This window comes from Duganella rhizosphaerae (genome assembly GCF_040364205.1).
Classification (GTDB): Bacteria; Pseudomonadota; Gammaproteobacteria; order Burkholderiales; family Burkholderiaceae_D; genus Rugamonas; species Rugamonas rhizosphaerae.
The window spans coordinates 1-230,686 of record NZ_BPWK01000003.1 but is presented as its reverse complement, the minus strand read 5'-3'; the positions used below and the strand labels follow the sequence as shown (position 1 = coordinate 230,686).

The following is a 230,686-nucleotide window of genomic DNA, read 5'->3' as shown; positions in this document are numbered from 1 at the left end:
CGCGCAACTGCTTGAGCACGATGCCTGACTGGCTGCCGGTCAGCGCGATCACCTTCAGCTTCGGATAGCGTTGCTTGCAATATCCCAGCGTCGCCGACGACTCGCCACCCGGCATGTGATAGTCGAGTATCAGCAAATCGATCGAATGCTGCTGCAGCGCCGGCTGCACCTGCTCGAGGCTGGCGGCTTCGGCCACCACTCGCATGCCTTCCTGGCTCTGCAGCAACAATTTCAGCCCTTGCCGGAAAATGGCGTGATCGTCGGCAAGCAGGATATCCATAAAGATGACTATCGGAAATGGTGATAGAATAATGATAACATCTTGGGAGGCCTCATTGTTGGCAAGATTCTTCAGATCTGGCTGGTTGGCGTTGTTGTTGTGCTGTTGCGTCGGCCATGCGCTGGCCCAGGTGTGTTCGGAATCGAAGGATGGCCAGACCAGTTTGCGTGCCTGCACGCACGCCGTGCCGGATGCCATCGCCGCGCAAGCCATGACGGCGTTCCGCCTGCCAGTGCTGGCTGGCGGCAACTGGTACCGCATCGATTTGTCCGCCGTCGGCGGCGACAGCCTGCTCGACCTGGGCATACCGGACGCCTACCAAGTGCAGGTCTATCAGCAGCAGGGCGGACAGGTGCGCAGCGTGCTGGCCCTCGATGCCGCCAGCAACTACGCCGACCGTCCGGTTCTGCATCGCCGCCTGATGGCGCCGTTGTCGCTGGCGCCCGGCGGCGCTTCGGTTTACGTTTATTATCACACCCACGGCAAGACGCCGTTGCTGGCAAGCTTGTGGCGGGTCGACCAGCTCAACGCCAGCGATACCGAAGCGCATCTGTTCAGCGGCCTGGTGGTCGGCATTATGCTGGCGATGGTGCCGGTTGTCGTGTTCGTCCTCGGCGGCCAGCGCGCGCTGGGCTATCGCATGTATGGCGCGGTTGTGCTGACGAACACGCTGTTTGTCGCCCAGGTCGAGGGCTATAACTTCGCCTTCCTGTGGCCCCATGCCCCCGCCTGGAATATGCTGGCCCCCGGAGCGCTGGGTGTGCTGGCGCTGATGGCGCATGTCGGTTTCGCCATCGACTTTCTGCAGATGCAAGCCCGCATGCCGCAGCTGTACCGCTGGCATCGGGCGCTGCTCGGCGTCAGCGTGCTGACGCTGGTGGCGCATCTGATCTACGGACTCGACACGCTGCTGACGATACAACTGCTGAGCTACTCCGGATTCGGCTGCGCGGTCGCGGTCATCGGCGTGCGCCAGCGCATCGAGGCGGCGCGCTTCTATCTGCTGGGCGCAACGATCTTGATGGCCAATCCGCTGATGCTGGTGATCTTCGTCATCCTGGGCTTGGACCGGGTGCCATATTTTTCCGTGCTGGCCTTCCCGAAAATTGGCTGCCTCGGCGAGACGCTGCTGTTCGGCGCGGCCGTCGTCAGTCAGCTTGAGAAGTCCAATGCGCGCCTGGCCGACAACCGCCTGCGCCGTCTGGCCGAGGCCGAGCAACTGTTGGTGGCGGAGCAGACCAAGCTGGCGGCGCTTGAGCAAGCCAACGAACGCCTGCTGCGCCTGGCGTCGGCCAGCCACGACATCGCCCAGCCGCTGGCCTCGCTACGGCTGGCGTTCAGCGCCATGGCGCCGATGGAAGGTCCGATCGCCGAGCATATCGACACCACGCTGGCCTACGCGCAGTCGCTGCTCAAGGACCTCATCGAGCAGGCGCGGCAGGACCAGCGCCTGCCCGAGCCGATCGTGCTCACCTCGATGTTCGGGCAACTGGGGCAAGCGTTCCAGGCGCAGGCCAGCGTCAAGGGCTTGCGCTTGTCCGTGCGCCCCAGCGACGTGCGGGTGACCGGCTCATCGCTGCTGTTGTACCGCATCCTTGCCAATCTGCTGGCCAACGCGGTGCGCCATACGCCCAGCGGGCGCATCGTGCTCGGCGCGCGTCGCCGTCCCGGCGGCGTCGAAATCCAGCTGTTCGACACCGGGCCGGGCATCCCCGCGCCCGCCCGCGAGCGGCTGTTGCAGCCGTTTGAACAGGGCGGCCACAGCGAGGGCTTCGGCCTTGGCCTGTTCATCGTCAAGAACCTCTGCCAGCAGTGCGGCTATGCGCTGCGTATCGCGTCCACCCCGGGGCGGGGCAGTTGCTTCGCAGTTTTCATCCCCTCAACGTTGATGTGTTGACAAAAATACGGTGATTTCCGTATTTCCCCGCTGAGCGGCGGTGACTACAGTGGCTGGGGTGATGGCACTCAAGCCATCTCACGTCAACCACAGGGGAAACCACCATGAAATCTTCCATCAAAACCATATTGTCCACGGTCGCCTTCGCGGCCGGCTGCAGCGCGCCGCTGGCCTTTGCCGACACCATCACCTTCGACAACGCCGACCTGACCAACGTCGCCTTCCGCCCGAGCATCTTCACCACCCAGGGCTTCGTGTTCACCGCGCTCGACTATCAAATTGTCAAAGGCGGCGTCCAGCCGTACAGCAACGGCACCAATGTGCTGGAATTCGCGCCGTACGACATCGTCGCGCACGCCAGCACCAACGCCGTCACGTTCCGCCGCCAGGACGCCGCGCTGTTCAACCTCAACAGCCTGGAATTTTCGCCCGGCGACTACGCCGGCAGCGATGCCAGGATGGGCATCAAGGGCGTGTTCGCCGATGGCTCGACGATTACCAGCGTCCTGGAAACGCACCACGGCAGCGGCTTGACGCCGGTCGACTTCCTCGGCTGGAACGGTCTGGCGTCGGTCGTCCTTACCGGCAATCTGGCGAGCCAGAGCTACGTCCAGGTGGACAACATCAACGTCACCGCGGTGCCGGAACCTGAAACCTACGCCATGCTGCTCGGCGGCCTGGCGCTGGTGGGCTTCGTGTCGAGCAAGCGCAAGACCCGGACGCCGACGGCGTCCTGATCGCAGCGCCGGCCCGGCTGCTGTCAATACCTGGCCGGCGCGTTCGGCGCTGGCGTCGCCTTGCGGATGAAGTCGCGCAGGTCTTCGTTGGACGTGGCCAGGTCTTCCGAACGCAGATACATCATGTGGCCGCTGCGGTAGCCTTCAAAGCGCAGGCGGTCTTTCATTTTGCCGCTGGGATCGAGCTGCCACATGGTGTACTTGGCGTCGAAGTAGGTGCAGGCGCCGTCGTAGTAGCCGGACTGTATCATCACCTTCAGGTACGGATTGGCGGCCATCGCCAGACGCAGATTGTCGCCCGTTTTTTCGTTCTTGAAATCCCATGGATGGACGTCGCCGAACAGCGCGTACTTGAGGTCGGTCTTGAACTGCAGCTCGTTGCGCAGGTACTGGTTGATGGCCGGCGTGAACGAATGCAGCCACGAACTCAGCTCGGCGTTGTAGTCGGGCGCGTTGCCGGTATCGCGCTTGTCGATGCCGAGGTAGCGCGAGTCGAGGCGGCCCACGGTCTTGCCCTGCGCGCGCAGCAACTCCTTCCAGAAATGTTCAGGCGGCACCGACAGGTTGTGCTGCAACAGGAAGGTTTCCGACAGGCCCGAGTAGCGCGCCATCTTCGCGGCGATCTGGGCTTTTTTCTGTGGATCGAGGAAGCCGCCCTTGGCCAGCGCCGGCAGCAGTTCGTCGACGGTGAACGCTTCGACTTCCGGCAGCACGTCTTTCAGGTCGCGGCTTTGCAGGTCGGCAGGCAGCACTTTCTGGTACCAGGCGGTGGCGGCGAAATACGGCAGCGCCAGCGCCTCGCCTACCGCGCCTTCGCGCTTCAGGCCCAGCTCGGTTGGCGACACCAGCACCACGCCGTTCAGATACATCCATTGCGCATTTTGCAGCTCCAGCGCCAGGCCGGCAACGCGCGACGTGCCATAGCTTTCGCCGATCAGATATTTGGGCGAGGTCCAGCGGCCTTCGCGCGAAACGAAGGTGCTGACCCATTCCGCCAGATAGGCGATATCGGCATTGACGCCGAAGAAACGGGCGCGGTCGTTCTTGCCGTCCAGCACGCGCGAGAAGCCGGTGTTGACCGGATCGATATAAACGATATCCGCGACGTCGAGGATGGAGTGCGGATTGTCGTGCACGCCGTAAGGCTGGGTTGGATAGCCTTCGGCATCGAGGTTCAACAGTTTGGGACCGGTGTAGGCGATATGCATCCACACCGACGCCGAGCCCGGCCCGCCGTTAAACGACAGCACCAGCGGGCGCCGGCTCTTGTCGGCCACGTCGGTGCGCTGGTAGTAGGTGTAGAACAGCGATGCGATCACCTTGCCGTCCTTGTCCCACACCGGCTGGGTACCGGCTGTCACTTTGTAGGGAACGTTCTTGCCCTTGATGACGACCTGTGCCGTTTTGCTGACCTGAGCGTCGGCCTTGAGCACGCGCTCATGGGCCAGCAGGTCGGCAGCGCGTTCCTTGCCGAGCGCCGGCGCGGCCGCAGCGGCGGCGGCGGGCGCGGGTTCCGCATCCTGCGCGGAGACGGTCGCGCTCAACACCAGCAGCAACAGGGCAAGCTTGGATTTCATACACAACTCCCGGAGGTGAAATAACCAATAATAGTTCAGCTTCGGGCTTGCAGTCCAGCTTGCTGCTGGTCAGGTTTTGTCGGAGGCTTCCACCGCCCGCACGTCCAGCATCGCGATCACCAGATCGTCCGCTGTCAGCAGCGTCTTCACCGGGAAGCCATCCTCCAGCGCCACCACGGCGCCGCCGGCGATCTTCTCGTTGCCGCCTGGTGAGTTCGGCATGAAGGCGAACTGCGGGAATCTGGTCTTGCCATGCTGGGCGATATCGCGCAGCGTGCGCGGGGCGGCGCGCAGCAGGCCGTTGCGTACGTGACGCTGGCGCTCTTCGTTGCGCTCTTTCAGCAGCGCCGTCAGGCGTTCAACTTCCTTGTGCAGACGGTCAGACTCGGCTTGCAGGGTGCGCAGCTCATCGTCGCTGAGCGCGTCCTCCCATTGCGTCAGTTTCAGCAGGCCGCGCTTGTGCAGCGCTTGCCGTTGCAGGTCCAGATCGACCGTGGACAGGCGCAGTTGATGCGCGTCCAGATCCTGCTGTTCCTGCACGTCGCCGTTGGCGCGGTGCCATTTGTCGCTGAAGTCGAACACCAGCCCGTCGAAGTAGAAATACATCGGCAGGCCTTGCTCGATCAGCTGGCTGGAGGTCTTGTTCCAACGGCTGGCCAGTTCGGCCAGCGTCAGGGTGATAGGTTCGATGATGGGCATTGTTGTCGCGAGTAGAATCCAATCCGGGATTTTCTCACAGACGCCGTCCGGCCATCACTTAATCAGCTTGCCGCTTTTGACGAACAGTAGTCGCTCGTTCTCGTCCGGGCCGGCGACGCGCCTGCCGTTGCGTTCGGTGGCGACAGACAGCTCGACTGTTTTGCCGATCAGCGCAGGGCGCAGGGTGACGCCTTCGCCGTTCCTGGCGCGCTCGAACCAGTCGCCGCAATGATCATCGCAGAAGGCGTCGATTTGCGCGTTGTCGCGGCTGAGCACGGACACGCTCACATCGTCTATGCCGCCCCCGCTCATCAGCTTGCCGGTCAGCTTACGCGTCGGCGCCTGGGTGGGCGCCAGGGCGCTGGCACCGAATGCGGCCAGTAGCAGGGTTGCCAGCAGCAAGGGTTTTTTCAGGGATTTCATCAATGCACCTCCTTGGACTGCGATTGCGCTTCCATCTCGCATTCCTTGAGCGCCTGCTTGCAGGCGTACAGCACTTCCATGTAGCGCGCTTCTTGCCGCAATCCCAGCAGGGGTTCGCGGAACTCGCTGGCCGCGTCGGCCGGCATTTGCTTCAACTGATGGGACAGGTCGGCGACCTTTTCCCTGATGCGCTTTAACCTGGCGGCCTTGATGACGGCCAGTTCCGCCGGCGGCGGCGCCGGCATGGCGCGCTGCCGGTCGTCATCCTCGTATCCATTCGGGAAGCTGATCTCCACGCGACCGTCCGGCTGCACCGCGACCCACAGCTTGCGCGGGCTGTCGTACTTCGGCACGGCCAACGGCATGATTTTCAGCTTGCCATCGGCGCGGTACTCGACGTTGACACGCAACGACGGTTTCCACTCGGCCGGCAGGTAGAAGCAGCAACTCGGCACGCTGGTCATGTAGCCGTTCAACGGATCGGTATCGACCGCGTTGTTTTTGTTGGCCGCGTCGCTCAGGCCGACCTGGATCTTTTTGGCGCTGTAATTCAAGGCGCTGACCTCGATCTTTTGATCGCTGTCCAATGCGCGATATTCGTTCGCCGCGCGTTCGCCGCGCTCTCTATGGTCGCTGATCAGCGGACGCCGCTTCATTTCCACCGTCCCCAGCCGAACCATCTGTGCAAGGTATTCGGTGTCGGATCTGCCCGCGCGGGAAAAAGCGCCGGTGGGCAAGTGATACAGCGAACCGAGCTCATCGACGGCCAGCGTGACGACCCGGGGATCGTGAGGGAAGGGGCCCGGCATCGCCCATTGCTCGGCGGGTTCACCGACCTTGCCGTCGAACGGCCCGGACCAGCGTTCGCCTCGGATGAACACCGTATAGCCATCATCGAGAAACTTGTGAATTTTCAGCATATCCACCTCCACGCCGGTGCGCGGGTCGATGGTCGAGTAGATGCCGGTGAAAGGATCGCCATCGGCCGACCGGCCGATGGCGGGCATCGTGAGGCTCAGGCAGCTAATGGCGATGGCGAGCAGGGTTTTCATGGCGCTCCGGTGTGAAGTGTATATTTTGCAATATTACTCCTTCACTACAAAAACGGACGCACGCCTCAGCCCAGCCGTTTGCGCATGAAGATGGTGGCCTGCGGATTGTCGTTGTAGCGCTCGCAGCGTTCGTAGCCCAGCTGTTCGTACAGCCGGATCGCCGCGTGCAGGTCGTCCTTGGTGTCGAGGTAGACGGCGTTGTAGCCGGCTTGCGCGGCGTGGCTTTCCAGCGCCTGCATCAGCGCTTCGGCCAGGCCGCGCCGGCGGAAACGGTCGACCACGTACAAGCGCTTGCACTCGGTCGCGCCGGCCACTTCCGGCAGCGCGCGCGTGGCCACGCAGGCGGCCGGCACGCCGTCCACGTAGGCGATCCACATGGCCGAGCTGGCGTCGTTGAGGAAGGCGCGGATGGCGTCGTCGTCATCGCGCAGCACGACGTTGATCAGGTCGAAATACTCGTACAGCAGATGACGCGCATCGTCGAGCTGGGCGGTGGTGGCGCGCACCACGCGCGTGGCCGGGGTCGACAGGATGTGCTGCACCTTGCGCATCGCGTCCAGCAATTCCGTGCGCTGCGCTTCGCCCAGCTGGCCCAGCATGCGCACCGTTTCCGCCGAGGCGCGCTGGTTGATGTCGGCGATGACGGCCTGGCCCGCATCGGTCAGGCTCAGCAGGGTGGCGCGCTTGTCGTGTTTCGAGCGCACGCCGGCGATCAGGCCGCGCTCGCTGAGGGAGCGCACCAGGCGGCTCATGTAGCCGGCGTCCAGGTCCAGCTTGTTGCGCAGATGATTGGCGGTGCAGCCGGGATTCATCGATAGTTCGTACATGATGCGGCCTTCGCTGAGCGAATAGTCCGTGTCCAGGTAGCGCCCGCGCAGCAGGCCCAGGTGGACTGTGTAGTAACGATTGAACTGACGCACGACGTCGGCTTGCTGTTGCATGTCCTGATGCATGGAATCCTCCTGATGCTTGCTTTTGGCAACTATATCGGCGAAGGGCGGTGCAGTCAACCGGACGTGCATGTAAAATGACAGCTTCCATTAGCGGAGTAACGACGATGATGTTTTTAAAAGTTCCGTTTGCGGAAAAAGACGAAGCCAAGGCCCTGGGCGCGCGCTGGAATGGCGAGCGCAAGGCTTGGTACGTTCCCGACGGTAAGCCGACCGAACCCTTCGAGCGCTGGCTGGCCCCCGGCGGCGCCGATTTCGTGCCGGCCAAGGCCTCGGTGGCGCCGAAAGCCAAGCCGCTGTCGGTCGATTCCTATGTGGGCAAGTCGGTGGTGGGCAAGTTCTACCAGGAATTGCCGCACGACTGTAATCCCTTCGAGGCATGCCCGGTGTGCGCGCCGGTGCTCGCCAGTTCCGGCTGGCAGGCCGCCCATGACAGCGTCGACCAGATGTTGTCGGCGCTGCGCGCCTGACCTGCAAGGCCATGCCGAGCGCGCCGGTTTTTCGCACCCAGGATGCGGCGATCCGGCCGGTCGCCAGCGTCCAGCATCCCGATGATGTATTCGAGACCTTGTTTCAAAGCATACAGGGCGGCGAACAGCATGTGCGGCCGCCGCTGGAGCTGAAGCCGGACTCTCCCTTCCTCAAATTTATCGAAATCGGCTACGCGCTGCGCGCCTGCCTGGAAGACAGGTCGCGCCGCGAGTATCTGGTGCAGCGCTTGCGGCCGCACGTCAGCGCGATCATCGGCACCTTGCCGGCGGGTTTGCTGCCGCAGGGACTGTTGCCGCGCGTCGCGGCGCCGCCCGGCTTTCGATCGCTGGAGCAGATCGGCGATGCCGAAGTGCGGGCCTGGCTGGTCGAGGACGGCGGCCTGATCTACGGCGAGCTTAGGCGCTACGAACTGGACAATTATTTCGATGCGATCGCCGCGGCCATCCGCCCCGGCGGCGTGATGGTCGACCTGGGCAGCGGGCTGGGCAAGGTGGTGATGTCGGCGGCGCTGGCGTTTCCGTTCCAGCGCTGCATAGGTGTCGAGTTGCTGGGCTATCGGCATGCGATGGCGGTCCAGCGCCTGCACAGCTTGCTGGCGCTGGCACGGCAATCGTTGGCGGCCTTGCCGTCGCCGCTGGCGCCGGAGACGCCGTTGCGGCTGCCGTTTGGCGGCCAGGCGCACGGCAGCCATCTGCTCGATCTCGCTTCCCGCATCGCATTGATCGAAGCGGACATGTTCCGGGTCGATGTGCGCGGCGCCAGCCTGGTGTTCATGTACAGCACCTGCTTCGGCCCGTTGATGGCCGCGCTGGGCGACAAGCTGGCGCGCGAGATGCAGGAAGGCGCGCTGGTCAGCACGACCACCTATCCATTGACGCATCCGGCGTTCAAGCTGCTGTGCAGCTTCCCGGCCGGCACGGTGGCCTGGACTAACGTGATGCTTTACCAGCGCACCGGGCCGCAGGAGAATGTGGCGCCCACGGCGGCGGCCCTGTATGAACCCGACCCGGCCGCGTGGGAAGTGCGGGTGCGGCAAGAGTTCGCGGCGATGGATGCCAGGGCCTCAAAGTAGCCATTTACGTGCAGTAGCGATCATATTGTCCGACAATGCGCGAGTAAGCGCGGTCTGGATATCCCACCGGTGCCAGATCAGCGGCACTTCCAGCGTATCGCCTGGCGTCATTTCCACCAGCGTTCCCGTCTTCAATTGCTGTTCGCACTGCAAGAACGGCACCATGCCGTAGCCGAAGCCCGCCTCGATAAACCGTACAAAACCATCCGAACTGGCCAGCGAGTGATGCGGATAGCGGCCGCTATAGCCGGTGCGGCGGGCGATGTAGCGTTCTTGCAGCGCATCTTTGCGGTCGAAATTCAGCGCCGGCGCCTGTTGGACGGCGGCGGCCGTCATGCCGTCAGGGAACCAGCGTAGGGCGAACGCCGGGCTGGCGACGCAGTGATAGCGCATGATGCCCAAGGGCGTCGAGGTGGTTCCGGCAACTTGCGCTGATTCGCTGGTCACGCAGCCGAATACCCGGCCCTCCCGCAGCATGCTCAGCGTATGGTCCTGGTCGTCCAGGCGGATGTGCAGCAGACACTGGCCGCTGTGCATCAGCGGCGCTACCGCTTCCTGCACCCAGGTCGCGGCGCTGTCGGCGTTGACGGCGATGGCGATCTCCGGCCGCGCCTCGCCCGAGTCCGGCCGGTGGAGCAGCGCCGCCTCCAACAGGCGCACCTGGCGGTAATGGGCGATCAGCCGCTGGCCGGCCTCGGTCGGCGCGGGCGGCTGGCTGCGCACGATCAGCAATTCGCCGGCGCTGTTTTCCAGCATGCGTATCCGCTGCGAGACCGCCGATTGGGTGATCGACAAGGCCAGGGCCGCCTTGTCAAAGCTGCCATGGTCGATGACGGCATCCAGCGCCGCCAAGCCGCGATAGTCGATTTGCTTCATTAGCCGCTCTAATATTTGGTCAGTAATATTAATTATACTTATCTTCACGGACTAAGTAAGCTGTCGGCTTCGCTCTGGGAGAAAAATATGGAAGCTACTGCTTTTTTAAAAGGTATCGGTCTGGGAGGCAGTCTGATCGTCGCTATCGGTTCGCAAAACGCTTATTTGCTGAGGCAGGCGTTGAAACGGGAGTTCGTGCTGACTTGCATTGCTATTTGCGTTATCTGCGATGTTGTATTAATCGGTGCGGGCGTGGCCGGCATGGGCCAGTTGATTACGGAAGCGCCGGCGCTGTTATTCTGGATTAAAATCGCCGGCGCCGGGTTTTTATTCTGGTATGGATTGCGCGCTGCCCGTTCGGCTTTAAATCCGGGCGCAATGACGGCCGGTGATAGCGCCCCGGTCGGCGATCGCCGTACGGTTATCGCCGCCATGCTGGCATTCAGTTTATTAAATCCACATGTCTATCTGGATACCGTTGTATTGCTCGGTTCGATAGGCGGGCAACAGGCTGGAAACGGGCGCTTGTATTTCGCTTTGGGCGCCATGCTCGCTTCTTTATTGTGGTTTAGCAGCCTGGGATTTGGCGCCCGCTACTTAACTCCCGTATTTGCCAAGCCGCGCGCCTGGCAGATACTGGATGGCGTGATTGCGCTGGTAATGTGGGGCCTGGCTATTTCCTTATTCGCCTGACGGCATTGCATGGATCGGCAATAAGCGGTTGCTTGTGTTGATGGATCAAGTCTGTCCGTCATCGGCTATCCGCGCCGCCCCAGGGCTGGGCAAGCCAAGCTCAAAACTGGCTGGTACATGCCAATTTTTGGCATAAAAAACATGGTTCCCGGGGCTTTTTCGGACGGACAGCCGTAATGTGCCAATCGGCAACACTGTATCCGGCCGCAGATACCGCCAGCGCAGCCGTTCGGCATACAATGGAGATAGTTACCTCAAAACAGTTCTTCAGGATTCCGGGCCAGAAGACGGCCGATATATATGAGCACGGACCTCAGCAATTACGCCCACCTCTCCGCAGTAGCGGCCGCTTTTGCGGCGGACGCTATTCTGAGTACATTGCTTATTTTCCTGTGGCTTATGCAACGCAAGGAAAAGCACGCCCTGTTCTGGGGGCTGGGGCAGTTGTCGGTAATGGGCGGAATTATTACCTGGTTCATCGGCGACCGTATATTTTCCGAAACCCTGCGTATCCAGCTTTGCGCCGTGTTGCTGAGCGCTGGCCTGATAGGTTATTGGAGCGGTACCAAGTTTTTCCTGGGTGAGTTATACCGCTATCAAATACGCTGGATATTGCCTGTCGGTATATTGATAGCCGTATTATCAGGTGCTGCCTGGTTTAGTAATCCGGCCATTATCGCTCCCGGCAGCGCTGCCATATTAGGCATGATGATGCTCTGGTGCGGCCAGCGCCTGATCAAGAATAAAAACCGTTATCGCCTGTTGGGCATTACCCTGATCTTGCGTGGCGGTTTTAACCTGCTCAGCGCGGTAACGCTGGGTCCCGAGTTATATTTGATCTGGTTTGTCGGCACCACGATATTAAAAACCCTCAGCATGCTGGGTTTGATTTATGCGGTGCAGGACGAGATCCAGCAACGTTATGCCCGCACCATCGACAGCTTGAGCAATGGTTTTTTGATACGCGACCGGCGGGGCTATGTCATGGTGGCCAATGAGCGCTGCGCCCGTTTGCTGGGTTTTAATGCGCCCGCCGATTTGATCGGACGCCATGTCACGGACCTGCTCCCCGGCCTCACGCGCGAAATGGCGGACCACTATTTCAGCCAGTTCGTGACCGAGGGCGTCCATTTTCCGATCGTCGACACCGCCGTCGTGACTTTGCATAATGGCAATAAACTGCCGCTTGAGATGCTGGGGTCGCCCTACGAGGAGCGCGGCCGCACGTATTGCCTGGTCCAGCTGCTGGACATCAGCGAGCGCAAAAAGAAGGACGATCTGTTGTATCAGGCGGCCCGCATCGATCCCGTCACCGGCTATTTCAACCGCCACGCGCTGTCCAAGCGGCTGGAAGAGGAGCTCGCGAATGCCGCCTTCGACCGCAACGAATGCGCCGTGCTGTTCATCGACCTGGACAAGTTCAAGCGCGTCAACGATTCCTTCGGCCATGCCGTCGGCGATGAATTGCTGCGCCAGTTCGCGCGCCGCCTGCACGCCATCCTGCGTCCGCAGGACGTGCTGGCCCGTTTCGGCGGCGACGAATTCATCGTCGTCCTGCCCGGCTTGCCGGCGGGAGGCAGCGAGAAAACCGCCAGCGACTGCGCGGCCGGCATCATCGCCACCATGGGCGACAGCTTCAACCTGTCGCACCATGCGATCGGCGTGTCGGCCAGCGTGGGCATCGCCTGCTATCCCTTGCACGGCAGCGATAGCGACACGCTCATCCGCAACGCCGACATCGCCATGTTCGAAGCCAAGAAGGCGGGACGCGGCGAAATGCGTTTCTTCAACGATGCCATGAACGCCGCCGCCAAGGATGCGCTGGTGATCGACGGCGCCCTGCGCGGCGCCATCGAGGCCGGCGAGTTTCGCCTGGTCTACCAGGCCATCACCAACTCCCACACCGGCAAACTGACCAAGGTGGAGGCGCTGCTGCGCTGGGACAGCGCCTTGCTGGGCGCGGTGCCGCCGGACCGTTTCATACCAGTCGCCGAAGATAGCGGCATGATCGTGGAACTTGGCACCTGGGTGCTGAACCAGGCCTGCCGCCAGGTGGCGCAGTGGAAGGCCAGCCCGCTGGGCGAGATCACCATCAGCATCAACGTTTCGGCCTGGCAGCTGGCCGATCCGGCGTTTGTCGGGCTGGTGCGGCAGGCGCTGGCCAGCAACGGCCTGGCGGCGCGCCAGCTGGAGCTGGAGCTGACCGAGCGGGTGCTGATCGACGATGGCGGCCAGGTGCAGGCGGTATTGGCGCAGTTGCGCTCGCTGGGCATCAGCATTTCGCTGGACGATTTCGGCACCGGTTATTCCTCGCTCAGCTACCTGACCCAGTTCCACCTGAACACGCTGAAGATAGACCGCGCCTTCGTGATGGACATCGAGCACAGCGAGCGCAGCAACAATCTGGTGCACGCCATCATCGCGATGGGACACAGCCTGGGCTTGCAGCTGGTGGCGGAGGGCGTGGAAACCGCCGGCCAGGCGGCCATCCTGGAAAAGATGGGCTGCCATTACCTGCAGGGCTACCATATTTCCCGGCCCATCCCGGCGGAGGAACTGCTGGTTTTTGCGGACGGCCTGCTCGACAGGCCGCACGTTGACAACTTCGCTATTTAGCGTCCGCCGCGGTCGGCAGCTTCTGCGCCGCCTCCTCGGCGGTCAGGATCCAGATACGGTCGATATTGCCCTGGCCGTCCACCGTGTAGTTGACCACGATGTCGCTGCCGCGCAGCGCGGCCGGCATTTCGATCATATTGTCGCGGTTGAAGATGCGCGCGGCCGGTGACAGCTGGCGCGGCTTGCCGTCGATGCTCACATCGGGGAAATAGCCGGGCGTCATTTTCCCGCGCAGTGCGTTGGCCGGAAACGGCCGTTCGAACGCCAGCGCCGACAGCGACAGCAAACCCGCCATCAGCAGTGCACAGAATCGCAGCATGGGTGAGCTCCACAAAGGTTGAGGCCCCAGCTTACCCGATTATTTTCCCATCGTGGCGAACATCGCCAGCACGGCGGCGGCCATCACGCCGGTGCACAGCCAGCCCAGCACGCTGAGTCGGCGCGGGATCACCAGCTTGCCCATCACCGCCGGCCGCGCGGCCAGCAGCATCACCACCACCATGATGGGCACCGAAATCACGCCGTTGAGCACGGCGCTCCAGTACAGTGCCCGGATCGGGTCGATATTGGTGAAGCACAGCGCGGTGCCGATGACGGTCGCGCCGATGATGATGGCGTAAAACTTGGGGGCGCCGGAATATTGCAGCTCCAGGCTGTTTTTCCAGCGCATCGCGCCGGCGATGGCGTAGGCGGCCGAGCCGGCCAGCACCGGCACCGCCAGCAGGCCGGTGCCGATGATGCCCATGCTGAACAGCGCGAACGCGAAGTCGCCGGCGATCGGCCGCAGCGCCGAGGCGGCCTGGGCCGACGAGTCGATATGCGTGATGCCATGCGCGCCCAGCGTGGCGGCCGTGGTCAGCATGATGAACAGCGCCACCAGGTTGGAAAAGCCCATGCCGACCACGGTGTCGATCTTGATGCGGCGCAGATTGTCGGGCGCCTGCTCCTGCGCGTGCTTGAGCGGCTTGGCGCCGGGCTCGGCATGCAGGTCCTCGACCTCCTGCGACGCCTGCCAGAAGAACAGGTAAGGGCTGATGGTGGTGCCGAAGATGGCCACCACCGTCGTGATGTAGGCCGCCTGCCACGACAGCTTGGGCAAGAGCGCCTCGTGCAGCAGCGTCAGCCACGGCAGCTTGAGCGTCAGCGCGGTGGCGACATAGGCCAGCAGGGCCAAGGTCAGCCACTTCAGCACCCTGACGTAGCGGCTGTACGGCAGCGTCACCTGCAGCGCCAGCGACAGCATGCCGGCCGCCGCCGCATACCAGTGCGCCGGGCCGCCGGCCAGCAGCGCGACGGCCTGGCCCATGGCGGCGATGTCGGCGGCGATGTTGATGGTGTTGGCCACCAGCAGCAGGCCGACCAGCAGATACAGCAGCGGCGCCGGAAAGTGGCGGCGGATATTGGTCGCCAGCCCGTGTCCGCTGACGCGGCCGATGCGCGCGCTGACCGCCTGGATGCCCACCATCAGCGGATAGGTCAGCAGCATGGTCCACAGCATGCCGTAGCCGAATTGCGCGCCGGCCTGCGAATAGGTGGCGATGCCGCTGGGGTCGTCGTCCGCCGCGCCGGTGATCAGCCCCGGCCCCAGCTTGCTGAGCCAACCTTGTTTGCCGCTCTGTGGCGTTGTCTTGTCCATGAAATCTCCCTGTTGATGACCATGCTAAGGCGGACGTCACGCTGCGGTCGGTACGCTTGCGTACTGAGACTGAGTGAAGAAATGTTGCTATGTCACCAAGCTGTCACAGTCCCGTCATCGCTGCGTCATATGCAGTTCCTACAATCTTGCGAGTTAAGTTTCCAGCCTAAGTCCACACTAACCAGCAAGAAAGAAAAACAAATCATGCAACAGCGCTTCCCTCTGAAACCTTTGTGCCTGGTGGTCTTGCAAGCCCTGGCCTGCCAGACCTACGCCTACGCCGCCGACGCGGCCGAAGCCGCCGCCGACAGCTCGGTGGCCGGCGCCATCGTCGGTCCCGTGCAAACGGTGGAAATCACCGGCCGCGGCCAGTCGCGCCAGGTGCAGAACATCAACAAGGCCGACCTGGCCGAAGCGCTGCCGGGCACCAGCCCGCTCAAAGTCCTGGAGAAACTGCCAGGCGTGAACTTCCAGTCCGCCGATCCGTTCGGCGCCTACGAATGGTCGACCCGCTTCAGCGTGCGCGGCTTCAACCAGAACCAGCTGGGCTTCACCCTGGACGGCGTGCCGCTGGGCGACATGAGCTACGGTAACAACAACGGCCTGCACATCAGCCGCGCCATCTCGTCGGAAAACGTCGGCAACGTCACCGTGTCGCAAGGCGCGGGCGCGGTCGGCACCGCCTCGACCAGCAACCTGGGCGGCACCGTGCAATTCTTCACGCTGGCCCCGAGCGATGCGCGCGGCCTGACCTTCGCGCAAACCTTCGGCAGCGATTCGACCTCGCGCACCTTCGCCCGCGTCGATACCGGCCTGATCAACAACGTCGTCAAGGCCTACATCAGCGGCACCCGCCAGCGCACCGACAAGACCAAGGGCGAGGGCGGCCAGGACCAGGATCAGCTGAACTCGAAGTTCGTGTTCAACTTCGGCGAGAACAGCCTGACCGGTTTCCTCAACTATTCCGACCGCCGCGAAGTCGACTACCAGGACGTGTCGCTGGAAATGGTGCGTCGCCTGGGCTACGGCTGGGACAACTACCAGCCCGACTGGCAGCGCGCCGTCAACGCCGCCAAGGGCGTCTACACCGGCGGCGTCAACAGCATGGACGACGCCTACTACTCGGCCGGCGGCCTGCGCAAGGACACCATCGGCGGCCTGACGCTGGCGCTGAACTTCGGTCCGTCGATCGAACTCAAGACCACCGTCTACCACCACGACAACGACGGCCAGGGCCACTGGTACACGCCGTACGTGGCGACCGACGCCGCCAACCCGATCTCGCTGCGCACCACCGAGTACTCGATCGGCCGCGACGGCGTCACCAGCGACCTGACCTGGGAACTGGGCAGCCACACCATCACCGCCGGCCTGTGGGGCGAGCGCAGCAACCACAACGTCAGCCGCAACTACTACAAGGTGACCGGTCCGGCCGACACCATGTTCTTCCTGGCCAATCCGTTCCGCACCGACTTCAAGCAGAACTTCGTCACCACCACCTCGCAGTACTACGTGGCCGACACCTTCAGCGCCATGGACGGCAAGCTGAAGTTCAACGCCGGCTTCAAGGCGATGGACGTCGACATCAAGGCCACCAACCTGATCGGCACCCGCGCCGCCGGCGACCTCGACGCGGAGAAGAAATTCCTGCCGCAGGCCGGCGTCAACTACGCGCTCAGCGCCGACGACGAAGTGTTCGCCTCGGCGTCGAAAAACATGCGCGCCTTCCAGCCGGGCGTCAGCGGTCCTTTCTCGCAGACCCAGGCCGCCTACAACGCCGGCATCTCCAAGCTCAAGCCTGAGACCTCGGTCAACATCGACCTCGGCTACCGCTTCAAGCGCGCCGACATCCAGGGTTCGGTGGCGGTCTACAACGCCCGCTTCGACGACCGCCAGCTGAGCGTGGCCACCTGCGCCGGCATCGTCGGCTGCCCGTCGACCTTCGTCAACGTCGGCAAGGTCGACACCAAGGGCCTGGAAGCGATCGCCGTGTGGAAGTTCAACCGCGAAATCAGCTGGTTCAACTCGTACACCTTCAACGATTCCAAGTACAAGTCGAACTACCAGGACGGCGCCACGCTGGTGGCCGTCAGCGGCAAGCAAGTGGTCGACGCGCCGCGTTCGCTGTTCAACACCGAAGCGTCGTATGAAAGCGGCGTCTGGTTCGCCCGCGTCGGCGGCAAGTACACCGGCAAGCGCTACTACACCTACCTGAACGACGGCGGCGTGCCATCGTTCTGGCTGGCCAACCTGTCGGCCGGCTACAAGATGAAATCGCTGGGCATGCTGAAAGACCTGTCGCTGCAAGTGAACGTCACCAACCTGTTCGACAAGCAGTACATCAGCTCGATCGGCACCAACGGCTTCCAGGCCAGCGATGTCGCCGGCACCGCGCAAACGCTGCTGACCGGCGCGCCGCGTCAAGTGTTCATCACGCTGAACGGCAAGCTGTAAATGGTGCGCTCCCTGCTGGCGCTGGTCTGCGGTGCGTCGACGCTGATGCTAACGGCGTCGGCCGCAGTGGCGGCGACGGCCAGCGGGGCGGCCACCACGCCGATCCAGCACGTGATCGTGCTGGTCGGCGAGAACCGGACTTTCGATAACCTGTACGGCGTGTACGAGCCGAGGAAGGGCCAGACGGTGGCCAACCTGTTGTCGAAGAAAATCGTCAACAAGGACGGCACGCCGGGCCCGCGCTTCGCCGACGCGGCGCAGAAGCTGGGCCTGTCCAGCGGCGCCTACACGCCGACGCCGGAATTCAACGGCGTCTACGGCACCTTGCCGCAGCCGTGGGCCTGGGGCGCCTTCGGCCAGCGGCAGGACGTGGCCGATGCGCGCTTCCCGTCCAACCTGCCCAACGCCCCGTTCCAGATCACCCACCACGTCGGCTACGGCGCCCACACCGGCGATCCGACCCACCGCTTCTTCCAGATGTGGCAGCAGGTCGACGGCGGCAAGAACGACCTGTTCGTCTGGGTGGCCGACCAGACCGGACCCGGTCCCAGCAACCCTACCGCAGTGGCGCTAGCGCCCGGCAGGACCGGGCAGGGCGCGGTGGCCATGGGCTTCTACAATATGGCGCGCGGCGACGCGCCGCTGTTCAAGCGCCTGGCCGACCAGTACGCCATCGCCGACAACTACCATCAACCCATCATGGGCGGCACCACCGCCAACTACTTCGCGCTGGCCACGGCCGATGTCGGCTACTACACGGAAGACGGCAAGGCCGCCGTGCCGCCGGCCAAGCAGATCGAAAATCCGGACGCCCAGCCCGGCACCAACAACTGGTACACCGAGGACGGCTATCGCGGCGGCACCTACGTCAATTGCGCCGATCCGGCGCAGCCCGGCGTGGCCGGCATCCGCGCGCTGCTGGCGCAACTGCCGTACGCCGCCTTCAACGACGGCAACTGCGCGCCCGGCCACTACTACATGGTCAACAATCTCGACCCCGCGTTCGGCCCGCTGGGCGAGCCGCTGCCGCTGGGGCCGGATAAATTCCTGCTGCCGCCGCAAGGCATGCCGCACATCGGCGACGCGATGACGGCCGGCGGCGTGTCATGGAAGTGGTATAGCGGCGGCCGCAACGACGGCAAGAAAGTCGACAAGGAATACTGCGGCATGTGCGACACGCCGACCTTCTTCAGCTCGACGATGAACGGCCCGGACAAGGACAAGCTGGCCGACCTGATGCAGTTCTACGTCGACGTCAAGGACGCCGCCAGCTTCCCGTCGGTGGCCGTGATCGCGCCATACGACAGCATCTCCGGCCATCCCGGCTATGCGATGGAAACCAGCTTCGACGAACTGGTGGCCGGCGTGCTCGAGCGCGTGCAAGCCAATCCGGCGCTGTGGAAGAACACCGTCATCCTGGTCACCTTCGACGAGGGCGGCGGCTACTACGATTCCGGCTATGTGCAGGCGATCGACTTCTTCGGCGACGGCACCCGCATTCCGCTGCTGGCCATTTCGCCGTGGGCCAGAAAGGGCGCGGTCGACCACACGTATTACGACCACGCCTCGATCGCCAAGTTCATCGAGCGCAACTGGTCGCTGCCGCCGCTGTCGGCGCGCAGCCGCGACAACCTGCCCAATCCCGTCCACGACAAAACCAGTCCCTACGTGCCGCGCAACCGCCCGGCCATCGGCGACCTGATGAACCTGTTCGATTTTTCCAGCGCCCGCCGCTAAGCTGTGGCTCGCGAGATACAGCCCGAACACCGCTGAATCGTGGCGCTGGTGGCGGGCTCCATATCGTTGCATACTGGAACGTCCCAGGCAGCGATAAGGAGACCGTCATGCAATGGTTCTACGACCTGAAAATATCCACCAAACTCATCGTTTCTTTCGGCGCCGTGTTGCTGCTGACGCTGGTCATGAGCGTCAGCGCGATGATTTCCGGCGCCAAGGTCAGTCGGGCGTCCGAGGACCTGGCGACCAACTGGCTGCCGAGCGTGCAGGCGGTGATGGCGGTACGCGTCGATATCAGCGATCTGCGGCGCTGGGAGCTGCTGCACCTGCTGGCCGAGGACGAGAAAAGCATGGCGACCTACGAGCAGCGCATGGACGCCGCGCTGGCCACGCTGAAGGCCGACCAGGCCCGCTATGAAGCGATGATCTCGTCGCCGGAAGAAAAAGACATCTACGATCAGTTCGTTCAGGGGCTGCGCCAGCTGCTGGCGGCGCACGACAAGTTGCTGGCCTTGTCCAGGGGCGGCCAGAAGGCGGAGGCGCGCGCCATCGCCACCGGCGATTCGGTGGCCGTGGTGGCCGGAATGGTCGAGCGGGTCAACCGTTTGGTCAAGCTCAACATCGATGGCGGCAACCGGGCCAGCGACGTTGCCGGCCTCACGTATCGCAACGCGCGCCTGACCGCGATCTTGCTACTGGTGTTCAACATCGTCATCGGCATGACGCTGGCGCTGTGGGTGGCGCGCATCGTCTCGGCTCCGCTGCGGCAGGCGGTGGCGCTGGCGCGCGCCGTGGCCGGCGGCGACCTGACGCGGCCCATCGCCATCACCTCCGCCTGCGAGACGGGCCAGCTGATGCAGGCACTCAAGGATATGACGGGCAATCTGCAAACACTGGTCAGCCAGGTGCGCAGCGGCACCGACACCATCGCCACCGCCTCCGGCCAGATCGCCAGCGGCAACCAGGATCTGTCGGCGCGCACCGAGCAGCAGGCCAGTTCGCTGGAAGAGACCGCGTCGTCGATGGAAGAGCTGACCAGCACCGTCAAGCAGAACGCCGACAATGCGCGCCAGGCCAACGTGCTGGCGCAGTCGGCGTCCGGCATCGCGGTCAAGGGCGGCGATGTGGTGGGGCAGGTGGTCGGCACCATGGCGTCGATCAACGAGTCGTCGCGCAAGATCGTCGACATCATTTCCGTCATCGACGGCATCGCGTTCCAGACCAATATCCTGGCGCTGAATGCCGCCGTGGAAGCGGCCCGCGCCGGCGAGCAGGGCCGCGGTTTCGCGGTGGTGGCGTCGGAGGTGCGCAACCTGGCGCAGCGCAGCGCGGCGGCGGCCAAGGACATCAAGCAGCTGATCGGCGATTCGGTGGGGAAGGTGGAGACCGGTTCACAGTTGGTCGAGCAGGCCGGCCGGACCATGACGGAAATCGTCGCCAGCATCACCCGCGTGACCGATATCATGGCCGAGATCACCTCGGCCAGCGTGGAGCAGAGCAGCGGCATCGAGCAGGTCAACACCGCCATCGTGCAGATGGACCAGGTGACGCAGCAGAACGCCGCGCTGGTGGAGCAGGCCGCGGCTGCGGCAGAGTCGATGCAGGATCAGGCCGCCAGGTTGAGCGAGGTGGTGAGCGTGTTCAAGCTGCTGGCGTCGAGCGCGCCGGCGGCCAGCGCGGCGCCGCCCCGCAAGGCGGTGGCGGCGCCACCGCGCGTGGCCGCCGCAGCAGCGCGGCCGGCATTGAAGCAGCCGGCCAAGGCCGGCCCCGGCGACGAGTGGGAAACGTTCTAGCGTCGTTCCCGCGCAGGCGGGAATGACGATGGCGGTGGCTAGTCGCTTGCGCCGGGATGCCGTTCGCGCCACGCCTTGAGCGCGGCGCGGTAGCGCTCCAGCTCGTCCTGGTACATGTCTTCCACGCAGAAGGTGCAGCCGCTGTGGCAGCAGTCGCCCGGCTGCGGTGGCGGCGGCGGCAGCGGCAGCGGATCGTCGGCCGCCTTGTTTTGATTCTGATTCGCGTCCATCGGCTTTCCTACATCGGCGGCATGGCCAGCAGCGCCATGTTGCGGCCCTTTTCCTTGGCCCGGTACAGCGCGCGGTCGGCCATCTGCACCAGCTGTTCCGGCGAGCTGTCCTCGGTCGGCACCATCACCGCCACGCCGATGCTGATGGTCAGAATGCCGAACGGCGACTGCTCGTGCGGCAGCTGGCGCCGCGCCAGCTCGGCGCAGATTTCCTCGGCCACGCCGAAGGCGTCGGCCGCGTCGGTGGCGGCCGCCAGCAGCGCGAATTCCTCGCCGCCGTAGCGCGCCACCAGGTCGGTGGTGCGGCGGCCGTGCGAGGTGATCAGCTCGGCCACGGTGCGCAGGGTCGAATCGCCGGCCAAGTGGCCGTAGTGATCGTTGTACTTCTTGAAGTAGTCGACGTCCAGCATCGACAAGGCCAGCGTCTGCCCGGTGCGGGCGGCGCGCCGCCATTCGGCCTCCAGCGCCAGGTCGAAGCCGCGCCGGTTGCTGACGCCGGTCAGGCCGTCGGTGGTGCTGAGCGCGGCCAGCTTGCGGTTCGATTCCTCCAGCTCGCCGGTGCGCGCGGTCACCAGCTGTTCGAGCTCGGCCTGGTGGCGGGTCAGGCGGTGGATGCGGATCTTGTAGGCCAGCAGCAGCGAACCGGCGATCAGCGCGGCGCCGCCGGCGCGGAACCACCAGCGCTGCCAGAACGGCGGCGTGATGGTGATGTTGAGCGTGGCCGGCTCCGGATTCCACACGCCCAGGTGGTTGGCGGCCTTGACCCGGAACACATAGTGGCCGGGGTTCAGATTGGTGTAGCTGGCGCTGCGGTGGGCGGCGTCGGTCTCGACCCAATCGCGGTCGAAGCCCTGCAGCTGGTAGGCGTAGCGGTTCTCGCTGGGCTCGGTGTAGTGCAGCGCCGCGAACTCGAGCGAAAACACCGAGGCCTGCGACGACAAGGTCAGCGCGGTGGGCGAGGTCACCGGCCCTTCGGCCTTGACGTTCTCGCCCGGCTTGCCGTCCTGCAGCGAGTGGTTGAACACGGTGATGTCGGTGATCGCCACCTGCGGCGGCACCGAGCTGGTGCGCACCGCCGACGGCGTCACCGCCGTCATGCCGTGCACGCCGCCGAAGTACAGCACGCCGTTCTCGCCCATGGACGACGAGTTGACGGTGTAGCCCTCGGTCAGCCCGTCCGACGCGCTGAAGTGGCTGACCTGGCCGGTGGCCGGGTCCAGGCGGTACAGGCCGGCGATGGTGCTGCACCAGATCTTGCCGTCGCGGTCGTGCTCTATCGACAGGATCTTGGGCGCGCGCATGGCGGCGGCGTAGGACTTGAAGCTGACCTTGCCGTCCGCCGCAAACTCCACCAGGTCCAGGCCCTTGCTGGTGCCGACCCAGATGCGGCCTTGCGCGTCCTCGTGCAGGCTGGCGATGTTGTCGTCGCTCAGGCTGTTGCGCTCGTTATTGGCGTGGCGGTAGTGGCGGAATTTGCCGCTGGCCGGGTCCAGCAGGTCGAGCCCGCCGCCGTTCCATTCCGAGCCGGCCCACACCCGGCCGCTGCGGTCTTCCAGCACCGCCGAGGTGCCGTTGACGCTGCGCGTGTCGGGGTCTTGCGGATCGTTGTAGTAGATCTTGCGGGCGTCGGTCTTGCTGTCGTAGCGGATCAGGCTGTTGCCGGTGGCCAGCCACAGCACGCCGCCGGCGCCGGGCGCGATGGCGTTGATGTAGTCGCTGGCGGTGTTGCCGAAGTGGATGACCTGGAAGGCGCTGTCCGGCGTGTCCAGCCGGTTCAGGCCGTTGGAGGTGCCCAGCCACAGCGGGCCTTTGCCGGCCTCGTCCTGGTACATGCTGTAGACGATGGAGTGGCTCAGCATGCCCGGCTTCTTGTCGTCCGCGTGGTAGCTCTTGACCACGCTGCCGCTGGCCGGATCGTACAAGCTCATGCCCACGTTGCCGCCCAGCCAGATGCGCCCGCCCGGCGCGCGGGCCAGGCTCAGCAGCGCGTTGCTGGCCGGCGCCGAGCGGCTGTCGATGCGGAACGGCACGTGGCGGGTGAAGCCCTCGCTCGACAGGTTGGCCAGGCTGATGCCGTCGGTGAAGGAGGCGATCCACAGCATGCCGCCGCGGTCCTGCAGCACCGCGCGCAGATTGTCGCCGGGCAGGCTGTAGGGGTCGTCGGCCGCGTGCACGAACTGGTCGAACTCGCCGCTGGCCTCGTTCCAGCGCAGCAGGCCGGCCGACAAGGTGGTGCACCACAAGGTGCCCTTGTTGTCGAGGTTGAAGTTGGTGATGCGGCTGTACGGCGAGGCGACGGTCTGGCGGGTATCCCAGCCGCGCTTGCCGTCCCAGCGGATCACGCCCGATTCCGTGCCTATCCACAGCATGCCGTTCTTGTCGAACTGCAGCGCGCGGACGATGTTGACGCGCGCGTCCGGCTTGGGCGCCGGATCGACCTGGTGGTGCTCGAAGCTGCTCGCGCCCGGCGCCAGGTAGTCCAGTCCGCCGGGCCAGGTGCCGATCCAGACGCCGCCCCGGGCGTCCAGCGCCAGCGCGTTCAGGTCGTTGCTGGCCAGGCTGCCGGGATCGGCGTCGTCGTGGGCGTAGACGGTGAACTTGCCGTTGTTCGGATCGAAATGCTGCAGGCCGCCCCAGCTGCCCACCCACATGCCGTTCTTGCCGTCGGAAATGATGTTCTTGATGATGCGGTGGTTCTTGGGCGCCTTGCCGGGCGGGGCGAACAGCGTGAAGTCGTTGCTCTCCGGGTTGAAGCGCGCCAGGCCGTTCTGGGTGCCGGCCCAGATGCGGCCCTGCTGGTCTTCGTAGATGGCCGACACGCGGTCGTGCGGCAGGCTGCGCGGGTCGCCCGGATTGTTGATGTACTTGACCGCCTGGTAGCCGTTGTAGCGGTACAGGCCGTTGGTGTGGGTGCCGACCCAGATATAGCCTTTGCGGTCCTGCAGCAGCGACAGCATCGACGGTTCGTCGCCGCCCAGCGGGCCCAGCTTCTTGAAGCGCAGCGACGGCGCCGGCGCCGCCAGGACGTCGGCGGACGGCAGCCAGGCCAGCAGGGACGTCAGCAACAGCAACAGAGACAGCAATAGGGAAGGGCAGCGGCGCAGGACCGGCGGAAGCACGTGCATGTAGGGGTATCCGGTGGCGTAACGGGTTGCGCGTGCGGAGCAGCGCTCGGTTTTATGGGCTATTCTGGTCAGATTGGCTATTATACATACCATTGATGCAAGGGTTTCGATATAAAAGCCAGTGGTTTTTAGCGCAGTTGCCGGAATTTAGGGTATAGTTTACGGCGCTCATTGTATCCTGCTCACCGCGTGTCCGCCCGCCGGTCCCTCCGCACTCCTCCAAGTCGTACATCCGCCGGGCCGGCAGCACAGATATGTTAATTGAAGAAAGCTTGGCTGTCCGCCGCAGGGCCGCCGCACACATTATGTCCGAAACCGAGATCATCACCCCGACCGTTATTGAGTCCGCCGCCCAGCAGGCGGTCGCCGCCGAAGCCGCGGCCGCGCCTGCCGCCGCCGAAGCCGCCGAAGTCCGTTTTGCCGACTTCGGCCTGTCGCCGGACATCCTGCGCGCGCTGACCGACCAGGGCTATGTGCACCCGACGCCGATCCAGGCCCAGGCCATTCCCGTGCTGCTGCAGGGACGCGACGTCATGGGCGCAGCCCAGACCGGCACCGGCAAGACCGCCGGCTTCGCGCTGCCCATCATCCAGATGCTGCTGGCCCACGCCAGCAGCAGCACCTCGCCGGCGCGCCACCCGGTGCGCGCGCTGATCCTGACGCCGACCCGCGAACTGGCGGTGCAGGTGGCCGAGAACGTCAAGGCCTACGCCCAGCACACGCCGCTGCGCTCGACCGTGGTGTTCGGCGGCATGGACATGAAGGGTCAGACCATCATCCTCAAGGCCGGCGTCGAGATCGTCATCGCCACCCCGGGCCGCCTGCTGGACCACGTCGAGCAGAAGAACATCAGCCTCGGCCAGGTGCAGATGCTGGTCATGGACGAAGCCGACCGCATGCTCGACATGGGCTTCCTGCCCGACCTGCAGCGCATCATCAACCTGCTGCCGGCCAAGCGCCAGAACCTGATGTTCTCGGCCACGTTCTCGCCGGAGATCAAAAAGCTGGCCAACACCTTCCTGAGCAACCCGGTGACGATCGAAGTGGCGCGCAGCAACCAGACCGCCGACAAGGTCAGCCAGGTGGTCTACAAGGTGCCGGAAAACCAGAAGCACGCGCTGACCGCGCATCTGCTGCGCCAGCGCGAGCTGAAGCAGGTGATCATCTTCTCCAACACCAAGATCGGCGCCTCGCGCCTGGCCAAGGGGCTGGAGCAGGAAGGCATGAAGGCGGTCGCCATCCACGGCGACAAGACCCAGCAGGAGCGCATGGCCGCATTGGAATCGTTCAAGAAGGGCGAGATCGACATCCTGGTCGCCACCGACGTCGCCGCGCGCGGCCTCGACATCACCGACCTGCCGTGCGTGATCAACTACGACCTGCCGTACAACGCCGAAGACTATGTGCACCGCATCGGCCGCACCGGCCGCGCCGGCGCCTCGGGCGACGCGCTGTCGATCTACTCGGACAAGGATGAACGCCTGCTGGCCGACATCGAAAAACTGATCAAGCAGACCATCCGCCGCGGCGAGCTGGACGGCTTCATCCCTGCGACCAGCTATGGCGGCGACGAACGCGGCGAACGCCGTCCGCGCCGCGACGAAGGCGGCCGCGGCGCGCCGTCGTCCTCTTCGTCCTCCTCGTCCTCGTCCGCGCCGATGGGCCGTGGCGAGCGCAGCGACCGTGGCGAACGTCCGCCGCGCGCCGCCGGCGCGCCGTCGTACGGCAGCCGCCGCGAGAAGGTCGACCCATGGTTCCTCAAGCCGTACGAGCCTGCCAAGGCGCCGGCGCCGGCGCCTGCCGCCACGCTGGGCAGCGCGGCAACGGCCAAGCCCAAGCAGAAGATCGCCTTCCTGCTGGGCGGCGCGCCTAAGCAGTAAGCCGCCGGCGGCATCAGGCCTTGCGGTAGACGCAGACCACGATGTCGCTGGGGAAGGCGCGCAATACCGGGATCGTCAACAGGACGGCGGCGTATTGCGCGTAGATGCCGAGCCAGCTTCCCTGGCCGGCGCAACGCAGCCGCTCCAGCAAGCTCTTGGCGCGCACCGCCGGCAGTTCGGCTTTGAAGCGCAGTTCCAGCCCTTGTCCCCCCACCAGTTTGCTCAAGTTGCCGGCCTCGAAGTAGTGCACGTGCGGCGACGGCAAGCCTTTCTGCCACAGCCGCTCGAACGGCGCATGCCAGCCGGCGCGGGCGAACAGCTTCGACAGGCGGTAAAAGAAGCCGCGGCTGTTGGGCAGGTTCAGGATCAGGATGCCGCCCGGCGTCAGCCGTTCGCGGCAGGCGGCCAGCGCCGACCGGATGTCGGGGATGTGCTCGATGACGTCGTTGAACACGATCACGTCGAAACGCTCGTCCGTCTGCAGCGCGTCGGGGAAGAAGCCGTTGCGCACCGGCAGGCCGCGGGCGGCGGTCTTGTGCGCCACCGCCGTATCCGGCTCCATGCCGAGCACCTCGAAATCCGTGCTGGCCGCTTCCAGGAACCAGCCGTGGGCCGCGCCCACGTCCAGCAGGCGGCGCGCGCCGGCCGGCGCCTGCGCCTTGGCATAGCCGACGATGGTCTTGAAATTTTCCTGGCGGATGGCCTTCAGGCCGGCTTCGCGTTGGGCCTCGTCCACGTGCACGTGGACTTCGGCGTCGTTGATGGTGGGCAGCAGCGCCGCGCTCTCGTAGCCGCAGGAGGGACAGACGCGGTGCCAGGGCGACAGCCCCGCCACCGTTTGTTGCTTACAAACCAGACACTCCATAACATCTCCTGTTTCAAGCAGCGATCAGTCGAGGAGTTAAATGTATAGCAATATTAGATGATGTGCCAGCAATTTCAGGCGCGGCGCGCCAGCACCTCGGCGGCGGCGCGCGGCGGCGCCGCGGGCCGCTTCGGCAGCAGCTTCAGCAGGCCGTCGCGCACCCGGTCCGACAAGCGCTGTTCCAGGTAGTGGTGCGACAGCGAGGCGAACGCCAGCGCGACGGCGGTCGAGATGAAGATGTACGACCAGGTCTGGGCCCATGCCCCGTGACCGCTGGTGATCAGCAGCCGCGTCACCAGCCCCTGCGAGAGCAGATGGGTCAGGTACAGCGAATACGAGATCGATCCCAGCCACAGGAACAGCGCCGGCACCCGCAGGTGCACCGTCTTGCTGGCCAGCGCCAGCGCCAGCACCATCACCATCAGCGGCAGGCCCCATTTGCCCGGACCGTGGAAGGAGAACAGGAAGCTGTAGCTGAACCACAGCGCGGCGGCCACGCTGACGCCGACCACGTGCCAGGCCACGTAGGCGCTGCGGAAGCGGGCCCAGTCCTGCTGGTAGAGCCAGCCGATCAACACGCCGGCGGCGAATTCCAGCACGAACGGGCTGGTGACGATGGACATATAGCCGATCTGGTAGCCGAGGTCGCGGGTGACGTCCATCTCGAAGCCGCGCTGGCCCAGCGGCATCAGGATCACCGTCAGCAGCACCCAGGACCCCAGCACGAACCAGCGCAGCCGCCTGAACAGCATGCTGACGGCGAACACCAGGTAGAAATACATCTCGAATTCCAGCGTCCAGCCGGGCAGCAGCGTCAGCGAGAAATACGGCACGTAACGGGGATTGAACGGGATCATGCCCAGCGAATGCCAGAACTTGAGCCGGTTGGCGGCGACGTGGAAGTAATCGATGCCGCCGTTGAGCACGAACACCGACAGCAGCGTGATCGCCGCGTACATCGGCCACACGCGCGCGAAGCGCTTGATGGCGAAGCGCGCCACATAGCCGGCGCTGCCGTCGAAATTGGTGGTCGAGTAGTGCATGATGAAGCCGCTGATGATGAAGAACAGGTCGACCCCCATCGCGCCCGGCACGAACAGGCGGTCCGCCAGCGGCATGTCCGGCGTGTTCAGCAGCGCATAGCGGGCGTGCGTCAGGACCACCAGCAGCGCGGCGATGCCGCGCAGTAACTGAACCCAGTCCAGGTTTTTTTCGTGTGTTGCCATTGTTTTCAGCTTAATGGATTTGTAATGCGAAAGTGCGGCGATATTTTAACCGGGAGTTGCAGTTTCCAGCTATACAATAACGGATTTGATCACTTACCTCTCCATGCGAATTGAAAAACTGCCCCAGGCGCCTTGCGAGGCGGACGCCGCGCCGGCACTGCATCCGGCCTACCGCCGCGACATCGACGGCCTGCGGGCCCTGGCCGTGCTGGCGGTGGTGCTGTACCACGCCTTCCCGACGCGCCTGCCCGGCGGCTTTGCCGGCGTCGACATCTTCTTCATCATCTCCGGCTTCCTGATCGGCAGCATCCTGATCGCCAGCCTGCAGCAGGACGCCTTCAGCTTTGCCGGCTTCTATGCGCGCCGCGTGCGTCGCATCTTCCCGGCGCTGATCCTGGTGATGGGCGCCTGCCTGGCGTTCGGCTGGTTCGCGCTGTTCCCGGACGAGTATAAAATGCTGGGCAAGCACGTGTTCGGCGGCGCCGGCTTCCTGTCCAACTTCTTCCTGTGGAACGAAGTGGGCTACTTCGACACCGCCGCCGAGACCAAGCCGCTGCTGCACCTGTGGTCGCTGGGCATCGAGGAGCAGTTCTACATCTTCTGGCCGGTGCTGATGCTGCTGGCGTGGAAACGCCGCATCAGCCTGCTGGCGCTGGCGCTGGGCGTGGCCGTGCTGTCCTTCCTGGTCAACGTCGGCGGCTTGCACAAATTCCCCAGCGCGACCTTCTACTCGCCGGCCAGCCGCGTCTGGGAACTGTTGTACGGCAGCGTGCTGGCGTATATGTCGGTCAACGGCCTGGGCCTGTTTGCCGGCGTGCGCCGCGAACGCGGCGCCGACAGCGTGATCGACTGGTCCAGCCCGCGCGCGCGCAACATCAAGTCGGCGCTCGGGCTGGCCATGCTGCTGGCCACGCTGGCGCTGCTGCGCGCCGACCGTCACTTCCCCGGCTGGTGGGCGCTGCTGCCGACCACCGGCGCGGTGCTGCTGATCGCCGCCGGCCCGCAAGCCTGGTGCAACCGCGTGCTGCTGGGCAATCCGGTGGCCGTGTGGTTCGGCCTGATCAGCTACCCCTTGTACCTGTGGCACTGGCCGCTGCTGTCGTTCGCCCGCATCATCGAATCGGGCCTGCCGTCGTCGAAGATACGCGGCGCCGCCGTGCTGGCCGCGATCGTGCTGGCCTGGTTGACCTACCGCCTGCTCGAGCGGCCGCTGCGCGGCGCGGCGCACGGCCGCCGCAAGGTGATCGTGCTGTCGGCCGCGATGCTGGCGCTGGCCGCGGCCGGGGGCGCGCTGTACCGCGCCCAGGGCTTGCCGCTGCGCGCCACCGTGGTCGAGAGCGCCGCCCAGCAGCAGCAGCTGATCCTGGTGGAGGACGTCGCCAATGCGCAGGCGTGCAAGCAGCGTTACGGGTTTGCCAGCGATTATGAATACTGCCGCCTGGACGATGTCAGCAAGGAACCGACCGTGGTGCTGCTGGGCGACAGCCACGCCTTCCACATCGTCGCCGGTCTGACCCGCTACTACCACGGCCTGGGCGAGAACCTGTGGTACCTGGGCACGCGGGTGCCATTCGTCGGCCTGCCGACCGGCGACGATCCTTACCAGAAAGTGGTGCCGATGATGCTGGACAAGGCCTTGCACACGGCCAGCGTCAAGACCGTCATCATTTCCTCGCACGTGCTGTTGAACATCGATGACGAGGGCGGCAAGGTCCGCACCAACGCGCTGCGCGCCACGCTGCGCATGTTCGTCGACAGCGGCCGCACCGTGGTCTACGTCAGCGACGTGCCGGAACTCGATTTCGATCCGCGCGCCTGCCTGCGCCGCGTCGGCATCGCCAGTTCGCGGACGCACGACTGCGAACTGCCGCGCGCGACCCACGACCAGAAGGTGGCACGCCACAAGGTGGCCGAGGCCTACGCGCTGCGCGACTTGCCGATGGTGCGGGTATTCGACGCCGCGGCGCAGCTGTGCGACGCGCAGCGCTGCGTGGCGATGCGCGACAACAAGCTGTTGTACCGCGACCATGACCATCTCAGCCATGAGGGCGACCTGTTCATGGGCGAGCGCTACGCGCGCCAGATGGACGCCATGAAAACCGCGCACTGAACCCAGGCGGCGCGCCGGCATGGCGCCGAGGCGGCGCCTTGACGGCCCGGTCGCATGGTCGATCGGGCCGTTTTTCATCCGGGCCACGCCCGCGCCGATTCCACCCGTCCAATAAAAAATGCCGTTCAGCCTGAACTGAACGGCATTGCGCCGCCGGCGCAGGATGGGCGCGGCAGGCTAGGACTGCGCTTCGTCGATCACCGTCAGGTGTTCGAAACCGATGCCCAGCGTGCGGGTGTCGTCATCCAGTCCCATCTGCTTGTGCGAAGTCGGCTGCGGCACCTTGAAGCGCACCCGGGTGGCGGTGCCGTCGGTGTCGAAATGCAGCGTGACATCGCCGCCCAGCGCCGGCAGACGCAGAATGCGGTCCTGGCCGGCCACCGTGACCACGATGTCCTTGCCGGCGTTCGGGCCGAAGGCGCGGCCTTCGACGCGCAGCCCCAGGCGCTTGGGCAGCGGCCGGCCGAATTCCATCTCCACCTTAGCCTCCACCGACCAGGCGCCCCAGGTGTCGTGTCCGGCCAGGCCGTTGATGCGCACATAGTCTTCCAGCACCTGGGTGAAATCGAGGCGCTGGCCGCGGGCGTCGAGCGGCGGCGGCTGGAACAGCAGCAGCTCGTCCTTGCGGGCCACCACGCGGGCGCCTTCCGGCGGCACGTAGGCGCCGATCGCCAGCACCCAGCCGTAGCCGGCCGGCAGCTTGGACCAGTCGGCCTCCTGGCCCGGCTCCACCTGCATGAACTGGGCGTTGGGATTTTCAATGAAGAAGCGGGCGCGGTGCAGCACGCCGAGGTCCTGCGACACGATCACCAGCTTGTTGCTCTGGCCGCGGTCGAGGTAGTGGCGCGCGAACAGGCCGGCCTTGGAGGCGGCGTCCGGCCAGATCGACAGGCGCACCTCGTGCGCGGCGTTCCAGGCGCAGCAGCCCACCACCACCGGCAGCGCCAGCGTGAAGAACAGGCGCAGCCCCTTTTGCTGGTCGTGCGCCCAGCGCAGCAGCGACACCAGGCTGACCGCGGTGATGAGGTTGAACAGGCCGGCCTTCATCGACAGCGCCCGCAGTTCCGGCGCATCGATGATGGACGGCGTGAACGAGTGCAGCAGGTGGGCGCGGCCGTGCCAGACCAGCAGCACCAGCACGGCGGCGATGGCGACGCGGGTGACGGTCTTGAGCGCCGGCGCCGGCGCGTAGGCCGCCGCCGCCGCGCACAGCAGCATCAGCGGCAGCGCGAAATCGTAGTAGCGGGTGTGGATGCGGGCGGTGCTGTCGCTGGCCGCCAGCCCGGTGATCGAGGCGGTGAACATGATGGTCACGGCCAGCACGCTGCCCAGCATCAGCACGCTGAACACGCTGATCGCCTGCAGGCGGCGCGCCGGCGGGCCGGCCGGACGCAGGCGGCTGAAGGAGCCGGCCAGCGCCGCCAGCGGCACGCCGAACAGCAGCGCCAGCAGCATCAGATGGCCTTGCATATTGTGCCAGGCGAAGACGATCAGCTGGCCGATCGGGTAGTGGCTCTTGGCGGTGTACGCGGCCTGGCCCGAATAGATGCTGCCGAACAGCGCCAGGCCGTCGCGGCCGGCCAGCCAGTAGCCGATCGACAGCCGCACCGCCAGCGCCGCCGCCAGCGCCAGCGCGGCCCACAGCGCCCCCTGCAGCAGCCAGCCCAGCTTGTGGCGGGCCGGGTCGTCGGCGCGCCGGTCCCACGCCAGGAACAACAGGAACAGCGCCAGCGCCGGGCCGAGGAAGATGGCGTGCAGCTTGACCATCAACAGCAGGCCCAGCACGGCGCCCAGCAGCAGCGCGCGGCGCGCGCCGGGGCGGTCGGCGAACACGAAGGCCATCCAGCTGAAGCACCAGAAACCGAAGTAGTACATGGCTTCCGGCATGAAGAACGGGGTGTAGACGTTGTTCGGGCTGAGCGTGGCGGCCAGCGCGATCGCCACCGCCACCCAGGCCGGCGCCACGCGCCGCGCCAGCAGGTAGACGAAGGGCGCGGCCAGCACGTACAGCGCGCTGTTGAGCATGCGGTTGCAATCGAGGTAGCCGTCGCCGCAGTAGTTGGTCAGCTGGAACAGCTTGAAGTACAGATAGGACGGCACCTGCGCCGCCGACAGCGGCATCATGCGGGTGTTGGCGCTGTAGGTCCATTCATCGACGAACACCAGCGGATAGATGCCGGCGTTGCGTATCAGCAGGAACAGGAAGACCAGCACCAGCGCGCCCACCAGGAAGGGCGGGGCGCGGCGCGGATCGGCAAAGTAGCGGCGTAAAAAATTCATGGCGGGATATCTCGTGACAAATGCTATTTAGTGCGGCGCCGGCGCGGCCGGGGGCGCGTCGGCCTCGCCGATCTCGACGCCGACCAGGCCGATGCCCAGCAGCCGGGTATCGTTGCCGCCGTACAGCGAGGCCGGGGTGGCCGGCCGCGGCACCTCGATCTGCAGCGTGCGCTGCTGGCCGTCGGTTTCCAGTTGCAGGAACAGTTCCTGGGTCGTGGCCGGCAGCCGGAAGCGGGTGCTGGCCTGGCCGGCGCGCAGCACGAAGTCCTGGCCGACGTTGGGGCCGAAGGCGCGGCCGTTGAGCAGCACCGTCAGGTGGCGCGGCAGCGGCTCGCTGGTGTGCAGCGTGACGGTGGCGGCGTTCGACCAGCTGCCCCAGTGTTCGGCGTCGGCCAGGCCGTCGACCGCGCGCAGGTGGCCGCCGGCCAGCGGCTGCACCATATTGAGCTGGTACAGGCTGCGGCCGCCGTGGCTCAGGCGCACCAGCGCGTAGTCCGGCGTGGCTAGCACCGGCTTGAGCGCCGGCGGCAGCGCGTGCTTGCCGATCACCAGCAGCCACTGCTGGCGGGCCGGGGTCTGGGTCAGGTCGAACGGCGCGCCTTCCTGCAGCTCGATGGTGGCGGTCTGCGCATGGTCGCTGTGGAACTGGGCGCGCGCCAGGCCGCCCAGGCTGTCGCCGGCGATGCTCAGGCGGGCGCGCTGGTCGTCGTCGAGGAAATCGTGCACCAGGCGGCCGCCCAGGTCATACGGATTGGGCTGCTGGGCGCGGTGCATCAGCGCCGTGCTGGCGCCTTCGCCGGCCAGCGCGAACAGCGGCGCCAGCACCAGCAGGTACAGCGGCCGGGCCCGGCCCGGCTGCCAGATCCACAGCGCCAGCAGCGCCAGTTGCAGCACTGCCAGCAGGTAGTACAGCGGCGGCAGCACGTGCATGCTGAACAGTTCCGGGCTGTCGATGGCCGACAGCTGGAAGGCCGGCACCAGCTTGGCCGTGGCCGCCAGCATCAGCAGCGCCAGCGGCACGGCGATGGCGGCGCGCAGGCGCAGGCCGAGGCGGTCGCTGTGGCGCGCCACGGCCAGCGCCGCGATCATCAGCAGCGGGAAGGTGAAGTCGTAGTAGCGCAGGTGCAGGCGGATGATTTCCTGCGGCCCGGCGTCGGCGATCGAGGCGGTGTAGACCGCCGTCATGCCCAGCGCGGCGCCCAGCATCAGCACGGTGTAGGCCAGCAGTGCGCGGCCCTGGCGGCCCAGCGCCTCGCGCAGCGGCGCGCTCAGGGCGGCCGCCGCCAGCATCGTCAGCGGGAAGGCGAACAGCACCAGCAGGCCCATGGCGTGGCCGAGCGCGTTGTGGGCGAACGGCGCCAGCAGGCGGGCGACGCCCAGGCCGCTGTTGCTGACCTGGCCGCCGTAGAAGCTGCCGAGCAGGCTCAGGCCGACCGGACCGGCCAGCAGGTAGCCCAGCGCCAGCTTGACGGCGAAGGCGGTCAGCGCGGCCAGCGCGGCGGCGGCGGCGCCGGCCGCGAGCCAGCCGTTGCGTTCGGCGCTGCGGCGGCTGTGGACCAGGAACAGGCACAGCGCCGGCAGCAGGAACAGCGCATGCACCTTGATCAGGCTGAGCACGCCGAGCAGGGCGCCGCCCAGCAGCGCGTAGCCCAGGGTCGGCCGCCACTGCGGGGCCGGCGCGGGCCGGGCCAGCAGCGCCCAGCTCAGCACCCAGAAGCCGAAGAAGTACATCGATTCCGGCATGAAGTAGCCGGTGTAGCTGCTCACCGGCGACAGCACCGCCAGCAGCGCGACCAGGCGCGCCGCCGGCCGCCCGGCCAGCGGCCGCGCCACCAGGTAGATGAAGGGCGCGGCGGCGACGAACAGGGCGGCGTTGAGCACGCGCGCGCATTGCAGGAAGCCGGTGCCGCAGGCGTTGGTCTGGCCGAACAGCTTCAGGTACAGCCACGACGGCACCTGCGATTGGCTCAGCGGCTGCAGGCGCGCGAACTTGCTGTACAACCATTCGTCGGCGAAGACCAGGGGGTAGGCGCCGGTGTTGCGCAGCACCAGGTACAGCAGCACGGCGACCAGCGCCAGTGCGAAGCCATGGGTGGTCAATGCCAGGCGTTGCCGGGCGGCGAGCCGGAATAGGGACATGGGGCGGACACTTTCAAAAAGCTGGGGGGGGACGTCGAGATCGACCCCGATGATAGCGTTGTTTTGTTAAACGGGCAATATTTCAACCACGCACTGGCGTCTTGGCGCGCGCGCGCGTCATGCGGTGGATCGGCCGGCGCGGCACCGAGGCGATGTCGTGCGCCAGGAAGGCCAGCACCAACTGCATGCCCATCAGCATCGGCAGCGCCGACAGCATCACGGTGCCGGGCGCGGTGGCGGCGCCGGCGTGCGCCGACTGCAGCCAGTGGACAATGCCGTAGCTGCCGCCGCCCAGCAGCATGAGCAGGCCCAGCGGCAGCTCGATCGAGGCCAGCGACATATTGCGCAGGTAGTAGTTGTAGAAGATGCGCTTGCCGAAGTTGCGCAGGTGCTTGGCCATGAACTCGGTGACGATCTTGGAGATCTTCAGGTTGCTGACCTCGTCGCCGTAGCTGGCGTCCATCGGCACGTCGACCACGGCGGCGTTGATGGTGTTGAGGCGGAACAGCATGTCGGTCTCGAAGAAATAGCGCTTGCTGATGCGGTGCAGCGGCAGGTGGCGCGCGGCGTTGACGTGGATCGCGGTGTAGCCGTTGGTGGGGTCGAACAGGTCCCAGTAGCCGGACGACAGCTTGGTCAGCAGCGACAGCACGGCGTTGCCGAACAGGCGGATGGCCGGCATCTGGTTGATCTGTTCGAGGTCGAAGAAGCGGTTGCCCTTGGTGTAGTCGGCCTCGCCGTTGACGATGGGGGCGACGAAGTCGGGGATCAGGCTGGCGTCCATCTGGCCGTCGCCGTCGACCTTGACGATGATATCGACGCCCTCGGCGATGGCGGCCTGGTAGCCGGTCATCACGGCGCCGCCCACGCCCTGGTTTTCCTCATGCTCGATGACCACCACGCGCGGGTCGCCGCACTGTTCGCGCACGAACTGGCCGGAGCGGTCCGGGCACTTGTCGTCGACCACGTAGATGCGGCTCACTTCCGGACCGATGCCGGCGATCACGCCGAGGATGTGGCGCGTGACCTTGTAGCTGGGGATGACCACGGAGATGCGGGGAGTAGGAATAGACATGGCTTATCAATCGGGGGTAGCGGCGGAGCCGGGGAACAAAATGGCGGTCAGGTTGCGGGCGTTGTCGGCCCAGGTGTGCCAGGGCATGCCGGACGAGGACTGCACCTGGCCGGCCGCGCGCAGGCGCAGCCATTCGCGCACGGCGGCGGCCAGCGCGGCGCCGTCGTCGCCGCTGAAGTACTGGGCGTGCGCGCCGGCGATCTCGCGGAACACCGGGATGTCGCGCGTGAGCAGCGGCAGGTCGTGGCGCGCGGCCTCGATCAGCGGCAGGCCGAAGCCTTCGCCCTCGCTCGGGAACAGCAGGCAGGCGCAGTCGCGGTAGACCCGCTCCAGGTATTCGTCGCTGATGCCCTGCAGCCAGTGCAGGCGGCGCCCCAGTTCCGGGTGGGCGCGCAGGCGCGCCATGATGGCCGGGATGGTGCGGCGGCCGTTGTCGGGCAAGCCCTTCCAGCCTTCGCCGCCGACCACCACCAGCCGCACGTCTTCGCCGGCGGCCCACAGCTGCTCGAAGGCGTCGAGCGCCTGCAGGTGGCCCTTGCGCGGCTCGATGGTGCCGACCATCAGGAAGCTCGGCGCGGCGGCGATGTCGGCCAGCACGGCGGCGGCGTCGTCGGCCAGGCCGGTGCTCGGCAGCGAGGCGGCGATGTCGGCGCCGTGGTGCAGCACGGCGAACTGCGGCAGCGGCCGCTGCGGCGCCTGCTGGGCCAGCCAGGCGCGGGTTTCGTCGGCCACCGCGCCGCTGATGCAGATCAGGCGGTCGGCGTTGCTGCTGACGGTGTGCAGCCATTTTTCAAACACGTCGTCGACCCGCGCCGGGAAGAACTCCGGCCGCAGCACCGGCAGCAGGTCGTGGATCAGGAAGTTGACGCTGACGCCGGCGTCGCGCCAGCGCTGGAACAGGCCGATGCGGCCGGCCTCGGTGACGGCGCCGGGGAAGAAGTCGGGGCTGTAGAACACATCGCCGGCCGCCACCCGCACCTCGTCCTCGATCACGCCGTAGCTGTCGGTGCCGGTCAGCGTGTGCTGGTAGCGGCGCGCGTAGCGGTAGTGCCAGCGGCCGCCCTCGTCGCTGAGGTAGACCGGCAGCACCTGGTAGCGCGTGCTGTGCAGCGCCATCAGCTCGGACAGCTGGGCCCGCACCACGCGCTGGATGCCGGTCTTCAAGTCCTCGCGCGCCACGGCCGAGACGTCGACCAGCAGCTGCGGGGCGACGCCGCCGCCGCCGACGCGGGCGTGCGGCTGGTCGGACAGCAGCGCCTGCTGCAACTGCTGCGCGCTCTGCTGCCAGGTCAGCCACGGCATGTCGGCCGAGGCCGGCGCCTGGCCGGCCGCGTGCAGCGCCAGCCAGGCCTCGATGGCGTCGGCCAGCTGCTGCGGCGACTGGCCGTCGAAGTAGTAGGCGTGCTCGCCGGCCACCTCGCGGAACACCGGGATGGCGCGCGCGATGATCGGCAGCTTGTGCTGGGCCGCCTCGATCAGCGGCAGGCCGAAGCCTTCGCCTTCCGAGGCCGCCAGCAGCGCCGCGCTGTGCTGGTACAACTGCTGCAGCATCTGGTCCGACACGCCGGGCAGCCAGAACAGGCGCTGTTCGCGCTGCGGGTGCTGCTCCAGCTGCTTGACCAGGGTGTCGACCAGCCAGCCGTTCTTGCCGACGATGACCAGGTTGAGCGCCACGCCCTTGGCCCACAGCAGTTCGCAGGCGGCCAGCGCCTGGGCCTGGCCCTTGCGCGGTTCCAGCGTGCCGACCATCAGCAGCGTCGGCGCTTCCTGCAGCGCCTGCAGCACGCGCTCGGCGTTGTCCGGCAGGCCGGTGCTGGGGGCGCTGGCGTCGAGGTCGGCGCCCAGGTGGAAGTGGCTCAGCTTGAGCGGCGCCTGGCGCCGGTTGGGGCGGCTCGCCACCCACGCCGCCAGCTCCTCGGAGACGGCGCGCGAGATGGCGACGATGCCGTCGGCCGCGTAGGTGATGGTGTCGAGGTAGTCGGCGTAGTACTTGTCGGCGGCGAAGGTGAAGCATTCGGGACGCAGCACCGGCAGCAGGTCGTACACCACGAACCACACGGCGACGCCGCGGCGGCGCATCGCCAGCAGCTGCGGCTGGTTCTGCGAGGTGATGTTGGAGGCCAGGTCGAGGCCGAGGAACAGGTCGCCGGCGCGGCTGTCGATCGGCGCGTCCTCCAGCTGCGGCGAGCGCACGCCCAGCATCTCGGCGGTGAAGCTGCGCGCGTAGCGGTAGCTGCGGTTGCTGCCCTCGCTGTACACCGGCTCGACGCGGTAGCCGGCCGGCGGCGCCTTGATCAGCGCCAGCACGATGCTGCGCACCACGCGCTGGATGCCGGTCTTGTAGTCGGACTGCACCAGCGCCGAGATATCGATCAGCATCTGGCGCGGCGCGGCGCCGGGCTGGTTGGCGGCGATGGCGGCGGCCGCGCCGATCAGCTGGGTCTCGTCCGGCGCCGGGCGGATCGCGCTGACGGCGGCCACCAGCTGGCGGTAGTGGCCGGCGGCGCTGGCGCGCGCCAGCTCCTCGATGGCGGCGTGGTACTGGCGGCCGACCGCGGCCGGCGCGTGGTGCAGGCGCACATGCGCGCGGCCGGCTTCGGCCAGCTGCGCGCGGCGCTGCGGCTGCGCGTACAGCTCGGCCAGCGCGGCGCTCAGCTGGGCGTCCTCGAACAGGTCGGGCAGCTTGACCAGCACGGCGTCCGGCAGGGTGGCGGCGGCGCCGTGGGCGTTGATGATGGCCGGCACGCCGTGCAGCAGGCAGTCCAGCACCGAGGCCGAGGTTTCGCCGCGCGTCTGCGTGCGCAGCTGCACCGCGACGTCGCTGGCGGCCAGGTAGTGCTGGTAATCGTCGGTGCTGACGAAGCCGGTGATGGCGATGCTGGCCGGCGTGTCGCCGGCGGCGCCGGCGATCTTGCGCGCCAGCTCGGCGCCGTACTGGCCGCCTTCGTTCTCGCCGACGAACAGCAGCCGGCACTCGATCTGCCGCGCCAGCGGCGAGGCCAGGAAGGCGTCCAGCAGGCGGTGATTGAGCTTGGTCGGGCCCAGCATGCCGAAGCTGCACACCAGGAACTCGTGCTCGGCGATGCCCAGCTGGCGGCGCGCGGCGGCGCGCAGTGCGGCCGGGGTCTGGCCGGCGGCCTGCGGCGGCAGGCCGCGCAGCAGCGGCAGCGTGCGCCAGGTGTCGGCGCTGCCGGGGCCGTACCATTGTTCGGCCAGCGTGCGCGAGAAGTCGGAATGGACGATGACGCCGGCGGCCTGGTCCAGCACCGCCTTGTTGCTCGGCATGGCCCAGATCGACGGGTTGTGGCCCAGCTCCTTGTGCGCCAGCAGGCCGCTGTGGCCGTGCGAGGCGTACAGCGCGCGCACATAGGCCAGCGGCTGCACGCCCTCGCGTTCCATGTTGTCGATCACGCCGCTGAGGAAGAAGTCGTGCAGCACGACGATGCCGGGGTGGCGTTCGAGCAGCGCGAACATGTACTGGTGGGCGTTGGAATTGCCGAAGTGGTACAGCAGGCGCTGGAAGTGCGGCGCCTGCTGGTCGAACTGTTCCGGCGTGAGCAGCGGCAGGCGGCTGCCCAGCGCGGTGGCGGCGACGCCGCCGGCGCTGGCGGCAGCGACCACCAGCGTGATGTCGTAGTACGGTTCCAGTTCGGCGATCAGCTCGACGCTGTAGTCGGCGATGCCGGATTTTTCCGGCGGCAGCGGCGAGATGTAGGCCAGCCGCGGCCGGGCGGAGGCGGTGCTGGCGCCGGCGGCGCGCTGCGCCAGCCGGGCCGCGTGCGCCTGTTCCAGCGCCAGCCACAGCGCGGCGGCTGCGGCCTCGGCGTCGAGCCCGGCGGTCAGCGCCGGCAGCACCAGCGCGGCGCCGCGCAGCGGCGCCTGCTGGCGTTCGGCGAGCGCTTTATCACCAACTGCGCCGGCCGCGCCGGCTTCGGTGTAGACCATGGCCACGCCGTCGGGGCCGGGGCCGAACACGGTGTCGTTGAGGGCGACGTCGAACAGGCCGGGCGCGAACACCGCGTCCGGGTTGAGGCTGGCGAGGAAGCCGTCGCGCACCAGGGTGGCGGCGTGGTGGCTCCAGCCGTGGCCGGCCGGGACTTCATAGCTGAGCAGCTGCGCCGGCGGCAGGCCGTCGAAGGCCAGCCGCAGACGGTCGATGTGCTCGCTCTGGCCGGCGGCCAGGGCGATCAGGACGGTGTGCGCGGCGGGGCGCGCGGCGGCCTGGCGCAGCAGCGCCTGGGCCAGCGCGAGCACCGCCTCCGGCGTGCGGGCGGCGCCGTTCTGGCAGGATTGGAGATCGATTACTAGGCGCATGTTCAGTGTTCGTTAGGGTGTTGTGCGCGGCGCAGGTCGTCGAGCACCTTGCGCGCCGACAGCGGCAGTTCGCGCAGCAGGTGCGGCACGGCGGCGGCGCCGGCGGCCGGGTCGCCCTGTTTGATGGCCTGCAGGCTGCGGCTGATGGTGCTGCTCAGCGCGGGCGAGCGGCTGATCAGCGGGATCAGCACGCGGCGCAGCGCCGGGCGCGAGCTCAGCCAGCGCACGCCGCGGCGCACGCCGCTGTGCGCGGCGCGCACGGCCAGCTTGGGCAGGCTGTTGTCGCCGCGCCGCGCCAGCGCGCGCAGCGGCGCGGTGAGGCGCCACGAGCTGCTGGCGTACACCGCCATCAGGCGCTGCTCCAGCTGCGCGCCCCATTCGGCGGTCTGGTGCAGATTGTTTTCCAGCTGGCGCGCGGCGCTTTCGGACTGGCGCAGCCCGGCCTGCAGCTGCAGCACCTGGTCCTGGCGCTGTTGCAGCTGCTGGCGCACCTGCAGCACCTGCTGTGTCAGCAGCTCGGCGCGCGCGACGCCGCTGTGCACCGCCTGCTCCAGTTCCTGCGCGCGCTGCGCGGCGCGCGCCAGGTCCTGCTGCAGCGCGGCGGCGTGGCCGGCCTCGCGCGCCACCGCCTGCTCCAGCTCGGCGCCGCGCTGCACCGCGCGCGTGACATCCTGCTCCAGCGCGCTGCTGCGGGCGTCGGCCGTGCGCGCCAGCTGCCAGGTGCTTTCGATCTGCTGGTCGAGCTCCTTGCCGCGGCGCCAGGCCTTGTCCAGGTGGTGGGTGATGAAATCGTCGAACACGTTCGGCTGCAGCTGCAGCCGCTCGGCCAGCTCGGCGTGTTCGTCGGCCACGTAGTAGCGGTTCAGGCCGTCGAACCAGGCGTAGCGGTAGCCGTGGCCGGTGACCAGCGCTTCCCAGTCGCCGTGGTTGCTGTCGCGGCTGTTGGGCATGATGGCTTCGACCACCACGATCCACGGCCGGCACAGCGTGAAGTCCATGCCGCGCAGCACGTCGCCCTCGAAGCCTTCGACGTCGATCTTGAGGAAGTGCACCTCGCCGCGCACATGCTGGCGGCAGATCTCGGCCAGCGTCAGCAGCGGCACCGTGTGCTCGACCACCTGGTGGCCGTGGGCGCGGTGGGCGGCGGCCACGCTGCTGTCGGTCGAGGCCCAGCCGTTGACGTCGGGCACGTCGAACAAGGTGATGCTGCCGCTGTCGGCGCCGGCCGCCACGTTCAGGTTGATGTCGCGCGGGCGCTGTTCGCGGAAGGCCGGGCCGTAGGACGGCATCGGCTCGACGTTGATGCCGGACCAGCCTTGGTCGTAGAAGGCCTTGGTGACCGAGTGCAGTTCCGGATCGTTGGCGCCGACGTCGATATAGAAGCCGGCCGGCACGTCCCCGAGCGCGCGCCACAGCAGCACGTCTTCATAGTTCTGGGCGTAGGAGATAAAGCTCATGTGCGGGTGATCTCGATGGCGGGGTCCAGCCAGGCCGAACCCTCAAAATGGGGGCGCTGCATGTTCACCACGGTAAACACCAGCGCCAGGTCGCGCCACTCGTAGTTGTTGACCAGGTGGGTGGCGGTGCTGACGATGGCGGTGGCCACCGAATAGCTCCCGGCGCCCAGGTTGGCGGCGAAGCGGAAGCTGTAGGTGACGCGCTGGCCGGCCTGCATGTCTTCCAGCGGCAATTCCTTCAGGTGGGTGTTGGTGCCGTACATGGCCTGGCCGAGCCGGTCCTTGATCATATAGCCGAGCACCATGCGCGGGATGGCCTGGTGCACCGCCACGGTGATGCGCAAGGTCACTTGCTGGCCGACGTCGACCACCTCGACCGCCTCGCCGGCGTCGTTCAGCAGCACGATCTCGGCCACCGTGGCCTCGCCGGTGCCGGAGGTCACCTGCAGCTTGCCGTCGTCGCGCTGGTTCAGGCGCAGCGTGCTGTTCTCGCGTTCGGCGATCATGGCGTTGTAGTAGTCCATGATCTCTTCCGGCTTGCCCTCGCGCGCCAGGCGGCCGCCGTCGAGCAGGATGGCGCGGTCGCACACCGACTGGATCGCCTGCTTGTCGTGCGACACCAGCAACAGGGTGGTGCCGGCGCGGCGGTACTGGCGGATCCGTTCGAAGCTCTTGTGCTGGAAATAGGTGTCGCCCACCGACAGCGCCTCGTCGACGATCAGGATGTCGGGGCGGCGCGCGGTGGCGACGGCGAACGCCACGCGCATCTGCATGCCGCTCGAGTACACCCGCACCGGCTGGTCGAGGTAGTCGCCGATTTCGGCGAAGGCTTCGATGTCGGGCATCAGCGCGCTGATCTCGTCGACCGTCAGGCCGATCAGCTGGCCGGCCATGTAGACGTTCTGGCGGCCGGTGAAGTCGGGATGGAAGCCCATGCCCAGCTCCAGCAGCGCGGCCACGCTGCCCTGCATGTGGACGCTGCCGGTGCTGGGCTGGGTGGTGCCGGTGATCAGCTTGAGCAGGGTGCTCTTGCCGGCGCCGTTGATGCCGATCAGGCCGACCGCCTCGCCCGGCGCCACCTGGAAGCTGACGTCCTGCAGGATCCACTTGAGCTGGTGGCGCGGGCCGTTGAACGGCAGCATCCATTCGCCCAGCCGCGACCAGCGGTTGGGATAGAGTTTGTAGGCCTTGCCCAGGTTGCTAACAGTAATCGCGCCCATCAGAGTTCATCCACCATTTCGCCCGCGCGCTTGCGGAACAGTTGCAGGCCCAGCAGGCAGGTCGCCAGCGCCGCGCCGGCCGCCGGCAGCAGCGCCAGCCAGTGCGGCGGCTGGCCGCTGACCAGGATGGTCTGGTAAGCCTCGATCACCGCCGCCATCGGGTTCCACACCAGCAGGGCGCGCACCTCGGGCGGCAGGATGCTGGCCGGGTAGACGATGGGCGTGAACCAGAACCAGAACTGGATGAAGATCTGGAAGAACTGGCCGACGTCGCGGAAGAAGACGTTGAGCACGCCGAGCACCATGCCGACCCCGATCGCCAGCGCGACCTGGATCAGCAGCACCGGCAGCAGCGCCAGGAACACGGCGCCGGGGAACTGGCCGGAGGCGATCAGGAACACGGTGAACAGGCCGAAGATGATGCCGAAGTTGACCAGGCCGTTGAGCACGACGATCAGCGGCAGGCAGATGCGCGGGAAGCTGATCTTCTTGAGCAGATTGGCTTGTTCGAGGAACATGTTTTGCGCGCGCGAGGTGATCTCGGCGAACATGCCCCAGGCCAGCACGCCGGCGCACAGGTAGATGCTGTAGCCGTACTCGCTGGCGTTGCCGGGCAGGCGGTTCTTCATCACCTGGGAAAAGATCAGGGTGTACACCAGGATCATGGCCAGCGGGCTGAGCACGGTCCAGGCGGCGCCCAGCATGGTGTTGCGGTATTTGGACTGGAATTCGCGCTTGACGCTGCCGAGCACGAAGCCACGGTAGCGCCACAGCCCGTGTAGCATGGCGAGCGACATCATGCGGCCCGTGCGCGGCGCGGTGAACGAGAGAGAGGACGGCGGACTGGCATCATTGACTGGGGGCGGGCACGGAAATTACGAGACCGCGATTATACCCCACCCCTTGTTACGTAAGTAACATGTTACAGCTTGTCACACTGTGTCGGCGCCTGTCAGAGGGGCGGCGGCGCGGCGTCGCGCAGGTAGTCGGCCATGTCGGCCTGCAGCTGTTCCCAGGTGTAGAAACGGCGGTTTTCGTAGTACAGCGGACCGGGGTGCGGACGCTGCGCCAGCCGCGCCGGCGCGGCCGCCTGCAGCGCCTGGCGGCCGTTGAGCAGGGCGTGCGCCAGCACGAAAGGGAACAGCCCGATCCAGGTCAGCCGTTGCGACGGGTAGCACAGGCACAGGCGCAGATGGCGCAGGCGCGCGGCCCACGGGACGGGCCGGCTTTCGACCGGGCCGTTGGCGGCCAGCGGCGACAGCACGCGGAACAGCGGGCCGGGGCAGCGGTAGGCGTTGTATAGCGCGTACTGGCGCAGCAGCGGGCCCAGGCCGAGCCCGGTCGCCGCCTGCAGCGCCAGGAAATGCAGGGCGTCGTGGTCGTGGTGGCCGCCTTCCCAGGCCGGCGCGCACAGCAGGCGCAGCTCGGCCGCGTGGCCGGCCAGCCATTGCCCGATCCAGGCGCCGGCCGCGCGCAGCTGGCGCGGCAGGCTGGCGTCGACGATGCCCAGCGCGTCGCCGGCGAAGACGATGTCGGCCTGCTCCACGCCCAGGCTCGCCAGCACCCGGCGCGATTCCTGGTTGCGCCGTTCGGCGCTGCCGTGCGCGCCGTGCGTCAGGTAGGCGCAGCGCACCCGCCAGCCCTGGCGGCGGCAGTCTTCGATGGTCTGGAACACGCCGAACTCGTCGTCCTGGTGGGCGAACAGGAACAGCGCGACCGGCTGGCGTTCAGTAGGCATCGAAATCGAGGAAGGTGAAGTGGATGCGGGCCGGATCGAGCGTCGCCACGCGCCCCGACAGCGAGCGGTAGATCAGGTTCAGCGGCGACGGCCGCAGGCGCTGCGGAATGCTCGGATAGAAGGGGAAGCTGCGCTGGCTGTCCGGCAGCAGGCCCAGGTACAGGCGCAGCGGCGACCGGTGGCCGGCGGCCGCCGACACCGGCTGCGCGGCGCCGCCGACGGCGGCCGGCAAGTCCAGCTCCAGCTCGGCGTAGGCGCGCGCCGGGCCCAGCGCGGCGGCGTCGAAGCGCCAGCGGCGCCGCTGCCGCTGCGCGTGGACCGGGTTGTCCGGGTTGGCGCAGCGCCAGGCCAGGCTGGCGGCGCTCCACAGGCGCTGGAACGACGGCGCCGGGTCGCGCGCCGGCGCCGGCTGGCCGACCGGCCCCAGGCCGACCCGCGCCTCCAGCGGGCGCACCAGCTGGAAGCCCAGCTTGCGGATGAAGCCGGGCGTGCTGTTGGCGTTGGCCACGCCGTAGACGCCGTCGTAGCCGGCGTCGCGGCCGGCGTCGAAGGTCTGCTGCGCCAGCTTGGTGAACAGGCCCTGGCCCTGGTAGGACGGATGGGTGGCGGTGTTGAGCGAGAGCAGCAGGCGCGCCTCCACGCCCTCCAGCCGCACGCGCGCCGGCACGCACACGTAGTGGGCGGCCAGGGTGTCGCCGTCCCAGGCGTCGTAGCCGACCGCCGGGCCGTCCGGGTTGTCGGCGTACAGCCATTGCAGATAGGCCGGGGTGAACTTGGTGGCGCCGGGGAAGCAGGCGGCGAACAGCGCGCCGTAGCGCGCCAGCGCCTGCGCATCGGTGCGCAAGGGAGCGAATGTGATCATTTGAAGACCCAGTATTTACTCAAGAGATAACCGTTGACCGCCACCAGCGGCAGCGAGGCCAGCTTGCCCGCCAGCGCCCAGCCCAGCAGCGATTGCGCCAGCGCCACCAGCGCCACCGTGATCAGGTAGTTGGCCGCCACCACGCACAGGTAGCGGGCCACGGTGGTGCTGCTGCTGAGCTGCTTGAAGGTCACCTTGGCGTGGAACGCATAGTTGACCACCAGCCCGGCCACGAAGCCGGCCGAGGCGGCCGCGACCGGCGCGGCGCCGCCGCGGATCAGCAACTGCATCAGGCCGATATCGATCAGCGCGCACAGCAGGCCGCCGGCGACGAACAGCAGGAACTGCGGTTGCAGCAGCGCCCGCTTAAGCACGGCGGCCCGGCAGGCAGGACAGGATGGCGACGGCGGTGCGGGGCGAGACTAGCGGCATGGCGGACAAAAGTGAGGGGTTGGCGTGCTGACGGCGCGGCGGCGCCGACGAAGCGCGATTATACCGCATGCACTTGTTACGACAGTAACAGTTACAGCTTGTCACAGGACGCCGCCTCAGCTGCCCTGGACCAGCTTCTGCAGCGCGTCCGGGTCCTTGATCAGCAGGCGGTGCGACTCCTTCTGGATGATGCCCTGCTGTACCAAGGTCAGCAGCGCGCGCGTGACCGTCTCGCGGCTGGTGTTGATCATGTTGGCGATGTCCTGGTGGGTCGGCAGGTTTTCCACCACGGTGCCGTCCGGGTTTTTCTTCTGCATCAGCACCAGGAAGGAATAGATGCGCTTGGCCGTGTTGTTGATGCTGAGCAGGGCGCGGAATTCCGAGTCGCGCTGGATCTTCTGCGCCAGGTGTTGCAGCATTTGCTTGGCCACCGACGGCGAGTGCGAGAACAGGTGCATCGCCGTGGGCGCCGGCAGGAAGGCCACCAGCGCCTCGCTGGTGGCGACCACCGAGGCCGAGCGGGTGGAATTGTTGATCAGCGCGATTTCGCCGAAGAAGTCGCCCGGCACCAGCAGGCGCAGGCCGATCGCGCGGCCGTCCTCGGTGACGTCGATCACCTGCAGCTGGCCGGCCAGCAGGAACAGCAGGCCGTCGCCGCTGCCGCCCTTGTGCAGCACGACGTCGCGTTTCTGGTAGTGGCGGAAGCGGAAATCGGCCTTGACCCGGATGATCTCCTCGTCCGACAGCTCGGACAGCAGCGGAATCTTGCGCAGGTGCACCTGGATATTGCGCTCTTCGCTGGGCGCGTTGGTGCCCTGCGCCGGCGGCGTCGCGGCGTGGCTGGCCAGCGCCGTATCGGGCGCGGCGGCGGGGAGGGGAGGACTGGTCGACTTCATGCGTGCGTGGGAGTGGAAGGCATCGATAGTGTAGCAGATGGCGCCTGCGGCTCAGACTACAAGGCCGCTCACGGCCCCTGCCATTGCCAGCTCAGCTGCAATTGGCGGTTGTCGTATTGAAACACCGAGATATTCTCGCGGTTGATGACCTGGCGCACTTCCAGTTGCAGGCTGTGGTTTTTGTTGAGCGGATAGCTGACGGTGGCGCGCAGCGTATGGGTGTTCTGGTTGCGCACCACGTCGATGATGCCGGGCGAATACAGCTCGCTGCCGCGCCAGCGCTGCCAGTTGTAGCCCAGGTCGGCGGTCAGCGCATTGTCGAAGCGGTGCCGCCACTGGGCGCCGGCGGCCAAGCCGTGGCGGTTGCCGCCGGGGCGGTCGCCCACCGCGCGGTCCTGCAGCGCGCCGGCGCTGGCGCTGAGCACGCTGTCGCCGTCGCGCCGGCTGAACTGCGCGCGCAGTTCGCCGTTGGTGGCGTCGAAGTTGTCGAGGGTCAGGTATTGCAGCCGGCTCAGGCTGGTGACCAGGTTGAGCTGGACGCCGTAGGGCAGCGGCAGCGGCGGACCGACGCGGGCCTGCAGCTGGACCTGGCGCTGGTAGAGCTGACCGCCCAGCGTGATCAGGCCGACCAGGGTGCTGCCGCGCACGGTCCAGTTGCCGAAGCGCCACGGCGTCTCGGTGCCGGCGAACAGCGACGAGCTGTCGTACTGACGCAGGCTGTCGTTGCGGCGCCCCTGGAACTGCACGAAGCCGATGGTGCCGTTGGGCGTGAGGTCGCGCACGTACTCGCCCGACAGCATGGTGTACTGATCGTGCTTGGGGCGGAATTCCGGCGTCAGCTCTAAGCTGGTGTCGATCTCCTGCGCGCTCAGGCCGGTGCCGCGCCGGTTCGAGCCCTGGTTGACGTTCTGGTCGATGCCGCGGCCGACGGTCAGGCTGTACTGGCTCAGCGGCGTCCAGCTCTGGCAGCCGCCGGCGCGGGCGTCGGCGATCAGCGCGCGCAGGCCGGGCGGCGGCGCGAAGCGCTGTTCGATGATGACGAACAGCCGCTCGGCTTCGTCCAGGTGGCCCAGGCCGCACTGGATCAGCGCCAGGTCCAGCCAGGCGCCGGCGTGCAGCGGTTCCTTGTCGATCACGCGCTGCAGCGCTTCGCTGGCGTCGTTCTTGCGTCCTTCGGCGATCGATTGCAGCGCTTCCTGGTACAGGTCGTTGACGTGCGAGGGCTCGCTCTGATCTTGTTGCTGCGCGGCCGCGTGCGGCGCCAGGCCCAGGCCCAGGCTCAGGCACAGTCCGGCGCCCAGGCGGCGCAGGGCGGCCGGCGCGCGCGCCGGTGGGGCGGCGCGCATCACGCGGCGGACTCCTGGCCGGCGGCCGGGGCGGTGTGGCGGTGTTCCATACTCGGTTCCAGGGTGTAGAGGGTGGTGCGCTGTTCCTTGCCGCGCAGCTGGCGTTCGCCCAGCAGCAGGAACTGGTGGCGCCTGGCGCGGCGCACGGTGCCGGCGCCGATGATGATGTCGTGCGGCAGGTCGCGCGCGGCCTGCTCCAGCCGCGAGGCGGTGTTGACGCTGTCGCCGACGGCGGTGTAGATGCTGCGGAAGGTGGTGCCGAAGTCGCCGGCGAAGGCCAGTCCGCTCTCGATGCCGATGCGCACCCGCAGCGGCGCGCGGCCGTCGCGCTGGCGCTGCGCGCTCAGCTCGGCCACGCGCGCGACGATGGCGGCGGCGGCCTCGAGCGCCAGGTCGGCGTGGTCGGGGTCGGGCAGCGGCGCGCCCCAGAACGCCACCAGGCCGTCGCCGGTGTATTTGTCCAAGGTGCCGCCCTGGTCGATCACCGGTCCGGTCAGGCAGGCCAGGAAGGCGCGCGTCAGTTCGGCCGCCTCGGCCACCGGCAGCGATTCGACGTGGGTGGTGTAGCCCTCCATGTCGGCGATCAGGGTGGTGACGTCGAGCTGGCGCGGCGCCAGCGGGTCGGCGATGTCGCTGCGCAGCAGTTGCGCCACCACGGCCGGCGCCACGTACTGGCGCAGCGTGTCGAGCAGGTGGCGCGAATCGCGCTGGCTCAGCTGCCACTGGTAGGGCACGGCCACCGCCAGCAGGAACAGCGTGCTGGCCAGCGGGCCGGTGGTGGAGAAATCGGGGTCGTGCGGACCGATGGCGTAGGCCAGCAGCAGCCAGGCGGCCGACAGCGCCGCCAGCAGGGCGGCGCTGAGCACGGCCGGCAGGCGCGGCAGCGCGTAGCCGGCCAGCAGCACGCACAGCAGGCCGTAGGCGGCGCCGATCAGCCGGCCCGGCCAGCGCGCCGGCGCCAGCCCCTGTTGTTCATCGAGCAGGGTCGACAGCATGGCCGCCTGCACGCTCAGACCGGGGCGGTTGGCGGCGATCGGCGTGGTGACGCGGTCGCCCAGGCCGAGCGAGGACGAGCCCACCAGCACCAGGCGGCCGCTGGCGCCGGCCGGGGCGATGCGCTGGGCCAGGATGTCGGCCGCCGAGGCCACCGTGTAGGCGTCCCAGTCGCGCCGGTAGGACACGCGCTGGGTCGGGCCGCGCGCCAGCGCGGCGTCGAGGCCGCCGCCGCCGCAGCAATCGACCAGCGCCACGCTCAGGGCCGGATACAGCTTGCCTTCAAAGCTGGTGCGCAGCGGCAGGCGGCGCAGCGTGCCGTCGCGGTCCGGAATGAAGCCGATGTTGCCGACGTGCGGCACGTCGGCCCAGGCCGCCTGGTTGGCGATATAGCCGGTGGCCGGCGTGCCGTCGGCGCGGCCGCGCGGCGCCGGCCGGGCGCCGGCCAGCACGCCCTCGCGCAGCCATTCGGGGCGGTCGCGGCTGTAATCGAAGGCCTGGGCCAGCACCAGCGGTCCGTGGCGCGCCAGCAGGCCCAGGCGCAGGTCGCCCTCGGCGTCGGCCGGGTTGGGCAGCACGATGTCGAGCGCGACGCCGCGCGCGCGGTATTGGGTCAGCAGGGTTTCCACCAGGTCGGCCAGGCGCGCGCGCGGCCACGGCCAGGCGCCCAGCTCGCGCATGCTGGCCTCGTCGATGTCGATCACCAGCACCCGTGGTTCCGGCGCCACGCTGTGGCGCCACTCGATGAACTGGTCGCGCAGCCACTCGTCGGCGAACAGCGAGCCGCCGCCCGGCGCCAGCCATTGCGCCCACAGGGACAAGCCTATCGCCACCGCCGCGATCACGGCGCGAACCAGGCCGGTCGGTAGGGCGGGGGGGCGCCACGCTGGAGGAGGGGAGGTGTCGATCAAGGTGAAAAAATACTGGGAGGAAACGATGGGAATAATCTGACAGTATAGCCGCTCGCGGCCCACGGTGGTGCGGCCGGGCCGGCCTTTTGCTACAAAGTGTAAGTTGAGGGGCGGGAAAAATTGAATTGCGTAAAATGTGATAGCTGTCACGGAAAACTATCCTGAGGGCAGGATAATGACCGAAAAAGGGGAATACCATGTTGCGTCAACTACTGATTCTGGCCGCCATCGCGCTGGCCGCGCCTCTCGCCCAAGCGGCCGAGGCCGGCACCATTATCTTCGTCGCCGGCGACGTCCGGGTGGGCGACCACGCCGCCGTGCTCAACGGGCCGGTCGGCGAGGGCGAGTTGCTCAGCACCGGCAAGGATGGTTCCCTGTACATCAAGACCATCGACAACGGCCTGTTCATCCTGCGTCCGGCCACCAAGGCGCGCATCGCCGCCTACCATGTGGACCGCGCCAACCCGGCCAACACCCGCATCAAGCTCGAATTGCTCAGCGGCGTGGCGCGCAGCCAGTCCGGCGAGGCGGTCAAGGCGGCGCGCCAGAACTTCCGCTTCAACACGCCGGTGGCCGCGATCGGCGTGCGCGGCACCGACTTCACCGTCTTTACCGACCAGGATACCTCGCGCGTGGCCGTCATTTCGGGCGGCATCACGATCAGCGGCTTCACCGGCGCCTGCCGTCCCGACGGCATCGGCCCGTGCGAGGGCGCCAGCAGCCGCGAGCTGTCGGCCACCCAGCGCGGCCAGTTGTTGCAATTTCATCGCGGCCAGGTCGCGCCGCAACTGTTGCAGGATGCCACGCTGGCGCCGGACGTGAGCGCGCCGCCGCGTCCTGAAGAGCCGGCCGGCAAGGCGGCCGGCGGTGGCGGGGTGGCCGGCATGCCGGGGCTGGAGGCGCAAAAAACGGTTGCATTGCAGCAACTAACGCAGAGCACGGCGGGCGGCAAAAACCCGCCGGACGCGAATGGCATCGTCACCGTGCCGCCGGTGACCGAGGTCAGCCCGCCGGTGACCCCGGAGCCCCCGGTCACGCCGACGCCGCCGGTGGTGACGCCGCCGGTGGTGACGCCGCCCGTGGTGGAAACGCCGCCGGTGGTGGTGCCGCCGGCGCCGGTCCTGCCGGAGCGCCAGATCGTCTGGGGCCGTTGGCAGCCGGTGCTGGACCTGCCGGTCAAAGTGAATATGGTGGCTGAACTGGTCAAGGGCACCGAACTGGTCTCCGTCAATGACGATTTCGTGCTGATGCGCACCCAGGGCAAGGATTATCTGATCCCCGAGCGCGGGGCGGTGGGCTTCGAATTGACGCAGAGCGAGGCATATATACATAGCGACAACACGGCGATCCCGGTGGTGGTGGCGAAAGTTGAAAATGGGGTATTGAAGTTTAATTTTGATAATCGAACCTTTGCCACCAGTTTCGATCTAGTTAATAAAACCGAACGGATTGCCCTGCAATCCAAGGGCGACGTCGCCAGCGATGGCCGCTTCTCGGGCGAGAGTCGGTTCAACGCGCCGACCAATATGGCGCTAAATGGCGTGCTCAGCTCGGAAAACGGCGGCACCGCGGCCTATTTGTTTGACGCTCGCCTCAGCGGTAACCGTGCGGTCTACGGCACCACGCTGTGGCGCCAGCAGGCCGTGGTCACCAAGCCGTAGCGCGCCCGTACTGCCCACAATAAGACAGCCCGCAGTCCGGCGCCGAGCCGGATTGCGGGCTGTTTTGTTGTGGCCGCCTGTTTCTGCGGTGATGTAATCCTGCAACAATTGTGCGCTGATTCGCGCTGCGGTCTTTTAATTGGTTCGAATAAAGAGCGTGTTTCCCTTTATTTGAATGCCTAGGTTTGGTCGCCCCGACAAGCTTGCATATTTAAATCCTCCACCGGGTCAAAACACCGTTCGCGCCCCATGGCCGGCGGTGCCAGGGTGGACTGTTCGACATGGCTTGCTTTAGCCGCGATCTTCTCTGATAATGATCCGCCGCATTAATGTTGGTGAATAAACTATCAAGATTCAGAGGATATTGTTCAATTTTGTGACCCGCGTCACATCAAGCGGCCAATACCTTCTGACATTATTCGGTACGTTAGGTTGCAGTGGCGAATTTCCGCAGACTGCAAAATTTAACTTCAATCATATTTTCCATTAGGAGCACTACATGGCTACTCATACTCTCGATCTGCAAAAGCTGTACGTCGCGTACTTCAACCGTCCTGCAGATCCAGGTGGCCTGGCTTTCTACGAAGCCGCCCTGACCGCCGGCACCGCCACCCTGGCCAGTATTGCTGCGTCCTTCGGTCAGTCGACCGAGTACACCAATACCTTTGCTGGCATGAACAGCCTGCAGATCATCGACCAGATCTACCTGAACCTGTTCGGCCGTCACGCTGACAACGGCGGCGCACTGCTGTACTCGGCGCAGCTGGAAAGCCACAACTTCACGCTGGGTCAGATCGTTACCACCATCGCCAACGGCGCTTTGGCTCCAGGTAACCCAGACGGCATCGCTTACCTGAGCAAAGCTGCAGCAGCTGTTGCCTTCACCGACAAACTGGTGGCAACCCCAGGCGGCGTAGTTGCTTACTCCAACGCAGCAGCTGCTGCAGTTGGTAAGTCCTTCATCACCAGCGTGACCGACGCTGCATCGCTGGCTGCCGCTATCGCTCCAACCGCGCTGGCTGCGACCGTCACCAACGTTCAGACCGCTAACAACCCAACCCTGGCTGCTTCGGTTATTGCTCAAGCTGCTTCCGACGCCGCTGCTACCGTTGCTTCGACCAAAGTCGGCGCCGCTGTTGCTGCTTCGCAAGCTGTTACCGATTCGATCAAAGCTGCTGCTGATGCACACACCAAAGAAGCGCTGACCGATGCAACCGCTCTGACCGCTACCGCGACCGACGCTGCTACTGCTTCCGCTACCGCTGCTACCGCCAAGACCGACGCTGCTGCTGCCGTTGTAACCGCACAAGCCGCTGTTGATGCTGCCGCTGCTGCTGGCGACGCTGCTGCCTACGTTGCTGCTCAATCGCAACTGAACCTGGCCAACGCAACCCTGACCTTCGCTACCACCGCTGCGACCAAAGCCGCTGCAACCGCTGCAACCGCTGACGCTGCTGCTAAAGCTGCAGTTGCTGACGACGCCGCTGCTGTTACTGCTGACGCCGCTGTTGCCACCGCAACCACCAAAGCTGCCTCCGCTGCCGCCGACGCTACCGCCGCTGCCGCTGACGCAACCGCCAAGGCTGCTGCTTTCGCTGCTGCTGCTGCCAAGACCCTCGACACCGCAACCGATGACGCAGCTGCTACCACCGCTGTGAACACCGCTAAAGTCGCTACCGCTGCTGCTGCTGACGCTGCTGGTACCGTTGTTGTGCAACAGAGCTCGGCTTCGTACGCTACTGCTTCGGCAACCGCATCGACCGACGCTGCAACCGCTGCAACCGCACACGGCACCGCCGCTGCTGCGATCACTGCTGCAAACTCGATCGCTACCGCTGCTACCGCTGTTAGCGCCGCTGCTGCTGAACTGACCGCCGCCAACACTGCCAAGGCTTCGGCTGACGCAGCTCTGGTCGTTGCCACCAACTACAGCAACGCCGCTAAAGCAACCATCACCACCGCTGATGATGCTGCTGCTGCAACCGCGCTGACCGCTGCTACCGCTGCTGCCGCAACCGCTGCTGCCGCTGTCGTCGCTGCTAACGCTGATGTCGCTGCCGCTGCTCCATTGGCCGCTAACTTCGTTGCCAAGACCATCACGCTGACCACCGGTTCCGATACTGGCACCGCATTCGTCGGTGGCGCAGGCGACGACATCTTCGTCGGCAACAGCGCGACCAACGTCATCGCTCTGACCACCTTCGATTCGATCGATGGCGGCGCGGGCACCAACACGCTGAACGTCACGACCATCGCTGCGATGGACACCACCGCTGCGTTGCAAACCTCGGTAAAGAACATCCAGGTCGCAAACCTGACTTCGGCTGCTACCGTTACCGCTGATACCTCGGCTTGGACCGGCATGACCAATTTGAACGTTGCGTCGGTTGGCGGTACCCTGGCTGCTGGCGTTACCGCTTCGGGCACCACCGCTGTGGTCCTGACTGATGCCAAGCTGAATGGTGGCGTTATTGCTGTTAAAGGTGGTTCGACTGTTAGCGTGACGACCGCTGGCCAAACGGCTGCTGACACGATCACCGTCGGCGCTGGCACTGCAGCAACCGGTAACGTAACCATCGCAGCTACGCTGGCTTCCGGCATCACCGGCACCGGCACCCTGGCTGCTACCACCAAAGGCGGCACCTCGATTTCGATCACCGAATCGGGCGGCACTGCTAGCAATGCTGCAATGAACGCAACCGACGGCGGCGTTTCGGCAACCAAAGCTGGTACCCTGGCTTCCGTGACCCTGAACGGCTACGGCGCAAGCTCGACGATCACCTCGAACGCGCTGACCAGCCTGTCGCTGGCCAACAGCACCACCGCTGCAACCAACGTCACGATCACCAACAGCCTGACCGCAGCTGCAACGGCTCACTCGTCGACCCTGGCTCTGACCGTCAACAACCTGACCGGCGCGACCACCCTGGTTGATACCAACAACGTGTACAGCACGCTGAATGTCACCACCGCTGGTGGCCTGGATGCAAACGGTAACGCGCTGGATTCGACCCTGGCCGCGATCAACGCAACGAACCTGACCACCCTGACCGTCGGCGGCACCAATGCGCTGACCCTGACCGCCGCGCCAGCTTCGCTGACCACCGTTACCGTTACCGGTGCCGCTGGTTTGACGGCCGACCTGTCGGGCGCCAACATGACCGCAATCAGCACTGCGGCAACCACCGGTTCGTCGACCATCACTGCTGATGCATCGAAAGCAACCTTCACCGGCGGCGCTGGCGTTGACAACCTGACTCTGTCGTCGACGACCGTATCCAAAGCTATCACGCTGGGCAACGGCGCTGACAGCCTGACGCTGGCTTCCGGCACCACCGCAGCTACCGCTGCTGTTGATGGCGGCGCTGGTATCGACACCCTGGTAATGGTTGCTGCTGATGCAGTTACCGCTTCGGGTACGGCTACCTTCGCAACCAAAGTTACCGCCTTCGAAGTCCTGAGTCTGACCGGCGCGACCGGCGCACAGGCTGTGGACGTCGCTGCTCTGGGTAACTACACCAAAGTGAGCTCGTCCGCCAGCGCTGGCACCCTGACGCTGAACAACCTGGCTTCGAACGGCACCCTGACCATCACCGGCGACACCGCTGGTACCGGTTATGTTGTTGGCGTGACCAACGCAGCAGCCGGCCTGTCCGACGTGCTGAACCTGTCGCTGAGCAAAGCTGGCCTGCTGACCGCTGGTTCGGTTACCGCCGCTAACGTCGAAACCGTGAACATCACCACGGCTGACACGCAAGCGACCCCAACCAACCCACTGGACACGCTGACCCTGGTGGCTACGTCGGCTACCTCGGTAAAAATCAGCGGTAACGCCGGTCTGGACCTGACCGACACCGGCACTGCTATGACCTCGGTTGACGCCAGCGGCATCACCGCAGGTAGCTTCACCTTCACCTCCGGCGCCCTGGCTGCTGCCGCGACGATCAAAGGTTCGGCTACCGGTACCAACACGGTTGACTTCTCGCTGGCAACCGGTGGCGCAGTCACCTACGTCGGCGGCACCGGCAACGACGCAATCACCGCGTCGAACGGTAAAGCCAACGTCATCACCCTGGGTAACGGTACCAACTCGGTCACCGGCACCACCGGCAACCAGACCATCACCGGCGGTACGGGTGCTGATACGGTCAACCTGACCACTGGTAACAACGTTGTCAACCTGGGCAATGGCGCCAATAGCTTCACCGCGACCACGGGTAACAACACCTACGTCGGCGGCACGGGCGTGGACACCATCTCGGTAGGCGCAGGCGTCAACACCATCACTACCGGCACCGGTGCTGACGTTGTGACCCTGACCACTGCTGGCGCCAACGTCAACACGTTCTCGACCATCACCGACGCACACGCTGGCATGCAGATCGCCTTCACCAACCTGGGTACCGAGACCTTCGTGTCGGCCAAGGTATCGGGTCTGGATGCAAACACCGCAGTGTTCCAGGATTACGCCAACGCTGTTGTTGCTGGCGCAACCCAGGCTGACCACTCGATGAACGGCGCGTTCGGCTGGTTCCAGTTCCATGGCGACACCTACCTGGTGGAAGTTAAGCACACCACCGCCGGTGGTATCAACCAGACCTTCGCTAACGGCGTTGACCAGATCGTCAAGCTGACCGGCCTGGTCGACCTGAGCACCGCTACTGGCGGCACCACCAACATCCTGACCCTGGTTTAATACCTTGGAAAGGCTCACCTCTGCGCATGTCGGCGGGGTGAGGCTGGTGTGACCTAAAACCCCGCAACCTTCCGGTTGCGGGGTTTTTTTTACGATGTCGTCATCTTGACTTGACAGGAAATGCACATGGATTGGACTGCGGGATATGCATCAGATGTGGAATACATTGCCGGCTTTTACAAGGAGCAGAGTCCGCAATGGCTGAATATGGTTTGTGTGCTCAACGGTTTGGAGCCGGTGTCGCTCGACGCCGGATTCACCTATTTTGAATTGGGATTCGGGCGCGGTTTGACGGCCAATCTGCTGGCCGCTGCCCATCCACAGGGGCAGTTTTTTGCCACCGACTTCAATCCGGCCCACGTTGCAGGCGCGCGCGCGCTGGCGGCGGATGGCGGTATCGGCAATCTGACTTTGTTAGAAAGCAGTTTTGCCGAGCTGGCGCAGGGCGCGGTACAGCTGCCGCAGTTGGACTTCATCACCCTGCATGGCATCTACACCTGGGTCACGCCGGAGAATCAGCAGCACATCGTTGATTTCATCGCGCGTTATCTGAAGCCGGGCGGCCTGGTATACCTGAGTTATAACGCGCTGCCAGGCTGGATTGCGGCCTTGCCGATGCAGCGCCTGCTGGTCGAGTATGGCGACGCTCACCCCAACCGCAGCGACATCCAGCTGCGCGGCGCCGCTACCTTCCTGCAAAAATTGTCCGAAGCCGGCGCGAGCTATTTCCATGCCCATCCCTCCAACCAGGCGCGCGTGGACGGCTTGAAGACCAGTAACACCAACTATCTGGTGCACGAGTATATGCACAAACATTGGCAGCCTTTGTACCATGCGGATGTGGCGCGGGCCCTGGGCGGTGCGAAAATGGATTTTGCCGGTGGGGCGGAATTTTCTTGCGCCTACACGCAACTGTTCCTCAACGAGGAAAGAAAGGCGTTGCTCGCGCAAATGCCCGATCCCGCCATGCACGAGACGCTCAAGGATTATTTTCTCAACACGGCGTTCCGCAAGGACGTGTTTGTGCGCGGCGCTCGCAAGATGTCGCCGGCACGTCGTACCGCATGGCTGGCGCAAACCTGCGTGGCGTTGATGGTGGCGCGCGATAAGGTGACTTTCGACATGGTGCTGACAGTCGGTGCGGTAAGTGGCGCGCCTGCAGTGTACGGCCCGCTTTGCGATGCGCTGGCCGTTCGTCCGCACACCTTGGCAGAACTGGCGGCGCTGCCGCAGCTGCAAGGAAGCAGTCTTGAGGATGTGCTGCAGACCGCGGCGCTGCTGACGACCTCCGGCCAGGCCGCCTTGTATCGCGGTGCGCCGGTTGACGCCGCGCCTGCGCGCCGATTCAATCAGGCCATCGCCGCTCATCTCGAGCACGGCGACGACTATAGCGTCATGTGTTCGCCGGTGCTGGGCGGCGGAGTGGCGGTAAGCTACGTCGAGCGACTGGTGTTCGGGTTGCTTGCACAGGGCGGTGACGAGGCCGACATCGACAAGTTGGTGGTCGACGCCTGGTGCATCATGTCGCGGCTGTCGCGGCGGATGGTGAGGGACGGCGTCACCCTGGAGAACGAGCAGCAGAACCTGCAAGAATTGCGTCTGGCGATCGAGCGTATCGTTCGTGATACACTGCCAGACTGGCGTAGTCTGGGCATGATCTAGGCGTAACAAAGGCAAGGAATGTGGCATATTCCTTGCGTTTTGTGGTTTTCTATGCAACTTTAAAGTGTATTTCTCCAAAAAATTGTGATCTGCGTCACAATTCCTCTCGCGTTTCAGCGATAATGTCTCGTCTTTAAATAATTGTGCTGCGGCCATTCGCCGTGCACTTGGCCGCATGGGCGACATTTTTTTTCACCGTCATTCGCGTCTCCTTGCGTTATACCGCCGTTGCTAGTCAGCTAGAACCTATGAAACCACTATTGAATCCGAAGAACGAGATTGAGCAAATCCTGCTCAGTTTCAAGAGCACCTTTTACACCGTCGGCGTTTTCAGCGCGATCACCAATTTGCTGATGCTGGCGCCGTCACTGTACATGCTGCAGGTTTATGATCGCGTGCTGCAAAGCCGCAACGAGATCACCTTGCTGATGTTGACCTTGATGATGCTGGGTGCCTACGTGTTGCTGGGCGCGCTGGAATTGATACGCAGTTTTGTGCTGGTGCGGGTGGGGGCACAGTTCGACATGAAGCTCAACCGTCGCATCTACACCGCCGCCTTTGAGCAGAATCTGAAGCAGGCGGGCGGCAATGCCGGCCAGGCGCTGCAGGATCTGACCTCGCTGCGTCAATTCTTGACCGGCAATGCCTTGTTTGCATTCTTTGACGCGCCGTGGTTCCCGATCTATCTGCTGGTCATCTTCCTGTTTGAGCCAATGCTGGGCCTGTTTGCATTGGGCGGAACCAGCTTGCTGGTGATCCTGGCCGTCATCAATGAACGCGTGACGAAAAAGCCGATGGCCGAGGCCAACGGCATGGCGATTGCGGCTAGTGCGCTTGCCACTAATAATCTGCGTAACGCCGAAGTGATCGAATCCATGGGCATGCTGCCCAACCTGATGGGCCGCTGGTTCAAACTGCATGGCAGATTCTTGCACCTGCAGGCGGAAGCGAGCGAAAAAGCCGGTTTGGTCGGTGCCGTCACCAAGTTCGTGCAAGTTTCCTTGCAATCGCTGGTGCTGGGCTTCGGCGCGTTGTTGGTTCTGGATGGAAAAATTACTTCCGGCATGATGATCGCCGCCTCGATTTTGCTGGGCCGGGCGCTGGCGCCGGTGCAGCAGGTGATTGGTGTTTGGAAATCCTTTAGCAGCACTCGCAGTGCATACGAGCGCTTGCGCGACTTGTTGGAGAAAAATCCGCCGCGCGGCGCAGGGATGCCGCTGCCTAAACCGAGCGGCCATTTGGCGGTCGAGAACGTTATTGCCTCGCCGCCAGGCGTGAAGACCGCGCTATTAAAAAACGTCAATTTTGCCATCATGCCGGGCGACGTGCTGGGCGTGATCGGCCCGAGCGGCTCGGGCAAGTCGACTTTGGCACGCTTGTTAGTCGGTGTCTGGCCCGCCGCAGGGGGCAAGGTACGCCTCGATGGCGCGGATATCTTCAGCTGGAACAAGGCTGAGTTGGGACCGAATATAGGCTATCTGCCGCAGGATATCGAACTGTTTGGCGGCACCATTGTCGACAACATCGCGCGTTTCGGCGAAGTCGATGCGGACAAGGTGGTGCTGGCCGCCAAGCGCGCCGGCGTGCATGAAATGATCTTGCATCTACCCAATGGCTACGACACCATGTTGGGTGATGGCGGCGCCGGTTTGTCCGGTGGACAGCGTCAGCGCCTCGGTCTGGCGCGCGCCATGTACGGCGACCCTTCCCTGATTGTTCTCGACGAACCCAATTCCAATCTGGATGACGTGGGTGAGCAGGCGCTAGTGCGCGCAGTTGCCGATTTGCGTCAGCAAGGTAAGACGATCGTCTTGATCACCCACCGCACCAGTGCAATTGGTGTAACCAATAAATTGTTGCTGCTGCGTGATGGTATGGTCGAGATGTTCGGCCCGACGGACCAGGTGCTGACAGCCTTGCAGCAGCAAAACCAGAAAAATGCGCTGGCACAACAGCAAGCACAGGCCCAGCAGCAGGCACAAGCCCAGGCCCAGCAGCAGGCACAACAGCAAGCCCAGCAACAAGAGCAGAATCAGATGCAGCCGGCTGCCCAAGCGGCAGGCAATGCCACTACGGAGTAAGCATGAATATGAAATTGATAGATACCAAGGCATTGGCAAGCGATGTCATTTCCCATGACGTCGCACCGCTGACGGTCAATACCGATGCCAGCGGCTATAGCCGGCTGGGCTGGATCATCGTCCTGGTCGGGGTGCTTGGAACATTGGGCTGGGCATGTTTCGCGCCGCTGGATAAGGGCGTGCCGTTGTCTGGCACGGTGACTAACGAGGGCAACCGCAAGGCGATTCAGTACCAGATCGGCGGCACCGTCGATGAGATATTGGTCAAGGAAGGTGACATCGTCAAAAAAGGCCAGGTGCTGGTCAAGATGAACAGTGTCGTGGTGGAGTCGCAAGCGGACATTAGCAAGACGCAGCTGATCGCCAATCTCTCGGCGGCGGCGCGACTGCGTGCCGAGCGCGACGGCAAGAGCAGCCTGGTATTCCCTGCGCAGTTGGAAGAGAACAAGGGTGACCCACGGGTGATCGAGAATATCGCCTTGCAGACGCAATTGCTGAATTCGCGGCAAGCCGCGTTGCACAGTGAACTGGCGGCGGCGCAGGAGAGTATTGCCGGCCTGAAGTCGCAGTTGTCCGGCGTTCAATCTGGGCGGGATAGCAAGATTGCACAGGCGCGCATAGTCAAGGAACAATACGACAACTTGAAAGACCTCGAACGCGAGGGCTATGTTGCGCGCAGCAAGGTGCAGGATTACGAGCGCACCTATGTACAGCTCAATGGTTCGATCGCGGAGGACTTGGGCACAATCGGACACATCCAGCGCCAGATGGCCGAACTGACGCTGAAGTTAGCCCAGCGGAACCAGGAATATCAACGCGATGTGCGCATTCAGCTGGCCGATGTGGAAAAGGAAGTGCTGGCCTTGAGTAGCCGGCAGGTCGCCGAAAAATATGCAGTCAATAATGCCGAGGTACGTTCGCCGGTGGACGGCGTGGTAATCGGGATGGCCGTTTTCACGCGCGGCGCTGTAGTGCAGCCAGGCTTCCGGATGATGGACATTGTGCCGGTGGAAGACACTTTGATTGTCGAGGGCCGTCTGGCCGTCAATCTGGTCGACAAGGTACATGCCGGCTTGCCCGTCGAGTTGATGTTCTCCGCGTTTAACAGCAATACCACGCCTCATGTGCCCGGGGTGCTGACGAAAGTGTCGCCCGACCGTTTGACAGACGAACACAATGGCGCGCCGTATTACAGCGTGCAGGTGCGCGTGACGCCCGAAGGCATGAAGATGATGCAGAAGAAGAAACTGCTGGTGCGCGCTGGGATGCCGGTGGAGCTGTTCGTCAAGACCGGCGAACGCACCATGATGAGCTACCTGCTCAAGCCGGTATTTGATCGCGCCAAGACCTCGATGACGGAGGAATGAAATGACGATGCGTACACCACGTCTGAAACCGGCGGCGCTGCTCGCGGCGCTGTTGGGTGCCGGCGCCATGCTGCACGGCGCCAGCGCGTCCGCCTTGGGCTTGATGGAAGCTTATAACGCCGCGTTGAAAAACGATACGGTCTTCCGTGCGGCCTACTATGCGAATGAGGGCGGCAAGGAAAACAAGGTGCTGGGTTTGTCGGGCTTGCTCCCGAGTATTTCGGCCAGTTTTTCCGACAGTAAGAATCGTACCGATATTTCCCAAGATGGTAGGTCGATACACCCGATTTACTACAGCCGCTCCTCCAACATACAGGTGCGCCAAACCTTGTTCAACCTGGATGCGTGGGCGCGCTATAAGGAAGGTCAGCTGCAGACCGACTACAGCGGCGCCGTCTATCTGAGCGAACAGCAGCAAGTGGCGCTGCGCGTAGTCGGTGCCTATATCGAGGCGCTGTTCAAGGAAGATCAGCTGGCGCTGGCGCGGATCGAGCGCGATACCTATATCGAACGGATGAAGGTCAACGACCTGATGTTCACCAAGGGCGAGGGCACCCGCACAGATATGCTGGAAACCCGCGCCCGCCTCGACGTCGCGGAAGCGGCCTTGCTGGAGGCCCAGGATAATCTGGCCGCCACCCGCACCAGCCTGGCCGCCATCATCGGCGGCGACGTCGGTGAGTTGGAAAAAATGGCACCCGACTTCCGTGGCAGCTCGGACGACACGCTGAGCTTTGACGCCTGGAAGCGGGTGGCGATGGAGCGCAACCCCGATCTGAAAGCCAAGCAGCTTGCCGTCGACATCAACCAGCAAGAGGTCAACAAGTCGCGCGCGGGCCACGCTCCGCGACTCGATCTGGTGGGTACCTACGGTAAGAGTACCTCGGACTCGACTAGCACCATCGACCAGACTATCACTTCGCGTAGCGTCGGTTTCCAGCTGAACATTCCGCTATATTCGGGTGGCGCGGTCAATGCGGGCACCAGGCAGGCCGTGGCCAATCGCGAAAAAGCCAAGGCCGACCTGCAAACGGAAACGGACAAGGCGATGCTGGAGTTGCGCAAGGATTACGATTCCGTGGTCAGCAGCGTCTCGCGCATCGACGCGCTGATGAAGGCAGTCGAATCGGGACGCTTGCTGGTCAAGGCGACCGAGCAGAGCATCAAAGGCGGCGTGCGCATTAATCTGGATTTGCTGGACGCACAGCGGCAATTGAGCGCCACCGAGCGAGATCTGGCACAGGCACGCTACACTTATGTGCTGGCGCAGATGAAACTGCGGGCGGCGGCCGGTACATTGTCGGCCGACGATGTGCGCGCGATGGCTGCGTATTTCCGTTGAACGGAGCGCATTCACGATGAAAGGGGCGCGATGGAACCGGAACTCGAAGTAACCGTCAACGGCACCAGCTACCGGGTGGCCGATTTAAATGACGAAGCCCGCAGCCAGGTAGGCAATCTGCAGTTTGTCGAAGGAGAGATCGCTCGCTTGAACGCCAAGCTCGCGGTCTATCTGACGGCCAAGATGGCCTACGAGAACGCGTTGCGCGACGCCTTGCCGCGCTCACTGCAGTGACTGGTCGAGGATGTCAGCCGAGGCTGGCCAGCGACGCTTTCAGTGCTTGGCCATAGGCGGTCCGCGCCGTCTGCATGATGGCCAGGTCGCGCTGCAGTTCGGCGATGCGCTGCTCGGTCGCCTGGTACATTTGCAGTTGCGCCTTCGATTCCGCAGACAGTGCGCTTAACAGGTATTCCTTGCCATCCATATTGATGGTTTGTTGGTTGTCCATTGAACTGGTTTCCTTTCTGTGGCGGGACCGGTCAGCCAAGGCGGGGTGGCTGACCAGATTTTTCATGGCATTGTTGAATCCTGCAGCAAATTGGCCGACGTCGGTGTAGGCCGACTTTGCCAGGCGCTGGCGCAACGTCGCGCGCAACAGAGCACGGCGCTCGGTGTCCGCAGCCAGTGCTACCGCCTTCTCGATATATTGTTCCGTTGTGCGCGCACGCAGGTCATCTAGGCCGACCGCATGCAGGTGGCTGGCGCCGACCCGCAATTGCACCGCGTCGCCTTCCAGCGTCACCGCCGGTACACCCATGTGTAAAGATTCCAGCATGCCGATGCCGCCGGTCTTAGGGTAACAGTCGAGCAACACGTCTATCCTGTTGTACGCTTTCATGTGCTCGCGACGTGGGGCTTTCTCGCACCAGAATTCGATGCGCCCCCGTTCGATGCCGTAGTGGCCAAAGGCCTCCAGAATATTGCTTTGCAGCGGAGCGCTGGCGTACTCAGGGCGCAGGAACGCCAGATGCGCTCCCGAGCTCCGGTGCAGGATGGCGGACCACATCGCCACTGTGCCAAGGTTGTACTTGCTAGGATCGACACCCACGCCAAAGGTCGCATACTTGTTTTGCTGCGACGGCAGGGTGCTCGCCAGGGGAAAGTCCGGCATGGCGCCAAAGCAGGCAAAAGCCCCCGGCAGGGCTAGCGTCGCATTCAGGCAACCGACGCCGTCAGCGGCCAGCACCTCGTCAACAATCATGTAGTCCAGCGCCGGCAGGCCGCAGGTGTTGGGTTGCCCGGTCCACGATAGCTGGAGCGGCGCCACGCGCCACGCCATGGCGCCCAGCCGCGTCGATGGCGCCTGCAGTCCGTTAAGATCAATCAGGATGTCGCAGCTCATTTGGGCCAGCTTGTCGGCAACGCTGCGGTTGTTGCCTTGTGCAATGACGATCACCTGTTCGAACAGACCGGTAAAAGAATCGTCGGTGACCACGCCTGCACCGTGCTCGATGAAGGCAAGACATACCTCGAACAGGCTGCGGTCAAGGCGCTCGACTATGGGCTTCAGCACCCGCTGCGCTTCCGCGATGTCCGACAGCACGTAGAAGCCGATGCGCAGACGGCCATCGCGATTGCGCTGGCGTTCGGCAATCTGGCGGGTAGCGTCGGACAAGGGATGGGCCTGGGCCTCTTGCATCATGTGCGCCCCCCACCTGCTTTGCAGTGCGAGGAATTTTGTCAGGCTGTCGGCGGAGAATACCCGGTTGCGCATGCTCAGGCTGGCGATATAGCCTGGCAGCTGGCCTGGAGGCACTTGCGCCAGCAAAGTGAAGACGTCACCCAGGCGGTCGAACCGCGCATAGTCGGCCTGCCTGACGGTGGCCTGGCAGTAGGCGCCAAGCAGCTCCAGCGGAACCGGGCGCTCTCCGATTTGCTGGGCCACGCGATACGCTTGAGCGACGTTGCCCAGATTGTCATAGATGCCAAGCAGCAGATACAGCGGACGCACGTCGGCCGGCGCCATGGAGCAAGCGGATTGCGCCCAGCGCTCCGCCTCGCCTAAACGTCCCAGATTATTGAAGACCATCGCCAGCGTTATACAGGCCTGTAGCGCGTTGGTGCGGTCGGCACCGGTGGTCAGCGGTTCAAGCACGGGCAGCGATTCTGCCAGCCGGCCTTCGGAGATCAGTGTCATTGCCCGAGCCAACTGGCCGCGCGCATCGGTTTTCATCATCACGGTGCTGTGAACTTTCATTGCTGTTGGGCCGGCACGATGCCGGGCGCATGCCGCAGCTATCGACGGCCTTACTTTACCATGCAGCGCCGTGTGGTGGGGCATGGCCGCGCTTACTGGAGACGGTCATGTGGTCTTGGATAGCGCCTAGACCTGCATCGCGAGCGCAGGCTTCTGCTGGCGCATCGCGTGCCGCCAGCGCAGCGCAGGCCGCTCGACCAGCTGATACGACAGCAAGGCCAGCACCATGGACGCCGCCAGCAGCAACAGCACATTGGTCTGCTCGATCGCCTGCCCCGTGGCCTTCTGGATCACCCAGATCAGCAGGAAGTGGTTCAGGAACACGCCGTAGCTCAGGTTGCCCAGGAACTCGTCGATGCGCGAGAACGGGCGGCTGCGGATCGCCATCACGACCGGAATGCCGATCAGCAGTCCCGCCAGCACCTCTTTGTTGAAATTCAATCCATACAGGCGCGGGCTGAAGAACAGGCCGGCATACAGCAGCGCCAGCACGGCGTAGACGGCGCCGCGGTAGCGCCGCGCGCCGGCCGTGTCGCGGTTGAGCGAGGCGCCGAACAGGAACATGAACAGCGTGCCCGGCAGCAGGCGGTAGCCGAAATGGTCGGAGTTGATCAGGCCGGAATACGCGCAGCCGTACACCAGCAGCGAGGCGGCCGACAGCAGGTAGACGCCGCGCCGCGGCCACATGATCAGGATCCACGGGATCGCCAGGTAGAACGTCAGCTCCAGCCCGAGCGACCAGGTTTGCGGCAGCACCAGCGCGCCGTCGGCCCAGTACATATAAAAGCCCTGCGGCAGGATCAGGAAGTTGAGCAGCCATTTGACGCCGTTGAGCTGGCTCAGGAAGGAGGGCGACTCCAGATGCAGGAAGTGGATGCACAGCGCGGCCAGCAGCATGTAGAACAGGAACTGCGGGAACAGCCGGGCGGCGCGGTCCAGGTAGAAGGCGGGCACGGCGGCCGGGCGGTCGTAGTATTTGCCGATCAACATGGTCATCACGTAGCCGCTCAGCAGGAAGAACGAGACCACGGCCACCACGCCCGGGTTGTAGCCCCAGAACGTAACGCCCACGTGCGAAATGGCGACCAGCATCGCCAGCATCAACCGATATATACCCATATTGCCCTCTACGTGAAAACAGACCTGCGCGGTCTGTTTTTCTGTTGCCGCGCTCGGGCGGCGATGGCGGATTATGCGGATTTATCGTGGCCGAGGCAATGGGGGGGGGGCTTGCTGTTGTAGGGTTGTTGCTGCTATTCGGCGCCGTTCGGCATAGTATGGGCTTCATTGTGGGGGGGCATATGCGGATCATCATTCGACGGATCGGAAAATCGAGGGACGTGATTATTCCCGCCGAGATGCTGGCCGAAGTCGGCTTGGTAGGTGAGTGCATAAAAAGTGCTATATTAGATGCTTTAATCGGCATTTAATTTAGCTATGGGATTTGGCGATGGATACCGTACTTACCAGTATTACCGTCAGCGTGACGGAGTTGAAGCGCAATTATTCCAATATCCTGAAGGTGATGGAAAACACACCGGTCGCGGTCCTCAATCACAACCGGCCTGAAGCATATCTTCTGTCCGCCGATTACTATGAGCAGTTGATGGCGCGCATGGAGGATTTGGAGGACGTTCAGTTGGTGCGGGAGCGGCAAGACGGCCCCTTTGTCGAGGTCCCCTTGCATGACCTTTAAGCTACGCTTTCATCAGCTGGCCTGGGCCGAATGGAAAAAGCTTGACGGCAGCGTCAGGGAGCCCTTCAAGAAAAAGCTGTTGGAACGACTTGAACAACCGAGAGTGCCCAGCGCGGCCTTATCTGGTATGGCCGACTGCTACAAAATCAAACTCATGACCGCAGGCTACCGACTGATTTATCGGGTCGAGGACGAAGTCGTGTACGTGACGGTTATCGCGGTCGGCAAGCGGGAGCGCGGCCGCGTGTATGCAGAGGCAAAAGACAGGCTGGATTGATATCCAATGATGGCCGGTAGGTTCAGTCCGCACAATCAGTTATACAAAAACGGCGCCATGCGGCGCCGTTTTTCTTATTCCTTGCCGTAGCAGTGCGGGCACGACACTTCGTACACGTATTCCGGCGCCAGCTGCTGGCGCGGCGTGACCACCGAGCGGCAGACGAAACATTGCACCGTCTCGGTCGGCTCCAGCTTGGGATTGAGCGCGGTACGGTAGTCGAACACGAAGCAGTCGCCGGTGTAGTGGGCGCCGCCGACTTCCTCGAAGTACTTGAGGATGCCGCCTTCGAGCTGGTAGACGTTGTCGTAGCCGATGTTCTGCATGTGGATCGCGGCCTTTTCGCAGCGGATGCCGCCGGTGCAGAAGGTGACCACGGTCTTGCCGGCGAAGTCGTCCTTGTGGGCGGCGATCACTTCCGGGAACTCGGTGAATTTCTTGATGCGGTAGTCGACCGTATTGTCGAAGGTGCCGACGTCGACCTCGAAATCGTTGCGGGTGTCGACCATCACCACCGGGCGGCCGTGGTCGTCGACGCCGCTGTCCAGCCAGCGCTTGAGCGTGTGGGCTTCGACGAAGGGCGCGCGGCCTTCCTCCGGCTTGATCAGCGGCATGCGCATGGTGATGATTTCTTTTTTGATCTTGACCAGCATGCGCTTGTGCGACTGCTCGACCGAATAGCTTTCCTTCACTTCCAGGTCGGCGAAGCGGGCGTCGCTGCGGACCCAGGCCAGATACTCGTCGATATGGCTGCGCGGGCCGGACAGGAACATATTGATGCCCTCCGGCGTCAGCAGGATGGTGCCCTTGAGCCCCAGTCGCTGGCAGATGTCCTGGTACAGCGGGCGCATCGCTTCGGTGTCGTCGAAGGTGACGAACTTGTAGGCGGCGATGTTGACGTGAGCGGCAGCGGCAGCGATGGCGGCGGCATGCGCTTCAGCTTGTAAAGCAGTATTAGCGTGCATGGTGGGCATGATCAAAAATTGTGAAGAGCCGACATTATACGCGCTTTTTCTGCCCAAAAAACAGGCAGTGAAAGGATTATCGAACCCGGCCGCCGCACGGTAAAATAGCTGGTTATTGAACCAGCATTGAGCGGCGTATGAACATGGTAGCAAACGAACAAGAAGTGGCGGCGCCGGCAGCGGCTCTCCCGACCGGACCGGACTTCGTCCATCTGCGGGTGCACTCGGAATATTCCATCGTCGACGGCCTGGTGCGCATCGACGACCTGGTCGCCACCGCCGCCAAGGACAAGCAGGCCGCGCTGGCCGTCACCGACCTGTCCAATATGTTCGGCATGGTCAAGTTCTACAAGGCCGCGCGCGGCAAGGGCATCAAGCCGGTGATCGGCGTCGATGTCTGGATCACCAACGACGACAACCGCGACAAGCCGCACCGCCTGATGCTGTTCGCCAAGAACCACATGGGCTACCTGCAGCTGTGCGAGCTGCTGTCGCAAGCCTGGCTGACCAACCAGTACAAGGGCCGCGCCGAGATCCGCACAGAATGGCTGATCGAGCGCACCGCCAAGACCTACGCGCTGCTGCCCGACGTCGATCCCGCCAACGGCCTGATCGCGCTGTCCGGCGCGCACTTCGGCGACGTCGGCATGGCGATTGAAAACGGCAATCCGGCACTGGCCGAGAAAAACGCCGAGAAGTGGGCGCAGATCTTCCCCGGCCACTTCTACATCGAGATCCAGCGCGCCGGCCAGGCCAACCAGGAAGCCCAGGTGCGCCACGCGGTGGCGCTGGCGGCCAAGCTGGGCCTGCCCGTGGTGGCGACCCATCCGGTGCAGTTCATCTCGCCCGACGAGTTCATCGCCCACGAGGCGCGCACCTGTATCGCCGAAGGCGAAATGCTGGCCAATAACAAGCGGGTGCGCCGCTTCAACGAGCAGATGCGCTTCATGTCGCAGGCCGAGATGCGCGAGCTGTTTCACGACCTGCCGGCCGCGCTGCAAAACTCGGTGGAGATCGCCAAGCGCTGCAACCTGACGCTGACCCTGGGCAAGCCGCAGCTGCCGAACTTCCCGACGCCGGGCATGACCATCGACGAATTCTTGCGCGCGGAAACCAAGAAGGGCCTGGAGGAGCGCCTGGAGCAGCTGTATCCGGACCCGGTCAAGCGCGAGCAGCAACGGGCGCGCTACGAGGAGCGGCTGGAGTTCGAGAACAACACCATCATCAACATGAAGTTCCCGGGCTACTTCCTGATCGTGGCCGAGTTTATCCAGTGGGGCAAGAACAACGACGTGCCGATCGGCCCGGGCCGGGGTTCGGGCGCGGGCTCGCTGGTGGCGTACGCGCTGAAGATCACCGATCTGGATCCGCTGAAGTACAACCTGCTGTTCGAACGTTTCCTCAATCCCGAACGCGTTTCGATGCCCGACTTCGACATCGACTTCTGCCAGGAAAAGCGCGACCTGGTGATCCAGCACGTCAAGGACCTGTACGGCCGCGACGCGGTGTCGCAGATCGCCACCTTCGGCACCATGGCGGCCAAGGGTGCGATCCGCGACGTCGGCCGCGTGATGGACTTCGGCTACAACTTCTGCGACGGCGTCTCCAAGCTGATTCCGTTCAAGCCGGGCAAGCCGGTGTCGATCGCCGAGGCGATCGAGGAAGAACCGATGCTCAAGGAGCGCCAGCAGAACGAGGAAGAAGTGGCGCAGCTGCTGGACCTGGCGCAACAGGTCGAAGGCATCACCCGTAACATCGGCATGCACGCCGGCGGCGTGCTGATCGCGCCGGGCAAGCTGACCGACTTCTGCCCGCTGTACACGCAGGGCGGCGACGGCGGCGTGGTGTCGCAGTACGACAAGGACGACGTCGAGGCCGTCGGCCTGGTCAAGTTCGACTTTTTGGGTTTGACCACGCTGACCATTCTCGATCGCGCGGTGCGCTACATCAAGATGCTCGACCCGAAAGAGGCCGAGTTCGACCTGGCGCGCCTGCCGCTGAACGACCGTCCTTCGTACGAGCTGCTGACCAAGGCCAAGACCGTGGCCGTGTTCCAGCTGGAGTCGCGCGGCATGCAGGGCATGTTGAAGGACGCCCGTCCCGACCGCTTCGAAGACATTATCGCGCTGGTGGCGCTGTACCGTCCGGGTCCGATGGACCTGATCCCGGACTTCTGCAAGCGCAAGCACGGCGAAAAATTCGACTATCCCGATCCGCGCACCGAATCCATTTTGTCCGAAACCTACGGCATCATGGTGTACCAGGAGCAGGTGATGCAGATGGCGCAGATCGTCGGCGGCTACTCGCTGGGCGGCGCCGACATGCTGCGCCGCGCGATGGGTAAGAAAAAAGCCGAGGAGATGGCGGAGCACCGCGAGATCTTCCGCGCCGGCGCCGCCAAGGACGGCCTGTCCGCGCAGAAGGCCGACGAGATCTTCGACTTGATGGAAAAGTTCGCGGGCTACGGCTTCAACAAGTCGCACGCCGCCGCCTACGCGCTGCTGTCCTACCACACGGCCTACCTGAAGGCCCACCATCCGGCCGCGTTCATGGCAGCCAATATGTCGCTGGCGATGGAGGACACCGAGAAGGTCAAGATCCTGGTCGAGGACTCGATCGACATCTGCGGCCTGACCATCCTGCCGCCGGACATCAACAAGTCCGACTTCCGATTCATGCCGGACGGTCCGCCGCCTTCGGTGACGGGCAAGAAGGTCACGCAGATCCGCTACGGCCTGGGCGCCTGCAAGGGCGCCGGGCAGAACGCGATCGAGGCCATCATCGCCGCCCGCACCGCCGGCGGTCCGTTCACCAGCCTGTTCGATTTCTGCAAGCGGGTCGACAAGAAGCAGATCAACCGCCGCACCATCGAATCGCTGATACGCGCGGGCGCCTTCGATTGCCTGAACATCGACCGCGCCATCCTGCTGGCCACGGTCAGCTTCGCGATGGAATGCGCCGACCAGGAGGCCAAGGCGGCCAACCAGGTCAGCCTGTTCGGCGGCGACGATTCCGACCTGGTGGCGCCGCCCGAATACGTGAAGGCCGCGCCGTTCACCGACCGCCAGAAGCTGGCCGAGGAAAAGATCGCGCTGGGCTTCTACCTGTCGGGCCACATGTTCGACTCGTTCGCGCCGGAAGCGCGCCGCTTCGCCCGCACCAAGCTGGCCGAGCTGGAGCCGTCGCGCGAGCCGCGCATGCTGTGCGGCGTGATCACCGGCATCCGCCCGCAGATGACGCAGCGCGGCAAGATCCTGATCGTCACCTTGGACGACAAGACTGCGGTGGTCGAGGTGACCGTGTATTCGGAAGTGTTCGAAGAGAACAAGCGCATGTTCAAGGACGACGAGTTCCTGGCCGTGGTCGGCAAGGTGTCGGAAGACCGCTTCTCCGGCGGCCTGCGCATCTCGGCCGAGAAGGTGTTCGACATCGTCACGGCGCGCGTCAACTACGGCAAGCAGCTGGCGATGGCGCTGCCGACCTCGGTGGACGTGCGCAAGATGGCCGAAGTGCTGGCGCCGCACCGCCACGCGGACGGCCTGCCGGTGTCGGCGCGCATCACGCCGCAGGGCGTGGGTTGCGTGGTGCAGCTGGGCGAAGCGTGGCGCGTGGCGCCGTCGGACGAGCTGCAACTGGCGCTCCAGCAGGTGCTGGGCGCCAAGGACGTCGCGATCGAGTACTAACCCCAAACGGGAGGGGTCTGACCCCGTACGGGGTCAGACCCCGGCGTGCGGTGTGCGGGGTCGGCGCTTACAGCTGTTCGCTGATGCTGGTGATGGCATACCCCTTGGCGCCTATCTGCTCCAGGGGGTGGACGATGTGGTAGCGGGACAAATCGTCGAGGCCGTCGTCCACTTCGACGTGGCTGGCCTCGGGATGCCAGTCGGTGTTGGTGGCTTCCTCGGGGATGGGTTTGCCCTCCGGCACAGCCAGGTAGCTGTGTTTGCCTTTTGCCTCATCTCGGTAATAAATATCCACACGCATGGTATTTCTCCTTGGACGAAAAAGCCATGGTACCGGATTTTTCAGGCCAATGCGTATTCGTCGTCATCGTGCGCGACGGTGGACAGCGTGCTGTAGTTCTGCCCCAGCGGCGTCGGCACCGCTTCGAAGCGCGGCGCGCTCAGGCCGGCGCTGATGGCGGCGCTGATGGCCGTCAGCGTCTCGTGGCGCTTGCGCGCTTCCGAGCGTTTCTTCGAGGCGATCGCCGCCAGGTCCGGCGGCGCGATGGCCTCGCACGGCAGGCGCCAGTCGCCGTCGGCGCGGCGGCTCGCTTCCAGCTCCTGCCACAGCGTGTCGTAGTCTGCGTGCACCTTGCCCTGGCGGCTGGCGCCGCACACCACGCGGTTGGCGTTGCTGACCAGGCGCAGCTCGACGCAGCCGTAGTCGTGGCCGATCTGGCTCAGCAGCTTGACCATCATATTCTTCGGCCGCAGGCCGTGCAGTTCGCGGGTGGCGTCCTTGATCACTTGCAGGCCCTGTTCGCTTTTCGAGCCCTGCATGCAGCCTATGCCCAGCACCATGCCGCGCACCCCCTGCAGGAAGGAAAACGCGCAGCTGTAGACCAGCACGCCCTCATGCTTCAGTTGCAGCACCAGTTCGCCTTCGCGCTCCATCGGTTCGATGGCGCGCAGTTCCAGCTGGTAGCGCAGGCCGGTCTTGCCCTCGATGCTGCCCAGCACCACGGCGCCGCGCGCGGCGCGCACCGTCAGCGGCCCCAGGCCCTGGCGGAAGATGAAGCGGTAGTGCTGTTGCAGCAGGTCGACGCGCTGGGCGCAGTTCATCGTGTTGCTCAGGTAGGGGCGGTAAATCTTGTACAGCAGGCGCGGGCGGGCCTTGACCAGGTCCATGAACAGCGGATGGGAATTGAGCAGTTGCAGCCAGCCGTAGGTGGCCTGGCGATGCAGCAGCGCGCGCAGCGACAGCTTGAACGATTCGCGTAGTTGCTTCAGGCCGCTGAAGTCGGCCACGCCGGAACGAAGGGTGATTAACTGCGACATCGGATGTCTCTCATGTAAAACGGGCTGCGAGGGGTGGTATGGCGGCAGCTGCACGGGAGACATCATTCACGACCGCGAGGATAGGGCGGCACGGCTACTTTAGTGTCTTCTCGTCAATGGGGAGTGCCATTACGACATGTCTGCATCGTAAATCCGGTGTAACGTATTGTAAATTGGGGTAAAGGCTTACGCTTTTCCCTTAATAATTAGTGCTTCGGAAAAGTAAGTGTTGTATAGAGGGGAAAGCGCGGGCGTAAGGGGAACGCGTAGTTGTAAAAAGCAATGCGCGATGAATTTTGGCAATGCATAATGCTACATAACGATACAAAGCGTCCCGTATGTCTCCCTCCCGCCTGCGTTTCCTGGAATTTCCCGTTTTCATAGCGTTGTACCTGCTATTCGACTGGGCGACCTATATCGACCCCTTGTATGGCTTGAACATCACGCCGTGGAATCCGGATCCGGCGCTGGGCCTGGTGTTCTGGCTGCGGCACGGCTGGCGCGCGGCGCTGCCGTGGTTCGTGGCGCTGGTGGGCGGCGAGTTGCTGGTGCGCGGCATGCCGGCCGGCTGGACCGTCAGCGTGCTCGGTTCGCTGTGGCTGACCGCCGGCTACGGCCTGCTGGGCGCGGCGCTGCGCCGCCAGTTCGGCGACGGCGGCGTGTTCGACAGCCGCGATCGCTTGTTCCGGTGGGTGCTGATCGTGGTGGTCGGCACCATGATCACCGACGTCGGCTATATCTCGTTGTTGTCGGCGGCCGGGCTGATCCCGGCCGGGCAGTGGGGCGAGGCGGTGCTGCGCTTCGGCATCGGCGACATGGTCGGGGTGCTGGTGTCGATGCCGCTGATCTGGATGCTGGCCAGCCCGGGCGACCGCCAGCGCCTGCGGGCGACGGTGTGGCGGGCCGAGACGCTGGGCTATCTGGCGCTGGCGATCGGCGTGCTGGACATGGTGTTCGGCACCATCGCCACCTCGGAGTTCAAGCATTTTTATTTCCTGTTCCTGCCGGTGATCTGGGCGGCGTTCCGCCAGGGACTGTTCGGCACGGCGCTGATGGTGTTTGTGCTGCAGGCCGGCATCGGCGCGCTGGTCAAATGGAATAACGCGGTCAATATCGCCGTGCACGAATTGCAGATGCTGGACGCGGTGCTGGCGCTGGTGGGCTTTTCGATCGGCATCGCGGTCGACGAGCTGCGCAAGGTCGCCAGCGAGCTCAAGCAGACGATGCGGCTGGCGGCGGCCGGCGAGATGGCGGCCGCGCTGGCGCATGAATTGAACCAGCCGCTGACGGCGCTGGGCGCCTACGGCAAGGCGTGCGAATATTTGCTGGAGCGGGGCGAGAGCGGCGACGTGCTCAAGGGCGCGATCCAGCGCATGATCGCCGAGTCGGGCCGGGCCGCCGACGTGGTGCGGCGGCTGCGCGATTTCTTCCGCACCGGCGCGATGAAGCTGGAGCCGGTCGACGCCGGCCAGCTGGTGTCGGGCATCAGCCAGCAGTTCTTCGCCCAGCTGCGCGAGCACGGCGTCGAGCTGGTGGTGGGCGAGATTCCGCCGCTGGCGGTCCTGGCCGACCGCCTGCAGCTGGAGCTGGTGCTGCGCAACCTGCTGGCCAACGCGCTGGAGGCGGTGCAGGAGCAGCCGGCCGGCGCGCGCCGCATCACCTTGTCGGGCCAGCGGCTGGACGGCAAGCGCAAGGGCAAGGGCAAGCAAGAGCAGGGCGGCTGCCTGCAGCTGTCGGTGGAGGACAGCGGCAAGGGCGTGTCGGCGGCGCTGGCGGCACGGTTGTTCGAGCCGTTTGTGTCGTCCAAGGCCAGCGGCCTGGGCCTGGGGCTGGTGCTGAGCCGCGCCATCATGGAGGCGCACGGCGGATCGCTGTGGGCCGAGGTGGGCGAGCATGGAATTTTCAGGATGGCGCTACCGTTGGCGCGTCCTTTGGAGCAGGATGGAAAGCAGGTGAGCTATGCAGCATGATTTAACCGTATTCATCGTCGACGACGACCCGTCGGTGCGCGACGCGCTGGGCCTGTTGCTGGGCGTGCGCGGCTACCGCACCGCGATGTTCGCCAGCGGCGAAGCTTTCCTGCAGTCGTGGCAGCCGGCCTGGCGCGGCTGCATGCTGATCGACATCCGCATGTCCGGCATGGACGGGCTGAGCCTGCAAATGGAATTGATACGGCGGGGTTGGGGTTTGCCGGTGATCATCATGAGCGGCCACGGCGACGTCAGCATGGCGCGCGCGGCGTTCAAGGCCGACGCCGTGGACTTCCTGGAAAAACCGTTCGACGACGTCAAGCTGATCGCCGCCATCGACGAGGCGCTGGCGCGCGCGCGCAGCGTGCACAGCGAGCAGCAGCGGCGCAGCCGCAGCGTCAGCCTGCTGAGCGAGCTGACGCCGCGCGAGCGCGAGGTGATGCAGCTGGTGGTCACGGGCCGCCACAACCGCGAGATCGGGCCGGCGCTGGGCATCAGCGTGCGCACGGTGGAAGTGCACAAGGCGCGGCTGATGGCCAAGCTGGGGGTCGACAATGTCGCCGACCTGGTGCGGATAACGATGCAGGACTAGGCCGGCACCAGCGCCTCGGCGCGCCACGACTCCACCACCTCCAACACCTGCTCCGGCGTGATCGCCAGCATGCAGGTGCAGCGCGCCGCGTCTTCGCAATGGCCGCAGGCCACCGGCGTGCACAGGCTGCGCGCGCGCGGGCCGAGCGCGCCCCAGCGCACGATGTCGATCGGCTTGAGCGGCGGGAACAGGCCCAGCGCCGGCCGTCCCAGCGCGGACGCCAGGTGCAGCGGCCCGGTGCCGCTGGCGATCAGGCCGTCGCAGCCGCCGATCAGGGCGGTGAAGCCGTCCAGGTCCAGGCGGCCGCACAGATTCTCCACATTCGGCAAGGCCAGCAACTCCGGCGCCTGCTGCGCCAGCAGCTCGCCCTCGGCCGCGCTGCCGGTCACCAGCACGCGCACGCCGTCGGCCTTGCTCAGCAGGCGGGCCAGCGCCGTGTAGTGTTGCAGCGGCCACTCGCGGCCGTTGCCGTTCGACTTGGGATGCAGGATCAGCTTGAAGCCGGGAGCGGCCAGCACGGCGTCGGCGGCCGGATGGCGCGGCGTGTCCAGGCCGTACATGGTCTTCAACTGTTCCAGCGGCGGCTCCACGTCCACCCCCAGCGGCAGCAGCAGCTTGAAGTTCAGCTGCGCCTCATGCAGCGGCGAATTGGCGCGGCTGAAGGTGGCCAGGCGGTTGCAGTGGTACCAGTGGTGGATGCGGTGGCTGCTGCCGATGCGGCGCTGGATGCCGGAGCGGCGCGCGGCCGCCGCCAGCGTGCGCTGCGGGAAGGTGAAGATCATGGTGTCGCAACCGCTCTGCGCCAGGCCGTGCGCCCAGTCGTCGCCCAGTTCCTCCAGCGTCAGCACCTGGTCGACATGGCGGCACTGCGCCACCACGGCGGCGGCGTAGCGGCGGCACAGGAACACCACCTCGACCTGCGGATACAGCTGCTTCAGGTAGCCCGCCAGCGGCAAGGTCAGCACCACGTCGCCGATGTTGTCGGTGCGGGCGATCAGGATGCGGCGCGGCACCGGCGCCGGGTACTGCGCGGCCAGGCACATGCCGACCAGGCTGCACACCATCATCACGTAAAACACTTTCGGCATCATCAGCCAGAACATCACGTCGGTCAGGCCGAACGCGAAGAAGGCCACCACCACCACCATGCCGGCCAGCGCCAGCGGGTGCTGGCCCTGGTCCGGGCGGCGCAGCTGGCCGGCGAAGAAGCACAGCGGCGCGATATACATCGTCAGCAGCAGGCTGAAGTCGAGCAGGCCGCCGGTGGCCAGGCAGTTGAGCATGTCGTTGTGGCTGCTGCTGTAGAGCAGCGCCGACGATTGCTGCAGGCGGCCCTGGGCCGCCAGCGCGTGCAGCGCGACGTCGAACTGTTCGCGGCCCACGCCCAGCCACGGGTGTTCGGAAAACATCATCCACGAAGCTTTCCACAGCTCCAGCCGGATGCCGACCGAGGTGTTGGCGTCGCCCACCTGCAGATAGTGATTGATGTCCGAGAAAGCCTGGGCGATCCGCACCGCCACGCCGGTGGCCGGCACGGCGAACGCCAGCACCACCAGAGCCAGCAGCACCGCGCCCGCCAGCAGCAGGCGGCGGCCGTACAGCCGCGCGCCGTAGCGCACCAGCGGGATCAGCACCAGCGGCAGCGCCAGCCAGCCGCCGCGCGAGGCCGACAGCATCGAGGCCAGCAGGCCGCACAGCAGGCCGACCACGGGCAGCCAGGAGAAGCGGGTGTTGCGCAGGTCGGTCAGGCCGCACAGCGACATCAGGCCGCAGGCCAGCGCCAGGTCGCCGAAGGTGATCTCGTGGTGGGTGAAGCCGATCGCCCGGTCCAGGCCGCCGATCGTGACCTGGTACAGCGCGACCACCGCCGACAAGACGGCGGCAAAACCCAGGCCCAGCCAGAAATGGCGGGCGCGCGGACGCAGGTAGTACATCACGCCGATGCAGCTGAGGCCGAACAGCAGGCGCGATGGCCCGTCCAAGGTATGCAGGCTCTGGCGGTCCAGCAGCAGGCGCAGCAGCGATACCAGGAAATAGCCGCCGAAGGCCATCACCACGCCGCCGATGTCGCTCCAGTGGCGGCGGTACAGCGCCAGCATCAGCGGCGCGCGGCGGAACAGCAGCAGCAGGATCAGCAGCTGGACCAGGCCGAGGCCGACCTTGCTCGACAGCGCCAGCGCCGGCAGCAGGAAGATCATCGTGGAGGAAAGCGGTCCGCCATATTCGGTTTGCGGCGTCGAGGAGCTGGCTGGATTCATGGTCACGCGGAGAGGGCCTTGCGGCCGTGGCGAAAAGGCCGATTATAGCAGCGTCGGCGGGGCGGCTGCGCCTTGTCGCTGGGCCCGCGATGGGCGATAATCGAGCCGGCATGGGCCACCGGCCTGACCATGAAAGACTCCGTGTTAGCAGATAAAAACGTCACCGCCGGGAGCGTCCCGCGCATCCTGGTCATTTCCCCCAACTGGATCGGCGACGCCGTCATGGCCCAGCCCTTGCTGCAACTGCTGCGCGCGGCCCATCCGGGGCGGCCGATCGACGTGCTGGCGCCGCCGGCGGTGTCGCCCGTGTGGCGGCAGATGGCCGAGGTCGACCAGGTGCTGGAAACCCCGTTCCGCCACGGCGCGCTGCAGCTGAAGGAGCGCTGGAAATATGCGCGCCTGCTGCGCCAGCGCGGCTACGCCGAAGCCTACGTGCTGCCCAACACCATCAAATACGCGTTGATCCCCTGGCTGGCCGGCATCAAGCGCCGGGTCGGCTACAAGGGCGAGAGCCGGCACGGCCTGATCAACGTGATGCACCACGACCAAACGCCGCCGCGGCCGATGGTGGCGTTCTACGCCGCGCTGGCGACGGCGCCGCAGGCGCTGCAGGATGCGGCCCAACGCGCCGCCTTGCCCAAGCCGCGCATGGCGGTCGGCGCCGAACAGATCGCCGCGGTGCTGCAGCGCCACGGCCTCGACCCGGCGCGGCCGCTGCTGGCGTTCGCGCCCGGCGCCGAATTCGGCGGCGCCAAGCGCTGGCCGGCGGCGCACTTCGCCGGCCTGGCGCAAGCCATCCTGGCGCGCGACGGCGCCACCCAGATCGTCTTGCTCGGTTCGCCCAAGGATCAGCCGGCCTGCGCCGAGGTGACAGCCGGCGTGGAGGGAGGCGCCATGTTCAACCTGGCCGGCTCGACCAGCCTGGCCGAGGCCATCGCCCTGATCGCCGCCAGCGCCGCCGTGGTCGCCAACGATTCCGGCCTGCTGCACATTGCTTCGGCGCTGAACCGGCCGGTGGTGGCGCTGTACGGGCCCACCGATCCCGACCACGCGCCGCCGTTTTCCGACCTGGCGGCGGCGCTGTCGCTGCGGCTGGCCTGCGCGCCGTGCAAGCAGCGCGAGTGCCCGCTGGGCCACCAGGACTGCATGGTCAAGCTGACGCCGGACCTGGTGTGGCACAGCCTGCGCCCCATGCTGGCGGCGGGCTGAGCCATGCCGCGCCATGTTTAAACGCTATACGATCACCTTCTGGGCGACGCTGTTTGTCGGCGTGGTCTGTCTGTCGCTGGTGGCGGTCGACGTCTGGCGCAGCCTGATCGCGCGCGACGCCCAGCTGCAGGAGATGGAGCGGCTGACCTCGAACGTGGCGCGCGCCATGGCGCAGCACGCCGACGACACCATCAAGGCCGCCGACACCTCGCTGGCCGACCTGGTCGAGCGCATCGAGACCGACGGCGTGGAGGCGCCGCAGCTGGCGCGGGTGCGCCGGCAGATGCTGGCGCACGTGACCAACCTGCCGCAGCTGGCCGGCCTGTTCATCTACGGCGAATCGGGCCAGTGGCTGGTCAATTCGCCGGCCGTGCTGGGGCCTTCGCTCAACAACGCCGACCGCGAATACTTTGTCTACCACCGCACCCACGCCGGGCGCGGGCCGCACGTCGGCGCGCCGGTGATCAGCCGCAGCAGCGGTAAGTGGATCATCCCGGTGTCGCGCCGCCTGAACAAGGCCGACGGCAGCTTCGCCGGCGTGGCGCTGGCCACGCTGGACATCGATTACTTCCGCCGCTTCTACCAGAGCTTCGACATCGGCGCGCGCGGCGCGGTGGCGCTGATCTCCAGCCAGGGCGTGCTGATGCTGCGCCAGCCGTTCGACGACAACCGGGTCGGCATCGACCTGCGCGACACGCCGCTGTTCCAAGCCTACCGCGCCCACCCCAACGGCAACGGCCTGTTCGCCTCGTCCAACGACGCCGAAGTCCGCTACAACAACTACCGCGCGCTGGAGCACTATCCGCTGTTCGTGACGGCCGCGCTGTCGCAGGAAGAGATGCTGGAGCACTGGCGCCACGACAGCTTCATGCGCTCGATCGGCGTGATCGTGCTGGCCGCGCTGCTGGGCTTTTTCGGCAAGCGGCTGGTGGCCCAGATCAATTTGCGGGTGCAGGCCCAGGCCGAGCTGTTGCAGGCGCGCGACGCGCTGGAAGGCGCCAACCGCACGCTGGAGCGGTTGGCGATGCAGGACGGCCTGACCGGGCTGGCCAACCGCCGCCAGCTCGACGTCACGCTGGGCAACGAGTTCAGCCGCGCCATGCGCCATGCCGACACGCTGGCCTTCGTGATGATCGACGTCGACTACTTCAAGCAGTACAACGACCTGTACGGCCACGGCGCCGGCGACGATTGCCTGCGCGCCGTGAGCAAGCTGATACGCGCGTTGACGCCCAAGCGCGCCGGCGACGTGGTGGCGCGCTACGGCGGCGAGGAAATCGCCATCCTGCTGCCGAACACCGAGCTCGATGGCGCGCAGGCGGTGGCCGAGCGCATCCGGCTGGCGATCGAAGCGATGCAGACCGCGCACCGCGGCAGCCCGTTCGGCGTGGTGACCATCAGCGCCGGCGTGGCGGCGATGGCGCCGCGGCGGGGCGACAGCTCCAGCCAGCTGGCGGCGGCGGCCGACAAGGCGCTGTATGCGGCCAAGTCGGGCGGCCGCAACCAGGTCGGCGTGGCCGCCACGCCCGCCACCGCCACCGCCACCGCTGCCGCGCCGGAGACTACGCCGGACGACGCCGCCTAGCGCGCCGTCAGCTGGCGCAGCGCCGCGTGGGCCACCGGTGGCGAGACCACGTGGGCGCCGTCGAATTCCGCATAGCGCACGTCGTAGCCTTCGCCGGCCAGGCGCACGGCGATGGCCTTGCCCCGTTCCACCGACAGCACCTGGTCGCCCTTGCCGTGGGCGATGAACACGCGCGGCATGCCGCTGCGCCGCAGCGGCGCCATGAAGCCGGGCGAGAACGCCAGGATGTCGGAAAACAGTTCGCCGTTCATCAGCCCGACCGACAGCGCATACGAGGCGCCGTCGGAAAAGCCGCCCAGGGTGACGGCGTCGGCGTCGACCGGGTAGCGCTGCATGGTCCACGCCAGCAGCCGGTCGATGAAGGCCAGGTCCGGGCCGTAGCCGCCACGCAGCACATCCCAGCTGGTCGACAGCGCTTCCGGCATCAGCAGCAGCGTGCCGTGCAGGGCCGCGTGCGCCAGCGCGATGGCGTCGCCGCCGCCGTGCTGGCCGCCGGCGCCGTGCAGCAGCACCAGCAGCGGCAGCGGCGTGGCGCCGTCGTGCGGCGGCACATGCAGGCGCGCGTGGCGATGGTTGGGGAAGCCCAGCCGGTGACTGCCGGGCGGCAGCGGCAAGGGCGGGGCGGTGGATGGCTGGCGCAGCAGCGCGGGACGGGCGTGCAGCCGCCCGTCACTGTAGGGCGCGGGCTGGTGGTCGGCGCCGGTCATGCGGTCTCACAAGTGCCTATTTGCGCACATAGGTGGTCAGCTCCCAGCTGTCGCGGTTGAAGATGCGGCCATTCCAGTCGGTATCCCGGTAGTCCAGCTTGACGAAGTTGTTCACCTCGGGCGCGAACCACAGCGTCTCGGTCAGCTGGCCGCTGCCGCCCGGGCTGTTGGGTTCCTCGCCGTTGTACAACGCCTCCACCTCCAGTTTCAGCGCTTCGAACTCGCCGGCCGGCACGGTGATCTTTTCCCAGTTTAGCACCTTGCCCTTGATGCGATAGCGCCAGTGCTTGCCGGACTTGGGATTGTCGGCGGTGGCGTTGGTGGTCCATTCCTTGCCGGGCGCCAGCGGGAAGGCGTAGCGCGCGAACGACGGCGCGAAGTGCATGGCGCCGCGGTCGATGGGGTTCATTTCGGCGCTGAACAGCTGCCTGGTCAGCAGGGCGCCGCTGGCGGCGCGCTTGATGTCCACGTGCACGCCGGCGGCGTCGACGCCGGTCACCTCGAGGCGGTTGAGGTTGCCCTTGGCGCCCTTCCAGACGTCGGTGTACTGGTAGGTCCAGGAGTCGCCGACGGCGGGCGAGGGCGCCGCCGCCGGGGCGTGATCGTCCGCCAGCGCCGGTGTGGACTGCTGCCCCGCCAGGACCAGACCCAGTGCCGCCAAGATATGCCGTGTCGCCATGCTGCCTCCGATGATGTGATTGATATTATAATTATGCTATCACATTGAATTCAAGGCAGAGCAATGACCATCGTCCGGATTTTCGCCAGTATCGCCCTGCTGGCCGCCGCCACTATCGCCCGGGGCGAGGAGGCGGCGGCCAGGCTGCATGCCCTCAACGACGCCGAGCTGCGCGGCGTGTCGACGCCGATCCCGGCGCCGGCGCCGCGCCCGCCGGCCAGGTCGCTGAGCCGGGGCTTGTTTCCACTGCATGGCTTGTTCGGGGGCGGTGGCGACAGCAAGGCCGCCGGCATGGGCACGCGGCTGTTCCCGCTGCTGGGCTTGCTGAATGCCGATGTGACGGCCAGGGATGTGGCGTATGGGGCGGACGGCGCGGCCCTGCGCATGAACGCGGACGGCTCCGTCAACCTGGCGCTGCCGGCGACGATCGGCGAACTCGACCTGCAAAACATCCGCACCGGCGTCAACGACAACAGCAATTTCGGCTCGGTGCAGATCAGGGGCATCGACCTGAGCCGCACCGTGATCAGCGTGACGCCGACCAGGTAAAACGTGGTCTACATCAAGATCACGTCGTACTGTTCCTGGTGATAGGCGGTCTCCACCTGCAGCGAGATCTTTTTGCCGATGAAGTCGCCCAGCATCGCCAGGTGCTGCGATTCCTCTTCCAGGAACATGTCCACCACTTCCTGCGAGGCGAGGATGCGGAATTCGCGCGGGTTGAACTGCTTGGCTTCGCGCAGCAGTTCGCGCAGGATTTCGTAGCAGATGGTGCGCGAGGTTTTCACTTGTCCCTTGCCGCTGCAGGCCGGGCACGGTTCGCACAAAATGTGCGCCAGCGATTCGCGGGTGCGCTTGCGCGTCATCTCCACCAGCCCCAGCGCCGAGAAGCCCGACACCGACACCTTGGTGCGGTCGCGCGACAGCGTTTTCTTCAACTCCTGCAGCACGGCGTTGCGGTGCTCGGTGTTCTCCATGTCGATGAAGTCGAGGATGATGATGCCGCCCAGGTTGCGCAGCCGCAGCTGGCGGGCGATCGCGTGCGCCGCCTCCAGGTTGGTCTTGAAGATGGTGTCGGCGAAATTGCGTCCGCCGACGAAGCCGCCGGTGTTGACGTCGATGGTGGTCATCGCCTCGGTCTGGTCGACGATCAAATAGCCGCCGGACTTCAGGTCCACGCGCCGGCCCAGCGCGCGCAGGATCTCTTCCTCCACGCCGTACAGGTCGAACAGCGGCCGCTCGCCGGTGTAGTGCTGCAGGCGCGGCAGCACGCCCGGGGTATAGGCCTGGCCGAATTCCTGCAAGGCCAGGTAGTTCTCGCGCGAGTCGACCTGGATGGTGGCGGTGTCGTCGTGCACGAAGTCGCGCAGCACGCGCTGGGCCAGGCTCAAGTCCTGGTGCAGCAGCGTGGTGGCCGGCTTGGTCTTGGCGCCGAGCATGATCGCGCCCCAGGTCTTGCGCAGGTATTCGACGTCGGCCGCGATGTCGGAGTCGGACGCGTCTTCGGCCTGGGTGCGCACGATGTAGCCGCCTTTTTCCTCCGGCGGCAGCAGGCTTTGCAGCCGCACGCGCAGCGCTTCGCGCTCCGATTCCTTTTCGATTTTCTGCGAGATGCCGATGTGGGCGTCCTGCGGCAGGTAGACCAGCATGCGGCCGGCGATCGAGATCTGGGTCGACAGGCGCGCGCCCTTGGTGCCGATCGGGTCCTTGATCACCTGCACCGTCAGCACCTGGCCGTCGAACAGGATCTTCTCGATCGGCGTCGGCGCCGCGTTCTGGCCGCCGTCGTGCGGGCGGGCTTCCCAGATGTCGGCCACGTGCAGGAAGGCCGCGCGTTCCAGGCCGATGTCGATGAAGGCCGACTGCATGCCGGGCAGCACCCGCACGACCTTGCCGGAGTAGACATTCCCGGCCAGGCCGCGCGTGAGCGTGCGTTCGATGTGCAGCTCTTGCACGGCGCCCTGCAAGATGAGGGCGACCCGGGTTTCCTGCGGGGTGATGTTGATCAGGATGTCTTCGTTCATTTGTCTCTGCGGTCTCGAGTGCCGTTGTGGTGGGACGATCATACACGGCGCCCGGTGGAGCGGCAAATCAACCCGAACGGCAGCGGCGAGGGGTCTGACCCCGTACGGGGGCAACTCGCACTGCGAGTTGCGGGCGCAGCCCTCCCCAGACCCCGGCGTGCGGGGTCAGGGTAGCGGCAAACCCGCCTGCCGCAGCAGCTGTGCGGTCTCGTATAGCGGCAGGCCCATGATGCCCGAATGGCTGCCGGTGATGTGTTCGATGAACTGCGCGGCCGGGCCCTGGATGCCGTAGCCGCCGGCCTTGTCATAGGGTTCCGAGGTGGCGCAGTAGGCGGTGATGGCGGCTGGCGACAGCACGCCGAAGGTCACGTCCGACACCTGGGTGATCTGGCCGGCGAAATCGGCCGAGTGCACGGCGATCGCGGTCAGCACCTGGTGGGTGCGGCCGGACAGCTGTTGCAGCATGGCGATGGCTTCGTTGGGCGTGCCCGGTTTGCCGAGGATGGCGCCGTCGATGGTGACGGTGGTGTCGGCCGCCAGCACCACGCGCGGCGCCATGCGGCGCTTGACCACCAGGTCGGCCGCAAACGCAGCCTTCTCGCGCGCCACGCGGGACACGTAGTCCAGCGGGGCTTCGCCGGGATGCACGTCCTCGGTGACGTCGGGACCGCGCGGGCCGTCGCTGCGCAGCAGCAGCAATTCGAAATCGATGCCCACCTGGCGCAGCAGTTCGCGGCGTCGCGGGCTCTTGGACGCGAGGTAAATCTTTTTGTCGACCGGCTTCATATAGTTATGTTTTAAACGCGGTGATAAGGGTGATTCTGGGTAATCGACCATGCACGGTACAGCTGTTCCGCCAGCATTACACGTACCATACCATGCGGCAGCGTCATACTGGAAATGCGTATCAAGCCTTCGGCGCGGGCCTTCAGCTCCGGATCGAGGCCGTCGGCGCCGCCGATCAGGAAGGCCGTGTCGCGGCCGTCCTGCTGCCAGGCTTCCAGCTGCTGCGACAGGCCGACCGAAGTCAGGTCCTTGCCGCGCTCGTCGAGCGCAATGATGCGGACGGATTTGGGCAGCGCCGCCTCGATGCGCTCGCGTTCGAGCGCCATCGCGGTGGCGGCGGTCTTGCTGCCCGAACGGTCGACCGGCTTGATTTCCTTCAGCACGATCTTCAGTTCAGGCGGCATGCGCTTCGCGTATTCTGCGAAGCCTGTTTCTATCCAGGCCGGCATTTTATGGCCGACCGCAGCGATGATCAGCTGCATCCTCGATTACTCTTCGACTTTTTTGATACGCTTGATGACGGTCTTGACCGGCGCTTCGTCGGCCTTAGGCTTGGCGACTTTGCGCTTAGGCGGCAGGGCCTTCAGCACTTCGGCGGCGGCCACGGCGGACTTGGTCTTGCCGACCTTGATGGTCTTGCCGGCCGGCACAGCGGCGGCTTTCTTGGCGGCCGGCTTTTTCGCGGCGGCGGCCGGTTTGGCGGCGGCGGCTTTGCGGGCCGGGGTTTTCTTCTCGATCACCGGCTTGACTTCGACCGCTGCCTTGCCGGCGGCCATGTGGCTGCTGACTTTCTTCGGCGCGTCGGCTGCTTCGCCCTCGGCGGTGGATTTGCGCTTGGCGGCGCCGACCTTGACCGGCTTGTCGCCCCACAGCTCTTCCAGGCGGTAGTAGGCGCGGATCGGCGCCTGCATGATGTGGACGATCATGTCGCCCAGGTCGACCAGCACCCATTCACCGGTGTCCTCGCCTTCCATGCCGTAGACGTCGCCGCCGGCGGCCTTGACCTTGTCGCGCACCGAGGCGGCCAGCGCCTTGGTCTGGCGGTTGGAGGTACCGGAGGCGATGGCGATCCGGTCGAACAAGCTGGTCAGGTGGGTGGTATCGAACAGGGCGATATCTTGGGCCTTGACGTCTTCGAGGGCGTCAACAACGAGGGATTGCAGTTTTTTGATGTCCATTTAGCTTTTGTATAGATTATGTTGTTCAATATAGTCTAGCACTAGCGGCGGGATAAGCGAGTTTGCGCTATCCCCCCGTTGTAATGCCGCACGTATTTCGGTGGCGGAGATATCCACCGCGAAGTCTTGTGCCAGATAAGTCAGACCGTGCGGCGTGTTGCGGATTTGTTCAGGCGTTCCCAGACGGCGGGAAAACGCCTCGGCCACTGCCGGCGGAAGGCCGGCGGTGGCCAGGTTAAAGCCGGGGCGGGCGGCTACGCAGATATGGGCGTAGTCGAACAGCGCCTGCCATTCATGCCAGGTATCGAGCCGCTGCAGCTGGTCGGCGCCCATCAAAAAGGAGATGGAGGCCGACGGACCCAGTTCGGCGCGCACCTGGCGCAGCGTGGTGATCGTGTAGGTGGCCAGTCCCTGTTCGGCGCGTTCGATTTCCTGCATATCGACCACGACGTCGTATGCGGAGCCGGCGAAGGCCAGCGCCACCATCTCGGCGCGCTGGCGCGGCGTCGCCTTCAGGGTGCTCTTTTGCCATGGCAGGCCGGCGGGGATCACGCGCAACTGGTCTACTTGCAGCAGCTGCGCAAAGTGCGCGCCCAGAGCCACATGACCATGATGCACCGGATCGTAGCTGCCTCCCAGCAGTGCGACGCGGCATGCCATCGTCACGCGGCGAGCCAGTCGCGATGCGGCAGGAAGTCGCTGTACAGCGCCGCTTCCGGCGTGCCGGCTTCGGGCTCCCAGCGATAGCGCCATTTGACGATGGGCGGCATCGACATCAGGATCGCCTCGGTGCGTCCGCCCGATTGCAGGCCGAACAGCGTGCCGCGGTCGAACACCAGGTTGAACTCGACGTAACGTCCGCGGCGATAAGCCTGGAAGTCGCGCTCGCGCTCGCCGTACGGCGTGTCCTTGCGGCGTTCCAGGATGGGCTGGTAGGCCTTGAGGAAAGCGTCGCCGACGCTTTGCATCATGGCGAAGCTTTGCTCGAAGCCCGCTTCGTTGAAATCATCGAAGAAGATGCCGCCGACGCCGCGCGCTTCCTGGCGGTGTTTCAGGTAAAAATACTCGTCGCACCATTTCTTGAAGCGCGGGTGCAGCTCGGCGCCAAACGGTTGCAGCGCATCGGCGCAGGTTTGGTGGAAGTGTTTTACGTCTTCCTTGTCGCCGTAGTAGGGCGTCAGGTCCATGCCGCCGCCGAACCACCACGCCGGTTCGCCGTCGGCGGTGGTCGTGGTGAAGAAGCGTACGTTCATGTGCACCGTCGGCGCATACGGATTGCGCGGATGGATCACCAGCGACACGCCCATCGCTTCCCACGGCTGGCCGCCGAGGTCGGGACGGTGCGCCGACGCCGATGGCGGCAGCTTGGCGCCCATCACGTGCGAGAAATTGACCCCGCCACGCTCGATGACGTTGCCTTCCTCGATCAGGCGCGAAATGCCGCCGCCACCCTCGGGCCGGTCCCACGCGTCGCGCAGGAAAGGCTTGCCGTCGACGGCCTCCAGCGCCTGCACGATACGATCTTGCAGGTCGAGCAGGTAGGCCTTGACGGCGGAAGGGTTCGGAAAGGACGACATCTTATCCTAATGCTTGAGGCCGCGCCAGCCGATATCGCGGCGGCACTGCATGCCGTCGAACGAAATCTGGTCGACCACTTCGTAGGCCTGCTTCTGGGCGATCTTGATGCTGTCGCCCAGGCCGACCACGCACAGCACGCGGCCGCCGGTCACCTGCAGCTGGCCGCCCACTTCGGCGGTGCCGGCGTGGAAGGTCACCGATTCCGGCGTTTCGGCCGGGATGCCGTCGATCACGGCGCCCTTCAGCGGCGCGTCCGGGTAGCCGGCCGCTGCCAGCACCACGCCGACGGCGGTGCGGCGGTCCCATTCCAGTTCGACCTGGTCCAGGGTGCCGTTGACGGCGTGTTCCATCACCATCACCAGGTCGGTCTTCAGGCGCGACATGATCGGTTGCGTCTCGGGATCGCCCATGCGGCAGTTGAATTCCAGGGTGCGCGGATTGCCCTGGGCGTCGATCATCAGGCCGGCGTACAGGAAGCCGGTGAAGACGATGCCGTCCTTCGCCATGCCGGCGATGGTGGGGTTGATGATCTCGCGCATCACGCGGGCGTGCATGGCCGGCGTGACGATCGGGGCGGGCGAATACGCGCCCATGCCGCCGGTGTTCGGGCCTTCGTCGTTGTCCTTGAGGCGCTTGTGGTCCTGGCTGGTGGCCAGCGGCAGGATGTTCTTGCCGTCGCACATGACGATGAAGCTCGCTTCTTCGCCGGCCAGGAATTCCTCGATGACGATGCGGGCGCCGGCGTCGCCGAAGCGGTTATCGGCCAGCATGTCGTCCACCGCCTGGTGCGCTTCTTCCAGCGACATCGCCACCACCACGCCTTTGCCGGCGGCCAGGCCGTCGGCCTTGATGACGATGGGCGCGCCGTTGGCGGCTATGTAGGCGTGCGCCTGCGCGACGTCCGAGAAGGTCTGGTACTTGGCGGTCGGGATGCCGTGGCGCTGCATGAAGGCCTTGGCGAAGTCTTTCGACGACTCCAGCTGGGCCGCTTCCTTGGTCGGGCCGAATACTTTCAGGCCGCGCGCGCGGAACAGGTTGACGATGCCGCCGGCCAGCGGAGTCTCGGGACCGACCACGGTCAGGCCGATGTGCTCCTGCTCGACGAAGGTCGCCAGTTCATGCAGGTCCGTGATGTTGACGTTGACCAGGCGCGAATCGCGCGCGGTGCCGCCGTTGCCCGGAGCGACATACACCATCTGGATACGTTCCGATTGCGCCAATTTCCAAGCCAGCGCATGTTCACGGCCGCCGGAGCCGACTACCAATATTTTCATAAATCCTCAGTCTTCGATCAGCGTGTTGGAATAGACTTCCTGGACATCGTCCAGCGCTTCCAACGCGTCCAGCAGTTTTTGCATCTTGACGGCGTTATCGCCGGTGAACACGGTTTCGGTGGCCGGCTTCATGATGATCTCGGCCACTTCGGCCTTGAAGCCCGCCGCTTCCAGCGCGTCCTTGACGGCCGCGAAGTCGTGCGGGCCGCACAGCACTTCGAAGCCGCCTTCGTCGTCGGCCACCACGTCTTCGGCGCCGGCTTCCAGCGCCACTTCCATCAGCGCGTCTTCATTGGTGCCCGGTGCGAACAGGAACTGGCCGCAATGCTTGAACATGAAGGCCACCGAGCCTTCGTTGCCCATGTTGCCGCCGTTTTTGTTGAAGGCGTTGCGTACCTCGGCCACGGTGCGCACGCGGTTGTCGGTCATGCAGTCGACGATGACGGCCGCGCCGCCGATGCCGTAGCCTTCGTAGCGGACCTCTTCGTAGGCCGCGCCGTCCTCGCCGCCGGTGCCGCGGGTGATCGCGCGCTGCACGTTATCCTTGGGCATATTGGCGTCGGCCGCCTTGTCCACGGCCAGGCGCAGGCGCGGGTTGGAGGTCAGGTCGCCGCCGCCCATGCGTGCAGCCACGGTGATTTCCTTGATGAGACGGGTCCAGATCTTGCCACGCTTAGCATCGGTTGCTGCTTTTTTGTGCTTGATATTGGCCCATTTGCTGTGTCCAGCCATGTTCGGTCTTCCTTCGGCGGTATGTCATTGGTGTGCGGTGAGGGCGGTATTCTAGCATAGGGGCCAACTCAAAACCTTTTCCATCACCTCTGGCAACTCGATTTTCGTCACCCACGCGTCCATCTCCTTGACCAGGATCACGGCGCTGTTTTCGCGGTCGATCGGCACCCATTCCGGATTGTTTTGACGCATCAGGGCGATCACCGGCACGTGCACGGCGTTCGCCAAGTGCATCACGGCGGTTTCGACGGTGACGATCAGGCTGCACAGGCTGAGGATGGCGGGCAGCTGGAAGAAGTTGTCCACCGCGGAGAAAAGATGCGTATCCGGCAAGGCTGCATTTTTGTAAATCTCGCGCGCGGCCGGCAGGTCTTCCGGCACAACGTTGACCACAAAGCCAGCGTCGCGCCATTGGGGATGGCTGCGCATTTCCTTGATCAGCTCGAAGGCGCGCTCCAGCGGCCAACAGCGCTCCGGGCCCTTGGAATAGGTGTTGATGAAGACCACCTGCGAGGTCAGTCCCCAGGTCGCCAGTTGCTCGCGCGCGTAAGTCGTCCATTGGTCCGGGATGTGGATGACCGGGTAGCGGTCCAGCTTGGGGATGTCGACGCCGAAGGCCTTCGAGAACCATTGCGCGTAGATGTCGCTCACGTGCGGCACGTCGCGCTCCTGCGATTCGTAGAGCGGAATGGTGGCGTTGAATTTCAGGATGCTGAGCTTTTTGGACAGCTCGAAAAAGCGGTATTTGTGCTTGGTCAGGCCGATGATGAAGCCGCGCGGACTGATCTCGCGCGTCAGCCTGGCGTAGCGGTGGCAGGCCATATGCGTCAGCGAAGCGACGATCGGATACTCCTCGCGCCGCGCCTCGGCGATCGATTGCGCATGCAGGGCGGGGCTGTAGTTCTGGTCGTAGGTCTTGTCGATGTAGGGGCTGGCGGCCAGCCAGTCGTACAGCGAGTAGTTCTTCAGGTGCGGCCAGTCCTCGGGATTGTCCGAGCGCCGGCGCTCGTCCACCCACAGATGGATTTCCAGGTGCGGATGGGCGCGCTTCAAGGCGCGGAAGCACATTTGCATGTAAGTGAAGTCGCCGATCGCCATGTGGGTGACGACCAGGATTTTTTTTGCCTGGGCAAGCAGAGTCGGGGGTATCAATTGTTTCATTTATAGAGCTTGCCAGTAATTATCGGCGGTGTACAGGTGTAAGAAAGTCAAATTAAGTTAATCCAGTAGAGCCATGTTGCTCCTAGAGGCAGTCCTCCATTTTTTGTAGAGATACTGTCATATCTTGCTGCTACTATTTATTTTTTCACATTATAAAAAAAGCGGAGCAGACATGGACAGAAGGCAGTTTCTCAAATACGGCAGCTTTATCACGGTTTCGGTCGCCTCTGGCGCCGGCTTGGTTGCCTGTGGCGGCAGCAGCTCCGCACCCGCCGATGGCGCCACCGATCTGCCGTTGGCCAGCGGCGCCTGGAAGTTCCCGCAGAGCGTTGCCTCCGGCGATCCGCACAGCGATAGCATCATGCTGTGGACCCGCGCCGTGCCGGCCTCGGCCGACGGCGTGGCGCCCGCGCCAAGCGCCTCGGACAGCGCGATCCGCCTGGTGATGACCGCCGCCGACAACGGCGCGGCCCTGGGCGGCAGCACCGCGCTCAGCGGCGCCACCGTGGTCGACATCAAGCTGCCGTTGCAGTCGCAATACGACAACACCGTGCGCCACAAGGTGACCGGCCTCAATCCCAACACCGTGTACTACTACCAGTTCGTCGCCGGCGACACGCGCTCCAACGTCGGCCGCTGCAAGACCGCGCCGGCCGCCGACGCCGACGTCGCGCAGCTGCAATTCGCCTACATGACCTGCCAGGACTGGAGCGTCAACCACTGGGGCGCGATGACCAGCATCGTGGGCGAAAACCTGGACTTCATCGTCCACCTGGGCGACTACATCTACGAGACCGTCGGCGAGAGCTTCCAGGTCGGCGCGGTGGAATCGCGCCATGACGCGCTGACCTTGCCGGACGGCGCCTTCAAGAGCGGCACCTCGGGCGCCAAGTACGCCACCACGCTGGCCGACTACCGCTACCTGTACAAGAAGTACCGCACCGACGCGCGCCTGCAGGCGCTGCACGAGCGCTTCGCCTTCATCGCCATCTGGGACGACCACGAGTTCTCGGACGACGCCTGGGGCGACGCCCAGACCTACGACGGCACTTTCAGCACCACCGACGGTTCGGACCTGCACCAGACCGGCCGCCGCCGCAACGCCAACCAGGCCTGGTTCGAATACATGCCGGCCGACGTCAACCTCGACACCGCCACCACCGGCTTCCAGAACATCAAGATCTACCGCGACTTCCAGTTCGGCAAGCTGATGCAGCTGGTGATGACCGACGAGCGCCTGTACCGCGCCGACCACGTGATCCCTGAATCGTCGATCAATCCGGCCACCGGCCTGCCGCTGGGCCGCATCGGCTCGCGCTACCTGGTGCAGCAGGACGTGTTCAACACCGTGGAAGCGCAGAAGATGGCCGGCGCCACCACCATCGGCCTGGCGTCGCCGCTGGACACCGTGTCGATGCTGGGTTCCACCCAGCGCCAGTGGTGGATGGACAAGATGAAGGCCGCCACCTCGACCTGGAAACTGTGGGGCAATGAAGTGTCGCTGCTGCGCATGGGCCTGAACGGCGTGGACGCCATCGCGACCCTGCTGGCGTTGAACGCGGTGCCGACCATCGCGGCGTCGATCGGCAGCACGGCGGCGGTGCCTGCCGTCGGCGGCAAGTTCCCGCTGGCGGCGGCCATCGTCGCCGCGGCCACCGCCGGTGCGACGCCTGCTTTGGCGCAGGCTGGCGGCACGGCGGCCTTCGTCAGCTTCGCCACCGGTGGTACGACGGCGGCGCAGGGCGCGGCGGCCGCTGCTGCGGGCTTGAGCGCGGCGCAGGTGGCGATTACGGTCGCCACCATGAACGCGGTCATCGACAGCACGCGCGGCGTGCTGCCGGCGACCCCGGCGCAGCAGATCGCGGTCGGCGCGCAGACCATCGCCTTTGGCTACATCAAGCCGGACATCCAGGCCAAGAAGATCGACTCGCCGTTCGTGGCGGCGTCGGGCAAGAAGGCGGCGCTGGCGCCGTTCTTCGCGCGCTTCCTGCTCAACTGCGACCAGTGGGACGGCTACAACAGCGAGCGCAAGGCTTTGATGGGTCACCTGAAGAGCAACAGCATCGGCAACGTGGTGGCGATCACCGGCGATATCCACGCCTTCTTCGCCGGCACCGTCAGCGACGACTTCGACGCCACCGGCGGCGGTACGCCGGTGATGGTGGACCTGGTGTCGGCCGGCATCAGCTCGGACTCGTTCTTCAGCTACCTGCGCGACGCGGCGTCGGCGCTGGGCGACATCGCCGCGCTGGTGTCGTACCCGCTGGCGATCCCGGTCACCGGCCTGGGCACCCTGAGCATCGCCATCAATATGCTGGACTACACCATGGGCAAGGCCGCGCCGACCGTGGCCAGCCTGCTGGAGCAGATCCGCGTGCAGGTGCGCGGTGCATTGGGCGCCAAGGGCTTGCCGGAGGCGCAGCTGGACCCGACCACCAGCGCGGTGCTGGCGGGCCTGCAGGCGAGCAGCGACTTCAGCGTTTCGCTGCTGGCGCTGGCGCAGCAGTTGTCCGGCCTGGGCAACAACCCGTGGATCAAGCATCTGAACACCGATGCGCAGGGTTTCACGCTGGTCACGCTCACGCCGGGCAAGCTGGTGGCGCAGTTCAAGCAGGTCAACAAGCTGGTGGGCGGCAACGCGCCGACCAGCGTGGTGGCCCGCGTAACCACCGCCACCGTGGCGGCCGGTTCGGCCGCCGTCGCCATCAGCTAGCGGCAACCCCAAGCTCCCGTTTGAGCGCAGCCAGGATGGCGCTCAACGGGGGGGGCATCGTGGAGTCATCCGTTAAAAGTGATGTTTGCAGTGCCTCGCCCGTTGTTGATAGCGGGCGGGATAGTGCCTCAAATCCTATCGTGCCCGCTATGAGAGCACGGAGCATTCCGCGCGCGGCCCCATCGCCGCTGGCTTTGAGTGCCTCTTCAACCTCATCCAACATCGCGTTGGCGAATGCAGGGTCGGCCGCGATACGATCAACTATTCCAGTCTCAAAATCACGAGTCAGTTCCATACTGATTCTCCTGCCTGCTCTTACGTATTTTTTAACACTGATCGTCATCCGTCGATACTTGCACAGCCTATCATGGCTGGATTGATCCGGCTCACCTGGGTCGCGGGCTGGGCAGAAAATGGCGGCGCCAAGCGCCAGAGAGCGTTTGGCCTTACAATTTGCCCATGACTACAAGCATCACGGACAGCGCGCCGGCGCGCGCCGCCTATCTGGGCGGCCTGGGTATCGCCATCGGCGGGGCGGTTCTTTTCTCGACCAAGGCGGTGGTGGCCAAGCTGCTGTACCGCTACCAGATCGACGCCGTCACCCTGATCGCTTTCCGCATGATCTTCTCGCTGCCGGTGTTCGCCGCCGTCGCGCTGTGGAAGATGCGCACCGAAGCGCCACTGTCCAGCGGCGACCGCTGGCGCATTGTCGGCCTCGGCCTGGTCGGCTACTACCTCTCCAGTTTCCTCGACTTCCTCGGCCTGCAGTACATCTCGGTCGGCCTCGAACGGCTGATCCTGTTCCTGACGCCGACCTTCGTGCTGCTGATCTCCTCCACGCTGCTCAAGCAGCACATCAGCCGCAAGCAGTGGCTGGCGCTGCTGACCTCCTACTGCGGCATCGTCTTCGTGTTCCTGCATGACCTCAACAGCGGCAGCAAGAACGTCATCCTCGGCGCCACGCTGGTCACCGGCTCGGCCGCCGCCTATTCGGTCTACCTGCTGCTGTCGGGCGAGATGGTGCGGCGGCTCGGTGCGCTGCGGCTGGTGTCGTATGCGATGTGCGTTTCCAGCGTGGCCTGCATCGGCCAGTTCTTCCTGCTGCGGCCGGCCTCCGGGCTGATCCAGCCGTTGCCGGTGTATGGGCTGTCGCTGGTCAACGGCATCGTCTGCACGGTGATGCCGGTGTTTATGACCATGACCGCGGTCCAGCGCATCGGCGCCGGCACCGCTTCGCAGGCTGGTATGATCGGCCCCGTTTCAACGCTGTTTTTAGGCGCGCTGCTGCTGAGCGAGCCTGTCACCTCCTGGCAGTTGGGAGGCACCACCCTGGTGCTGGCCGGGATTTATCTGCTGTCAAAAAAATAGGATCAAGACATGAAAACCCGCATTGCCCTGATTGCCCACGACAAGAAAAAAGACGACATGATCGCGCTGGCCGGCGAGTACAAGGACTTCCTCGCCACCTGCACGCTGACCGCCACCGGCACCACCGGCGGCCGCCTGATCAACGAGCTGGGGCTGACGGTGGACCGCAAGCATTCGGGGCCGTTCGGCGGCGACTTGCAGATCGGCTCGATGCTGGTCGAAGGCGAGATCGACTGCGTGATCTTCCTGCGCGATCCGATGACGCCGCAGCCGCACGAACCGGACATCAACGCGCTGGTGCGCGCCTGCGACGTGCACAACACGCCGTGCGCCACCAACGTCTCGTCGGCGCACCTGGTGCTGTCGCAGTTGCAGCTGCGCGCCGCGTCGGCCTGAGCGGCGCTACACTCTTCGCATTCCCCACAAAGGAGCTGGACATGACCAAGGCAATCCGCATCAACCGCGTCGGCGGTCCGGAAGTGATGGAGCTGGTGGACGTGGAGCTGGGACCGCCCGGTCCCGGCGAGGCGCAGGTGCGCCACTCTGCGATCGGCCTGAACTATATCGATGTCTACTTCCGCACCGGCCTGTATCCGCAGCCGCTGCCGGGCGGCTTGGGCATGGAAGGCGCCGGCGTGGTCGAGGCGGTGGGCGAGGGCGTGACCGAGGTGCAGGTGGGCGACCGCGTGGCCTACGCCGGGCGGCCGATCGGCGCCTATGCCGAGGCGCGCAATATGCCGGCCTCGCAGCTGCTGGTGCTGCCGGAAAAAATCGGCTTCGACACGGCGGCCGCGATGATGCTGCAAGGTTTGACGGTGCAGTATCTGTTCCACCGCACGGTGCCGCTGAAGGCCGGCGACACCATCCTGTTCCACGCGGCTGCCGGCGGCGTCGGGCTGATCGCCTGCCAGTGGGCCAAGGTGATGGGCGTGACGCTGATCGGCACGGTGGGTTCGGAAGAGAAGGCGGCGCTGGCCACCGAGAACGGCGCCCACCACGTCATCAACTACAACAAGGAAAACTTCACCGAGCGGGTGCGGGAGATCACCGGCGGCAAGGGCGTGTCGGCGGTGTACGATTCGATCGGCAAGGACACCTTCATCGGCTCGCTGGACTGCCTGCAGCCGCTGGGCACGATGGTCAGTTTCGGCAACGCCTCGGGACCGGTGCCGCCGTTCAGCCTGGGCGAGCTGGCCAGCCGCGGCTCGCTGTTCATCACGCGGCCATCGTTGATGTCCTACATGGCCAGGCGCGAGGATCTGGAAGCGGCTGCCAAATCGCTGTTCGGCGTGGTCGCCAGCGGCGAGGTCAAGATCGACGTCCGCCAGCGCTACGCCCTGGCCGACGTGGCCCGCGCCCACACCGAACTGGAAGCGCGCAAGACCACCGGCTCGTCGATCCTGCTGCCGTGACGGCTTTGTGTACGCAAGCGTACTGAATGAAACGCGGCAGGCCGCTATGCTGTTCTCCATGCCCAAGCTATTCCAGCCTGGGCCCCTAAAGGAGCAACATCATGAACAAAGACCAAGTTGAAGGCAAACTGAAAGACATCGGCGGCAAAATCCAGGAGCAAGTCGGCGATCTGGTTGACAGCCCTGAACAGGAAGCCAAAGGCCTGCAGAAGCAGGCTGAAGGCAAGCTGCAAGAGAAAGTCGGCGACCTGAAGGAAGCCGTGCATATCGCCACCAAGTAATTGGCGTGCACAAATGAAAATGCGCCGGCTTTTGCCGGCGCATTTTTTTTTGGGGATTTTTTCAACCGGCCTTAGGCGGCGTCGCCTGGACCGTTTCGGTTTTCGGATCGATCGTCAGGTCGACCCTGCGCGGCACGCCGCTCACGCCCGGGAAGCCGGTGAAGGCGCTTTGCACCAGCGCCGGCATCACATGCGGCGTGGCCTGCACGCGGCTGGTGTTCTGCACGGTGACGTCGTACAGCTTGCGGCCATCGATGCTGTTGATGGTCACGCGCAGCTGGCGCTGGTATTCATGCTTGACGCGCTCTTCCACATACATCGGCCCGAAGCGGTAAGGATCGTAGAAGAACGGACGGTAGCCCCAGCGCGAATAACCCCAGCCGTAACGGCCAAAGCCCGGACCCCAATACGGGCCCATGAACGGGTCTTCCGCCTCCAGCACCCGCACCGGATGGTCGATGGTGCTGAATTTCATTCCAATGAGCAACTTCGGCTGTTGCTTGTCGGCGACCTGGTGGAAGCCCAGCTTGCCCAGTTCGTTGCTCACAAGCACTTGATAGCTGCGGTATTCCAGCGTGTCGTCCGCGCCCTGCGGGGCCTCGAACGCATAGGATTTGTCCTGGATGTCGGCCGGCCAGGCGTTGAAGGCCGTGACATCGCTGCGGATGGTGGTGGCGCAGCCGCTCAGCAGTACTACGGCGGCGGTCGCCAGCATGGCAAGGTATTTCATGATAGTGCCCCTCTCTGTTCAGACGGTATTTTTCAGTACTAAGTCTACGACGGTCGCCCGTACCCTGCACGATTATTACAGAATGTTACGGCAAGGTGGAAACCAGCAACTTATATGCGCCAGCGCAGGCGATTCACGCGTCCGTCCCCGCTGGTATTGGTAAAATAGGCCTTTGCTCACGTCACCAGAGTCCTCCAATGCGCACAGACAGCAGTCCTAAGACGATATTCCGCAAAGATTACACCGCTCCCAGCTACCTGGTTGATACCGTAGAACTCGGTTTCGACCTCGATCCCGACCGCACCGTGGTCGCCAACCGCATCACCATGCGCCAGAACCCGGCCGGCCGAGGACGTGACATCGTGTTGCACGGCGAGGAGATCGAACTGGTGGCGCTGCGCATGAACGGCAAGCCGCTGGCGCCGACGGAATATCATCAGGACGGCGGCACGCTGATCATCCGCAAGGCCCCGGCCAAGGTGGTGCTGGAAATCGAAACGCTGTGCGCGCCGGTGCAGAACACCAGCCTGTCCGGCCTGTACGTCTCGAACGGCAATTTCTTCACGCAGTGCGAGGCCGAAGGCTTCCGCCGCATCACCTATTTCCCGGACCGTCCGGACGTGATGGCCAAGTACACCGTGATGCTGCGCGCCGACAAGGCCGCCTACCCGGTGCTGCTGTCGAACGGCAACCTGATCGAAGAGGGCGAGCTCGGCGACGGCCGCCACTACGCCAAGTGGGAAGACCCGTTCAAGAAGCCATCCTATCTGTTCGCGCTGGTGGCGGCGCGCCTGGTGTGTCAGGAAGAAAAATACACGCTGCAGTCCGGCCGCGAAGTGCTGCTGCAAGTGTGGGTGGAAGAGGGCAACCTCGACAAGACCGACTACGCCATGCAGTCGCTGAAGAACTCGATCCGCTGGGACGAGGAACGCTTCGGCCTGGAGCTGGACCTGGACCGCTTCATGATCGTCGCCGTGGGCGACTTCAACATGGGCGCGATGGAGAACAAGGGCCTGAACATCTTCAACACCAAGTTCGTGCTGGCCAACCCGCGCGTGGCGACCGACGTCGACTACGCCGGCATCGAAGCGGTGGTCGGCCACGAGTACTTCCACAACTGGACCGGCAACCGCGTGACCTGCCGCGACTGGTTCCAGCTGTCGCTGAAGGAAGGCCTGACCGTGTTCCGCGACCAGGAGTTTTCCGCCGACATGATCGGCACCGACAGCGGCCGCGCCGTCACCCGCATCGACCAGGTGCGCACCTTGCGCCAGGCCCAGTTCCCGGAGGACGCCGGCCCGATGTCGCACCCGGTGCGGCCCGACTCCTTCGTCGAGATCAACAACTTCTACACCGTCACCGTGTATGAAAAAGGCGCCGAAGTGGTGCGCATGTATCAGACCCTGCTGGGCCGCGACGGTTTCCGCAAGGGCATGGACCTGTACTTCAAGCGCCATGACGGCCAAGCCGTCGAATGCGACGACTTCCGCGCCGCCATGGCCGACGCCAACGGCCGCGACCTGCACCAGTTCGAGCGCTGGTACTCGCAGGCCGGCACGCCCATCGTCACCGCGCGCACCCGCTACGACGCCGTCAAGCGCAACTTCGACATCATCCTCAGCCAGCGTGCTCCTGCGTCCTCGTCGGCCTCCGCCGGCCAGGCCGACAAGCTGCCGTTCCACATTCCGGTGGCGGTGGGCCTGCTGAGCGCCAGCGGCAAGGACCTGCCGCTGACGCTGGAAGGCGGCAAGCAGGCCAAGGGTGCCAAGGGTGACACACATACGGTCGTGCTGGAGCTGACCGAGCAGGAGCAGATCTTCCGCTTCCGCCACGTCGACGAACGGCCGACGCCATCGATCCTGCGCGACTTCTCGGCGCCGGTGATCCTCGAATACGACTACACCGACGACGAACTGCTGCACCTCTTCAGCCATGACAGCGACCCGGTCAACCGCTGGGAAGCGGGCCAGCGGCTGGCGATGGAGCGCCTGCTGAAGCTGACCGCGCAAGTGGCGGCGGCTGGCGGCAGCGACGCCAACCTGAAACTGGACGCCACCTTCCTCAACGCCCAGCGCGCCGTGCTGACCGACGAGTCGCTCGATCCGGCCTTCCGCGAGCTGGCGCTGATACTGCCGTCGGAAATCATCGTCGCCGAGCAGATGGACGTGGTCGATCCGCAGGCGATCCATGTGGCGCGCCAGTTCATGCGCCGCACCATTGGCGCGGTCCTGAAGACCGAGCTGCTGGCGCAATACCACGCCAACCAGACGCCCGGCGCCTACAGCCCGGACGCGCTGTCGGCCGGCAAGCGCGCGCTGAAGAATCTGTGCCTGTCCTACCTGATGGTGGCGCCGGACATGGCGGAACTGAAGCTCGCGCAGCAGCAGTTTGAAAAGGCCGGCAACATGACCGACCGTTCCGCCGCGCTGGTCTCGATGATCCACAGCGGCGCCGAAGCGGGCCCGTACCTGAAGGCGTTCTACCAGGACTTCGAAAACGAGGCGCTGGTGATCGACAAATGGTTCGCCATGCAGGCGGCCGCGCCGACCACCAACGTCGCCGCCGTGCGCAAGCTGATGCAGCATCCGGCCTTCACGCTGAAGAATCCGAATCGCGCGCGTAGTTTGATCTTCAGTTTCATCAGCGCCAATCCGTCGCAGTTCCACGCGGCCGACGGCAGCGCGTATGAATTCTGGGCCGAGTTCGTGATCAAGCTCGACGCGATCAACCCGCAGGTAGCGGCACGCCTGGCGCGCGGCATGGACCGCTGGCGCCGTTACGCGCCGGCGCTGCAAGCAAAGATGAAGCGCGCGCTGGAGAAGGTAGCCGGCCGCGCCAAGCTGTCGAACGACGTGCTGGAAGTGGTCACCAAAGCGCTCGCCAATTAAGCATAACAATTTATACGATTTATATTCACCTCAAGGGAAACCATGAAACGCATCAGCCTCACACAATACTTGGTGGAAGAACAGCGCCAGAACAACTCGATCCCGGCCGAACTGCGCCTGTTGATCGAAGTGGTAGCGCGCGCCTGCAAAACCATCAGCCACTCGGTAGGCAAAGGCGCGCTGGGTGAAGTGCTCGGCACCGCCGACACCGAAAACATCCAGGGCGAAGTGCAGAAGAAGCTGGACATCATCTCCAACGAAATCCTGCTGGAAGCGAACGAATGGGGCGGCCATCTGGCGGCGATGGCGTCGGAAGAGATGGAATCGATCCACCCGATCCCGAACCGCTATCCAAAAGGCGAATACATGCTACTGTTCGACCCATTGGACGGCTCGTCGAACATCGACGTCAACGTCTCGATCGGCACCATCTTCTCGGTGTTGAAGGCGCCTGAAGGCATGGGCCAGCCGACCGAAGCGGACTTCATGCAAGCCGGCACCAAGCAAGTGGCCGCAGGCTACGCCGTGTACGGCCCGCAGACCATGCTGGTGCTCACCACCGGCAATGGCGTCAACTGCTTCACGCTGGACCGCGAGATGGGTTCGTGGGTGCTCACGCAGCGCAACATGCAGATCCCGGCCAAGACCAAGGAATTCGCGATCAATATGTCGAACCAGCGCCACTGGCATGCGCCGGTGCAGCGCTACGTCAACGAACTGCTGGCCGGCGACACCGGCCCGCGCGGAACCAACTTCAACATGCGCTGGATCGCCTCGATGGTGGCCGACGTGCACCGCATCCTGAACCGCGGCGGCATCTTCATGTACCCGGCGGACACGCGCGACACGTCGATGCCAGGCAAGCTGCGTTTGATGTATGAGGCGAATCCGATGGCCTTCATCGTCGAGCAGGCGGGCGGCGCGGCCACCGACGGCCAGAACCGCATCATGGACATCCAGCCGCACAAGCTGCACCAGCGCGTGCCGGTGTTCCTGGGTTCGCGGGACGAAGTGGCGGTGGTGACGGGCTACCACGCAGGCTGAGAAGCTTCAAAACCGCACAAAGCAATGACATTTTTGCAGCATGGCTAAAATTTATCGTGTTGGGACTAGCGTGTAGCGAGAAATATTTGTTAGAATGTGCGACTTCGCCGCTTTAGCTCAGTTGGTAGAGCAGTTCATTCGTAATGAAAAGGTCGCCAGTTCGATTCCGGCAAGCGGCACCAGAACTCAGCAGTAAGAAATACCAAGAAGTACCGAAACCCGCTTTTCCCATAGGAGAAGCGGGTTTTTTGTTGTCCCCGGACGTTTAATGAATTAGCATGAAATACCAACATCTGGTTGGTATTTTTGTTGGTACTTACCTCAGCAGGTAAAAAAAGTACCAACACCGGAGTCAACCATGGCACTGACAGACACCTTTATCCGGCACGTCAAGCATAGTGGGGCGGCAGCGGGAGACAAGCATTCCGACGGGCAGGGCATGTTCTTGCTGGTCAAAAAGACGCACAAGTACTGGCGGATGAGCTACAGATGGCTCGGTAAGCAAAAGACGCTGGCGCTTGGTGTTTATCCTGAAGTTTCGCTGGCTCAGGCCCGCAAGCTTCGCACCGAGGCTCGCGAGGCCCTGGCGGCTGGCATCGATCCGAGCCAACTCAAACGCGAGACCAAAGCAAACAAGGTTCAGGAGGCAGCCAACACCTTTGAAGGACTGGCACTGGCTTGGCTGGCGATGATGTCGCATAGCCGCTCGGCCAGCACCCAGGAGAAGGTGGAGGCCTGGCTGAGGCATGACTTGTTTCCCTACCTTGGCAAGCTGCCGGTGACGTTGATCAAACCGCGTGACATCCTTACGGTGGTGCAGAAGGTCGAGGCGCGAGGCGCAATTGATTCTGCCCATCGCATCAAGCAGGTCTGTGGCCAGATCATGCGATACGGTGTGGCGATCGGCGTGGTGGAGCGCGATGTGACGGCGGACCTGAGGGGGGCGCTGATCTCTGTGCCCCGAACTAATTTTGCCGCGATCACGGAGCCGAAGAAGCTCGGGGCCCTTATGCGTTCCATATACGGCTACAACGGCCATTTTGTGGCCGTGGCGGCGCTTAAGCTTTCGCCGCTGCTGTTTGTACGTCCGGGCGAATTGCGGACCGCAGAATGGCGCGAATTCGATCTGGACGCGGCGGAGTGGCGCATCCCGGCGGCGAAAATGAAGATGAAGGTGGAGCACATGGTGCCTCTGGCGCGGCAGGCAGTGGAGATCCTGCGTCAACTGCATCGTGTGACAGGCCATGGAAAATTTGTGTTCCCAAGTTTTCGTACCGGCGACGCTTGTATGAGCGAGAACACCATCAACGCCGCGTTGCGCGGCATGGGCTACGCGAAAGAAGTCATGACCGCGCACGGGTTCCGTGCGACGGCGAGGACCATCCTCGATGAAGTCTTGGGTGAACGTGTCGATCTGATTGAGCATCAACTGGCGCATAGAGTGATCGATCCGAACGGGCGCGCATACAACCGCACCGCACACCTGCCAGCGCGCCGCGCGATGATGCAGCGTTGGGCCGATTATCTGGATAAGCTGCGCGTCGATGGCGAAGTCATTCTTTCGAGACCGCAGCATGAGTGAATTTTCGCAGCGCCCTATGGTGATGATGGCGCTTAGCTGAGCTTCAGTCCCGTAGGGCGCCTGATTTTACCAGCTGCGCGACTTCGACCGATTCTCCACCCATTCAAGCACCTCGTCCTGGCGCCACCCAATTGATCGAGCGGACAGCTTGACCGGAGTGGGAAATTCATGCGCTTTCATCACGCGATACAGCGATGTTCGGGACATCCCGCAGATGTGAAGGACTTCGCGTAACCGCATCAATCTGCACGCTGTGGGTTGGTTATCGTTGTTGTTCATGTGGACCTCCACTGGTCGGTATTCAATTCAGAGAAAATTGGCTTTGCTTGGCCCGGTTGCGTAGCACTTCTTTGTGCATTTGGAGAAAGGCTAATGCCTGGTCGAAGTTGAGGTGTGCATGGTGCGAGGCCTTGCTGGGGAAAGGCGCCGCGCCGTTGCGGCTACCTGTTGCTATTCTGGTAGGTGGCGTAGTGAAAACGTTGAGCGAGCGCAGCGGCCGTCGAGATTCCACAGCGCATTTTGACGCGCCGCAAAGTGGACGCCGCGCAATCTGCCATGGAGCGGCTGTCGCCTCGGAAACTTTGCGGCGTTGCGTGCTCTGCTGTGGTGGCGCCTTGGGTGCTGCGAGCGGTGCGACACCTCAGACGTTTGATGCGGCTCAGCGTGTAACGGCACAGTCCGTTTACAGTGGTAGAGGATGCGCCGTCGGGCTAGGAGCAAGCCATGTTTTCGTTTCACTTAAACTTGGCTTGCCCTGCGGGGCTGCTCTCGCTGCGCTCGTCGGACTGCATTCGCTTCGCTCACCAAAGCCGGCTCGGTCGCGTGATGAATACCGATCTCACTCCTCGCAAGTCCAAGGGCGGCCGCCGTAAAGGCGACCCTGCCGCCGTGCGCACCGCTGTCATTGGCGTACGCGTCTCCATCAGCGAATACGCCACGTTGTGCGAACGTTCCGCCGCCATGCATATGAAACCGGCCCAATGGCTGCGGGCCGCCGCGCTATCAAGGCGTTTACCATCGCCACCCGTGGCCGCGATCAATCGAGAGCAGTATGTCGAACTGGCCCGTCTGGCCGCGAACCTGAACCAGCTCACGCGCCTGGCCAACGAAGGGCGCAAGGTGACGGTGGCCGATGCCTTGCTGGCGCGCTTGCTAGTGGAGACGCAGCGCTTGCGCCAGGCCTTGCTCGGCGTGGAGGTGGATGGCGATGATCGCTAAGGCTGTCAAAGGAAGGGGCTTTCGTGGCGCCCTCGATTACGACTTGAACAAAGAGCAGGGCCGCGTCATCGACACCAACATGAGCGGCACCACACCGCGTGAACTGGCTAAGGAGTTCGGCGAGGTGCGCAAGCTGCGGCCCAAGCTGGGCAAGGCCGTGCTGCATGTGTCGCTGTCGGCGGCGCCGGGCGAGCATCTGAGCGACGAGCAGTGGCAGCAGGTGGCGCAGCGCTATTTGCATGGCATGGGACTGGAGAACAACCAGTACCTGGTGACGCGCCACACGGATACGGAGCACGAGCATATTCACCTGCTGGTGAACCGCATCCGCTTTGATGGTGGCGTCACATCCGACAGCCATGACTATCGACGCCAGGAGACGCTGATGCGCGCCATCGAGCGCGAATTCGATTTGCAGCGTGTAATGCCATCAATCGAGGTACAGCGCCATGCGCTGACCAAGGGCGAGATTGAGGAAGGCTTGCGCACCGGCGTGCCGTCAACGCGCCAGCGCTTGCAGCAGCTGTGCGATGGTGCGGCGGCCCACTGTCACAGCTTCAGTGAATACGCGGAGCGCCTGGCGGCGGTTGGTGTCGAGCTAGTGCCGGTTACGCAGCTGGAGGGCCGCAAGATGTCGGGCCTGTCCTATCGGCTGGATGGTGTGATGATGAAAGGCAGCGACCTGGGGAAGGGCTACAGCCCAATGGGGCTGGCGAAACGCGGGGTGAGCTATGACAAAGAGCGAGACGGTGCGGCAGTTGGCCGCTGCCTCGAACGCGGCGCGGGTGGAAGCGCTGAACCAACAAATCGAGAGCTTGCGCCAGGCGAAGCTGACCAGCGCGGAAGAACTGGCGACACTATTGGAGCCGCTGGCACAGGCGATGGCCGCATTGACGGACGAGACGAGAGCAAGCCTGGAGCAGATCGGGCAACACAGCCGGGAGCAGGGCGAACAATTCCGGGCACAAGTGGAGACGGCGATCACGTCGTGGCGCAACGCGACGATAGCGGCCGAGAAAGCAGCCGAACGACTGGACCAGGCGGGGCGGCGGATGGAAGTGAGCCACTACCTATTGGCTTTGCTGACGGGAATAGTGACGGGGCTGCTCGTGAGCGTATTCTGGCTTTGGCTGGCGCCAGCGCCGACGGTCCAGAACACGCTGGACGCAAAGGCGGTAGCGGAGCTACTGCGGCCAGAGATCGCAGCGCTGAAGCCGCGCAAAGGCAAATGATGGCGATGGGCGTGGATCGGTTCGTGGTGACGCTGGTGGATCCGACGAAGGGCAAGCAGGAGGAGCGGTGGTGGAGCAAAGCGGAGGTGGTCAAAGGCATGGCGTGGCTCAAGCGCATGAATGCGCGAGGCTACGATGTCTGGGTACGGCCCGATGGTGAACACGGGTTGGTGCTACTGGGTGGTTTGAAAAAGCAGGACTTGCAGACATTGCGCGAACGTGGCTTTGCTCCGGCGGTGGTCGTGGAGACGGGACCTGAGCAATACCAGGCGTGGGTGAAGCTGTCACAGAGGGCACTAACTGATCCGTTGCGTGGCCGCGCGGCAGAAGTGTTGGTACAAGGGCTTGGTCGTCACGGTGCGAAGGCAATCAGTCGTGCTGATGGGCGACTGGCTGGCTTCACCAACCAGCAGGTGCAACGGTCTGGTGGACGACATCCGTTCGTTCTGGTGACGGAGTGCGAGGGCAGGGTGGCGCAGGCGGCGCCGGCGTATCTTGCGAGGTTGGAGCAAGAGCGAGCAAAGGTTCAGGCTGTGCAGCGAGATCAAAAACTTGAACAGTCGCGCACCCCTTCGCGGTAAGGACAAGATTATGTTGTCGGGAAATTCCCCGGCCGCAGGGATGTGACTTTTAGCGACGCAGGGCATAGTTCAATAATTTAATGTGATTTATATAGTTCTTATGTCAATCAAATTCTTATCTCTCAGCCATTTTTCGGTTGGCGCAATTGTTGTCGGAGTTACAGCGCCATGACGTTCCATGAAATTCCGAATCCATGTTTCTTTTCGTGCAGCCAGAGCTTCTTTAGGCGGTTTTATCGTCAAAAGTATTTTATTTATCCTTAGTTCAAGATCGGTTTCTGCAAGCACCGTATGACAATATTTTGAGTCAAAAGCATATGCTATTCGCTGAATAATTGCGAGCATTAAAACCGCATCGGAGAGTGCAATTTTTATTTCTTGTCCAATAACCGGAACTGGGCTACTGTAGTCTCTTTTAAGTCCAAGAGATTTTAATGGGGTTGCAATTGCTAGGGCATATGCATCTACGTTTTCTTGACGGGCGATACCGCCGTGGTGGGTTTTACTATTCCGAATTTGTTTATAAAATCTATACCACCTTAGTAGTGGGTCTAAATTCAAAATATTTGCTGCATACAATGTGGTTAACTTTGGTTGAACCTCAGAAGTCAAAAAAACAGAAGTTGGGATTGCGCCCGACAAGTCCAATGCTGCCCAGTTAGTCCATTTCCTGCTGGTTGAGCCAGAAGGAAATTGGAATGTTTCGGCATTTATTTTATATGGCGGTAGAACATTGTGCCTTGCCAATTCTCCGCACCATTCCTCGTACAATACTGCACCTTGTGCCAAAATAAAATCAGAATAAACAGCTTGATGCTCTGGCCAAGCTTTTGATGTAATAAATTTCAGATCGATACCGCCTCTGTCTGGCACTCCATCTACTAAATAGTTCTCGATTTTTTTCCACTCCGGCTTGGCCGAAAGACCGGCTATAGCGCTTGCCTCTCGGTGAATGTGCCACAAACCAGCATAGCTGGCCCAAACAAAACTGGTCATCTGCCCAATTCGCGATGCTAGTTGTTTAGTAAAAGGATAGAAACACTTACTTTGAATTGTCATTTCAATATTAAATTTCAGGTGTTGTTGAGATGAAAGGCGTAATTTATTTAGCTTCTCTTTCTGGTTCGCCAATACTTTTTAAGAGTGAATTATATTGTTCCTTATCGGAAAGATACATCTTATCGAGGACGAAATTAGCCAATTTTGGAATTTCTGGAATCTCGACCGGCCTCATGCTACGGTCAAATATTTCTTCCAGGTGAGACAGCTCATTGCTCAGCCTGTTGAGAAGTGCAATTGCCATATCATCGTCACCAAAGAATTTTTGCATTCTTTCGAGCGAGTTATGTGCGTCATCTTGGCATGGATATTTATAGAAAAGATATGCTTCCATAAATTTCCGTAAATTATTTCCAAATGCGAAAAAAGGTTCTGGAGAGGACTTGGCTAAAGCTGCATCTCTGCATTTGTAGATTTGATGGAAAAGATAATTGAATTCTGTTACATATTCCCTGAGATATCCGGGCATAGCGGAAATCGTGCTGGGCGTACCATTCCGCTCAACTAGAAAATGAGCTGCCCCTCCATGTTTTTCCTTTGGAGTAGACAATCGCTTTAAGTATTTTAAAAAATCCAGATTGTGAGTCGAAATGAAAAGTTGACCGTACCGGAAGAAATTTGATCCATCAGGGTTCTTGAGTGGTTTTGCGATCAACGTCTCTATGATGCTGTACATAAAGAATATATGGTTACTATCCAGGCTCGAAATGGGGTCGTCGATATAGATGATAAGTTCTTTTCCTTTGCTATCAGAATCTTCTAGTTTGGCTATAAAATAGCAAAAGGCAACAAGGCTGCACTCACCTTCGCTCAGATTGAACGCCGATTTGTCACCTCGCATAATTTGAAATTTAATGCCCGGTTTATCACCCCCGTCAATGGCTTTTAACATCAATCCGTCGTGACCGAAGAAATGATTTAGTAGGTTATTAACCCTTTCGGCGCCTATTCGTTCGTCCTTCTGTTGCGCTTTGAGCGTATCTGCGCGTTTCTCAAGCATGTTGATTTTGCCTGCAACCGTAAGCGCATCCTTTGCTGCTGCTGAAGCTACAAGTGCCAAGTCTTGCGCACTTGCTTCATCGGAGGAAAGATCGATTTGCTGCGCGAACGTGGCTACGTCGTTACGTCGAAGGGATAGACGGGCTGACTCCTTATCCTTCGACAAATTTTTCGTCTTTGCGTCGCTTTTTTCAATTGCGCCGTTCAGGAGTTTTATGTCGTCAGATATTTTAACCACTTCAAATTCGACTACGGGTAATGGTATTACTTCGAATAGTTTTGTTTTACGTTCATTAAGTGAATTTGATAAGGTTTTAAGGTCAGCCTTGTACAGTTTGAGGTTTTGTTCAAGCGATGTTTTTGCGGTGTCGAACGTTTTGCGCTCTGCTATGTAAAGGCTTTGTCCATCCACACTAACGATTGATGAAAGTTTATTGAGTTCGCCAGCAATCGTTGCGAGACAATCGTCAATCTCCTTTTCAAGGGCAGAAGATTCTTTGCTAAAGTGAGCATCTAGCACCTCCCAGATATCGGAGGGAAGCGGTTGTCGACAAAATGCGCATGTTTCCCTTTTACTTCGATGGTGCGGAATTCCTGCTTTTACCCAAGTTTGCAATATCGAATCATTAAGAAGTTCCTGAATTGCCTTCGTTGGCGTGATTTTTCGTTGAAGTAGTTCAAATGCCTCGGATTTTATTAGACTAATGCCTGAGTTGAATTCTAGTGTTCTTTCTATTGCAGGCAATTCGACTTCTTTGAGAAGTTCTTTCTTTGTTATGATATCCTCGTCGCTTAAAATGGCAAGCTTGTTGTCTCTTGCATACTTCAGGTCAGTCCTGATGTCATTGATATTGTAGCCTGCGCGTCCATAGTCCCTATTCGGCTTAATAACGTCATTGGCGTGGCGTCTCAGCTTCCCTAGCATTGCATCTTCTGCATCAGATGCTTTTTTTTCTTTTGCCTTTTTGTCGAATTCAATCACAGATTGTTCGTAGCGAAGCCCGGCTTTTGCGTCCACACTGCCAAGTGAGTCTTCAATTTTCTCAAGTTTGAGAACGATTTCATTGTTTTCTGCGCCAACAATCGCAAACGTTTTGATTTCGCCTCCTTGCTGATCAACTAGAAAGCTCAGGTTTTCTTGCACAAAATCTCGGTTGTATACCCGAACATTTAGGGGGTGTGCAGCAATCTGTAATTGAGAGATATTCCCTGTAGAACTATGAATCGTGAAAGATGGGCCTTCAAAATTGGGAGGAAGTCGTCTTTCTTGAAGTGCACGAACTATGCGAGAAAGAGTGGTTTTTCCTGAATAATTCCGTCCGTAAATAATATTTAATTTTTTTATGGTTTGGATGGCTCCACCGTTATCACGGACCGAATTCTTCCAGACGAAGCCTTGAAAACTGCCGAAGTTCGCGATGTCTATTTGCGTGATCATGAGTTTAATGTTGAGTTGAGCTACTTTAGGATTTGTTGTTTATGTGTAACTTTCGACTCTTCGGCTTTCGAGCTCGGCTTCCTGATTGGGGAAAATCAGGTGCAGCCAAACATGGTCTGTTGCTAGCAGGATAGCATTTTGTTTAGATGCAAGATGCGTGGAATGTCACTGGTTTGCTTTATTTGCAGGACGCTGCACTAGCCGTTTGCATCACGTGTTTTTGGGCCAGTGCTGTGCTTGTCTATGGATTAAACCTGAGCTACTTGCATATCAGAGCCGGCTAGTCGCCCGATGCAGGGAAATGCGTTGCCTTCCAACCAGCCGGTGATTTTTTCCTGGTTGCTGTCTGCGCGGCTGGCCTTGGTCTTTTCAGCCAAGTGCGGGCGACGGATTCAAAGGTCTGATTGGCGAATTCGGAGCGCGGCAGCTTTTTGAGGCGTTTAGCGGCTCCGGGGTCGACTCCCTCCGCGAGTTGAAGTTCGGCGTCGGCGCGTTTTTGCCGGGCCTTGGCCACGGTGGTTTGCCGATAGACGCGGAGGGCCAGCGTCTCGCGTCGGTCGAGAAACCGATAATCCATGCGCCAGTATTTACTGGCTGAATTGACGAGGAGATACATGCCTTCCCCGTCTTTGCACTGGTCCGTAGTCCCTTTGGTGAGCTTCAGGGCCTTTACGAAAGTGGCCGTGAGCGCCATCGCCGTCTCCCGTCGTGTGACGGTATTTCTCCGTACCGTAGAAAAAGTACTGGGCCACATGCCGTCAAATTTGCGAATGCATGCGATTTGTCACGTTGCAGGCTGAGCTAATAAAAGAGACTCCCTCATATGGATATGGGCGGGTTCTGAGCAACTCTGAGTTGCTTGGGGTGTAACTGTTGATGCGGTCGCGCGGACTGTACCGGTGACGGAAAACCCTCAACGCGGGATTGATCTGACAAGAAGACGTGCTGTATTTTCCTCTGACCGGAGCTGGATCATCCAGTGTCCCCCTCACCAACCTCCGGCGGCGTGGATTCGGCTATTGACGAGGTGTATGTGTTGCCGTAAGGGGCGAGGCTGCCCAGATTGGAATTTACTCTCTCGTATTGCATTTCTGGCATTTATGTGTTGACAGCAGCCTTTGCCGCGAGCTACACTTGCGCTAGCGCAAGTGTAGCTCGCGGCAAAGGCTGCTGTCATGCATGTTTTGTTCGTTATATCGAGCATTAAGGCTACAATGATCGATATATCGAACAGTGTTTGACATTTTTTCTTCGCTGACCCATAGTTAGACATACATTTCTTGCACCACTCAATCCCATGCGTATCGCTCAAGCTGAGGCTCTGCCTTCCAACCTTACAATGGAAGCCATGCAAATTGGCGCACGTTTGGCTCGCCTGAGAGTTGCGAGAAATATTTCGCAGACTGAGGCGGCTCTACGAGCAGGCATATCGCGGAATACAGCATATAGACTTGAAAAGGGAGACCCAAGCATCGCATTTGGGCAGCTTCTTCGCTTTCTCGATGCTATTGCACCAGGCAAGACGTTGCAAAACTTTCTGACGGAAGATGATTCCACAATTGCAGCGCTTGAGGCAAAAGAGCGAAGAAGGCGCGCTCGCCCATTAACAAAGCGCGAGCGGGAAGATCTGGACTTCTAAGTTCACTTTTACATCATGAAACAAGCAAGCCTTGCGGTCTTCGCGCATATCGAAGATGAATTCGTGCCAGCCGGATTATTAACGTTACATGAGGAAAATACACATGTAATGGCGTCCGAATTTTCGTATGGCACTAAATACCTCACCCGACAGCACGCACTGGAGGTCGACCCAGTTAGCCTATCCATTGCAGATAGATCAGCAGTCCGACAGAAGAAAATACTACCTGTAGCCGGCCTAAAGATGTTTGGTGGGATGCGCGATGCCTCGCCTGATGCTTGGGGGCGACGTGTAATCGAAGCGAAGCTAAAGGCCAAAGCAAATGATTTGCCAGAATCAACCTATCTACTTGAAGCTGGCAGTAACCGAATTGGGGCTCTTGATGTCCGCGCTGACATAAGAGCACTGCCGGCAGATGGGTGTCAATCAACTGCTGACCTCCAATATCTCCTTGAGGCCGCTGAACGAATAGAGGACGGGGAAGATATACCCGCTAGCCTTGAAGCTATCTTCGAGGCTGGGGCATCGTTAGGAGGCGCTAGGCCGAAGGCAACAATTCGCGATGAACAAGGTGTTCTTTGGCTAGCAAAATTCCAGAGTCGCGACGAACGACTGAACGTACCGGAAATTGAAACAGCCACCATGAAGCTCGCTTCTATTTGCGGTATGACGGTTCCTGAAGTGAAATTTATTAAAGTTGGCGACAGAGATGTGATGTTAATTCGCCGATTTGATCGTTATTGGATAAATGCTAAAGAAAAGTACAGCTCTTTAGCTGAAGTGGTAGCCAATCAACCAGACGATCACAGGTTAGCCGAGCGAAGACTGCATTTTGTGAGCGGTCTTACAATGCTTGCTTGCGATGAGATGCAGTCGCGAGAGAAGAGTTACGGAGACTTGGCACAAGGAATTCGTCGCTACTGCCATCACAGTGTAATTCGTGAGAGCAATCGCGAACTATTTACGAGAATGATTTATAACATTTTTGTGTCGAATGATGACGACCATCCGCGCAATCATGGATTCCTTTGGGATCCGTATGTTGGAGGATGGAGGTTAAGTCCGCTCTATGATGTCATGCCACGTCCGACTCGAGCAACAGATCGTTTTCTGTTCTTAGGGGTTGGTCAAGATGGTCGTTCAGCCACACTTGATAATGCTATATCGTCAAAAGAAATGTTCAATCTTTCACTTCAAGAGGCAGCGTCCATCATTGGCGAAGTATGGGAGCGGGTGCGTGAATGGAAAACTTATTTCGAAGAATTTGGTACTTCGACAAAATCTATCGAACAGGCAGAAAATGCCTTTAGGCATATAGATCATATATCCACACCACGGCTTAGAGCTAACTTACCTTAGTGATAGAAATTCAAACGTGGACACTATTGAATTTCAGGAGATTTGTTACTTGCTGACATTAGAAATATTGTCGAAAGCAAATAATCGGAACCGAACCCAAGAACCACCGCGTTTTGTTGGTACCTGAGTTGGTACTTTTGGCCGATTTTGTACCAACATCTCATAGCTAATTCGATTCCGGCAAGCGCACCAGAACACAGCCGTAAAGGTATTAAGAAGTCGAAAAACCCGCTTCCTTCCTAGAGGAAGCGGGTTTTTTGTTGTCCTTCCCTCGTGAATCTCCCTCGCCAGTTCTTTGTGCTTTCTCAAGTGGAAAAGATGCGCTCGCCTAATAATTGATACTCGGCATTGTTTTCCTTCCCTAGATTTGGCCTGATCAAGGAGACTGTGGATGCGGCGTTACACGATTACGTTGGGAGCATCAACTACCGCTGGCGGCAAAGTCATCTCAGCCAGCGCCAGTGGAAGTATCAACGGAGTGCCGATCGCTCTGGAGAATGACGTCGTCTTTTGCCCCGCTTGCAAGTCCCAGGGGAAGATCTTATGCGTCGGGCCACGTATTCCTGAAACCTGGAACGGAAAGCAGGTTGCGCTTGAGAACGATTTGTGTATGTGTGCTTGCCCGGCACCTCCGAAACTAGTCCCAAATCAAACGCTGCGCAGTCAAGTAATTGAGGACTCGCCAGTGTCAGCTGGCGAAGCGTCGGCAACGTACAGTTCATCTGATGGCCGGAGCGACCAAGCGTCAGAAGGCGAGATTGTCGAGCAATTCTTCTCTATCTTGGATGAGCGTGGTCGGCCGGTGGAAGGCTTCCGCTACGATCTGTACAAGGATGGCGCGATTCATACCAAAGCTGCTAACTATGCGAGCGGTGATACGGAGAAAATTTCCGGGAGCGGCAACCTGAAGTTGGTAACGTGGTTCAACGTGGACGGAGCAAGCCGTCATGGGTGAAAAGAACGAGAAAAAAACTCCGGAATTGCGTGCCGAGACAAGGCAGCTTGCTGCAATCGCTTATGGTGAGTCGTCAACCAAGGACGACCCAGACGAAATGTTTGCGTTGGCCAGCGTCTTGGTCAGGCAGCGAGATGCACGTGGCTACAAAGATATTATAAGTTTTGCGACGAAGGAAAAGACGTTTGCATTCGCCGTTAGCGATGGCAACCGCCGGTATGCCGATCTGATGAAGGCATCGGAAAAGGACATCGAACGGCATCCAGGAATGAAGATGGCGATCTCGGCCGCAGTCAATGCACTTGAAGGTGGGGTGGACAAGTCTAACGGTGCCTACTTTTGGGATGGTGCGGACATCAAATCGAACTACAAGCATCACTTCAAGGTCAGAAGGGGAATCAAGATTACGGATCCGGCGCATAACATCTATGGGATTCAAGACTCCACCAAGCTTGAAATCAAGTACAAGACGACCAAGGTCAAGAACACCAGTACCGGCAAGGTATCCATAACGCGTGTAGAGGTCGGTCGATACGACCATCAATACGACTCGACGGCAGCATACGGCGGAACCATCTTCTGGAAGTTCAATCCACAGTTTCTGGAAGTTACGCATGGATGGGAATACAAATGATGCGCAGAGGTTTGTTCTTCTTGCTGAGCCTGGTTGTGCTGGATGCTTGGGCTGCTGAGCCTTCCAGAGCGGCAATTCTTAGCTGTCTGTCCGCGCGAGCCGTTTCCTCGTCCGTTACGTGGAGGGCGCTGCCGACTGAAGAAATTAACTCGCAAGATGATTACAAGGATGGGTTCAACGCAACCTATTATCTCAATCTGCAAGGAAAGGACATCGGTTATGCGGAGAAGGGGGCGGAGAAGGGCATCCTCCTCGATCACAAGATATATCCAGTCGACTCGGCCCGAGCGCTCTCCGGCTTTGCAACACGTCCCACTGAACTAAACCCATATGTAGCGGAGTGGGGCACGGTGACGGATGCCCGTGGAAAATTTGTTTGTGTAAGTTTTCCTTTTGGCGTGCTAGGGCAGAGCGGAAGTTTTCAAAAAAATAGAAGTGCCTATTTGATGTCGCTTACTGGGTCGAAAAATGCTCGAGTTCTCTATTCAGCGACCGGCAATATTGATGTGATCAGGGCGCCAAAATAGATGGCTAACTGTCGACATTGCAGCCCAGTCGGTTCAGTCACTCGATCATCTTGGCCTGGCTGATGTCTCGGAATTTTCCGCGTAGCATATCGGAGAGTTTGGGTTGCGGCATGCCGAGTAGCTCTGCTGCGCGTTGCTGTGTCAAGCCTCGACTCTCGAGTACAAGTGTAATCTCATGCGTGAGTCCGGCCTTCACCAGCATTTCGCCGGCATCCGGGTGGCCGAGATCGGCGTAGGGATTGTCGCTGCCTGCTTCGATGGCAATGCTGTTTGTGATTTCAGTCGTTTTCATGTTTGGCGATCCCTTTCCAAGTCAGTGATCAGCCTATTTCACGGACGCCTGTTTCGCGCGGATCGTTTGCAGTTCGCCCTTAAGCCACGCGCTGCTAGGCACTGCCTGCGTCGTGCCGCACTTCACCAGATAATCTTTGCCGGACATGCTGCTGGTGCTGGCCGCCAGGGCAATGAACTGCTCCGTTCCCTCCACCTTCTTCTTGTCGATCAGGTAGTCCAGCTTGCTTGCCAGATGCGCCTTGGCTTCGGACGAGCTATACCAGCTGCCATTCCGGTTGAACTGGCAACCCGAACTGCCCAACCGGTTCAGCAGCGCATCGATCTCTGCGCGCGATGCGGCCGGCAATTCGGCGGCCATACTGGATGTCATCGCAAACACCAACAGAGGAACGGTAAAACGTAATTTCATATCTGCTCCGGAGCTTCACAAGATCCTCGATGGTACGCCGATTGATTGCATCCTGGCGCCAACTGAAAACGGATGCAGGCGTTCGGCGATCTGACATTCTTGACAGCCGGACGATATCGGCGTTAATCTTCGTTCGTCGATTAACGAATAAGGATGCAATGACAAGCTGTTGTGATGTGGCGCTCCAGGGCGCGGTGCCGGAATTGGATGTCAACGAGATTGCCATGCTGTGCAAGGCGCTCGCGCACCCGGCCCGAGTCCAGCTGCTGCGCTACCTGGCTGCTTACGGCGCCTGCTACTTCGGCAGCCTGGCCGACGTGCTGCCTCTGGCGCCGTCTACCATCTCGCAGCACGTCAGCATTCTCAAGCATGCCGGACTGATCCTGGGCTCTTCAGATGAGCAGCGCGTGTGCTATTGCGTCAATCCGGAGCGGATGGCGCAGCTGAAGCAATTGATCGGCGCTTTGTAGTTGATTTTTTTTACCCGGTTATTCGTCATTCGACGAATGACAAATAAAGGAGAAGCGCATGCATAGCAACCGTTCCAATCTGCCCATCGCGGTGCTGGGAGCCGGCCCGGTCGGTCTGGCCGCCGCCGCCCATCTGTTGCAACGTGGCTTCACACCGATCGTCTTCGAAAGCGGCGACCAGGTCGGCGCCAATCTGGCCAGCTATCGCCATGTACGGCTGTTTTCGGCTTGGCAGTTCAACATTGACAAGGCCGCGCGCGCGCTGCTGTTGGAGCACGGCTGGACCGCGCCGCCTGCTGAGGAGCTGCCCACTGCCGGTGCTCTGGTGGACGCCTATCTGAAACCGCTGTCGGCGTTGCCTATCCTGGCGCCGCACATCAAGCTGGCACACCGTGTGGTGCAAATCAGCCGCGCCGGCGTCGACAAGGTCAAGACGCGCGACCGGGAGAGCGCGCCGTTCCTGATCCGCGCCGCCTGCATCGACGGCAGCCGCGAATATGTGGCCCGCGCCGTGATCGACGCCACCGGCACCTGGTCGCAGCCGAATCCGTTGGGCGCCAACGGTCTTCCCGCATTGGGCGAGGCAGAGGCGTCCGCCCGGATCGCCTACGGTATGCCGGACGTGCTCGGCGGCGAGCGTGACGACTACGCGGGCAAACGCGTGCTGGTGGTTGGTGCCGGTCATTCCGCCACCGGCAGCTTGCTCGCATTGGCCCAACTGGCGGTCGAGGCGCCGGGCACGCGCCTGGTGTGGGCGATACGCGGCAACCAGCTGGCCAAGGTGTTCGGGGGCGGTGAGGCCGACGCTCTGCCGGCACGCGGCCAACTGGGCATGCAACTCAAGGCGTTGAAGGAGTCAGGCCAGTTGGAGCTACACACCAACTTCCGCATTCAGGCGCTGCAGGCGGGTCTGCACGGCGTTGATGTCGTCGGGACAGGAGGCGATGGCACCCGCGTCGTGATCGAGGCGCTGGACCGGATCGTGGCCGGCACAGGCGCTCGACCGGATCTGGCGCTGACGCGCGAACTGCGCGTGCGCCACAATCCATGGCTAGAAAGCACGGATGCGCTGGCCCCGCTGATCGATCCGAACGAACATAGCTGCGGCACGGTGCGCCCGCATGGGCATCGCGAACTGGCGCATCCCGAGCCCGGCTACTACGCCGTCGGCGCCAAGAGCTACGGCCGCGCACCCAACTTCCTGATGACGACCGGCTATGAACAGGTGCGTTCGGTGGTGGCGGCGTTGGCCGGCGACATGGTGGCGGCCGACGAAGTGCGTCTGGAGCTTCCGGATACAGGCGTGTGCAACACCAGGTTCTCCGAGGCGACTCTCGTCACCGGCGCATGCTGCGGTGGTCCTGCGCCGGCGGACAGCACCAGCTGCTGCGCACTGGACGTGGCCGAGAAGGCGAAAGGCGCCTCAGGCTGCGCCACGTCGGCGGCGTGCCGCCCCAATGTGCCTGCGGCCTCCGGCTGCTGTGCCTGACCACGGGGGAGGCCACTATGCGATTCATCATTTCCCTTGCGTTGTTACCCGTGTCGCTACTCGCCAGCTGTCTGACCTTCTGGCACGCGCGAGAAACTGGCGGCGGCCTGGAGCTGGCCGTCGTCGTCCCGGCCGTCCTGATACTGCTGGTCGGCATGGCGTGTGAGCGGCTGCTACCTTACCGTGACGACTGGAATGTCGCCCAGAACGATACGCGTACCGACGCCACCAGCGCCGCCGTGTTGTTCGGCGTGATAGATCCCCTGATGAAGTGGCTGGTGCCGGTCCTGCTGGCGACGGAGCTGGCCCCAGCGGCGGCGGGGTGGATCGCTGCTTTGCCGTTCGCCGTGCAGGTGTTGGCGGCGACGTTGCTGGCCGAACTCACCAGCTACTGGGCGCATCGCCTGCACCACGCGCTGCCCGGCTTGTGGTGGCTGCATGCGCTCCACCACGGCAGCGGGCGCCTGTACACGCTGAACAATTTCCGGATCCACCCGCTGAACTATGCGATCAACTACCTGTTCGGCATCGGGCCGCTGTTGCTGCTCGGCGTGCCTGCGGACGCGATCCTGGCCTACCTCGCGTTGACCTATCCGGTGCTGATGCTACAGCACGCCAATTTGCCTTTGCGCAACGGCTGGCTAAACCACGTGTTCAGCACCAACGAGGTCCACCGCTGGCACCATGCCGACACGCCAGGCGAAGGGGATCGCAATTTTGGCCGCGCGCTGGTGCTGTGGGACAAAGTGTTCGGGACATTCCGCCATGTGCCAGGCCATAACGATCCGCGCGGCGTCGGGCTGTACCCGGGCGACCGATACCCGGCCCGCGCGCCGTTCCGCGCGCAGGTGCTGTCGATGTTCCTGCCCGGCTGCTGCCGCGCGGCGGCTTGATGGGAATGTGATGGCTGCCGGCTCGCTCGCATGGGGAATCTGCCTGCTGTGGCTGGACTCGTTGCCTCGCCTCGTATCGCGATAGTGCGCCAAAGAAATCTTCGACCTTATCCGCAACAGCTATCGTATCGTGCGTCGCTGTTTCATTGCTTAAAAACGATATGATAGTTATCTGCTGCGTAACTGTTCAGTTTGCGCCATCACGAGAAGATCATTTTCCATCATGAAAAAAACCGAGACGAGCTCCGTTACCCCGGAAGAGCTAGAGATTCTTCGCCGCACAAAGTTCATGGTTGAAAAGGTGGCTGACTACGCCATCTACATGCTCAACGTCGATGGCACCATCGCCACCTGGAACGCAGGCGCCCGCCGTTTCAAGGGCTACCTCGATCACGAGATTATTGGAGAGCATTTCTCGCGCTTCTACAGCGAGCAGGACCGGAGTTCAGGCGTTCCGACGCGTAACCTGCAGACCGCCCGCGATCACGGCAGCTTCGAGGACGAAGGCTGGCGTGTGCGGAAAGACGGCACCAAATTCTGGGCGTCGGTCGTCATCGACGCGCTGCGTGACGATGATGGCGAACTGGTGGGCTTTGCCAAGATCACCCGCGATATCGACGAGAAGCGGGCGGCGCGAGTCGCCTTGCAGGAGAGCGAAAACCGTTTCCGCCTGCTGGTGCAGGGCGTGACCGACTATGCGATCTACATGCTCTCGCCAGATGGCGTCATCACCAACTGGAACTCCGGGGCGGAGCGCATCAAAGGCTATGCCGCCGACGAAGTGATAGGCACGCATTTCTCGCGCTTCTATTCGGCTGAAGACCAGGCACTCAACGAGCCCAAGCGCGCGCTGGGCACTGCCACACAATGCGGTCGGTTCGAAGCAGAAGGCTGGCGCGTTCGCAAGGACGGGACGAAGTTCCGCGCACACGTCATCATCGATGCCATCCGCGACGATCACGAACAGTTGATCGGTTTCGCCAAGGTCACCCGCGATATTAGCCAGCGCCTCGAAATGGAAAACATGCAGGCGGCGCTGCAGCATGCGCAACGGTTGGAAGCGGTCGGCAAGCTCACCGGCGGCGTGGCGCACGATTTCAACAATATCCTGCAAGTTGTCGGCAGCAATCTGGAATTGTTGATGATCGACGTAGCCGGGCGGCCGCTGGCCCTGCGCCACGTGGAGGCTGCCTTGCAGGCGGTCAAACGTGGCGCCAAGCTTTCCTCGCAGTTGCTCGCCTTCGCCCGCCGCCAGCCGCTGCAGCCGATTGTGCTCAACGTTGGCCGTACGCTGTCCGATAGCGAAGAACTGCTGCAACGCACCTTGGGCGAGGCGACCACCGTCGAAACGATTATTGCCGATGACCTTTGGAATACGGTCGTGGATCCGCACCAGCTGGAAAATGTGTTGTTGAATCTGGCGATCAATGCCCGCGATGCGATGCCCGAGGGCGGCAAGCTGACCATCGAAGCCAGCAACGTCGTATTGGACAAGGCCTATGTCGCGGCGACGCCGGACATTCCTGCCGGCCAGTACGTTGTCATCAGCATCAGCGATACCGGCTGCGGCATGACGGCGGACGTGCTGGAGCGGGCCGTTGAACCCTTCTTCACCACCAAGGCGGAAGGCCGAGGTACCGGACTCGGCCTCAGTATGGTCTTCGGTTTCATCAAGCAAAGCGGTGGCCATTTCCGCCTGTACAGCGAGGTCGGGCATGGCACCACGGTCCGCATGTATTTCGCACGGTCCCATGCGTCGGACGCTACGGTGCCGGAGCCTGTGGCCACGGAAGTGCAGGGTGGCAGCGAGACCATCCTGGTGGTGGAAGATGATCCGGCGGTGCAAACCGTCGTGGTCGATGTCCTGCGCAGTTTCGGCTATCAAGTGCTGAAAGCCGACAATCCGGATACCGCGCTGGCAGTGCTGCGCGCCGGCGTGCGCTGCGATCTGCTGTTCACCGACGTCGTGATGCCGGGCACGATCAAGAGCACCGAACTGGCGCGGCAGGCCAAGGCGCTGCTGCCCGACCTGCAAGTCCTGTTCACCTCCGGTTATACACAGAACGCCATCATTCATGGCGGCCGGCTGGATCCGGGTGTCCATCTGCTGTCCAAGCCTTATCGACGCGAGCAGTTGGCGCACAAGGTTCGCCAACTGCTGGGCGAGGCAAACCCCGCTGCGACGGCGCCTGCGGCACAGTCGCCACTTGTTCCCAAGCGCGTCCTGCTCATCGAGGATGATGCGGATGCCTTGCAGGTGACGGTCGACAGCCTTGAAATGTTGGGCTGCGACGTCTGCGCCATCGCCAGCGCGGAAGCGGCCATGCCCTTGCTGGAGACTCGCACATTCGATGTCTTGTTGACGGACATCCACCTGCCCGGCATGGATGGTCTGGCGCTCGCTCACCGGCTGCGCCGGCAGCAACCTGATTTGAAGCTGGTCTTCGCTTCCGGTGACAGCCGGGTCGGGGGAGAAGTGCGCCAGCTGGGAGGAAGTTTTCTCTGCAAGCCGTTCACCCTGGCTGCGTTGCGGACGGCGCTCCAACTGCCGTAGTCAGCTGCCGCAGGAATGGAGCACGTTTCCCGGCTTTCTGTCGTCGTTGACGGCTTCCAGCGGCAAGTCGTGCAGCAGGCGGTAGTGGCGAAATGCTTCGCGTATATTGTCGCGCAGGAGATGGTTTTCCCATGGCTTGGTGTAGAAGCGGTAGATCGCTCCCCGATTGATCGCTTCCATGATGGACTCGAGGTCGGTATATCCGGACAACACAATCCGCAAGGTGTTCGGGTACAGGTCCTTCACCCGGTCCAGGAAGGTCGTTCCGTTCATGGTGGGCATGCGCTGGTCGCACAAAATAACTTCCACCTCATGCAGCGCCAATAATTCAAAACCCTCGGCGGCCGACTGCGCAGCGAGGATGTTGTAGCCGTCCGGGCGCAGCAGGCGCTGCAGCGAAGCGATGACCGACGCCTCGTCGTCGACCAGCAACAGCGTCTGGCGCCTCGCCGGCGCCGCGCTGCCCGACGCCGGCAGGCATTTCTGGTCGCTCAGGACGGTGTCCGCATCCCTCGGGAAAAGTGGCCGGCTGAAATAATAGCCCTGGATCTGATCGCAGTGGTGGCGCCGCAGGAACGACAGTTGCGCTTCCGTTTCCACACCCTCGGCAATCACTTCCAGCTTCAGGCTGTGGGCCATGCTGATAATCGCCAGCACGATGGCGGCGTCGTCGGGATTGCTGGTTATCTCGCGGATGAAGGCGATGTCGATCTTCAGTTTGTCGATCGGGAAGCGGCGCAGATAGGCCAGGCTCGAATAGCCGGTGCCGAAGTCGTCGATGGAAATCTGAATGCCCAGCCCTTTCAGGTTTTGCAGGGTGGCGATGGTGCGGGCGGTGTTCGTCATTAAGGAACTTTCCGTCAGTTCCAGCTCCAGCAGATCGGGCGCGATATCGTTGTCGCGCAGTGCCTTGACGATGTCCGCATCCAGGTCGCCTTCGACGAACTGGCGGCCGGAGACGTTGACGGACACCTGCACCGGGCCGATTGTCGAGCGCATCCACTGGGCAATCTGGCGGCATGCGGTTTCGATCACCCAGGTTCCCACGCGCACAATCAGGCCGGTCTCCTCCAGCACTGGAATGAACTCACTTGGCGGCACCGGTCCGTGTCCGGGGCGCTGCCAGCGCAGCAAGGCCTCGACCCCGGAGATCCGTCCGGTGTCGAGCCGCACCTTGGGCTGGTAGGCCAGGACAAATTCCTCATTCTCGACCGCCTGGCGTAGCGCGATTTCCATGTCGAGCCGCGCCAATGCCTCGACATTCATCTGCGCGGTGAAGAAGCGATAGGTATCGCGGCCGGCCTGCTTGGCCCGATACATTGCGGTGTCCGCGTACTTGATCAGCGTTGCGGAGTTGTCGGCGTCGTCCGGATAGACCGTGATGCCGATGCTGGCGGTGATGGTGACCATGTGTCCTTCCAGCGCGATCGGTGTGCGCAGCACCTCGCGGATCTTGTTGGCGACGTGGATGGCGCCTTGCTGGCCATCCTGCATGATCAGGATGACGGCAAACTCGTCGCCGCCCATGCGGCCGACGATGTCGCGCGCGCGCACGCACTCGAGCAGCAGCGTGCTGACGTGGCCCAGCAGTTGATCACCGGCGGCGTGGCCCAGCGTGTCGTTGACGTTCTTGAAATAGTCGAGATCGATGAACAGCACGCCGACCTGCCAGGCGCTCTGTGCGGCCTGGGCCACCGTGCGCGCCAGCGTCTCATAGAACAGCGTGCGGTTGGGCAAGCCGGTGAGCGCGTCGTAGTGCGCCATGTGGTGCAGGCGCTGCTGCGCCTCCTTGCGCTCGGTGATGTCGCGCAACACGCCAACGATGATCCATTCGTCGTTGAAGTGTTGCGCCTGGCGGTGCACTTCCACCTGGATATCGGTGCCATCCTTGCGTTTCAAAGTGAGTTCGGAAAACGTGTTCGCGCCGCGGCCGGCGATGATGGCGTCGTACAGTGCCTCGAGCTCTTCCCGGGTGCCGCCGATCTGCACGGGACCCAGCTCCATCAGTTCCTCGCGCGTGTAGCCGAACAAGGTGCAGGCGGTCGCGTTGACCTCGACAAAGCGCATGGTGCTGCGGCTGACCAGCATGATCGCATCGGCGGTCGCATCCATGGCGCTGCGAAAGCGCTGCAGGTCGGCCGTGCGGGCCTGCACCTGTTGTTCCAGCATCCAGCTGTGACCGGCGAGGAAATCGCTGAAGGCCTTCAGGCGCAGCAGATTGCGCACGCGCAGCCACAATTCGGCCCGGTCCACCGGCTTGGTCAGGAATTCTTCCGCGCCCGCCGTCAAGCCGGCCAGGCGGGCCGCGCGGTCGATTTGCGCGGTCACCATGATGATCGGAATGGTCGCCGTCGCCGGGTTGGCCTTGAGTTGCCGGGCGACTTCGTAGCCGTCCATGCCGGGCATCATGACGTCGAGCAGTATCAAGTCCGGGGCATGGCGCGCGACTGCCGCCAGCGCCTCGTCGCCGCTGGCGGCGCTTTCGGTCTGGTAGCCTTCGGGATGCAACAATGCTTCGAGCAGCTTGCGGTTCTGCAGCTCGTCGTCGACGATAAGGATGTTGGCAGCCTGGGTACTCATGGCGGTGTTCCAAACGGGTTGGATTGGCCGGCCGCGGTATTTTTCGCGGCGAGCAGGAGGGCGTCGATCGTTGCGTACAATTCCTGGTAGCGCAGCGGCTTGGCGATGTAGGCGTCGCAGCCGGCGAGCTGGCTCTTTTCGCGGTCCGCCTTCATCGCCATGGCCGTCAGCGCAATGACGGGCACGGCGGCGGTGGCCGGGTCTTGCTTGAGCAGCGCGGTGGCCGCCAGGCCGTCCATGCCCGGCAACTGGATATCCATCAGGATCAGGTCCGGCATGGCGGTACGCGCCAGCGTCAGGCCGTTCTCGGCGTCGACCGCGCACAGGACGGTATGGCCAGCCTTCTGTAGCAAGAGCAAGGCCAGTTTCATGTTTGCCGGGTTGTCTTCAATCATCAATATGGTGGCCATCCTCTTCTCCGTCTAAGATGACAACAGCGCGCGCCGGACTTCCGCCATGAAGCGGATCTGGTTGAAGCCGGATTTTTCGATGATGTGGATGACCTGCTCCGGATTCTTGTTGAGCGCCGCGCGGTCTTGCTGGGTCACCATTTTCGCGGTCACCACCAGAATCGGGATGCGCGCGGTGTCTTCGTTGCGCTGCAGCGCCTCCACCACCTCGAAGCCGTTCACCTCCGGCATCATCAGATCGAGCAGGATCAGGTTCGGCCGCAAGCGCTTTGCCAGCTCGAGCGCTTCCGCCCCGCCGTACGCCCGCACCACCGAGTAGGCCGGGCTGGGCAGGAAGGCGGCGATCACCTCCACCGCCTTGGGGTCGTCGTCGACCACCAGCACGGTATGGGTGTGTTCCGGCACCGGCTCCAGGCCCAGGCCGCCGAGGGCGCCTTTGAGCTGTTGCCGGCTGACGGGTTTTTGCAGCACGGCGGCCGCCCCTCCGGCCAGCGCCATATTGCTGTTGACCTTGCTGGAAATGACCACCACCGGCACCCGCGCCAGCGTGCCGTTTTCGCGTATGCGCTGGAGGAACTCCCAGCCGTCTATCCCGGGCAACAGGAGGTTGAGCGTGATCAGGCTGAGCGAATACTGTGGGGCGAGCACCAGCGCCTCCTCCGCGCTGGCCGCGATCACCACGGTAAAGCCCTCGGCTTCGAGCAGCAGGCGTATGAGTTCCGCGGCGCGCTCGTCGTCCTCGACGACCAGGGCCATGCGTTCGCGCGGCTCGGCGGCCGGCCCGGGAGCCGGGGGCAGGGCGCCGGCTACGTTGAGGTCCAGGCAGATCGGCAGCCAGGCCGCAAAACGCGCGCCTTCGCCTTCGGCGCTGGCAACGGCGACGGTGCCGCCGTGCAGCTCGGTCAATTCCTTGACCATGGCGAGGCCGAGTCCGGTGCCCTGGAATTTTCGCGCCAGGCTGCTGTCGATCTGGCTGAAGGCCTGGAACAGCTTGGCCATATTGCGCTGCGAAATCCCGATGCCGCTGTCGGTGACGCAAATTTCGAGAAAGTTCTGGTATTCATTGTCGGGCCGGGGAAAGCCGTGCACCGGCCACTGTCCGGCCAGCACGCCAACTTGATGGCCGCCGACCAGGCGCGCGCTCAGCGTCACGCGCGCGCCCTCGGCGCTGAACTTGACGGCGTTCGACAGCAGGTTGTAGACGATCTGCTTGGTCTTGCGCACGTCCAGATGCGGCGTGCCCAGTTCGCCTTCGATCTCGAGCGCGAGGCTGATGTGCTGGGCGGCGGCCTTTTCCTTGACGATCGACAGGCTGTTCGACAATAAACCGGCCACGTCGACGGCGTCGAGATCGAGCGCCATCATGCCCGCCTCCACTTTGGACAGGTCCAGGATGTCATTGATCAGCGACAGCAGGTGCTGGCCGCTGGAAAAAATGTCGCCGATGTATTCGTGCTGGTTGTCGCTCATGGCGCCGACCAGGCCATCCTTGAGCGCCTCGGAAAAACCGATGATGGCGTTGAGCGGCGTGCGCAGCTCGTGCGACATGGTGGCCAGGAACTCCGACTTCATCCGGCTCGCGTGTTCGAGTTCGACATTCTTTTCGTGCAGGGCGCGCTCGAAGCGCTTGCGCTCGGTCACGTCGCGTGCGGCGGCAAACACGCCCTGCAATTTGCGGTCGCGGTCATGGAAGGTCGCGGCGTTGTAGGACACCACGGTCTCGTCGCCGTTCAGCGCGCGCACCGTCAGCTCATAGTCGTTGACCCGGCTCTCCTTGAGCACGCGCTGGATGGCGGCGTCGGCCTGGGCCGGGTCGGTGAAGAAATTCTTGCTGGGCGCGCCGATCAGTTCGTCGCGCGTGCGGCCCGTGAGTGCGACCATCTGCTGGTTCACGTCCGAGATGATGCCTTGCGGATCGGTCATCATCAGCGCGTCGATATGCGATTCGATCAGCGAGCGGGTGTAGAACTGTTGGTCGCGCAGGCGCTGGTCCAGCAGCGCCTGTTCGGCCTCGACCTGCTTGCGCGCCGTGTTGTCGGTGCCGATCAACAGGTAGCCGAGGATGGTGCCGTTGGCGTCGCGCAGGCCGGTGACGGAGACCACCGCGGGGAGGCGGCTGCCATCCTTGCGCACGTAGGTCAGCTCGTAGATGTCCTCGATGCCGCGCGCCGCCTTGAACACCAGCGCCTCGAAGCCGGGGCTGATCGGCGTGCCGTATTCCCTGCTCAGGCTGTCGGCGCGCGCGATCAATTCGGCGGGGTCGGAAATGTCGGCCGGCGTGACCCGGTCAATGATGTCTTGCGCCGCGTAGCCCAGCATGCGCTCGGCGCCTCGATTGAAGATCTGGATCACCCCCTTTTCATCGGTGGCGATGCTGGAGAAATACACATTGTTGATGATGGCGTCCTGCAGGGCGCCGGTCTTGATCAGTGCCTCCTTGCGGGCAGACTCCACATGCACGTCGCTACCATCCGGCCCCGCACCCGGGCCGTCATTGAGGGCAATTGCAGGCATAAGCATCCTCTCGATCGATCACACAACGGAGGCCTCCCAGCACACGGTCAGGCCTGATAGGACGGCAAATGCAATGTGCAAATTCCCACGTTTCTTGAAGATAGTGACTGGCTCATTATGGGCGCAATTTCCCAACAGCATTCTCTTCAATACTCACAGAAGCTGCGATGACGCTTAATTACAACGGCTGGCGTGGCGCGCCTGCAGTTGTATAGGACAGATCCTCGATGGCACGCTGATAAAATACAGCATCAACCCCACTCCGCGAGCGACCATGAACGACTACATCATCCTCATGCTTGACGATACCGCGCACCCCGACGCCGCCAGCAGCGCGCTGTGGGAATCCTATATCGCCGGCCTGCGCCAGAGCGGCCAGTTCGACGGTGGCAGTTCGATCGGCAAGGGCGCGCTGTACCGCAAGGGCGCACCCACCGATTCCGCCAGCCTGGACGTCACCGGCTACCTGCGCGTGCGCGCCGCCAACCTCGATGATGCCGCGCGCTTCCTGATCGGCAATCCGCACTACGAAGCCGGCGGCGGCGTGGAAATCCGCGAGCTGCCGCAGGATTAATTCGGCTGCCGCATCGCCAGTTGCTCGCGCGCGTAACGCGCCGGCGGCAGTCCGACATGGCGGGTGAAGGCGACGCTGAACGCGCTGGCCGAACCGTAGCCGACGCGTCCTGCAACCTCGGCGATGCCGGCCGCTTGCCGCCGCAGCAGGTGCTTCGCCCAAGCCATGCGCCAAGTCAGCAAATACTCCATCGGCGCGACACCCAATGCGCGGCTGAAGCGCTCGAAGAACGTCGAGCGCGAAAGGGCTGCCTCCTTTGCCAGTTGCGCCACCGTCCAGGGCTTGGTCATGTTTTCGTGTATGCGCCGTAGTGCGACGGCGAGGCGTTCGTCGGCCAGGCCGCGCAGCAGGCCCGGCGATGCGGCGGTCCCTGCCGCCGAGCGCAGCGCTTCGATCAGCAGCACCTCCAGCAGCCGCGCCAGGATCACCTCCCGCGCCGGCCGCGCAGCACGCGATTCTTCTACCACCAACTGCACGATGGTCGATAGCCGCTTTTCGCCGCGTACGTGCACCAGTTGCGGCAGCAGCGACACCAGCAAGGCCGCATCGGGTGAACCGAAGGTGCAGTGGCCCACCAGCAGTTGTGTGTCGGCCGGCACGTCCTGGGCGCCGTGTCTGAACTCGCCGTTCGGCAATTGAATGGGCGGGGTATCCAGGTCCTCCGATGCTGGCGGCTCCAGGCTGGTCATCGTGAACCGGTAAGCAGACGGAATCAGCACAAAGTCGCCTTGCTGCAATCGGATCGGTTCCTGACCGCTGACTTCGAGGCGACACGCGCCTTCGAGTATCACGCTGTAGAACGGTTGCCCCGATTCCGAACGCCGCACGCGCCATGAACCGGCAGCGCCGACGACCTTGGAAAACCGGGCCTGCGGTTGCAGCAAGGTGACGACTTCTGCGAGGGGATCGATCATATCTGGACTATCGCTCATTAAATCTGGACTATTGATTGTAGCAAGTCCGAGGTCGGCGAACTATAGTTTGCTTACTGCAAACCACTCAACAGGAGTCGCCATGAAAACCGTCCTCGTCACCGGATGCTCATCCGGATTCGGCCTTGAAACCGCCCGATACTTCCTCGATCGCGACTGGAAGGTCATTGCCACCATGCGTACGCCGCGCGAGGACGTGCTGCCGCGTTCCGGGCATCTGCGCGTGCTCGCGCTCGATGTCACAGATCCGGACAGCATTCGCCGTGCAGTGGAGGCGGCGGGACCGATCGACGTGCTGGTCAACAATGCCGGGATAGGCGTGCTGGGTGCGCTGGAGGGCATTTCCATGGCCACCGCGCGCGAGGTGTTTGAAACGAACATCCTCGGCACCATCGCGATGACCCAGGCGGTGCTGCCGCAGTTCAGGCTGCGGCGGGCGGGTGTCGTCGTCAACGTGACGTCCAGCGTGACGCTGACGCCGTTGCCTTTGCTGTCCGTGTACACGGCGAGCAAGGCGGCGGTCAATGCGTTCACCGAGTCGCTTGCGCTGGAACTGCAGCAATTCAATGTGCGGGTGAACCTGGTGCTGCCGGGACGTGCTCCATCGACCAGGTTCGGCGAGAATGCGCAAGCGCGCATGCGAGACAGCATACCGGAAGCCTATGCCGGCCTGGCGAAGAGTGTCTTCGAGGCGTGGGGACAATCGACTGCGGTCACGCAGGCCGTGGATGTGGCGGAAGCGGTGTGGCGTGCGGCGAATGATGCGTCATGCCCGCTACGCCAGACTGCAGGTGCGGATACTTGATGCACCAGTCGACCAAGCCGCGCAACGCCGCCGACATGTGCTTGCGGCTGGGGTAGTACAGGTAGAAGCCCGGCATGGCCGGACACCAGTCTTCGAACAGGCGCACCAGCTTGCCTTGCCGGATGTGTTCCACGGCATAGAACTCGTGCACGAAGGCGATGCCGACGCCGTCCCGCGCCGCGTCCACCATCATGGCGTCGTCGTCCAGCACCAGCGGGCCGTCGACGCCGATGGCCAGGCTTTCGCCGTCGCGTTCAAATTCCCACGCATAGACCACGCCGCTGGGGAAGCGGCGGCCGATGCAGGGCAGGCCGCGCAGATCCTGAGGGCTGGCGGGACGGCCGTGCACTGCCAGCAAATCCGGCGCCGCCACGACGGCGAAGCGCTGCGCCGCGCCGATGGGGACGGCGATCATGTCCAGCGCCAGGCTCTCGCCGAAGCGCACGCCGGCGTCGTAGCCCTCGGCCACGATGTCGACCAGTTGGTCGTCGGTGATGACTTCGATCTTGACGCCCGGATGCAGCTTCAGGAAGCCGCTCAGCATCGGCGCCAGCAGCAGCCGTGCCGCAGGGCGCGGCACGTTCAGCCTGAGCGTGCCCTGGATCGTATCGCGGAAGCCGTTGATCTCATCGAGCGCCTGCTCCAGGTCCTCGATCACGCGGCTCACCCGCGCATACAAATGCTTGCCCGCTTCGGTCGGTTCCACGCTGCGCGTGGTCCGGTTCAGCAGGCGTATGCCCAGCCGCGCCTCCAGCGCGCGCATGGCGTGGCTGAGCGACGAGGCGGTGACGTTTCTTTCCTCGGCCGCCTTGCGGAAGCTGCGGTGGCGCGCCACGGCGACAAATATTTCCAGTTCGTTGAGATCGTGCCGCATAGCGTCTATTGCTGAATTCCGTTCATGGGGCCAAGTGGTTTCCTGGCGATTGTATGGATGATAGAGCAAACGTATCATTTTCACTATTGATCACACACGGAGCAAAGAATGAAACAGCGGAAATTGGGTAGTGGCGGCTTGCAGGTTTCGGCCATTGGCCTCGGTTGCATGGGCATGAGTTTCGCGTATGGTGGCGGCGACGATGCGGCGTCCATCCGCACCATGCAGCGCGCGGTGGATCTGGGCGTGACCTTCTTCGACACGGCCGAGGTGTACGGCCCGTACGTCAATGAGGAACTGGTCGGCAAGGCGCTGCGCAGCGTGCGCAACAAAGTGCAGATCGCCACCAAGTTCGGCTTCCGCATCCTGCCGCACGGCCAGGGCCTGCAGCGCATGGCCGGTGTCGACAGCCGTCCGGAACATATTCGCGTCGTGGTGCACGGCTCCTTGCAGCGCCTGGGGATCGACACCATCGACCTGCTGTACCAGCACCGGCCCGATCCATCCGTGCCGGTCGAGGAGGTGGTGGGCGTGATGGCGGATCTGGTACGCGAAGGCAAGGTGCGCCACCTGGGTTTGTCGGAGGTGTCGGCCGCTACGGTGCGGCGGGCCCATGCGGTGCATCCGATCGCCGCCGTGCAAAGCGAGTATTCGCTGTGGAGCCGCGAGCCGGAGCGCCAGGTGCTGCCGGTGTGCCGCGAGCTGGGCATCGGCTTTGTGCCATACAGCCCGCTGGGACGGGGCTTTCTGACCGGCGCGCTGACGTCGACCGATGCTCTGGCGCAGGATGATTTCCGCCGCTCGCTGCCGCGTTTCCAGGACGCCGCGCTGCGCAGCAATCTGGCGCTGATCGGGCAGTTGCGGCAGCTGGCCGCCGGCCACGGCATCACGGCGGCGCAACTGGCGCTGGCCTGGCTGCTGCAACAGGACGAGCAGATCGTGCCCATTCCGGGCGCGCGCCAGCTCGGCCATCTGGAGGAGAACGCCGCAGCCGCGGCGGTGACGCTGGGCGCGGCGGACCTGGCCGCCATCGATGCCATCTTCCGCGCCGGCAGCGTGCAGGGCGAACGCTACACCCAGGGTGATTTCGACCTGGTGGAGCGCTAGGCACGGCCCGACGGATTGGCAGGAATTCATCCATGATTGTCACACGCGCCTGCATGCGGCCTCCCATGCTGTGAGTTTCCGGCTCAACAGGCGTAGCAATGTCCATCAGAATCCTCAGCAAAATCGCCGCAGGCGTCTGCGTACTGTCCGCTGCGGCGTATGCGCAGACGCCGCCACGCGGATGCGACAATATCGAAAGTGGAACGAACGCCGTGGCCCCGGCGGAAATGCGGCAGCCCGTATTTCCGCCGATACAGCTGGAGATCCGCACCCCGCTGGCGCCGACGGTGTTCGCCAGCGCCGGCCGGAACTACCTGCTGTATGAACTGCACCTGCATAATTTTTCAGATCAGGCACTGCCGCTGCGCGGGCTGGAAGTCGTCAATGCTGATGATAGCTCTTTGCTGGAACTGATCAAGGAGCCGCAACTGAAGGAGCGCTTGCGCCTGGCCGGCGCCGATGACGACGGTGGCGAGCCGGTGATTGCTGCCGGACGCGGCGCAATTGTCTTCCTGTGCCTGGCGTTCGACAAGGCTGCCGCGCCGCAGAAATTGCGCCACCGCGTAGTGCTGGACAATGCCTACGCAGACAGCCCGGTGATCGGCACCCACACCACGAAGCCGCATGTGCTCGGTCCGCCATTGGCCGGCACAAACTGGACGGCGGACAACGGCCCGAACCTCCAATCCCATCACCGCACCGGCGTCTTCGTCGCCGGCGGCCTGGCCTATAACGCCCGCCGCTATGCGATCGATTGGAAGAAGTATCAAGCCGGCGACTCCTACGGCGGCGACGCCCGCGACGTGCGCGCCTACTATGCCTACGGCGAGAACGTGCTGGCCGTCGCGGATGGCACGATCGCCGCCGCCCGCAACGATATGCCCGACAACATCCCACGCACCAAGGACGGCTTCACGCCGGCCGTGCCCATCACCATGGACAACATTGCCGGCAACTTCATCGTGATCGACCTGGGCGATGGCCAGTTCGCGCAATATGCGCACCTTCAACCCGGCAGCGTGCGCGTCAAGGCGGGCGACCGGGTGCGGCGCGGACAGCTCATCGCGCGCGTGGGCAATTCCGGCGATGCGCGGGTGCCGCATTTGCATTTCCAGGTGGCCGACGCGCCGGACTTCCTGGCCAGCGAAGGCTTGCCCTACCTGATCGAGCAATTCCAGATGCGGATGGCGGACGGAAAATGGACAGCGCGGAAACGCGAGTTTCCGCTGGATGGCGCCGTCATCGATTTCAGTCTCGCTGAGCGCGGGCGCAAGAAATAAGCGCCGTGTCGTTTTTGTTCAATATCCAGAAATAAACGGTTGCTATAGTCGGTGCTCCTTCCTGCCTCGGAAAGCAAGACGATGATTACTGTTTATGGCTTCGGCCCGGCTTTTGGACGTTCGGAAGCAAGCCCGTTTGTGAAGAAGACTGAGACGTTGTTGAAGCTGGCAAATCTGCCGTATCAAAAACGGACGGGCAAGCTCTTGCGGGCGCCGAAGGGCAAGCTGCCGTATATCGATGACCAGGGCGTGATCTTGTCGGACTCGACTTTCATTCGCTGGCATCTGGAAAAGAAATACGACATCGACTTCGATACCGGCCTGTCCAGCCAGCAGCGTGGCGTGGCGTGGGCGCTGGAAAAGCTGGTGGAAGACCATCTGTACTGGGCCTTGGTGCACCGGGTCTGGCGCGATCCGGTGAATGCCCCGAAAGTCACCGCCTACTTTTTCAGGAAGCTGCCATGGCCGCTGCGTCCGCTGGTGGGTTACCTGGCCCGTCGCCAGGCGGGCAGGAATCTTCGGGCGCAGGGGATGGGGCGGCATGCGCCGGCGGAACAGCTGGATCTCGTGCGCAAGACGGTCGCCTCGATTGCGGACATTCTCGGCGATCAGCCATTCATGCTGGGAGCGCAACCGAGCGCCGCCGATGCCGCGGTCTATCCGTTCATGGAATCGATGGTGGCCGCCGATTTTGACGATGCGTTCAACGACATCGTGAAGTCGCATCCGAATGTGGTCCGCTACGTCGCCACCATGCAGGAGCGGTATTTCGCGGCCGTCTGATATCATCGCCCGATGAACAAGAAACTGATTTTCGTCGGCGCCGCCGCCGGCCTGCTGGGTGTGCTCAACCTGATGAGCCACGCAGAACAGCGCAGCCAGGCGCCGTTCAACGCGCTGCTCACGCCGGCCACCTGCGCTCAGCCGCAATGGCCGAACGAGGCGCGGCGCTATGAGATCGAAGGCGTGACGACGATCCGTTTCCAGATCGGCGCCGATGGCAAGGTGGTGCATCCGGAAGTGTCCCAAGGCAGCGGCTGGCAGATACTCGACGATGCCGCCATCCGCGGCATCTCCCGCTGCGTGTTTCAGCCTAACCTGGACGAGGCCAAAAACGGCGCCTCCTTCCCGATGCAATTTGTCTGGCAGTTCAGCGACGGTCCCGCCGTCCGGCCCCTGCTGGTGGCCGACAGCTGCCAGCCGTCCGCGCGCTTCCAGGCGTTCAAGGAATTCGACCGCCGGCCCAGCGGCAGCGACGGCATCCTGCTGCGCTTCCTGGTCAGCAGCGATGGCGCGCCGATCCGCGTGGTCGCCGAGTCCAACGGCCAGACGCCCGATCTGGTGCAGCAGGCTGAAGCCTATTTGCAGACTTGCCGCTTCGCGATCGACCCGCAAGCGGCCGGCCAGCATACGGACACGGCTTTCGGCCGCGTGCTCCTCAAGCCCTGATCGGCGCTTCCTTATAGTTGCATGACAATACTCTGTGCTATCCTTTGCATATGAGGCAACTTGGTAATAAATGCAATCTTTTGAAATGGCTGGCCGCCTGCGCGCTGGCCATGCTCGCGATGCTTGGCGTGCATGCCGAGCCCATGCGCGTTGCCTACCCGCAGCCGCAGATCGAACTCGACCGGGGCTACTTCGTCAAGATGCTGGAACTGGTGATGCGCAAGTCCGGCGCCAAATACCAATTGCAGACCTGGGATGTGAAGGCGATCAAAGGCCGCGCCGTGCAGGAGCTGGCGCACGGCAGCAACCTCGACGTGATCTGGGCGATGACCACCCGCGAGCGCGAACAGTTGCTGCTGCCGGTGCGCATTCCGCTCGACATGGGGCTGGCCGGCTGGCGCATCGGCGTGATCAACGCCCAGGACAGCGCCAAGTTCGAGACGGTGCGCAGCCTCGATCAACTGCGGCAATACAAGATCGGACAAGGCTATGACTGGGCCGACACCGCCGTGCTCAAGGCCAGCGGCTTCGACGTGGTCACCGGCGCCACCGCCGACAATCTGCATGCGATGCTGGCCGTGAAGCGCTTCGATTACTTCCCGCGTTCGATACGCCAGGTGTGGGGCGAGGCGGAGCAGCACGCGGCGCAAGGGGAGGCGGTGGAAATGACGCTGGCCTTGCACTATCCGGCGGCGGTGTACTTCTTCGTCAACAAGAACAACCCGGCGCTGGGGGAGGCGCTGGAGGCGGGATTGAAACGGGCGCGCAGGGACGGTTCGTTCGAGCAGCTATTCCGCTCGTATAATGCAGATCTCATCCGGCGTACCAAGCTGAGCCAGCGCATCGTGCTGGAGCTGCCCAATCCCGACCTGCCGGAAGAAACGCCGCTGCATCACAAAGAACTCTGGTATTCGCCCACGCGGTATTAGCGCATGTCTTCGGCGCGGCGCCGGTCCGGTTCCGACAGCACGCGGGCGATCACCGGCAGGGGCACGCCGGCATCTTCCAGGAACGTGGCGGCGGCTTCACGGCCTGCGGTTTCAAGCAGGGCCAGGCCGGCGTTGACAGCGATGGCTTTGACCCGGTCGGGGCGCGAACGTCGTTCTACATGCATGGAGGACTCCCGTTTTTTTAGGTGTGCAACAACGCTCAAGCTTAGCACAACAACAATTGTCGTGGAGCAGGCTCACCTTGAAGAAACGGCGAACGTCACTACATTGAACAGACATACTCACCAAGGATAGAACATGACAACAACTGAAACCGCCATCCTGGCCGGCGGATGCTTCTGGGGCGTGCAAGACCTGGTGCGCAAACAAGCCGGCGTGCTGGCAACGCGCGTCGGCTACACCGGCGGCGACGTGCCGAACGCCACCTATCGCAATCACGGCACTCATGCCGAGGCGCTGGAAATCGTCTTCGATCCGGCCGTTATCAGCTATCGCAAAATCCTGGAATTCTTCTTCCAGATCCACGATCCGAGCACCCGCAACCGCCAGGGCAACGACATCGGCACGAGTTATCGTTCCGCAATTTACTATACCAACGAACAACAGAAGGCGACGGCCGAGGACACCATCGCCGACGTCAATGCATCGGGCCTGTGGCCGGGAAAAGTGGTCACCGAAGTGGCGCCGGCCGGCCCGTTCTGGGAGGCCGAACCGGAGCACCAGGACTATCTTGAGCGCATTCCCAATGGCTACACCTGCCATTTCATCCGTCCGGACTGGCAATTACCCAAGCGCTGAGCTGAAATAAATATTCATTGTAATCAATAGCTTGGAGGCCGGAAGGTATTCGGAAGGCAAGATTCCCGCATCGCCGCTACAGTTTGACTCATGTTCTACTTCTCTTCGTTAGGAAGCACCATGAGTCAATTATTTACAGCAGTGTATGAAGTCAACAGCGCCGCCGCCGGCTCGCCCACTTTGTGGTTGAACCTGGTCGTGAATGCGCAAAACGATAGCGTGATCGGCCACGCGCGGGTGGCGTTCGAGGGCGGCGAAACCGCCGGCATTTCGGTGCGCGGACATCACACCCGGATCGAAGGCGAGCACTCACTGGAGGCCGTGGTGCTGGCCGGCTTGCCGGCGATTTTCCCCACGGTGGAGGAAGCACCGAGCGCGTTCCAGCTGCTGATGGTGCTGCCGACCGCTTCCAGGAACGGCCAGGTTTGCTACAAGATGAGTTTTGGCAATCCACAGCAACCGCGCATCGTCGAGGTGCGTGACGGCAGTGCGCACGCGGTGCACCCGGAACTGGCTGCCAGCACCTGATTGCTGGATTTCAGCGGTTTTAGGCCGCTGTCGTCGTCAGTACCACTTCCAAAGTGCACAAAATTGGTACTCACCAATTAACACAATGTTCAATTTGAGACATTCGAAAGTTAGGGCGCCGCTGCGCCCTTTTTGCCTGCTGAAAGTGGTTGGTGGGTACTCACACTCTCTTTCAAGTTCCATATCGATTCTTGCCGCAATAACTCTTCCTTTGATGTAACTGGTATGCGATTGGACGTTGATAAATAAAACCACTTGACTACCAATTATTTGCGCTCCATCCTGAAAAAATAATAAAAGCATAGATTCACCCACCCAAGGAGGAGAAAGCATGGAACGTGCAGTCAAGGGAAACGCGGCCGTACTCGGCCTGATCGCCAGTATGTTGGCGGCTTGCGGCGGGGGCAGCGACAGCCCCACCACCACCACACCACAAATGAAACTGCTGGGCGGCGTGCAAACCGCCGCCGCAGCCGCGGATTGTCCGGCATGGTCGTCCAGCGCGATCTACACGGTCGGCATGTGCGTGACCTACAACGGCTCCACCTACAAGGCCAAGTGGTGGACGCAAAATAACGTGCCAGGCACGGAGCAGTGGGGGCCTTGGGAGTTGCAGGCGGTGACGCCGACGCCGACTCCAACGCCAACCCCAACGCCAACGCCGACGCCAACGCCGACGCCAACGCCAACGCCGACTCCGACGCCAACGCCGACTCCGACGCCAACGCCAACGCCAACGCCAACGCCTACACCGGTCGGCGGTCGTGAAATCGGCTCCTACTTCGCACAGTGGGGCGTGTACGGCCGCAGCTACGAAGTGGCCGACATCCACACCACCAAGACCCCGGTCAACGGTGTGCAGACCAGCGTGGCCGACCAGCTTACCTTCATCAACTACGCCTTCGGCAACACCTACGCCAAGAACGGCGGCTACGAATGCGACATGGTCACCCGCGCCGAAGTGGGCAACGACACGCCGACCTCGCCGCAAGCCGGCACCGGCGGCGACGCCTACGCCGACTACCAACGCCAGCCTACCCGCACCGTGGACGGCAAGACCGTCGCCTGGGACGCTCCGCTGACGGGCAACTTCCTGCAACTGAAGCTGCTCAAAGCCGCGCACCCGAACCTGAAAGTGTTCATCTCGCTGGGCGGTTGGAGCTGGTCGAAAAACTTCTCGGCCGCAGCCAAGACCGACGCGCTGCGCAAGCAGTTGGCCAAATCCTGCGTCAAGATGTTCATCGCCGGCGACCTGCCGGTGCAGGATGGACGCGGCGGCCCCGGCTCCGCCAAGGGCGTGTTTGACGGCATCGACATCGACTGGGAATATCCGGGCGGCGGCGGCCAGCCGTACAACACCTACGACGCGGTCAACGACAAGCATAACTTCACGCTGTTGATGGCCGAGTTCCGCGCACAGCTGGATGCGCAAGGCGCCATCGACGGCAAGCGTTATGCGCTGACGGCCGCCATCGGCGCCGGTACCGAGAAGATCGCCCAGACCGAACCAACCCTGTATTCGCAGTACATGGACTGGGTCAACCTGATGAGCTACGACTTCCACGGCGCATGGGAAAGCACCACCAACTTCCACGCGCCGCTGTACCACGACCCTGCCGATCCTGCGACCGGCATCCTCGCCAAGTACAACACCAACGACGCCGTGACGGCGCTGGTGGCAGCCGGTATGCCGCGCAATAAGATCCTGCTCGGCGTGCCGTTCTACGGACGCGGATGGAAAGGTGTAGCCGCCGGCCCGAACGCCAACGGCCTGTATCAAACCACCACCGGCGGCGCGGCCGGCACCTACGAAACCGGCATCGACGACTACAAGGTACTGGTCAACAAAGCCGGCACGCGCTGGTACCATCCGCAGACCAAGCAGCTGTTCCTGTACACCGGAACCGGCGAATGGTGGAGCTACGACGACCCGACCGTAATCGCGACCAAGATGCAGTACATGCGCGACCAGAGCCTGCGCGGCGCCTTCTCGTGGGAGCTGGACGGCGACGCCAGCGGCGCCCTGACCAGCGCCGTCTGGAAAGGACGCTAAGCCATGAAGCGCCATGCCGTCGTCCAAACCATCGGCGTCACCGACGCATGGCGCAGCTGGATCGCCGAGAATTTGATCCTCGGCATCCGGCCGGATACGCTGGTCGGCATCCTGACCCAGTCCGGCATCGGCGCCCGCGAAGCCAATACGGAAATCGCCGCCGCGCTGCGCAGCCCTTACCTGCAAGGCGTATCGCGATTGCATAACCGGCTGGCCAAGCGCGACTGGGTGCTGCGTATTCAGTCGCAATTGAACCGGCTGGCGCCGACCGAGGTGCCACGCCGGGAGCGCCTTTCCGGTGCGGAGTTCCTTGAGCAGCATTACCATCGCAACCTGCCGGTGATCATCACCGGCATGCTGGACGACTGCGCCGCCCGCAGCAAGTGGACGCTGGAATATCTCAGCGAACAACTGGGTGAACGCATGGTGGAAGTGCAGTTCGGCCGCAGCGCCGATCCCGATTACGAGATGAACAGCCAGTCGCACAAGCGGCGCATGCGTTTCGGCGAGTACGTGGATCTGGTGCGCGACAGCGGCCATACCAACGACTTCTACATGACCGCCAACAACGACGGCCAGAATCGCGAGTCGCTGCAGGAACTGATGGCCGACGCGCCGCCGCTGCCGGAATACCTGAACGCGGAAGGGCGCGGCTTTTTCTGGTTTGGTCCGGCCGGCACCATCACGCCGTTCCATCACGACCTGACCAACAACTTCATGATCCAGATCGCAGGGCGCAAGCGCGTGCGGCTGATCGCTCCCTGCGATACGCCCAAGCTGTACAACCAGCGCCACTGCTTTACCCCGGTCGATGGACGCAACATCGACCTGCAGCGTTTTCCGATGATGGCAGACGTGCCGGTCATCGACTGCGTGCTGGAACCAGGCGAGATCCTGTTCCTGCCCGTCGGTTGGTGGCACTTCGTCGAAGCGCTGGATATCACCATCACCATCTCTGCCACCCACTTCAAGTGGGACAACGACTTCTACAGTCATTACCCGAACAATCACGATTTCTAAAATACGGGAGACAAAAATGCGACACAACCTATTGATGCTGGCGCTGATCGGCAGCGCCGTCGCCGCCTGTGGCGGCGGCTCCGATCCTCAAAGCGCGACGCCCGGCCCCAAACTGATGGGCGGGATACAAACCGCTGCTGCCGCCGCCGATTGCCCGGCATGGTCGTCCAGCGCGATCTACACCGTCGGCATGTGCGTGACCTACAACGGCGCGACCTACAAGGCCAAGTGGTGGACGCAAAATAATGTGCCGGGTACCGAAGAGTGGGGACCTTGGGCGCTGGATTCCACGACGCCGACTCCAACTCCGACGCCAACGCCAACGCCGACGCCTACTCCGACACCAACGCCAACGCCAACGCCAACGCCAACGCCAACGCCAACGCCAACGCCTACTCCGACACCAACGCCAACGCCAACGCCAACGCCGGTCGCATGCCGTCCCGACGGCCTGGCCTCGCCGGTGCCGAACGTGAACTACTGCGGCGTGTACGACGCCAACGGCCGCGAGAAGCTGGCCAATGGCCTGAACCGCCGCATCGTCGGCTACTTCACCAGCTGGCGCACGGGCGCGAACAACACCCCGTCCTACCTGGTCAACAACATCCCGTGGGACAAAATCACCCACGTGAACTACGCCTTCGCCTCGGTGGACGCCAACGCCAAGGTCCAACTGGGCAGCGGCGCCAACAACCCGGACACCGGCATGACCTGGCCGAACATCCCCGCCGCAGCGATGGATCCGTCGCTGCCGTACAAAGGCCACTTCAACCTGCTGGCGCAGTACAAGAAGCGCTACCCGGGCGTGAAGGTCATGCTGTCGGTAGGCGGCTGGGCAGGCAGCGGCGGCTACTACACCGCCACCACCAACGCCGATGGTTCGCTCAACACCGCAGGCATCAACACGCTGGCCGACTCGATGGTGGCCGTACTCCGTCAATACACCTTCTTCGACGGTATCGACATCGACTACGAACACCCGACCACCAACAACGAAGCCGGCAACCCGCTTGACTTCGGCCTCTCCAAGCCGCGCCTGGCGGGCCTGATGAAGAGCTACAACGTGCTGTTGAAAACCGTGCGTCAAAAGCTCGACACCGCAGCCGTCGCCGACAACAAGTACTACATGCTGACCATCGCCGGCTCGGCGTCGGGCTGGATACTGCGCGGCGAGGAAAACCTCTCCGGCCTGCAGTACCTCGACTACGCCAGCCTGATGTCCTACGACCTGCATGGCGGCTGGAACCAGTACGTCGGTCCCAACGCCGCGCTGTTCGATGACGGTAACGACGCCGAACTCAAAGCCGGCAACGCCTACTCCTACGGCGGCATCGGCTACCTGAACGTCGACTGGGCCTACCACTACTATCGCGGCGCATTGCAGGCCGGCCGCATCAACATCGGCGTGCCGTACTACACGCGCGGCTGGAAGGACGTCACCGGCGGCACCAGCGGCCTGTGGGGAACCACGCCGCTGGTGAACGACACCGTCACCTGCGCCGGCGTCAAAACCTGCGGCACCGGCGCGGTCGGCATCGACAACGTCTGGTACGACCTCGATACCAACGGCAAGCCGGTACCCGGCGGCGGCAACCCGCTGTGGCACGCGCTCAACCTGCAAAACGCCATCGTGCCGGACTACCTGGATGCCTACGGCGTGACCGAGAAGACCATCACCGGCGCCTACACCGCCAACTACAGCGCCACCATGGCGGCGCCGTGGCTGTGGAACGCCACGCGCAAAGTCTTCATCTCCACTGAGACCGCGCAATCGATGGCCGCCAAAACCCAGTACGTGATCGACAACGCCATCGGCGGCATCATGATCTGGGAACTGGCCGGCGACTACGCCTGGGACGCCAGCAAGAACGGCGGCAAAGGCGAGTACTTCATGGGCTACACGCTGACCACCAACATCTACAATGCCTTCAAGACCGCCAGCCCATACGGCGCCACGCGGGCGGAATCGGCAATGCCAGCCAGTAGCGCCAAGGTCAGCATCGCACTGGGCGGCTGGAAGCTTGGCGACAGCAACTACCCGATCAACCCCGTGATGACGGTGACGAACAACACCACCGTCACCATACCGGGCGGTTCGGTGGTGGAGTTCGACTATCCGGTGTCGGCGCCCGCCAACATGAGCGATCAATCGGGCTACGGCCTGGTGGTGACCAAGGCCGGCTACTCGGGGCCGAACAACATCGGCGGCTTCAAGGCCAGCTTCAACCACGCCAAGTTCACGATCCCGACGTGGCAGTCGCTGGCGCCTGGGGCTTCGGTGTCGCTGACGCTGAACTACTCGCTGCCGATCTCGGGGCCGTCCGCCTACGTGGTCACGGTGAACGGCGTGCGCTATGCCTTGAGCGATGAGTATCCCGGCCTGCCGGTCGCGCTGAAATAAGGGGACGCGATGAAATCAGTTCACAGCATCGCTGTGCTGAGCGCCTTGCTGCTTGCCGCCTGTGGCGGCGGCAGCGACGGCGGCCAGGCCGACAGCAGCGCTCCGCGCGTACTCTCCGGCGGCGTCTCCACCGCCGCCGCCACCGCATGCCCGGCATGGACCGCCACGGCGGTCTACACCGCCGGCATGTGCGCGATCTACCAGGGCAAGCAGTACGAAGCCAAATGGTGGGTGCAGGGCACCGCGCCCAATCCCACCGATGCGTGGGGGCCGTGGAAGTACATTACCGACGCCCCCGATCCAACAACGCCGCCCGATCCCGGCACGCCGCAACCGGGCGGCGTGCCGACCAAGGCGCAAGCCGAGGCGCGCGAAGCCCAGCTGACCAACAACGATTTCTTCCGCACCGTGAAGGCGTCGATCCGCACGCTGGACAACGCGGCGGTGGACGCGGTATCGCCCGGCGCGGCGGCCAACCCGGGCAACGTCAAGCGGGTGGAGCGTTTGCTGACGTCGGCCAAGTGGGACTACTATTTCGGCATCCGTGAGCCCAGCTACACGTACGGACGCTTCCTGCAAGCGGTGGCCAAGTTCCCGGCGATCTGCGGCGACTATACGGACGGCCGCGATGCGGACGCCATCTGCCGCCACTCGCTGGCGACGATGTTCGCCCACTTCGCGCAGGAGACGGGCGACCACAACGCCAGCATCCCGCTGCCGCAATGGCGCCAGGGCTTGAAGTACCTGCGCGAGATGGGCTGCGACGAAACCGGCACCAACTGCGGCTACAACGTCGAATGCTCGGACCCGGTGTTCAACGGCGTCTGGACCTGCGGTAAAAACGCCGACGGCACGTTCAAGAAGTACTACGGCCGCGGCGCCAAGCAGCTCTCGTACAACTACAACTACGGCCCGTTCTCGCAGATGATGTACAACGGCGACCAGTCGGTGCTGCTGAAGAATCCCGACCTGGTGGCGTCGACCTGGCTGAACCTCGCCTCGGCGACGTTCTTCTTCGTCTACCCGCAACCGCCCAAGCCGTCGATGCTGCATGTGCTGGACGGGACCTGGGTGCCGAATGCGGCGGACAAGGCGGCCGGTGCGGGCAACAACTTCGCCACCACCATCATGATCATCAACGCCGAATGCGGCACCGGCAGCGAGAAGCCGGCGGCGCAGAACCGCATCGACTACTACAAGCAGTTCGCGGCGGACCTGGGCTGGAACATCGGCAGCGAGCAGCTGTCCTGCGCCACGATGCAGCGCTTCAGCGGATCCAGTTCGGCGGCCTACAACATCTACTGGGAGAAGAACTGGAACAGCGGCGGCGACTATCAATGCCAGCTGGTCAGCTATCAAACGCCGTACAGCGCCCTGATCGCCGGTAACTACACCAAGTGCGTGGAGAAGAACTGGGGAGTAACGCTCAAGTGATGTGATGGCTTACAATGGTCTGGCCGACAGCAACAGGGAGGCCAACCATGCCTATGCACTACCTGCGGGCCCTGACCAGCCCGCAACGCACCGATATCAGCAACCGCCGCCTTGGCCGTTCGCTGGCCTTTGTGGCCGGCGCGGTCAATGCCGGCGGTTTTTTCGCAGTGGGGCAGTACACATCGCACATGACCGGCATCGTCTCGGCCGTGGCCGACAACACCGCGCTGGGCGAGTTGCGCCTGGTGCTGGCGGGACTGGCGTCGCTGCTGGCGTTCCTGCTCGGCGCTGCCACCTCGGCGATCCTGATCAACTGGGGCAGGCGGCGCGGCGCGCATAGCCAGTATGCGCTGCCGCTAATCGTGGAGGCGGTGCTGCTGCTGTGCTTTGGGCTGATGGGCGCCCGGCTGGACGCCTCCGGCCAGGCGGCGGCCATCGTGGCCTTGCTATGCTTTGTGATGGGGCTGCAGAACGCCATCGTCACCAAAGTGTCGCGCTCTGAGATCCGCACTACGCATGTGACAGGGCTGGTGACCGACATCGGCATCGAACTGGGTAAACTGTTTTACTGGAACGTCAGCACCTCGCCGGACAGGGTGCTGGCCGACCGGGGCAAGTTGCGCCTGTTGAGCTCCCTGCTGGCGATGTTTCTGCTGGGTGGCCTTGCCGGGGCGTTCGGCTTCAAGTACCTGGGCTTCATCGTCACGGTGCCGCTGGCGGTGGCGCTGCTGTCGCTGGCCATCATCCCTGTGTTCGACGATCTGTTGCAGGCCAGGAGCTGAAACCTGCGCCTTCGTCTATACTTGTCGCAAGGAGAACACAGCAGATGATGAGGACTTACCACGGCAGCTGCCATTGCGGCGCGGTGCGCTTTGAGGCGGACCTCGATTTGAGCCAGGGCAGCCTGCGTTGCAATTGCTCATTCTGTTTGAAGATACGCTGTTGGGCCGTGATGGCCAAGCCGGAAGCTTTCCGCCTGCTGGCCGGAGAGGCCGATATGAACGTCTACCAATTCGGCGCGAAGAACGAGCATCACTACTTCTGCAAGCATTGCGGCGTGCGTCCTTACGGCATCGGCAACTCGCCGCGTTACGGTGTATTCTATGGCGTCAACGTCGCCAGCCTCGATGGCGTGAGCGACGAGGACCTGGCCGGCACGCCCATCACCTACGTTGATGGCCGCGCCGACAACTGGATATCGCCACCCACTGAAACCCGCTATCTTTGAATCCGATGATCAGACCTGTTACGCCAGACGATGCCGCAGCCATCGTCGCCATCTACAACCACTACATCGCCACCACCACCATCAGCTTCGAGGAGCAGGCGGTCACGCCGGAGGACATGGCTGGCCGCATCCGCGACGTTACGGCCGGGCTGCCATGGCTGGTGCATGAACAGGACGGCGAAGTGCTCGGCTATGCCTACGCGACCAAGTGGCGCGCCCGCAGCGCCTACCGCTTTGCCGCCGAGACCAGCGTCTACGTGGCGTTCGGGCAGGGCGGCAAGGGCATCGGATCGGGGCTGTACAAGGCCCTGCTGGAAGAACTGCGCGGTCGAGAAATCCACATGGCGATAGGCGGCATCGCCCAGCCCAACGAAGCCAGCGTGGCGCTGCACGAAAGCCTGGGCTTCGAGAAGGTCGCCCACTTCAAGCAGGTCGGCCGCAAGTTTGATCGCTGGATCGATGTCGGCTACTGGGAGTTGCAGTTGTCCAGCTAGCGCGTATTCGGACCCTTAAGCGACCTCAACTTATTGTATAACTTGAGTGCTTCATCGTCCGACAAATCTCCTAAACTCCGGGCTGCTAGCGTATATCTGTCGTCGTTGGCAATCCGAGCAATGAATCGACGGGCCTCTTCAGGCGTTACGGAGGTCGGTGCAAGTCGGGTACGTCCAGCTAGTGCTTTCGCGGCCTGAAGAAGACGTAAGCCCTCCGCCTGTAGCGCGGCAGGATCACAGTCTTTCAATATTTGTTCGTCAGGCATTGCAATTAGTTCATCCACCAAGGTGTTGGTGAAATTTTCGAAATCGCCAGTTACTGTTTTCTTCATGATTTTCTCCGATCAGGGTCCAGCACTGCCAGCCTTCGCAGTAGCCGTTTTCGAACCGCGTCGTACTTTTTCTCATCCCAACCAAGCTCGTCGCGTGCTTCCGTTCCTCGCATTCCGTCTGCCCATTCGCCGACCAACATTTCTAAATCCTCATCGCCCCCAAGGGATGCATAGAGAGCGGCGATTTGCTGCTTGCCGGATATCTCATCCTCTGGCGTCACCGTCATTGCTCCATGAGCGATAGGCGTTTTGTCTTCCACATCGACTTCTAACGGGTCCAGGACTACATTTGAATCGATGGGGTTTAATTCGTTGCGTTTGCGTGCGTTGCTAGCAATGCTGTGCATGACCGTCTTGAGCACCACCAACGGGTGAATGCCACGGGGCCAGACTCGCGCACCAGCGAGCAGCTTGCAAAGTGCTTCCTGCAACAAATCGTCTACCGTCAAGCCGTTCAACCCTGAGCAAAAGATAGACGCAATGATCTTGGCACGCTGCCAATCAGCCGGTTGAAAGGCCGCGAGGGCAGCCTCCACCTCAGCTTTGGTCAAGCTGTCGCCGGATTCTGAGATGGCTGGCATGGACGGGGCTTCCTTTTAATACTCTCCAGCAGTTCGCCGTGGACGCTTGTGTCAAAAATTTTCTTTCAACAGGCACGTCGTAGTAAAGGATCAGTCACATGCAGATTAGCAGAATAAAAACCGCAGGATCAGCAGGTACATCAAGCAGCTGCTAAACCGTTTGCGCCGCGTTGTCCTGCGGCGCCAGCGCGCTGCGTTTGCCGCCTTCGGAACGGGCGCGGTACAGCGCCTGGTCGGCCGCCAGCACCAGGTCCTCGGCGTTGTCGTCCTGTGTCGCCGGCAGCGATGCCACGCCGATGCTGGCGCTGATGCTGCCCGACTGCGCTTTCACATTCGGCAGGTTCAATGCGTTGATGGCCGCTTCCATGCGGCGCGCGATCAGCATCGCTTCGTCGCCGCTGGTGCCGGGCGCCAGGAAGGCGAATTGATCGGCGCCGTAGCGCGCCACCAGGTCGCCGGCCCGCTGCACCGCGCCGTTCAGCGCATTGGCCGCGCGCCGCAAAACGTCGTCGGCGGCCTGCTGGCCGTAGTGGTCGCGGTAGGCGCCCAACTGGTCGATCTCCACCAGCCCGATCGCCATCAGCTTCTTTTCGCGCGCCGCGCGGCGCCATTCGCGCGCCAGCTGGTCGTCGAAGCAGCGGCGGTTGGCGATGCCGGTCAGGCTGTCGGTGGCCGACAGGTTGGCCAGCTTGTGCTGCGCGATCCGCAGCGCCTCGGTGCGTTCCAGCAGCAGGGCCTCAAGCGCGCGCGCCCGCGCGCTCATGCGCCGCACCGTCCACCGGAACAGCAGCACCAGCAGCCCTAACGCCAGCGCCGCCACGGCGCTGCGCGCCCACCACGTTTCCCACACCGGCGGCGTGATCGTGATCGGCAGGACGATCTCGTCGCGGCTGGACACGCCCTTGTTGTTGCTGCCCTGGAGGTGGAAGTGGTATTTGCCGGGCGCCAGATTGGTGTAGGTCGCCACCGGATGTCCGGCATCGGCTTGCACCGGCTGCTTGTCGAAGCCTTCCAGCCAGTAGGAATAAGCGTTCCTGCGCGGTTCGGCGAAATGCAGCGCGGCGAATTCGATCGAGATGGTGTTGGCGATCCACGGCAGGCTCAGTGAACGGGGTTGCGTCAGGCTGCCTTCCAGCACCACGTCCTGCGGCGGGTTCTTGCCGCCCAGCGAGCGATTGAGCACGCGGATGTCGGTGATCGCCAGCTGCGGCGGGCGCGAGGCGCTGCTGTGGATGGCCGGGTTGACAGCGGTGACGCCGCTGCTGCTGCCGAAGTACAGGAAACCGTTGCCGCTGTTGGCGGCGGAGTCCATGTAGAAGCCCTCGGTCAGGCCGTCCTCCACCGAGTATTCGGTGACGGTGCCGGAGACCGGATCGATCTTGCTCAGGCCCGCCGCCGTGGTCACCCAGATCATGCCGTTTTTATCCGAGCGTATCGCTTCGACCAGGCGCGTACCCAGTTCGCCTTTTTCCTGGATGCGGGTGATGGTGAAGGCGCCGTCCTTGCCAGCCACCACATGGTTCAAGCCCTTGGACGTGCCGACCCACATGCTGCCGTCGGCATCCAGGTGCAGGCTGCTGACACGGTCGCTGCTCAGGCTCGTGGCATTTTTGGGATCGAGCCGGAAGTGGCGGAATTTACCTGTGGCCGGATCGAGCATATCGAGCCCGCCGCCGCGATAGAACTCGCCGCTCCACACGCGGCCGGCGTTGTCCTCCACCACCGTGGTGGCGCCGTTGACGCTGCGACTGTCCTGGTTCCTGTCGTCGTGGGCGTAGCTCTCGACCGCGCCGCTGGCCGGATCGTAGCGCAGCATGGCGGTGCCGGTGCCCAGCCACAGCACGCCGCCGCGTCCCGGCGCGATGGTGTTGATGAAGTCCGTGGTCTTGCTGCCGAAGTGGATCACCTTGAACGGCGCATCCGGCGTGTCCAATCGGTTCAGCCCTTCCGAGGTGCCGATCCACAGCACGCCGTCCGGCGCCTGGTAGGTGCTGTAGATGACGTTGGAGCTCAGTGCACCCGGCCGCTTGGGCGTGGCGCTCCAGGTGCGCACCATCTCGCGCCTGGCCGGGTCGAACAGCGCCAGGCCGTCGTCCAGCGCAAGCCACAGCTGGTTGTTGGCGGCGGCGCCGACGCTGCGTACGAAATTGCTGGACTTGACGAAGTCGGGATCGATGTCGCGCGGGACGAAGCGCTCGAAGCCGTGGTAACCAAGGTTGGCGCGGCTGACGCCATCGGTCAGCGAGCCTACCCACAAGGTGCCGCTGCGGTCGCGCATGGTGGTGTTGATGGCGTCGCTGTTGAGGCTATGCGCGTCCTCGGCGCGGTGGCGGTAGCTCTGGAACTGGCGCAGCTCGCGGTCCCAGCGCAGCAGGCCGCTGGTGCGGGTGCTGATCCACAGGTCGCCGGCGCGGTCTTCGTCGATGTCGGTCACGCGCTTGGCCTGCACGGGCAGCGCTTCGCGCTTGTCCCAGAGCTGGCCGGCCTTCCATGTCACCAGGCCGTCGGCCGAACCTATCCACAGCGTGGCGGCGCTGTCGAAGTACAGCGCGCGCACGTCGTTGGCCTTGGGGTTGGGATGCTCGGTGTCGTCGACGCGGAAGTGCTGGAAGCCGCTGGCGCCCGGCGCCATGTAATCCAGGCCGCCGGGCCAGGTGGCGGCCCACACGCCGCCCTGGTGGTCGACGGCGACCGCGTTGATGTCGTTGTAGAGCAGGCTGTCCGGCTTGGCGTCGTCGTGGCGGTAGACGACGAAGCTGCCCTTGCGCGGGTCGAAGTGCTGCAGGCCGCCCCAAGTCGCCACCCACATGCCGCCCTTGTTGTCGGCGATGATGCGGCGCACGATGCGCGCGTTGTTCGGCGCTCCGCTGGGCAGGTAGCGGGTGAAGTTGTTGGCCACCGGGTCGAAGCGCGCCAGGCCTTCGTCGGTGCCTATCCACAGCTTGCCGGTTTCGTCCTCGTACAGCGCGGTGACGCGGCCGCCCGGCAGGCTATGCGGGTCGGACGGATCGTTCATGTAGCGCACCTGCTTGTGACCGTCGTGGCGGAACAAGCCGCCCTCGATGGTGCCGATCCAGACGAAGCCCTGGCGGTCCTGCAGGATGGTGAGGATGGCGCGGCTGTCGGCGCCCAGCGAATCGACGGCGGTGAAGGCCAGCGGGCGCGGCGCCGCCTGCAAGGGCGCGGCGTGCAGGCAGGCCAGCGCGCCGCACAGCAGCAGGCGTAGGACGGGGCGGAAGGGCATGCGCGGCATTCGGGGACCTTGGTATTTTGGCTAGCCAAGTAGAGCACATAATCGGCCGCCATGGAAGCGGTGGAGCAACACTTTTCCGCTATAATCCATTGACAAATCCTTATGCATCGCAAGGCGACATGAACGGATCTTCCGACGGAGTACCCCTGCCACCGGCGCCGCTGTCGCCCAAGCCGCCCTTGCGCACCTGGCGTGCGGCATGGGGGCAGCTGCGCCAGCGCGGCCTGCCGTGCCGCCAGACCATGCGCTGGGCCACGCTGGCGCTGCTGCTGGCCGGCGCCTCGGTGCTGATCCAGCGCCAGGTGGTGTTCCAGCAGCACAGCCGCGACTTGAAAGCCGCGGCGGACGACATCGCGCGCCAGATCCAGATCGATTCCACCGACGGCCGCGTGATGGGCGGTGCCATTCTCATGGGACTGGTGGAGGACAGCGTCAAGCTGCTGCTGTCCGGCGAGCTGGCCGCCGACGCCTATCGCCTGCACGTGGACTTCGCCGCCGTCCTCGATCAGTACAGCGCCGACACCGTGTTCGTGCTGAACGGCGAAGGCACCACCGTCGCTTACCTGAACAAAGAGGGCAAGGCCATCGGCGTCGGCCGCAACCTGCGCTATCGCCCATACGTCCGGCGCGCGCTGGCCGGCGAGGCCAACGTCTATGCCGCCATCGGCAGCAATTCGCATGAGCGTGGACTGTATTTCGCGGCGCCGGTCTACAGCGGCAATTCGCGCGATACGCCCATCGCCGGCGTCTACACCATCAAGATGCCGGCCGCTGAAATCGACCGTATCCTCGCGCGCAGCAAGGACCCGGTGCTGCTGCTGTCGCCGGACGGCGTGGTGTTCGCCACCAACCGCAACGAGTGGCTGTTCACGCAATCGCGGAAGATCGCCCCGGCGCGCCTGGCCCAGTTGGAAAAGGAAAAGCAGTTCGGCGAACTGTTCGCCGGCACCGGTCCTTTGCCGCTACCGTTTGAACCGGTCGGCAGGCAGGCCGGCAACCAGGGCCTGACCTACGCGCTGGCCAGCACCGATTTGAACTGGCCGGACGACGGCGGCGCCTGGCGCGTGGTGATCGCGCAGGACAAGGGCGAGTGGCTGCCGCTGTGGAACCAGATGATGCTGGCCGCCGCCTGCATCGGCGCCGTCTGGCTGTGCGGCATGGTGGTGACGGGCCGCACCCGCGCCGCCGAAAGCGCGCGCCGCCTGCGCTTCGAGAACGAGCGCCGCATGCGCGAGATCACCAACAACCTGCCGGTGGCGGTGTACCAGTTCCAGATGGACGCGGCGGGCCAGCCGCGCTTCCGCTTCATGAGTCCCGCCATCACCGCCATCACCGGCTTGCAGGCCAGCGACGTGCTGGAAGACGGCGCCATGCTGTTCGCGCTGCTCGATCCGGACGGCCGCGCGGGCCTGCTGGCGCAGATCGCCGACAGCGCGCGGCAGCACTGGTCCATTCATCGGCGCATGGAGTTCGGGGCGCAGGGCATGGTGGCGGCGCGCTGGGTCGATATCCACTGCACCTGCGTGCACCAGCAGGCGGACGAGGAGGTGTGGAACGGCTACCTGGCCGATGTGACGGCCGAACACACGGCGGCGCAGACGCTGAGCGCCGCCAAGCAGACGGCCGAAGACGCGACGCGCAGCAAGTCGCTGTTCCTGGCGAATATGAGCCACGAGATCCGCACGCCGATGAACGCCATCATCGGCATGAGCCACCTGGCGCTGAAGACCGGCCTGACGCCGCGCCAGCACGACTATGTGCAGAAGATCCAGCGCGCCGGCCAGCACCTGCTGGGCATCATCAACGACATCCTGGACTTCTCCAAGATCGAAGCCGACAAGCTGCAGGTGGAGAACCAGCCGTTCGAGCTTGACCAGCTGCTGGAAAACCTGGCCACGCTGATCGGCGACAAGGTCAACGCCAAGGGACTGGAGCTGGTGTTCGACGTCGCCCCCGACGTGCCGACCGCGCTGGTGGGCGACGCGCTGCGGCTGGGCCAGATCTTGATCAACTACGCCAACAACGCCGTCAAGTTCACCGAGCGCGGCGAGGTGGCGGTGACGGTGCGCGTGCGCAGCCACGACGAGCACCGCGTGCTGCTGCACTTCGCCGTGCGCGACACCGGCATCGGCTTGAGCGAAGAGCAGATGCGCCAGCTGTTCCAGAGCTTCCAGCAGGCCGACGCCTCCACCACCCGCAAGTATGGCGGCACCGGCCTGGGTCTGGCGATCTCGAAGAAGCTGGCCCAGCTGATGGGCGGCGAGGTCGGCGTCGAGAGCGAGATGGGCCACGGATCGACGTTCTGGTTCACCGCCCACCTGGAGATCGGCCAGAACGAACGGGTTTCGCTGCTGCCGTCGCCGGACCTGCGCGGCAGCCGCCTGCTGGTAGTGGACGACAACGACAGCGCCCGCAGCGTGATCGCCGAACTGCTGCGCGGCATGCGCTTCAACGTGCAGGTGGCGGCGTCCGGCGCCGAGGCGGTGGCCATCGTGCGCGACGCCGCCGCGGCCGGCGAGCCGCTGGCCGTGGTGCTGCTGGACTGGCAGATGCCGGGCATGAGCGGCATCGAGACCGCCGCCGCCATCAGGGCGCTGGGCTTGCCGCAGACGCCGCGCCTGATGATGGTCACGGCCTACGGACGCGAGGAGGTGCAGCAGCAGGCGCAGGGCGCCGGCATCGAGGATGTGCTGATCAAGCCGGTCAACGCGTCGGTGCTGCTCAATACCCTGATCCGCCTGCTGGGCGGCCAAGTGGACGACAGCGCGCTGGCGCGTCCGGCGCCGGTCAGCACGCTGGCGGCGCTGGCCACCCTGCGCGGCGCGCGCGTGCTGCTGGCCGAGGACAATGAGCTGAACCAGCAGGTGGCGTCTGAGCTGCTGGCCGATGCCGGCCTGGTGGTGGAGATCGCCAACAACGGCGTCGAGGCGGTGGCGATGGCGCAGCGCGCGCAATACGATATCGTTCTGATGGACATGCAGATGCCGGAGATGGACGGCGTCGAAGCCACCCGCGCCTTGCGCGCCTTGCCGCAGCTGGACGGCTTGCCGGTGGTGGCGATGACGGCCAACGCCATGCAGGCCGACCGCGACCTGTGCACGCAGGCGGGCATGGTGGATTTTGTGATCAAGCCGATCGAACCGGACGACCTGTGGCGCGCGCTGCTGCGCTGGATACCGCCGCGCCATGCGCTGCCGGCGCCCGATGCCGTCAACGGCAATGGCCACGGCCAAGGCGCCGAGTCACGGCACGAGCTGAGCCCCGAACCGCAAGCCGCGCCTGAAAACGACTTCCCGCACGAGATTGCGGGCCTGGACATGGTGGCCGGCCTGCGCCGCGTGCTGGGCAAGCGGCCGCGCTACCTGGCGATGCTGCGCGGTTTCGTCGCCAACCAGGCCGGCGCGGTGCAGCAGATATCGGCGCTGATCGCGGCCGGCGACCGCGCCGGCGCCGAGCGCGGCGCGCACACGCTCAAGGGACTGGCCGGCAATATCGGCGCCAGCGCCTTGCAGGTGCTGGCCGGCGAAGCCGAACATGCGCTGTCGCCGGCGGCGGTGGGGGAGGCCGGCGCCGCCGCGCTGTCGGCGCGCCTGGCGCCGCAGCTGGCGCAGCTTGAATCGGTGCTGGCAGGGCAGGTGGCGGCGATCGTCGCATGCCTGCCGGCGGAAGCGGAACTGGCGAAGGTGGAAGTCGATCCCGAGCAGCGCGACGCCGTGGTGCGCGAACTGGGCGCGCTGCTGGAGGACGACGACGCCCGCTCCGAACGGCTGCTGGTGGAACATGGCGCGCTGCTGGCCGCCGCCTTCCCCCAGCATTACCGCAAGCTGGAACAGGCGGTCGGCGATTTCGACATGGAACAGGCGCTGGAGATTCTGAACAGCGCCGTCGCCGCCATGCAGGGCGACGGCGCGCTACATCAGTAGGTGGTCAGCGGAACCGGCTGGCCGCCCTTGAAGTTGAAGATGGTGACCGGCGACTGCTTCATGTCGCCGCGCTCGTCGAACGAGTAGGTGCCCGCCACGCCCTTGTACGAACCGGCGCTGATGGCGGCTCCCACCTTTTGCGGATCGATCGAGTTCACCTTCTGCATCGTCTGCGCGTACATCATGGCCGCATCGTAGTAGGCCGCCGCGTAGACGTCGGGATCCTGCTTGAAGCGCGCCTTGTACCTGGCCTTGAAGGCCGGGCCGCTGGCAAACTTGTCTAGGATGGCGCCGCCCTGCGAGCACAGGACGTTTTCGCCGACGGCGTCGCCCCCCAGTTTGCCCATCTCCGCGGTGCAGATGGTGTCGCCGCCCAGCAGCTTGGCGTTGATGCCCAGCTGCTTCATCTGGCGCGCCATCGGTGCGCCCTGCGGCGCGTAGCCGCCGAAGAAGATCGCTTCGACCTTCTTGGTTTTCAGCTTGGTCAGGATGGAGGTGAAGTCGAACGCCTTGTCGGTGGTGAACTCGTGGCCGGCCACGGTCATGCCGGCGGCCTTGGCCTGCTTCTTGAATTCCTCGGCCACGCCCTGGCCGAAGGCGGTGCGGTCGTCGATCACGGCCACGGTCTTGAGTTTGAGTTCATTGGCCGCGTACAGCGCCATCTTGGTGCCCAGCTGGGAGTCGCTGGCGTTCACGCGGAACAGGCCCTTGTAGCCCTGCTGGGTGATCTTGGGATTGGTGGCGACGGTGGCGATCAACACGCCGGCGTCGTTGTAGGCGCGCGAAGCGGGAATGGCCACGCCCGAGTTGTACGGGCCGACCACGTACTTGACGCCCTGGTCGATCAGCTTCTGGGCCGCCGCCACGCCGGCTTTCGGGTCGCCCTGGTCGTCCTCCGACTGCAGTTCGAACTTGAGCTTTTTGCCGGCCACGGTGATCGGCTTGGCGTTCAGTTCCTCGACCGCCAGGCGCGCGCCGTTCTCGTTGTCCTTGCCCGAAAACGCCTGGGCGCCGGACAGCGGGCCGCTGTGGCCGATCTTGACCACGGTGTCCTGCGCGTGGGCGCCGGCTGCGCCCAACAAGGCGAGGGTGGCTGCAATATGCTTCAATTTCATGCGATCTCCTGATGTTGTGTTGTGAGGTGATGGCAAGATTATCGCCAAAAACGCAAAATATTATCGTGTGACTTGGGCTTTCGATTGGCCTGTTTTGCGCGACATCGCCTTTCAAAGGGGCGGTGCTCAAAATTTAATTCGGTGCGCGCTGGCGCCTGGCGTCCTCCTCGCGCTTGCGGATGCGCGCCAGCGCCGCGTTGATGCGATCGATGATGCCGTCGTCCTTGTCGCGGGCGATGGCGAAAAACTGGCCGCTGTCGGTGGCCAGGGGCTTGGGCAGCACGCTGAAGCCGGCGCTGGCGGCGGCGCCGATGGCCGGCAGGCGCGGGGCCATGAAGCTGCGGATGCTGTCCTCCAGGTCTTTCGCGCTCAGGCCGTCGGGCTGGAACAGCAGCACCACGTCCACGCGCCTGAGCATCAGGCGCGTGAGGCGGGTGCCGCGCGAGGAAATGTCTTCGTCGGTGCGAAACAGCTTGCCGCGCGCCGTGTCGAATTCCGGTCCGTAGCTGTAGCCGCGCACCGTGCCGACGGTTTTGCCGCGCAGGTCTTCGAGACGATTGAAGGGGAAGGTGGCGTCGCTGCGCGTGACCAGCCACAGGCTGTTGTGGGTGGCGGTGTCGGAGTAGCGCAGCGCGCGCAGGCGAGCGGCGGTTTTCGGCAGGCCGTACACCAGGCCGACGCCTTCGATGGCGTAGCGCTCGGCGCGCGCCCACGGATAGGTGCGCGGCTCGAAGGTGACGCCCAGCTCCTGGGCCACCGCATCGAGCACCTTGCGTTTGACCTCCGGCATGGGGCGAGGCCTGCCTTGTTCGTCGAGCGTGTCGCCGATCAGCAGCGGCATCACCGGCAGCGCCGGCGTTGCCGCCACGGCTGGCGCCAGCGGGAGGCTGGACAGCACGGCGGCAAGCAGAATACCCGGTATCGACAATCGTTTCATCGGCAATGGAGCAGTGAGCATCAGCCGATTATTACACGCTTCGCGCGGCGCCCCAAGGTTTATGGCGCGTTGCCCAGGGCGCGCGAGCGGGCGGTGGCTTCCACCGCCGGGACGCGGGGGATCGCGTCGGCGGCTGTTTGCGCGGTGTGGGCGTTGGCGCCGGTGTCGTTGATGTTGTAGGCGGCGATGGCTGCGGCCAGCGCGGGATTGGCGCGCAGCGGATCGTTCTGCAGCGTGCTTGCCTGCACGGTGGCGACCTGCGTGGCGGCGTTCTGCGCGGCTTGCGCCTGGGCCGCCGCGCTTTGATCGGTTTGCGCTTGCTGCGCTGCGCTGGCTGCTTCCGCCGCGGCGGGCGTTTGCCCTGCCTGTGCCGTCGCCTTGGCGGCCTCGGCGTTTTGCGCGGCGATCACGTCGGCCGTGGAAGCCTGCAGCGGATTGACGATGGGCGAGGGCGGCGCCAATGGCGGCGTGTTGGCCGGCTGCTCCAGTGTGGCGCGCTGCGCCGCCAGCCGGTCCGCCGCCGTCTCCTGCAAGGGCTGTTGCGACAGCTGGTCCAGTTCCGCGCGCGCCAGGTCCAGCCGCGCGGTGGCCGCCACGTCGGCCGGCGTCAGCGCGGCCTGCTGGCGGGCGGCCAGCGCCTGCACCGCGCCGGTGCCGGCGGCGCTCAGCTGTTCGGCAAAGCGCGTCGCCAGTTCGCTGAAAGTGGTGAGCGTGTTTTGCAAGGTCTGCGTTGTGTTCTGCTGGTTGGTGTTGAACGAGGCCCGCAGCACTTCATTGTCGAGCGACAGGCCGCCCGTCGCGTCCGCCAGCAGCGGCGCCTGCAAGGTCACGCCGATCTGCGCCAGGCTTTGCGCCGCCGTCTGCTGTGGCTGGGCCGTGTTGTTGCCGAAAGTTTGCTGTTGCAGGCTCTGCACCAGGTTGTTGAGCAGCGACGGCCCTTGCGGCTGGGCTTGGTTGAAATCCACCGCCGGCAGCAAGTTGAATGCATTCACCACATTTTGCGTGGTGTCATTCAAGCTTGCCGCGGCTTGGCGGGGCTCGGCGCCGTTGGCCACCGCCGCTTGCAGCTGCGTGAGTTGCTCCTGGGATTGCGAGACCGTCAGCAGGAAGTTGGCCACGGGCGACAGCTCGATCGACACCGAGGCCGCCGCCGGCGCATCGGTGGCGGAACCGGCGGCGGCGACCCGGTCGCTCTGCACCGGCGCCACGGCGGCGCTCTCCGCCACCGGCGCGACATTGGCTGGCGTCGTCAGCGACGCCGATGAGATGGGAAACATGCCGCTCTCCTCAGGATGATAACGGCCAGCATCCTCCTATCGGCCGCGCCCGTCCGTGTGCCAGTTCACATAGCGGACTGATTGCTGCAATGCGGCCGCCGGCTTGCCTCTCTGTTAGTTTCCGCACGGTTCAGCAGCGCCGTTGGGCCTATTGTGTCCCTTGCAGTTCCAACATTCACCCGAAAAAGGAAAGCATCATGGAAAACAGCATCGACAGCAAAATCAACGCCGCCCGCGACGGCGTCACTCAAATCGGCAACAACCTGCGCGCCGATGCGCACGCCGCCATCGACAAGGTCGCCGACAAGATTCCACCCACCACCGACCGCCTGGCCAACAGCGCCCACAGCGGTGTCGACAAGGTCGCCGATGGCGTCGGCAAAGTGGCCGACACGGTGGAAAGCACTTCCGACCGCCTGATCGCACGCGGCAAGCAAGTGAGCGCCAGCTGCAAAGCGCTGACCGAATCGGGCCGCAGCCACGTCCGCGCCAGCCCGGCCATTTCGGTATTGCTGGCCGCCGCCGCCGGCTACGGTTTGTCCAAGCTGCTGAGCTCGCGCAGCGCCAAATAACACCAGGTTGCCCGGCCGGTGCAGCTGCCGGGATACGCGGCGGCCGGTTTGGGCGCCGCATATCGGGGTACATCCATGGGAAATTCGAGGAAAGCGCCGGTCGCCGCCATGGGGGCCGGTTCGGTTTTGAGTACGGTGGCAGGGCCTTCGTCGGCGCCGCCGCCGGATCAGCTGGGGAACGATTCCCCGCAGCAGCAGGCCTTGCTTGACAAGGCCAGGGGCGGCCAGCAGCTGGCCGCCGGCATGGCGTTCAACGCCAACAAACCCAATGAACACGGCGACGCCGCGCGCGCACCGCAGGCCGGCCAGACCTGCCCGGTGCCGCATCCGCTCGCCACCGCCAGCACCGCCGGCGAAACCACGCCGTCCGCCAAGACCGGCGGCGGCGAGCCGCCGCACGGCGTCAATCCGGCCAACGCCTCGCTGGACCGGGTCCGGGTCGACAGCGGCGGTCAGCGCCTGACCACCAACCAGGGCGTGGCGGTCGCCGACAACCAGAATTCGCTGAAGGTCGGGCTGCGCGGCCCCACCGCGATGGAAGACTTCATCCTGCGCGAAAAGCTCACGCACTTCGACCACGAACGCATCCCCGAACGCGTGGTGCACGCGCGCGGCTCGGCGGCCCACGGCTACTTCGAAAGCTACGAGGATTTGAGCGACGTCACGCGCGCCGCGCCGTTCGCCGCGGCGGGCAAACGCACGCCGGTGTTCGTGCGCTTTTCCACCGTGGCCGGCGAGCGCGGCTCGGCCGACACCGTGCGCGACGTGCGCGGCTTCGCCGTCAAGTTCTACACCGACGAAGGCAACTGGGACCTGGTCGGCAACAACATCCCGGTGTTCTTCATCCAGGACGCGATGAAGTTCCCGGACCTGGTCCATGCCGTCAAGCCGGAGCCGCACAACGGCATGCCGCAGGCGGCCAGCGCGCACGACACCTTCTGGGACTTCGTCACGCTGATGCCGGAATCGACGCACATGCTGATGTGGCACCTGTCGGACCGCGCGATCCCGCGCAGCTACCGCACCATGCAGGGCTTCGGCGTGCACACCTTCCGGCTGGTGAACGCCGCAGGCGCGTCGGTGTTCTGCAAGTTCCACTGGAATCCGGTGGCCGGCACCCACTCGCTGATGTGGGACGAGGCGGCCAAGATCTGCGGCGCCGACGCCGACTTCCACCGTCGCGACCTGTGGGAAGCGATCGAAGCGGGCGCCTACCCGGAATGGGAACTGGGCCTGCAGATCTTCACCGAGGAAGAGGCCGAGCAATTCCCGTTCGACGTGCTCGACGCCACCAAGCTGGTGCCGGAGGAGCTGGTGCCGGTGCGCGTGGTCGGCAAGATGACGCTGAACCGCAACCCGGACAACTTCTTCGCCGAGACCGAGCAGGTGGCCTTCTGCACCGCGCACGTGGTGCCCGGCATCGACTTCAGCAACGACCCGCTGCTGCAAGGGCGCATCCACTCCTACCTGGATACGCAGATCAGCCGCCTGGGCGGCGCCAACTTCCACGAGATCCCGGTCAACGCCTCGCTGGCGCCGGTGCACAACAACCAGCGCGACGGCATGCACCGCCAAGCCATCCCGCGCGGGCGCGTGGCCTACGAGCCCAACTCGCTCGGCGGCGGCTGTCCGTTCCAGGCCGGCATGGCCGGCTTCACCACGGCGGCCAGCGCCAGGCCGCAACCGCCTGAGGACAAGGTGCGCGGCAAGCCGGAGCTGTTCGCCGACCACTACTCGCAGGCGCGCCTGTTCTGGATCAGCCAGAGCCCGGCGGAGCAGGCGCACATCGTCAACGCCTACCGCTTTGAACTGAGCCGGGTGCAGACGCAGGCGATCCGCGTGCGGCTGCTGTCGATGCTGGCCAATGTCGATCCGATCCTGGCCGAGGGCGTGGCGCAGGGCCTGGGGCTGGAGGTGCCGGCGCCGATGCCGCTGGCCACCGACGCCGAGCCGCCGCATTACGATCCGTCGCCGGCGCTGTCGCTGCTGGCGCGGCCGGGAGCGACCGGCATCGCCACGCGCCGCATCGCCATCCTGGCGGGCCACGGCGTCGAAGCGGCCAGCGTCAAGGCGATCTACGCCGACCTGCTGGCGGCCGGCGCGGTGCCGCGCCTGGTGGCGCCGCAGCTGGGGCAACTGGCGGCGGCCGACGGCAGCAAGCTCGATATCGAGATCTCGATCGAAGCCGGTCCGCCGGTGCTGTACGATGGGCTGATCGTGGCCGACGGCGCCGCCAGCGCGGCCATGCTGATGCGCGACGCCGACGCGCTCGATTTCGTGCGCCAGCAATACCGCCACTGCAAGCCTATCCTGGCGGTGGGCGCGGGCGTCGAGCTGCTGTTGAAGGCGGGCCTGCCGGCCACGCTGGAAAACGGCGCGCCGGACCTGGCCTTGTGGCGCGCGGACGCCGCCGGCCTCGATGCGGCGCTGGTGGCATTCAAGCATGCGCTGGCTGGGCACCGCAACTTCCAGCGGGAGACGGAGGCGGTGGTCCTGTAGGGCTAGCCCTTTTGTCGGGGCTGTAATATAGTCAACAATGACGAGCATAGTGATATGCTCGTCATTGTGCATTCTATGCCCCAAAAAATAGCACCAGGATCTACTGAACATGGACGTGTACGCCCCACAGGTATGGCTTCCGCACGAGCGTCCCACCTTGCCGGGATCGCCGTCGACACCGCTGCACACGGCCGAGCGGCGGCTGGCGTTCCTGGTGATCGGCTTCATCGTCGCCGTCACCGGCGGGCTGGGGAACGCGCTGGTGTCGGTCAACCTGCCTTACCTGCAAGGCTCGCTGGGCGTGTACTCGGCCGAGATCCAGTGGCTGCCGGCCGCCTACGTAATGGCCAATGTGTCGATGAACCTGCTGCTGGTGAAATTCCGCCAGCAATACGGCCTGCGCCTGTTTACCGAATTGTTCCTGGTGCTGTACGCGCTGGCCACCGTGGCCCACTTGTTCGTGCACGGCCTGGCCTCGGCCATCGCGGTGCGCGCGGCGCACGGCATGAGCGGCGCGGCGCTGACCACGCTCGGCCTGTACTACACCCTGCAGGCCTTCCCGGCGCAGCACCGGCTCAAGGCGGTGGTGTTCGGCATCGGCTTCTCGCAGCTGGCACTGCCGATGGCGCGGCTGTTCTCGTCGGAGCTGATGGAGTTTGGCGAGTGGCGCGGGCTGTACTTCTTCGAGCTGGGCCTGGCCCTGCTGTCGCTGGCCTGCGTGCTGGCGCTCAAGCTGCCGCCGGGCGACCGCGTCAAGGCTTTCGAGAAAATGGACTTCCTCACCTTCGGCCTGTTCGCGCCCGGCGTGGCCTTGCTGTCGGCGGTGCTGGCGCTGGGCCGCACGGTGTGGTGGTTTGAATCGCGCTGGCTGGGCCTGTGCCTGGCCGGCGCCATCGTGCTGATCGCCGCCGCGCTGCTGGTCGAGCACAACCGCGCGCGGCCGCTGCTCAACACGCGTTGGCTCAGCAACGGCAATATCGCGCGCCTGGCCTTGTCGGTGTTGCTGATCCGCGTGGTGCAGTCGGAGGCCAGCGGCACTGTGGGCTTCCTGCAGGCGCTGGGCCTGAACAACGACCAGATGCAGATGTTGTGGATCGTCGTCATGATCGGCACCGTGGCCGGGATGGCGGCCAGCGCGCTGACCATCACGCCGGCGCGCATCCCCTTGCAGCTGATGTTCTCGCTGGCGGTGATGGCGGCCGGCGCCTACATGGATTCGGACGCCACCAACCTGACCCGGCCCGCCGACCTGTATGTGAGCCAGTTCCTGCTGGCCTTCGGCGGCGCCTTCTTCATCGGGCCGACGTTTGTGTCGGGCTTCGGCGCCGTGATCGCGGCGCCGAATAACCTGGTCAGCTTCTCGGTCATGTTCAGCATCACGCAGACGCTGGGCAGCCTGCTTGGTTCGGCGGCGGTCGGCACGTTCCAGGTGGTGCGCGAGAAATTCCACTCCAGCATACTGGTCGAGCATCTGACCCTGCTCGATCCGATGGTGGCGGCGCGCATCCAGAGCGGCGGCGCCAGCGTGGGCGCGGCGCTGGCCGATCCCGCCGCCCGCAGCGCGACCGGCGTGGCGGCGCTGGGCGCGGCGGCCACGCGCGAGGCCAACATCCTCGCGTACAACGATGTCTTCCTGATGATTACCCTGGTGGCGCTGCTGACACTGGCCTGGATGCTGGGCCGCTATCTGTGGTCGGTGTGCGTGGTCTGCCCGGGCAGCCCGGCGCACAACGCGCAAACCGGCATGGCCAATGTCTCTCTCAATAATTCCGGATCACGCTGACCCCTATGGCTAACAATACTCCCGACAATTCCTCTTCCTCCGAAACCCGCGTCGCGGCGGTGGCTGCTGCTGCCGCGGCGGCGGCCGTCGCCGCCGCCGCGCCCACCGCGCCGGCGCCGGACCGGCGCGCGCAGATCGTTTCGGCGATCGCGTTTTCGTTCGTGGCGCTGGTCGGTGTGCTGATCGTGCTGTACGCGTGGCGGCTGCCGCCGTTCAGCACCGCCATCGTCTCCACCGAGAACGCGCTGGTGCGCGGCCAGGTCACGCTGATCGGCACCCAGCTGCCCGGCTACGTGGTCGACGTGCGGGTGCAGGATTTCCAGCAGGTGAAGCAGGGCGACCTGCTGGTGCTGATCGACGACCGCATCTACCAGCAGCGCTACGAGCAGGCGCAGGCGCAGTTGGCGGCGCAAAAGGCTGCGCTGGCCAACTGGGAGCAGGCGCGCCGCACGGCGGAGGCGGGGGTGGCGCTGAACCAGGCCACCGTGGCCAATGCGGAAGCGCAGGCCGCCAAGTCGGTGGCCGATTTGAGCCGCGTCAATGCGCTGGCTGCCGACGGCTCGCTGTCCCTGCGCGAACAGGACACCTCCAAGGCCGCCAAGGTGCAGACGGCGGCCGCGGTGCAGCAGGCGCGCGCCAGCCTGGAGATCGCCAGGCAGCAGGTGCAGACGGTGGTGGTGAACAAGCTGTCGCTGGAGGCGGCGGTGGCGAATGCGTCGGCGGCGCTGAAGTCGGCCAAGGTGGACCTGGATAACACCCGCATCACGGCGCCGGAAGACGGCCAGCTGGGCCAGGTCACGGTGCGCAAGGGGGCCTACGTCAACACCGGCGCGCAGTTGATGGGATTGGTGCCGCGCCAGCTGTGGGTGATCGCCAATTTGAAGGAGACGCAGATGAACGGCGTGCAGGTCGGCCAGAGCGCGACGTTCAAGGTCGATGCGCTGGACGGCGCGGTGCTGACCGGCCAGGTGGAGCGGATATCGCCGGCCACCGGTTCGGAATTCAGCGTGCTGCCGGCCGATAACGCGACCGGCAATTACGTCAAGATCGCGCAGCGCATACCGGTGCGCATCCGCATCGATCCGGGCCAGGCCAAGGCGCGCCGGCTGGCGCCGGGGATGTCGGTGGTGGTCAGCATCGACACGTCGGGGGAGCTGAACGATGCGAACGCCGCGCCGGCCAGGACCGCCGGAGCCAAGCCATGATAGAGCGCGTCGTATCGGCACGGCTGCCAGGCGCGATGCGTCCGGTGGCGCTGGTGCTCGTGCTGGCGCTGGCCGGTTGCGCGGCCAAGGTGCAGCCTCCGCCCGCATCGGCTTTGCAGACACCGTCCGCCTGGCGCACCGCCGCCGAGACGGCGCAGGGCGCGGCGGTCGAGGCGCAATGGTGGCAAGCCTTCGGCGACCCGGCTCTGAGCGCGCTGGTGGCCGCCGCGCTGGAACACAACGGCGACCTGCGCATAGCGCGCGCGCGCGTGGCGCAGTACCGCGCGCTGGTGGGCGTGGCCGCAGCAGGGCAGAAGGCCAACGTCTTCGTCGACACCGCGCCGACCCGCACGCGCCAGCTGGCCTACAACGGCGTGCCTTATGTCACCAACGTCTACCAGGCCGAGTTCCAGGCCAGCTATGAAGTCGACGTGTGGGGCCGCCTGGCCGCGCAGACCGACGCCGCCACCGCCACCTATCAGACGGAGCAGGCCAACGCCGATGCCGCCGCGTTGTCGATCGCCGCCACCGTGGCCTCGGGCTACCTGAACCTGCGCGGCCTGGACGCCCAGCTGGCGCTGACCGAAGCCACGCTGAAGCTGCGCGAGGAATCGCGCGACCTGGCCAAGCGCCAGTTCGACGTCGGCTACAGTTCGCGGCTGGAATGGCTGCAAGCGCAGGCCGAATACCAGACCACCGCCGAGCAGGTGCCGCAGCTCAAGCGCTCGATCTTCGAGCAGGAAAACGCGCTGTCCATCCTCGCCGGCGGCAATCCCGGCCCGGTGGCGCGCGGGCTGGAGCTGGCGCAGCTGACCGCGCCGGCGGTGCCGGCGGGGCTGCCGTCCGAACTGCTGCGGCGCCGGCCGGACATCGCGCGCGCCGAATTCAATCTGGTGGCGATCAACGCCAACCTGGCCGCCACGCGCGACCAGCTGCTGCCGTCGTTCAAGCTGACGATGGTGGGCGGGGTGCAGAACCTGAAGTGGCACGATTTCATCAACGCGCCGACGGCGCTGTGGCGGCTGACGGGCGCCGTCGTCGCGCCGGTGTTCGAGGGCGATCGCGTGCAGCACCAGACCGACGCCGTCGCGGCGCAGCGCGACCAATCGATCTATGCGTATGAGAATGCGGTGCGCACCGCCTTCGCCGAAACCGACAACAGCCTGGGTGCGCTGGCGCGCCTGAAGGAACAGGCGGTGCAGAACGACGCGCGCCGCGCGACGGCGGCCGAAACGCTGCGCATCGCGCACAACCGCTATCGCAACGGCTACGCGTCGTATCTGGAGGAACTGGACGCCCAGCGCACGCTGTACAACGCCGACGTCGGCCGCCTGCAGCTGAAGACGCGCATGCTGGTGGCGTCGGTGGACTTGTACCGCGCCATGGGCGGCGGCTGGACGGCTCGTCCTTAGTAGTCGACCTGGCGCGGCGTCAGGACCGACAGCACCAGCCGGGTCTGCGTCTCGCCCATCGGCGCTCCCGTGAGAGCGGCCTCGCCGATGAACGCGCAATAGGCCCAGCGCCCCAGCGTCAGCGACTCTTCCCTCGACCAACCGAGGGACTCCAGCAGATGTGCGACATGGGCGACGCGCTGTTGGTCGACCCGCGTTTGCGCCGCGCGCACCCTGTCGTCGGTGATGGCCCACGCGCGCATGGCGCTGCCGAGTTTGAGGGCCATCGCCGGCGTGGTGGAGAACAGGCTGCGCAGCTGCTCGTGTGCGCCGGCTCCGTCGCCCGTCGCCGCCTTGATCGGCGCCTGCGTGTAGCGGCGTTCCCACTCATCCAGCAGCGCGCATTGATACTGCTCCAGGTTCTTGAAGTGCCAGTAGAAGCTGCCTTTGGTAACGCCCAGGCGCTTGGCGATCGACATGATCCGCAGGCCTTGCGTGCCTTCCTCGACCAGTGTTTGCAGGCCGGCGTCGAGCCAGGCCTGGCGATCGTTTTTCTCTTCCATGACTTGACCTTGTTGAATTGGATTGACACTGACTATCATTGATGCGACTCTACCATACCTTGAGGTATGGTGATCTTTTCAAACACGGGAGAACGACATGATTGTAGTGGCGGCATGGATGCTGGCGGCGCTGGGCGGCGCCCATATTCTGGCGGGCTTGTTCTGGTTCCGCGAACCGATACGCGCGGCGTGGCGGGATGGGGGATTCGGGAAATTCCAGGGGCACGACGCGCGACGGGTCGCGTTCTGGTTCACCATCTTCGGGCCGCTGCTGCTGTGCGTGGGGCATGTCGCGATCGTGGCCGCCGCGGCGTCCGACTTTGCGCTGATCAATATCATCGGCTGGTATTTGTTGGGATTGGCCTGCGTCGCCGTGCTGGCCGTGCCGAAATCAGGTTTCTGGGCGATGCTGCTGCTTGCTCCGATCCTGATCGGCGCTGGACGCTACTGGTGACCATCATGCACAAAGAACCGTTACGCCATCGCCTTGCCGACTGGCTGCTGCGGGCCGCCTTGTCGGCCGAAGCCCGGCGGGCCAAGCTGGCGCAAGGCGCCGTTGTCTTGCCGTTTGGCCGCGTGGCCTACCTGTTGCGCCGGCCCGCCGGCATGCCGATGTCCGAGGCCGTCGTCATGCTGCATGGCGCCGCCAGCGACAAGACGGCATGGCTGCGCTTTGCCGGATGCCTGCGGGTCGCGCTGCCGCTGGTGGCGCCCGACCTGCCGGGACACGGCGACAGCAGCTTCGACGACGCACTGCGCTACGATATCGGCACGCAGGCGGACCGCTTGCGCAGCTTTCTCAAGACGCTGGGCATCGAGCGCGCCCACCTGATCGCCAACTCCATGGGCGGCGCCATTGCGCTGCGCCTGGCGGCCGAGGCGCCGGAGCAGGTTGCGTCGCTGATGTTGATTGACGCTGCCGGCGCCGAATCGACGCCGAGCTGGCTGCGCCTGCACCTGGCACGCACCGGGCGCAACCCCATGCTGGAGGTCGCGACGGCGGCCGACTATCGCGCCATGATGGCGATCGGCATGGCCAAGCCGCCCGTGATTCCAGGCTTCCTACTGGCCGCCCTGGCACGGGCCTTTGTCCGGCGCCAGCCGATCAATGCCAGGATCGCGCGCGACATCGAGGACAACCTGGACCAGACGGCGTTGTTGCCCAGGATTGTCGCGCCGGCGCTGATTGTTTGGGGACGGGAGGACAAGGTTATGCATGTCGACGACGCCAGCTTGCTGCATCGTCAGCTGCGCGACAGCCAGAAGATCGTACTCGATGGCGTCGGACATGTGCCGATGGTCGAAGCACCACGGCAGGTGGCGGCGGCCTGCAACGCCTTCCTTGCAAGGCTGGCAGGCGCCCGGGAATGACGGCGGCCGGCGGACGCCGGCGCCGCCTGCGGTATGACTATTTGACCGGGATGCACAGCTCCGCTTCGAACACGCCGGTGGCCGGGTCCATCGCGTAGTCGGCCGGATAGCGCTCGAAGCACGGGCCGGCGTCGACCTTGCCTTCGGCGTGCAACTGGCCGAAGAACTCGCCCCACACCGCAGGCACCTGGTCGCCGGTGCCCTTGAATTTGGCGACGGCATAACGGCCGGCGGGAATCGTGGCTTCCTTGGCCGGCTCCTTGATCGGATACACGTCCGACACTTCGACGCAGGCGTCGTAGCGGCACTCCTCCGGTGGCGTGGTGCTCGGATCGTCCTGCGCCACGCCGTAGGTGACCTTGCCCACCAGGCCAAAGGCTTTCTGCCACGGCGTGAACACCTCTTTCCAGAACTCGCCGATCGGCGCGCCGAACGGGCCCTTGTAGCGCAGGTAGGCGACGCGTACCGCCGGTAAATCCTTGACTTCATATTCCATGATGATCTCCTTTCGTTTAGTGTCCGCCGCCGGCGATCTTGCGCAATGGCGGCGCGTTTTCCTCGGGGGCCGGCGCCGGCGTGCGGCGCACTTTGCCCATCAGGCGTTGCAGCAGGTGTTCCAGGTCGTCGATGTAGGTGAACACGGCCGGCACCACCAGCAGACTCAACAGCGTCGACGTGATCAGGCCACCGATCACTGTGATCGCCATCGGCGAGCGGAAGCTCGGATCGGCGCCCCAGCCCAGCGCCAGCGGCATCATGCCGGCGCCCATCGCGATGGTGGTCATCAGAATCGGACGGCTGCGCTTGTGGCAGGCGTCGACCAGCGCATCGAATCGGCTCATGCCTTCCTGACGTGCCAGAATAGCATAATCAACCAACAAGATTGAGTTTTTCGTAACGATCCCCATCAGCATGATCAGGCCGATCATCGACGGCATCGACAGCGCGCGGCCGGTGATCAGCAGCGCCACGAAAGCGCCGCCGATCGACAGCGGCAGCGCCGCCAGAATCGTCATCGGCTGCATGAAGTCCTTGAACAGCAACACCAGCACGCAGTAGATGCACAGCACGCCGATCAGCATGGCGATGCCGAAGCTGGCGAACAGCGAGGCCATCTCCTGGGTGTCGCCCAGTTCGGCGATCTTCACCGACGGCGGCAGGTTCATCATGGTCGGCAGCGCGCGCGCTTCGGTGTTCACTTCGCCCAGCGAACGCTTGCCCAACTCCACTTCCAAGGTGACGTTGCGGCTGCGGTTGAGGCGACTGATCTGCGCCGGGCCGCTTTCCATCGTGATGGTGGCGACGGTGGCCAGCAGTACCGGGCCGTTCTTGCCCGGCACCGTCAGGCGGCCGATGGCGTCCAGGTCGGCGCGCACGGCGTCCGGCAGCTTGACGCGGATCGGCACCTGGCGTTCCGGCAGGTTCATCTTGGTCAGGTCGGTGTCGTAGTCGCCGGCGGTGGCCACGCGCACGGTCTGGCCGATGGACGACGCGGTCACGCCCAGGTCGGCGGCCTTGGCGAAGTCCGGCGTGACGATGATTTCCGGACGCACCAGCGAGGCGCTCGAGCGCACGTTGCCGACGCCTTTGAGGGTGCGCATTTCGCGCTCCACTTTTTGCGCCGTCTCCTTCAGCGCGACCGGGTCTTCGCTGCGCAGCACCAACTGCATCTTGACGCCGTTGTCCGGCGGGCCCACCTTGAAGCGGGCGCCGGGAATGGCGTTCAACTTGGCGCGGATCTCGCCTTCCAGGTCGGCCATCGATTCCTTGCGGTCGTTGCGGTGCACGGTGGTCAGCGTCAGCACGGCGTTGCGCGCCTCGGCCGCGGTGCCGGGGGCGAAGGCGTCGCCGCTGGAGCCGCCGCCGATGGAGCTGAACACGGCCTTGATGCCTTTGACTTCCATCGCGGCCTTGCGGGCGCGTTCGGCGACCACGCCGGTTTCCGCCAGCGTGGAGCCGGGCGGCAGTTCCAGGTTGATCTGGGTCTGCGAGCGGTCGGCGGCCGGCACGAAGCCGGTCGGCAGCAGGCCCACCAGCATGATCGAGCCGACGAAGAACGCGGCCGAGGCCAGCCCCGTCACCAGCCGGTGCGTCAGGCACCAGCGCATCACGCGGATGTAGCGCGTCATGATCCAGCCGTCTTTTTCTTCGGTGTGCGCGACCGGCTTGAGGATGTAGGCGGCCATCATCGGCGTCAGCAGACGCGCCACCACCAGCGAAGCCAGCACCGCCACCACGGCGGTCCAGCCGAACTGCTTGAAGAACAGGCCAGGCACGCCGCCCATGAAGGCGGTCGGCAGGAACACGGCGACCAGCGCGAAGGTGGTGGCGATCACCGCCATGCCGATTTCGTCGGCCGCTTCCATCGCCGCCTCCATCGGGGTTTTACCCATGCGCAGGTGGCGCGCGATGTTTTCGATTTCAACGATGGCGTCGTCCACCAGCACGCCCACCACCAGCGCCATCGACAGCAGCGTGACTGTGTTGAGGGTGTAGCCGAACAGGTACAGGCCGAGGAAGGCCGGCATCACCGACAGCGGCAGCGCGGCGGCTGCCACCAGCGTGGCGCGCCAGTCGCGCAGGAACCACCACACCACCAGCACGGCAAGGATGGCGCCTTCGTACAGCAGCTCCATCGAGCCGGTGAAGTTTTCTTCGACCGGGAAGGCGTTGTCGATCACCGGTTTCAGTTCGACGCGCGGGTTGGCGCGGCTCAGTTCTTCGACGGCGGCGCGCGCGCCCTTGGCGACGGCCAGTTCGCTGGCGCCCTTGGTGCGGAAGATTTCAAAGCCGATCACCGGCACGCCGTCCTGCAGCGCGATGGCGCGCGGTTCGGAGACGGTGTCGGTCACGGTGGCCACCTGGTCGAGGCGCACGCGGCGGCCGTCGCTCAGTGGCAGTTCGATGGCGGCCAGCGCGGCCGCGCTCTGCACGGTGGCGATGGTGCGCACCGATTGCTCGGCGCCGCTGACGTCGCCGCGTCCGCCCGGCGCTTCCTTCTGCACCAGTCGCAGCTGGCGCGAGACGTCCAGCGCGGACACGCGCAGGGCGGCCATGCGGGCGTCGTCCAGTTCGACGCGAATCTCGCGCTTGACGCCGCCGACGCGCTTGACCGCGCCCACGCCGGGCACCGCCAGCAAGCGCTTGGAGACGGCGTTGTCGACGAACCAGCTCAGTTCCTGCTTGTCCATCTTCTCGCCGGACGTTTTGGCGGCGGCGGCGGTGAAGGTCATGATCACGCGGCCGGCGGTGGAGGCCTTGGTCACGGTCGGATCGCGCAGCTCGGCCGGCATGTCGGCCTTGACGCGGGCCACGGCGTCGCGCACTTCGTTGACGGCGTCGGCGATCGGCTTCTCAAGAATGAATTCGACGGTGGTGGTGGACACGCCGTCCAGCACCGTGGTGTAGATGTTCTTGATGCCTTGCAGCGTGGCGACCGAATCCTCGATCTTGCGGGCCACTTCGGTTTCCAGCTGGGCCGGCGCGCTGCCGTCCAGCGTGGCGGTGACGGTCACGATGGGCAGTTCGATGTCCGGGAAGTCCTGCACCGGATTGGCCTTGAAGGCCATCATGCCGGCCAGCGTCAGCAACGCGAACAGCATGATCGCCGGGATCGGGTTCTTGATCGATAGGGAGGAAAAATTCATGGCGTGTCCTTACTTCGCGGCCAGCTTGGCGGCCGGCGCGGTCTCGGCGACGTTGTGTACCAGGTCGCCGTCGTTGAGGAAGCCGGCGCCGCGCACCACCACTTGCGTGTCGGCGGTCAGGCCGCCCAGCACCTCGATGCGGTCGCCCAGGCGGCGGCCCGGCTGCACCTTGATCTGGCTGACATGCTGGTCGGCGTTGAGGCGGAACACGAAGCTGAAGCCGTCGCGCACGACGATGGCTTGCTGCGGCACCGTCATCGCCTCCGACGTGCCCAGCTCGAACTGGCCGCTGGCGAACATGCCGGCCTTGAACGGCGCGTCCTTGCTGCCGGCGTTGGCCGGCAGGTCGACGTAGACCAGCGCGGAGCGGGTCTGCGCGTCGACGGTCGGCGCGATCATGCGCACCTTGCCGGTCACTTCGCTGCCGTTGGCGGCCTTGACGACGGCGCCGGTGCCGGTCTTCAGGTTGCGCAGGTCGGCGGCCACCACTTCGGCGCGCCATTCCAGGCGACCCTGGCGGATCATGCGGAACAATTCCGTGCCGGGGCCGGAGACCGCGCCGACGGTGGCAGTACGCGCCGAGATTACGCCGCTGTCCGGCGCCACGACTTTCGTATATTTGAGGCGCAGCTGCTGGCTGGCCAGCGCCGCCTTGGCCGAGGCGATGCGGGCGTTGGCGGTTTGCTCGGCCGTGGTGTACTGGCTGATCTGCTGCGCGCTCAGGGCGCCGGTGTTTTGCAGCGTGCGCGCGCGGGCGGCGTTGGCGACGGCGTCGGCGGCGTTGGCTTCGGCTTCCTGCACGGCGGCCTTGGCCTGCGCCACGTCGGCGTTGACCGTATCGGCCGAGAACACGGCCAGCACGTCGCCGGCCTTGACCACGTCGCCGACGTTGACGCGCACTTCGGTCAGGCGCAAGCCGTTCGATTCGCTGCTGACGCTCGCTTCCTGCCAGGCGGCGACGTTGCCGTTGGCGGCCAGTTTGATCGGCAGGCGCGCGGCCGACGGCTTGGTGGTGGTGACGGTCAGCGCCGGCTTGGCGGTTTCCGCCTTCTTGTCGTCGGCGGCCTGGGTGGCGGACGGGTAGAACGCCATGCCGGCGCCGCCGATGACGAATACGGCCAGCAGTGCGTAGGCGACCGGTTTCAGATTGGTTTTCAGGTTTTTCATGATGGCTCTTACTTATTGTGGGTTGGCGCTGGTGCTGGCGATGGCGGGGGCGCCGTCGGTCGGGGCGGTCCAGCCGCCGCCGGCGGCGCGGTACAGCGCTACCCAGGCGGCGCTGCGTTCGCGCTGCAGGTTGATGACGGTTTGTTCGGCGGCCAGGCGGGTGCGGCGCGCGTCTTCCAGTTCGAACAGGCTGGCAAGGCCGTTCTTGTAGCGGTCTTCCACGGCGGTGAAGTTGACGCGGTAGCCTTGCAGCGCGGCCTGGGCGTCGCCGGCGCGTTCGCCGGTGGCGTCCAGGTTGACCAGCGCCTGTTCCACTTCGCTCACGGCCTGGCGCACGGTGGCGCGGTAGCTGGAGACGGCGGCGTCGTAGCGGGCGCTGGCCGCGTCGACGTTGGCGCGGCGCTTGCCGGCGTCGAAGATCGGCAGCGACACCGAGACCGGGCCGATGGTCCAGGTGTCGGTGCCGGTGTTGACGCCACCGGCGCGGAAGTTGCCGTAGCCGATGGAGCCGGACAAGGCCAGGCGCGGATAGCGTTGCGCCTGCGCGGAGCCGACATCGGCGCTGGCGGCCGTCACTTCGCGTTCGGCGGTGAAGACGTCGGGCCGCTGGCTCAGCGTGCGTGCCGGCAGTTCGGCGATGGCGATCGATGGCGCGCTGGCGGCGGCGCCGGCGGCTGCCGAGAGTGAGGCGGCAGGCGCCGCGGCCAGCTTGCCGCGCAGCTCAGGTTCGCCGATGGCGGTCAGCGCCACCAGCGCCTTGACGTTGACGTCGCAGGCGGCGCGCTGGGTGATGTAGCGGTTGTTGCCGTCGGCCGCGCTGGCGCGCGCCAGCGCCAGGCTGGCCGGCGACTGGAAGCCCGCCTTGGCGCTCAACTCCGTCAGGCGCGCGGTGTCGCTGCGCGATGCGGCGTCCTGCTTGGCCACGGCCAGCAGCTGCTCGCAGGCGCGCAGGCCGTAGTATTGGTTGGCCACTTCGGCCGCCACCGAGACGCGGGCGTCGTGCCAGCCGGCGTGGGCGCTGTCCAGGCGCGCTTGCGCGGCGTCGCGCGCGGCGCGGTTGCCGCCGAACAGATCGATCTCCCACGAGGCCTGCAGGGCCGCCTGCGAGGTGGTCCCCATCGGCAGCGTCGATTGCTGGTTGGAGCGGCTGGCGTTGACCGAGGCGTCCAGCGACGGCGCCAGCGCGGCGCCCGCAGCCACGCGCTCGGCGCGCGACTGCGCGATGCGCGAGCCGGCCGTGGCGATGGTCGGGCTGACCGCCTGCGCCGATTCGATCAGCTGCACCAACAGCGCGTCGGCCTGGCGGCTCCACCAGCTGGCCAGGTCGGCCTGGCTGCCGTTGTGGGGTAAGGGCGCCTGCCACTGCTGGGGCGCCAGCGCGGCCACGTGCGGCGCTGGCGCCTGCGTGGCGCAGGCGCTGAGCGCCGCGACGACGGCCAGTGCCGCCGCCCGTAAGAATATCGTCATGCTTTTCCTTTTTGAAGTTTGGATTTCTCGGCCAGCACCATGGCTTCGGCAAAGCCGACCAGGTACTGCCCCCAGCTGTCTATCGCTTCCGGCGTGGCCAGCAGATGCGGCGTGATCGAGGCGATGATGTCGCGTCCGACCATGAGCTGCACGGCCATGCCGGCCAGGGCATAGGCCAGCCGATGCACGTCGTCGGTGGGCTGCTCCAGTCCCAGGTGACGGCTTAACGCACCGACCATCGCCAAGTGTTCCGGCTTGATGTTGTTATCGATTTCCTGCTGCCACAGCCCGGTCGGTTCCAGCATCTCCCGGTAAAACAAACGCAGGAACAATTGCGCGTCCTGGCCATCCGCCATCAGCGGCGCCAGCATCTGCTGGTAGAAGCCCTCCAGCGTTTGTCGCAGCGTGAAATGCGGCTGGGCGAACAGCGCGATATTGTCCGGCTCCGGCTGGCACATGAAGCTGAAGCAGGCCTGGTACAGCCCCGCCTTGTCGCCGAAGTAGTAGCTGATCGCGGCGACGTTGGCGTTGGCCGCCTGGGCGATCTCGCGGGTCGAGGTTTTGGAAAAGCCCTGCGCGGCGAACAGGCGCATGGCCGCGTGCAGCAGCCGCTCGCGCGACTGCTCGCCGTCCGAACGTGGCTTGCGGCCGTCGTCGGCGGGCTGGCTGGTATCGATGGAAGTGGGTTTGGCGTTCATGGGCGGCATTACAACACACAATTTAAACGATTGATATAACTAAATCAGTTGTTTAATTTATTTGTGAACGAATGCTAACCTCCGCTTACAACCGATACATGGCAGTCGTTTAAGACCCGGCAATATTGCGTTATAAAGTAAATATATTTTTCGACAGGAGCGCCGTCATGAACTTCTACCGCTGGATCGCCGTGGCCGCAGTGGCCGCCTCCGCCGCTTCCGCCGCCGTCATGGCGGCCGAGCCGCTGACGCCGCAGCAGGCCGCCGCCCATGTGCTGAACCGCATCGGCTACGGCCCCAAGCCGGGCGACATCGAGCGGGTGACGCAGATGGGCGTGCAGCGCTACATCGATACGCAGCTCGCGGCCGGCGCGCCGCTGCCGCCGGCGTTGAGCGCACGCCTGGCCAGCCTGGACGCGGTGCAGCAACCGGCCGGCGTGGTGATGCGGCGCTTCCTGGAAGTGCGCGCGATGGCGAAGGACGAATCGGACGGCGACAAGGCCAGGCGCCGCGAAGTGGTCACCGCCATCGCGCAGCAGACGGCGGAGGCGCGCATCGCCCGCGCGGTCGACAGCCCGAACCAGCTGGAAGAGGTGATGGTCGATTTCTGGTTCAATCACTTCAACGTCTTCGCCGGCAAGGGCGTCGACCGCGCGCTGATCGCCAGCTACGAGCGCGACGCGATCCGTCCTTACGCGCTGGGGAATTTCCGCGACCTGCTGGGCGCCACCGCGCATCATCCGGCCATGCTGTACTACCTGGACAACTGGGTCTCGACCGCCAACGGCTACATCCCACGCGGGAAAAAGCAGGGCGGCCAGAAAGCCAAGAGCAGCGGCCTGAATGAAAACTATGCGCGCGAGCTGATGGAGCTGCACACCATGGGCGTCGACAGCGGTTACACGCAGAAGGACGTGACCGAGCTGGCGCGCATGCTGACCGGCTGGACCTACGACAACCGCGAGCTGGTTACGCGCAACCGCACCTTCGCCTTCGACGCCGCGCGCCACGACCGCGACGACAAGGTCTGGCTGGGTCGCCGCATCAAGGCCGGCGGCCAGGAGGAGGGCGAGTACGCGCTGGACGTGCTGGCGATGCTGCCGGCCACCGCGCATCACCTGAGCTTCCAGCTGGCGCAGTACTTCGTGCAGGACCAGCCGCCACCGGCGCTGGTGGACCGCATGGCCAAGAGCTACATCGACAGCAAGGGCGACATCCGCAGCGTGCTGCGCACCCTGTTCGCCAGCGCCGAGTTCATGGCGCCGGAAGCGGTGGGGGCGAAGTTCAAGACGCCGTATCAATACGTGATCTCGGCCGCGCGCGCCAGCGACACGGCGCCGTCGGACATCAAGCAAACGCTGGGCGTGCTGACCCGCCTCGGCATGCCGCTGTACGGCTGCCAGACGCCGGACGGCTACAAGAACACGCAAGACGCCTGGCTCAATCCCGATGCGCTGAGCCGCCGCATCGCCTTCGCCACCCAGCTGGCGCCCACGCTGGACGTGCAGGCTTTGCAGGCGACGCTGGCCGGTTCGATTTCGGCCAGGACGCAGGGCGCGGTCGCCGGCAGCCCGCCGCCGCTGCGCGCGGCCATGCTGCTGGGTAGTCCCGATTTCATGCAGCGCTAATCATCGTCTGGAGACCATCATGCAACGCAGAGACTTCCTCAACACGCTGGCCGCCGGCGCCGGCCTGGTGATACCGCTGGGCCGCCACGCCTGGGCCGCGACGGCCGCGACGTCGGCCACGGCGGGCGCCGACGCCACCGGCCGCAAGCTGATCGTCATCATGCTGCGCGGTGCGGTGGACGGCTTGAACGTGGTGGCGCCGGTGGCCGACGCCAACTACGCGCGCCTGCGTCCGACCATCGCGCTGGCCAAGCCGGGCGACGACAACGGCGCGCTCAATCTCGACGGCTATTTCGGCCTGCATCCGGCGCTGGCGCCGCTGCTGCCGTTGTGGGAGCAGAAGAAGCTGGCCTTTGTCCACGCCAGCGGTTCGCCGGACGCCACCCGTTCCCACTTCGACGCGCAGGACTACATGGAATCGGCCACGCCCGGCGTCAAGAGCACGGCGGACGGCTGGATGAACCGGCTGGTGGCGACGCTGCCCGGCGTCGCCACGCCGACCCGCGCGCTGAGCATCGGCCCGGTCATGCCGCGCATCCTGTCTGGCCATGCGGCGGCGGTCAACCTGGCCAACGGCGCGGCTGGCACCAAGGCCAATGTGCTGGACCGGCCGGCGGTGAGCAAGGCCTTCGACCAGCTGTACGCGGACAACGCGCGCTTCGGCGCCGCCTACCAGCAGGGCCAGGACGCGCACAAGGAAGTGATGGACGCGGCGGCCGGCAAGATGGTCGGCGGCGGCATGGGGGGCATGGGCGGCGGCGGGATGTCGGCCGAGATGCAGGCGGCCAACGGCGGCGCGCCTTTGCCCAACGGCTTCCCCGACGATGCGGCGCGGCTGGCGGCGCTGATGCGCAACGATCCGAATATCCAGCTGGCCTTCGTGGCGCTGGGTGGCTGGGACACGCACGCCAGCCAGGGCGCGGCGCGCGGGCAGCTGGCCAACCGCTTGCAGCCGTTGGGGCAAGGCCTGGCGGTGCTGGCGCAGCGACTGGGACCGCTGTTCGAGCAGACCACCATCGTGGTGATGTCGGAGTTCGGCCGCACCGCGCGCGAGAACGGCAACGGCGGCACCGACCATGGGCATGGCAACGTGATGTGGGTACTGGGCGGTGGCGTCAACGGCGGCAAGGTGCTGGGCGAGTGGCGCGGCGTCGGCGACGCCGAGTTGAACGAAGGCCGCGACCTGCCGGTGACGACCGACTTTCGCAGCGTGCTGGCGGCGATCGCCGAGCGCCATCTGCGCTTGAGCGACAGGCAGCTGGTGCAGGTGTTCCCGTCGCTGCCGCGCGGCGCCAGGCTCGATCTGCTGCGTGCTTAAAAGCACGGGGGTCAGATCTGACATTCGGACACGGCCTCGGCCGTAGAAAGCAGATACGGCAGAGGCCGTGTCCGAATGTCAGATCTGACCCCCATGAAAAAGGGCAAAAAAACGCCCGCTACCTTGACGGTGCGGGCTGAATTCCAATGTTCAGCGAACGGTTGGAGGAGACAGTTCCAACTATATGCCTGTTCATGTTGCGGTGCAATACCGTAGAACTACGGTGTCTAAGCTTCTACAGTATAAAAAAGTCAAACTTTATGCGGCAGCGCCAGCGTGAACGTGCTGCCCTGGCCGAAATCGCTCTTGAAGAACAGCGAGCCGCCGATCAGGTTGGCCAGGTTCTGGCACAGGTACAGGCCCAGGCCCGCGCCTTCGGCGTGGCGGGTCGAGGTGGAGTCGAGCTGCGAGAAGGCCTGGAACAATTTGGCCTGGTCTTCCTCGCGGATGCCGGCGCCGCTGTCGGCCACCGCGAATTCGACGATGTCGCGGCCCTCGCCGGCGCGCTTGGCCAGCGTGACCCGGACCTTGCCGGTCTCGGTGAACTTGATCGCGTTGTTGGCCAGGTTGAGCAGGATCTGCGTCAGCGCGCGGCGGTCGGTCTCCAGCACGATGGCTTCGTCGACCAGCTCCACTTCCAGCTCCAGTCCCTTTTGCAGCGCCAGCGGGCGCAGCGTGTCGACCACGTCGTTGACCAGGTGCTGGCACTGCACGGTCTCCAGCTCCAGCGTGACCTTGCCCGCTTCGATCTTGGCCACGTCCAGGATGTCGTTGATCAGCGAGAGCAGGTGGCGCGCGCTGGTGCGGATGGTGTTGAGCTGCTTGTCCTGCTCCGGATTGAGCGGTCCGGGAAGCTTCATCAGCAGCGCGCCGGTGAAGCCGATGATGGCGTTGAGCGGCGTGCGCAGCTCGTGCGACATGTTGGCGATGAAGGCCGATTTCATCCGGCTCGCCTCGGCCAGCTCCAGGTTCTTCAGCGCGATCTCGCGGTTGATGGTTTCCAGCTCGCCGGCATGGTGCGCCAGCCGCATATTCAGTTCGATCACCTGGCGTTCGCGCGCCTGCAGCTCGCTGTTGACCTGCACCGCCTGTTCGTAGGTGGAGATCAAGAGGTCGAGGATCTGCTGGCGCTCGGCGTTGATGAAGTGCTTCTGGTCGCCCAGGTACAGGGCGATGCCGATCTCCATGTTCTGGTTCTTGCGCAGCTTCTGGTTCATCAGCATGTGGCCGATGCGGTTGAGCAGGTAGTCTTCGGCGTAGGGCTTGCGGATGAAATTGTCGGCGCCGCACTCGATGCCGCGGATGATGTCCTTGGGGTCCATCAGCGACGTCACCAGGATCACCGGGATGTCGCGCAGCTCGGGGTCGGCCTTGATGGCGCGGCACAGCGTGTAGCCGTCCATCTCCGGCATCACGATATCGGACAGCACCAGGTGTGGCTTGCGCTCGCGGATCGCATCGAGCGCCAGCTGGCCGTTGCCGGCCACGCGGGCGCCGTAACGCATCGACTGGATCAGGCGGCGCAGGCGTTCGGCCTGGGTCGGGCTGTCTTCGACGATGAGGATTTCGATTTCGTCGGGCTGAATTTCGTAGCTGGTGTCCACTGGCCACCCTCCTGAATGCGTATATTGGCTGTTGTGACTATATCGGATTTAATCCTTCAGGGGGGACTTTCCTGCCCTTGGAAACCGCCGGCGCGCCAGGTCAGCACCAGCGTATCGCGGTGGCCGTGCTCTCCCAGCGGCTGGATCGGCGTCGATTCGTGGATCACGGCGGCGTCGTCGAGCAGCAGCATGGTCCACGGCTCGGTCATGGTGAAGCGCTTGCCGTTCGGCCCATCGGCTTCAAAAATGCGAGTCTCTCCGCCCTTGATCTGTTCACGGCCGATCAGCAGCACGGCGACGAAGTCGACGCCGTCGCGGTGCGCGCCCTCCGGCGTCGGCCGGCCGATGCCGTCGGTGGTGTCGATGCGGAACTGGTGCGCCTCGACGTACCACGGGTCGCTGCTGCGCCGCACTGCGCTGCACAACTGGCCGATGCCGCGCACCAGCGCCTGCCAGGCCGGCTGCGCCACGGTGGCCGCCTGCATCGGTTCGAACAGGCGGTTCATGCCGCCGTGCAGGGCGTTGTATTCCAGCGGCTGCCAGTGGGCGCGGTGCGCGGTTTGCGTCAGCTCGGCGCCGTTCTGGACGAAGCAGGAATGGCGGCGGCGCCGATAGCGGCCGCCGTCCTTCAGGTAGTTGTCCAGTTCCAGCGCGTCCCAGCTGGGGATCAGCGCGTTCAGCGCGGCCAGCGGCACGCCGGCCAGCGCCGCCACGTCCTGCGGCGGCATGACCGCGTAGCCGTCCTTGCGCAGCGCGTCGGCCACATGGAGGGGATGGGTGTAGATCGGGTTGGAGGTCGTCATCGGCTCTCTCAGCTGGCGGACATCAGGCTGGCGCGCAGCGCGTTCAGCTGCTGCTTCATGCCGACCACTTCATCGAGCGTGCACTTGGTCGCTTGCAGGATGGACGGCGGCAGCTTGGCCGCCTCGTGGCGCAGCGCGTCGCCGTGCGGCGTCAGCGTGATGATGACCTGGCGCTCGTCGCTGGCGGCGCGGGTGCGGGTCAGCAGCTCGGCCGCCTCCATGCGCTTGAGCAGCGGCGTCAAGGTGGCCGAATCGAGGAACAGGCGCTCGCCGACCTCCGACACGGTCAGCTCGTTTTTCTCCCACAGCACCATCATCACCAGGTACTGCGAATAGGTCAGGCCGAGGCCGCGCAACAGTTTGCGGTACAACTTGCTCATCGCCAGCGAGGTCGAATACAGCGCGAAGCAGAGCTGGCCGTCCAGCTGGGGTACGGCCGAGGCGACGGCGGAAAGGGCGGGGGGTGTTTTGGTATCCATGCCCACAGTATAGGTAGTGCACTATACAATTGCAAGCTAGCCGAGAAAAAATGTTTTGCGGGAAAATTCCGTCGGCGGTTATCATCTATCATGCTAGCGATACAGACCAATCCCGGGGAGTAGTGGCGGATGAACATCAAAAAGGCCATCGTGCTGGTCGTCGACGAGGCGCCGGACAACCTGATCTTGATGCATGGGCTGCTGCAGGACCAGTACGAGGTCAAGCTGGCCAACAACGGCGGCGCGGCGCTGGCCATCATGCAGCAGGTGCCGCGTCCGCACCTGGTGGTGCTGGACACGGCGCTGCCGGAAATCGACGGCTACAGCGTGTGCCAGCAGCTCAAGTCCAGCCCGGATACGGCCGACATTCCCGTCATCTTCCTGCAAGGCCAGGCCGACGAGGCGCGCGCCCTGGTCGAAGGCGGCGCCGACGTGGTGCTCAAGCCTATCGTCGGCGAGGTGCTGCGCGCGCGGGTCGACACCCATCTGCAACTGCGCCACTCGCGCGAACTGCTCAAGCAGCAGCGCAACCTGCTGGAGCACGTGGTCGAGGAAGTCACGGCGGAACTGAGCCAGATGCTCGACGCGATGATCTGGGCGCTGGCCTCGCTGGCCGAGACGCGCGAATACGAAACCGCCAACCACCTGCGCCGCGTGCAGCACTACGTGGCCGCGCTGGGGCGCCAGCTACAATCGCACAAGCGCTTCGAGGAGGAGCTGAGCGAGGCCAATATCAAGTCGCTGTTCAAGGCCGCGCCGCTGCACGACATCGGCAAGGTGTCGATCCCGGACGCCATCCTGCTCAAGCCGGACCGCCTGACGGACGAGGAATTCGCCGTCATGAAGCTGCACACCGTGTACGGGCGCGACGCCATCGCCAACGTCGAGCACCATCTGGGCTACACCAACACCTTCCTGCGCTACGCGCGCGAGATCACGTATTCGCACCAGGAGAAGTACGACGGCTCCGGCTATCCGCAAGGCCTGGTGGGCGACGCGATCCCGATGTCGGCGCGGCTGATGGCGGTGGCCGACGTCTACGACGCGCTCATCTCCAAGCGGGTCTACAAGCCGGCCTTCACCCACGAGACGGCGATGGAGATGATACGGCAAGGCAGCGGCGAGCATTTCGATCCCGACGTGGTCGACGCCATGCTGACCATCGAGGAAGAGTTCATGGCGATCGCCGAGCGGTACAGCGATCACGCGCCGGGCGCCGCGGCGCCGGACATCGCGGCCTAGAACAGGACGCCATATGAAACGATCGCGCGGCTACCTGGCGTTCTTTCTTGGCATATTCCTCACGGCCGCGACCTGCTATTTCGTGGTGGTGACGCAGCGCCAGCAGGTGCAGGCGAACTTCCAGCGCGATGCCGACAAGGTGGCGCGCGACGCCGAGGTACGGCTGCAAACCTATTTCGACGTGCTGCTCGGTATCAAGGCCATGTACGCGCTGGAGGACCGCATCGACCGCGGACGCTTTCACCGCTTCGTGGCGGAGCTCAAGCTGGACCGGCGCTATCCGGGCTTCCAGGCGATCCAGTTCGTGCGGGTGGTGCCGGCTGCGCAGCTGGCCGCGTTCAGCGCCGCCGTCAGGGGCGATACCGCTATCGCGGCCGGCGGCTATCCGGATTTCCAGGTGCACCCGGCCAGCGCCCGCAGCCCGCACTACATCATCGAATACACCGAACCGCTGAAGGGCAACGAGAACGCCTTCGGCCTGGACCTGGGGGCGCTGCCGCCGCACCTGAAGGCGCTGGAGCTGGGCCGCGACACCGGCGAGATCGTCGCCACCGAGCGCATCACGCTGGTGCAGGACGCCAGCGGCCAGCCGGGCTTCGTCGCGCGCGCGCCGGTCTACCGCGCCGGGCTGCCCTTGCAGACGGCCGAGCAACGGCAGGCCGCGCTGTTCGGTTTTGTCGCCATCGTTTTCCGCGTCAACACGCTGATGCGCGAGGTGATCGATGCGCCGCTGCTGGAGCATATGCGGGTGCGCATCGGCGACGACGGCTACTACGACAGCAAGGACGCGCCGCCATCCGGCGCCGACGCGCTGCTCTACGACAGCGCCAGCCTGGCCGCGATCCGCCAGCCGCGCGGCGCCCCGCTGGAAGGGCTGGCGTCGCAGAAGGCGCTGATAGTGGGGCAGCGCCGCTGGCAGTTGCGCATCGAGGGATATGGCGGCGCGCGCTACAGCAGTTCGCCGCTGCCGGTGCTGCTGATCGGCGTGGTGGGCCTGATCATCAGCGCGCTGATCGCGGCCTTGCTGGTGTCGACCCGGCGCGTGATCGACGCCAAGCACGGGCTGGAATACAGCCTGGCCGAACTGGAACGGCAGAAGAGCAATGTGGAGCAGGCGCGCAGCGATCTGTCGGTGGTGGCCGAGACGCTGAAGCAGGCGCAGACCAATCTGCTGACGTCGGAGAAGATGGCGTCGCTGGGCGCGCTGGTGGCCGGCGTGGCGCACGAGCTGAATACGCCGATCGGCAACAGCCTGCTGACCGCCAGCGCCCTGAGCGACATGGTGCGCGATTTCGAGCGGCGCCTGGCCACCGAGGGCGGCCTGAAACGCTCGGTGCTGGAGGCGCACCTGGGCGACGCCCGCAAGGCCTGCGACATCATGGGCAGCTCGCTGACGCGGGCGGCCGACCTGATCACCTCCTTCAAGCAGGTGGCGGTGGACCAGGCTAGCGGCCAGCGGCGCCGCTTCCGGCTCGACGAGGTGGTGCACGATACGCTGGCCACCTACGCGGCGCAGCTGCGGCGCAATGGGTGCGAGGTGCGCGTCGACGTGCCGCCGGGGCTGGATTTCGATTCCTATCCGGGCAGCTTGAGCCAGGTGCTGAGCAATTTGATCGGCAACGCGCTGCTGCACGGCTTCGACGGCCGCGAGAGCGGCGCCATCGTCATCGAGGCGCGGCGCGAGGAACTCGACACGGTGAAGCTGACCTTCGCCGACAACGGCGTCGGCATGTCGGCCAGCACGCTGCACAAGGTCTTCGATCCCTTCTTCACCACCAAGATGGGGCAGGGCGGTTCAGGGCTGGGGATGAATATCGTTTATAACATTGTCACCGGCATGCTGCGCGGGACCATACGGGTCGAATCCGAAGCCGGCAGGGGCACCACCGTCACGCTGGTGCTGCCGATGCGGGCGCCGGAAGGGGCGCCGCCGGAGCCGGCGCTTCAGCTCTAGGTTTCAGCTCCAGGCTTCAGCAATAGCGGCGGCGCAGCAGCTCCAGCATCGCCACGTTCAGTTCCCACGCGTTGGAGATTTCCTTCTGCGTGTAGGGCAGCGTTTGCGTGTACGGCACCGGGCCGAATTCCGGCGTCAGCGTCATGCGCTGCGCGCCGGCGGCGCGGCGCAGCCTTATCACTTCATCCCACCACGACAAGTGCGCTTCCAGTGCGGACTGCGATTCCGGCGCGCGGAAGTCGGCCACCTGCGGCCCTTGCTGGTGGCCGACGCGGGCGTGGATGTGGCGCACATGCGGCAGCGTCGCGGCCAGCGTGTGCGGCTGGTCTTCCAGCAGCGATTCGCAGGCGCAGCACCAGTGCGACAGGTCGGCCGTCAGCTGCAGTTCCGGCATCTGCTGCAAGTAGGGCAGCAGCAGCATCGGGTGGCCGCTGAAACGGCTGCGGTGGATTTCGTGCACGATGGGCACGCCGTGCTGGCGCGAGATGGCGGCCGCCAGTTCCAGCAGTTCGCGGTTCTGCGCCGGCGTGAAGTAGTCCTTGCCGGTATGCGAGTTGACGTGCAGCGGTCGGGCGGCGCAGGCGTTGTGCAGCAGCTCGGCCAGCGCGGCGCGGTGCGGTTCGAAGGTCGGGTGGAACACCGTCTCCCACTGGGCGGCGATCAGCCCCAGGCCGGCGGCGGCGATGCGGCCGGTCCAGTCCTCGCGGGCGGCGGCGTCCAGCGGCAGCGACATTTCGATGCCGTCGAAGCCGGCCTGCTTGACGCGGTCGATGAACACTTGCGGCGCCAGTTCGTTGTTGCCCCAGTGGGCGGCGAAAATCTGGACCCGCATTACAGGAAGCCCCGCACCGGGAAGGCGGCGTCGCGCTGTATCCAGTTCTGCGGCGAGTATTCGGTGGCGCCGTCGGTCACGTGCAGCGTGTAGGCGTGGCGCGAGACGGTCGAGCGGTTCGGCGCGCTGTAGTGCGGCAGCAGGCCGTGGAAGCATACCAGGCTGCCGGCCTTGCATTCGAGCGGCACGGCGGTGCTGTCGTCCGGCCAGGGCAGGTCGCTCAGTTTTTCCATGCGCACGTCGTCGCCGTTGCGCAGGAAGCGTTCGCGCATCGGACCGCGATGGCCGCCCGGCTCGGCCCACATGCAGCCGTTTTGCAGGGTGGCGTCTTCCAGCGCGAACCAGAAGGTGGTCACGCTGACCGGGTTGGTGTCGAAGTAGGTGGCGTCCTGGTGCCAGCGCACCTCGCCGCCGATGCCGGGCTGCTTGAAGATGTACATCGATTGCCATACCTGGGCGTTGGCCAGACCCAGGTCACGCGCCACGGCGGCCAGCCGCACGTCGGTGGAGAAGGCGCGGAACACCGGATCCAGGTCGTGCATGGCGTGGCCGATCTTGTTGATTGACAGCGACTTGTCCTGTTTCAGCTGGCCGTCCGGGCCGAAGGCTTCTTCCTCGAAGAAGCAGCGCACCGTATTGTCGGAGCCGAGGAAGTAGTCGTCGGTGGTCTTTTCCTGCTCGATGGTGCTGAAGATGCCGGTCCTGGCGTTCGGGTCGAATTCATTGACAATCTGCGCCGCCCGCGCGCGCAGCGCGGCGATCTCCTGCGGCGTCTTGAAGTTGGGCAGGACGATGTAGCCGTCGCGTTGGTATTGTTGTTTTTGTGCGTCTGTCAGCATGGCGGGCTCCATAGGGAGAAAATCGATGTGCCATTGTAGGCCGCGCGCAGTGGCCGGACAATCCGCAAAGGGTTGACACATTGTCTCCAAAATGAAGACAATGTGACATGGATCAATTACGGGCGATGGAGATTTTTATCGAGGTGGCGCGGCAGCGCAGCTTCAGCGAGGCGGGCCGCCGCCTGGGGCTGACGCGCGCCATGGTCAGCAAGCATATCCTGCAACTGGAGGACAAGCTGCAGGCGCGCCTGCTGCACCGCTCGACCCGCGAGGTCAGCCTGACCGACGCCGGCCAGGCCTATCTGGCGCCGTGCATGGCGACGGTGGTGCAGTCGCAGGAGGCGGCGCGGGCGCTGAGCCAGGCCACGCAGGCCGGCGCCGAACTGGCGGGACCCTTGCGGATCCAGGCGCCGTCCAGTTTCGGCAGCGAGTGGCTGGCCGACGCCGTGGCGCGCTTCAGCCTGCAGCATCCGCAGTTGTCGCCCTCGTTGTACGTGGATGACGCGCTGCTCGACCCGATCGAGCATGGTTTCGATTTGACGATACGGGTGGGCGGCATTCCGGACGTGCATGCGCTGGCCATGCGGCCGCTGGCGCCGTGCCGTGGCGTATTGTGCGCGTCGCCGGCGTACCTGGCGCGCTACGGCGTGCCGCAGGCGCCGCAGGATTTGCAGCAGCACCGCTGCCTGCACTTCAGCCACCTGACCGACGGCACGCAGTGGCATTTCGCGCGCGGCGAGGAACGGCAGTCGGTGCGGGTGCAGGCGGCGTTCACGGCGAACAATGGGCTGGTGTTGCAGCAGGCGGCGCAGCGCGGGCTGGGCATCGTCTACAACACGACCTTCCTGGCGTGGCGCGCGCTGATGGAGGGCTCGCTGGTGCCGGTGCTGGCGGACTGGGAGCTGCCGCTCAATCATCTGAGCGCGCTGTATCCGGCCAGCCGGCAACCGTCGGCCAAGGTGCGGGCGCTGATCGATTTCCTGGTGGCCGAGTACCAGCCGGTGCCGCCGTGGGACCGTGAGCTGGCGGTCGCCGGCTTGCTTGAGAGTTAACCCGCAACCCGGACGCTGGGGTCTGACCCCGTACGGGGTCAGACCCCTTTTGGCCGCAGTGCGGGGTCAGGCCACCTGCCAGGCGCCGTCGCGGTAGACCAGTTCATCGTCGAGGTAGACCGCCTCGGTCACGGCGAACACGTCGACGTGGTAGCGCGCGTCCTTGCGCTTGAATTGGGGCTTGGCGTACACGCCGTGCTTGGCGCCCAGCGACAGGTGGATGCCGCACATGCGCTCGAAGGTGCCGATGTCGTTGACCATGCAGTCGCGCGAGAAGGCGCGGTTCATGCCGAAGCCCAGTTCGCGCAGCCACACCTCGCCCTCGTGCGCGCGGATGATGGCCAGCATGTTGTCGAATTCTGGCGTGGCGTTGTCGGCGCCCACCACGCGGCCTTTTTCGACGATCAGCGTGACCGGCGTCTCAGGTTTATTGACCATGAACGAAGTGTCGCCGAACACGAAGATCCGCACCCGCCCATTGACCGCCTCCAGGTCGCGCGCCTCGGTGAACACCTCGCCCAGCGGGAACTGGCCGCCGATGTTGTTCATGCCGCTGTAGTCGCCGATATTGAGCTTGGCCGATTCGAACGGCGAGCCGAACACCAGCCGCTCGCCGTTGCCGCTGTCGACCACGCCGTGCCGGGCGCGGTCGATGCGCGCCTTGAGCGCGTGGCCGACGCCGCGGTAGTAGGCCGGATCGTAGGCCAGCGAGGCGATGTAGTGCAGCCCCTGCTCGCCCGGCATGCGCGACAGGTGCACATGCTCGATGACCTTCAGGCCGCGCTTGAACAATTCGATGCGGATGCGGAAGGCCTCCAGCCGGAAGCTGGTCGACTGGATCAGCACCACCAGGTCGCCGGCGTTCATGCGGGCGAAGGCGGCCAGCACCTGCTCCGGCGTGGTGCCGTCGAAATCGACGAAGTCGGCGTCCGGCGCCACGCGGCGGTAGGCTTCGGTCAGGGCGCGGTTGAGGTCGCTGCGGGTGTCGTAGACGATCAGCGCCGCCTGCGGGGCGGCGTGTTCGATCGCCACGGCCAGGGTGTCGCGCAGATTGCGCTCCGCCGTGTCGACCGCGTGCTCGGGGATGGCGCCGAAGCGGGAGAGGGCCGGGGCGGGAGGAGGGGACGAAGGGGGCGAAGGGGACGACGTCATGGCGCGGCGGTAAAAAGGGATCAGCCCGCATTATAAGGGCAGAAACCGCCGCATTACCCGTGGCGCCACGCCTGCACGGTTTCTCCTTGTATTGGGCAGGGACGCGAGATAGAATCACAAATATAGCCTACCAGCAACTCCGGCGATAACAACAGGAAGCGTGATGAGCGTAATAATGGGACAGGATTTGCCGCTGGAGCGACCGGACACCACCGGCCGCGCCGCGTTGTTCGTGCCGACCGCGAACATCAAGGACGACGTGCTGGAAACGGTGCGCAAAGGCGCTGCGATCGTCGGCTTCGGCAATCACGACCGCACGCTGACCATCTACTACGAAAGCAACCGCTTCAACGAGGCCAACCTGGTCAAGTGGGAGCAGAAGGCGCGCAAGGCCTTCGAGCGCCTGGCCGAGAACCTGCCGACCGTCTCCAAGATGGTGAGCCGGCCCGAGAATTTCGAACAGGTGGGCTACATCAGCAGCAAGGGCATCCTGATCCGCCGCATGGAAAAGCTGATGAAGTGGCTGGAGGCTTCCGACGCACTCGATGGCGCGCCGGAATCGGAAAACATCGTCTTCGCGCCGCCGCCCCCGCCCAAAAAGATCACCTGACAGGCCGCAGCCGCGGCGACCATGACAACGGAGAGACACACGATGAAGCATCTGTTCCAGTTCCTGTTTGCCGCCGCACTGACCCTGAGCCTGACCGGCGCCACCACGGCGCAGGACGCGCCCAAGCGCGGCACCGCCGACGAGGCGGTGGCGATGGTCAAGCGCGCCGGCGAGTATCTGCAAAAGAACGGCAAGGACAAGGCGGTGGCAGCGTTCAACGATCCCAAGGGCGAGTTCATCCAGGGCGACCTGTACGTGTTCATGTTCGACAAGGCCGGGGTGGCGCTGGCGCACGGCCAGAACGCCAAGATGGTCAACAAGAACCTGATGGAGCTGAGCGCCGGCGGCGTCTATCCGATCAAGGAGTTCCTCAAGATCGGCGCCAGCCCGGCCGGCAAGGGCTGGGTCAAGTACATGTGGCCGAACTCGATCAGCAAGAACCTCGAAGAGAAAAACACCTACGTCGAAAAAGTCGGCGACTACGTCATCGGCGTGGGCATCTACAAATAAGCCGTCTGCCGTGCGCTGCGCGCTGGCGCGGCGCTGTATGCTGTCGGAAATGTTCGATTCCTTAAGGAGACAATGATGACGGCGATGACAACGATGCGCGGCGCGGCTGCCGCGGTGGTGATGCTGGCGCTGCTGGGCGGCTGCCAGAAGAAGGATGATACGGTCGCCGGTCCGGCCGAGGCGGCGGGCCGCAGGCTAGACGAGGCCACCGACAAGGCCGGCCGCCAGCTGACCGAGGCGGCGCAACAGGCCAACCAGCAGATCACCGACGCCGCCAAGGAAACCAGCCAGCAGATCAACAAGGCCACCGACGCCGCCGGCGACAAGCTCAACCATGCCACCGAGGCGGCCGGCAAGAAGCTGGAGCAGGCCGGCGAAAAGATGCAGGAAAAAGCCCGCGAACGCGAAGCGACCAGTCCCGCCAAGTAAGCGTCAGTGGCTGGTCTTGTGGGCCGCGTGCTTGAGCGGCACCACGTTGCTGTGTTCTGATGGCGGCGGCGGCGTTTCCGGCCCGCCGCCCAGCACCACGCTCAAATCCACGAAGCCGGCGCGCCACGCGCTTTCCAGGTCCTGCTCGATCGCCTCCATCGAGGTCTGGTGGAAGTTCTCGAAGCCGCGCACGCCGTAGGCGCGGTTGCGGCCGTGCGACTTGGCCAGGTACAGCGCCATGTCGATCAGGTTGACCGCGCGCTCCCACGGCAGCGGCACGTCGGCCGGCGCCAGCGGGAACGGCGCAAAGCCCACCGACACGTTGACCGAAATCTCATGCTCCTGGTAGCGGATGATCTGCGACGAGATGCCGACCAGGATGCGGCGCGCGATCTCGTCGACGCCGTGGCGCGGGATCGTCGGCAGGAAGGCCAGGAATTCCTCGCCGCCCCAGCGCACGATCATGTCGGTCTCGCGCAGCACCACGCGCAGGTTCTCGGCGATCATCTTCAGCACGGCGTCGCCGGCGGCGTGGCCGTAGCGGTCGTTGATGTTCTTGAAGTGGTCGACATCGAGCAGGAACAGGGCGCCGACGATGTCGTCGCCGTGCAGCGTGCGCTTTTCCGCGTACGGCTTGTCGGCGTCGAGCATGTCGCGCATGAAGTCCTGGAAGTGGCGGCGGTTGTACAGCATGGTCAAGGGATCGAGCGTCGACTGCGCCTTCAGCTCCAGGTTCTTCACCTCCAGCTGGGCGTTGGCGTGCCGCACCTTGCGGTACAACAGCCCGACCACCATCGAGGCCAGCGCGAACACCAGGGCCAGCAGCCACCACACGCGCTGCTGCAGGCGGCGGTTGTCGATCTCGGCGCCCTTGACCTGGTTCTCCTTGCTCAGCAGCAGGATCTGGCGCTGCTTCTTCTCGGTCTCGTACTTGGCCTGCATCTCCAGCACCGTTTGCTGGCGCCGCTTTTCAAACAGCTCGTTCGAGATCGCCCGCTCGCGGTGGTAGGCCGACACCGCGCCCGCCAGGTCGCCCACCCGTTCCAGCGCCTCGCCGTATTCGCGCAGGGCGTCTTGCAGATCGGGCTTGTTGTTCTCCTGCTCGTAGCGCGCCATGCCGGCTTCGTACTGCTTCTTGCCCTCGGCGATGCGGCCCATGCCCAGGTAGGCCTGGCCCAGGTTGACGCGCGCGGTCGCCTCCACCGATTTGTCGTTGGTCAGCGCGGTCGAACGCAGCGACTCGTTCGCATACTGGGCCGCGCGCGGATAGTCGTGTTCTTTCAGGTAGCTGTCCGACAGGTTGACCAGGGTCACGCCTATCATGCGCTCGGCGCCCAGCTTGCGCTCCAGGTCCAGGCTTTGCAGCAGCGCGCGCAAGGCGCGCTTGGGCTGGCCGGAATCGATGGCCAGGCCGTACTCGGTGATCTTGGCGATCGCCAGCCGGCCCGGCGAGCGCAGCTTCTCGGTCTCGGTCAGCAGCTCGTCGAGCGCGGCCGAGGCCTTGTCATATTCCTTCATCTGCGTGTACAGATTGACCAGCGCGTTGAGCGCGCCGAACAGCATCACCGGATCGTCGTTGACCTGGCGCGCGATGTCGACGCCGTTCTGCAGCTTGGCCAGCGCGGCGGGGAAGTTGCCCATTTCAGCGTAGGACTGGCCGGCGGTGATGACGACCTGCGAACGCAGCGCCAGGTTGGTGCTGCTGGCCGCCATTTTTTCGGCGTCGAAGGACAGCTGGTGCGCGGCGTCGACGTCGGCGCGGTCGAACAGCACATAGCTCTTGGCCATCATGCCCTTGGCGACGATGGTGTCGTCGTGCAGGGATTTGCCGTAGGCGATGAGCTGCTCGGCGGCGGCCATGGCGGCGTCGTTTTTGCCGGCGCGCATATTGGCCACGCTCAGTTGACTCAGCAGTTCGGCCTGGGTGGCGGGCGGCGCGCCGGCCGCCTCGGTTTGCAGCGTGAGCAGCTGCTTCAGCGCCTTTTCCGGCACGAAGCGGCTTTGTTCGCGCACGTCGATGATGCGCGCGTACAGCGAGGACGGTTCGGTTTCGGCCCCGGCCAGCGCCGGCGACAGGACGAGTGCTACAGCGACCGCGATGGCACGCGGTCTGGCGCGGACTAGCCACCCATCATTTGTAAAACCTGCCAACTGACGCTCCCGGTTGTCGACTGCGCATGCAAAGTGTCTAGACAATTATATTCTTGTTGCAGACGAGAAAGCCCTTGAAATTGCGATTTTTCACGCAAAATCGCACACTATTCGTGGCGTTGTTGGCAATAAAGTGATCGATATTGCCACTTGGGTGCCAGTGGTTTTAGCAACGTTGTCAGAAGATGCAAGCTAGGCCGCCAGTTGCTGCAGCAGGTAGAGCCGCTGGTACAGGCCGCCGTCTATCTGCATCAGCTGCTCGTGCGGGCCGGTCTCGGCGATGCGGCCGTGGTTGAGCACGATGATGCGGTCGGCGTCGCGGATGGTCGACAGGCGGTGGGCGATGGCGATCACCGTCACCGTGCCGCGCAGCTCGTCGAGCGCGGTCTGCACGATCTGCTCGGTCTGCGAATCGATGTGCGAGGTGGCCTCGTCGAGCAGCAGGATGCGCGGCCGGCCGGCCAGCGCGCGGGCGATGGCGATCAGCTGCTTCTGGCCCACCGACAGGCGCGAGCCGCCTTCGCCCAGCGCGGTGTCGTAGCCTTGCTCGAGCGCGGCGATGAACTCGTGCGCGTGCGCGGCGCGGGCCGCCGCCTCGATCTGCGCCGGCGTCAGGCCGCGGCCCATGTCGATGTTCTCGCGGGCCGAGGCGGCCAGCAGGAAGGGGTCTTGCGGCACCAGGCCCACCTCGGCGCGGAAGCGCTCGTTGGCGATGGCGTCCAGCGGCATGCCGTGGATGGCGATGGCGCCGTGCTTCACCGGATAAAAGCGCAGCAGCAGCGACAGCAGGGTGGACTTGCCGCTGCCGGTGTGGCCGACGATGCCGACAAAAGCGCCCTGCGGGATCTCCAGCGACAGGTCGTGCAGCACGGTCTGGCCTTCGTTGTAGGCGAAGCTCAGGTGGCGGATGGCGACCGCCGGCGCGTGCGAGTCATTCGCTGCGGCGCGCGCGGTGGCCAGGCCGATGTTCTGACTGTGGCCGTGGGCTGCGTGCTCGGTGGCGGTGGCTTCGTCGAGCAGCGTGGCCACGCGCGCGGTGGCCACCACCGATTGCTGCAACTGGCTGAACTGCATGGTGATCTGGATCAGCGGCTCGATCACGCGCGCCAGGTAGCTGATGAAGGCGTACAGGATGCCCACCTCGGCGGCGGTCATCTCGCGCTGGCCGAACAGGTAGATCACGGCCGCCAGCAGGATGATGTTGAACATGTCCAGCGCCGGCCGCAGCAGCCAGGCGTTGGCGCGCAGCTCGGCCAGGCGCGCCGTGTAGTGGTCCTGGTTGGTGGCGGCGAAGCGCTGGCCGAAGCGGGCCTCGGCGTTGTTCGCCTGCAGCACGCTCATGCCGCCTATCGATTCGGCCATCTGGCCGTTGATGTCGCTGCGCAGCGCGCGCGCGCGCGTCACGGCCGGCGCGCTCCAGCGCTGGTACAGCCAGACGATCAGCAGCACCGCCGGCAGCAGCGCCAGCACGATCAGCATCAGGTGCCAGTCCAGCCAGGCCATCGCCGCCACCGTGCCGACCAGCACGATGGTGGAGTCGAGCATCACGAACAGCACCTGGATGTACAGGGTCTTGACCGCTTCGGTGTCGTTGGTCACGCGCGAGACCAGCTGGCCGGTGATGGCGCGGTCGAAGAAGGCCATCGGCAGCAGCAGCACGTGGGTGTAGACCATTTCGCGCAGCCGCATCACCGAGCGCATCGCCAGGCCGGACAGGCGCACCAGCTGCAGGTAGCGCAGGCCGCTGGCGATCCAGCCGGTGAGCACCACGCCGGCCAGCAGGGCGGCCATGCGCGGCCAGTCCAGGTGGTGCGGCAGCAGGTGCTCGTCGATCAGCGCCTTGCCCATGATGGGGCCCGACACTTCCAGCAGCGCGGCCAGCACCAGCCACATGACGGCCCAGCCCAGGTGGTGCTGGTCGGGCAGGGCGGCCCGGCGCAGCAGGGAGAACGCCTGCCAGGTCTGGCGGCGCGCGGAAATTTGTTCAGGCTTAGTCGGCATCGAGACTGGCTTCCAATTGTTGATAGCGCCACTGGCTGGCATACCAGCCGTCCTGCTCCAGCAGTTGTTCGTGGCTGCCGGTTTCGCTGATGCGGCCTTCGCGCAGCACCACGATCAGGTCGGCGTTGACCACCGCGCTCAGGCGATGGCTGGCGATGACGGCGCTGCGGCCGTTGCGGGCCTGGCGCAGTTCCTCCAGGTGCTGCAGGATGCGCGTCTCGGTGCCGGTGTCGACCGCGGACAGGGCGTCGTCCAGCAGCAGCAAGTCGTTATCGGCCAGCAGCGCTCGGGCGATGGCGACGCGCTGGCGCTGGCCGCCGGACAGGGTGATGCCTTTCTCGCCGACTTCGGTCTCGTAGCCTTGCGCGAACTGCAGGATGTCGTCGTGGATGGCGGCCAGGTTGGCCGCGTGTTCGACCTGCGCGCGGCTGGCGCCGGGGCGCGCCAGCGCGATGTTGTCGGCGATCGAGGCCGAGAACAGGAAGGACTCCTGCGGCACCCAGCTGATGGCGGCGCGCAGCGCGTGCAGCTTGTATTCGTCGAGCGCGTGGCCGCTCCAGCGCACGCTGCCCGATTGCGGCGTCAGCTGGCGCAGCAGCACCCGCAGCAAGGTCGACTTGCCGCAGCCGGTGGGGCCGACCAGGCCCAGCGTCTGGCCGGGCTTCAGTTCCAGCGTGATGCCGCTCAGCGCGGCCGCGCCTTGGCCCTCGCCCTGGCTCGGATATGCGTAGCTGACGTCGCGCAGCGTCAGCGCGCCCGGCGCCACGGCGGCCAGCGTGCCGTGGTCGTCGACCGCCAGCGGCGCGTCCAGCATCGGTTGCAAACGCTGCCAGGCGGCCTTGCCGCGTTCGATCAGCGACAGCACCCAGCCGGCCGCGAACATCGGCCAGATCAGCTGGCCCAGGTACATGGTGAAGCTGGTCAGCGCGCCGATGGTCAATTGGTTCTGCCAGACCAGGTAGCCGCCCAGGCCCAGGGTCAGGCCGCCGGCGGCGGTCAAGGTCAGGCCGACGGCCGGTTCGTAGGCCGCCTCCCACACCTGCGCGCGCAGGCTGGCGTTGGAGGCCTGCTGCGCCAGCTCGCCGAACTGTTGGGCGCTGCGTTGTTCCAGTCCCAGCGCGCGCAAGGTGCGCACGCCGGACAGGGTTTCCTGCACATGGTCGTTGAGGGCGCTGAAGCGCTTGAGCGAATCGGTGGAGGCGGTGTGGATATGGCCGGAGATGTACCAGAACGCCCAGCCCATCAAGGGGAACGGCAGCAGCGCGATGCAGGCCAGGCGCCAGTCGACGCCGAGCAGCATCACGCCCAGCACCATCACCAGGGTCAGCGCGCCGTCGAAGCCGGCCAGCATGGCTTCGCCGGCGGCCATTTCGATGGCGTCGATATCGTTGGTGGCCAGCGCCATCAGGTCGCCGGTGCGCTGGCGCTGGTAGAAGGCCGGGCCTTGCAGGGTGAGGCGGGTGTACAGGCGGGTGCGCAGCGACACGCCCAGCTGGTAGGCGGCGCCGTACAGGATCTGGCGCCAGCCGACGCGCAGGAAGTAGATGCCGGCGCCGGTCAGCAGCAGCCAGCCGATTTCCCTCAGCAGGGCGTCGCCGCCCAGGGTGTGGGCGGCCAGGCCGTCGATCATGAAGCCGACCTTGCGCGGCACCCAGACGGTGAGGATGGCGACGCCGGCCAGCATGACGCCGGACACCGCATAGGCGCGGCTGTGCTGGCGGACGAAGCCGCCGATCAGCCTGGAAAGTTTAGACATGTTGCCTCGGATTAGCGCGTAGGGCGCTAGGATACAACATGCTCGCCGGTCGTGCCCGGCGTCCCTCCAGAGTTAGCTTACTTCTTGGCTTTGGTGCTGCTCAGCATGTCGAGCTGCTTGCCGGCCGGCTTGGCTTTGGCGGAAGGCACCGACTTCAATTCTGGCTTGGTCTCGACGGCGGCGACCGGTTTGGCCTGCGGCGCCGGGAACGATGGCTTGGCGGCGGCAACCTTCACTTCGGCCGGCACGGGAGCTTCCTCGACCGGCGCGGCTTTTGGCTTGACCGCGGCCTTGGCGATCTTGGCTTCCAGCACAGCGGCCGCTTCGTTGGCCGATGCCGGGGCTTGGGTGACGACCACTGGCGGCTGCACCACTGCCGGGGCGGCGGCGACCGGCGCCGGCGCGGCAACAGGAGCAGAAGCAGAAGCAGAAGCAGAAGCAGAAGCGACCGGCGCAGGCTTGGCGCTGGCCTTGAGCGCGGTGACCGGCGCGGCGGCCAGGTCGGAGACTTGCTTGATGGTGTTCTGGGCGCTTTGGATCAGATCGCTCTGGACGCCGGAGGCAATGCTGTACAGCTCGCGGCCATAGGCCAGCAGGCTGTCGAAGCTGGCCGGTTCGGCGGAGCTCAGGCTGAAGAACTCGCGCGGATCCTTGGCTTCGAGCAGCTTCTTCGCGGCGGCCGACGATTTTTCCACCGAAGCCTTGGTGGTGCTGATGTTCAGCGCGATGACCTTTTCCGCGCTGTCGACGGCGGTGCTGGCAAACGTGTTGAAGATCTTGAATTGGGCTTCCAACTGGGACTTCGTAGCTGCGGAAAACTGTTCGGTGATCGAAGACATGGTTTCTCCTGAGACGATTAAAATGTCGGTAAAGCTGTACGCGCTGCGCGCATTATGATGCATTGCAATATACCCATTCTAGCGGTGAAAGTTAGGCTTGGAAAGTTATTTTTTCTGCCATGTCGCAAAGCCCGCAACAAGGAAACATGCCGGATGGACACAATCTGGACGGATCTTGATGTATCGCAATGCACCAGGGCAAAAAAGTCTGAATTAGTGCGCCGCAACAAGTTATTCAATTCTATGAAAAAGGAAACGCATGGCCATCAAGCTGAACAAGGAAGTCGAGCAACGCCTGCTGGGGTCGATCCAGCGCTACTGCGCCGAAAACATGGACGAGGAAGTCGGCGAGCTGAAGGCGCGCCTGCTGCTCGATTATTGTTTGCGTGAAATCGGCCCGTCTGTCTACAATCAGGCCATCCTCGACGCCCAGGCGGCGATGCAGGACAAGATCGCGGAGATCGAAACGATCTGCTACGAGTCGGAGTTTTCATACTGGACCAAAAAATAAGCCGGGAGCGCGGATGGATGCGGTGATCGAGACGGTAATACGGAACGCCAACCTGGCCGACGGACAACGCGGCGTCGACGTCGCCATCGAGCGCGGCCGCATCGCCGCCATCGGCGCCGCGCTGCCGCTCAAGGGCGCGCGGGAGATCGACGCCGGCGGCGACCTGCTCAGCGCGCCGTTCGTCGACGCCCATTTCCACATGGACGCCACGCTCAGCTACGGCCTGCCGCGCGTCAACGCCTCCGGCACCCTGCTCGAAGGCATAGCGCTGTGGGGCGAGCTCAAGCCCGAGCTGACCCAGCAGGCGCTGGTCGAGCGCGCGCTGCAATACTGCGACTGGGCCGCCGCGCGCGGCCTGCTGGCGATCCGCTCCCACGTCGACATCTGCGACGACCGCCTGCTGGCGGTGGAGGCCTTGCTGGAAGTGAAGCGGCTGGTCGCGCCCTACCTGGACTTGCAGCTGGTGGCCTTCCCGCAGGACGGCGTGCTGCGCAGCCCGACCGCGCTGGCCAACCTGAAGCGCGCCATCGGCATGGGCGTCGACGTGGTGGGCGGCATCCCGCACTTCGAGCGCACCATGGCCGACGGCGCCGAATCGGTGCGCATCCTGTGCGAATTCGCCGCCGAGCGGGGCCTGATGGTGGACATGCATTGCGACGAGTCGGACGATCCGCTGTCGCGCCATATCGAAACGCTGGCCTACCACAGCCACCGGCTCGGCCTGCACGGCCGCGTGGCCGGTTCGCACCTGACCTCGATGCATTCGATGGACAACTACTACGTCAGCAAGCTGTTGCCGCTGATACGCGAGGCCGGCGTGGCGGCGATCGCCAATCCGCTGATCAACATCACGCTGCAGGGCCGGCACGACAGCTACCCCAAGCGGCGCGGCATGACGCGGGTGCCGGAGTTGCTGGCGGCCGGCGTCGAGGTGGCGTTCGGCCACGACTGCGTGATGGACCCGTGGTACAGCCTGGGCTCGGGCGACATGCTGGAGGTGGCGCACATGGGCCTGCACGTGGCGCAGATGACCGGGCAGGACGCCATGCGCGCCTGCTACCAGGCGGTGACGGCGGCGCCGGCCCGCATCCTCGGCCTGCGCGACTACGGCGTGGCGGTCGGCTGCCACGCCGACCTGGTGCTGCTGGACGCGGCCGATCCGGTGGAGGCGATCCGCCTGCGCGCGGCGCGGCGCATGGTGATGCGGCGCGGCAAGGTGATCGCCGAAGCGCCGCGCGCGCAGGCGCGACTGATCCTGCCGGGCCGGCCGGCGACGGTCGACTTCCGGCTGGACTTGCCACGTGAAATCCATGACAATTGAACATTGTTTAATCCGCCTGGAGCCGCTTTGAAAGAAATCGCCATCCGTCCCGCATCGGAAGCCGACTTCGGCGCCATGTGGGAAATTTTCCAGGAACTCATCGCCAGCGGCGATACCTATTACTTCGCCGCCGACACCAGCCGCGAAGACTGCCATGCCTACTGGTTCGGCCCCGGCGTGCAATCGTACGTGGCCATCCTGAACGGCGACCGCCTGGTCGGCATGTACCGCCTGACCGCCAACCAGCGCGACCGCGGCTCGCACGTGGCCAACGCCGGCTTCATGGTCAGCCCGGCGGCGCAGGGCGTGGGCGTGGGCAAGCTGATGGGCGGCGATTGCCTGGACCGCGCCCGCGCGCAAGGCTATCTGGCGATGCAGTTCAACTACGTGGTCAGTTCCAACGTCCCGGCCGTGCTGCTGTGGAAGAAGCTCGGCTTCTCCATCGTCGGCACGCTGCCGCGTGCCTACTATCACGCCCACCTCGGGTATGTCGACGTCTACGTCATGTACCAGTTGCTGGACGATCCCTCTCAATGGCCCGATGCATGAAAATACTCGACACCGAACGCCTCACCTTGCGCACCATCGACGCCGATGACGCCGCGTTTTACTACGAACTGGTCAACGATCCGACCTGGCTGGAATTTATCGGCGACAAGGGCATCCGCAGCATCGAGGGCGCGCGCGACGCCATCCTCGAAGGCCCGTGCGCGATGCAGCAGCGCCTGGGGCATTCGCTGTACGTGATGGAGCGCAAGAGCGACGGCCTGCCGCTGGGCTTGTGCGGCCTGATCAAGCGCGACGGCCTGGACGACGTCGATATCGGCTACGCGATCCGCCCGGCCTGGTTCGGCCAGGGCTATACCTACGAGGCGGCCGTGGCGGTGGTAGCCTACGCGCGCGACCAGTTGCGCATGCAGCGCCTGCTGGGCCTGACCGCGCCGGGCAATCTCAACTCCATCCGCCTGCTGCAAAAGCTGGGGCTGGAATTTGTCGAGCTGCGCAATCTGCCGCCGGGTGAACGTCCTACCAATATTTATCGCATCGAGTTCGACAACTAATTACTTGGTGCGTTGCAACTGTGGGAATTCGATAGAGTTTCCAGCAAGTCCGCTTGGATTTTCTTGCGCGCAGGCGCATGATGGAACCAGGAATTAAAAGTTGCTTGCTCCCCAAAAAACGGCAGCAATTCAAAAATATAAGTCATACGACCGCGCGGTGAACGCCGTGCGCCAGTCTTCTTGTACGCATTGAATTTTTACCGAAAGGGCAACTCATGAAACTCGCCAATCTCAAGATAGGCGTGCGGCTGGGTTTGCTGGGCGGCTTCTTCTTTGTCGCGCTGCTGATCGTCGCCACCGGCGGCTGGCGCGCGCTGGACGCCAGCAACGCCGGCAACACCGCCGCCATGCAACGCATGCAGGCGCTGACGCAGGCCATCGACATGGCGCGCAGCGCCCAGGTCGAATTCAAGATCCAGGTCCAGGAGTGGAAGAACACTCTGTTGCGCGGCAACGATACGGCCAATTTCGACAAGTACAGCAAGGCCTTCGTCAAAGGCGGCGAAACCACGCGCGGCGAATTGCAAAAGCTGAACGCGCTGCTGGCCAGGCTGGACTTGAAGACGCCGCTGGTGGAAGAGGCCGTCGCCACCCAGAACGAACTGGTCAAGCGTTATCTGTCGGCCCTGGAGAAATACGATCCCGCCAACCAGGACAGCGCCCACGTGGTCGATGCGCTGGTCAAGGGCATGGACCGGGAGCCGACCAAGAAAATCGACGACATCGTCGCCTTCATCGGCAAGGAATCGCAGCGCCTGATCGTCGAGATGGAGGACGAGAACAAGGCGGAACACGCGCGCGCGATGCTGGCCATGGGCATTACGCTGCTGGTGACCGTGGTGGTCGGCTGCGCCACGGTGCTGTGGCTGATCAAGAGCATTACCGTGCCGCTGAACGAGGCGGTCGATGTGGCGGAGACGGTGGCCGCCGGCGATCTGAGCAGCGAGGTGCGTATCAACAGCACCGACGAAATCGGCGCCTTGCTGGGCGCGCTCAAGCGCATGCAGGGCAACCTCAGCAACATCGTCGGCAAGGTCCGCGTCGGCACCGACGCCATCCACGGCGCGGCGGTGGAGATCGCCGCCGGCAACCTGGATCTGTCGGGCCGCACCGAGGAGCAGGCCAGCTCGCTGGAGGAAACGGCGGCCGCGATGGTGCAGCTGACCACCACCGTGCAGCAGAACAACGTCAACGCGGCCGAGGCCTGCAAGCTGGCCGACACCGCCTCCAGCGTGGCGGCCAGGGGCGGCGACGCGGTCGAGCAGATGGTGCGCACCATGGGTTCGATCAACGAATCGTCGCGCAAGATCGTCGACATCATCGGCGTCATCGACGGCATCGCGTTCCAGACCAATATCCTGGCCTTGAACGCGGCGGTGGAAGCGGCGCGCGCCGGCGAGCAGGGGCGCGGCTTCGCGGTGGTCGCTTCCGAGGTGCGCAACCTGGCGCAGCGCTCGGCGGCGGCGGCCAAGGAAATCAAGGAACTGATCGGCGATTCGGTGGGCCGGGTGGAGGCCGGCAGCCGGCTGGTCGGCCAGGCCGGCGAGACCATGGGCGAAGTGGTGGCCAGCGTGCAGCGCGTGACCGCCATCATCGGCGAGATCTCGATCGCCAGCGGCGAGCAGCGCGACGGCATCGAACAGATCAGCATCGCCATCAGCCAGATGGACAGCGTGACCCAGCAGAACGCGGCGCTGGTGGAGCAGGCCGCCGCCGCGGCCGACGCGCTGGAACAGCAGGCGGCCGGCTTGTCGGCGGCGGTCAGCGTGTTCAAGTTGCAGGGCCAGGGCCAGCCGTCCCAGGCGGCGGTGACACCGCGACGGCTGTTGCAAGTGGCCGGCGGCGTTTGATGCCGCTCAAATGCGCGCGCGAAAGCGCTGAAAACTGCTGAGCGATTGATTATGCTTCCCTCTTCCCCGGTGCACCGGACGGAGAGGGACAGCATGAACAGCCTATTGCCGGTACTGGCCGGCATCGCACTCAGCCTGCTGGCGCTGTGGTACGGCGAACTGCGGGTCCGCACCCTGCGTGTCCGCTGCGCGCAGCTGCAATCGGCGCTGGAGACCCACCGCGAGGCGGAAATGCGGCTGGACCACATCGCCCACCACGACAGCCTGACCGGCCTGCCCAACCGCCTGCAGTGCCAGCTGCAACTGGAGCACGGCATCGCCTACGCGCGCCGCCACGGCAGCCTGCTGGCGGTGCTGTTTGTCGACATCGACCACTTCAAGTCCATCAACGACAATCTAGGCCATGACGCCGGCGACCAGGTGCTGGTGCAGTTCGCGCAGCGTCTGCGCCAGTGCGTGCGCGAGGTGGACACGGTGGCGCGCCAGGGCGGCGACGAGTTCATCGTGCTGCTGACCGAATTGCGCGCCGCCGCCGATGCGCAGCAGGTGGCCGACAAGATCAACGCCGCGATCGCCGCGCCGTTCCTGGTGCATGGCGAGACGCTGGCGGTGGCGGCCAGCATCGGCATCGCCGTCTATCCGGACGACGACCTCGATATCGAAGCGCTGCTCGAGAAGGCCGACCTGGCGATGTACGCGGCCAAGCAGCGCGGCAAGGGCGCCGGGCTGCGCTTCGTGCCCAGCATGCAGGCCAAGGCGTATTCGCGGGTGGTGCTGGAGACCGCGTTGCGCCACGCGCTGGAGCATGACGAATTCGTGCTGACCTACCAGCCCAAACTGAATCTGAACGAGCAGAAGATCACCGGCGTCAAGGCGCTGCTGCGCTGGCGCCACCCGGAGCTGGGCCTGGTGATGCCGCCGGACTTCCTGCCGGTGCTGGAGGACAGCGCGCTGATCCTGCCGGTGGGCGCGTGGGTGCTGGCGACCGCCGCCGCGCAGGCGCGGCGCTGGATGGAACTGGGCCATCCGCTGACGGTGTCGGTGCACCTGTCGCCGCGCCAGTTCTACCAGAAGGATATCGCCCGCAGCTTGGCCGAGATCCTGCACCAGACCGGGCTGCCGGGGCGCTACGTCGAACTGGAAATCACCGAGGGCATGCTGATCGACAAGAACCAGAATTGCGAAGCCGTGCTGCGTCAGTTCAAACAGCTGGGCGTGCGCATCTCGATCAGCGATTTCGGCACCGGCTATGCGTCGTTGAACTACCTGCGGCGCTTCCCGGTGGACCTGGTGAAGATCAATAAATCCTTCATCGACGACCTGCGCCGCGCGGCCCGGCAGAGCACCGACCGCCACAGCGACGGCCGGGTGGCGGACGAGGGGGCGATGGTGCGCGCCATCATCGCGATGGCGCATACGCTGAACATGCAGGTGATCGCCGGCGGCGTGGAAACCGGCGACCAGCTGGCCCAGCTGGCCGCGATGGGCTGCGACGAGGCCTTCGGCTTCTGCCTGAGCGCCGCCGTCTCGCCGGAGGAGCTGGAGGCGCTGCTGGTGAACCGCCGGCGGCAGCAGGCGTCGATTATTGCTGCCGGTTAGCGGGGAAGAACCAGGCCAGCGGCCGTTGCACGCGCGCCGCCCAGGAGCGCTCGTTGTGGATGGCGGCATCGGCGGCGTAGAACAGCAGGTCTTCATTCAAGCGGTAGCCGCGGGCCAGCATGGCGTCGCGCATTTTCAGCGTGTCCTCCAGGCCGTCGCTGTCGGTGCCGGCGTCGAGGTAGAACTTGACCGGCAGGCGCGCCGGCGCCTTGGCGATCAGCTCGCCCTGATTCCACCAGAACGAACTCGACACGCCCGCCGCCCGGGAGAACACTTGCGGGCGCTGCTGGGCGATGTAGACCGAGGCGATGCCGCCCAGCGAAGAACCCATGATGGCGGTGTGTTCGCGGTCCGGCAGCGTGCGCAGATGGGCGTCGGCCCACGGCTTGACGGTATCGACGATGAAGGCCATGTAGGCGTCGAGCTTGCCGCCGCCGTATTGCGGATCGCAGCAGGGCGTGTACTCGGCGATGCGGTCCTTGGTGTTGTCGATGCCGACCACGATGGCCGGCGCGACGGCGCCGTCGGCGATCAGGCGGTCCATGGTGCTGCCCATTTCCCAGGCGGCGCCGTAGGCCGCGGTGGCGGCGTCGAACAGGTTCTGGCCGTCGTGCATGTAGAGCACCGGATAGCGCTGCTGCGGATGGGCGTCATAGCCGGGCGGCAGGTAGATGCGCAGGCTGCGCTGGTTGCCCAGCTGCGGCGAGGCGAACTGCTCGACAATGCGTAGCGTGCCGGCCGGCGGCAAGGCCGGAATAGGCGACGCGGCAGGGCTGGCCGCAGAACTAGCCACAGAACCGGTCGCCGCGCCACGCGCCAGCGGCATGATGCGGACGCCGTGGATATCGAAGCGGTTCGACGGTCCCTTGACGCCGCCCGCGTCGGCGTAGCTGGTGTTACTTTTCAGGTAGCTCATGTTGTAGAAATCGCTGAGCTCCAAGCGGTAGCTGCCCGCCTTGAGCACGGCCTTCAAAGGCGTCGACCACGACGGCCCGGCGTTGGATGGCGAATGCGGCAACTGCACCACGCCTTGCGCGGCGATGCCGCCGTCGCCATCCTTGAGCGTCATCCACTTCACGCCGCCGCTGATGCCCAGGTTGACCTGGTGCGCGGTGTTGCGGTACTTGAGCTGCAAGGCGTAGCTGCCTTCGCGCTCGACCCTGATGTCCTGCACCGCGAAGGTGTCGGACGGCGCGCCCCAGCCGGCGATGCGGCCATCGGCGGCGGCCACGCTGGACTGCACGCGCGCATCGCCGGCGGCGATTTCCGCGCCGCCGTTCAGGCACACCGGCGCGCTGTGGTGGCTGCGGTTGCCGGAGCCGGTGAACATCGCCTCCACCGAGTAACACAGGTTGTCGTTCTCGCCTTTGACCAGCAGTGGCGCGCGGCGGTCGGCCCAGGTCCTGGCGCTCACGCGCTGCGTGGCCAGCTTGCCGTTGCGGTAGATGTTGTAGACCACACCCTTGCCGGCGCCTTCAAGGTGCAGCGTGGGGAAATCGTAGGTGCCGCGTTCCAGCTTGACGATGCGCGGCTCCGGCGGCGCGTACACCGCGGGATCCTGCGCCAGGGGCTGCGCGCCGACGCTGCGCCTGGCCTGCTGCCCGGCGACCAGCTTGCCGAGACGGATCTCGATGACGTTGTCCGCCGCCAGTTCGGGCCAGGCCAGCGTCGCCGCGGCAGGTTTGCCGTTCAGCGTCACCGCATCGACTTCGTAGTAGCCGTCGCCGCGCACGGCCGGCGGCAGCGACAGGCGCACCTGCAAGCGCTTGCCGCGCAGCGCGAGATTGTTCAGCGTGACGGCGTCGCTGCCGGCAAACGCCTCGCGCCGCAGCTTGGCCGTCACGAACGGACGCAGTGCGATACCGTCATTGGTGGTCTGCACGCCGAACACGTCGCCCACCACCATGCCCAGGTAGGCGCCGACGGACCACAACTGCCGCCGCGAATCCACCACCGGCCCGCTCAAGTCACCCTGCGCCTGCTTGTCCTTCAGCATCGGCTGGCCGGACAGCCATTCCAGGTTTTCCATGTTCGACAGGTTGAGCGCCGCGCCGCGCATCAGCGTATCGTAGGCCGCGTCGGCGACGGCGACGTTGCCGGTCAGCGCCGCAGCCTTCAAACCGTAGGCCGTCACGAACGGCCACATGGCGCGGTTGTGATAAATCGCCACGCCGGGCTGCTGCGGCCAGATCACCGGCGCGCCCAGCGGACCATGCGGGTAATGCGCGAGAATGCTCTCGGCCTGCTTGCGGTCGGCGATGCCGGTGACGATCGCCAGCGCTTGTCCCAGCCAGTCGTATTTATACATCGCCGCGCCGTCGAAATGGCCGGCCGTCAGGCTGCTGTACATGCCGGCGTCGGCCTGCCACAGGCGCTGGTTGATGGCGCGCTTCAGGTCCGCCGCCCATGCCGCGTATTTGTCGGCCAGCGCCGCGTTGCCTTGTTCCCTGGCCAGCTGCGCCGCCAGCGTCAGCGCCTTGTAGTGGCCGGCGTTGGTGGACAAGGCCTTCGACGTCGCCATGCTGGCCAGGTCGCCGGCGATCCAGCCTGCGTAGCTTTGCTCGCGCCAGTCGAGGAAGGATTCCTCGCCGTTGTACAAGCCATCGACCGCATCGTAGACGGCCAGCCTGTCGTTTTCCAGCGTGTTGGAGAGGGCGCGCAAGGCGGTCGCCGCGAAGACCTTGCGCTCGTCCGGGGCCAACGCCTTCAGTGCTTCCTCGGCGCCGAAGGCCCAGCTGACGCGGTCCGTGCTGACCGGCCAGCTGCCGCCGCTGCCGGTGTCCTGGATGATCTGCAAACCGTCGGCGCTGCCGGCGACATGCGCGCCGGGCTGCACGCCGTCGCGATAGCCGGACAGTTTGAACTCCAGCGAATTGCGCACGCGGCGCGGGTCCAGCATGCCCAGTCCCAGCGAGGCCGCGTAGGACAGGTCGCGCGTCCACACGTAGTGCCACAACTCGCCGGTCTCGAAGCAGTTGCAGGGGATGGCGTTGCCGCCGTTGTAGCTGCCGTCGCGGATCTCGCCGACCGAATCCTGCTTCATCTCCAGGCCGGCCAGCGTGAACAGGGCGTCGAAGGCCAGGTTGCCGCTGCGGACCGACGGCTGTCCCTGCGCTTCGACGTAGCTGATCTCCTGCTTGCCGCTGTCGCGCACGCGCATGGTGGTCGATTGGGTGTAGCTGCGCAGCGCGGCGCCGGCGTCCGGCGTGGTGTAGCGCACGGTCTCCTGCTTGCCGTCCCAGGTCGGATAGCTGGTGCTCAGCGTGGTGGCGGCAGCCGCCATGGCGGGCAGGGCCAGCAGCGACAGGGCGCCGAAGCGGCGGCGGGCGAAGCTCATTGTTCGATCTCCAGTATCAGCGCCGAGCGCGCGGGCAAGGTGACTTCGCCATCCAGCGACACGCGCTTGCCGCTGATGACGTCCACGCCGGCGCGCACGCCGCTCAGCATCTCGTGGAAGCGCGCGGTTTTCAGCACGGTGTCGGTGCTGTTCTTGTTCAAGGCTACCATGACTTTTTTGGCGCCGTCGTAGCGGAAGTAGACGTAGGTATTGTGCTCGGGACCGTAGTGCATCATCTTCCCGTGATGGATCACCGACGCACCCTTGCGCCAGTTGAACAGCTTCTTCACGTACGCCTGCGCGGCCGCCTGCTGCGCCGTCAGGCCCGCGCCGGTGAAGGCGTTGACGGCGTCGCCGCGCCAGCCGCCGGGGAAGTCGCGGCGGTAGGAGGCGTCGTCGCGATCCTTGATGGTGCTGGTCATCTGGATCTCGGTGCCGGCATAGAACTGCGGGATGCGCGGCGCCGTCGCCACGAAGGCCATCGCCATGCGGAACAGATTGTCGTCCGCATTGAGCTCGCTGTAGATGCGCGAGACGTCGTGGTTACCCTCGAACAGCACCAGGTTGCCGGCGTTCGGATACAGATAGTCTTGCGACAGCGTTTCGTACAGATTGGTCAGGCCCTGCTCGGCGCCGTCGGGCGCGGCCAGCGCGCGGCGCATGGTGTAGGTCAGCGGGAAGTCCATCATGCTCGGCATGTGCGAGACATAGCCGTTGAAATTCTGCTTGCCCTCCTGCCAGTGCGCGACCACCGGTATCAGCGGCGTCCATTCCTCGCCCACCAGGTTCAGCTTCGGATACTCGGCCATCATGCTGCCGGACCAGCGGCTGAGGAATTCGGTGTTGGAATAACCGTAGGTGTCGACCCGCAGGCCGGACAGGCCCGCGTACTCGATCCACCAGATGTCGTTCTGGATCAGGTAGGTCGCCAGGTAGGGGTTGGCCTGGTTCAGGTCCGGCATGCCTTCGACAAACCAGCCCTCGGTGAAGTTGCGCTTGTCCTCGTCCGAGGCGTAAGGATCTTGCAGCGCCACCCGGTGGTGCTCGGTCGGCACGAACTTTCCGTGGTAGGTCAGCCAGTCCGGTGTCGGCATGTCCTGCATCCACCAGTGCTTGTCGCCGATGTGGTTGAGCACCACGTCCTGGATCACGCCCAGGCCCCTGGCGCGCGCCTGCGCGACAAAGTTGCGGTAGTCCTCGTTGCTGCCGTAGCGCGGGTCGATGCGGTAGTGGTCGGTCGTCGCGTAGCCATGATAGGAGTACGCCGACGAGTTCGATTCCAGCAGCGGCGTCGGCCAGACCGTGGTGAAGCCCATGGCGGCGATGTAGTCCAGATGGTCGGCCATGCCGCGCAGGTCGCCGCCGTGGCGGCCGGAGGGCGCTGCGCGGTCGGCGCGTTCCGTCATGCCGGCCGCGTTGTCGTTGGACGGATCGCCGTTGGCAAAGCGGTCCGGCATCACCTGATAGATGGCGTCGCTGCTATTGAAGCCGCTGCGCTGGGCCGAGCCGGCGGCCCGCGCCAGCAATTTGTAGTTGTAGTGGACGGACTGGCTGCCGCGCTTGAACACCAGGTCGAGCGCGCCGGGCGCCGCGTCGGGGGCGATTTCCAGGTTGATGAACAGGTAGTTGCGGTTGGCGACCCGCGCCACCGAGGCGATGCGCACGCCGGGGTAGGCCAGGGCCGGCTCCAGGTCGGCGATCTGCGGCCCGTGCACCATCAGTTGCAGCGAACTGTTGTGCATGCCGGCCCACCACAGCGGCGGGTCCATGTGGTCGATGCGGTAGGTGTCGGCGTGGGCGATGAACGGCAGCGCGGACAGCAGCGCGGCGGCGAGGGTTTTGTGCATGAGGTCTCCGTTTAGTAGTCGGACTACAGGTGTTCTTTTGTGAATTTCTCGTCGAGAATACTATGAAAGAGAGGGCGCATCAAATGAGCATTTCTAGTATTAATACATTCATCCGCTGCATTTTTCTAAAAATTACTCTTGAGATAATCTTTTTGCCGGCCCGACGTTGGAAATGCTACGAAGTAAAGTGGTATTCCATCAAAAAATGTAGTTCCACTACATGGCTAGGGGCGGTCGGCTGTAGCCGAAATACAACGGGATTGGCGTTTTCGCAGGGCAGGCAAGGGCTGGCGGCCCTCTGAGGGCGTAGCGCGACTGAAGTTTGATTGACACCGAATCTAGTTTTAGTACAAAATTCTTCGTAGAACGTCTTTTAGAACGTTTGCAATCCTTGGAACCCGTGTAGTCGATGGTGCGAGAGCAGGCTGTAGTTGTCGCGGGTATATTTTTAGATGAGTGAGGGGACATTTGATGATGAATTCCGCCAACCAGCGCGGCGCCAACTCGGCTCCGACTAGTGTTGCTTTTAAGTTGAGCCCGGTAGCAGCCGGCTGTGCATTGCTGTTGTCCGCCATTTCCGGCTCGTCCTACGCGCAAGACGCGACCGCCGGCCAGGCCGCCGACGCGCCTGTCATCCAAACGGTGAAAGTGTCCGGTATCCGCCGCGGTATCGAAGACGCTATCTCCGTCAAGAAGAACTCCGAATCCATCGTTGAAGCGATCTCCGCTGAAGACATCGGCAAGCTGCCGGACGTGTCGATCGCCGAATCGCTGTCGCGCCTGCCGGGTGTGGCCGCGCAACGCGTGGCCGGCCGTGCCCAGGTGCTGAGCATCCGCGGCCTGGCGCCAGACTTCTCGACCACCACCCTCAATGGTCGTGAGCAGGCGTCCACCGGCGACAACCGCAGCGTCGAGTACGATCAGTATCCATCGGAACTGATCAACGGCGCCGTGGTCTACAAGACCCCCGACGCATCGCTGGTCGGCCAGGGCCTGTCGGGCACCGTCGACCTGCAAACCGTGCGTCCGCTGGAATTCCCGGGCCGCACCATGGCGATCAACGTGCGCGGCGAGAAGAACTCGATCGGCAAGCAAAACGCCGGCTACCATGACAAGGGCTATCGCCTGAGCGGTATCTACATCGACCAGTTCGCCAACCGCACGCTGGGTGTGGCGCTGGGCTACGCCCGCCTGGACTCCCCTGGCCAGTACCAGAAGTGGAGCAGCTGGGGCTATGGCATCGATCCCAAGACCGGCAGCACCACCGGCCTGGCCAACTCCGGCAACGAAATCGACGCCGGCTCGACCAAGCAGACCCGCGACGGCCTGATGGCAGTGCTGCAATGGAAACCGACCCGCGACTTCCAGTCGATGGTCGACACCTACTACTCGAAATTCAATTCCGACACCACCATCCGCGGCATGCAGTTCGGCACCGGCAACTGGATGGGCGACCTGACCTACGCCAACCCGGTCTTCGCCAGCTACGGCGGCACCCAGGTGCTGCAGAGCGCGACCGTCGGCGGCATCAAGCCTGTGCTGCGTAACGACCTGAACACCAACCGCGACAAGCTGTTCGCGTTCGGCTGGAACAACAAGCTGCGCATGAACGAAGACTGGACCGGCATCGCCGACTTCAGCTACTCGAAGGCCGACCGTCAGGACATGATCCTGGAGACCTATTCCGGCGCATCGACCACCGACACCGCCAAGATCGTGCGCGACAACCAGACCGGCCTGCCGCAAGTGACCACCGGCCTGAACTACGCCAATCCGGCGGTCGTCAAGCTGAGCGATTCGGGCGGCTGGGGCCAGGACGGCTACGTCAAGTATCCGCAAGTGACCGACAAGCTGAAATCGGCCCGTTTCTCGGCCAAGCGCAGCCTGGACGGCATGTTCAGCAACCTGGACGTGGGCGTCAACTTCACCAAGCGCGACAAGACCCGTCAATCGGCGGAGATGCTGGTCAACCTGAAGAACGGCCGCGCACCGATCGCCGTGCCTGCCAACCTGATCCAGGATCCGACCTCGCTGGGCTTCGCCGGCATCCCTGGCATCATGTCCTACGACATCATGGGCGCACTCAACAGCGTGTACACGCTGACGCCTAAGATTCACCAGGACATCTACAACAAGGACTGGCTGGTCAGCGAGAAAGTCTCGACCGCCTACGCCAAGGTCGGCATCGACGACACCTGGGGTGTGCCTGTCAAAGGTAACTTCGGTGTACAGATGATCCACACCAACCAGAGCTCGAGCGCGTTCAACGTCGACACCAGCAACCTGAACAAGCCGAAGACCGCGGAAGAAGGCACGTCGTACAACGACTTCCTGCCTAGCCTGAACTTGAACTTCGACCTGGGCAGCGAGCAGCACGTGCGCTTCGGCCTGGGCAAGACGATGGCCCGTCCACGTCTGGACCAGCTGCGCGCATCGTCGAGCGCTTCGGTCGACACCACCAAGCTGCTGTGGACCGGTAGCGGCGGCAATCCTAACCTGAAGCCATGGCGCGCCAACGCGATCGACTTGACGTACGAGAAGTACTTCGACAAGAGCACCTACTTCAGCGCCGCGACCTTCTACAAGAAGCTCAAGACCTACATCTACGACCAGGTCCTGCCGTTCGACTTCACCAGCTATCCTAACGATGGCCTGACCCCGAAATCGAACATCGGTACCCTGACCCAGCCAGCCAACGGCACCGGCGGTTCGATCAAAGGTGTGGAGCTGTCCGGTTCGATCGACGGCAAGGTCCTGTGGACCGGCCTGGAAGGCTTCGGCGCCACCGGTTCGATCTCCCGCACCAAGAGCGAGATCGCCCCTGACGGTCCAGGCACCACCGGCGCACTGCCAGGCCTGTCGCGCACCGTGTCGAATGTGCAGGTGTTCTACGAGAAGTCCGGCTACTCGGCGCGTGTGACCCGCAGCGAGCGTTCCAACTTCCGTGGCGAAGTGACCGGCTTCGGCGCCGATCGCACCTTCACCGACATCAAGGGCGCGGCGCAAGTGGACTTCCAGCTCGGTTACGAGTTCAAGGAAGGCCAGTACAAAGGCCTGTCGCTGCTGTTCCAGGTGATCAACGCGAACGATGCCGCATACCAGACCATCCTGAGCAACGGCAACCTGAAAGTGCCTGGCGAGTACACCAAGTACGGCCGCACCATGCTGCTGGGCCTGAACTACAAGATGTAATTCAGTCCGGTCCAAAACACCCCCTGTCAGCAGAAGCCGGCAGGGGGTGTTTTTTTTCGTGCACAATATCGGACAACATAAAAAGCTGGAGACCAAAAATGCAGCAAAACCAAGCGGATCGCCGCATCAAGCAAATCCTGATCGTCGGCGGCGGCACCGCCGGCTGGATGACGGCGGCGGCCATGTCCAAACTGCTGGGCGGCCACTACCAGGTGCGCCTGGTCGAATCGGACGAGATTTCCACCGTCGGCGTGGGGGAGGCCACCATCCCGCAGATCAAATTGTTCAACCAGGCGCTCGGCATCGACGAAGACGATTTCCTGCGCGAGACCCAGGGCACCTTCAAGCTGGGCATCCAGTTCGTCAACTGGGGCAAGCTGGGCGAGAACTACATCCACACCTTCGGCAGCATCGGCCTGGATATGGGGCTGGTCGAGTTCCACCACTACTGGCTCAAGCTGCACCAGGCCGGGCTGGCGCCGGACTTCGGCGCCTATTCGCTGGCGGCGGTGGCGGCGCCGCAGAACAAATTCATGCGCGCGGTCGATGCGGGCAATTCGCCGGTGTCGCACATCGCCCACGCCTTCCAGTTCGACGCCGGCCTGTATGCCAAGTATCTGCGCAAGTTCGCCGAGGCGCGTGGCGTGGTCCGCACCGAGGGCAAGGTGGCCGACGTCATCGTGCGCGAAGGCGACGGCCATGTGGCGGCGATCATGATGGAGAACGGCGAACGCATCGAAGCGGACCTGTTCATCGATTGCTCGGGCTTCCGCGGCCTGCTGATCGAAGGAGCCTTGAAGACCGGCTACGAGGACTGGACCCACTGGCTGCCGTGCGACCGCGCGCTGGCGGTGCCGTGCGAGTCGACCGGGCCGATCACGCCGTACACGCGCGCCACCGCGCGCACGGCCGGCTGGCAGTGGCGCATTCCGCTGCAGCACCGCATCGGCAATGGCCATGTCTATTCGAGCAAATACATCAGCGACGACGAGGCCACCGCGCAGTTGATGGCCAACCTGGACGGCGCGCCGTTGGCCGAGCCCAAGCCGCTGCGCTTCGTCACCGGCAAGCGCAAGAAATTCTGGAACAAGAACGTGGTGGCGATCGGCCTGGCCAGCGGCTTCATGGAGCCGCTGGAATCGACCAGCATCCACCTGATCCAGTCGACCATCGCGCGCCTGATGAGCTTTTTCCCGGACCGCGATTTCAACCAGGACAATATCGACGAGTTCAATCGCCAGGCGCATTTCGAGGTCGACAAGATCCGCGACTTCCTGGTGCTGCACTACCACGCGACGGAGCGCGACGACACGCCGTTCTGGAACTACTGCCGTACGATGGAGGTGCCGGAAAGCCTGAAGCAGAAGATGGACCTGTTCAAGCAGCACGGCCGCTTCTACCGCGAGAAGGACGAGATGTTTGCGTCGGTGAGCTGGTTGCAGGTGATGCTGGGGCAGGGCTTGCGGCCGCAGTCCTATCATCCGTTGGTGGACCTGTATCCGCAGGAGCAGATCGAAGCGCATCTGCGCACCATCAAGACCGTGGTGGAGAACTGCGCCGGCAAGATGCCGAACCATGAAGACTTCATCGCCGCCCACTGCCAGGCGGCGGCGATGAATATGAAACGCCCTAACTACGGCGTGCGCTAGCGCGTAAGCGGCGAACCCCGAGGCTTGCGCTTGGGGTCAGACCCCGTACGGGGTCTGACCCCTGTGTCGCCGTGCGGGGTGACCTTACTTCTTCTCAGCCGCAGCGAAGGCGGCGTTCTGCGTATCGAGCCAGGTTTTCAGCGGCGCGAAGTAGTCGAGCAGCGCGCCGCCGTCGATCTTGTCCTCGCCCGAAATCGCCTTCAGCGCTTCCGGCCACGGCTTGCTCGCGCCCATCGCCAGCATCTGCTGCAGCTTGGCGCCGGCCTTGGCGTTGTCGTACACCGAGCAGCGGTGCAGCGGACCGGTGTAGCCGGCCTCGCGGCACAGCGCGCGGTGGAACTGGAACTGCAGCATATCGGCCAGGAAGTAGCGCGCATACGGCACGTCCGCCGCCACGTGGTACTTGGCGCCGGCGTCGAAGCCCGCGCCGCTGCCGTCGATGGCCGCAGGCCGCTTCATGCCCATGTACTGCTCGCGCAGCTGCCACCAGCTCTTGTCGTAGTCGGCCGGCTTGGTCTTGCCGGAGTAGACGTCCCAGCGCCACTTGTCCACCGAGTAGGCGAACGGCAGGATCGCGACCTTGCTCAGCGCGCGCTCCAGCAGCTGGCCGATGTCGGCGTCGGCATCCGGCGCCTGGTCCATCAGGCCGACCTTTTGCAGATAGCTCGGCGTGATCGACAGCGCGACCGTGTCGCCGATGGCTTCATGGAAGCCGTCGTTGGCGCCGTTGCGGAACAGGTAGGGCTGCTTGGTGTAGTTGAGGAAGTAGTAGACGTGACCCAGCTCGTGATGGATCGTGGTGAAGTCTTCCGCCGTCGGCGTGATGCACATCTTGATGCGGACGTCGTCCTTCTCGTTCAGCGGCCAGGCGGAGGCGTGGCACACCACGTCGCGGTCGCGCGGCTTGGTCAGCAGCGAGCGTTCCCAGAACGATTCCGGCAGCTTCTGCATGCCCAGCGAGGTGTAGAAACGCTCGGCGTATTGCGTCATCTGCTTGGCGTCGGTCTTGCGGTCTTCCAGCACCTTGCTCAGGTCAAAACTGCTGGCGCCCGTCGCCGGCTTCAGCAGCGGATACAGGTTGTTCCAGCTCTGGCTCCACATATTCCCGAACAGATGGGAAGGAATCGGGCCGGTCAGCGGCACCACGTCCGGACCGTAGGTCTGGCGCAGCTTGTAGCGGGTGTAGGTGTGCAGCGCATCGTACAGCGGCTTGACCTGCTGCCACAGGCGCTCCATCTCGGCGGAGAAGGCTTCCGGCGGCATGTCGTACTGCGCGCGCCACATGGCGCCGGTATCGGCAAAGCCCATCTGCTTGGCGCCCTTGTTCGACAGCGCCACGTATTCGGTGTATTTCTGCTTGTAGGACGGCGATTGCGCGTGCCAGCCCAGCCACATTTCCTTCAGCTTGGCCTCGTCGCGGCTCTTGGCCAGGACCTTTTCCATTTCGCCCAGCGCCATGCAGGCGTCGGCGGTGCCGTCGGGCTTCTTCGGGCAGTACTTGGCTTTGCCGTAGGCGCCGTTCATCGCCGCCTGCAATTGCGCGTACTGTTCGCGCTCCTTGGCGTCGGCGAAGACCAGCGTCTGCTGCAACAGCATCAGCTTGCGGGCCGATTCGGCCGGCAGCTTCAAGCCGTTGAAACGGCGCGCCGCGATGGCCGCTTCGCCGGCCGCCGTCAGGTAGCGTTCGGCGAAGAAGGAGGCGATGGCTTCCGTGTCGTCGGTGATGAAGTTGGAGCCGACCCAGGCGCCTTTGGCCTGTTCGTTGTTCAGCTTATTGAGGTGCTCTTCGGTGTCGGCCAGGAAGCGCTCGGCTTCGGCGACGGTGGGTTTTTTTGCGGGGGCGGCTAGCACGGTAGTGCTGGCGGCTGTCATGGCGCTGAGCGCGAACAGCGTGCTGATGATTTTTGGTGACACTGGCATCTCCCTATCTCCGTGTATGGTCTTGTTGGCCATCGAACCAGGCGATTCGATGGCCAGCAATGATACACGCTTACAGGGTGATGGCGACGCTCCGGCCGGCCTGGCTGCTGGCCGGCAGCGCGATGTTCAGCACCTTGGCCGCTTCGTCCCAGACGAAGATGACCGGTTTGCCGTCGACGCGCACCAGCGACGGGTGGGCCGTCACGTTATGCACTTGCAGCGCGATGCTGCGCTCGGGGCGCTGGTACTGCTTGCCCACTTCGGACTCGATGCGCAGCGACAGGCTGCGGCCTTGCAGCTTGCTGGCGAAGTGCAGCAGCTCGTACTTGCCCTGTTCGTAGGCTTGCGCGGTGCTGCCGTCGTCGTCATACAGCTTGCCGGCGCCGGCGCCGACCGAGGCGTCGTGGTAGTAGTGCAGGTCGATGTGCTTGGTCGAATAGTCGCGCGTGGTCTGCACCACCTTGACCATCGGGATGAAGGCGCCGGCGCGCACGTAGACCGGCACGTGGTCGGCGCTGAGCTTCACCGCTTCGGTGGCGCCGCCGGCGTGCTTCTCGCCGCTGTAGAAATCGAACCATGCGCTGCGCGCGGGGAAGTAGACGTCCGCCGTGGTCGCGCCCTGCTTGAGCACCGGCGTGACGAGGAAGTCCTTGCCCCACAAGTAGGTCGACGACATCGCGCGCACCTTGGCGTTGCCCGGCTCCTCGTACAGCATGGGGCGCATCAGCGGCAGACCTTTCTGGTTGTTGTCGAAGCCCAGCGTGTAGTTATACGGCAGCAGGCGATAGCGCAGGCGGATGGCCTCGCGCGCCAGCGCCTTGGTGCGGTCTTCGCGGTAGACCGGCTCCGGCGGCACCTCGTCCTGCGCGTGCGGACGGAAGATCGGCTGGAACACGCCATATTGCAACCAGCGCGTGTACAGCTCGTTGTCCAGCACCGGGTTGGCGAAGCCGCCCAGGTCCGAGTGCATATAGCCCGCGCCCTGCATCCCCATTTGCAGCGAGATCTCGGGCTGCGCCTGCAAACCGCCCCAACCCCGGTTGACATCGCCGGACCAAGGGATGATGCCGTAGCGCTGCGTGCCCGAGTAGCCGGCGCGCATCAGGATGAACGGACGCTCGGTCGGGAAGTCCTGCTGATAGCCTTCCGCCACCAGCCGCGCCCATTGGTGGCCGTAGATGTTGTGCACCTGGTCGGCGCTGCCGGTGGCGTGGCGCATGGCGGTCGGGTGCACTTCCGGTTCGCCCAGGTCGCCCCATACGCCGGTCACGCCCTGCTCGCGCAGGCCTTTGTAGATGTTCCAGAACCAGTCCTTGCCCGGCTTGCCGAAGATGTCGATCAGTCCCGTGTGGCCGAAGTAGAAGTCGTAGGCCAGCGGCGCGCCGCTGGCGTCCGTGGCCAGCACCTTCTTGTCGACCGCTTCCTGCCACTTGGCGGAAGTGTCGAGAATGAACGGCTCGGTGATCACCACCGTCTGCACGCCTTTCTTCTGGAAGTCGGCGATCATGCCGGTGGCGTTGGGGAAGCTGTCCTTGTCCCACGCCAGGTTGCCCATCGTGCCCTTGATCTCCTTGCCGAACCAGAACAGGTCGAACACGATGGCGTCGAGCGGAATGTCGTCGGCGATGAATTTGTTGACGGTGTCGCGCGCGACGGCCTCGGTGCGGTAGCCGAAGCGCATCGCGAAATTGCCGAAGGCCCAGCGCGGCGGCAGCGGTTGTTTGCCGGTCAGGCTGGTGTAGTTGCCCACCACGTCTTCCCAGCTGTCGCCCGCGATCACCTGGTAGGTCTTGCGGCCGCCGATGGTTTCGTAGGTCAGGCTGTCGTTGTTCTTGCTGTCGAAGTCGAGGTAGCCGGTTTGCGGATTGTCGAAGTGGAGCGCGTACATCTTCGACGACAGCGCGACCGGCATCGCGTAGCCCATCTGTTCGGACTTGTCGTCGTAGCCGTAGTGCGCCTTGTTGTACAGGGTGAAGCGGTGGCCGCGGCGGTTCATGCCGACCGCGCGCTCGCCGGCGCCGTACAAGGCCTCGTCCTTGTCCAGCGCGAACTCGATGCCTTCCAGCTCGCGCGCCTCGCCCTTGTTGATATCCTTGCTGCCGGTGGCCACGTCGTCCTTGAACTTGACGTAGCCGTGCTTCTCGGCGACCAGGCGCTTGCCCTTGTAGGCATACGAAATCTGGAACGGCGACTTGTTAATCGTGACGACGATGCCGGGTGTGGCATATTCGATGCTGTTGACCTTTGTGGTCAGCGTGGTGCGGACGGCGGCCGGCGCCAATACCACCGCGTGCGAGGCCGGATCGATTTGTTCGCCGTTCGGCACGAAGGTGGTTTCGACGATGCCGGCGGAGTAGGGCTTGATGACGTAGCGGCCGTCGCTGGTATGGACTTCCAGCTGGCCGCCATTGCGGGTGGCGCTGTCGAATTTACGGTCGGCGTTCTGCGCCTGGCCGGCCTGGCTGACTACCATTAGCGGCAACACGGCCGCAAGTTTGGCGATGGAATTGCTTTTCATGTAAGTGTGTGGTCTCAGAGGTGGTTATGATTTTGTTGTTTGGCTACATTTGACTACAAAATACTGTCCTTGGGATGGCTTGTTTCCTTTATTTTACTGGGAAACTCTTTCAATTGACACGTGTCAGGCAGCGTGTTATTTTGCTACAAATTTTAGAAATAGTCGGGGACACGCAGCATGCAATCTTCCAGCAGCAAGCCCATACTGTCGTTTTGGCAGTTGTGGAACATGAGCTTCGGCTTTTTCGGCATCCAGTTCGGCTTTGCGCTGCAAAATGCCAACACCAGCCGGATATTTTCCACGCTGGGCGCCAATCCCGACGACCTCTCCCTGTTCTGGCTGGCGGCGCCGGTCACCGGCCTGCTGGTACAGCCGATTATCGGCTACCTGAGCGACAACACCTGGCATCCGACCTGGGGCCGCCGCCGTCCGTTCTTCTTCATCGGCGCCTTGCTGGCGTCGATCGCGCTGTTCCTGATGCCTAATTCCACCGCGCTGTGGATGGCGGTCGTCGTCCTGTGGCTGATGGATGGCGCCATCAACGTCTCGATGGAACCGTTCCGCGCCTTCGTCGGCGACAAGCTGGGATCCTCGCAGCAGACCGCCGGCTTCGCGATGCAGACCTTCTTCATCGGCTGGGGCGCGGTGATCGCCTCGCTGCTGCCGACCATCTTCGCCGACTTCCTCGGCGTGAGCAACGTGCCGGTCAACGGCGCGATTCCCGACACGGTACGTTACTCGTTCTATGCCGGCGGCGCCATCTACTTCCTGGCTGTGTTGTGGACCATCCTCACCGCCAAGGAAACGCCGCCCGAAGACATGGAAGCCTTCCGCGCCGAGCAGCGCCGCACCAAGGGCCTGGGCCACGCGTTCAAGGAGATCATGGGCGGCTTCACCAATATGCCGAAGACCATGGTGCAACTGGCCGCGGTGCAGTTCTTCTCCTGGATCGCGTTGTTCGCGATGTGGATCTACACCACCTCCGCCATCGGCGAAAACGTCTTCGGCACCACCGACGCGCAATCGGTGGCGTTCCAGGAAGCGGGCAACCGGGTTGGCGTGATGTTCGCGGTCTACAGCGGCGTCGCCGCGCTGGCCGCCTTCATCCTGCCGATTTTCGCGCGCAAGACCAGCCGCAAATTCGTGCACATGAGCTGCCTGCTGATCGGCGGCGTCAGCCTGTTCAGCATCTACGCCATCCATGATTTGAACCTGCTGTTCGTGCCGATGATCGGTGTCGGCATCGCCTGGGCCAGCATCCTGACCATGCCGTACGCGATCCTGGCCGGCGCGCTGCCCGCCAAGCGCATGGGCTACTACATGGGCGTGTTCAACTTCTTCATCACGATTCCGCAGATCGTCAGCGGCGTGCTGCTGGGCTTCGTCACCAAGCACTGGTTTGCCGGCCACACCGTCAAGACCCTGATGCTGGGCGGCGTGTGCATGGCGGTGGCGGGCGTGCTGACCTTGGCCGTCCGCGACAACGCCGAACCGGTCGGGCACTGATGTAGGATTGTTCGCTTGACCACGTATTCGCGCGCCACCCGTTTGCCGGAACAGGTACAACAGGGGTTGCGAATACTGTCCTTTACCTGTGCGGAGCGAACATGAGCATACAAACTGTAGCAACCAAACCTTTCCCTGGCCAGCGGCCGGGGACCTCGGGCCTGCGGAAAAAAGTCACCATCTTCCGGCAGCCTTCCTATCTCGAAAACTTCGTCCAAAGCGTGTTCGACACGCTGGGCGACTGCGCCGGTAAAACGCTGGTGCTGGGCGGCGACGGCCGCTTCCACAACCGTGATGCGGTGCAGACCATCCTGCACATGGCGGCGGCGCACGGCTTTGCCAAGGTGCTGGTGGGGCAGGGCGGCATCCTGTCGACGCCCGCCGTCAGCTGCGTGATCCGCAAGCACGGCGCGTTGGGCGGCCTGGTGCTGTCGGCCAGCCACAATCCGGGCGGACCGGATGGCGACTTCGGCATCAAGTACAACATCGCCGCCGGCGGCCCCGCGCCGGAGAGCGTGACCGAGGCGATCTACCATCGCACCGAAAGCATTACGCAGTACCGCATCAGCGACGCGCCAGCCATCGACATCGATCGCCTCGGCGTATCGCGCATCGAGCAGATGGACGTGGAGGTGATCGATCCGGTCGCCGACTACGCGGAGTTGATGCAACGCTTGTTCGACTTCGACGCCATCAAGGCCTTGTTCGGAGGCGGCTTCCGCATGTGCTTCGACGGCATGCACGCGGTCTCCGGTCCTTACGCCAGCGCCATCCTCGAAGGCATGCTGGGCGCGCCGGCCGGCACCGTCATCAACGGCGTGCCGCTGGAGGATTTCGGCGGCCACCACCCGGACCCCAACCCCGTCAACGCCGCGCAGCTGATCGCCATCATGGCGGCGGACGACGCGCCCGACTTGGGCGCCGCCTCCGACGGCGACGGCGACCGCAATATGATCGTCGGCCGCAATTTCGATGTCACGCCGTCCGACAGCCTGGCCGTGCTGGCCGCCCATGCGGCCGTGGCGCCGGGCTACCGCGCCGGCCTGAAAGGCATCGCCCGCTCGATGCCGACCTCGCGCGCGGCCGACCGCGTGGCCGATGCGCTGGGCATCCCGTGTTACGAAACGCCGACCGGCTGGAAGTTCTTCGGCACGCTGCTGGACGCGGGCAAGGCCACGCTGTGCGGCGAGGAGAGCTACGGCACCGGCTCGGACCACATCCGCGAGAAGGACGGCCTGTGGGCCGTGCTATTCTGGCTCAACCTGCTGGCCGCCAGCGGCAAATCGGTGGAGCAGCTGTTGGGAGAACACTGGGCGCGCTTCGGCCGCAACTACTATTCGCGCCACGACTATGAAGGCGTGGAAGCCGACGCCGCCAATGAGCTGATGGCTTCCCTGCGCATCAAGCTGGCCACGCTGGCGGGGCAGGACCTGGGCGGCCATTACGTCGTCGATTTCGCCGACGATTTTTCCTACACCGATCCGGTCGACGGCTCGGTCGCCACGCAGCAGGGCATACGCATCGTCATGACCAACGGCTCGCGCATCGTGTTCCGGCTGTCCGGCACCGGCACCGAGGGCGCGACCCTACGCGTCTACCTGGAGCGCTACGAAGCCGATCCGGCCTACCACCACCTGCCCACCCAGCAGGCCTTATCCGCATTGATACTCATCGCCGAACAGGTTGGCGGCATCACCGGATGGACCGGACGCGCGCGTCCGACCGTCATCACATAAAACTTAGATAAAGGAAGACAGCATGAAATTGACTCCCCTTGCAATGACTTTGGCGCTGGCGCTGGGCGCGGCTACAGTTGGCCCGACCGCGATCGCCGCACCAACCGCCAAGCAGGCGGCGCGCAAGCCATTCTTGTGGGAGAACGCCACAATCTATCTCGTGCTGACCGACCGCTTCAACAACGCCTACATCGGCAACGACCTCGCCTACGGCCGCAAGGCGGACGCCGCTCCGCTGCGAGGCTACATGGGCGGCGACCTGGCCGGCATCACCAACAAGATCAACGAAGGTTATTTCGACAGCCTGGGCGTCAGCGCGATCTGGGTCTCGCCGCCGGTGGAGCAGATCCACGAAGGCACCGATGAAGGCACCGGCAAGTCCTACGGCTTCCACGGCTACTGGGCCGCCGACTTCACCGCCGTCGACGCCAACCTGGGGACGGAAAACGACTTCCGCAATCTGGTCGACGCCGCGCACGCGCACGGCATCCGCGTGCTGCTGGATGTGGTGATGAACCAGACCGGCCCTGTGACGGAGACCGACTATGCCTGGCCGGACGACTGGGTGCGCACCGGCCCGCAGTGCACCTACAAGGACGCCAAGACCACCATCGAATGCACGCTGGTGAAGAACCTGCCGGACTTCCGCACCGACAGCGATACGCCGGTCGAACTGCCGGAGAAGCTGGCCGCGAAGTGGCAGCGCGAAGGGCGCTTCGAGAAGGAGGTGAAGGAGTTGAACGAGTTCTTCGCCCGCACCGGCTATCCGCGCGCACCGCGCTACTACCTGATGAAATGGCATTCGGACTGGGTGCGCAAGTACGGCGTCGACGGCTTCCGTGCCGACACCGTCAAGCACGTCGAGGCCAAGGTATGGAAGGAGTTGAACACCGTGGCCGCCGCAGCCTTCGAGGACTGGAAACGCGCTAATCCCGACAAGAAGCTCAGCGACGACAAGTTCTATTCGACGGCGGAAGTCTACAACTACAACATCGCGCACGGCCAGGTGTTCGACCTGGGTGGCGGGACGAGTGCCAATTACTATCAGAGCGGCTTCAATAGCCTGATCAATTTCGGGCTGATTTACGACGCGGAGAAGGATTACGAGCCGCTGTTCAGCAGCTATTCGAATATCCTGCACGGCGGTGCGCTGGACGGCTACTCGGTGCTGAACTATCTGGACTCGCACGACTACGACAAGCCGTTTGATGCGTCGCGCAAGAAGCCTTTCGAAAGTGCGAACAAGCTGCTGCTGGCGCCCGGCGCGGCACAGATCTACTACGGCGACGAAACCGCGCGCAAGCTGGACGTGGCCGAAGCGGTGGGCGACGCCAAGCTGCGTTCCTTCATGAACTGGGATGAGCTGGAGCGGAATGTGCAGCGCGATGGCTACAAGATCGCCGACGTGCGCGCGCACTGGGCCAAGATCGGCCTGTTCCGCAAGGATCACGTGTCGGTGGGCGCGGGCGTGCACCAGCAGCTGCAAGCGAAGCCTTACGTCTTCAAGCGCACCTACGACAAGGGCGCCCTGCACGACAAGGTTGTCGTCGCGCTGGACCAGCCGACCGACAAACCCGCCAGCATCAATCTGCACGGCGTGTTTGCCAACGGCCAGAAGGTCAAGGACTACTACTCCGGCAAGACTGCCGTCGTGAAAGGCGGCAGCGTCAACTTCGGTACGAAGAACGCGGTCGTCTTGATCGGGCAGGAGTAAGCGCTAGCGGTCGGTCGAGAGCGAGTAGGGCGCGTCAGCCGGGGCGGTGGCGCGTTGCGTGTTTGGCTTGTCGGACATGTCGAAGTCAAGCACCGCGCCCTGCATCAGGCCCGCGTGGCTCAACCAGTTCTTCGAGTACGGCTTGCCGTTGACCTTGAGTGCGTTCACATAACGCTTGCTGTCGCTGTTGGCGGGGGCGTTGATGACCACCGTCTTGCCGTTCTCCAGCCGCAGCGTGACCTTCTTGAACAACGGCGCTCCGACCACATACTGCGGCACCACCGGCGTGACAGGGTAGAAGCCCAGCGCCGAGAACACATACCATGCCGAGGTCTGGCCGTTGTCCTCGTCGCCGCAGTAGCCGTCCGGCGTGGCCTTGTACAAGCGGTTCATGGTTTCACGCGCCCAGTACTGCGTCTTCCAGGGTGCGCCCGCGTAGTCGTACAGGTAGATCATGTGCTGGATGGGCTGGTTGCCGTGCGCGTACTGGCCCATGTTCGCGATCTGCATTTCGCGGATCTCGTGTATTACTTCGCCGTAGTAGCTTTCGTCGAAGGTCGGCGGCAGCGTGAACACCTGATCCAGCTTGGCGACGAACTTCTCGCGGCCGCCCATCAGGTCCACCAGCCCGTTCACGTCCTGGAACACGGACCAGGTGTAGTGCCAGCTATTCCCCTCGGTGAAGGCGTCGCCCCATTTGAAGGGATTGAACGGCGACTGGAAGCTGCCGTCCTTGTTCTTGCCGCGCATGAGACCCGTCTCCGGGTCGAACAGTTTTTTGTAGTTCATCGCCCGTTGCGCGTAGATGCCGATCTCCGACTGCGGCTTGCCGAGCGCCTTGCCCAGCTGGTAGATGGCGAAATCGTCGTATGCGTATTCCAGTGTGCGGGCGGCGTTCTCGTTGATCTTGACGTCGTACGGCACGTAGCCAAGTTCGTTGTAGTACTTGACGCCGGCGCGGCCGACGGCGCTCATCGGGCCTTCGTTGTCGGCGCCGTGCTTCAGCGCCTGCCACAGCGTGTCGATGTCGTAGCCGCGCAGGCCTTTGATGTAGGCCTCCGCCACCACCGATGCCGAGTTATTCCCGATCATGACGTCGGCCAGGCCGGGGCTGGACCATTCGGGCAGCCAGCCGCTTTCCTTGTAGTCGTTCGCCAGGCCGGCCTGCATTTCGCGGTTGATCGATGGGTACATCAGGTTCAGGAAGGGATACAGCGCGCGGAAGGTGTCCCAGAAGCCGGTACCGGCGAACATATAGCCGGGCAGGATCTTGCCGTTGTGCGGACTCCAGTGGACGATCTGGTTGTTGGCGTCGATTTCATACAGTTTGTTCGGGAAGAACAGCATGCGATACAGGCTTGAATAGAAAGTGCGCGTCTGGTCGTCGCTGCCGCCTTCCACGCTGATGCGGCTCAGCGTCTTGTTCCACACTTCCTTGCCTTTTTGCGCGGTGGCGTCGAAGCTGTCGGCGGCCAGTTCGCGCTTCAGGTTCAGCTCCGCCTGTTCTTCGCTGATGAAGGAGGAGGCCACGCGCATGCCGACCTTCTCGCCTTTGGCGGTCTTGAAGCCGACCACGGCGCCGCTATGGTCGCTGGCCAGCTCCATGACATTGCTCACCACTTTGTCGCCGCTCCAGATGCGGGTGGAGGTGAATGGCTTGTCGAAGTAGATGACGAAGTAGTTCTTGAAGTTCTTCGGCAGTGGGCCGCGCGCATAGCGCGTGCTGTAGCCGACGATCTTGCGCTCCGCCGGAATCACCTTGATGTACGAGCCTTTGTCGTAGGCGTCCACCACCACGTAGGCGTCGTCGGTCTTGGGGAAGGTGAAGCGGAATTGCGCGGCGCGTTCGGTCGGCGCGATTTCGGTGGTCACGTCGGCATCGGCTAGGTAGACGCTGTAGTAGTAGGGCTTGGCCACTTCCGCCTTGTGCGAGAACCAGCTGGCGCGGTCGTCCTGCGTGAACTTGAGTTTGCCGGTGACCGGCATGATGGCGAACTGGCCGTAGTCGTTCATCCATGGCGACGGCTGGTGTGTTTGCTTGAAGCCGCGGATCTTGTCGGCGTCGTAGGTGTAGGCCCAGCCGTTGCCCATCTTGCCGGTCTGCGGCGTCCAGAAGTTCATCCCCCACGGTAGCGCGATGGTCGGATAGGTATTGCCGTTCGAGAGTTCGGGCTTGCTGGCGGTGCCCATCAAGGGATTGATCCATTCGACGGGATCGGCGACGGGCGCGGCGGAAGCGGTCAGCGCGAACAGGAACAGGGGCAGCGCAAGCGTATGCAGTTTCATGGTTTTTGGCGGTGGTGACTGGCGAAAACCAGTGTAGCAGCTATGCCATCGCCGCAAACCAACAGGCCTGGGCGGCGCCCATGTTTATTGGCCGATTACTAAACAAGGTGCGCCAGCTACTGCGCGGTGACGATGACGGACGATGCTGCGCTATCGAGTTTGCCGTCGTTGACGGTCAGCGTGGCGACGTAGACGCCCGGCAGGTCGGCGAAGAAGGTTGGCGTGGCGACGTGGTAGTTCAGCAGGGTTGCCGCGCTGCCTGCGGGTTTGGTCAACGTCCACGAATAACTGAGGATATCCTGGTCGGCGTCGGTGCCGCTGCCGGCCAGCTTGACCGAGCTGCCCGCCGTCACGCCTTGTGCCGGACCGGCTGCGGCGACCGGCGCATGGTTCGCTGGCGCGCTGTCGTCGCCGCCGCCGCCGCAGGCGCTGAGGATAAGCGTAAGCAGCAGCGCGGCGATATGGTTGCATCTATGGTTGCGTCTCATCATGGTCTCTTTCCGGCTCGACTGGGAGCCGAAAAGATATCACGCTGTTTACTTCTTTTCTACGAATACCACGGCGCTGCGTGGCGGAATTGCAAACGTGCCGGAAGTGGCGTCGTACTTGGCTTCCAGGGCCACGCGTTTGTCCGCTGCGGCCATGTTTGTGTGGACCGGATGCAGCTGGTAGTGGCGGTTCTTTTCCGCTTCCACCGTCACGCGCTGCGCCACTTTGTCGACGTTGATCAGGTAGGTGATGGACTTGAAGTTGGCGCCCGCATAGCCGGCGCCGTCCAGGTGGGCAACGATCACGGTCGGCACCTGGCCGCTGCCGGTGTTGTGGAAGCGCAGGCGCTGTTTGATGTCGGCGGCGGTGCGCAGGCGGAACAGCGTGCTGCTGGAGCGGATCGCCAGCAGGTCGCGGAAGGCGTCGCGCGCGTAGGCGATGTCCTTCGGCGACGGCTTGATGGCGGCGTCGCGCAGCAGCGGCTTGATCAGGTCGTAGTCCTTGCCGTTGTCTTCCGCGCGCGGCACGCCGGTGCCGTAGTAGTTGTCCTGGTAGCTCCAGTCGATGCGGTTGAACCAGTCGCCCGATTCGAAGCTGTTGCGGTCCAGCGATTTGGACCGCAGGATGTCGAAGCCCGCATGGAAGTAGGCCACGCCCTGGCTGAAGGCGTTGATGGCGGCGCCCAGCATCTGCACCTGCGCGCGTTCGGCGCTGGTGGTGGCGCGCGGCAGCTTGAAGGCGTTGATGTCGTACAGCGTCTGGTTGTCGTGGTTCTCGACGTAGTTGACCACTTCTCCCGGTTCGCTGGCGTAGCCGGCCGGCTGGTTGCCGCCGTAGACGATGTCCTGCAAGGGCTGCGTCTTGCCGTCCCAGGTTTGCAAAGGGTAGCTGCGGATCGAACCGGCCAGGCCGACCTTGACCAGGTCCGACGCTTGCAGCAGGTCGCTGACGGGACGTGCGCCCGCTTGCGCGTTGGCGTCGTACACCAGGCCGTTGATGTAGCCCTGCTGCGTGATCATCTGCATGCCGCTGTCGCCGGCGCCACCGCCGCGCACGGCGTCGCGCGCGCGGTCGCTGAAGGTGCCGATGCCGCTGCCGTTCAGCGACAGCTGCGAAGCCTGCACGAAGCGCGCGCCGTCGGCCACTTCGCCGAAGTTCCAGCCTTCGCCGATCAGGTTGATGTGGCGGCCGGTGGCGTGGTCGGCGCGAGCTTGTAATTGCTCCATCGCGGCGCGCGGCTGGTGGCCCATCAGGTCGAAGCGGAAGGAGTCGATCTTGTACTGCACCGCCCACTGTTCGACGGAGTCGATCATCAGCTTGGCCATCATCAGGTTTTCGGTGGCGGTGTTGTCGCAGCAGGTGGAGCGTTCGATCGCGCCCTTGGCGTTCAGGCGGTGGTAGTAGCCGGGCACCACGCGGTCCAGCACGGACTTTTCATTCTGGCCGGCGATGAAGGTGTGGTTGTACACCACGTCCATGCCCACGCGCAGGCCGGTCTTGTGCAGCGCCTGCACCATCTGGCGGAATTCGACGATGCGTTTGGCGCCGTCGGCCGGGTCGGTGGCGTAGCTGCCTTCGGGCGCGTTGTAGTGGTAAGGGTCGTAGCCCCAGTTGTAGCAGTCGGCGGCCTGGGTCTTGGCGACCAGCGCTTGCTGCTCTTCGCCGTCGGGCGCCAGGCCCACCGGGATGGCCGGCGTGACGCAGCCTTTTTCCGGCACGCTGCCGATGTCGTACACGGGCAGCAGGTGGATGTCGGTCATGCCGGCTTTGCTCAGCGCGGCCAGATGCTTCATGCCGTTGGAACCGGCTTCGGTGAAGGCGGTGTACTTGCCGCGGTTGGCGGCGCTGACGGTGCTGTCGTTGATCGAGAAGTCGCGCACATGCAGTTCGTAGACCGTCATGTCGGATTGGGCTGCGACCTTTTTCGGGGCAGGGGTCTTGTCCCAGCCGTCCGGCTTCAGGTTGGCCGCGCCCAGGTCGGCGATGTAGCTGCGTTTGGAATCGGTGGTCAGGCTGATCGAATAGGGATCGGTGACCAGGTTGCGCACCAGGCCAGCCGATGGCGCCACCACGTCCACCAGGTATTGGTAGTACTGGCCGGAGCGTTTGCCGTCAAGCTGCGCGGACCAGATGCCGGTGGCGTCTTCGCGCTGCATGGCGGTGATGGCGGAGGCCTTGCCTGAGCCATTGGAGTAGGTGCACAGCGCAACGCGCTGCGCGGTCGGCGCCCATAGTTTGAAGCCGGTCTGTTTGCCGACACTGACGCCCAGATCGCGCGCATTGGCGGCGCTGGCATACAAGTCATCGAGCACGCCGGCGATCTGCAGCGTGGTGGTGTCGCGCACGGTGCCGTCGTCGGCCTCCTGCACCAGCATGACCTGCTTCGTCAGCACGCCGCCGAGGCGCACCGCATCCGCAGCCGCCAACGTCAGCACAGCGCCATTGCCGACGAATTTGAAGCGCTGCGCGACATCGGACGGCAAGCCGCCATCAAAGCGCGCCAACGCCAGCGAGCCATCCGCACCGGACACGCGCGCGCCGGGCGCCGCATGCAGCGAGGCGGAAGCGGAATAATAGAGTTTGAAAGCGCCATTGGACGCATCGGCGCCGGGCCACTTGATCAGCTGTCGATTGAGCCAGTAAGCCCGGGCGTCGGCGGCGACGGCGGGCTGCAGGACGGTAGCGAACGGGGCGTCGCAGGCGGCAAGCGTCGCGTTATCGGCGGCTGCAGCGGCCATGGAGGCCAGCGCGAGCGCGCCACCGACAGATACTCCGGCCACATGCCGCCACGCTCCAAAATGCTTACTGCTCATAATCGCCGCCTCCAAAAACTATAGATTTAGGTAGTGCGGCTACAAAAAACCAGCAAATACCCCTGTATTTGCCGGTTATGGTAATCCAAAATCTGTAGTTTTGATACTTTCTGGTGCTTGTATTATTTTTCGTCAGGAACAATAAACCCGATTGGACGCTTCGGTGCGGGTTCCGGTCTGGTCATCAACTGACGTAGGACGTCAAATATCTGTTTTATTTGTGCGTGTGTTTCTTGTTCGAGGTCGTTATGCCGCATGGATAGCAAAGAGGTTCTGCTTTCTAGCTGATCTAGCCGCAACGCGAGTTCTTTGCTTGATATGGAGGCTTCACGCATGCGAACGAATGTCCTCATGATTTCTATATTCACTGCAATGGCTGTGGTGCTGCCGAGTGCTGATGAGAGCATGGCGACGCCTTGCTCTGTGAAGGCATAGGGGGCGTAACGTCGCCCGCCACGACCGGTCTTTGAGGTCACAAATTGTGACCTCAAAGACGTCCACTCCGAATCGTTCAGTTGAAACATAAAGTCTGGTGGGAAGCGTTCGCTATTTCGTTTGATCGCTTGCAGCAGGACTTTGGTCGGAACGCTATACAAGTCCGCCAAGTCGTTATCAAGCAATACTTTTTGCTCCCTCACGACTTGGATTTTCCCGGCAATTGCGGGCGCGTATGCGGTTGGTTGGACAGCCATTCCTGTCGATCATTCTTTTTGAGATGACTGCCAAGCTTACGCGCCCTTTGGTAGGGCGATTCGATAATTGTCAATCGCCCTGAAGCTCATTGGCTTAGATGTGCCTCCGGTTAGCGGAAGCTCGCCGGGCCTTCGCTGCGGTAGTTGTCCACCATCTTGTAGCGCATCGCGTATAGCGCGAAGATGGCCGCGACCAGCAGGGCGAAGGCGGCGAAGAAGAACATCTGGAACGCGATTACGCTCAAGCCGCTGGTGGCGATGTACGCGCTGACGGCGTCGTTCTTCACACCCGCATTGACGATCAGCACCCACAGGTTGCCGACCGTGATGGCCAGATACCAGAAGCTCAGGATGATGCCCTTCATCGGCACCGGCGCCTGGCTATAGGCGAACTCCAGTCCCGTTGCCGACACCAGCACCTCGCCCAACGTCAGCAGCGCATACGGCAGCAGCTGCCACAGGATCGAGACCTTGTCGCCGCCGTCCATCTGCAACTGGATCAAGCCGATCACGATCCAGGACACGCCGGCCATCGCGATCCCCGTGCCCATGCGGCGCAGCGGCGTCGGCGTGATGCCGATCGCGCGCATGATCGGATACAGGGCCAGGTTGTTGAACGGGATCAGCAGCATCACCAGTATCGGATTGACCGCCTGCATCTGCGCCGGCAGCAGCGTGAATTCCCAGCCGAAGATGTTCAGCAGCGGGCTGTTCATCGCATTGGCTTGCACGATCCAGGTCGACGCCTTCTGGTCGAACAGCGAATGGAACGGCGTCACCATCGCGAACACGATCAGGATGCGCAGCACCGAGCGCACGCCTTCGACCGCCTCGTCGCTATGCAGGCCGCGCGCGCGGTCCAGCTGCATCGACACGCCGATGCCGCCAAACGCCAGCACCAGCACCAGCGCCGTGCACGCGGCGATGACGAAGCCCCATTGCGGCGTCATGCACAGCGATGCCACCGCGCCCAGCGCGCCGACGCCGGCCATCATCAGGCCGGGGCGCGATTGGCCGGGCTGCCTGCTCATCAGCGCGGTGCGGGCCACGCTGCTGAAGGAATTGGGATTCGGCGCGGCCGGCGGCACGTGGATGTATTTGCGCTTGCCGAGCCAGAACACCAGCGTGGCGACCGCCATCAGGATGCCGGGAATGCCGAAGGCGACGGCCGGGCCGTAGTCGCGCAGGAACACCGGCATCAGCAGCGAGGCGAAGAAGGAGCCGAAGTTGATGATCCAGTAGAAGGCGTCGTACACCAGCTTGGCGCGGTTCTTGTTGGTCTGGTCGAACTGGTCGCCGACGAAGGCCGCCACCAGCGGCTTGATGCCGCCCGAGCCGAAGGCGATCAGGAACAGGCCGAAGTAGAAGCCCTTGAGGTTGTCCTCGAAAATCGCCAGGCAGGCATGGCCGGCAACGTAGATCAGGCTGAACCAGAACACCGTGTTGTATTTGCCGAACCAGCGGTCGGCCAGCCAGCCACCCAGTAGCGGGAAGAAGTACACGCCGATGACGAAGGTGTGGAATACATGCTTGGCCTCGCTGGCGCGGTCGGCCAGCGGCACGAACAGCAGCAGGGTGCTCAGCAGGAACGGCGTCAGGATGTTGCGCATGCCGTAGAAGCTGAAACGTTCGCAGCCTTCGTTGGCGATGATGTAAGGAATTTGCCGGGGCATCGGCCCGTTGCCGGTGTTGCTCACTATTTTCTCTCCTGATTTGTGTAGTTTGACTACTATTTTTATCCGACGAATTTTTGTAAATATCCGTAAGATGCTGATTTTTATGGATTAATTGTATTAATCCGCAAGTGCCTCATGGATTGAAAAAACCATATTCGTGATGTATATTGTCTACAAACCTATATCCAGTTTTGCCAACCCCGGATTTTCTTATGACTAAGCAACTTACACAAGTTTCACCGCACTCCCAGGACTGGTACCGCGAGGCGATCATCTACCAGGTCTACCCGCGCAGCTTCAACGATACCAACGGCGACGGCATCGGCGATTTACCCGGGATTACGGCAAAGCTGGACTATATCGCATCGCTGGGCGTGGACATCGTCTGGATCTCGCCATATTTCAAATCGCCGATGAAGGATTTCGGTTACGACATCTCCGATTATTGCGACGTCGATCCGATGTTCGGCACGCTGGCCGACTTCGACGTGATGATCGCCAAGGCGCACAGCCTGGGCCTGAAGATCATGATCGACCAGGTGATGGCCCACACGGCCGAGGAGCATGCGTGGTTCAAGGAAAGCCGTTCCAGCCGCGACAATCCCAAGGCCGACTGGTACGTCTGGTCCGATCCGGCGCCGGATGGCAATCCGCCGAACAACTGGATGTCGGTGTTCGGCGGCTCGTCGTGGCAGTGGGACACGCGCCGTCGTCAATACTATTTACACAATTTCCTGGTCAGCCAGCCGCAGGTCAATTTCCACAACCCGCAAGTGCAGCAGGCGCACCTGGACGCGCTGCGTTTCTGGCTGGAGCGCGGCGTCGACGGCATCCGCCTGGACGCCTGCAATTTCCACTTCCACGACCAGCAGCTGCGCAGCAATCCGCCGGCCGTCAACCGCGACACCGCCACCGTCTCGGACGTCAACCCCTACGGCATGCAGGCGCACATCTACGACAAGAGCCGTCCGGAGAACCTGCCTTTCCTGCAAAAGCTGCGCGCGCTGCTCAATGAATACAAGGCGGTCGCCATCGGCGAAGTGGGCGCCGACGATTCGCTGGCCGTGATGGCCGAGTACACCGCCGACGGCGACAAGCTGCAGATGGCCTACAGCTTCAACCTGCTGGTGCCGACCTGCTCGTCGCACTACATCCGCCAGCAGGTGGAGAATTTCGAGGCGCGCGTCAAGGGCGGCTGGGCTTCCTGGTCGGTCGGCAACCACGACGTGCAGCGCGTGGCGACCCGCTGGGGCGGCCCGGATGCGCCGGTGGCGTTCGCCAAGATGATCCTGGCGATGCAGCTGTCGCTGAAAGGCACGCCGTGCCTGTACCAGGGCGACGAACTGGCCTTCGCCGAGGCGGACGTGCCGTTCGAGCTGCTGCAAGACCCGTACGGCATCACCTTCTGGCCGGAGTTCAAGGGCCGCGACGGCTGCCGCACGCCGATGGCGTGGACCGACGGCGCCAACGGCGGCTTCACCGAAGGCAAACCGTGGCTGCCGGTATCGCCGGACCACCTGGCCAAGGCGGCCTCGGTGCAGGAGGGCGATGCCGCGTCGTCGCTGGAATTCACCCGCAAGTTCATCGCCTGGCGCCGCAAGCTGCCGCAGCTGACGCGCGGCGCGATCCAGTTCTTCGACACGCCGGAACCGGTGCTGGCGCTGCGCCGCAGTACAGGAGGCGAGGGCGAGCGCGACATCATCGCCGTGTTCAACCTGGGCGCGGAGCCGGTCAGCTGCGCGCTGCCGCAGGCGGCGGGCGCCGAGCAGATGGACGGCTACGGCCTGCCGGGCGCGGTGGTGGACGGCCAGGTGCAGCTGCCGGCCTTCGGCGCCTGGTTCGGCTACGCCCGGTAAGGGTAGGGGGAACGATACGATTTCGCATCGTTTCCTTCTTAACACCAGGTATTTCGGGTATGCTTCCGCCAACTGTTTTGACTGAATTGACGATGAAACAAGCTGAAGTAGATCAAAAACTGAACCGCACCGCCTTCGCCGACGGCCCACGCCTGCTGGCCGACATCGGCGCGACGCATGCCCGCTTCGCCTTGCAGACCGCCCCCGGCGAGTTCCGCGCAGTGCGCGTGCTCAAGTGCGACGACTACACCGACATCGTGGCGATGCTGCGCTCCTACCTGTCGGACCACTCCGATATCACGCTGAACCACGCGGCGCTGGCGGTGGCCAATCCGGTCAGCGGCGACCACGTGCGCATGACCAACCGCGACTGGGAATTCTCCACCGACGAAGTGCGCCGCGCCCTGGGCCTGCACACGCTGCTGGTGGTGAACGACTTCACCGCGCTGGCGATGTCGCTGCCGGGCCTGAAGCCGGCCGATCTGATGCAGGTGGGTGGCGGCAAGCCGGCCTCCAATTCCGTCATCGGCGTGCTGGGACCGGGTACCGGCCTGGGCGTGTCGGGCGTGATCCCGACCGTTGACGGTTTCGTCACGCTGGGTTCGGAAGGCGGCCACACCAACTTCGCGCCGGCCGACGAGCGCGAATATTCGATTTTGCAGTACGCCTGGCAGACCTGGTCGCACGTCTCGACCGAGCGTTTGATTTCCGGCCCCGGCATGGAGATCATCTACCGCGCCATCGCCAAGCGCAATGGCCGCCAGGTGCGCGACCTGACGTCGCAGGAAATCATGGCCGGCGCGTTGACCGACAAAGACCCGCTGTGCCTGGAAGTGCTGGAATGCTTCTGCGCCATGCTGGGCGGCGCCACCGCCAACCTGGCCGTGACCCTGGGCGCGTTTGGCGGCATGTTCATCGGCGGCGGCATCGTGCCGCGCATGGGCGAGTGGTTCGCCTCGTCGCCGTTCCGCACGCGCTTCGAGGCCAAGGGCCGTTTCACCAGCTACCTGTCGGAGATTCCGACCTATGTGATCACCACGCCGAATCCGGCGTTCTACGGCGTGGCGACGATCTTGTCCGAGCACCTGCGCGGACGCAGCGGCGCCAACACGCTGATGGAGCGCGTGCAGCATCTGCAGCACGAGCTGACGCCGGCCGAGCAGCGCGTGGCGCAGCTGGTGCTGGAGCAGCCGCGCCTGGTGCTGAACGAGCCGATCGCCGACATCGCGCGCCTGGCCGAAGTGAGCCAGCCGACCGTGATTCGCTTCTGCCGTTCGCTGGGTTTCCTTGGCCTGGCCGATTTCAAATTGAAGTTCGCCAGCAGCCTGACCGGCGCGATTCCGGTGCGCCACAGCCAGGTGCGCGTCAGCGACAGCACGCACGACCTGAGCGCCAAGGTAATCGACAATACTGTTTCCGCGATTCTGAAATTCCGCGACCAGCTGGACGTGCGTTCGCTGGACAAGGCGATCGCGCTGGTGGCCAAGGCCAAGCGGGTCGAGTTTTACGCGATGGGCAATTCGCGCGTGGTGGCGCTGGACGGCCAGCACAAGTTCTTCCGCTTCCGCATTCCGACGTCGGCCTATGGCGATTCGCACCTGCTGACCTTGGCGGCCGAGTTGTTGAATCCGGGCGATGTGGTGATTGCCATCTCCAATTCGGGCAAGCTGCCGGACCTGCTGGCGGCGGTCGACGCGGCGCGGGCGGCGGGGGCGGACGTCATCGCCATCACGTCGAGCAATTCGCCGCTGGCCAAGAAAGCCAGCGTCTGCCTGGCGGTCGACCACAGCGAGGACAGCACGACCTTCCTGTCGATGATCTCGCGCATCCTGCAACTGCTGCTGATCGACATCCTGTCGGTGGGCATCTCGCTGGACACGCAGAACTCGCGCCTGGTGGTCGAACACAAGACCGCCAGCGGCGGCGACGACAACCGCCGCCTGCTGATCTCCCACCTCGACAGCTAAAATCCGGGATCAGGTCTGACATTCGGACACGAGCTCTGCCGTAAGAGGTGTTACGGCAGAGCTCGTGTCCGAATGTCAGACCTGACCCCGGACGTAGAATGTCAGACCTCGTATATTGAGCATACCGCATCTCCATCGGATAATAAGGACGTAGGTGCGGTCAGGCGGAGTGACGCTGATCAGACTTAGTGCCATAGAGCCCGTGGG

At 64.3% G+C, this 230,686-nt stretch carries 179 protein-coding genes, 1 tRNA gene and 1 pseudogene (1 of these 181 cut by a window edge); 93 read left to right on the top strand and 88 right to left on the bottom strand.

Annotated features, from left to right (window positions below):
- On the bottom strand, positions 1–280 hold the 5' portion of the coding sequence (locus RUGAMON1_RS08255; protein ID WP_445230058.1) for a response regulator. 320 nt of this gene lie to the left of the window's left edge; the window shows 280 of its 600 coding nt (coding positions 1–280); the start codon lies at positions 278–280; its stop codon lies off the left edge, out of view.
- A 97-nt stretch (positions 281–377) separates the two neighbouring features.
- Here RUGAMON1_RS08255 and RUGAMON1_RS08250 point away from each other — a divergent pair, with 97 nt between their 5' ends.
- Positions 378–2,177 carry a sensor histidine kinase gene (locus tag RUGAMON1_RS08250; protein ID WP_445230057.1) on the top strand — a complete coding sequence of 600 codons (1,800 nt, stop codon included), beginning with the start codon at positions 378–380 and terminating at the stop codon, positions 2,175–2,177.
- A gap of 104 nt (positions 2,178–2,281) precedes the next feature.
- Positions 2,282–2,914, top strand: coding sequence for an FxDxF family PEP-CTERM protein (locus tag RUGAMON1_RS08245; protein WP_445230056.1), 633 nt, complete (start codon positions 2,282–2,284; stop codon positions 2,912–2,914).
- Between the two features lie 23 nt (positions 2,915–2,937).
- On the opposite strand, the gene RUGAMON1_RS08240 is transcribed toward RUGAMON1_RS08245, so the two are convergent.
- The 5 genes from RUGAMON1_RS08240 to RUGAMON1_RS08220 all read right to left on the bottom strand — a co-directional run bounded on the left by RUGAMON1_RS08240 (position 2,938) and on the right by RUGAMON1_RS08220 (position 7,618).
- On the bottom strand, positions 2,938–4,491 hold the full coding sequence (locus RUGAMON1_RS08240; RefSeq protein ID WP_445230055.1) for a S10 family peptidase: 1,554 nt from the start codon (positions 4,489–4,491) through the stop codon (positions 2,938–2,940).
- Positions 4,492–4,560: 69 nt separating this feature from the next.
- Positions 4,561–5,190 carry a hypothetical protein gene (locus RUGAMON1_RS08235; protein WP_445230054.1) on the bottom strand — a complete coding sequence of 210 codons (630 nt, stop codon included), beginning with the start codon at positions 5,188–5,190 and terminating at the stop codon, positions 4,561–4,563.
- A 54-nt stretch (positions 5,191–5,244) separates the two neighbouring features.
- A complete protein-coding gene (locus RUGAMON1_RS08230; protein WP_445230053.1) occupies positions 5,245–5,613 on the bottom strand; it encodes a hypothetical protein in 369 nt (122 codons plus the stop codon).
- The gene (locus tag RUGAMON1_RS08225; protein WP_445230052.1) at positions 5,613–6,665 is read right to left on the bottom strand and encodes a DUF3304 domain-containing protein; all 1,053 of its coding nucleotides are present in this window, start codon (positions 6,663–6,665) and stop codon (positions 5,613–5,615) included. The genes RUGAMON1_RS08230 and RUGAMON1_RS08225 overlap by 1 nt, the downstream gene beginning before the upstream one ends.
- Positions 6,666–6,730: 65 nt before the next feature.
- On the bottom strand, positions 6,731–7,618 hold the full coding sequence (locus tag RUGAMON1_RS08220; protein WP_445230051.1) for a bifunctional helix-turn-helix transcriptional regulator/GNAT family N-acetyltransferase: 888 nt from the start codon (positions 7,616–7,618) through the stop codon (positions 6,731–6,733).
- A 104-nt stretch (positions 7,619–7,722) separates the two neighbouring features.
- On the opposite strand from RUGAMON1_RS08220, the gene RUGAMON1_RS08215 reads away from it, so the two are divergent.
- Positions 7,723–8,085 (top strand): DUF5710 domain-containing protein, encoded by a 363-nt coding sequence (locus RUGAMON1_RS08215; protein WP_445230050.1) that lies wholly within the window; start codon positions 7,723–7,725, stop codon positions 8,083–8,085.
- A gap of 11 nt (positions 8,086–8,096) precedes the next feature.
- The gene (locus tag RUGAMON1_RS08210; RefSeq protein WP_445230049.1) at positions 8,097–9,179 is read left to right on the top strand and encodes a class I SAM-dependent methyltransferase; all 1,083 of its coding nucleotides are present in this window, start codon (positions 8,097–8,099) and stop codon (positions 9,177–9,179) included.
- Here the strand turns inward: RUGAMON1_RS08210 and RUGAMON1_RS08205 are convergent.
- Positions 9,171–10,055 carry a LysR family transcriptional regulator ArgP gene (locus RUGAMON1_RS08205; RefSeq protein ID WP_445230048.1) on the bottom strand — a complete coding sequence of 295 codons (885 nt, stop codon included), beginning with the start codon at positions 10,053–10,055 and terminating at the stop codon, positions 9,171–9,173. The genes RUGAMON1_RS08210 and RUGAMON1_RS08205 overlap by 9 nt on opposite strands.
- An 87-nt stretch (positions 10,056–10,142) precedes the next feature.
- On the opposite strand from RUGAMON1_RS08205, the gene RUGAMON1_RS08200 reads away from it, so the two are divergent.
- A complete protein-coding gene (locus RUGAMON1_RS08200; protein ID WP_445230047.1) occupies positions 10,143–10,748 on the top strand; it encodes a LysE/ArgO family amino acid transporter in 606 nt (201 codons plus the stop codon).
- Between the two features lie 705 nt (positions 10,749–11,453).
- A complete protein-coding gene (locus tag RUGAMON1_RS08195) occupies positions 11,454–13,364 on the top strand; it encodes a putative bifunctional diguanylate cyclase/phosphodiesterase (RefSeq protein ID WP_445230046.1) in 1,911 nt (636 codons plus the stop codon).
- Here the strand turns inward: RUGAMON1_RS08195 and RUGAMON1_RS08190 are convergent.
- Positions 13,357–13,683 (bottom strand): hypothetical protein, encoded by a 327-nt coding sequence (locus RUGAMON1_RS08190; protein ID WP_445230045.1) that lies wholly within the window; start codon positions 13,681–13,683, stop codon positions 13,357–13,359. The two genes, RUGAMON1_RS08195 and RUGAMON1_RS08190, sit on opposite strands and share 8 nt — an antisense overlap.
- Before the next feature lie 39 nt (positions 13,684–13,722).
- The gene (locus tag RUGAMON1_RS08185; RefSeq protein WP_445230044.1) at positions 13,723–15,000 is read right to left on the bottom strand and encodes an NRAMP family divalent metal transporter; all 1,278 of its coding nucleotides are present in this window, start codon (positions 14,998–15,000) and stop codon (positions 13,723–13,725) included.
- A gap of 204 nt (positions 15,001–15,204) precedes the next feature.
- Here RUGAMON1_RS08185 and RUGAMON1_RS08180 point away from each other — a divergent pair, with 204 nt between their 5' ends.
- The 3 genes from RUGAMON1_RS08180 (at position 15,205) to RUGAMON1_RS08170 (ending at position 20,984) form a co-directional block, all read left to right on the top strand.
- A complete protein-coding gene (locus RUGAMON1_RS08180) occupies positions 15,205–17,454 on the top strand; it encodes a TonB-dependent receptor (protein WP_445230043.1) in 2,250 nt (749 codons plus the stop codon).
- The gene (locus RUGAMON1_RS08175) at positions 17,455–19,191 is read left to right on the top strand and encodes an alkaline phosphatase family protein (protein ID WP_445230042.1); all 1,737 of its coding nucleotides are present in this window, start codon (positions 17,455–17,457) and stop codon (positions 19,189–19,191) included.
- 107 nt (positions 19,192–19,298) lie between these two features.
- The gene (locus RUGAMON1_RS08170; RefSeq protein WP_445230041.1) at positions 19,299–20,984 is read left to right on the top strand and encodes a methyl-accepting chemotaxis protein; all 1,686 of its coding nucleotides are present in this window, start codon (positions 19,299–19,301) and stop codon (positions 20,982–20,984) included.
- A gap of 38 nt (positions 20,985–21,022) precedes the next feature.
- On the opposite strand, the gene RUGAMON1_RS08165 is transcribed toward RUGAMON1_RS08170, so the two are convergent.
- Together RUGAMON1_RS08165 and RUGAMON1_RS08160 are read right to left on the bottom strand one after the other, a co-directional pair.
- The gene (locus RUGAMON1_RS08165; RefSeq protein ID WP_445230040.1) at positions 21,023–21,214 is read right to left on the bottom strand and encodes an oxidoreductase-like domain-containing protein; all 192 of its coding nucleotides are present in this window, start codon (positions 21,212–21,214) and stop codon (positions 21,023–21,025) included.
- An 8-nt stretch (positions 21,215–21,222) separates the two neighbouring features.
- A complete protein-coding gene (locus RUGAMON1_RS08160; protein ID WP_445230039.1) occupies positions 21,223–24,339 on the bottom strand; it encodes a ligand-binding sensor domain-containing diguanylate cyclase in 3,117 nt (1,038 codons plus the stop codon).
- Between the two features lie 305 nt (positions 24,340–24,644).
- On the opposite strand from RUGAMON1_RS08160, the gene RUGAMON1_RS08155 reads away from it, so the two are divergent.
- Positions 24,645–26,219 (top strand): DEAD/DEAH box helicase, encoded by a 1,575-nt coding sequence (locus RUGAMON1_RS08155; RefSeq protein ID WP_445230038.1) that lies wholly within the window; start codon positions 24,645–24,647, stop codon positions 26,217–26,219.
- A gap of 13 nt (positions 26,220–26,232) precedes the next feature.
- Here the strand turns inward: RUGAMON1_RS08155 and RUGAMON1_RS08150 are convergent, their stop codons facing one another.
- Positions 26,233–27,084, bottom strand: a complete 852-nt coding sequence (locus RUGAMON1_RS08150; RefSeq protein WP_445230037.1) for a class I SAM-dependent methyltransferase — start codon at positions 27,082–27,084, stop codon at positions 26,233–26,235.
- A 74-nt stretch (positions 27,085–27,158) separates the two neighbouring features.
- The gene (locus RUGAMON1_RS08145; RefSeq protein WP_445230036.1) at positions 27,159–28,310 is read right to left on the bottom strand and encodes an acyltransferase family protein; all 1,152 of its coding nucleotides are present in this window, start codon (positions 28,308–28,310) and stop codon (positions 27,159–27,161) included.
- A gap of 103 nt (positions 28,311–28,413) precedes the next feature.
- On the opposite strand from RUGAMON1_RS08145, the gene RUGAMON1_RS08140 reads away from it, so the two are divergent.
- On the top strand, positions 28,414–30,420 hold the full coding sequence (locus RUGAMON1_RS08140) for an acyltransferase family protein (protein WP_445230035.1): 2,007 nt from the start codon (positions 28,414–28,416) through the stop codon (positions 30,418–30,420).
- A 177-nt stretch (positions 30,421–30,597) separates the two neighbouring features.
- On the opposite strand, the gene RUGAMON1_RS08135 is transcribed toward RUGAMON1_RS08140, so the two are convergent.
- From RUGAMON1_RS08135 to RUGAMON1_RS08075, 13 genes are all read right to left on the bottom strand, one after another.
- A complete protein-coding gene (locus tag RUGAMON1_RS08135) occupies positions 30,598–32,700 on the bottom strand; it encodes a DUF7024 domain-containing protein (protein ID WP_445230034.1) in 2,103 nt (700 codons plus the stop codon).
- A gap of 27 nt (positions 32,701–32,727) precedes the next feature.
- Positions 32,728–34,839: a DUF7024 domain-containing protein gene (locus tag RUGAMON1_RS08130; protein WP_445230033.1), complete on the bottom strand. Its 2,112-nt coding sequence runs from the start codon at positions 34,837–34,839 to the stop codon at positions 32,728–32,730.
- Positions 34,840–34,921: 82 nt separating this feature from the next.
- Entirely contained in the window at positions 34,922–35,914 is a 993-nt protein-coding gene (locus RUGAMON1_RS08125; RefSeq protein ID WP_445230032.1) for a glycosyltransferase family 2 protein, read from the bottom strand.
- A gap of 6 nt (positions 35,915–35,920) precedes the next feature.
- Entirely contained in the window at positions 35,921–40,228 is a 4,308-nt protein-coding gene (locus tag RUGAMON1_RS08120; protein ID WP_445230031.1) for a glycosyltransferase, read from the bottom strand.
- A 2-nt stretch (positions 40,229–40,230) separates the two neighbouring features.
- Positions 40,231–41,685, bottom strand: coding sequence for an FkbM family methyltransferase (locus RUGAMON1_RS08115; protein WP_445230030.1), 1,455 nt, complete (start codon positions 41,683–41,685; stop codon positions 40,231–40,233).
- A complete protein-coding gene (locus RUGAMON1_RS08110) occupies positions 41,682–42,905 on the bottom strand; it encodes an ABC transporter ATP-binding protein (protein ID WP_445230029.1) in 1,224 nt (407 codons plus the stop codon). The genes RUGAMON1_RS08115 and RUGAMON1_RS08110 overlap by 4 nt, the downstream gene beginning before the upstream one ends.
- On the bottom strand, positions 42,905–43,705 hold the full coding sequence (locus RUGAMON1_RS08105) for an ABC transporter permease (protein WP_445230028.1): 801 nt from the start codon (positions 43,703–43,705) through the stop codon (positions 42,905–42,907). The genes RUGAMON1_RS08110 and RUGAMON1_RS08105 overlap by 1 nt, the downstream gene beginning before the upstream one ends.
- A 152-nt stretch (positions 43,706–43,857) precedes the next feature.
- A complete protein-coding gene (locus tag RUGAMON1_RS08100) occupies positions 43,858–44,643 on the bottom strand; it encodes a PIG-L deacetylase family protein (protein ID WP_445230027.1) in 786 nt (261 codons plus the stop codon).
- Positions 44,633–45,505, bottom strand: coding sequence for a GNAT family N-acetyltransferase (locus RUGAMON1_RS08095; RefSeq protein WP_445230026.1), 873 nt, complete (start codon positions 45,503–45,505; stop codon positions 44,633–44,635). The genes RUGAMON1_RS08100 and RUGAMON1_RS08095 overlap by 11 nt, the downstream gene beginning before the upstream one ends.
- On the bottom strand, positions 45,502–45,879 hold the full coding sequence (locus RUGAMON1_RS08090) for a GtrA family protein (RefSeq protein ID WP_445230025.1): 378 nt from the start codon (positions 45,877–45,879) through the stop codon (positions 45,502–45,504). Before RUGAMON1_RS08090 ends, RUGAMON1_RS08095 begins: the two co-directional genes overlap by 4 nt.
- A gap of 174 nt (positions 45,880–46,053) precedes the next feature.
- Entirely contained in the window at positions 46,054–46,833 is a 780-nt protein-coding gene (locus tag RUGAMON1_RS08085; RefSeq protein WP_445230024.1) for a Crp/Fnr family transcriptional regulator, read from the bottom strand.
- 68 nt (positions 46,834–46,901) lie between these two features.
- The gene (locus RUGAMON1_RS08080; RefSeq protein WP_445230335.1) at positions 46,902–48,179 is read right to left on the bottom strand and encodes a tetratricopeptide repeat protein; all 1,278 of its coding nucleotides are present in this window, start codon (positions 48,177–48,179) and stop codon (positions 46,902–46,904) included.
- The gene (locus RUGAMON1_RS08075) at positions 48,179–50,083 is read right to left on the bottom strand and encodes a CHASE2 domain-containing protein (RefSeq protein WP_445230023.1); all 1,905 of its coding nucleotides are present in this window, start codon (positions 50,081–50,083) and stop codon (positions 48,179–48,181) included. The genes RUGAMON1_RS08080 and RUGAMON1_RS08075 overlap by 1 nt, the downstream gene beginning before the upstream one ends.
- A 197-nt stretch (positions 50,084–50,280) precedes the next feature.
- On the opposite strand from RUGAMON1_RS08075, the gene RUGAMON1_RS08070 reads away from it, so the two are divergent.
- The 7 genes from RUGAMON1_RS08070 to RUGAMON1_RS08040 all read left to right on the top strand — a co-directional run bounded on the left by RUGAMON1_RS08070 (position 50,281) and on the right by RUGAMON1_RS08040 (position 63,126).
- Positions 50,281–51,744 (top strand): FecR family protein, encoded by a 1,464-nt coding sequence (locus RUGAMON1_RS08070; protein ID WP_445230022.1) that lies wholly within the window; start codon positions 50,281–50,283, stop codon positions 51,742–51,744.
- A gap of 499 nt (positions 51,745–52,243) precedes the next feature.
- On the top strand, positions 52,244–56,440 hold the full coding sequence (locus RUGAMON1_RS08065; RefSeq protein WP_445230021.1) for a hypothetical protein: 4,197 nt from the start codon (positions 52,244–52,246) through the stop codon (positions 56,438–56,440).
- Between the two features lie 126 nt (positions 56,441–56,566).
- Positions 56,567–58,102: a class I SAM-dependent methyltransferase gene (locus RUGAMON1_RS08060; RefSeq protein WP_445230020.1), complete on the top strand. Its 1,536-nt coding sequence runs from the start codon at positions 56,567–56,569 to the stop codon at positions 58,100–58,102.
- 248 nt (positions 58,103–58,350) lie between these two features.
- A complete protein-coding gene (locus RUGAMON1_RS08055) occupies positions 58,351–60,183 on the top strand; it encodes a type I secretion system permease/ATPase (protein WP_445230019.1) in 1,833 nt (610 codons plus the stop codon).
- Positions 60,184–60,185: 2 nt separating this feature from the next.
- Positions 60,186–61,550, top strand: coding sequence for an HlyD family type I secretion periplasmic adaptor subunit (locus tag RUGAMON1_RS08050; protein WP_445230018.1), 1,365 nt, complete (start codon positions 60,186–60,188; stop codon positions 61,548–61,550).
- Between the two features lie 7 nt (positions 61,551–61,557).
- A complete protein-coding gene (locus RUGAMON1_RS08045; protein ID WP_445230017.1) occupies positions 61,558–62,892 on the top strand; it encodes a TolC family outer membrane protein in 1,335 nt (444 codons plus the stop codon).
- 30 nt (positions 62,893–62,922) lie between these two features.
- Positions 62,923–63,126, top strand: coding sequence for a DUF6447 family protein (locus tag RUGAMON1_RS08040; RefSeq protein WP_445230016.1), 204 nt, complete (start codon positions 62,923–62,925; stop codon positions 63,124–63,126).
- 13 nt (positions 63,127–63,139) lie between these two features.
- Here the strand turns inward: RUGAMON1_RS08040 and RUGAMON1_RS08035 are convergent, their stop codons facing one another.
- The gene (locus RUGAMON1_RS08035) at positions 63,140–65,089 is read right to left on the bottom strand and encodes an O-linked N-acetylglucosamine transferase family protein (protein ID WP_445230015.1); all 1,950 of its coding nucleotides are present in this window, start codon (positions 65,087–65,089) and stop codon (positions 63,140–63,142) included.
- Positions 65,090–65,215: 126 nt separating this feature from the next.
- Entirely contained in the window at positions 65,216–66,208 is a 993-nt protein-coding gene (locus RUGAMON1_RS08030; protein WP_445230014.1) for an acyltransferase family protein, read from the bottom strand.
- Between the two features lie 331 nt (positions 66,209–66,539).
- Here RUGAMON1_RS08030 and RUGAMON1_RS08025 point away from each other — a divergent pair, with 331 nt between their 5' ends.
- Both RUGAMON1_RS08025 and RUGAMON1_RS08020 read left to right on the top strand, forming a co-directional pair.
- Positions 66,540–66,785 carry a type II toxin-antitoxin system Phd/YefM family antitoxin gene (locus RUGAMON1_RS08025; RefSeq protein WP_445230013.1) on the top strand — a complete coding sequence of 82 codons (246 nt, stop codon included), beginning with the start codon at positions 66,540–66,542 and terminating at the stop codon, positions 66,783–66,785.
- Positions 66,775–67,062: a type II toxin-antitoxin system RelE family toxin gene (locus RUGAMON1_RS08020; protein WP_445230012.1), complete on the top strand. Its 288-nt coding sequence runs from the start codon at positions 66,775–66,777 to the stop codon at positions 67,060–67,062. Before RUGAMON1_RS08025 ends, RUGAMON1_RS08020 begins: the two co-directional genes overlap by 11 nt.
- 74 nt (positions 67,063–67,136) lie before the next feature.
- Here the strand turns inward: RUGAMON1_RS08020 and RUGAMON1_RS08015 are convergent, their stop codons facing one another.
- On the bottom strand, positions 67,137–68,027 hold the full coding sequence (locus RUGAMON1_RS08015) for a sulfurtransferase (RefSeq protein ID WP_445230011.1): 891 nt from the start codon (positions 68,025–68,027) through the stop codon (positions 67,137–67,139).
- 137 nt (positions 68,028–68,164) lie between these two features.
- Here RUGAMON1_RS08015 and dnaE point away from each other — a divergent pair, with 137 nt between their 5' ends.
- Positions 68,165–71,710 carry a DNA polymerase III subunit alpha gene (gene dnaE, locus RUGAMON1_RS08010; RefSeq protein ID WP_445230010.1) on the top strand — a complete coding sequence of 1,182 codons (3,546 nt, stop codon included), beginning with the start codon at positions 68,165–68,167 and terminating at the stop codon, positions 71,708–71,710.
- 67 nt (positions 71,711–71,777) lie between these two features.
- Here the strand turns inward: dnaE and RUGAMON1_RS08005 are convergent, their stop codons facing one another.
- Both RUGAMON1_RS08005 and RUGAMON1_RS08000 read right to left on the bottom strand, forming a co-directional pair.
- Positions 71,778–72,011, bottom strand: a complete 234-nt coding sequence (locus RUGAMON1_RS08005) for a DUF6139 family protein (protein WP_445230009.1) — start codon at positions 72,009–72,011, stop codon at positions 71,778–71,780.
- A gap of 41 nt (positions 72,012–72,052) precedes the next feature.
- A complete protein-coding gene (locus RUGAMON1_RS08000; protein ID WP_445230008.1) occupies positions 72,053–73,027 on the bottom strand; it encodes a VirK/YbjX family protein in 975 nt (324 codons plus the stop codon).
- Positions 73,028–73,365: 338 nt separating this feature from the next.
- Here RUGAMON1_RS08000 and RUGAMON1_RS07995 point away from each other — a divergent pair, with 338 nt between their 5' ends.
- Positions 73,366–74,997, top strand: a complete 1,632-nt coding sequence (locus RUGAMON1_RS07995; RefSeq protein ID WP_445230007.1) for a sensor histidine kinase — start codon at positions 73,366–73,368, stop codon at positions 74,995–74,997.
- Positions 74,987–75,589 carry a response regulator transcription factor gene (locus RUGAMON1_RS07990; RefSeq protein ID WP_116991471.1) on the top strand — a complete coding sequence of 201 codons (603 nt, stop codon included), beginning with the start codon at positions 74,987–74,989 and terminating at the stop codon, positions 75,587–75,589. Before RUGAMON1_RS07995 ends, RUGAMON1_RS07990 begins: the two co-directional genes overlap by 11 nt.
- Here RUGAMON1_RS07990 and RUGAMON1_RS07985 read toward each other — a convergent pair.
- Positions 75,586–77,847 carry a glycosyltransferase family 9 protein gene (locus RUGAMON1_RS07985; RefSeq protein ID WP_445230006.1) on the bottom strand — a complete coding sequence of 754 codons (2,262 nt, stop codon included), beginning with the start codon at positions 77,845–77,847 and terminating at the stop codon, positions 75,586–75,588. The genes RUGAMON1_RS07990 and RUGAMON1_RS07985 overlap by 4 nt on opposite strands.
- 129 nt (positions 77,848–77,976) lie before the next feature.
- Between RUGAMON1_RS07985 and waaF the strand changes: the two genes are divergently transcribed.
- Both waaF and RUGAMON1_RS07975 read left to right on the top strand, forming a co-directional pair.
- On the top strand, positions 77,977–79,056 hold the full coding sequence (gene waaF, locus RUGAMON1_RS07980) for a lipopolysaccharide heptosyltransferase II (RefSeq protein ID WP_445230005.1): 1,080 nt from the start codon (positions 77,977–77,979) through the stop codon (positions 79,054–79,056).
- A gap of 13 nt (positions 79,057–79,069) precedes the next feature.
- The gene (locus RUGAMON1_RS07975) at positions 79,070–80,641 is read left to right on the top strand and encodes a GGDEF domain-containing protein (protein WP_445230004.1); all 1,572 of its coding nucleotides are present in this window, start codon (positions 79,070–79,072) and stop codon (positions 80,639–80,641) included.
- On the opposite strand, the gene RUGAMON1_RS07970 is transcribed toward RUGAMON1_RS07975, so the two are convergent.
- The gene (locus RUGAMON1_RS07970) at positions 80,638–81,348 is read right to left on the bottom strand and encodes an alpha/beta hydrolase (protein WP_445230003.1); all 711 of its coding nucleotides are present in this window, start codon (positions 81,346–81,348) and stop codon (positions 80,638–80,640) included. The two genes, RUGAMON1_RS07975 and RUGAMON1_RS07970, sit on opposite strands and share 4 nt — an antisense overlap.
- 16 nt (positions 81,349–81,364) lie before the next feature.
- On the bottom strand, positions 81,365–82,027 hold the full coding sequence (locus RUGAMON1_RS07965; RefSeq protein WP_445230002.1) for a hypothetical protein: 663 nt from the start codon (positions 82,025–82,027) through the stop codon (positions 81,365–81,367).
- A 63-nt stretch (positions 82,028–82,090) separates the two neighbouring features.
- On the opposite strand from RUGAMON1_RS07965, the gene RUGAMON1_RS07960 reads away from it, so the two are divergent.
- On the top strand, positions 82,091–82,576 hold the full coding sequence (locus RUGAMON1_RS07960; RefSeq protein WP_445230001.1) for a hypothetical protein: 486 nt from the start codon (positions 82,091–82,093) through the stop codon (positions 82,574–82,576).
- Positions 82,577–82,584: 8 nt separating this feature from the next.
- Here RUGAMON1_RS07960 and rng read toward each other — a convergent pair whose 3' ends face one another.
- The 9 genes from rng to RUGAMON1_RS07915 all read right to left on the bottom strand — a co-directional run bounded on the left by rng (position 82,585) and on the right by RUGAMON1_RS07915 (position 90,760).
- The gene (gene rng, locus RUGAMON1_RS07955) at positions 82,585–84,051 is read right to left on the bottom strand and encodes a ribonuclease G (protein WP_445230000.1); all 1,467 of its coding nucleotides are present in this window, start codon (positions 84,049–84,051) and stop codon (positions 82,585–82,587) included.
- Between the two features lie 165 nt (positions 84,052–84,216).
- Entirely contained in the window at positions 84,217–84,837 is a 621-nt protein-coding gene (locus tag RUGAMON1_RS07950) for a Maf family protein (protein WP_445229999.1), read from the bottom strand.
- Between the two features lie 11 nt (positions 84,838–84,848).
- Positions 84,849–85,319 (bottom strand): 23S rRNA (pseudouridine(1915)-N(3))-methyltransferase RlmH, encoded by a 471-nt coding sequence (gene rlmH, locus RUGAMON1_RS07945; RefSeq protein WP_008451768.1) that lies wholly within the window; start codon positions 85,317–85,319, stop codon positions 84,849–84,851.
- 6 nt (positions 85,320–85,325) lie between these two features.
- A complete protein-coding gene (gene rsfS / locus RUGAMON1_RS07940; RefSeq protein WP_445229998.1) occupies positions 85,326–86,015 on the bottom strand; it encodes a ribosome silencing factor in 690 nt (229 codons plus the stop codon).
- Entirely contained in the window at positions 86,016–86,675 is a 660-nt protein-coding gene (locus RUGAMON1_RS07935) for a nicotinate-nucleotide adenylyltransferase (RefSeq protein ID WP_445229997.1), read from the bottom strand.
- Positions 86,676–86,677: 2 nt separating this feature from the next.
- Positions 86,678–87,592, bottom strand: a complete 915-nt coding sequence (hemF, locus tag RUGAMON1_RS07930) for an oxygen-dependent coproporphyrinogen oxidase (protein ID WP_445229996.1) — start codon at positions 87,590–87,592, stop codon at positions 86,678–86,680.
- 6 nt (positions 87,593–87,598) lie between these two features.
- The gene (gene purD / locus RUGAMON1_RS07925) at positions 87,599–88,867 is read right to left on the bottom strand and encodes a phosphoribosylamine--glycine ligase (protein ID WP_445229995.1); all 1,269 of its coding nucleotides are present in this window, start codon (positions 88,865–88,867) and stop codon (positions 87,599–87,601) included.
- A gap of 6 nt (positions 88,868–88,873) precedes the next feature.
- A complete protein-coding gene (locus RUGAMON1_RS07920) occupies positions 88,874–89,599 on the bottom strand; it encodes a YebC/PmpR family DNA-binding transcriptional regulator (RefSeq protein ID WP_332855233.1) in 726 nt (241 codons plus the stop codon).
- A gap of 51 nt (positions 89,600–89,650) precedes the next feature.
- Positions 89,651–90,760: a glycosyltransferase family 9 protein gene (locus tag RUGAMON1_RS07915; protein WP_445229994.1), complete on the bottom strand. Its 1,110-nt coding sequence runs from the start codon at positions 90,758–90,760 to the stop codon at positions 89,651–89,653.
- Positions 90,761–90,932: 172 nt separating this feature from the next.
- Here RUGAMON1_RS07915 and RUGAMON1_RS07910 point away from each other — a divergent pair, with 172 nt between their 5' ends.
- On the top strand, positions 90,933–93,473 hold the full coding sequence (locus tag RUGAMON1_RS07910; protein ID WP_445229993.1) for an alkaline phosphatase D family protein: 2,541 nt from the start codon (positions 90,933–90,935) through the stop codon (positions 93,471–93,473).
- Here RUGAMON1_RS07910 and RUGAMON1_RS07905 read toward each other — a convergent pair.
- Positions 93,466–93,768: a hypothetical protein gene (locus RUGAMON1_RS07905; RefSeq protein ID WP_445229992.1), complete on the bottom strand. Its 303-nt coding sequence runs from the start codon at positions 93,766–93,768 to the stop codon at positions 93,466–93,468. The two genes, RUGAMON1_RS07910 and RUGAMON1_RS07905, sit on opposite strands and share 8 nt — an antisense overlap.
- A gap of 164 nt (positions 93,769–93,932) precedes the next feature.
- On the opposite strand from RUGAMON1_RS07905, the gene RUGAMON1_RS07900 reads away from it, so the two are divergent.
- The 4 genes from RUGAMON1_RS07900 (at position 93,933) to RUGAMON1_RS07885 (ending at position 96,534) form a co-directional block, all read left to right on the top strand.
- Positions 93,933–94,841 (top strand): DMT family transporter, encoded by a 909-nt coding sequence (locus tag RUGAMON1_RS07900; protein ID WP_445229991.1) that lies wholly within the window; start codon positions 93,933–93,935, stop codon positions 94,839–94,841.
- Between the two features lie 9 nt (positions 94,842–94,850).
- Positions 94,851–95,237, top strand: a complete 387-nt coding sequence (locus tag RUGAMON1_RS07895) for a methylglyoxal synthase (RefSeq protein ID WP_445229990.1) — start codon at positions 94,851–94,853, stop codon at positions 95,235–95,237.
- 41 nt (positions 95,238–95,278) lie between these two features.
- Positions 95,279–96,253, top strand: coding sequence for a quinone oxidoreductase family protein (locus tag RUGAMON1_RS07890; RefSeq protein WP_445229989.1), 975 nt, complete (start codon positions 95,279–95,281; stop codon positions 96,251–96,253).
- Between the two features lie 101 nt (positions 96,254–96,354).
- Positions 96,355–96,534: a CsbD family protein gene (locus tag RUGAMON1_RS07885; RefSeq protein ID WP_445229988.1), complete on the top strand. Its 180-nt coding sequence runs from the start codon at positions 96,355–96,357 to the stop codon at positions 96,532–96,534.
- Between the two features lie 61 nt (positions 96,535–96,595).
- On the opposite strand, the gene RUGAMON1_RS07880 is transcribed toward RUGAMON1_RS07885, so the two are convergent.
- Complete coding sequence (locus RUGAMON1_RS07880) at positions 96,596–97,264, bottom strand: DUF4136 domain-containing protein (protein ID WP_445229987.1); 669 nt, start codon at positions 97,262–97,264, stop codon at positions 96,596–96,598.
- Between the two features lie 197 nt (positions 97,265–97,461).
- Between RUGAMON1_RS07880 and pepN the strand changes: the two genes are divergently transcribed.
- The 4 genes from pepN to RUGAMON1_RS07860 all read left to right on the top strand — a co-directional run bounded on the left by pepN (position 97,462) and on the right by RUGAMON1_RS07860 (position 102,778).
- Complete coding sequence (gene pepN, locus RUGAMON1_RS07875; protein WP_445229986.1) at positions 97,462–100,152, top strand: aminopeptidase N; 2,691 nt, start codon at positions 97,462–97,464, stop codon at positions 100,150–100,152.
- Positions 100,153–100,194: 42 nt separating this feature from the next.
- The gene (locus RUGAMON1_RS07870) at positions 100,195–101,196 is read left to right on the top strand and encodes a class 1 fructose-bisphosphatase (protein WP_445229985.1); all 1,002 of its coding nucleotides are present in this window, start codon (positions 100,195–100,197) and stop codon (positions 101,194–101,196) included.
- A gap of 106 nt (positions 101,197–101,302) precedes the next feature.
- A tRNA-Thr gene (locus tag RUGAMON1_RS07865) sits at positions 101,303–101,378 on the top strand.
- A 176-nt stretch (positions 101,379–101,554) separates the two neighbouring features.
- Complete coding sequence (locus tag RUGAMON1_RS07860; RefSeq protein WP_445229984.1) at positions 101,555–102,778, top strand: tyrosine-type recombinase/integrase; 1,224 nt, start codon at positions 101,555–101,557, stop codon at positions 102,776–102,778.
- Between the two features lie 66 nt (positions 102,779–102,844).
- Here the strand turns inward: RUGAMON1_RS07860 and RUGAMON1_RS07855 are convergent, their stop codons facing one another.
- Positions 102,845–103,057, bottom strand: coding sequence for a helix-turn-helix transcriptional regulator (locus tag RUGAMON1_RS07855; protein ID WP_116994434.1), 213 nt, complete (start codon positions 103,055–103,057; stop codon positions 102,845–102,847).
- Between the two features lie 444 nt (positions 103,058–103,501).
- Here RUGAMON1_RS07855 and RUGAMON1_RS07850 point away from each other — a divergent pair, with 444 nt between their 5' ends.
- The 4 genes and pseudogenes from RUGAMON1_RS07850 to RUGAMON1_RS07835 all read left to right on the top strand — a co-directional run bounded on the left by RUGAMON1_RS07850 (position 103,502) and on the right by RUGAMON1_RS07835 (position 105,809).
- Positions 103,502–103,996 carry a plasmid mobilization protein gene (locus RUGAMON1_RS07850; RefSeq protein WP_445229983.1) on the top strand — a complete coding sequence of 165 codons (495 nt, stop codon included), beginning with the start codon at positions 103,502–103,504 and terminating at the stop codon, positions 103,994–103,996.
- A pseudogene (locus RUGAMON1_RS07845) lies at positions 103,980–104,399 on the top strand (relaxase/mobilization nuclease domain-containing protein); the annotation flags it as partial. The gene RUGAMON1_RS07850 and the pseudogene RUGAMON1_RS07845, both read left to right, overlap by 17 nt.
- A gap of 328 nt (positions 104,400–104,727) precedes the next feature.
- On the top strand, positions 104,728–105,228 hold the full coding sequence (locus tag RUGAMON1_RS07840; protein ID WP_445230334.1) for an IncQ-type mobilization protein MobB: 501 nt from the start codon (positions 104,728–104,730) through the stop codon (positions 105,226–105,228).
- A complete protein-coding gene (locus tag RUGAMON1_RS07835; protein WP_445230333.1) occupies positions 105,225–105,809 on the top strand; it encodes a DNA-primase RepB domain-containing protein in 585 nt (194 codons plus the stop codon). The genes RUGAMON1_RS07840 and RUGAMON1_RS07835 overlap by 4 nt, the downstream gene beginning before the upstream one ends.
- A gap of 87 nt (positions 105,810–105,896) precedes the next feature.
- Here the strand turns inward: RUGAMON1_RS07835 and RUGAMON1_RS07830 are convergent, their stop codons facing one another.
- The 3 genes from RUGAMON1_RS07830 to RUGAMON1_RS07820 form a co-directional block, all read right to left on the bottom strand.
- Positions 105,897–106,940, bottom strand: coding sequence for a hypothetical protein (locus tag RUGAMON1_RS07830; protein ID WP_445229982.1), 1,044 nt, complete (start codon positions 106,938–106,940; stop codon positions 105,897–105,899).
- Positions 106,912–109,305 (bottom strand): AAA family ATPase, encoded by a 2,394-nt coding sequence (locus tag RUGAMON1_RS07825; RefSeq protein WP_445229981.1) that lies wholly within the window; start codon positions 109,303–109,305, stop codon positions 106,912–106,914. The genes RUGAMON1_RS07830 and RUGAMON1_RS07825 overlap by 29 nt, the downstream gene beginning before the upstream one ends.
- A gap of 280 nt (positions 109,306–109,585) precedes the next feature.
- A complete protein-coding gene (locus tag RUGAMON1_RS07820; RefSeq protein ID WP_445229980.1) occupies positions 109,586–109,999 on the bottom strand; it encodes an integrase arm-type DNA-binding domain-containing protein in 414 nt (137 codons plus the stop codon).
- 603 nt (positions 110,000–110,602) lie between these two features.
- On the opposite strand from RUGAMON1_RS07820, the gene RUGAMON1_RS07815 reads away from it, so the two are divergent.
- The 5 genes from RUGAMON1_RS07815 to RUGAMON1_RS07795 all read left to right on the top strand — a co-directional run bounded on the left by RUGAMON1_RS07815 (position 110,603) and on the right by RUGAMON1_RS07795 (position 114,419).
- Entirely contained in the window at positions 110,603–110,944 is a 342-nt protein-coding gene (locus RUGAMON1_RS07815; RefSeq protein ID WP_445229979.1) for a helix-turn-helix domain-containing protein, read from the top strand.
- A 15-nt stretch (positions 110,945–110,959) separates the two neighbouring features.
- The gene (locus tag RUGAMON1_RS07810; RefSeq protein WP_445229978.1) at positions 110,960–112,303 is read left to right on the top strand and encodes a type II toxin-antitoxin system HipA family toxin; all 1,344 of its coding nucleotides are present in this window, start codon (positions 110,960–110,962) and stop codon (positions 112,301–112,303) included.
- 391 nt (positions 112,304–112,694) lie between these two features.
- Positions 112,695–113,258 carry a PAAR domain-containing protein gene (locus RUGAMON1_RS07805; protein ID WP_445229977.1) on the top strand — a complete coding sequence of 188 codons (564 nt, stop codon included), beginning with the start codon at positions 112,695–112,697 and terminating at the stop codon, positions 113,256–113,258.
- Entirely contained in the window at positions 113,251–113,892 is a 642-nt protein-coding gene (locus RUGAMON1_RS07800) for a hypothetical protein (RefSeq protein ID WP_445229976.1), read from the top strand. Before RUGAMON1_RS07805 ends, RUGAMON1_RS07800 begins: the two co-directional genes overlap by 8 nt.
- Complete coding sequence (locus RUGAMON1_RS07795; protein WP_445229975.1) at positions 113,889–114,419, top strand: hypothetical protein; 531 nt, start codon at positions 113,889–113,891, stop codon at positions 114,417–114,419. The genes RUGAMON1_RS07800 and RUGAMON1_RS07795 overlap by 4 nt, the downstream gene beginning before the upstream one ends.
- A 37-nt stretch (positions 114,420–114,456) precedes the next feature.
- Here RUGAMON1_RS07795 and RUGAMON1_RS07790 read toward each other — a convergent pair whose 3' ends face one another.
- Both RUGAMON1_RS07790 and RUGAMON1_RS07785 read right to left on the bottom strand, forming a co-directional pair.
- Positions 114,457–114,711, bottom strand: coding sequence for a helix-turn-helix domain-containing protein (locus RUGAMON1_RS07790; protein ID WP_445229974.1), 255 nt, complete (start codon positions 114,709–114,711; stop codon positions 114,457–114,459).
- Positions 114,712–114,744: 33 nt separating this feature from the next.
- The gene (locus RUGAMON1_RS07785; RefSeq protein WP_445229973.1) at positions 114,745–115,122 is read right to left on the bottom strand and encodes a YfeK family protein; all 378 of its coding nucleotides are present in this window, start codon (positions 115,120–115,122) and stop codon (positions 114,745–114,747) included.
- Positions 115,123–115,151: 29 nt separating this feature from the next.
- On the opposite strand from RUGAMON1_RS07785, the gene RUGAMON1_RS07780 reads away from it, so the two are divergent.
- The 4 genes from RUGAMON1_RS07780 (at position 115,152) to RUGAMON1_RS07765 (ending at position 120,528) form a co-directional block, all read left to right on the top strand.
- Positions 115,152–115,592, top strand: coding sequence for an ArsR/SmtB family transcription factor (locus RUGAMON1_RS07780; RefSeq protein ID WP_445229972.1), 441 nt, complete (start codon positions 115,152–115,154; stop codon positions 115,590–115,592).
- A 58-nt stretch (positions 115,593–115,650) separates the two neighbouring features.
- Positions 115,651–117,081, top strand: coding sequence for an NAD(P)-binding domain-containing protein (locus tag RUGAMON1_RS07775; RefSeq protein WP_445229971.1), 1,431 nt, complete (start codon positions 115,651–115,653; stop codon positions 117,079–117,081).
- A gap of 17 nt (positions 117,082–117,098) precedes the next feature.
- A complete protein-coding gene (locus tag RUGAMON1_RS07770; protein WP_445229970.1) occupies positions 117,099–117,974 on the top strand; it encodes a sterol desaturase family protein in 876 nt (291 codons plus the stop codon).
- 223 nt (positions 117,975–118,197) lie between these two features.
- Complete coding sequence (locus RUGAMON1_RS07765) at positions 118,198–120,528, top strand: hybrid sensor histidine kinase/response regulator (protein WP_445229969.1); 2,331 nt, start codon at positions 118,198–118,200, stop codon at positions 120,526–120,528.
- Here RUGAMON1_RS07765 and RUGAMON1_RS07760 read toward each other — a convergent pair whose 3' ends face one another.
- The 3 genes from RUGAMON1_RS07760 to RUGAMON1_RS07750 are packed head-to-tail and all read right to left on the bottom strand — an operon-like array spanning position 120,529 to position 126,032.
- Positions 120,529–123,108 (bottom strand): EAL domain-containing protein, encoded by a 2,580-nt coding sequence (locus RUGAMON1_RS07760; protein WP_445229968.1) that lies wholly within the window; start codon positions 123,106–123,108, stop codon positions 120,529–120,531. It lies immediately after the preceding gene.
- On the bottom strand, positions 123,105–123,518 hold the full coding sequence (locus RUGAMON1_RS07755; protein WP_445229967.1) for a response regulator: 414 nt from the start codon (positions 123,516–123,518) through the stop codon (positions 123,105–123,107). Before RUGAMON1_RS07755 ends, RUGAMON1_RS07760 begins: the two co-directional genes overlap by 4 nt.
- A gap of 12 nt (positions 123,519–123,530) precedes the next feature.
- Positions 123,531–126,032, bottom strand: coding sequence for a hybrid sensor histidine kinase/response regulator (locus RUGAMON1_RS07750; RefSeq protein WP_445229966.1), 2,502 nt, complete (start codon positions 126,030–126,032; stop codon positions 123,531–123,533).
- Between the two features lie 274 nt (positions 126,033–126,306).
- On the opposite strand from RUGAMON1_RS07750, the gene RUGAMON1_RS07745 reads away from it, so the two are divergent.
- A complete protein-coding gene (locus tag RUGAMON1_RS07745; RefSeq protein ID WP_445229965.1) occupies positions 126,307–126,606 on the top strand; it encodes a hypothetical protein in 300 nt (99 codons plus the stop codon).
- On the opposite strand, the gene RUGAMON1_RS07740 is transcribed toward RUGAMON1_RS07745, so the two are convergent.
- Positions 126,603–127,520 carry an AraC family transcriptional regulator gene (locus RUGAMON1_RS07740; RefSeq protein WP_445229964.1) on the bottom strand — a complete coding sequence of 306 codons (918 nt, stop codon included), beginning with the start codon at positions 127,518–127,520 and terminating at the stop codon, positions 126,603–126,605. The genes RUGAMON1_RS07745 and RUGAMON1_RS07740 overlap by 4 nt on opposite strands.
- Positions 127,521–127,620: 100 nt before the next feature.
- Here RUGAMON1_RS07740 and RUGAMON1_RS07735 point away from each other — a divergent pair, with 100 nt between their 5' ends.
- Positions 127,621–128,343, top strand: a complete 723-nt coding sequence (locus RUGAMON1_RS07735; RefSeq protein ID WP_445229963.1) for an SDR family oxidoreductase — start codon at positions 127,621–127,623, stop codon at positions 128,341–128,343.
- Here the strand turns inward: RUGAMON1_RS07735 and RUGAMON1_RS07730 are convergent.
- Entirely contained in the window at positions 128,252–129,217 is a 966-nt protein-coding gene (locus RUGAMON1_RS07730; RefSeq protein WP_445229962.1) for a LysR family transcriptional regulator, read from the bottom strand. The genes RUGAMON1_RS07735 and RUGAMON1_RS07730 overlap by 92 nt on opposite strands.
- A 108-nt stretch (positions 129,218–129,325) precedes the next feature.
- On the opposite strand from RUGAMON1_RS07730, the gene RUGAMON1_RS07725 reads away from it, so the two are divergent.
- The 5 genes from RUGAMON1_RS07725 (at position 129,326) to RUGAMON1_RS07705 (ending at position 133,982) form a co-directional block, all read left to right on the top strand.
- Positions 129,326–130,324 carry an aldo/keto reductase gene (locus RUGAMON1_RS07725; RefSeq protein WP_445229961.1) on the top strand — a complete coding sequence of 333 codons (999 nt, stop codon included), beginning with the start codon at positions 129,326–129,328 and terminating at the stop codon, positions 130,322–130,324.
- Positions 130,325–130,422: 98 nt separating this feature from the next.
- On the top strand, positions 130,423–131,604 hold the full coding sequence (locus RUGAMON1_RS07720; protein ID WP_445229960.1) for a M23 family metallopeptidase: 1,182 nt from the start codon (positions 130,423–130,425) through the stop codon (positions 131,602–131,604).
- 81 nt (positions 131,605–131,685) lie between these two features.
- Positions 131,686–132,387: a glutathione S-transferase family protein gene (locus RUGAMON1_RS07715; protein WP_445229959.1), complete on the top strand. Its 702-nt coding sequence runs from the start codon at positions 131,686–131,688 to the stop codon at positions 132,385–132,387.
- Between the two features lie 12 nt (positions 132,388–132,399).
- Positions 132,400–133,053, top strand: coding sequence for an energy transducer TonB (locus RUGAMON1_RS07710; protein WP_445229958.1), 654 nt, complete (start codon positions 132,400–132,402; stop codon positions 133,051–133,053).
- Between the two features lie 80 nt (positions 133,054–133,133).
- Entirely contained in the window at positions 133,134–133,982 is an 849-nt protein-coding gene (locus RUGAMON1_RS07705; RefSeq protein WP_445229957.1) for a substrate-binding periplasmic protein, read from the top strand.
- Here RUGAMON1_RS07705 and RUGAMON1_RS07700 read toward each other — a convergent pair.
- The gene (locus RUGAMON1_RS07700; RefSeq protein WP_116990631.1) at positions 133,979–134,167 is read right to left on the bottom strand and encodes a hypothetical protein; all 189 of its coding nucleotides are present in this window, start codon (positions 134,165–134,167) and stop codon (positions 133,979–133,981) included. The two genes, RUGAMON1_RS07705 and RUGAMON1_RS07700, sit on opposite strands and share 4 nt — an antisense overlap.
- 133 nt (positions 134,168–134,300) lie before the next feature.
- Between RUGAMON1_RS07700 and msrA the strand changes: the two genes are divergently transcribed.
- From msrA to RUGAMON1_RS07655, 9 genes are all read left to right on the top strand, one after another.
- The gene (msrA, locus tag RUGAMON1_RS07695; protein WP_445229956.1) at positions 134,301–134,801 is read left to right on the top strand and encodes a peptide-methionine (S)-S-oxide reductase MsrA; all 501 of its coding nucleotides are present in this window, start codon (positions 134,301–134,303) and stop codon (positions 134,799–134,801) included.
- Positions 134,802–134,921: 120 nt separating this feature from the next.
- On the top strand, positions 134,922–135,329 hold the full coding sequence (locus RUGAMON1_RS07690) for a DUF1842 domain-containing protein (RefSeq protein WP_445229955.1): 408 nt from the start codon (positions 134,922–134,924) through the stop codon (positions 135,327–135,329).
- Positions 135,330–135,660: 331 nt separating this feature from the next.
- On the top strand, positions 135,661–137,382 hold the full coding sequence (locus RUGAMON1_RS07685; protein WP_445229954.1) for a glycosyl hydrolase family 18 protein: 1,722 nt from the start codon (positions 135,661–135,663) through the stop codon (positions 137,380–137,382).
- A 3-nt stretch (positions 137,383–137,385) separates the two neighbouring features.
- The gene (locus RUGAMON1_RS07680) at positions 137,386–138,402 is read left to right on the top strand and encodes a cupin-like domain-containing protein (RefSeq protein ID WP_445229953.1); all 1,017 of its coding nucleotides are present in this window, start codon (positions 137,386–137,388) and stop codon (positions 138,400–138,402) included.
- A 16-nt stretch (positions 138,403–138,418) separates the two neighbouring features.
- Positions 138,419–140,803: a chitinase C-terminal domain-containing protein gene (locus RUGAMON1_RS07675; RefSeq protein ID WP_445229952.1), complete on the top strand. Its 2,385-nt coding sequence runs from the start codon at positions 138,419–138,421 to the stop codon at positions 140,801–140,803.
- A gap of 9 nt (positions 140,804–140,812) precedes the next feature.
- On the top strand, positions 140,813–142,237 hold the full coding sequence (locus RUGAMON1_RS07670) for a glycoside hydrolase family 19 protein (RefSeq protein WP_445229951.1): 1,425 nt from the start codon (positions 140,813–140,815) through the stop codon (positions 142,235–142,237).
- A 47-nt stretch (positions 142,238–142,284) separates the two neighbouring features.
- The gene (locus RUGAMON1_RS07665) at positions 142,285–143,019 is read left to right on the top strand and encodes a YoaK family protein (RefSeq protein WP_445229950.1); all 735 of its coding nucleotides are present in this window, start codon (positions 142,285–142,287) and stop codon (positions 143,017–143,019) included.
- A 44-nt stretch (positions 143,020–143,063) separates the two neighbouring features.
- On the top strand, positions 143,064–143,465 hold the full coding sequence (locus tag RUGAMON1_RS07660) for a GFA family protein (protein ID WP_445229949.1): 402 nt from the start codon (positions 143,064–143,066) through the stop codon (positions 143,463–143,465).
- A gap of 5 nt (positions 143,466–143,470) precedes the next feature.
- The gene (locus RUGAMON1_RS07655; protein ID WP_445229948.1) at positions 143,471–143,959 is read left to right on the top strand and encodes an arsinothricin resistance N-acetyltransferase ArsN1 family B; all 489 of its coding nucleotides are present in this window, start codon (positions 143,471–143,473) and stop codon (positions 143,957–143,959) included.
- Here the strand turns inward: RUGAMON1_RS07655 and RUGAMON1_RS07650 are convergent.
- The 3 genes from RUGAMON1_RS07650 to RUGAMON1_RS07640 all read right to left on the bottom strand — a co-directional run bounded on the left by RUGAMON1_RS07650 (position 143,956) and on the right by RUGAMON1_RS07640 (position 148,116).
- Positions 143,956–144,291, bottom strand: a complete 336-nt coding sequence (locus RUGAMON1_RS07650; RefSeq protein WP_445229947.1) for a hypothetical protein — start codon at positions 144,289–144,291, stop codon at positions 143,956–143,958. The genes RUGAMON1_RS07655 and RUGAMON1_RS07650 overlap by 4 nt on opposite strands.
- Complete coding sequence (locus RUGAMON1_RS07645; RefSeq protein ID WP_445229946.1) at positions 144,288–144,872, bottom strand: RNA polymerase sigma factor; 585 nt, start codon at positions 144,870–144,872, stop codon at positions 144,288–144,290. The genes RUGAMON1_RS07650 and RUGAMON1_RS07645 overlap by 4 nt, the downstream gene beginning before the upstream one ends.
- A 151-nt stretch (positions 144,873–145,023) precedes the next feature.
- Positions 145,024–148,116: a two-component regulator propeller domain-containing protein gene (locus RUGAMON1_RS07640; protein WP_445229945.1), complete on the bottom strand. Its 3,093-nt coding sequence runs from the start codon at positions 148,114–148,116 to the stop codon at positions 145,024–145,026.
- Positions 148,117–148,244: 128 nt separating this feature from the next.
- On the opposite strand from RUGAMON1_RS07640, the gene RUGAMON1_RS07635 reads away from it, so the two are divergent.
- On the top strand, positions 148,245–152,048 hold the full coding sequence (locus RUGAMON1_RS07635; RefSeq protein WP_445229944.1) for a response regulator: 3,804 nt from the start codon (positions 148,245–148,247) through the stop codon (positions 152,046–152,048).
- Here the strand turns inward: RUGAMON1_RS07635 and RUGAMON1_RS07630 are convergent.
- From RUGAMON1_RS07630 to fliD, 3 genes are all read right to left on the bottom strand, one after another.
- Positions 152,042–153,163 (bottom strand): branched-chain amino acid ABC transporter substrate-binding protein, encoded by a 1,122-nt coding sequence (locus RUGAMON1_RS07630; RefSeq protein ID WP_445229943.1) that lies wholly within the window; start codon positions 153,161–153,163, stop codon positions 152,042–152,044. The two genes, RUGAMON1_RS07635 and RUGAMON1_RS07630, sit on opposite strands and share 7 nt — an antisense overlap.
- A gap of 133 nt (positions 153,164–153,296) precedes the next feature.
- Positions 153,297–154,121, bottom strand: coding sequence for a substrate-binding periplasmic protein (locus tag RUGAMON1_RS07625; RefSeq protein ID WP_445229942.1), 825 nt, complete (start codon positions 154,119–154,121; stop codon positions 153,297–153,299).
- A gap of 38 nt (positions 154,122–154,159) precedes the next feature.
- Positions 154,160–155,377 carry a flagellar filament capping protein FliD gene (gene fliD, locus RUGAMON1_RS07620; protein ID WP_445229941.1) on the bottom strand — a complete coding sequence of 406 codons (1,218 nt, stop codon included), beginning with the start codon at positions 155,375–155,377 and terminating at the stop codon, positions 154,160–154,162.
- Positions 155,378–155,574: 197 nt separating this feature from the next.
- On the opposite strand from fliD, the gene RUGAMON1_RS07615 reads away from it, so the two are divergent.
- The 5 genes from RUGAMON1_RS07615 (at position 155,575) to RUGAMON1_RS07595 (ending at position 162,848) form a co-directional block, all read left to right on the top strand.
- Positions 155,575–155,949 carry a hypothetical protein gene (locus RUGAMON1_RS07615; RefSeq protein WP_445229940.1) on the top strand — a complete coding sequence of 125 codons (375 nt, stop codon included), beginning with the start codon at positions 155,575–155,577 and terminating at the stop codon, positions 155,947–155,949.
- A gap of 75 nt (positions 155,950–156,024) precedes the next feature.
- Positions 156,025–158,448, top strand: coding sequence for a catalase (locus RUGAMON1_RS07610; RefSeq protein ID WP_445229939.1), 2,424 nt, complete (start codon positions 156,025–156,027; stop codon positions 158,446–158,448).
- Between the two features lie 109 nt (positions 158,449–158,557).
- A complete protein-coding gene (locus RUGAMON1_RS07605; protein WP_445229938.1) occupies positions 158,558–160,231 on the top strand; it encodes an MFS transporter in 1,674 nt (557 codons plus the stop codon).
- Positions 160,232–160,236: 5 nt separating this feature from the next.
- On the top strand, positions 160,237–161,436 hold the full coding sequence (locus RUGAMON1_RS07600; RefSeq protein WP_445229937.1) for an HlyD family secretion protein: 1,200 nt from the start codon (positions 160,237–160,239) through the stop codon (positions 161,434–161,436).
- Complete coding sequence (locus RUGAMON1_RS07595; protein ID WP_445229936.1) at positions 161,433–162,848, top strand: efflux transporter outer membrane subunit; 1,416 nt, start codon at positions 161,433–161,435, stop codon at positions 162,846–162,848. Before RUGAMON1_RS07600 ends, RUGAMON1_RS07595 begins: the two co-directional genes overlap by 4 nt.
- Here the strand turns inward: RUGAMON1_RS07595 and RUGAMON1_RS07590 are convergent.
- A complete protein-coding gene (locus RUGAMON1_RS07590; protein WP_445229935.1) occupies positions 162,845–163,390 on the bottom strand; it encodes a TetR/AcrR family transcriptional regulator in 546 nt (181 codons plus the stop codon). The two genes, RUGAMON1_RS07595 and RUGAMON1_RS07590, sit on opposite strands and share 4 nt — an antisense overlap.
- A 97-nt stretch (positions 163,391–163,487) precedes the next feature.
- Here RUGAMON1_RS07590 and RUGAMON1_RS07585 point away from each other — a divergent pair, with 97 nt between their 5' ends.
- Both RUGAMON1_RS07585 and RUGAMON1_RS07580 read left to right on the top strand, forming a co-directional pair.
- Positions 163,488–163,844 (top strand): DUF6463 family protein, encoded by a 357-nt coding sequence (locus RUGAMON1_RS07585; RefSeq protein WP_445229934.1) that lies wholly within the window; start codon positions 163,488–163,490, stop codon positions 163,842–163,844.
- A gap of 5 nt (positions 163,845–163,849) precedes the next feature.
- Positions 163,850–164,761, top strand: a complete 912-nt coding sequence (locus RUGAMON1_RS07580; RefSeq protein WP_445229933.1) for an alpha/beta fold hydrolase — start codon at positions 163,850–163,852, stop codon at positions 164,759–164,761.
- Positions 164,762–164,798: 37 nt separating this feature from the next.
- Here the strand turns inward: RUGAMON1_RS07580 and RUGAMON1_RS07575 are convergent, their stop codons facing one another.
- The 5 genes from RUGAMON1_RS07575 to RUGAMON1_RS07555 are packed head-to-tail and all read right to left on the bottom strand — an operon-like array spanning position 164,799 to position 171,740.
- Positions 164,799–165,257, bottom strand: coding sequence for an AraC family transcriptional regulator (locus RUGAMON1_RS07575; protein WP_445229932.1), 459 nt, complete (start codon positions 165,255–165,257; stop codon positions 164,799–164,801).
- A 16-nt stretch (positions 165,258–165,273) separates the two neighbouring features.
- Positions 165,274–168,408 carry an efflux RND transporter permease subunit gene (locus RUGAMON1_RS07570; RefSeq protein WP_445229931.1) on the bottom strand — a complete coding sequence of 1,045 codons (3,135 nt, stop codon included), beginning with the start codon at positions 168,406–168,408 and terminating at the stop codon, positions 165,274–165,276.
- A gap of 9 nt (positions 168,409–168,417) precedes the next feature.
- On the bottom strand, positions 168,418–169,575 hold the full coding sequence (locus RUGAMON1_RS07565; RefSeq protein ID WP_445229930.1) for an efflux RND transporter periplasmic adaptor subunit: 1,158 nt from the start codon (positions 169,573–169,575) through the stop codon (positions 168,418–168,420).
- 12 nt (positions 169,576–169,587) lie between these two features.
- Complete coding sequence (locus RUGAMON1_RS07560) at positions 169,588–171,042, bottom strand: efflux transporter outer membrane subunit (RefSeq protein WP_445229929.1); 1,455 nt, start codon at positions 171,040–171,042, stop codon at positions 169,588–169,590.
- Entirely contained in the window at positions 171,039–171,740 is a 702-nt protein-coding gene (locus tag RUGAMON1_RS07555; RefSeq protein ID WP_445229928.1) for a CerR family C-terminal domain-containing protein, read from the bottom strand. Before RUGAMON1_RS07555 ends, RUGAMON1_RS07560 begins: the two co-directional genes overlap by 4 nt.
- A 167-nt stretch (positions 171,741–171,907) precedes the next feature.
- Between RUGAMON1_RS07555 and RUGAMON1_RS07550 the strand changes: the two genes are divergently transcribed.
- Both RUGAMON1_RS07550 and RUGAMON1_RS07545 read left to right on the top strand, forming a co-directional pair.
- The gene (locus RUGAMON1_RS07550) at positions 171,908–173,368 is read left to right on the top strand and encodes a DUF1800 domain-containing protein (RefSeq protein WP_445229927.1); all 1,461 of its coding nucleotides are present in this window, start codon (positions 171,908–171,910) and stop codon (positions 173,366–173,368) included.
- 19 nt (positions 173,369–173,387) lie between these two features.
- Positions 173,388–174,686 (top strand): DUF1501 domain-containing protein, encoded by a 1,299-nt coding sequence (locus RUGAMON1_RS07545; protein ID WP_445229926.1) that lies wholly within the window; start codon positions 173,388–173,390, stop codon positions 174,684–174,686.
- A 251-nt stretch (positions 174,687–174,937) separates the two neighbouring features.
- On the opposite strand, the gene RUGAMON1_RS07540 is transcribed toward RUGAMON1_RS07545, so the two are convergent.
- The 3 genes from RUGAMON1_RS07540 to RUGAMON1_RS07530 are packed head-to-tail and all read right to left on the bottom strand — an operon-like array spanning position 174,938 to position 177,572.
- Positions 174,938–176,290 carry a hybrid sensor histidine kinase/response regulator gene (locus RUGAMON1_RS07540; RefSeq protein WP_445229925.1) on the bottom strand — a complete coding sequence of 451 codons (1,353 nt, stop codon included), beginning with the start codon at positions 176,288–176,290 and terminating at the stop codon, positions 174,938–174,940.
- A 56-nt stretch (positions 176,291–176,346) separates the two neighbouring features.
- A complete protein-coding gene (locus RUGAMON1_RS07535; protein WP_445229924.1) occupies positions 176,347–177,093 on the bottom strand; it encodes a 2OG-Fe dioxygenase family protein in 747 nt (248 codons plus the stop codon).
- Between the two features lie 8 nt (positions 177,094–177,101).
- On the bottom strand, positions 177,102–177,572 hold the full coding sequence (locus RUGAMON1_RS07530; RefSeq protein ID WP_445229923.1) for a MarR family winged helix-turn-helix transcriptional regulator: 471 nt from the start codon (positions 177,570–177,572) through the stop codon (positions 177,102–177,104).
- A 129-nt stretch (positions 177,573–177,701) separates the two neighbouring features.
- On the opposite strand from RUGAMON1_RS07530, the gene RUGAMON1_RS07525 reads away from it, so the two are divergent.
- Both RUGAMON1_RS07525 and RUGAMON1_RS07520 read left to right on the top strand, forming a co-directional pair.
- Positions 177,702–178,814, top strand: a complete 1,113-nt coding sequence (locus RUGAMON1_RS07525) for an HD-GYP domain-containing protein (protein ID WP_445229922.1) — start codon at positions 177,702–177,704, stop codon at positions 178,812–178,814.
- Positions 178,815–178,827: 13 nt separating this feature from the next.
- Positions 178,828–180,768: a CHASE domain-containing protein gene (locus RUGAMON1_RS07520; protein WP_445229921.1), complete on the top strand. Its 1,941-nt coding sequence runs from the start codon at positions 178,828–178,830 to the stop codon at positions 180,766–180,768.
- Positions 180,769–180,784: 16 nt separating this feature from the next.
- Here RUGAMON1_RS07520 and RUGAMON1_RS07515 read toward each other — a convergent pair whose 3' ends face one another.
- The gene (locus tag RUGAMON1_RS07515; RefSeq protein WP_445229920.1) at positions 180,785–181,600 is read right to left on the bottom strand and encodes a TIM barrel protein; all 816 of its coding nucleotides are present in this window, start codon (positions 181,598–181,600) and stop codon (positions 180,785–180,787) included.
- Positions 181,600–182,439 carry a phytanoyl-CoA dioxygenase family protein gene (locus tag RUGAMON1_RS07510; protein WP_445229919.1) on the bottom strand — a complete coding sequence of 280 codons (840 nt, stop codon included), beginning with the start codon at positions 182,437–182,439 and terminating at the stop codon, positions 181,600–181,602. The genes RUGAMON1_RS07515 and RUGAMON1_RS07510 overlap by 1 nt, the downstream gene beginning before the upstream one ends.
- 107 nt (positions 182,440–182,546) lie before the next feature.
- Between RUGAMON1_RS07510 and RUGAMON1_RS07505 the strand changes: the two genes are divergently transcribed.
- Positions 182,547–183,491, top strand: a complete 945-nt coding sequence (locus RUGAMON1_RS07505; RefSeq protein ID WP_445229918.1) for a LysR family transcriptional regulator — start codon at positions 182,547–182,549, stop codon at positions 183,489–183,491.
- Between the two features lie 66 nt (positions 183,492–183,557).
- On the opposite strand, the gene RUGAMON1_RS07500 is transcribed toward RUGAMON1_RS07505, so the two are convergent.
- Complete coding sequence (locus RUGAMON1_RS07500; RefSeq protein WP_445229917.1) at positions 183,558–184,643, bottom strand: M29 family metallopeptidase; 1,086 nt, start codon at positions 184,641–184,643, stop codon at positions 183,558–183,560.
- Between the two features lie 163 nt (positions 184,644–184,806).
- Here RUGAMON1_RS07500 and RUGAMON1_RS07495 point away from each other — a divergent pair, with 163 nt between their 5' ends.
- From RUGAMON1_RS07495 to RUGAMON1_RS07485, 3 genes are all read left to right on the top strand, one after another.
- Positions 184,807–185,253, top strand: a complete 447-nt coding sequence (locus RUGAMON1_RS07495) for a hypothetical protein (protein ID WP_445229916.1) — start codon at positions 184,807–184,809, stop codon at positions 185,251–185,253.
- A gap of 42 nt (positions 185,254–185,295) precedes the next feature.
- Positions 185,296–185,763: a cache domain-containing protein gene (locus tag RUGAMON1_RS07490; protein ID WP_445229915.1), complete on the top strand. Its 468-nt coding sequence runs from the start codon at positions 185,296–185,298 to the stop codon at positions 185,761–185,763.
- A gap of 75 nt (positions 185,764–185,838) precedes the next feature.
- Positions 185,839–186,192: an apolipophorin gene (locus RUGAMON1_RS07485; RefSeq protein WP_445229914.1), complete on the top strand. Its 354-nt coding sequence runs from the start codon at positions 185,839–185,841 to the stop codon at positions 186,190–186,192.
- Between the two features lie 3 nt (positions 186,193–186,195).
- On the opposite strand, the gene RUGAMON1_RS07480 is transcribed toward RUGAMON1_RS07485, so the two are convergent.
- The 4 genes from RUGAMON1_RS07480 to RUGAMON1_RS07465 all read right to left on the bottom strand — a co-directional run bounded on the left by RUGAMON1_RS07480 (position 186,196) and on the right by RUGAMON1_RS07465 (position 192,939).
- Positions 186,196–188,343: a tetratricopeptide repeat-containing diguanylate cyclase gene (locus RUGAMON1_RS07480; protein ID WP_445229913.1), complete on the bottom strand. Its 2,148-nt coding sequence runs from the start codon at positions 188,341–188,343 to the stop codon at positions 186,196–186,198.
- Between the two features lie 192 nt (positions 188,344–188,535).
- Positions 188,536–190,344 carry an ABC transporter ATP-binding protein gene (locus RUGAMON1_RS07475; protein WP_445229912.1) on the bottom strand — a complete coding sequence of 603 codons (1,809 nt, stop codon included), beginning with the start codon at positions 190,342–190,344 and terminating at the stop codon, positions 188,536–188,538.
- Entirely contained in the window at positions 190,334–192,100 is a 1,767-nt protein-coding gene (locus RUGAMON1_RS07470; protein WP_445229911.1) for an ABC transporter ATP-binding protein, read from the bottom strand. The genes RUGAMON1_RS07475 and RUGAMON1_RS07470 overlap by 11 nt, the downstream gene beginning before the upstream one ends.
- A gap of 77 nt (positions 192,101–192,177) precedes the next feature.
- Positions 192,178–192,939, bottom strand: coding sequence for a phasin family protein (locus RUGAMON1_RS07465; protein WP_445229910.1), 762 nt, complete (start codon positions 192,937–192,939; stop codon positions 192,178–192,180).
- A 259-nt stretch (positions 192,940–193,198) separates the two neighbouring features.
- Between RUGAMON1_RS07465 and RUGAMON1_RS07460 the strand changes: the two genes are divergently transcribed.
- The 6 genes from RUGAMON1_RS07460 (at position 193,199) to RUGAMON1_RS07435 (ending at position 199,281) form a co-directional block, all read left to right on the top strand.
- Positions 193,199–193,450 carry a DUF2164 domain-containing protein gene (locus RUGAMON1_RS07460; protein WP_116990587.1) on the top strand — a complete coding sequence of 84 codons (252 nt, stop codon included), beginning with the start codon at positions 193,199–193,201 and terminating at the stop codon, positions 193,448–193,450.
- 25 nt (positions 193,451–193,475) lie between these two features.
- Positions 193,476–194,771: an amidohydrolase family protein gene (locus tag RUGAMON1_RS07455; protein ID WP_445230332.1), complete on the top strand. Its 1,296-nt coding sequence runs from the start codon at positions 193,476–193,478 to the stop codon at positions 194,769–194,771.
- Positions 194,772–194,798: 27 nt separating this feature from the next.
- The gene (locus RUGAMON1_RS07450) at positions 194,799–195,320 is read left to right on the top strand and encodes a GNAT family N-acetyltransferase (protein WP_445229909.1); all 522 of its coding nucleotides are present in this window, start codon (positions 194,799–194,801) and stop codon (positions 195,318–195,320) included.
- Entirely contained in the window at positions 195,317–195,832 is a 516-nt protein-coding gene (locus RUGAMON1_RS07445) for a GNAT family N-acetyltransferase (protein ID WP_445229908.1), read from the top strand. The genes RUGAMON1_RS07450 and RUGAMON1_RS07445 overlap by 4 nt, the downstream gene beginning before the upstream one ends.
- Before the next feature lie 215 nt (positions 195,833–196,047).
- Positions 196,048–197,682, top strand: a complete 1,635-nt coding sequence (locus RUGAMON1_RS07440) for a methyl-accepting chemotaxis protein (protein ID WP_445229907.1) — start codon at positions 196,048–196,050, stop codon at positions 197,680–197,682.
- 93 nt (positions 197,683–197,775) lie between these two features.
- A complete protein-coding gene (locus RUGAMON1_RS07435; protein WP_445229906.1) occupies positions 197,776–199,281 on the top strand; it encodes a putative bifunctional diguanylate cyclase/phosphodiesterase in 1,506 nt (501 codons plus the stop codon).
- Here RUGAMON1_RS07435 and RUGAMON1_RS07430 read toward each other — a convergent pair.
- Together RUGAMON1_RS07430 and RUGAMON1_RS07425 are read right to left on the bottom strand one after the other, a co-directional pair.
- Positions 199,265–202,618: an alpha/beta hydrolase-fold protein gene (locus RUGAMON1_RS07430; protein WP_445229905.1), complete on the bottom strand. Its 3,354-nt coding sequence runs from the start codon at positions 202,616–202,618 to the stop codon at positions 199,265–199,267. The two genes, RUGAMON1_RS07435 and RUGAMON1_RS07430, sit on opposite strands and share 17 nt — an antisense overlap.
- On the bottom strand, positions 202,615–204,465 hold the full coding sequence (locus RUGAMON1_RS07425) for a glycoside hydrolase family 13 protein (protein WP_445229904.1): 1,851 nt from the start codon (positions 204,463–204,465) through the stop codon (positions 202,615–202,617). The genes RUGAMON1_RS07430 and RUGAMON1_RS07425 overlap by 4 nt, the downstream gene beginning before the upstream one ends.
- A gap of 471 nt (positions 204,466–204,936) precedes the next feature.
- Here RUGAMON1_RS07425 and RUGAMON1_RS07420 point away from each other — a divergent pair, with 471 nt between their 5' ends.
- Positions 204,937–207,657 carry a TonB-dependent receptor gene (locus RUGAMON1_RS07420; RefSeq protein WP_445229903.1) on the top strand — a complete coding sequence of 907 codons (2,721 nt, stop codon included), beginning with the start codon at positions 204,937–204,939 and terminating at the stop codon, positions 207,655–207,657.
- Between the two features lie 98 nt (positions 207,658–207,755).
- A complete protein-coding gene (locus tag RUGAMON1_RS07415; protein WP_445229902.1) occupies positions 207,756–209,306 on the top strand; it encodes a tryptophan halogenase family protein in 1,551 nt (516 codons plus the stop codon).
- An 84-nt stretch (positions 209,307–209,390) separates the two neighbouring features.
- Here RUGAMON1_RS07415 and RUGAMON1_RS07410 read toward each other — a convergent pair whose 3' ends face one another.
- Both RUGAMON1_RS07410 and RUGAMON1_RS07405 read right to left on the bottom strand, forming a co-directional pair.
- Positions 209,391–211,226, bottom strand: a complete 1,836-nt coding sequence (locus RUGAMON1_RS07410; RefSeq protein WP_445229901.1) for a M2 family metallopeptidase — start codon at positions 211,224–211,226, stop codon at positions 209,391–209,393.
- 70 nt (positions 211,227–211,296) lie between these two features.
- The gene (locus RUGAMON1_RS07405) at positions 211,297–213,744 is read right to left on the bottom strand and encodes a glycoside hydrolase family 31 protein (RefSeq protein WP_445229900.1); all 2,448 of its coding nucleotides are present in this window, start codon (positions 213,742–213,744) and stop codon (positions 211,297–211,299) included.
- Between the two features lie 177 nt (positions 213,745–213,921).
- On the opposite strand from RUGAMON1_RS07405, the gene RUGAMON1_RS07400 reads away from it, so the two are divergent.
- The 3 genes from RUGAMON1_RS07400 to RUGAMON1_RS07390 all read left to right on the top strand — a co-directional run bounded on the left by RUGAMON1_RS07400 (position 213,922) and on the right by RUGAMON1_RS07390 (position 218,700).
- Positions 213,922–215,250, top strand: a complete 1,329-nt coding sequence (locus RUGAMON1_RS07400; protein ID WP_445229899.1) for an MFS transporter — start codon at positions 213,922–213,924, stop codon at positions 215,248–215,250.
- Between the two features lie 101 nt (positions 215,251–215,351).
- Positions 215,352–216,986 carry an alpha-D-glucose phosphate-specific phosphoglucomutase gene (locus tag RUGAMON1_RS07395; protein WP_445229898.1) on the top strand — a complete coding sequence of 545 codons (1,635 nt, stop codon included), beginning with the start codon at positions 215,352–215,354 and terminating at the stop codon, positions 216,984–216,986.
- A gap of 22 nt (positions 216,987–217,008) precedes the next feature.
- Positions 217,009–218,700, top strand: coding sequence for an alpha-amylase family glycosyl hydrolase (locus RUGAMON1_RS07390; RefSeq protein WP_445229897.1), 1,692 nt, complete (start codon positions 217,009–217,011; stop codon positions 218,698–218,700).
- 3 nt (positions 218,701–218,703) lie between these two features.
- Here RUGAMON1_RS07390 and RUGAMON1_RS07385 read toward each other — a convergent pair whose 3' ends face one another.
- The 5 genes from RUGAMON1_RS07385 to RUGAMON1_RS07365 all read right to left on the bottom strand — a co-directional run bounded on the left by RUGAMON1_RS07385 (position 218,704) and on the right by RUGAMON1_RS07365 (position 226,653).
- Positions 218,704–220,986 (bottom strand): GH92 family glycosyl hydrolase, encoded by a 2,283-nt coding sequence (locus tag RUGAMON1_RS07385; protein WP_445229896.1) that lies wholly within the window; start codon positions 220,984–220,986, stop codon positions 218,704–218,706.
- Between the two features lie 116 nt (positions 220,987–221,102).
- Positions 221,103–221,477 (bottom strand): PKD domain-containing protein, encoded by a 375-nt coding sequence (locus RUGAMON1_RS07380; RefSeq protein ID WP_445229895.1) that lies wholly within the window; start codon positions 221,475–221,477, stop codon positions 221,103–221,105.
- Between the two features lie 45 nt (positions 221,478–221,522).
- A complete protein-coding gene (locus tag RUGAMON1_RS07375; protein WP_445229894.1) occupies positions 221,523–224,288 on the bottom strand; it encodes an alpha-1,6-glucosidase domain-containing protein in 2,766 nt (921 codons plus the stop codon).
- 122 nt (positions 224,289–224,410) lie between these two features.
- On the bottom strand, positions 224,411–224,980 hold the full coding sequence (locus RUGAMON1_RS07370; protein ID WP_445229893.1) for an ORF6N domain-containing protein: 570 nt from the start codon (positions 224,978–224,980) through the stop codon (positions 224,411–224,413).
- Between the two features lie 110 nt (positions 224,981–225,090).
- Positions 225,091–226,653, bottom strand: coding sequence for a POT-type proton-dependent oligopeptide transporter (locus tag RUGAMON1_RS07365; RefSeq protein WP_445230331.1), 1,563 nt, complete (start codon positions 226,651–226,653; stop codon positions 225,091–225,093).
- Positions 226,654–226,868: 215 nt separating this feature from the next.
- Between RUGAMON1_RS07365 and RUGAMON1_RS07360 the strand changes: the two genes are divergently transcribed.
- Entirely contained in the window at positions 226,869–228,512 is a 1,644-nt protein-coding gene (locus RUGAMON1_RS07360) for an alpha-amylase family glycosyl hydrolase (RefSeq protein ID WP_445229892.1), read from the top strand.
- Positions 228,513–228,604: 92 nt separating this feature from the next.
- Positions 228,605–230,479, top strand: coding sequence for a glucokinase (locus RUGAMON1_RS07355; RefSeq protein ID WP_116990569.1), 1,875 nt, complete (start codon positions 228,605–228,607; stop codon positions 230,477–230,479).
- Positions 230,480–230,686 lie beyond the last annotated feature (207 nt).

Bases quoted from the DNA above. Each gene is read 5' to 3' on its own strand.
- RUGAMON1_RS08135 (WP_445230034.1), bottom strand. From the start codon at position 32,700: ATGAATTTTTTACGCCGCTACTTTGCCGATCCGCGCCGCGCCCCGCCC.
- RUGAMON1_RS07915 (WP_445229994.1), bottom strand. From the start codon at position 90,760: ATGAAACAATTGATACCCCCGACTCTGCTTGCCCAGGCAAAAAAAATC.
- RUGAMON1_RS07430 (WP_445229905.1), bottom strand. From the start codon at position 202,618: ATGAGCTTCGCCCGCCGCCGCTTCGGCGCCCTGTCGCTGCTGGCCCTG.
- rsfS (WP_445229998.1), bottom strand. From the start codon at position 86,015: ATGGACATCAAAAAACTGCAATCCCTCGTTGTTGACGCCCTCGAAGAC.
- dnaE (WP_445230010.1), top strand. From the start codon at position 68,165: ATGAACATGGTAGCAAACGAACAAGAAGTGGCGGCGCCGGCAGCGGCT.
- RUGAMON1_RS07410 (WP_445229901.1), bottom strand. From the start codon at position 211,226: ATGCCAGTGTCACCAAAAATCATCAGCACGCTGTTCGCGCTCAGCGCC.
- RUGAMON1_RS07745 (WP_445229965.1), top strand. From the start codon at position 126,307: ATGAACGACTACATCATCCTCATGCTTGACGATACCGCGCACCCCGAC.
- RUGAMON1_RS08035 (WP_445230015.1), bottom strand. From the start codon at position 65,089: ATGAAAGTTCACAGCACCGTGATGATGAAAACCGATGCGCGCGGCCAG.
- RUGAMON1_RS07985 (WP_445230006.1), bottom strand. From the start codon at position 77,847: ATGAATCCAGCCAGCTCCTCGACGCCGCAAACCGAATATGGCGGACCG.
- RUGAMON1_RS08000 (WP_445230008.1), bottom strand. From the start codon at position 73,027: ATGTCGCAGTTAATCACCCTTCGTTCCGGCGTGGCCGACTTCAGCGGC.
- RUGAMON1_RS08045 (WP_445230017.1), top strand. From the start codon at position 61,558: ATGCGTACACCACGTCTGAAACCGGCGGCGCTGCTCGCGGCGCTGTTG.
- RUGAMON1_RS07610 (WP_445229939.1), top strand. From the start codon at position 156,025: ATGGGAAATTCGAGGAAAGCGCCGGTCGCCGCCATGGGGGCCGGTTCG.
- RUGAMON1_RS08190 (WP_445230045.1), bottom strand. From the start codon at position 13,683: ATGCTGCGATTCTGTGCACTGCTGATGGCGGGTTTGCTGTCGCTGTCG.
- RUGAMON1_RS08060 (WP_445230020.1), top strand. From the start codon at position 56,567: ATGGATTGGACTGCGGGATATGCATCAGATGTGGAATACATTGCCGGC.
- RUGAMON1_RS07515 (WP_445229920.1), bottom strand. From the start codon at position 181,600: ATGCGGGTCCAGATTTTCGCCGCCCACTGGGGCAACAACGAACTGGCG.
- RUGAMON1_RS07380 (WP_445229895.1), bottom strand. From the start codon at position 221,477: ATGATGAGACGCAACCATAGATGCAACCATATCGCCGCGCTGCTGCTT.
- RUGAMON1_RS08180 (WP_445230043.1), top strand. From the start codon at position 15,205: ATGCAACAGCGCTTCCCTCTGAAACCTTTGTGCCTGGTGGTCTTGCAA.
- RUGAMON1_RS07490 (WP_445229915.1), top strand. From the start codon at position 185,296: ATGAAGCATCTGTTCCAGTTCCTGTTTGCCGCCGCACTGACCCTGAGC.
- RUGAMON1_RS08205 (WP_445230048.1), bottom strand. From the start codon at position 10,055: ATGAAGCAAATCGACTATCGCGGCTTGGCGGCGCTGGATGCCGTCATC.
- RUGAMON1_RS07655 (WP_445229948.1), top strand. From the start codon at position 143,471: ATGATCAGACCTGTTACGCCAGACGATGCCGCAGCCATCGTCGCCATC.
- RUGAMON1_RS08030 (WP_445230014.1), bottom strand. From the start codon at position 66,208: ATGGGTATATATCGGTTGATGCTGGCGATGCTGGTCGCCATTTCGCAC.
- RUGAMON1_RS07910 (WP_445229993.1), top strand. From the start codon at position 90,933: ATGGACAGAAGGCAGTTTCTCAAATACGGCAGCTTTATCACGGTTTCG.
- RUGAMON1_RS08225 (WP_445230052.1), bottom strand. From the start codon at position 6,665: ATGAAAACCCTGCTCGCCATCGCCATTAGCTGCCTGAGCCTCACGATG.
- RUGAMON1_RS07680 (WP_445229953.1), top strand. From the start codon at position 137,386: ATGAAGCGCCATGCCGTCGTCCAAACCATCGGCGTCACCGACGCATGG.
- RUGAMON1_RS07900 (WP_445229991.1), top strand. From the start codon at position 93,933: ATGACTACAAGCATCACGGACAGCGCGCCGGCGCGCGCCGCCTATCTG.
- RUGAMON1_RS07405 (WP_445229900.1), bottom strand. From the start codon at position 213,744: ATGAAAAGCAATTCCATCGCCAAACTTGCGGCCGTGTTGCCGCTAATG.
- RUGAMON1_RS08105 (WP_445230028.1), bottom strand. From the start codon at position 43,705: ATGATGTCGCTCGCCATGCTACACGGGCTGTGGCGCTACCGTGGCTTC.
- RUGAMON1_RS07630 (WP_445229943.1), bottom strand. From the start codon at position 153,163: ATGAAATTGAAGCATATTGCAGCCACCCTCGCCTTGTTGGGCGCAGCC.
- RUGAMON1_RS07505 (WP_445229918.1), top strand. From the start codon at position 182,547: ATGGATCAATTACGGGCGATGGAGATTTTTATCGAGGTGGCGCGGCAG.
- RUGAMON1_RS07795 (WP_445229975.1), top strand. From the start codon at position 113,889: ATGATGCGCAGAGGTTTGTTCTTCTTGCTGAGCCTGGTTGTGCTGGAT.
- RUGAMON1_RS07660 (WP_445229949.1), top strand. From the start codon at position 143,064: ATGATGAGGACTTACCACGGCAGCTGCCATTGCGGCGCGGTGCGCTTT.
- RUGAMON1_RS07415 (WP_445229902.1), top strand. From the start codon at position 207,756: ATGCAGCAAAACCAAGCGGATCGCCGCATCAAGCAAATCCTGATCGTC.
- RUGAMON1_RS07650 (WP_445229947.1), bottom strand. From the start codon at position 144,291: ATGAAGAAAACAGTAACTGGCGATTTCGAAAATTTCACCAACACCTTG.
- RUGAMON1_RS07725 (WP_445229961.1), top strand. From the start codon at position 129,326: ATGAAACAGCGGAAATTGGGTAGTGGCGGCTTGCAGGTTTCGGCCATT.
- rlmH (WP_008451768.1), bottom strand. From the start codon at position 85,319: ATGCAGCTGATCATCGCTGCGGTCGGCCATAAAATGCCGGCCTGGATA.
- RUGAMON1_RS07825 (WP_445229981.1), bottom strand. From the start codon at position 109,305: ATGATCACGCAAATAGACATCGCGAACTTCGGCAGTTTTCAAGGCTTC.
- RUGAMON1_RS08185 (WP_445230044.1), bottom strand. From the start codon at position 15,000: ATGGACAAGACAACGCCACAGAGCGGCAAACAAGGTTGGCTCAGCAAG.
- RUGAMON1_RS07595 (WP_445229936.1), top strand. From the start codon at position 161,433: ATGATAGAGCGCGTCGTATCGGCACGGCTGCCAGGCGCGATGCGTCCG.
- RUGAMON1_RS07810 (WP_445229978.1), top strand. From the start codon at position 110,960: ATGAAACAAGCAAGCCTTGCGGTCTTCGCGCATATCGAAGATGAATTC.
- RUGAMON1_RS07445 (WP_445229908.1), top strand. From the start codon at position 195,317: ATGAAAATACTCGACACCGAACGCCTCACCTTGCGCACCATCGACGCC.
- RUGAMON1_RS07780 (WP_445229972.1), top strand. From the start codon at position 115,152: ATGGTACGCCGATTGATTGCATCCTGGCGCCAACTGAAAACGGATGCA.
- RUGAMON1_RS08245 (WP_445230056.1), top strand. From the start codon at position 2,282: ATGAAATCTTCCATCAAAACCATATTGTCCACGGTCGCCTTCGCGGCC.
- RUGAMON1_RS08085 (WP_445230024.1), bottom strand. From the start codon at position 46,833: ATGAAGTCGACCAGTCCTCCCCTCCCCGCCGCCGCGCCCGATACGGCG.
- RUGAMON1_RS07545 (WP_445229926.1), top strand. From the start codon at position 173,388: ATGCAACGCAGAGACTTCCTCAACACGCTGGCCGCCGGCGCCGGCCTG.
- RUGAMON1_RS08175 (WP_445230042.1), top strand. From the start codon at position 17,455: ATGGTGCGCTCCCTGCTGGCGCTGGTCTGCGGTGCGTCGACGCTGATG.
- RUGAMON1_RS08050 (WP_445230018.1), top strand. From the start codon at position 60,186: ATGAATATGAAATTGATAGATACCAAGGCATTGGCAAGCGATGTCATT.
- RUGAMON1_RS07605 (WP_445229938.1), top strand. From the start codon at position 158,558: ATGGACGTGTACGCCCCACAGGTATGGCTTCCGCACGAGCGTCCCACC.
- msrA (WP_445229956.1), top strand. From the start codon at position 134,301: ATGACAACAACTGAAACCGCCATCCTGGCCGGCGGATGCTTCTGGGGC.
- RUGAMON1_RS07675 (WP_445229952.1), top strand. From the start codon at position 138,419: ATGCGACACAACCTATTGATGCTGGCGCTGATCGGCAGCGCCGTCGCC.
- RUGAMON1_RS07425 (WP_445229904.1), bottom strand. From the start codon at position 204,465: ATGCACAAAACCCTCGCCGCCGCGCTGCTGTCCGCGCTGCCGTTCATC.
- RUGAMON1_RS07990 (WP_116991471.1), top strand. From the start codon at position 74,987: ATGCAGCATGATTTAACCGTATTCATCGTCGACGACGACCCGTCGGTG.
- RUGAMON1_RS08240 (WP_445230055.1), bottom strand. From the start codon at position 4,491: ATGAAATCCAAGCTTGCCCTGTTGCTGCTGGTGTTGAGCGCGACCGTC.
- RUGAMON1_RS07850 (WP_445229983.1), top strand. From the start codon at position 103,502: ATGTTTTCGTTTCACTTAAACTTGGCTTGCCCTGCGGGGCTGCTCTCG.
- RUGAMON1_RS07960 (WP_445230001.1), top strand. From the start codon at position 82,091: ATGACCATCGTCCGGATTTTCGCCAGTATCGCCCTGCTGGCCGCCGCC.
- RUGAMON1_RS07575 (WP_445229932.1), bottom strand. From the start codon at position 165,257: ATGGAATATGAAGTCAAGGATTTACCGGCGGTACGCGTCGCCTACCTG.
- RUGAMON1_RS07775 (WP_445229971.1), top strand. From the start codon at position 115,651: ATGCATAGCAACCGTTCCAATCTGCCCATCGCGGTGCTGGGAGCCGGC.
- RUGAMON1_RS07565 (WP_445229930.1), bottom strand. From the start codon at position 169,575: ATGAAAAACCTGAAAACCAATCTGAAACCGGTCGCCTACGCACTGCTG.
- RUGAMON1_RS07665 (WP_445229950.1), top strand. From the start codon at position 142,285: ATGCCTATGCACTACCTGCGGGCCCTGACCAGCCCGCAACGCACCGAT.
- RUGAMON1_RS07600 (WP_445229937.1), top strand. From the start codon at position 160,237: ATGGCTAACAATACTCCCGACAATTCCTCTTCCTCCGAAACCCGCGTC.
- RUGAMON1_RS07800 (WP_445229976.1), top strand. From the start codon at position 113,251: ATGGGTGAAAAGAACGAGAAAAAAACTCCGGAATTGCGTGCCGAGACA.
- RUGAMON1_RS07815 (WP_445229979.1), top strand. From the start codon at position 110,603: ATGCGTATCGCTCAAGCTGAGGCTCTGCCTTCCAACCTTACAATGGAA.
- RUGAMON1_RS07400 (WP_445229899.1), top strand. From the start codon at position 213,922: ATGCAATCTTCCAGCAGCAAGCCCATACTGTCGTTTTGGCAGTTGTGG.
- RUGAMON1_RS07770 (WP_445229970.1), top strand. From the start codon at position 117,099: ATGCGATTCATCATTTCCCTTGCGTTGTTACCCGTGTCGCTACTCGCC.
- RUGAMON1_RS07560 (WP_445229929.1), bottom strand. From the start codon at position 171,042: ATGACGATATTCTTACGGGCGGCGGCACTGGCCGTCGTCGCGGCGCTC.
- RUGAMON1_RS08115 (WP_445230030.1), bottom strand. From the start codon at position 41,685: ATGAGCTTTATCTCCTACGCCCAGAACTATGAAGACGTGCTGCTGTGG.
- RUGAMON1_RS08020 (WP_445230012.1), top strand. From the start codon at position 66,775: ATGACCTTTAAGCTACGCTTTCATCAGCTGGCCTGGGCCGAATGGAAA.
- RUGAMON1_RS07710 (WP_445229958.1), top strand. From the start codon at position 132,400: ATGAACAAGAAACTGATTTTCGTCGGCGCCGCCGCCGGCCTGCTGGGT.
- RUGAMON1_RS07965 (WP_445230002.1), bottom strand. From the start codon at position 82,027: ATGGCGACACGGCATATCTTGGCGGCACTGGGTCTGGTCCTGGCGGGG.
- RUGAMON1_RS07890 (WP_445229989.1), top strand. From the start codon at position 95,279: ATGACCAAGGCAATCCGCATCAACCGCGTCGGCGGTCCGGAAGTGATG.
- RUGAMON1_RS07435 (WP_445229906.1), top strand. From the start codon at position 197,776: ATGAACAGCCTATTGCCGGTACTGGCCGGCATCGCACTCAGCCTGCTG.
- RUGAMON1_RS07535 (WP_445229924.1), bottom strand. From the start codon at position 177,093: ATGACGACCTCCAACCCGATCTACACCCATCCCCTCCATGTGGCCGAC.
- RUGAMON1_RS07715 (WP_445229959.1), top strand. From the start codon at position 131,686: ATGATTACTGTTTATGGCTTCGGCCCGGCTTTTGGACGTTCGGAAGCA.
- RUGAMON1_RS08100 (WP_445230027.1), bottom strand. From the start codon at position 44,643: ATGCCTACTGAACGCCAGCCGGTCGCGCTGTTCCTGTTCGCCCACCAG.
- RUGAMON1_RS08015 (WP_445230011.1), bottom strand. From the start codon at position 68,027: ATGCACGCTAATACTGCTTTACAAGCTGAAGCGCATGCCGCCGCCATC.
- RUGAMON1_RS07460 (WP_116990587.1), top strand. From the start codon at position 193,199: ATGGCCATCAAGCTGAACAAGGAAGTCGAGCAACGCCTGCTGGGGTCG.
- RUGAMON1_RS08145 (WP_445230036.1), bottom strand. From the start codon at position 28,310: ATGGCAACACACGAAAAAAACCTGGACTGGGTTCAGTTACTGCGCGGC.
- waaF (WP_445230005.1), top strand. From the start codon at position 77,977: ATGAAAGACTCCGTGTTAGCAGATAAAAACGTCACCGCCGGGAGCGTC.
- RUGAMON1_RS07555 (WP_445229928.1), bottom strand. From the start codon at position 171,740: ATGAACGCCAAACCCACTTCCATCGATACCAGCCAGCCCGCCGACGAC.
- RUGAMON1_RS07995 (WP_445230007.1), top strand. From the start codon at position 73,366: ATGTCTCCCTCCCGCCTGCGTTTCCTGGAATTTCCCGTTTTCATAGCG.
- RUGAMON1_RS07870 (WP_445229985.1), top strand. From the start codon at position 100,195: ATGAAACGCATCAGCCTCACACAATACTTGGTGGAAGAACAGCGCCAG.
- RUGAMON1_RS07860 (WP_445229984.1), top strand. From the start codon at position 101,555: ATGGCACTGACAGACACCTTTATCCGGCACGTCAAGCATAGTGGGGCG.
- rng (WP_445230000.1), bottom strand. From the start codon at position 84,051: ATGAACGAAGACATCCTGATCAACATCACCCCGCAGGAAACCCGGGTC.
- RUGAMON1_RS08155 (WP_445230038.1), top strand. From the start codon at position 24,645: ATGTCCGAAACCGAGATCATCACCCCGACCGTTATTGAGTCCGCCGCC.
- RUGAMON1_RS07570 (WP_445229931.1), bottom strand. From the start codon at position 168,408: ATGAATTTTTCCTCCCTATCGATCAAGAACCCGATCCCGGCGATCATG.
- RUGAMON1_RS07550 (WP_445229927.1), top strand. From the start codon at position 171,908: ATGAACTTCTACCGCTGGATCGCCGTGGCCGCAGTGGCCGCCTCCGCC.
- RUGAMON1_RS08055 (WP_445230019.1), top strand. From the start codon at position 58,351: ATGAAACCACTATTGAATCCGAAGAACGAGATTGAGCAAATCCTGCTC.
- RUGAMON1_RS07820 (WP_445229980.1), bottom strand. From the start codon at position 109,999: ATGGCGCTCACGGCCACTTTCGTAAAGGCCCTGAAGCTCACCAAAGGG.
- RUGAMON1_RS08195 (WP_445230046.1), top strand. From the start codon at position 11,454: ATGATGATGCTCTGGTGCGGCCAGCGCCTGATCAAGAATAAAAACCGT.
- RUGAMON1_RS07475 (WP_445229912.1), bottom strand. From the start codon at position 190,344: ATGCCGACTAAGCCTGAACAAATTTCCGCGCGCCGCCAGACCTGGCAG.
- RUGAMON1_RS07640 (WP_445229945.1), bottom strand. From the start codon at position 148,116: ATGCCCTTCCGCCCCGTCCTACGCCTGCTGCTGTGCGGCGCGCTGGCC.
- RUGAMON1_RS08165 (WP_445230040.1), bottom strand. From the start codon at position 21,214: ATGGACGCGAATCAGAATCAAAACAAGGCGGCCGACGATCCGCTGCCG.
- RUGAMON1_RS07760 (WP_445229968.1), bottom strand. From the start codon at position 123,108: ATGAGTACCCAGGCTGCCAACATCCTTATCGTCGACGACGAGCTGCAG.
- RUGAMON1_RS07510 (WP_445229919.1), bottom strand. From the start codon at position 182,439: ATGCTGACAGACGCACAAAAACAACAATACCAACGCGACGGCTACATC.
- RUGAMON1_RS07755 (WP_445229967.1), bottom strand. From the start codon at position 123,518: ATGGCCACCATATTGATGATTGAAGACAACCCGGCAAACATGAAACTG.
- hemF (WP_445229996.1), bottom strand. From the start codon at position 87,592: ATGTCGTCCTTTCCGAACCCTTCCGCCGTCAAGGCCTACCTGCTCGAC.
- RUGAMON1_RS07645 (WP_445229946.1), bottom strand. From the start codon at position 144,872: ATGCCAGCCATCTCAGAATCCGGCGACAGCTTGACCAAAGCTGAGGTG.
- RUGAMON1_RS08005 (WP_445230009.1), bottom strand. From the start codon at position 72,011: ATGCGTGTGGATATTTATTACCGAGATGAGGCAAAAGGCAAACACAGC.
- RUGAMON1_RS07495 (WP_445229916.1), top strand. From the start codon at position 184,807: ATGAGCGTAATAATGGGACAGGATTTGCCGCTGGAGCGACCGGACACC.
- RUGAMON1_RS07420 (WP_445229903.1), top strand. From the start codon at position 204,937: ATGATGAATTCCGCCAACCAGCGCGGCGCCAACTCGGCTCCGACTAGT.
- RUGAMON1_RS07835 (WP_445230333.1), top strand. From the start codon at position 105,225: ATGATGGCGATGGGCGTGGATCGGTTCGTGGTGACGCTGGTGGATCCG.
- RUGAMON1_RS07395 (WP_445229898.1), top strand. From the start codon at position 215,352: ATGAGCATACAAACTGTAGCAACCAAACCTTTCCCTGGCCAGCGGCCG.
- RUGAMON1_RS08110 (WP_445230029.1), bottom strand. From the start codon at position 42,905: ATGGGCGCGATTACTGTTAGCAACCTGGGCAAGGCCTACAAACTCTAT.
- RUGAMON1_RS07840 (WP_445230334.1), top strand. From the start codon at position 104,728: ATGACAAAGAGCGAGACGGTGCGGCAGTTGGCCGCTGCCTCGAACGCG.
- RUGAMON1_RS08065 (WP_445230021.1), top strand. From the start codon at position 52,244: ATGGCTACTCATACTCTCGATCTGCAAAAGCTGTACGTCGCGTACTTC.
- RUGAMON1_RS07485 (WP_445229914.1), top strand. From the start codon at position 185,839: ATGACGGCGATGACAACGATGCGCGGCGCGGCTGCCGCGGTGGTGATG.
- RUGAMON1_RS08125 (WP_445230032.1), bottom strand. From the start codon at position 35,914: ATGTCTATTCCTACTCCCCGCATCTCCGTGGTCATCCCCAGCTACAAG.
- RUGAMON1_RS08140 (WP_445230035.1), top strand. From the start codon at position 28,414: ATGCGAATTGAAAAACTGCCCCAGGCGCCTTGCGAGGCGGACGCCGCG.
- RUGAMON1_RS08230 (WP_445230053.1), bottom strand. From the start codon at position 5,613: ATGAAATCCCTGAAAAAACCCTTGCTGCTGGCAACCCTGCTACTGGCC.
- RUGAMON1_RS08095 (WP_445230026.1), bottom strand. From the start codon at position 45,505: ATGATCACATTCGCTCCCTTGCGCACCGATGCGCAGGCGCTGGCGCGC.
- RUGAMON1_RS07365 (WP_445230331.1), bottom strand. From the start codon at position 226,653: ATGCCCCGGCAAATTCCTTACATCATCGCCAACGAAGGCTGCGAACGT.
- RUGAMON1_RS07750 (WP_445229966.1), bottom strand. From the start codon at position 126,032: ATGCCTGCAATTGCCCTCAATGACGGCCCGGGTGCGGGGCCGGATGGT.
- RUGAMON1_RS08220 (WP_445230051.1), bottom strand. From the start codon at position 7,618: ATGCATCAGGACATGCAACAGCAAGCCGACGTCGTGCGTCAGTTCAAT.
- RUGAMON1_RS07855 (WP_116994434.1), bottom strand. From the start codon at position 103,057: ATGAACAACAACGATAACCAACCCACAGCGTGCAGATTGATGCGGTTA.
- RUGAMON1_RS07950 (WP_445229999.1), bottom strand. From the start codon at position 84,837: ATGAAGCCGGTCGACAAAAAGATTTACCTCGCGTCCAAGAGCCCGCGA.
- RUGAMON1_RS07520 (WP_445229921.1), top strand. From the start codon at position 178,828: ATGAAACGATCGCGCGGCTACCTGGCGTTCTTTCTTGGCATATTCCTC.
- RUGAMON1_RS07390 (WP_445229897.1), top strand. From the start codon at position 217,009: ATGAAATTGACTCCCCTTGCAATGACTTTGGCGCTGGCGCTGGGCGCG.
- RUGAMON1_RS08160 (WP_445230039.1), bottom strand. From the start codon at position 24,339: ATGCACGTGCTTCCGCCGGTCCTGCGCCGCTGCCCTTCCCTATTGCTG.
- RUGAMON1_RS08080 (WP_445230335.1), bottom strand. From the start codon at position 48,179: ATGCGCGCCGCCCCACCGGCGCGCGCGCCGGCCGCCCTGCGCCGCCTG.
- RUGAMON1_RS07670 (WP_445229951.1), top strand. From the start codon at position 140,813: ATGAAATCAGTTCACAGCATCGCTGTGCTGAGCGCCTTGCTGCTTGCC.
- RUGAMON1_RS08070 (WP_445230022.1), top strand. From the start codon at position 50,281: ATGTTGCGTCAACTACTGATTCTGGCCGCCATCGCGCTGGCCGCGCCT.
- RUGAMON1_RS07765 (WP_445229969.1), top strand. From the start codon at position 118,198: ATGAAAAAAACCGAGACGAGCTCCGTTACCCCGGAAGAGCTAGAGATT.
- RUGAMON1_RS07690 (WP_445229955.1), top strand. From the start codon at position 134,922: ATGAGTCAATTATTTACAGCAGTGTATGAAGTCAACAGCGCCGCCGCC.
- RUGAMON1_RS07375 (WP_445229894.1), bottom strand. From the start codon at position 224,288: ATGAGCAGTAAGCATTTTGGAGCGTGGCGGCATGTGGCCGGAGTATCT.
- RUGAMON1_RS07370 (WP_445229893.1), bottom strand. From the start codon at position 224,980: ATGGCTGTCCAACCAACCGCATACGCGCCCGCAATTGCCGGGAAAATC.
- RUGAMON1_RS07685 (WP_445229954.1), top strand. From the start codon at position 135,661: ATGGAACGTGCAGTCAAGGGAAACGCGGCCGTACTCGGCCTGATCGCC.
- RUGAMON1_RS07500 (WP_445229917.1), bottom strand. From the start codon at position 184,643: ATGACGTCGTCCCCTTCGCCCCCTTCGTCCCCTCCTCCCGCCCCGGCC.
- purD (WP_445229995.1), bottom strand. From the start codon at position 88,867: ATGAAAATATTGGTAGTCGGCTCCGGCGGCCGTGAACATGCGCTGGCT.
- RUGAMON1_RS07895 (WP_445229990.1), top strand. From the start codon at position 94,851: ATGAAAACCCGCATTGCCCTGATTGCCCACGACAAGAAAAAAGACGAC.
- RUGAMON1_RS07700 (WP_116990631.1), bottom strand. From the start codon at position 134,167: ATGCATGTAGAACGACGTTCGCGCCCCGACCGGGTCAAAGCCATCGCT.
- RUGAMON1_RS08040 (WP_445230016.1), top strand. From the start codon at position 62,923: ATGGAACCGGAACTCGAAGTAACCGTCAACGGCACCAGCTACCGGGTG.
- RUGAMON1_RS07720 (WP_445229960.1), top strand. From the start codon at position 130,423: ATGTCCATCAGAATCCTCAGCAAAATCGCCGCAGGCGTCTGCGTACTG.
- RUGAMON1_RS08130 (WP_445230033.1), bottom strand. From the start codon at position 34,839: ATGTCCCTATTCCGGCTCGCCGCCCGGCAACGCCTGGCATTGACCACC.
- RUGAMON1_RS07465 (WP_445229910.1), bottom strand. From the start codon at position 192,939: ATGTCTTCGATCACCGAACAGTTTTCCGCAGCTACGAAGTCCCAGTTG.
- RUGAMON1_RS07790 (WP_445229974.1), bottom strand. From the start codon at position 114,711: ATGAAAACGACTGAAATCACAAACAGCATTGCCATCGAAGCAGGCAGC.
- RUGAMON1_RS07530 (WP_445229923.1), bottom strand. From the start codon at position 177,572: ATGGATACCAAAACACCCCCCGCCCTTTCCGCCGTCGCCTCGGCCGTA.
- fliD (WP_445229941.1), bottom strand. From the start codon at position 155,377: ATGTTTCCCATCTCATCGGCGTCGCTGACGACGCCAGCCAATGTCGCG.
- RUGAMON1_RS07440 (WP_445229907.1), top strand. From the start codon at position 196,048: ATGAAACTCGCCAATCTCAAGATAGGCGTGCGGCTGGGTTTGCTGGGC.
- RUGAMON1_RS07805 (WP_445229977.1), top strand. From the start codon at position 112,695: ATGCGGCGTTACACGATTACGTTGGGAGCATCAACTACCGCTGGCGGC.
- RUGAMON1_RS07580 (WP_445229933.1), top strand. From the start codon at position 163,850: ATGCACAAAGAACCGTTACGCCATCGCCTTGCCGACTGGCTGCTGCGG.
- RUGAMON1_RS07615 (WP_445229940.1), top strand. From the start codon at position 155,575: ATGGAAAACAGCATCGACAGCAAAATCAACGCCGCCCGCGACGGCGTC.
- RUGAMON1_RS07625 (WP_445229942.1), bottom strand. From the start codon at position 154,121: ATGCTCACTGCTCCATTGCCGATGAAACGATTGTCGATACCGGGTATT.
- RUGAMON1_RS08150 (WP_445230037.1), bottom strand. From the start codon at position 27,084: ATGGAGTGTCTGGTTTGTAAGCAACAAACGGTGGCGGGGCTGTCGCCC.
- RUGAMON1_RS07730 (WP_445229962.1), bottom strand. From the start codon at position 129,217: ATGCGGCACGATCTCAACGAACTGGAAATATTTGTCGCCGTGGCGCGC.
- RUGAMON1_RS07735 (WP_445229963.1), top strand. From the start codon at position 127,621: ATGAAAACCGTCCTCGTCACCGGATGCTCATCCGGATTCGGCCTTGAA.
- RUGAMON1_RS07635 (WP_445229944.1), top strand. From the start codon at position 148,245: ATGAACGGATCTTCCGACGGAGTACCCCTGCCACCGGCGCCGCTGTCG.
- RUGAMON1_RS08235 (WP_445230054.1), bottom strand. From the start codon at position 5,190: ATGCCCATCATCGAACCTATCACCCTGACGCTGGCCGAACTGGCCAGC.
- RUGAMON1_RS07885 (WP_445229988.1), top strand. From the start codon at position 96,355: ATGAACAAAGACCAAGTTGAAGGCAAACTGAAAGACATCGGCGGCAAA.
- RUGAMON1_RS08210 (WP_445230049.1), top strand. From the start codon at position 8,097: ATGCCGAGCGCGCCGGTTTTTCGCACCCAGGATGCGGCGATCCGGCCG.
- RUGAMON1_RS07970 (WP_445230003.1), bottom strand. From the start codon at position 81,348: ATGACCGGCGCCGACCACCAGCCCGCGCCCTACAGTGACGGGCGGCTG.
- RUGAMON1_RS08120 (WP_445230031.1), bottom strand. From the start codon at position 40,228: ATGCGCCTAGTAATCGATCTCCAATCCTGCCAGAACGGCGCCGCCCGC.
- RUGAMON1_RS07525 (WP_445229922.1), top strand. From the start codon at position 177,702: ATGAACATCAAAAAGGCCATCGTGCTGGTCGTCGACGAGGCGCCGGAC.
- RUGAMON1_RS07740 (WP_445229964.1), bottom strand. From the start codon at position 127,520: ATGATCGATCCCCTCGCAGAAGTCGTCACCTTGCTGCAACCGCAGGCC.
- RUGAMON1_RS07585 (WP_445229934.1), top strand. From the start codon at position 163,488: ATGATTGTAGTGGCGGCATGGATGCTGGCGGCGCTGGGCGGCGCCCAT.
- RUGAMON1_RS07905 (WP_445229992.1), bottom strand. From the start codon at position 93,768: ATGGAACTGACTCGTGATTTTGAGACTGGAATAGTTGATCGTATCGCG.
- pepN (WP_445229986.1), top strand. From the start codon at position 97,462: ATGCGCACAGACAGCAGTCCTAAGACGATATTCCGCAAAGATTACACC.
- RUGAMON1_RS07355 (WP_116990569.1), top strand. From the start codon at position 228,605: ATGAAACAAGCTGAAGTAGATCAAAAACTGAACCGCACCGCCTTCGCC.
- RUGAMON1_RS07360 (WP_445229892.1), top strand. From the start codon at position 226,869: ATGACTAAGCAACTTACACAAGTTTCACCGCACTCCCAGGACTGGTAC.
- RUGAMON1_RS07470 (WP_445229911.1), bottom strand. From the start codon at position 192,100: ATGTCTAAACTTTCCAGGCTGATCGGCGGCTTCGTCCGCCAGCACAGC.
- RUGAMON1_RS07785 (WP_445229973.1), bottom strand. From the start codon at position 115,122: ATGAAATTACGTTTTACCGTTCCTCTGTTGGTGTTTGCGATGACATCC.
- RUGAMON1_RS07590 (WP_445229935.1), bottom strand. From the start codon at position 163,390: ATGGAAGAGAAAAACGATCGCCAGGCCTGGCTCGACGCCGGCCTGCAA.
- RUGAMON1_RS08200 (WP_445230047.1), top strand. From the start codon at position 10,143: ATGGAAGCTACTGCTTTTTTAAAAGGTATCGGTCTGGGAGGCAGTCTG.
- RUGAMON1_RS08215 (WP_445230050.1), top strand. From the start codon at position 7,723: ATGATGTTTTTAAAAGTTCCGTTTGCGGAAAAAGACGAAGCCAAGGCC.
- RUGAMON1_RS07935 (WP_445229997.1), bottom strand. From the start codon at position 86,675: ATGGCATGCCGCGTCGCACTGCTGGGAGGCAGCTACGATCCGGTGCAT.
- RUGAMON1_RS08025 (WP_445230013.1), top strand. From the start codon at position 66,540: ATGGATACCGTACTTACCAGTATTACCGTCAGCGTGACGGAGTTGAAG.
- RUGAMON1_RS08170 (WP_445230041.1), top strand. From the start codon at position 19,299: ATGCAATGGTTCTACGACCTGAAAATATCCACCAAACTCATCGTTTCT.
- RUGAMON1_RS07385 (WP_445229896.1), bottom strand. From the start codon at position 220,986: ATGAAACTGCATACGCTTGCGCTGCCCCTGTTCCTGTTCGCGCTGACC.
- RUGAMON1_RS07880 (WP_445229987.1), bottom strand. From the start codon at position 97,264: ATGAAATACCTTGCCATGCTGGCGACCGCCGCCGTAGTACTGCTGAGC.
- RUGAMON1_RS07975 (WP_445230004.1), top strand. From the start codon at position 79,070: ATGTTTAAACGCTATACGATCACCTTCTGGGCGACGCTGTTTGTCGGC.
- RUGAMON1_RS07920 (WP_332855233.1), bottom strand. From the start codon at position 89,599: ATGGCTGGACACAGCAAATGGGCCAATATCAAGCACAAAAAAGCAGCA.